This is a genomic window from Mesorhizobium robiniae, assembly GCF_040545535.1.
GTDB classification, from domain to species: Bacteria; Pseudomonadota; Alphaproteobacteria; order Rhizobiales; family Rhizobiaceae; genus Mesorhizobium; species Mesorhizobium robiniae.
The window spans coordinates 569,487-797,884 of the sequence record NZ_JBEPMC010000002.1 but is presented as its reverse complement, the minus strand read 5'-3'; the positions used below and the strand labels follow the sequence as shown (position 1 = coordinate 797,884).

Genomic DNA, 228,398 nt, shown 5'->3' with positions numbered 1-228,398 from the left:
AGCTGGAGGACATCAACTCCGAATTCGCGCAAGCCGACGTCGCCTATGTCATCGGCGCCAACGACGTCACCAACCCGTCCGCCCGCGACGACAAGTCGTCGCCGATCTACGGCATGCCGATCCTCGACGTCGACAAGGCGCGCACCTGCCTGTTCGTCAAGCGCTCGCTCGGCTCCGGCTATGCCGGCATCGACAACACGCTGTTCTACAAGGACGGCACCATGATGCTGCTCGGCGACGCCAAGAAGATGACCGAAGAAATCGTCAAGGCCATGGATCACTGATCCGGGTTCGCGACCCGGCGCACCATTAATCACTTGAAGAAACCTGGCTCCGCGCCGGGTTTTTCTTGGCCCTGAGCATCAGGTCACCGGCCTCCTTTGCTCTCATGCCGGGTTCAGAGTTACCATGGGTAAATTCTGGACGGGATTTGCACCTACGGAGGTACCGGTGTCCGACCCTCATCCTGCTGCGTCGCCCGTCACAGCCAGTCCGCCGTCGGCCTCTGGAAAGGCGCAGCGCAAGCTCGGCCAGGCGGTAGTCATCGTGCATGGCATGGGCGAACAGCGACCCATGGGCACGTTGAGGGAATTTGTTCAGGCCGTTTGGAGCCATGACCCCGCCCGCGCGCCGTTTTATGCCCATGTCGCGGATCCCGCCGACCCTGGCGGCGAGAAGATCAACCAGAGCTGGATTACGCCCGACAGCCGGACCAACTCGCATGAGCTTCGCCGGATCACCACTCCTTACGATGTCGATGGCCGCCGCACCGATTTCTACGAGCTTTACTGGGCCGACATCACGCAAGGCACGACGCGGGGCCGGCTCGCAGCCTGGGTGACGAGCCTGCTCTGGCGCAAGCCTGCCGATATTCCGCGCGACGCCCGCGGGCTCTATGTCGTCACGCTTATGGCCGTGATCGTCATCCTGGCCGCAGCGCTCGTGCTCGTCACGTCGGCCTGGCAAGGGTATATTTCCTGGACTACGGGCACGCTCGTCACGATCCTGGCCTCGGTCATCCTCTGGTTGGTGGACCGCTTTGGCCTGCCCTATTTCGGCGATGTGGCCGCCTATGTGCGTGCTGAAGCCGCAACCGTCGAGAAGCGCGCGCTTGTCCGCGACCGTGGCCTGACGCTGCTGAAGCGTCTCATGATGGACGATGGCTACGACCGGATCGTGCTGGTCTCGCACAGCCTGGGATCGATCATCGCCTATGATCTGCTGCAGATATTGTGGGCCGATTTCAGGCCCCGAAAGCTGGAAGCCGTTCGCGACAAGGCGAGACTGAAAGCGATCCTCGCCGTCGACAAGACCCTGCTCAGCGCTGATATTTCTACTTGGCCCGACAGCTTGGATGATTTTTCCGGATTCCGGCGCGCCCAATGGGAACTCTACCGGCAGCTTCGCGTCAGGGACGCCGATCATCCGCTACCGTGGAAGATCAGCGATTTCGTCACGCTCGGCAGTCCTCTCACCCACAGTGAGTTTCTGGTGACCACCAATCTCGCTGAATTCAGGCGCGGCATTGTCGAGCGGCTGTTCTCGGCATGTCCCCCGATCGCCGAGACTGCGGCCGGTGGAACCGTCCTCTACCAGGAAGGGCGCAGCCGTTCGGGCAAGCCGCAGCGGGCGGTCCATCATGGTGCAGTGTTTGCCGCGACGCGTTGGACCAACATCTTCGACCGGGGCAATGGCTGGCTGACGGGCGATCCGATTTCCGGATCGATGGCAGAAAATTTCGGCCCTGGCGTGGAGAACATTCAGGTCGAGCTGCGCAGTTCGCTTGGCCGCATCTTCACCCACAGGCTCTACTGGTCGCTAAAGGCCATCGGTGTCGAGATCGCCGCAGCCACTGGCAGGCCGCGCTCACATATTGACGTGCTGCGCGACGCAGTCGACCTCGGCCGCAAACTGGAGCCAAGCCAGGCGGCGTCGACGGTTGCTGCCGGGAAATAGGGACCCCGCTCCTCTCGGCGAGATGCCGGGCAAAGTCCCAGCATCTATAGAGCCCATCAAGCACCGATCAACGGTTGGTCAGGAAGACCGCCTCCTCGTCATCTCGTTGCCTGCCGCCAAGTGCCGCCGCAGCGCTCGCGATGAAGGCGCCGACGACCAGCGACAGCGCACCAACCAGCGCAAAACTGGCACCCGCCTTCCTGGCGGTATCGGCGGCCTGCTGGGCTTGGGCCTTCGCTTCCTGTGCCCTGGCAATAACCGCATCGACACGGGCCCTGGCATCTGGTTCCGACAGCCCCGTTCGAGCAGCCACCAGCTGCGACAGATAGGTCTTGTCGTCGGCTGACACTTCGCCTGCTGCTGCGCTCGCGATCAATATGCGTGAAGCCTGGGCCGCCGCCGCCGCATCGCTCTCCGGATTGGCGGCGGCAAGCCTGGCCGCATCGGTCGGACGGAACAACGTATCGACGAAGTACGACGTTGCGTTGTCGGTCGAGCCGTCTCCGACATTTGCGCTAGCGCCCGCCGAAGCGCCCATCGCCGCGCCCGACGCGACAGTCGAAGCGGCCTGGACACCAGTTCCGATAGCTGCTGAGAGTGCCGAACCGAGCACCGCGGCAACGAGTAAGGTCGCAAGCGCCCAAGCTAGGAAGCCGTGGGCGGTGTCGCGGAAAAAGACTTCATCGGTGTGGACGCCGACCCATTTGGTGCGCAGCCGCCCGGCAAGATAGCCGCCGAGAGCCGACGACAGCCACTGCACGATGATCAGCCACGCCGCGGTGGAGGCTGCGAAAGTTGTGACCGACGTGCTCAAGCCGGACCAAGGCGAAACCATGGTCAGTCCGAGCCCGGAGCCGAGCAGCATCAGGATCAATGTCAGCGTCGAGGCAGCAAACGCGCCGGCAATGATCGGCCCCCAGCTGACAGCGGTGGAGGAGGATTCCGTCGGTGCGGAAACGTCGACAGCCGTTAGGGTTGGCATGTCAGCCCCCTACCGTGCGAAGAGCATGATGAGAATAATGATCGGAATCGGGACTCCGAGAAGCCAGAGCAAAATGCCACGTCCCATGAGTGCCTCCTGCGGCTATTGTGATCGTTGATCGATTACAATGCCTTGGAAGCCGTTCCGTTCCGGTAGGCCCTCAGTGATCTTTGTTGCGGGGCGGTAGACATGATTGGTAAGCCTAAGCCTACCAACTATGTCTCAAGCATCCAAAATTGAGCACCCGGATTGGGCCTCAGATATCCAGATTGGCCACCGATAGCGCGTTTTCCTGGATGAACTCGCGCCTGGGTTCGACCTCGTCGCCCATCAGCCGTGAGAATAGCGAGTCGGCGTCGGTGGCATCGTTGACCTTGACCTGCAGCAGCGAGCGCACGTTCGGGTCGAGCGTGGTTTCCCAGAGCTGCTCGGCATTCATCTCGCCGAGGCCCTTGTAACGCTGCATAGTCAGCCCCTTGCGGCCGGTGGCAAACACGGCGTTGAGCAGCGCCAGCGGTCCCGAGATGGTCTCGGACACATCCTTGCGGCGCAGCACCGGCGGCTCGCCATAGACTTCTGCAAGACGCGGCGAATAGCGGTCGAGCTGGCGGGCATCGGCCGAGTTGATCAGTGCGAGATCGAGATGCGCGAACTCCTTGACGCTGCGCACCGTGCGCTCGAACACATAGCCGCCGATACCTTCGTTCGAGGTCGACATGCGGCCGATCCAGCCGCGTTCGGTGTCCTCGGCGATGATGTCGAGACGCCGCGCGACACGCTCGGCCATGTCGTTGGCCCGCCCGAGATCGGCGAAAACCTCCGGGTTGAGCGCGCCGGCAATCGCCGCCTGCTCGACCACGCCTCTGTTATAGCGTGTGTGCAGCCCGTTGATGAGCTGGCGCACCGCCAGCGCATCGTCGATGGCGCTGCGCAGGTCTTGTCCGGCCCGCACCTCGCCGGTGCTGAGCGCGAGCGACGCCTCCTCCAGCCCCGAGCCGATCAGGAATTCCTCGAAGGCGCTTTCGTCCTTGATATATTGGGAGCTCTTGCCGCGCGTCACTTTGTAGAGCGGCGGCTGGGCGATGTAGAGATGGCCGCGTTCGATCAGCTCCGGCATCTGGCGGAAGAAGAACGTCAGCAGCAAGGTGCGGATATGGGCGCCGTCGACATCGGCGTCGGTCATCAGGATGATCTTGTGGTAGCGCAGCTTGTCGGCGTTGAACTCGTCCTTGCCGATCGAGGTGCCGAGCGCGGTGATCAGCGTACCGATCATGTCGGAGCCGAGCATGCGGTCGAAGCGCGCCCGCTCGACATTGAGGATCTTGCCGCGCAGCGGAAGAATTGCCTGGTTCTGGCGCGAACGGCCGCCCTTGGCCGAGCCGCCGGCGCTGTCGCCCTCGACGATGAAGATTTCGGACTTTGCCGGATCGCGTTCCTGGCAGTCGGCCAGCTTGCCGGGCAGCGAGGTGACGCCGAGCGAACTCTTGCGGGTGATGTCGCGCGCCTTGCGCGCGGCTTCGCGCGCCGCTGCTGCCTGGATGACCTTGTCGATGACCACCTTGCCCTCGGACGGATGCTCTTCGAGCCAGGTTCCGAGCGCCTCGTTGACGAGCCCTTCCACCACCGGGCGGACTTCGGATGAGACCAGCTTGTCCTTGGTCTGCGAGGAGAATTTCGGGTCGGGAACCTTGACCGACAACACCGCCGTCAGCCCCTCTCGGCAATCGTCGCCGATCAGCGCCACCTTCTCCTTCTTGGTGAGGCCCGAGGATTCGCCGTAGCCGGTTATCTGGCGGGTCAGCGCGCCGCGGAAACCGGCAAGGTGCGTGCCGCCGTCGCGCTGCGGGATGTTGTTGGTGAAGGCCAGCACGTTCTCGTGGTAGCTGTCGTTCCACCACATGGCGACTTCGACGGTGATGCCGTCACGCTCGGCCTTGATGGCAATCGGCTTGTCGATCAGCGGTTTCTTGACGCGATCGAGATATTTGACGAACTCCTCCAGTCCGCCATCATAGTGCAGCTCATGGCGCACCACGTCGGCATGGCGGGCATCGGTCAGAATGATGCGCACGCCGGAATTCAGGAAGGCGAGTTCGCGCAGCCGGTGCTCCAACGTGCCGAAGTCGAACTCGACCATGGTGAACGTCTCGGCCGACGGAAAGAAAGTGATCTCGCTGCCGCTGCGCCCTTCATAAGTGCCGGCAACCTTGCGCTGTTCGTAAGTGCCGGTGACCTTCAGTGGCGCGTCGGCATTGCCATGCGTGAAGCTCATCTCGTAGATCTGGCCGTTGCGACGGATCTTCAGCTTCAGCCACGCCGACAGCGCGTTGACCACCGAGACTCCGACGCCGTGCAGGCCGCCGGACACCTTGTAGGAGTTCTGGTCGAATTTGCCGCCGGCATGCAGCTGCGTCATGATCACTTCGGCCGCCGAAATGCCCTCGCCAGTGTGGATGTCGGTCGGAATCCCGCGGCCATTGTCGATGACCGTTACCGAACCGTCGGGGTTGAGCGTTACCGTGACGAGGTCGGCATGGCCGGCCAGCGCCTCGTCGATGGCGTTGTCGACCACCTCGTAGACCATGTGGTGCAAGCCCGAGCCGTCGTCGGTATCGCCGATATACATGCCCGGCCGCTTGCGGACGGCATCCAACCCCTTCAAAACCTTGATGGAATCGGCGCCGTACTCGGCCTCAGCGCCGCTGGCGTTGTCGATCTGATCGCTCATGAAAACCTGTCTGATTGATGCCGCATATCCAGCGCTAAAAATCTGCTCCGAATCGCGCGTCCTTGATGTCCTAGATATAGGCGCAAAAGGCGGTTTTTCCAAGGTTTGCAAGCATTTCCAAAAGGAGGAAGAGCACGCTTGGCCGGTTAAAGGCATCGGACCCCAAGCCTGCTCCGGGACTGACCCGGGATGGACGACCGGTTTTCGGAAAATCCGATGCCCAAACAACCGCCTAGATGCACTAGGCACATTCCGGAGAGCGAAGTGCTTCGCCTTTGCCGTTCGGTCACATGGACGCCCGCCTTGCGGCCCCCTACATTGTGGTCACCAGCGGAGCACGCCATGGACAGTCAGCCCGCCCCCTTCGTCCCGCCGGCGCCGAAGCCGCGCACGTCGCCGCCTTCGACGCTGGAGATGATCCGCATCGTCTACCGCAATCCGCTCGAACTATGGGGCGAGCCGACCTACAACCAACCGTGGATATCGGTGACCGGCATCGGTGGGCCGTTGGTCATCGCCAATGACCCCGGCCTGATCCGCCACGTGCTGGTCGACAACGCGAAGAACTACAAGATGGCCACGGTGCGGCAGATGATCCTGCGGCCGATCCTGCGCGATGGCTTGCTGACCGCTGAAGGCGAGGTATGGAGGCGTTCACGCAAGGCGATGGCGCCGGTGTTCACGCCGCGCCATATCTTCGGTTTCGCCGAGCCGATGCTGAGGCGCACGCGGGAGTTCGTCACGCGCTACGAGGGCGGCGGCACGTCGGACATTGCTCACGACATGACGCTGCTTACCTTTGACATCCTGGCCGAGACGCTGTTTTCCGGCGAGATATCAGGCGAACCGGGCAGCTTCGCCAAGGAGATCGACCGGCTGTTCGAGACCATGGGGCGCGTCGATCCGCTCGACCTGTTGCGGGCACCCGAATGGCTGCCGCGCCTGACCCGCATCCGCGGCCGTAAGACCATGGCCTATTTCCGCAAGATCGTCACCGACACCGTCAAGATGCGCGAAGAGCGGGTCAAGCGCGATCCGGACAAGGTGCCGCAGGATTTCCTCACGCTTTTGCTCAAGGCGGAGGGACCGGACGGGCTGACGCGCGCCGAGGTCGAGGACAACATCATCACTTTCATCGGCGCCGGCCATGAGACCACGGCGCGTGCGCTCGGCTGGACGCTCTATTGCCTGGCCGAAGCGCCTTGGGAGCGCGAAAAGATCGAACGCGAGATCGACGCCGTGCTGGCGCGCGAGCCAGACCCGACAAAGTGGCTCGACGCCATGCCGTTGACCCGCGCCGCCTTCGACGAAGCGCTCAGGCTTTATCCGCCGGCGCCGTCGATCAACCGCGAGCCGATCGAGCCCGAAACCTGGAACGGCCTCACTATACCGAAGCGCGCCGCGGTGCTGGTCATGCCCTGGGTCGTCCACCGCCATCGCAAGCTGTGGGACAGGCCCGACGCCTTCATGCCCGAACGCTTCCATCCGGGAAATCGCGAGAAGATCGACCGCTTCCAGTATTTGCCGTTCGGCGCCGGACCTCGCGTCTGCATCGGCGCCAGCTTTGCCATGCAGGAGGCGATCATCGCGCTGGCCATCATGTTGTCGCGCTTCCGCTTCGACACCACCGCGGAGACCAAACCGTGGCCGGTACAGAAACTGACGACGCAACCGCAGGGCGGCCTGCCGATGCAGGTCACGCGACGCTTTTCGTGAGCGCCTGATTGGCTGGAATTATGCCGCCGTCTTGCGCTGGAACTGGCCGGCGGCGCGGTAGCGCCAGAGATAGCTCGGCAGGATGCTGCCGATCGACTGCGGCTGGATGCCGAGGCCGACGAGCGTCCTGTTTTCCCTGGTGGCCGCGTCCGATACGATGTTGTGCTCGCGCAGCTGCAGGACCTGATCCTTGGTCAGCAGCGGATTGGGCAAAAGCCCGAGGATCGATGCCTGCATGTTCGCCACCCACCACGGCACTGACACCAGAAGCCGTTTGCGGTCGATCATGGCAAGCATTTCTTGCATGCATTCCTTGAAGGTCAGCACCTGCGGTCCGCCAAGCTCATAGATCCGGCCGCGCTGGACCTTGCCGTCGACCGAGCGCGCCACCGCTTCGGCGACATCGCCGACATAGACCGGCTGGAATTTGGTCTGCCCGCCGCCGATCAGCGGCAGCACCGGCGAATAGCGCGCCATGTTGGCGAAGCGATTGAAGAAGCTGTCTTCCGGCCCGAAATTGATCGACGGCCGCAAAATGACGGCATCCTCGATCGTCTCCAGGACCGCTTTTTCACCGAGCGCCTTGGTGCGCGCATAGTCCGATTGCGCGTTCAGATCGGCGCCCAGCGCCGAGATATGGGTGAGGCCGGCGCCGACGGCGCGCGCCGCTTCGGCGACCGCGCGTGCGCCGAATTCGTGGACGGTCGTGAACTTCTGCCGGCCGCTCTCATGCAGGATCGCCACCAGATTGACGACATGGTCGGCGCCCTCCACGGCGCGGTCGACTGACCAGCGCACGCGAACATTGGCCTGCACCGGCTGGATCTGGCCGACATTGCCGAGCGGCTGCAGATGGCCGGCAAGATCGGGCCGGCGGCAGGCGACCCTGATGCGATAGCCACGCCTGGCCAGTGCCCGCACCACGTGGCGGCCGACAAAGCCCGAGCCGCCGAACACGACGACGAGCTTTGGGGTCTGCAGGATTTCGGTCATTGCTGGCTCCGGCGCAGTTTCCAGATTTGCAGTTTCCAGATTTACTGGGGCCCAGATCTACTGGGTTAGGCTGAAGCCGTTTCATAATCGGTTTCGCATCAAAGGCAAAGGGCGATCGATTGTCGCCGATGCCTCTGCTTCGGCTGGTTCAGAACGCCTTGCCGATGCGTGCGTCGACCGATTGGCGGTTGCCGCCGCGGATGACGAAGAAGAACAGGATGGCCGCCCACAGCAGCGACTTTTCGGCGCCCGAATAGCCTTCCCCCATGGTGACCCAATGGAACCAGACCGTGACGAGAAGCACGAACATTCCGGCGAAGGCGGCCGGGCGGGTCAACAGGCCGATGGCGATGAGGATGCCGCCGAAGAACTCGGTGCAGGCCAGAAGCAACGACCAAAATGCGCCGGGATAGAAGCCGAGGCCTTCGACCATCTCGGCAGCGCCGAACGGGTCGGTGATCTTTTGCGAGCCGTGGATGGTGAGGAAGACACCGGCCACGACACGCAGGAGCGTCTCGCCGGCATCATGCAAGGCCGAATACAGGCCACCCAGGGCTGGGATGACAAGGCTTTTTCGGGGATTTTCGGTAGTTGCAGACATTGGGGCTCCTCTTTTTTGCCGATGTTTGGAAACGCCCGACAGGTCCGGCTATGTCAAATGAACAAAAGTTGACTACCAACAGCATGTTTTCTGCTTTGGCCCGGAAAATCCCGCCAAAGCGGGGTTTTCCGGCAACATTCACGCGGCGTCAGGGTCCAACGAGGCGGCCTGACCTGGGACGGTGTCAGGAAGAATAGCGCTCGGCGAATTCCGAAATGCGTTGAACCACGGCCTTGGGCGCCGTTATGCCCCGTGCCGCCGCCTTCTCCGCCGCCTCAGCCCGGGCGCGGCCAGGCACATGCACACCGTAGCGGCGGCGCAACCGGTCGAGCTGGTCTTTCATGCGCTTTTCGAAGTCCGGATCGAGCAGTTTGGGCTCGACGGCGAGGACGAAGAGGCCGGTTCCCGGGCTGTCCGGCCCGGCGGTGAACCATGGTGCATCGAGCGACCAGTTGGCGCCCGACAGGCCCGCCGCCAGCACTTCGACCATCAGCGCGATGTTGGCACCGCGCTGGCCGCCAAAGGCAAGCATAGCGCCTTTCATGGCTGCTGCCGGATCGGTGGTCGGGTTGCCGCTCGCGTCCAGCGCCCAGCCTTCTGGAATCCTCTTGCCGTCCTCGGCCGCCTTGCGGATGTTGACGAAGGCAGTCGCGCTCGACGATTGGTCGATGACCAGTGGCGCTCCGTCGGCGGCGGGTGCGGCGAAGGACATCGGGTTGGTGCAATAGACCGGCTTGACCGAGCCGGAGCCGGCAAGCACGGCCGGCCCGTTGGTCGCGGCGAAGGACACCAGACCCTGGGCGGCCAACCGCCCGGTGAAATAGCCGAGCGCGCCGCACGTGTAGGCATTCTTCTGCGAAAAAATGGCAACGCCGAACAGGCGCGCCGCCTTGGCGAGATCGTCGATCGTGCGGTCGAAGCCGGTATGCGCCAGGCCGCCGCGCGCGTCGGAGAGGTAGACCGCCAAAGCCGGCCTGGAAATGACCGGCTCGGCCTTGCCGTCGATGCGGCCGGCCTCCAGCGCCTCGAGATAGTCGATGAAATGCGACAGCCCGACCGTGGACAGCCCTTCCGCCTCGGCTGCGACGATAGAAGCTGCGAGCGACTGCGCCGCTTCTTCATTGGCGCCGGCGCCGAGCGCCGCCATCCGGCACAGTCCTGTTGCCTGGTCGAGACTGAGTTGCATCGCACTGGGTTCCTAAGTGAGTAGCGAATAGTGAGTAGCGAGTAGGGGGAATCAGCGAACTATTCGCTATTTGCTACTCCCTGTTCGCTAGCCGAGCTTGTTCGGGATCCGCGCCTCGATCTTGCCGAGGGCGAAGACCAGGATGCCGGTGATCGCCATATAGATCAACGCCAGGAGCAGCAAGGGCTCATAGGTGAGGAAGGTGCTCTGCCTCACCTTGGACGAGACGGCGAATATGTCGATTACGCTGATGGTCGCCACCAGCGGCGTCGATTTCAGCTGCAGCACGGTTTCGCCGGTCAGCGTCGGCAGCGCTCGGTAGAAGGCTTGCGGCAGCCAGATCCGCCGGAGGATCTTCCAGCGACTCATACCGAACGCGCGGGCGGCCTCGAGCTGCCCTTTCGGTACTCCGGCAAAGGCGCCCCGCATCACCTCGCCCTCGTAACCGGCGAAGGACAAGGTCAGCGCCAGGACGCCGTAGGGCCATGCTTGCCTCAGATATGGCCACATCCAGGATTCGCGTATCCATGGATACTGCGGAAACAGCGAGCCGAGCCCGTAGTAGAGCAGCCAGAGCTGCAGCAGCAGCGGCGTTCCCCTGATGATGGTGCAGAAAGCCTTTGCGGGCGCAGCTAACCAGAAGGGCCCGGCCGCTTGCGCCAGCCCTAGCGGCACAGCGAGCGTGAAGCCCAGTATGCAGGTCACGGCCAGGATCCAGAGCGTGCGCCAGATGCCGACAAGCGCCATTTCATAATATTGCGGCAGCCAGTCCCAGCGCATGAAGAAGGCGGCGGCTAGAACCAGAGCCAGCCCGATCAGGATCAGCACGATACGGTGCGGCTGCAGCCACAGCGACGCTCGGGCAACATTGACGATGATCGCTTCGCCAGCCATCAACGCGCCTCCTTGAGGGAGGGCATGCCGCGCCGAGCCCGGGCCTCGATGCGGCCGATGATCAGATTGGAGACCAGCGTCAACAGCAGATAGATCACGCCCGCGGCGAGGAAGAATGTGAGATAGGCCTTGGTTACGCCCGCCGCTTGCCGCGTGGCCAATGTCAGTTCGTAGAAGCCGACGACCGCCAGCAGGGCGGTGTCCTTGGTGGCGATCAGCCAGAGATTGGCAAGGCCGGGTATGGCGAAAGGCAGCATCGCCGGCAGCGTGATGCGTCGCAGCAGGAGGCCGGGAGACATGCCATAGGCGCGCGCTGCTTCGATCTGGCCTTGCGGAATGGCAAGGATCGCGCCCCGCATCACCTCGGTCGAATAGGCGCCCTGGACGAAGCCGAGCACGGCAATGCCGGCCACCAGCCCGCTGATGTCGATGCGCTGATATCCCATTGCCGTCAGCAGCTGGTTGATCAAATCGGTGCCGGCATAATAGAGCAGCAGGATCAGCACCAGCTCCGGCACGGCGCGGACGATCGTCGTATAGACCGCCAGCAGATCGCGTATCACAGGCCCGCCATAGAGCTTGCCATACGCACCGCAAATGCCGATCACGAGGCCGAGGCCGAACGCACCGGCAGCGATCTCGACCGAGTGGAGCAGTCCGACCAGAAGCGTTCCGCCCCAGCCAGGTGGCGTCGGCGAAAGCAGTTCGATGATACGGGCCGCAGAGGCCGGAAGAAATGCGTCGATCAGCGTCGCCCCCGAATTGCTGGCGCCAAACCGCCGGCGATGCCGTCAGCGGAAGGCTTGCATGGGTGGATTTCGACGAAGCCACACGGCGCGCTGTCGGCGCCGCGTGGTTATTCGCTCAGGGATGCCGTCAGTTCGACTGTGGGTCGGCGCCGTAAATATCGAAATCGAAGTATTTCTTCGAAATCTCGTCATATTTGCCGTTGGCGCGGATCGCCTTGATGCCGACGTTGATCTTCTCCTTCAGCTCGGTGTCCTCCTTGCGAACACCGGCGCCGACGCCAGGCCCGAGGATTGCCAGGTCCGGCGCGACCGTGCCCTTCAGGTCGCAGCATTGCTTGCCCTGATCCGATTTCAGGAAGGCATCGAGCGCGATGGAATCGGCCTGCACCGCATCGACACGACCGGCGGCAAGATCCTGATTGGCCTCGTCCTGAGTCTGATATTCCTTGATTTCCGCGGCTTCGGTGAAGTGCTTCTTGACGTAGTCGGCATGCACGGTCGAAACTTGGACGCCGATGATCTTGCCCTTGAGATCTTCCGGGGTCGCGCCGAACTTCTGGTCCTTCGGCCCGATTATCGCGGTCGGGGTGTTGTAATATTTGTCGGAGAAGTCGATCGTTTTTTTACGCTCGTCGGTGATCGACATGGAACTGGCGATGACGTCGATCTTCTTGGTCGTCAGCGCCGGGATGATGCCGTCCCAGGCAACGGGCGTGATGACGCAGTCGAGTTTCTGCTCGGCGCAGACCGCGTCGATGAATTCGATTTCCCAGCCGACCCATTTGCCCGAGGCGTCCGGCGAGGTGAATGGCGGATAGGGTTCGGCGGCAACGCCGATCTTGACCGGATCGGCCTTGGCCACGCCCATGGCGGCGACACCGAGCAGAAGCGCTGCGGCAAATGTCTTCAGAACGGTCTTCATTTCAATAACTCCCAGTTTGTTGTTGTTCCCGTTTTTCCATCCGCCTCGGCTTAACCGATGTTGCGGATGAATTGCTTCAGCCTTTCGGATTTGGGCGCGCCGAAGATCTGCTCCGGCGGCCCTTCTTCCTCGACCAGCCCGTTGTGGAGGTAGACGACATGTGACGCGACCTCGCGGGCGAACTTCATCTCGTGGGTGACCAGCACCATGGTGCGTCCTTCGCGCGCAAGATCGCCGATTACCTTCAGCACCTCGCCGATCAGTTCCGGGTCGAGCGCCGAGGTTGGCTCGTCGAACAGCATGACACGCGGATTGATGGCCAGCGCACGGGCGATGGCCGCGCGCTGCTGCTGGCCGCCGGACAGATAGGCCGGATAGACGTCGCGCTTTTCGGCCAGGCCGACGCGGGCGAGCAGCTTTTCGGCTTCGGCGATAGCCACGTCGCGCTTGACGCCTAGCACATGCACCGGAACCTCGATGACGTTCTCGATCAGCGTCATGTGGCTCCACAGATTGAAGTTCTGGAAGACCATGCCGAGCTTGGAGCGGATGCGCTCGATCTGCTTGCGGTCGGCGGGAACGGTGTGGCCATAGCTGTCGGCCTTCATCCGGATCTCCTCGCCATTGACGCGAACGATCCCGCTGGTCGGATTCTCCAGGCAATTGATGCAGCGCAGCAGCGTCGACTTGCCCGAGCCGCTGCCGCCGATGATGGCGATGACCTCGCCGTCGCGCGCCGACAGCGAAACACCCTTCAGCACATGCAGTTCGCCGAATCTTTTATGCAGGTTCTCGACATGGATGGCTTCGGCGGCGTCATTCTGCGCCGTGTGCTTCAGGGCGGGAGCCGTGCCTTGCGCTGTCACCTTTTCGGTGCCTCACGATGCGGCTGGACCCGTCGCTGGAATTTTTTACTCATTAGCATCACTGCACAGACTTCTCATTCTCAAGATGGACCGTTCCGCTTGCCGCCGTCAACCATGCTTTTTTGGACCATTGATCACGGCTCGCTGAGTAGCTATTGGCTGGATGGGATAATTCAGGAGCACTTGGTGGGTAAAGCATACGGGTCGCAGTCCATGGCCGGGCCGCTCAGGCGCGTGTTGATGCGGTCCGCCGCAAGCGCCATGCACCGCGCCGAAGCGTCGGAATGGCACTATGGTCCCGGCTTCGATCCGCAAAAAGCCGCTGCCCAGCATGAGGCGCTGACGACGCTGGTTTCGGCATCCGGCGCCGAGATCGAATGGCTGACCGACGCCGACGACGGGCTTGCCGATTCCGTCTTCACCCACGATCCGTCGCTGATGACCGACCATGGTGCCATCATCCTCGCCATGGGTAAGACGCTGCGCCGGGCCGAGCCCAGCCTGCACGAGGCGGCCTACAGGCGCATGGACGTGCCGATCCTCGGCCGCATCGAGCACCCCGGACAGGTCGAGGGCGGCGACTGCGTCTGGGTGGATTCACGGACGCTCGCCGTCGGCCGTGGCATGCGCACCAACCAGGACGGCATCCAGCAACTCGCCAACCTGCTCACACCCCACGGTATCCAGGTCTACGGTTACGATCTGCCGCTCTGGCATGGCGAGGAGGCCTGCCTGCATCTGATGTCGGTGATCAGTCCGCTGGCCGACGATCTGGCGCTGGTCTATGCACCGCTTTTGCCGGCCGCCTTCTACCAGATGCTGCGGGCGCGAGGCATTCGCCTGGTCGAAGGCGACGCGGACGAGTTCTTCGCCTCCAACGGCCTCAGCCTCAATGTGCTGCCGACCGCACCGCGTGACGTGATCGCCGTCGCCGGCTTCCCGAAGACGGCGGCGGCCATGGCAGCCGCCGGCTGCAGGGTTTCGACCTTCGAGGCGGACGCGCTGTGCATCGCCTGCGAGGGCGGCCCGACTTGCCTCACACGTCCGGTGCTAAGACAATGACGACAGTCGGCGAAGCGCTCATCACTTTACTCGAGGCCCATGACGTCGACACCGTCTTCGGCATTCCGGGTGTGCACACTGTCGAACTCTATCGCGGGCTGGCGCGCTCGAAGATCCGCCACGTCACCCCTCGCCATGAGCAGGGCGCCGGCTTCATGGCCGACGGTTATGCGCGCGCCGGCGGCAAGCCGGGCGTTGCCTTCGTCATCACCGGACCAGGGCTGACCAACACCATCACCGCCATGGGCCAGGCCCGCGCCGATTCGGTTCCTATGCTGGTGATCTCAGGCGTCAACGCCACGCCGACGCTGGGCAAAGGCCTTGGCCATCTGCACGAACTGCCCGACCAGCGTGGCATGATGGAGAAGGTCGCGCTGTTCTCGCACCGCATCGCCGACGCCGACGAACTACCCGGTGTTCTTGCCCGCGCTTTCGCCCTGTTTTCATCCTCGCGCCCCGGCCCGGTCCATATCGAGATCCCGACCGACGTCATGGTCAAGCCGGCCGATGGCATCGCGGCTTTGCTGAGGAATGTCGCGCCACCCGAGCCGGAAGCGGCCGCGATAGCAGAGGCGGCAAGGCTTTGCGCTGCTGCCCGCCTCCCGCTGATCCTTGCAGGCGGCGGCGCCAAGAGAGCCGAAGCGCCGTTGCAGCGCCTCGCCGAAAGGCTGGGGGCGCCGGTCGTCCAGACGACCAATGCCCGCGGCTTGCTGCATCGCCATCCACTTGGCGTTCCGGCCAGCCCCAGTCTGAAGGCGGTGCGCGCGCTGATTGCCGACGCCGACCTGGTCATCGCCGCCGGCACCGAATTCGGCCCGACCGATTATGACGGCTATGGCGACGGCGGCTTTGTCCCGCCCATTAATCTGATCCGCATCGACATCGGCGCCGACCAGCTTGCGCGCCATCCAGCCACCGTCTCCATCCAGGCGGATTGTGGCGAGGCGATCGAGGCCTTGCTTGCCGCGATCGGCGGTGTTGCGGCGGCCTCGGATGCTGGCGAGGGTCGTGCCGCCGCCGCACGACAGGCGGCACTCGCCGAACTGAGCCCACACTTCGCGGCCCAGATAAGCGCGGTGGAAGTGATCCGCGATGCATTGCCGGGCTCGATCATCGTCGGCGATTCGACCCAGCCGATCTATGCCGCCAACCTCTATTACGATCACGACCGCCCGGGCGGCTGGTTCAACGCCGCCACCGGCTTCGGTGCGCTGGGCTATGGTCCGCCGGCGGCGATCGGTGCGGCCCTTGCCGTGCCTGATGCGCCGGTCGTTTGTCTCACCGGCGACGGTGGTTTCCAGTTCACGCTGCCCGAACTGGGCGCCGCCCTCGATGCTGCGGCGCCGGTGATCTTCATCGTCTGGAACAATCGCGGCTATCGCGAAATCGAAACCTCGATGCTCGATGTCGGCGTCGAACCGGTCGGCGTCTCGCCGGCGCCGCCCGACTTCTGCAAGCTGGGCGAGGCCTATGGCATTGCCGCCGAGCGGATTGTCGGTATTGACGACCTGGCGGACGCACTCAAGCGCGCGCGGGCGACCAGACTGCCATATGTCATCGAGTTAACTGTCGAGTGAGTGCTGGCAGCGTCTGTTGGGATGCGATCCTCGTCGGATGGTCGACGGCTTGACGCGCACAAGCGACGCTGCGTCATCGAGATTTCGGTTGAGTGATCGCGCGAAAGGCGCGACCTTCGGCGGCGGCGCGGCATATGAGTGACTGGAGCGGTCGAAGATGACGGACACACTGGACGGCAGGCATATTGTGGTGACCGGCGGCACCGGAGCGCTCGGTGGCGCGGTTGTCGGAAAACTGCTGGAGCAGGGCGCGGTCTGCCATGTGCCCAATGCCCATGCTGCCGCGCCGGCGCACTTTCCCTTCCCGGCCCATGAGCGTGTCAGGCTGGCGCACAATGTCGATCTCGCCGACCCCGCCAAGGTCGATGCGTTCTACGCCAGTGTTCCGGATCTGTGGGCATCCATCCATCTGGCCGGCGGCTTCACCGCCGCGCCGGTCGAGAAGATCGAGCCCGCCTCCTTTGCCGAAATGATGGATACCAACGCCCGCACCACCTTCCTGTGCTGCCGCGCGGCGATACGCTCGATGCTGGAATCTTCCGTGTCGGGCCGTATCGTTAATGTCACGGCGCGCGCCGGGCTCGACCTGCGGCGCGGTTCCGGCATGGTCGCCTATGCCGCGAGCAAGGCGGCGGTCGCGGCAATGACGGTGGCGATGGCGGAAGAACTCAAGGGCAAGGGCATCCTGGTCAATGCGGTCGCGCCCTCGACCCTCGATACGCCGGCTACCCGGGCTGACATGCCGGCTGCCGATTTCGGCAAATGGGTCAGCCTCGAAGCGGCCGCGGAGGCCATTGCCTACCTCGCTTCGCCGGCCAATCTGGCGATGAGCGGCACGCTGGTGCCGCTTTACGGCAGGGCCTGATTTGCCGCATCGGATCGGCGGATCGCTCGCTGGAAAGCAGCGTCGTCCGGCGGCTCATTTGCAGACGAGATCGCCGAGCTTGAGCTTGAACTTGCGCGGTCCCGGCATCACGGCCGCGCTCGCATCGTCGATGATCAGCACGTCGAGTGCACAGCCGCCGGCCCGCACCCGGTAATGGTCGTTTCCGACGCGCTCGACTGCATCGATCGGGCCGCGGCTTTCCAGCACGCCGGCCACGGCGCCACTGTCGACTATGGCCTGGATTTCGGCTTTGCGTTGCCAGTAGGGCGGCAGGGCTGCTGATGCCGCGACCGTGCCGATCAACAGGATTGCAAGACTAAAACCGATGCGGATCATAGAGCTCGCGCCTTCGATCGTTTCGCATAGTCCCGGACCGACCTTTCGGGCCGATGCGGCAGACTACAGGCTCCATCGGGCGTTTCAAGCATGACCGGCTGCCGGGCCACCCAGTGACATTGCGCGCCCCTTCGCGGCCATGAAAAAACCCGCGAACCTTTCGGTCCGCGGGTTGTGTGTTCGAGCCGCGCGCTAGGCGTGGCGTTTGCAGACTTAGCTGCCCTGCTTCTTCAGCGCGGCACCCAGGATGTCGCCCAGCGAAGCGCCGGAGTCGGTCGAGCCGTACTGGGCAACCGCTTCCTTCTCCTCGGCGATTTCCAGCGCCTTGATCGAGACCTGCAGCTTGCGGGTCTTCTTGTCGAAGGCGATGACGCGGGCGTCGACCTTCTGGCCGACCGTGAAGCGCTCGGGGCGCTGCTCGTCGCGGTCACGGCTGAGGTCGGAGCGCTTGATGAAGGTCTCGATGCCGCTGTCGACCAGCCGCACTTCCAGACCGCCATCCTTGACGCCGGTGACTTCGCAGGTGACGACCGCGTTCTTGCGCAGTTCGCCTGAAGTCGCCGCCTCGCCGGCCGTGTCCTTGGCCAGCTGCTTGATGCCGAGCGAGATGCGCTCCTTGTCGATGTCGACGTCGAGCACCTGCGCCTTGACCATGTCGCCGCGATTGTACTCCTCGATCACCTGCTCGCCCGGACGGGTCCAGTCGAGGTCGGACAGATGGACCATGCCGTCGACATCGCCTTCGAGGCCGATGAACAGGCCGAACTCGGTCTTGTTCTTGACCTCGCCCTCGACCTGGCTGCCAACCGGATGGCTGCTGGCGAAAGCCTGCCACGGATTCTCGAGCGTCTGCTTGAGGCCGAGCGAGATGCGGCGCTTGGCCGGATCGACCTCGAGCACCACCACGTCGACTTCCTGCGTCGTCGACAGGATCTTGCCGGGATGCACGTTCTTCTTCGTCCACGACATTTCCGAAACGTGGATGAGGCCTTCGATGCCCGGCTCCAGCTCGACGAACGCGCCGTAGTCGGTGATGTTGGTGACGGTACCCTTGATCTTCTTGCCGATCGGGAATTTCGTTCCGATCTCGGACCACGGATCGCTCTCGAGCTGCTTCATGCCGAGCGAGATGCGGTGGGTTTCCTGGTTGATGCGGATGATCTGCACCTTGACCGTCTGGCCGATGTTGAGGATTTCGGTCGGATGGTTGACGCGGCGCCATGCCATGTCGGTGACATGCAGCAGGCCGTCGATGCCGCCGAGGTCGACGAACGCACCATAGTCGGTGATGTTCTTGACGACGCCTTCGACCACCTGGCCTTCTTCGAGGTTCTGCACGATTTCCGAACGCTGTTCGGCACGGCTTTCCTCGAGAACGGTGCGGCGCGACACCACGATGTTGCCGCGGCGGCGATCCATCTTCAGGATCTCGAAGGGCTGCGGATTGTGCATCAGCGGCGAGACGTCGCGGATCGGGCGGATATCGACCTGGCTGCGCGGCAGGAAGGCCACCGCGCCGTCGAGGTCGACGGTGAAGCCGCCCTTGACCTGGTTGAAGATGACGCCTTCGACGCGCTCACCCTTGGTGAACTTCTCTTCGAGGCGGACCCAGCTCTCTTCGCGGCGGGCCTTTTCGCGGGAAAGCATCGCTTCGCCAAGCGCGTTCTCGATGCGCTCGACATAGACTTCGACCGTGTCGCCGACCTTGAGCGTCGTGTCCTTGCCCTTGACGCCGAATTCCTTCAGCGGCACGCGGCCTTCGACCTTGAGGCCGACGTCGATGATGGCCATGTCCTTTTCGATCGCGGTGATCGTGCCCTTGACGACCTGGCCTTCGCCGGAGTGGCCGGCGGTAAAAGATTCTTCGAGCAGGCTCGCGAAATCATCGCGAGTGGGATTTGCAGCTGACATATTTTCTCCTGGAATGCCCCGCATCTCAAGCGGGGCGGGCGCCGTGGGTTAGCGTTGCGTTGGCCTGCCGGCGTTCCGGGCTTTCCAAAAAAAGCCCTTGGCCGCTTAAGCGGCAATTCCGGCGCATGAAGAATGCTGGCAGGCTGGTTCGTGCCCGATATGGGTATCTTTTCGCCGCCGGCAATCGGCAACGGATGGAAAAACCCGGCTCAGGCTTTGTTTCTCTTGGCCAGAACGTCGTCGATGATCGCCTTGGCCGCAAGAAACGCGGCTTCTATAGCCATTTCCGACGTGTCGAGCAAGTGCGCATCGGCGGCCGGCTTCAGCGGCGAGTCGGCGCGACCCATGTCGCGCTCGTCGCGGCGCAGGATATCGGCCAGGATCTCAGCGAAATTGGCGGTGCCGCCGATGCTCTCGATCTCGGCCAGCCGCCGCTCTGCCCGCACTTCGGCGCTGGCCGTCACATAGAGTTTTATGTCGGCGTCGGGACAGACGACGGTGCCGATGTCGCGGCCATCGAGCACGGCGCCTGGCGGCGCCTTGGCGAAATCGCGCTGCTTTTCGACCAGTATGCGCCGCACCGACGGAAACACCGCGACTTTCGAAGCCGCCTCGCCGACCGCATGCGCCGACAGTACCGACCGATCGAGCTTGGCCAGGTCGACCTGCCGCGCCGCAGTTTCGGCAGCCGAGACATTGTCGAGCGGCAGGCCAACCCGAAGCAGCGCATGCGCCACCGCACGATAGGTGAGGCCGGTGTCGAGCAGGTTCAGCCGGTAGTGGTCGGCCAGCCGCCGGGCGAGCGTACCCTTGCCGGCACCGGCGGGTCCGTCGATGGCGATGGTGAAAGTTGGAGTCATTGGCCACCCACCCCCTTTGTCCGCTTGGCAACGAGCCACCGCGCCTTCGTCATCCCAGGGCGCAGCGAACGCGAAGCGGAGCGAAGACCCTGGGATCCATGCCGTAACAATGGCCGAGGAATGCTGCGGGCCAGAATTCTACACCGTCGCGGCGCTTGGACGTCACGGCATGGATCCAGGGGTCTGCGCAGCGTCGCTTCGCTCCTTGCTCCGCCCCAGGATGACGAAGAAAAGGATGTTGGCACCCAATCTCCTAAGGCTGTCATCGCCATCGACTGTCACTCAATCTCCGCTCCCAGCCCCTTCATAAGCCCCATGAACTCCGGAAAGCTGGTCGCGATCATCGCCTGATCGTCGATGGTCACCGGCTTCTCCGTTGCCAGCCCCATCACCAGGAAACTCATGGCAATGCGGTGGTCGAGATGAGTCTGGACGACGGTATTGTGTCCATTGGGGTGCTGGCCCAGTCCCTTGCCGTTCGGTTTCCCCCGCACTGCCAGTGTGGCCTCCCCCTCGGTGCAGTCGACGCCATTCAGCTTCAGCCCGTCGGCGACTGCCGACAGCCGGTCCGACTCCTTCACGCGCAGTTCTTCCAGCCCCTGCATCAGCGTCTCGCCCTCGGCGAAGCTGGCCGCGACGGCAAGCACCGGATATTCGTCGATCATCGTCGGCGCCCGTTCGGGCGGCACGGTGACGCCCTTCAGCTCGGAGTAACGCACGCGCAGATCGGCGACGTCCTCGCCGCCTTCATTGCGCGTGTCGAGAATGTCGATCCGGGCGCCCATCTCCTGCAGCGTCAGCAGAAGCCCGGTGCGGGTTGGGTTCATCAGCACGTTTTCAATTGTAATGTCCGAGCCCGGCACGATCAGCGCCGCCACCAGTGGGAAGCCTGCCGAGGACGGATCGCCGGGCACAGCGATCGTCTGGCCGGTGAGCTTGCCCTGGCCCTCGATGAAGATGTGGCGCACGCCGCGCTCGTCGGTCTCGACCGACAGATTGGCGCCGAATCCCTTCAGCATCTTTTCGGTATGGTCGCGCGTCATCACCGGCTCAATGACGGTGGTGACGCCGGGCGTGTTCAGCCCGGCGAGCAGCACCGCCGATTTCACCTGCGCCGAGGCCATCGGCACGCGGTAGGTAATGGGCGCGGCATGTTTGGGGCCGTGCAGCGTGATCGGCATGCGGTCGCCGGGCGTCGCCTTCAGCACCTGCACGCCCATCTGGCGCAGCGGCTCGAGCACGCGGCCCATCGGGCGGCCGGACAGCGACGCGTCGCCGATGAAAGTCGTCTCCATGTCGTAAGTGCCGACCAGACCCATGGTGAGGCGTGAGCCGGTGCCGGCATTGCCGAAATCGAGCGGACCTTCCGGTTGCAGCAGCGCGCCGTTGCCGGTGCCGCGGATCACCCACTCAGTGCCATGCTTCTCGATATGCGCGCCCATCGCCTTCATCGCGGCGCCCGTGCGCATCACATCCTCGCCTTCCAGCAGGCCGGTGATGCGGGTCTCGCCGGAGGCAAGGCCGCCGAACATGAACGAGCGGTGCGAGATCGACTTGTCGCCGGGTACCCGCGCCACGCCGGAAAGCGCCGACGATTTGCGAGCGGTGGCCGGTTTCGGGGCGGCAGTATGCGACATGGCTTTTCCCTGGATGAAAACGCCGGCAGCCGGCCTTTTTCTTTTGGTTTGGGCGGTCTCGTATCACGGCGGGCGGAAATGGTCATCCCCTTGCAAGAGGTCTCTCAATGCGGCGATTTATGACGCTGGCTTTAGGCTTTGACAGCGCCGTAAACTGTGGTTATGGGGACCAAACTTTTATCGACGAGGCTTGCTGTGGCAAAACCCGAACTTGGCACCAAACGCATCGACCCCGAGACGGGTCAAAAATTCTACGACCTGAACAAGGATCCGATCGTCTCGCCATATACCGGCAAGAGCTATCCACGCTCCTATTTCGAGGAAGGCAAGATTGCTGCCCTCGAGGAGGAAGAGGAAGTTGCCGAGAAGGAAGTGGACGCCGAGGAGGAAGAGGGCGTCGAAGTCGTCTCGCTCGAAGAGGCGGACGAGGATGCGAAGGCCGACGATCTTCCCGATCTCGGCGATGACGAGGACGATGTGGACCTCGGCGACGACGACGACGATACTTTCCTCGCCGACGAAGAGGAAGAGGACGACGATGTCGCCGACATGATCGGCGTCGGCGACGACGACGACGAAGTCTGATCCGGCCCCTGACGCGAGCGTCTGCCGACTTTCGCGACATCTGGAGAAAAAGCCGCTCTTGAAGGCTTGATATTGACAGAAGGCGGGGTTAGAAGCCGCCTGCACTAACGGCGCGGTCTAGAACCCGCGCCGGATCTCTTCGCCGGCAACGGCGCCGGTAGACTGCCGGAAGTGGGGCCATAGCTCAGTTGGGAGAGCGCTTGAATGGCATTCAAGAGGTCGTCGGTTCGATTCCGATTGGCTCCACCAGTTTTCCCCTAGGAAAATCAGTCTCTTTAGGCCTGCCTATCACTGGCAGGCCTCACAAAACCGGTTGGTCCCCCTGTATTTCTGTTAGCCGAAACCTTGCGGTGACATCCACCGGAGGACTACTAGCGGTCGCCTGAAGCGAAAACCCCGGCAACCACCGGGGTTTTCAGCACACTACCGCTAATAATACCAATCCCAGACCCAAACACGCCTGCGACGGCACCGGACGCGCCGATAGCCATTTCGCCAGTAACGACGGCAGGCCCTTCTCCAAGCGCGCCGCCTGCGCCGCCGCCTGCGGTGCCACGACCTATGCCGAGCCGGCTCTGCTTGAATATCTTCGTCCTCGGAGGTCTCTATCTCGGGCGCGTCGAGTTCATCGAGAATGCCGCTTCTGGCGTCCGGTACACCGGCTATTGCGTCGATAGGCCGAACTGCGCTCACAAGGGCTGCTGCCCCAGCAAGGCCAAACATTCCTGTCAAAAATGATCGCCGATCCATGGAAACCTCCAATCTTCTAGCCAGCGAGACAAGGTTCGCAATCGGAAGATAGCGCAGTGGATACAAAAACAAAGTCAGACCGTGTGAACGGTATTTAAAGAAGCTTAACGGGTCGGCTCCGCGAACATGATGGCGGTCCCTCTGAATTCCAAGAGATGACTGCGTCGATTATTGCGGTGCCGCATTGCACAATCACGCAGCGTGCGCAAAAAATGCGGCATGATCCGGAAATCCCTCACCGTCCTGGTGATCGACGAAAACCACATTCGCGCCGCTATCATCGAGGCGGGATTGCGGGAGGCCGGGCATGAACAGGTCACGGTCGTTCACGACGTTGCGGGAATAGCGCGGCGCATCGCCGAGATCGAACCTGATGTAATCGTCATCGATCTCGAAAATCCCAACCGCGACATGCTTGAGAACATGTTCCAGCTTTCGCGCGTGGTGAAGCGGCCGATCGCCATGTTCGTCGACCGGTCGGATCAGGCTTCGATCGAAGCTGCGGTGGAGGCGGGGGTCTCCGCCTATGTCGTCGACGGGCTGCGCCAGGAGCGCGTCAAGCCGATCCTCGACATGGCGATCAGCCGCTTCAACGCGTTCTCGCGAATGGCGCGCGAACTGGAAGAAGCGCGCAGTGAGTTGGAGAACCGCAAGGTCATCGACCGTGCCAAGGGCATCCTGATGAGGTCGCGCGGCCTGTCGGAGGATGCCGCCTATACGCTTCTGCGCAAGACCGCCATGAGCCAGAACCGCAAGATCAGCGAAATCGCGCAGAGCCTGGTGACGACGGCAGGCCTTCTGGATCCCGGAGAGAGTTGAGCATGGCGACCGAATACCAGATCAATGCGGGTTTCATGCCGCTCTTCGACAGCGCGGTTCTGGTCGCAGCCAGGGAGATCGGCTTTGCCGCGCGCGAAGGCATCGAGTTGACGCTCAATCGCGAAACCTCCTGGGCCAACATCCGCGACCGCATCGCGATCGGACATTTCGATCTGGCGCACATGCTGGGGCCGATGCCGATCGCCTGCAATCTGGGGCTCACCCCACTCGCCTCCGACACCATCGTGCCTTTCTCGCTGGGACTGGGCGGCAACTGCGTAACGGTTTCGAACGCGGTCTGGGCGGGCATGGCCGCGCATGGTGCCTTGCCCGACCTCGATCCGGCGCGAGCCGGCAAGGCCTTGGGCGCTCTGATCCATGAACGGGCAAATGCTGGTCGCGACCCGCTGCGTTTTGCGGTCGTGCACCCGCACTCGGGACACAATTACGAACTGCGCTACTGGCTCGCGGCCTGCAGCATCGATCCGTCACGCGACATAGAAATCGTCATCGTGCCGCCGCCCTTCATGGCCGACGCACTCGCCGCCGGCAGAATCGACGGCTACTGCGCCGGCGAACCCTGGAACACGGCCTCGGTCGTCGCCGGCACCGGCCATATAGCGACGGTCAAGGCCGCCATCTGGAAGACCAGCCCCGAGAAAGTCGTCGGGGTGCGCAAGGCCTGGGCCGAAAAGCACCCGGAAGCCCTTTCGGCCCTGCTGCGCGCGCTTCATCGCGCCGCGCGCTGGTGCCAGGATCCGGCAAACCGCGGCGAACTGGCCGCCCTGATGGCGCAGCCTGCTTTCCTCGGTCTGCATGCGGCAGTGCAGATGCCGATCCTGGGCGGACATCTCCAGCTCGGCGGTGGTGCGGAACGAACGGTCGAGGATTTCTTCCTGCCCTTCGACAAGGCCGCCAACTTTCCGTGGAAGAGCCATGCGCTGTGGTTCTACACGCAGATGGTGCGCTGGGGACATGTGGCGCACACGCCGGAAAATCTGGCCATCGTCCGCGACTGCTACCGCCCCGATCTTTACCGGTCGGCGCTGAAGCCGCTCGGTGTCGCACTTCCCGGCGCCAATTCTAAGGTCGAGGGCGCGCTGGCGTCTGCCACACCTGTCGGCTCCGCCGGCGCCAGTCTGGTGCTCGGCCCCGATGGTTTCTTCGATGGCCAGATATTCGATCCCGACGAGGTCGACGCCTACATTGCCGGGCAGAAATTGGCGCGCTCTGACGCCTGATCATTTTCGCGCCATTCTTGTGCATTGCACAAAAATTATGCGTGCACCTGCGCTAATGAACAATCTTTGGCTTGCTCGCCCAGCGGGCCAGCACACCGATGATTATGGCATGCCGTTGATCTCATTGATCTTTGTCATCCATTCCGAAACTGGCACGGTTCCTGCTTTGCAATGAGCAGACCCTTCTCGGGGTCACGGAACAGGCGTCCAATGGCGGGCGCTACAGGCAAAGCTGCCGCTCAGGTCAACACGCGATCCCGGATGGACGGGCGCGCGGCCTGGCCGGCGGCTTTTTTGTTTTGACCGAGCACGGCAATCGACGGCGCTGATCCCAAGCAGTGCCCAACGGGAGACGACGATGACGAAACGCATCAAGACTGAAGCCCCTCTCGAGGGCATGACCCGCCGCAATTTTCTGATGGCAAGTGCTGCCACCGCGGCAACACTGGCGGCGGCGCGCGCGCTGCTGCCGTCCGGCGCCTATGCGGCGACGGCAGCTCCGGAAGTCACCGGCGCCAAGCTCGGCTTTATCGCGCTGACCGATGCAGCGCCGCTGATGATCGCCAAGGAGAAGGGGCTTTTCGAAAAGTTTGGCATGCCCGATGTCGAGGTGCTCAAGCAGGCCTCCTGGGGCGCGACGCGCGACAATCTGATGCTCGGCGGCGAAGCCAACGGCATCGACGGCGCCCATATCCTGACGCCGATGCCTTACCTGATGCACACCGGCAAGGTGACGCAGAACAACCAGCCGATGCCGATGGCGCTCGTGGCGCGGCTGAACTACGACTGCCAGGCGATTTCCGTCGCCCAGGAGTATGCCAGCACCGGCGTCGGCCTCGATGCGTCCAAGCTGAAGGACGCCTTCGCCGCCAAGAAGGCCGAAGGCAAGGAGGTGAAGGCCGCCATGACTTTCCCGGGCGGCACCCATGATTTGTGGCTGCGCTACTGGCTGGCCGCCGGCGGTATCGACCCGGACAAGGATGTCTCCACCATCGTCGTGCCGCCGCCGCAGATGGTCGCCAACATGAAGGTCGGCAACATGGACGTGTTTTGCGTCGGCGAGCCATGGAACGAGCAGCTCGTCCACCAGGGCGTCGGCTTCACCGCGGCCACGACGGGCGAGTTGTGGAAGGGCCATCCGGAAAAGGCGCTCGGCCTGCGCGCCGCCTTCATCGACAAAAATCCGAACGCCACCAAGGCGATCCTGATGGCCGTCATGGAAGCCCAGCAATGGTGCGAAGCCATGGAAAACAAGGACGAGATGGCGGCCATCATCGGCAAGCGGCAGTGGATGAACGTGCCGACCGCCGACATCATCGGCCGCCTCAAGGGCGACATCAATTACGGCAATGACCGCGTCGCCACCGGCACCGATCTCTACATGAAGTTCTGGAAGGGCGGAGTGTCCTATCCGTTCAAGAGCCACGACAGCTGGTTCCTCGCCGAGAACATCCGCTGGGGCAAATTCGCGGCGACCACCGACATCAAGGCGCTGGTCGATCAGGTCAACCGCGAGGATCTGTGGCGCGAGGCGGCGAAGGATCTCGGCGTCGCCGCGGCCGATATCCCGGCATCTTCGTCGCGCGGCGTGGAGACCTTCTTCGACGGCAAGATCTTCGATCCGGCCAACCCGTCCGCCTATCTCGACAGCCTCAAGATCAAGGCATCGGCCTGACGTCGACGGCAAGCGGCGCCGTTGGCGCCGCCTGTCACTCCACGTGCTCAAGGAGCTCTTTGCGAAATGTCTATCCAAGCCATCGAGGACACCAAGGTGAAGGCGTTCCCCGCGCCTGCCAAGCCCGCAGAGGTCATAGCTTTCACCGCCAAGGTGAGGCGCCGCTTCGATCCCGCCGCGATCGTTGGCAAACTGGCGAGCACGCTGGTGCCGCCGGCAGTCGTCATTGCCGTCATGCTCGTCATCTGGCAGATCGCCTGCTCGTCGCCCAATGCCAGCTTGCCGCCACCGAGCCAGGTATGGAACGAGGCCTACGATCTGATCGCCCATCCGTTCTTCGACTATGGTCCGCAGGATATCGGACTGGCCTGGCGGGTGCTGATCTCGCTGCAGCGCGTCGCCATCGGCTTCGGCCTGGCTGCAATCGTCGGCGTCGCGCTCGGCGCTCTGGTCGGCCAGTCGATCTGGGCGATGCGCGGCCTCGACCCGGTGTTCCAGATTCTGCGCACGGTGCCGCCGCTCGCCTGGCTGCCGCTGTCGCTGGCCGCCTTCCGCGATTCCAGCCCGTCGGCGATCTTCGTCATCTTTATCACATCGATCTGGCCGGTGATCATCAACACCGCCGTCGGCGTCCGCAACATCCCCGAGGACTACCGCAACGTCGCCCGCATCCTCCGGCTCAATCAGATCGAATTTTTCGTGAAGATCATGGTGCCGGCCGCAGCGCCTTACATCTTCACCGGCCTACGCATCGGCATCGGCCTGTCCTGGCTTGCCATCGTCGCGGCCGAAATGCTGACAGGCGGCGTCGGTATCGGCTTCTTCATCTGGGATGCCTGGAATTCGTCGCGGCTGCCCGACATCATCGTCGCGCTCGCCTATATCGGCGTCACCGGCTTCTGCCTCGACCGCCTGGTTGCGGCGGTCGGCGTCTTCGTCACCCGCGGCACAACGGCAAAGTGAGGAGAGGACGATGACGGCCTACCTGAAACTCGACCATATCGACAAATCCTTCGCCCGCGGCGGCCAGGTCAGCGAGGTGCTGAAGGACATCCGGCTGACCATAGACAAGGGCGAATTCGTCTCGATCATCGGCCATTCCGGCTGCGGCAAGTCGACCTTGCTCAACCTGATCGCCGGGCTGACCAGAGTCTCCGCCGGCGCCGTGCTGCTCGAGGACAAGGAGGTCGACAGCCCCGGACCCGAGCGCGCCGTGGTGTTCCAGAACCACAGTCTTTTGCCGTGGCTCACCGTCTACGAGAACATCAATCTGGCGGTGTCGAAAGTGTTCGGCAGCACCAGGACCCGGGCCGAGCGGCATGACTGGATCATGCGCAATCTCGACCTCGTGCAGATGACGCATGCCAGGGACAAGCGGCCCGCCGAGATATCGGGCGGCATGAAGCAGCGCGTCGGCATCGCCCGCGCGCTGGCCATGGAGCCGAAGATCCTGCTGCTCGACGAGCCGTTCGGCGCGCTGGACGCACTGACGCGCGCCCATCTGCAGGATGCGGTGATGGATATCCATTCGAGGCTTGGCTCGACGACGATCATGATCACCCACGATGTCGACGAGGCGGTGCTGTTGTCCGATCGCATCGTCATGATGACCAACGGCCCGGCGGCGACCATCGGCGAGGTGCTTGCCGTGCCGCTGGCCCGGCCGCGCCGGCGCATCGAGCTTTCCTCCGACCGGACCTTCCTGCGCTGCCGTGAGGCGGTGCTGAAGTTCCTCTACGAACGCCATCGCTTCGTCGAAGCCGCGGAGTAAGGCCATGGCCGAAAAACGCGTCTTCTCGACAGTTGGCAATCTGCATCGGCAATGGGCAATCTACCGCATTGCACAAATATTATGCTGCCGCGCAAGGCATTCTGACTAAGCTTTGATCCGCTGCCGGGCTTCGTCAAAAATCGCTCGGCTGCGGTTCACATTGATTTTATTCGATAATTTAAAGGGCTGTCGAATTGGCACGCTTCCTGCTTTCTAAAATGTAGGCCCGCAAAGGGCCAAGTGACACGGCGTCCAATGGCGGGCGCCACAGGCAAAGCTGCCGCTCAGGTCAATACGCGATCCCGGATGGACGGACGCGCGAAGACCTGGCCGGCGGCTTTTTTGTTTTTACACGATCGACGGCGCTGGTCCCAAGCGGCGCCCAACCGGAGACGACGATGACGAAACGGATCGGAACTGGCGCGTCCCTCGCGGACTTCACGCGCCGCGATTTTCTGGCCAGCAGCGCGCTGACGGCGGCGCTGTTCACCGCCGCGCTCCTGCTGTTTCCCGTTGGCGCCAAGACGGAGAGCAAAGACTTGACCGTGGCGAGCCCGGTCTCGTTGCACGGGCCGATGCCGCACCGCTGATCACTCACCCCACAAAACATCCGCGGTGCCTCCCACGCCGCAAACCGGAGCCAGACGTTGACCGCAAATCTCCCAGCCGCGCCCAGCCAGGACAATGCTCCCCAGCAGGCGCTTGTGATGTCCACCATCGCCTTCACCGTCTGCTTCGCGGTGTGGACGATCTTTTCAATCATCGGCGTGCGTATAAAGCAGGACCTTGGGTTGAACGAGACGGAGTTCGGCCTGCTGGTCGGCACGCCGATCCTCACCGGTTCGCTCGTGCGCATGGTGCTCGGTGTCTGGACCGACCGGTTTGGCGGACGGCTGGTCTACACCGCGACCATGCTTGCGGCGGCGATCGCTACCTTCCTGCTCGCTTTTGCGCAAACCTACGGACAGATGCTGGTCGCCGCGTTAGGCGTTGGGCTCGCCGGTGGTTCCTTCGCCGTCGGTGTCGCCTATGTCTCGCGCTTCTTCCCGGCCGGCAAGCAGGGCACGGCGCTTGGCATTTTCGGTGTCGGCAATGTCGGCGCCGCGGTCACCAAGTTCCTGGCACCGTTCGTGCTTCTCTCCTGGGGCTGGCAGTCGGTCGCGCTGATCTGGGCGGCAGCACTCGTCGTCATGGCCGCCGTCTTCTGGTTCACGACCGGCGACGATCCGGTCATCCGCGAGCGCCGCACCGGCAAGGCAGCGCCCGCGAGAAGTTTCTTGCAGGAATTCGCGCCGCTCAAGAACCTGCAGGTCTGGCGCTTCGCCTTCTATTATTTCTTCGCCTTCGGTGCATTCGTGGCGCTGTCGCTGTGGCTGCCCCGCTACCTGGTCGGCGTCTATGGCTTCGGGCTTGCGACCGCCGGCATGATCGGCGCGGCCTATTCAATTCCGGCAAGTATTTTCCGCGCCTATGGTGGCGTGCTTTCCGACCGGATCGGCGCCCGCACCGTGCTCTACTGGACCTTCGCTGTCAGTGCCGTCGCGACTCTCGTTCTGTCTCTCCCCTCGGCAGACTACGTCGTGCGCGGCATCAGCGGGCCGATCGCCTTCCATTTCGAGATCGGCCCGCTCGCCTTCATAGCCGTCGCCTGCGTGCTCGGCTTCTTCATGAGCCTTGGCAAGGCCGCCGTCTACAAGCACATCCCGGCTTACTACCCGCAGAGTGTCGGCGCCGTCGGCGGCGTTGTCGGCATGATTGGTGGGCTCGGCGGCTTTATCCTGCCAATCGCCTTCGGCGCACTCAACGACCTCACCGGCGTCTGGTCGAGCTGTTTCATGCTGCTCTTCGTCATCGTCGCCACCTGCTTTGCCTGGATGCACTTCAGCATCCGGCGGATGGAGCGCGCGGCCGCCGCCGAAGCTTCAGGCCTTTCCTACGCGGCTGAGTGAGACCGGAGTGGATCAGGACATGACCGAAAAACTCGTCATCATCGGCAACGGCATGGCCCCCGGGCGCATGCTGGAGCACCTGTTGGAAAAGGCGCCGGGCCTCTACCAGGTCACCATCTTCAACGCCGAGCCGCGCGTGAACTACGACCGCATCATGCTGTCGCCGGTTCTGTCAGGCGAAAAGGATTATGAGGAGATCATCATCCATGGCGATGGCTGGTACATCAAGCACGGGATCACCCTCTACAAGGGCCACAAGATCGTCGCCATCGACAGGGCAGCAAAAACAGTCACCTCCGATCATGGCGTGACCGAGCCCTACGACAAGCTCGTCATCGCCACCGGCTCGGTGCCGTTTATCATCCCGGTGCCCGGCCATGATCTGCCGGGCGTGCTCACCTATCGCGATCTCGACGACGTTCGGGCGATGATGCTGGCCGCGCAGTCACGGGCCAAGGCCGTGGTTATCGGCGGCGGCCTGCTCGGGCTGGAGGCGGCTGCGGGCCTGAACGCGCAGGGCATGGACGTCACCGTGCTGCATGTCATGCCGACGCTGATGGAGCGCCAGCTCGATCCTGCCGCCGGCTACCTCCTGCAGCGCGCTGTCGAGCAGCGCGGCATCAAGGTCATCACCAAGGCCAACACCCAGGCGATCACAGGCAAGGGCAAGGTCGAGCAGGTGGAACTCGCCGACGGAACCATCATTCCGGCGACGCTCGTCGTCATGGCGGTGGGCATCAGGCCGAATGCGGCGCTGGCGAAGGAAGCCGGCATTGCCGTCAATCGCGGCATCGTCGTCGACGCCGGCATGCGCAGCAACGACCCCGACATCTACGCGCTCGGCGAATGCGCGGAGGTCAACGGCCAGGTCTATGGTTTGGTGGCGCCGCTCTACGAGATGGCGCGCGTCGCGGCCAGCCAGCTTGCCGGCGACGAGAAGGCGGCATTCGTCCATTCGGACACGCCGACCAAGCTCAAGGTCACGGGCATCGAGCTGTTCTCGCTCGGCGATTTCGCCGAGGGCGACGACCGCCAGGAAATCGTGCTGCGCGATGCTTCGGCCGGTGTCTACAAGCGGCTGGTGCTCAGGGATGACCGCATCATCGGCACGGTCCTCTACGGCGAGACGGCGGACGGCGCCTGGTTCAACGACCTCAAGAAGAAGCAGACCGACATATCGGAAATGCGTGACACGCTTATCTTCGGCCAGTCATACCAGGGAGGCGCCTCCCTGGACCCTATGGCGGCCGTTGCAGCCTTGCCGGATGATGCGGAAATCTGCGGCTGCAACGGCGTTTGCAAGGGAAAGATAACAGGCGCGATCACGGCCAAGGGCCTGACCTCGCTCGACGACGTGCGTGCCCACACCAAGGCGTCCGCTTCCTGCGGCTCCTGCACCGGTCTGGTCGAAAAGCTGATGGTGCTGACCATCGGCGACAAGTACAATCCGGCGGCTGTGCAACCGATGTGCGGCTGCACCACGCTCGGCCACGACGAGGTCCGCCGGCTGATCAAGGCCAAGGGCCTGAAGACCATTCCCGCCGTCATGCAGGAGCTGGAATGGACGACCTCCTGCGGCTGCGCCAAATGCCGGCCAGCGCTCAACTACTATCTCGTCTGCGACTGGCCGGACGAATATGCCGACGACTACCAGTCGCGCTTCATCAACGAGCGCGTTCACGCCAACATCCAGAAGGACGGCACCTATTCGGTGGTGCCGCGCATGTGGGGCGGGGTCACCAATGCCGCCGAACTGCGTGCCATCGCTGACGTCGTCGACAAGTTCGAGATTCCAATGGTCAAGGTCACCGGCGGACAGCGCATCGACATGCTCGGCATCCGCAAAGAAGACCTGCCGGCGGTGTGGGCCGATCTCGGCCAGGCCGGCTTCGTCTCCGGCCACGCCTACGCCAAAGGACTGCGCACCGTGAAGACCTGCGTCGGCTCGGACTGGTGCCGCTTCGGCACCCAGGATTCGACGGGATTCGGTGTCCGCATCGAGAAATTCATGTGGGGCTCCTGGACCCCGGCCAAGGTCAAGATGGCGGTCTCGGGCTGTCCGAGGAACTGTGCCGAGGCGACCTGCAAGGATGTCGGCGTGATCTGCGTCGACTCAGGCTACGAGATCCATTTCGCCGGGGCCGCCGGCCTCGACATCAAAGGCACCGAGGTGCTCGGCCTGGTCAAGACCGAGGACGAGGCGCTGGAGCATATCGTGGCGCTGACGCAGATGTATCGCGAACAGGGCCGCTATCTCGAGCGCATCTACAAATGGGCCAAGCGCATCGGCATCGCCGAGATCAAGCGCCAGATCATGGACGATGGCGACAAGCGCAAGGCCTATTACGAGCGCTTCGTCTTTTCGCAGAAATTCGCGCAGGTCGATCCGTGGTCGGAACGCGTTTCCGGCAAGGACAAGCACGAGTTCCGGCCGATGGCTTCGGTCGGATTCGCGCAGGCGGCGGAGTGATGGAGATGAACTGGATCGCCATCGGCTCCATCTCCGACATCCCCCGCCGCGGCGCGCGCTGCGTCGCCACGCCCGGGGGAAAAATCGCTGTCTTCCGTACGGCGGAGGACCAGGTCTTCGCCATCGAGGACCATTGCCCGCACAAGGGCGGGCCGCTCAGCCAGGGCATCGTCCATGGCGCGGCGGTGACCTGTCCCTTGCACAATTGGGTGATTTCGCTGGAGACCGGCAAGGCGCTTGGCGCCGACGAAGGCGCGGTGCGCACCATTCCGGTGCGGATCGAGGGCGAGCGTCTGTTCATTGCGCTCGAAGCGCTGGCCAGTCGCGCAGCCTGAGCATGAAGATCGACGAAGCGCGCGAGGTGAGGACCACCTGCCCCTATTGCGGGGTGGGTTGCGGCGTGCTGGCCAAGGTCGCTGCGGACGGCGAAGTGACCGTCCGCGGCGACCTCGACCATCCAGCGAACTTTGGCCGGCTCTGTTCCAAGGGCTCGGCGCTTGCCGAGACGATCGACCTCGACGGACGGCTGCTCTATCCGGAGATCCACGGTCGCCGCACCGGTTGGGACGAGGCGCTCGACCTAGTCGCCTCGACCTTCTCGCAAACCATTGCCGAGCACGGCCCCGATTCGGTTGCCTTCTACGTCTCGGGCCAGTTGCTAACCGAAGACTATTATGTCGCCAACAAGCTGATGAAGGGGTTTATCGGCTCGGCCAATATCGACACCAATTCGCGCCTGTGCATGGCGTCGTCAGTTGCCGGCCACCGTCGCGCCTTCGGCTCCGACACGGTACCGGGCAGCTACGAGGATCTGGAACTTGCCGATCTTATCGTGCTGGTCGGCTCCAATCTCGCCTGGTGCCATCCGGTGCTCTACCAGCGCATCGCCGCCGCCCGGGAAAAACGCCCCGACATGAAGGTGGTGCTGATCGACCCGCGCCGTACGATGACTGCAGATATCGCCGACATGCATCTGGCGATCGCGCCGGATGGCGACGTTGCTTTGTTCACAGGGCTGCTCGCCTATCTCGGCCAGCATAATGCGCTGGACCGCAGCTATATCACGGCGCACACGAACGGCTTCGGGCAAGCCCTTTTCGCCGCCTCGGCGCTCGACCTTGCCGGCATCGCCGCTGCCACGGGTCTCGGCGAGGACGAGCTTGGCCGCTTCTACAGCCTGTTTGCCGCGACGGCGAAGACGGTGACCGTCTACAGCCAAGGGGTGAACCAGTCGTCCTCGGGCACCGACAAGGTCAACGCCATCATCAATTGCCATCTCGCCACCGGCCGCATCGGTAAGCCCGGCGCCGGGCCGTTTTCGGTGACCGGCCAGCCCAACGCCATGGGCGGCCGCGAGGTCGGCGGCCTGGCCAATATGCTGGCCGCCCATATGGAGATCGAAAACCCCGAACATCGCGAACGCGTGCAGCGCTTCTGGAGCGCGCCTGACATCGCCGAAAAGCCCGGCCTAAAGGCGGTAGAAATGTTCCAAGCCGTGGCCGACGGACGCATCAAGGCGCTGTGGATCATCGCGACCAACCCGGTCGATTCGATGCCGGATGCCGATGCCGTCGAGGCGGCAATCAAGGCCTGCCCGTTTGTCGTGGTATCGGACGTGCTGGCCAAGACCGATACGGTCCGCCACGGCCATGTCCGGCTGCCCGCCACCGCATGGGGCGAAAAGGACGGCACCGTCACCAATTCGGAGCGCCGCATCTCGCGCCAGCGCGCCTTTTTGTCCACGCCCGGCGAGGCAAGAGCCGACTGGTGGATCATCGCCGAAGTGGCCAGGCGAATGGGTTTTGGCGAGGCGTTTTCGTATGCGTCGCCGGCGGAGATTTTTGCTGAACACGCCGCGCTGTCGGCATTCGAGAATGACGGCGTGCGGGATTTTGATATCGGCGCCTATGGCGACATTGACGCTGAGGACTATGAGGATTTGGCGCCTTTCCAGTGGCCTGCGCTGGCCTCACCCTCCCCCTTGAGGGGAGGGTCGGCGCGCGCGTTGAGCGAAGCGAAACAAGCGGGACGGGGTGGGGTCGGTGACGCGTCTCCGACCCCACCCCGTCTCCCTCGCTTTGCCGTGCAAAGCTCCCTCGCCGACCCTCCCCTCAAGGGGGAGGGTAAAAGCACCCGCTTCTTCGCCAACGGCAACTTCTACACACCCGATGGCAAAGCGCGTTTCATCCCGATCCGTCCAGTTCCGCAAACCCGCACGAACGAAAAATTCCCACTCGTCCTCAACACCGGCCGCGTTCGCGATCACTGGCACACCATGACGCGGACCGGCAAGAGCCAACGCCTGTCCCAGCACATGGCCGAGCCGTTCGTCGAAATCCACCCGGCGGATGCCACCCGCACCGGCATTGGCGACGCCGACATCGTGCGCGTCTCCACTGTGCATGGCGAAGTGCTGGTCCGGGCGCTGCTAACGGCTCGGCAGCGACCGGGATCGGTCTTCGTGCCGATGCACTGGACCGATCAGTTCTCCGCGCGGGCACGCGTCGATGCGCTGGTGGCGCCCATCACCGATGCTGTGTCCGGGCAGCCGGCCTCGAAAAATGTTGCCGCCCGCGTGGAACGCTTCGCTGCTGCCGCCTTCGGCTTTGCCGTGCTGGCCGAACGGCCGACCTCGATCGACGCCGACTATTGGAGCCTCGCCCGCTGTGCCGCCGGCTGGCGCCTTGAGCTTGCGTTCGAGGCTGGCCGGGATTGGTCGGGTTTCGCGGCTTCGCTTCTCGGCGCGGACGCGGAAGGCGAGACGCTCGCCTATCATGACGTCGCCGGCGGGAACTATCGCTTTGCCCGCTTCGCCGGCAGCAGGCTGGCTGGGGCGCTCTATTTGGCGCCCAAACCGGTCGCGGTGTCGCGCAGCTGGGCGGTGGAGCAATTGAGCGCGGACCATGCCGATCGACGCGGGCGGCTGGCGATCGTAGCCGGGCGGCCCGGCGGCAACCGCGTCGACCGTGGCGCCATCGTATGCTCCTGCTTCGGGGTCGGCGCCAACCAGATCGCGGAAGCGGTGCGCGGCGGCTGCGCAAGCGTCGAGGCGATCGGCGCCACCCTGCATGCCGGCACGAATTGCGGCTCCTGCCGCGCCGAGATCAGGACCATCATCGAGGCGCGACGCCTTCAAGCGGCGGAGTGAGGGCGGTCGTCTCGCCTATGAGGTCATAGTTCGCCGTCGTGCCGCCAGCATGCGATCAGGTGGCCCGCCCCGGCCGGCCGGCGGGGCGGTTCCGCTTGCCTGCAGTCGGCCATAACCAGGGGACACCGGTCGGCGAAAGCACATCCCTGGCTTTGAACTCCGGCCGGAAAAGCATCGACAGATACCGCGACCGTCGGCGCAGGATCATTCGAGGACGCGGCCAGAAGCAGTTTCGTGTAGGGGTGATTGGGGCCGCAAAAAATCTGGTCGGATGAACCGGTCTCGACCAGGCGGCCGCGATACAGCACACCGATTCTGTCGGCCATGTAGCGCACGACCTTGAGGTCGTGGCTGATGAATAGATAGGCCGTGTCCTTGTCCCGTTGCAAGTCGTTGAGAAGATTGAGAACGGTTGCTTGCACGGAAACGTCGAGCGCCGAGGTCGGCTCATCCAGCACAACGACTTTCGGCAGGCCTGCAAACGCGCGGGCGATGGCCGCACGTTGCCGCTGGCCGCCGGACAGTGATCGCGGTTTTTGCTCTGCTGTGGCGCTGGTGAGGCGAACCGATTGGAGCAGGTCGCTGACGCGCTGTTTCACTTCGCCGCGGCCGAGGCCGGCAAGCCGCCGCAACGGGCGGCCCAGGATCCTGCCGATCCGCTGGCGCGGGTTGAGCGTGCGATCCGGCGACTGGAAAACCATCTGCACGTCGCGCCGTTCGCCCGGATTTCTTTTCTCGACGTGCGGCGCGACCGTCTTGCCGAACAACGCGACCGACCCGGCACCGGGGGTCTGCAGACCGGTGACGATCCTTGCTAATGTCGACTTGCCCGAGCCGGATTCGCCGATCAGCCCGAACGTTTCACCCTGGCCTATCTCGAGATCGACATCGTGCAGGACGGCCTGGTCACCAAAGGAATGACTGATACCCCTACAGGCGACCGCGATCTGGCGCTCCGTTTGCGGACCAGCTTGATCGTCGGGAACCGACGGGTGCTGCGACAGAGTGGGGCCGGTCGCCTCCGCCAGCCGACCGTCCCGTTTCGTGTAGTTGAGGGCCGGGATGGAGGCGATGAGCGTCTTCGTATAGGCGTGAGCAGGGTTATCGAAGACGTCGTTTGCCGCGCCGCTTTCGACCACCGTTCCCGACTGCATCACGGCCACCCGGTCGCAGGAACGGCGGATCATGTTGATATCGTGACTGATCAACAGAATGCTGGTTTTATGGTTCCTACGAAGATCCCGCAGGATGGCGATGATCTCGGACTGGACGCTGGCATCCAGCGCGGTCGTAGGCTCATCCATCACCAGCAGTGACGGGTCGAGCGCAATCGCAATGGCGATATTGGCGCGTTGCTGCATGCCGCCTGAAAGTTCGTGTGGGTAAAGGTCGAGGACCCGGCCTGGATGGCTTACCCTGACGCGTCCCAGCAGGTCGGCAGCCCGTTTGCGGGCCTCGTCGTGGCTAACCGGCCGATGCCGAAGAATTGTCTCCGTGATCTGTCGGCCAATCGTCATGCTTGGGTTGAGCGCCGCGCCCGGGTGTTGGTAGACCGCCGCTATGTGATCGCCCCTGATCTGGCGAAGCTGCTTCGCGGAAAGATCGCGGATTTCCCGGCCCTGGAATTGAAGGGCTGATGCCTCGATCCGGGCATTGTCAGGCAAGTGGCGCAGGATGGCCAGCGCCACCGAACTTTTTCCCGATCCCGACTCGCCCACCAGTCCGAGCGCTTCGCCCTCTCCGATGTGCAGTGACACGTCGCTGACGGCCGCCTGCGATCCCTTGCGCCCGTCATAAGCGACGCAAAGCTGCTCTACGTTCAGAACCGAAGGTGACATTGGCGAGCTTGAAACCACTTTCTTCCCGAGCTGCCATCAAAGGCAATCGCTTCCGCTTTTCCAGTACATTATCTCTATAAAATTACTCGAATTAAACCGAAACGCAATCTAGCTTTTACGGATCGGGAGATTGTTGGATCGCGGCCGATCGATGAAGCGCGATGGTCTCCAGAGCAGATTTGGCAGGAGACCGGCATGGCTCGAGACCATATGATTCTCAGCGCATTCTTCTTCAATCCGCAGGGCGATCACCGCATGTCATGGCGCCATCCCTGCGCGCCGGGCCGCGAAGTGCTGGACTTCGACTACTACCGCGATCTCGTGCAGGCAGCCGAGCGCGCCAGGATCGACACGATCTTCGTCGCCGATCACGTCGCGATCTGGGATTCGGTGCAGAGCGGCGTCGCGCACTACGCGAATGCCCGCCTGGAGCCGCTGACGTTGCTGTCGGCGCTGGCCGGGGTGACCAAGCACATCGGCCTGATCACCACCGCGTCGAGTTCCTACAGTGAGCCCTACAATGTAGCGCGCATGTTCGCCTCGCTCGATCACATCAGCCAGGGCAGGGCGTCGTGGAACGTCGTCACCTCCGCCATGGACGAAGAAGCCCGCAACTTCGGCCGCGACGGCAATATCGAGCATGCGTTCCGCTACGAGCGCGCCACCGAATTCCTCGATATTGTCAAGGCGCTCTGGGACAGCTGGGAAGACGAGGCCCTGCTTCTCGACAAGGCGTCGGGCTATTTCGCCGACCCTGAAAAGGTCCATGCGATCAATCACAAGGGCACGCACTTCAAGGTCCGCGGCCCGCTCAACGTCTCCCGGCCGCCGCAGGGTCACCCGCTGATCGTCCAGGCCGGCTCGTCGGAGGATGGCAAGAATTTTGCCACCGCCCATGCAGACGTGCATTTCGCCATCTTCAGCACCAGGGAAGATGGCGTCAGGTATCGGGAAGATATCAATCAGCGCCTCACTCGCTATGGCAGGAAGCCGGAGAGCTTCAAGATCCTGCCGGGGATACTGCCGATCGTCTCGCCCTCCGAGGCGGAAGGCCGGCAACGGCAGGACTATCTTCAGTCCCTGCTTCCCGACCAAGTCGGCATCGATCTCCTATCAAGCTGGAGCGGGGTCGATCTTTCGCAGTACCCACCGGACGGGCCGCTGCCGCCGCTGCCGGACGAGAGCACGTTCAACGGCGGGCGCACGTCGCTCAACCGGGTCAAGGAGTGGTCGAAGCAGAATCTCAGCCTGCGCGACATCGCCCGCAAGCTCGCCAATAGTGGTTCGGTGCCTACCGTCGTGGGAACGCCCAAACAGATCGCCGACCAGTTGCAGGACTGGTTCGTTTCGGGCGCCGCCGAGGGCTTCAACCTGATGTTCCCACTGCTGCCCGAAGACTGGGTGAACTTTGCTGAACAGGTCGTGCCGGAATTGCAGCGCCGCGGCGTGTTCCCGACTGAATACGCGCCGGGGACGCTGCGCGACCGTTTCGGCCTGGCGCGACCCGCCAATCGCTTCGCCGAACAGCGCGACAATGCGCACGCCGTGTCCTGATCGGAGAACAGTCATGACCGCCGCACCGAAACTGCAGCCCCGCGAAGCCGCCGCTCCGCACCTCGTCAACGTCCTGCACAGCCCCAAGCGTGTGCGCGTCAAATTCGGCGGTCACACCGTCGCCGACAGCCGAAACGTGCTGGTGCTGCGCTCCAATCATTTCCTGCCGGTCTATTTCTTCCCGGCGGCCGCGGTCGACCGGTCGCTGCTGAAGCCGTCGAAAGATGGGCAGCAGCACGCGGTCGGCGGCGAAACGAAATACTGGGATCTCGATACAGGTGACAGGCGTTCCCCCGACGCGGCCTGGTCCTTTGCAGCACCTCCGGATGAAAGCCTCTCACCCTTGGCCGGCCGCATCGCCTTCACCTGGAATGCGGTCGACCAGTGGTTCGAGGAGGACGAGGAGGTCTTCGTCCATGCCCGAGACCCCTATGCGCGCATCGATGTGCTGCAGAGTTCGAGCCATGTCGAGATATGGTTCGACGGCGAGCCGATCGCCGACAGCCACCGTCCGGTGCTGCTGTTCGAGACCCATTTGCCGACCCGTTTCTACCTGCACCCGGACGATATCAGGCTGGAGCGGCTGACGGCGTCGACCACCACGACGCGATGTCCCTACAAGGGCATCGCCACCTACTGGTCCGGTCTGCTCAAGGACGGCTCGGTCCGCCCGGACATCGCCTGGAGCTACCGCGATCCGATCGCCGAAATGCCGAAGATCAAGGGCCTCGTCGCCTTCTACCCGCAGGCTGTCGACCGCATCCATCTCGACGGCCAGCCCGTCACATAGACGCATCTTTCAATCTCATTTCAGACAGGGGTTTCAACATGACCAGACGCAACGATATCGACTTGCTTCGCAACCTGTCCGGGGACATCTGGAATGTCGCCGTCGACGAATATCAAGGAGGTTTTCTCAAGCGCCGCGATCTTCTCAAATATGCAGCGCTGATCGGCCTTACCGGTTTTGCCGCCTCGCAAGGGCTCTCCGGCCGCGCGCTCGCCAGTGGACAGACCGGGGGCACGGTCCGTGTCGGGCTTGGCCAGCCGACCAAGGCTATCGATCCCGTATCGGTCACCGATCCGGCCAGCATCGGGGTGATCAGCCAGGTGGGCGAATATTTGATCCTCGACGATCCGAAGGATGGGCTTCAGCCGAAGCTCGCTCTGTCCTGGGAGGCCGACGAGACAGCCAGCCGCTGGACCTTCAAATTGCGCCCAGGGGTGAAATTCCACGATGGTCGTGCGGTCACCGGCCGGGACGTGGTGGCGAGTTTCGAGCGGCTGGTCAATCCGGCCAACGGCTCGTCGGCGCTGTCGGCCTACAAGGGCATCCTGTCCAAGGGCGGCGCCAAGCTGGTCGATGATGAGACGGTCGCCTTCGATCTCGACGGTCCGAACAGCAACTTCCCCTTCTATGTCTCCTCCGACGTCTACAATGCCGTCATCCTGCCGGCCGACTATGCCGGCGATTTCGAGAAGACTTTCAACGGCACCGGCCCGTTCAAGCTCGAATCGTTCCGTCCCAAGCAAGGCGCGAGCTTCGTGCGCAATCCGGATTACTGGGGCGACAAGGCGCTTCCCGACCGGGTCGAGATCAAGTTCTTCGACGATGAGCAGGCCCAGGTGCTAGCTCTGCAGGCCGGCCAACTAGACGTCATCCCGAGCACGACGCGGCTGGAACTGGCGATCGAGGGCAATCCCAATTTCAGAATACTCAGCGTTCAGGCAAGCTCGCATGAGCAGGCGCATCTCAGGACCGACCAGGCGCCGTTCGCCGACAAGCGCGTCCGCCGCGCGCTGGCGCTGACCATCGATCGCGAGGCGGTGGTGAAAGGGCTGCTGAAGGGTCGTGCGATCGTCGGCAACGACAACCCGTTTGCCCCTGTCTTTGCCTCGACCGATCCTTCCGTGCCACAACGCAAGCAGGACATCGCTGAGGCCAAGCGGCTGCTTGGCGAGGCCGGCGTGCCGAACGGATTTGAGGTCACACTGACCACCGAACGCGCCTATGACATTCCCGACTATGCGGTACTCATTCAGAATTTCGCCAAGAAGGCCGGCATCGACATCAAGCTCAACGTTCTGCCGCAGGACGCCTACTATGGATCGGCGACCTTCGGGAGTTCGCCATGGCTGGATTCGGTCCTGGGCATCACTGATTTTGGCCATCGCGGCACGCCCGACATCTTTCTGAACGCCACGCTCAAGAGTTCGGGAGCCTGGAATGCGGCGCATTTCAACAATCCGGCCTATGACGCCTTGCTGCTCGACTACTCCAAGGCGCGCGACCTGAAGACACAGCGCCTTGCCGCGGGCAAGATTCAAAACCTGCTTCTCGACGAAACGCCGCTGATCATCAGCTACTTCTCGCAATACAGCCGGATAACCAGCACCAAGGTCGAGGGGGTGCGCTTCACCGCGATCTCCCATCTGCTGCTCGACCGGGTTTCCTTTGTCCAGGCATGATCCCGAAAAGTTGGACCGGTTTGCGCTGGAAATCATGCCCGAACTAGAGATCATGCTCAGATGCGGGAATAGAGGCTCATCCCGATTCCACCGGGATGGAACAGGGTCCAAGCGGAGCGGCAAGAGCCGATGCTGAACGGCCGCACCCTGTTGGCGCGCCTCGGCACGCTCGTGCTTACGCTGTGGCTTGTCAGTGTCCTGGTTTTCTTCGCCGGGCAGATTCTGCCCGGCGATGTCGGCCGTGTCATGCTCGGCCCGTTCGCCGATGCTGAGGCTGTGGCCGAGCTCAACAAGCGGCTGGGGGTGGATCAACCCGTTCTCGTCCAGTATTGGCGCTGGTTCAGCAAGGCGGTCACCGGCGACTTCGGCGCTTCCCTGTCGATGCGCGCGCCGGTCACGCCGTTCGTGCTGGAAAGTCTCAAGAACTCCGCTGCCCTCGCCGGCGTCATTCTGGTCCTTCTCGTTCCGCTCGGGGTTGGCGCGGGCGTCGTCGCTGGCTTTAATCAGGGCCGCTTCATCGATCGCTTGATCGTGCTGGCGGGTGTTTCCTTCGGCATCGTTCCCGACTTTGTCTCGGGCCTGCTCCTGCTCATTGTCTTCGGTCTGTGGCTGAACTGGTTCCCGATATCGGGCGTCGCTCCGGACGGCGCGGGCTTTTGGACCAACAGCTATTACCTGATATTGCCGGCCCTTCCCCTGGTGCTGAACCTTGCCGGCTATATCGCCAGGATAACGAGGGCTGGGGTGATCGAGGCGCTGGCTGCCGACTACACGCGGACCGCCGTCCTGAAGGGGCTCGAGCGGCCGGAAATTATCGTTCGGCACGTGTTGCGCAACGCCCTAACCCCGACCATCGCGGTTCTCGCCACCCAGACCGGTTACATGCTTGGCGGGCTTGTCGTGATCGAAGCGCTGTTCGGCATCCAGGGCTTGGGCAATCTGGTGCTTAACGCCGCCAAGGCACGGGATTTTCCGATGCTTGAAGCAGGCGTTCTTGTGATGGCAACGATCTTCGTTCTGTCGGCAGCGACGGGCGATCTCGTGCAGGCCTTGCTCGATCCGCGGCAACGCCGCCGGCCTTCGTCATGATGGAGCTTGTGGAGTTTCCTGCACCGCAGCGCGACAGGTTCGGCTTGCCGGTGGCGAGCAGGATCCGTCGCGTTTTTTCGGGAGTGCCGCCATCCGTCGCGATCGGCTCGATAATGCTGCTGTTCTGGGTCGCATGCGCCGTGTTCGGCGATCTGTTCGTTCCTTACGATCCCTATGCCGAGGACTTCCTCGCCATGCTGACATCTCCCGACGCCCTGCACTGGTTCGGAACCGACCAGCTCGGCCGCGACGTGCTGTCCAGGATCGTCGTCGGATCGCGCGACATCCTGCTGGTTGCACCGTTGGCGACGCTGACCGGTGTTGCCGCCGGCACCGTCATCGGGCTCGTGCTCGGTTATTTCGATGGGCTTGTCGATGCCATCGGCGCGCGGCTTCTCGACACGCTTATGGCGTTTCCGTTCATCGTTCTGGTCACCATGACGCTTGTGGCGATCGGCCCATCCAACCTTACGGTCATTCTGGTGATCGGTATTGCCTATGCGCCGCTTGTGGCGAGGACCGTTCGCGCTGCCGTGCGCGAGCAGCGCGAACGCGACTATGTCAGCGCTGCACGGCTCGGTGGCGAAAACGCGTGCGCCATCATGTTCCTGGAAATTCTGCCCAATGTCAGGGAGACCATCTTGATCGAGCTCGTCACCCGGTTGGGATATGCGTTCTTCGCCATCGCGACGCTGAGCTTTCTTGGCCTGGGGATTCAGCCTCCCTCGGCAGATTGGGGGCTGGCCATCGCCGATGGCTACGGCTTCCTGACCGGCGGAAAATGGTGGGTCGTCGTCTTCAACTCCGGTGCGATCATATCCCTGGTCATGGCGACAAACCTCATTGCGCAAGGCATAGGCGCCTTCGAGAACGCCGACAGGTAAGCTGGCTCTCTCCGCTTTCGCGTGTCACCTGAGGCTTACGAGCAATTTACGACCATGGGCTAAAAACGTCCTTGTTGATTCGGTGGGACAAGGAACAGCATGAGCAAAGCCCTCACTTCATTCGCACTGGTCGCCGCGTTGACGGCTTTGCTGATGGCGCTCAGCCTGGCAGTGGCCGAGCATGGCTATCCCTACGGTGCGATCGGCGCAAAACGCCTGGACGACGTCGCCGATGCCGGGACGTTTATCCCGCTCGCGGCCGTGTATTTCTTCAGCGCGCTGCTCATGATGATCCTGCCGATCAGGGCCGCCAGCGTCGTCCTGACGAACGCTGCGGATGCGATCTTCTGGACAGTCATAGCGTTGTTCGCAGCCATCATCGGCTACCTCGCCGCCAGATGGGCTTTCGATCGAAGCAACATCTTGCCGGCGCTGCTGAACTGGCGCTTCCTGTTCGTCGTCGCCATCGTCGGTTGCCATCTTTTCATGAACGAGCTGCGCCGCAATATCCTGCTAAGAAGCCTGTTCTTTGTCGTCTTCGCCGCGGCGACGCTGGCCTGCCTGTTTTGGTCGTTCACCATCTGACAAACCCGCGCAGGCGCTGGGCTTGACGGCTCAGTTCTTGTCGACCGGCTTCGAACGCATGCGCGAAACGGTTTCGCGTTCGGCCCTCTTCGACCGCATCGGCGGCAGCCCGCGGTCGATCAGGTCCATGTCTTCCAGCACCATGTCGCCCATGCGCTTGAAGGCGATGTCGAGCGCGCCGGCCCGGTGGGCGGAGCGCAGGAAGCCGGGCAGTGCGCGCACGGGATGATCCTGTGCCAGCGGCTCTTCCGGAAACACATCGCTGGCGGCGACGATATGACCGCTGCGAACGGCGTCCATCAATGCCGGGAAATCGACCACGCCGGCACGGCTGAGCAGGATGAAGGCGGCTCCCTTGCGCATTCTGGCAAAGGCCTCAGCGCCGAGAGACCCCTGGTTTTCGCTGGTCACCGAAGCGACGACGAAAACGAAATCGCTCTCCGACAGGACCGTGTCGAGCGAAGCCGGCTCGACGCCGTTCTCTATCAGGATCGACGGCGGCAGCCACGGATCGAATACCTTGGTCCGCGTCCGAAAGCCCGACAGCAGCCGGTTGAGCGCACGGCCGAGATCGCCGAAGCCGATGATGCCGACATCCGCGCCGGAAAGAAGTCGCGCCGTCCGGTTGCCGTCTCCGCCCCACAGCTCCTTGCTCTGCCGGAAGGCGAGGTCCGCATCGACAATGTCGCGAGCGAGGTTGAGCGCCATGGCAAGGCCGAGCTCGGCAACAGGCTCAGCGAAGACCAGGCCCGTGGTGACGACATGGATGCCGCGCGTAAACAGCGTCTCATATGGCATGTTGTTGAGGAGGTTGCTCTCGACATTGAAGATGCAGCGCAGCCTTTGCATCTTGTCGAGCGTCTCCGGCGCGATCGGCGGCTGACCGACAATGTAGCGTGCCTCGGCGAGCACGTCGGCCGGCAGGGCCGCGACGCCTTCCGGCGACGTTTCGACGATACGATATTTGGCGCGGAATCTCGCCAGTGCCTCGGGCGTGAAAATCAGGTCGAGCGTGCGTGGCTCGGGCGCGCTGATCACCAATGGCAAGGCGCTGTCGGACATGGCGGTTCCTCCCGGTGCGACCCGCGTCGCACACACACTAAAGTCATGGTTTACCACCTAGACACCTAACACATGCCTGTCGAGGAGGAGAACTTTGCCGCCGGGGGCCTTGCGGTGTGGCGGCCGGTGGTCCAGATAGACGGCCAATCGAAGGACGACAAGGAAGACAGCGATATGACCCCGTTTCGAAAGAACCTCATCGATGGCGAGTGGGTTGGCGATGCCGGCTCCCGTAACATCAACCCGTCCAATCTCGACGACGTGGTCGGCGAATATGCGTCGGGCGACGCCGAGCAGACCCGGCAGGCGATCGCGGCGGCGAAAGCGGCTTTTCCGGCATGGTCGCGATCGGGCCTGCTGGCACGCCATGCGGTGCTGAGGAAGGCGTCGGACGAGATCACCGCGCGCAAAGATGAAATCGGCCGGGCGCTGGCGCGCGAGGAAGGCAAGACGCTGGTCGAGGGCATTGGCGAGACCGTGCGGGCCGCCCAGATCTTCGATTTCTTTGCTGGTGAGGTACTGCGCCTGTCGGGCGAGCTGGTTCCAAGCGTGCGGCCCGGCGTCGGTGTCGAGATCACACGGGAGGCGGTCGGCGTCGTCGGCATTATCACGCCATGGAATTTCCCGATCGCCATCCCGGCGTGGAAAATCGCTCCTGCCCTGGCCTATGGCAATACCATCGTCTTCAAACCGGCCGATCTGGTTCCGGAGAGTGCCTGGACCATTGTCGACATCCTGCATCGGGCCGGCCTGCCGAAGGGCGTGCTCAATCTCGTCATGGGCAAGGGTTCGGTGGTCGGCCAGGCCATGCTCGACAGCCCCGACCTCAATGCCATCACCTTCACCGGTTCGGTCGGCACCGGCAAGCGCGTGGCTGCGGCGAGCGTCGAGCACATGCGCAAGTTCCAGCTCGAAATGGGCGGCAAAAACCCGCTTGTCGTGCTCGACGATGCAGATCTTGCCGTTGCCGTCGACTGCGCGATCAACGGCGCATACTTTTCGACCGGCCAGCGCTGCACGGCATCGTCCCGCCTGGTCGTGACGGACGGCATCCATGACCGCTTCGTCGATGCGATGAAGGATCGCCTGGCTAAGCTGGTCGTCGGCGACGCTCTCGATGCGAAAACCCAGATCGGACCGGTCGTCGACCAGAGTCAGTTGAAACAGGATGAAGACTATATCGCCATCGGCCGCCAGGAAGGCGCCGATCTGGCCTTCGGTGGCGAGCGGCTCGATCGCGAAACCCGCGGCTTCTACCTGCAGCCGGCGCTGTTTACGCAAGCCACCAACGCCATGCGCATTTCACGCGAGGAGATCTTCGGACCGGTCGCCAACGTGATCCGCGTCAAGGACTATGACGAGGCGCTGGCGGTGGCCAACGACACGCCGTTCGGGCTGACGTCGGGCATCTGCACATCGAGCCTCAAGCACGCCACACATTTCAAGCGCAATTCCGAGGCCGGCATGGTGATGGTCAATCTGCCGACGGCGGGCGTCGACTTCCATGTGCCTTTCGGCGGCCGCAAGGGATCGAGCTACGGCCCACGCGAGCAGGGCCGCTATGCGGCGGAATTCTATACCACGGTGAAGACCGCCTACACGTTCGCCGGCTAAGTAAATCAGTGTAACTTGCCGATGACGCCTTTCCCAGAAGCGCGAGTTGCTGGGAAGGGCGAGTATCTTCGTCCCCGACACGGCAAGCGGCAGCTGGGCAGTGGCCGTTATTGAGCCCGCGTCCTCCGGACGGTCGCTGTCTGTGACAGCCAGCCGCCGCTGAACCCTGCCTTGCACAGGCCGCGGCGGATATGCGGGCTCGACCGCATCAGCTCCCAGATCAAGCGCGAACGGTGATTTTCGATCATCAACACGACGATACCTTGGTCCAGTCCGTAATGCGCATCCGATATCCAGCCGCTCGGCCCGAATTTCCGCCGGTTCGCCAGCGTCGGGTTGAAGCCGCTCGGCAGCCTGAAACCGTCGATCACCTCTGGGTGGCGTTCCCCGAGATGGCGTAGCGCCGGCAGGCAGATTTCCGGTGCGAATGGCAGCGATGCAAGGTACGACCACGGCGCTATCGTTCCGTCGTCGGGGCCGAACGGTGCGCCGCGCGCCGCGTAGCCGGAAAATTTACGCGGCCGCCGCTCGATTTGGGCGCGGAAGTTGCCGGGTCCGTCACCTGCTGAGAGGCCCCACAGTCCTTCACCGTAGCCGTCGTAGCCGGAGGGGTTATGCCGCGCATAGTCCCGGTGAAGGTAGGTCGCGCGGCGGCTGTTTTCGAAATAGTCCGAGTTCTTTTCCCGCATGAACGCATCCCGGATGCCATCGAAATCGATCCAGGCATGCGAGAACTGGTGCATGAACAATGGACCGCCATAGAGCACGTCGTAGCCGTAGATGTTTTCCCACTGATATGTCGCCGTCCAGCCGGCATAGCTGTCGTCCGAGGCTGGCCTGTCCGGAGCGGCCATCGCCAGAACGTAGAGCACCGTCGCTTCGTTGTAGCCTTCCCAGCCATAACGCAGAAAGCCGCTCTTCGGCTTCCAGCCCTGCCGCAAAGTCGAATTGCTGCCTTGCGCCCATCGCCAGTCGACGCGCCGATAGAGCATTTCCGCGAGGTCGCGGATTTCGGTTTCTTCGTCATTGTCGCCTTTGAAATAGGCGCCAGCCACGAGCACGCCTGCCATCAAGAGCGCAGTGTCCACCATCGACAATTCGCACCGCCAGGCGCGCAGGCCGGTCCGCATGTCAAGGAAATGATAGTAGAAACCTTTGTGGCCAGTTGCGTCGTCGTCACCGCCTTGCCGGCTGTTCCAGAAGAAGCGCAACGTGGCGAGCGTCAGCTTTACGGCTGCGTCTCGGGTCATCCAGCCGCGTTCGACCCCGACCGGATAGCAGGACAGGGCGAAGCCGACGACCGCGATGCTTGCCGGCCAATTTGGCCGCGAAGTGTCCGCGACCAGCCCGTTCTCCGGGTTCACGGTTTCCAGAAAATAACCGAAGGCCGCGCGCTGGAAGCGGTCGAGCAGATCTTCGTCGGACAGTGCAGGTTCGACGCTAAGCAAACGAAGTGAACTCCAGTCTGGCGGGCGCTGGCGCTAGAGCGGTTCATCGTTTCACGGAAACGCCGAACCGCTCTATCTCTTTGTTTTTGCGCAATTCCGGACGGAAAACCGCCTCACACTTTTCCTGGAATTGCTCTAGATCGCGCCTTGCTTGCTTCAATAGGTCGCCCGGCCGCCGGAGACGTCGAAGACTGCGGCCGTCGTGAAGGAGCATTCCTCGGAAGCGATCCACGAGATCAGCGCCGCCACCTCCTCGACCTCGCCAAACCGCGCCATCGGTATCTTCGACAGCATGAAGTCGATGTGCTGCTGGCTCATCTGCTGGAAGATCGCGGTGCGCACGGCCGCCGGCGTGACGCAGTTCACCGTCACCTTGGACTTGGCCAGTTCCTTGCCCAGCGACTTGGTCAGGCCGATCACCGCCGCCTTCGAAGTGCTGTAGGCCGACGCGTTGGGATTTCCCTCCTTGCCGGCGATCGAGGCGATGTTGACGATCCGGCCATAATTGCGCTCGAGCATATGCGGAACCAGCGCCTTGTTGCAGAAGAAGACGCCGTTGATGTTGATGTCGATGACCCGGCGCCAATCCTCAACCGAATAGTCCCAGGTCGTCATGTTCGGGCCGGTGATTGCCGCGCTGGTGACCAGGATATCGACCGCGCCGAGGGCATCGATTGTCTGCCGGGCGGCCCGTTCGACCGCTACGGGATCGGCGACGTCGACAGTCACGCCGTGCAAGTCGGCAATGACGGCCTTGGCCTGATCGATCTGGGCGGGGTCGCGATCCCAGACGCAAATGCGTCCGCCCTCTTCAGCGATTCTTTGCGCGACGGCCAGACCGATGCCTGAGGCGCCACCGGTGATCACGGCCGATCGTCCGGCAAACCGTCCCGCGAAACTCATCGGCATGTGCTCGTTCTCCCAATCGGCGGCGAATGTGAAGTCAACGACGGAGAAGTTCAAGCCAGAGTCTGGAGCCTCCGAACATGTTCGTGGTGGGCCAGGAGCACGCGGTTGAATGATGTGGCCTGTTCTCTAAGCCTGCTCTGTCCAGTGCTGAAGAACTGAAAAAACAGTTCGCACCCGGTGGGTGCTTTGTTCTTGCCGCACTGCCTGTCTCGGCCTTCTACCTGCTTCTCCTAAGGCCTCCGCATGGGTGTTTTTGCCTCATTTGGGTGACAGGCTGCGGGGGATGGGTTATATTGCACTGCACAACGGAAGCGTCAGCGCTTGGCGCGGCGGCAAATCGGCCTTGAGCTGTATGGACGGGAATCCGCTACCGAGATGAAGATTCCAAAATCTCTGTTGATCGACCCGGAGAAGAACACGGTCTACGGTAGCTTTGCAGTTGCCATCTCCATTTGGGCGTTCTCCTACTCCGCCGTTTTCGGCCAGGTCCTGATCCTGGCCTATTATGCGGTCTGGCTTCCCCTTATCCTGGTCGACTACCGGCGGCTGTTGCGACATCTATCGAGCGCATGGCTCCCGCTGGCGTTTGCCATCTACGTCTGCCTCTCGGTGTTCTGGTCGGATGCTCCCGGCCTCACGTTGAGGACGGCAATCCAGTATTGTTCCCATATCGCCTGCGCCTACATCGCTGCGCGGACCGTCAGCGTCCGCACGTTGGCGATAGGCTCGCTGACCGGGATTTTTGTCGTCCTCATCTATTCGCTCGCGGTCGGGGGTTATTCCTACGATATTCTCGACGGGAGCTACAATTTCGTCGGCGCATTCAGCTCCAAGAACCAGATCGGCTTTGTCGCGTCGCTCGGGATCTATTTTTGCGTTGTCTTCCTGGCCTTTCTCAGACGCGGCCGGGTAAGCCTTTTTCTGACGGCGCCCGTCTTCGTTCTGTCGGCCTACCTACTGGTCATGGCGCATTCCGCCACCTCGACGGCTTCGGTGCCGGCAGTTCTCGCTCTGGTGGCTCTGCTCGCGATGGCCAAGAAGCTTTCGCTCCGCTATCGACGGGTGATTTTCCTGGTCGGTGCATCCGGGCTGGTCGTGGTCACCGCGGTTGCCTTTGCGGGACTTCTGGATTTCGTTCTTGGCGCCTTCGGAAAGGATTCCACCCTGACCGGGCGGACCTATCTCTGGGAGCAAGGCTGGAACGCGGCGCAGCAAGCGCCGATCCTCGGTGTTGGCTACGCGGCCTATTGGGTGCAGGGTTTTGCCGAGGCCGAGCGGCTTTGGAACGAATTCTACATCACAACCCGATCCGGCTTCCATTTCCACAACACTTATATAGAAGCCCTCGTGGAGCTTGGTTATGTCGGGGCGACGCTGATCTCGCTGATCATCCTGCGCACGCTGTGGGGCCACATAGCGGCTTTGATATTCAGGACATGGCAAGCCGAGTCCGTGATCCTTGCCGGTGTGATGATGCTTCTGTTCATCCGGTCCTTCGTCGAGATCGATACCTTCAATCCCTACATCATGGGCTCCTTCCTCTTGTATTACAGCTACTTCAAGCTGGTGAGGGTGCCTGTCGCCCGTCCCCGGTGGACCGCGACCAACCTCTCGGAACCAGAAACCGCAAGAGGATAATCAAAGCCCGGAATGCGGCCATCTCGCAGGCAGCTTCTGAAGCGGTGGCGAAAGGCAGTTGCTCCTTCGCTTTCGCCCGAGTTGGATTTGCTGCCTATCGATCAGGCCCGAAGGGTTAGGAGCGCATACCATGCGAACCGCTTCACGTAGGGAAGCGTCAGAACGACTGAATCGACAGCTTTTCCAACTGTGTAGACGGCCTCCGAAAGGCTTCGCGGCATCAGCGCACTTCCTACGGAGCACAGGCCGAAATACTCCACCCGGACATCGCTGAAATAGCGGCGAGCCAACGCGAAGTCCGAAACCAACAAAGGATGTTCGTCCTCGGTGCGGATGAGGGGCGTCCGCCTTCTGTAGGCATTCAGGAGAGGATTGTGTCCCATCGGCTCGTAGAACGACGCCACACCGTTCGGCTTCAGGACACGGACCACCTCGGAAAAGCACCGATCCAGGTCCAGGTGATGGATGATTCCGCGTCCATACACCAGGTCGAACTTGTTGTCTTCGAAGGACATCGCTTCCGCATTCATCGCCAGGAATGTAGCGTTCGTGCTGCCAAGCGTGCTCGCCCGTTCGTTCGCCTTGTTTACCGCTACGTCCGAAATGTCGATCCCCGTCAGAGATCGGCAAAGGCCGGGCAGATGCAGGGAATGCAGCGACCACCCACCATCGGAACAACCGTACTCGAGCACATCAGCGTTTTTCGAAAGGCGTTTTATTTGCCTATCTTGATGCTCAGCACCGTGGCGAATTGTTCGATACCACTTGTCCAGACTTTCTCTTGGATCCGCCTCCTGACTAAATCTGAGATTGTGAAATTCTCTTTCCCGACTGACTATTTCGTCCCTTTCACTGCGCACGACAAAGTCCTCCTCCCTCAGATTTAAGTTGCAAACTAAATCACAACGTCTGCTTGCGCCGTAATTGCTCACGTCCCGAGTTGGCGGTAGGCTGGCTTGTCGGGCGGCGAGAACAGTATCGGTGAGTTCAAGGTCGAACTCGTCTGGGTCGAACTCTTCGCCGATCAAGTCGATCTGTTCGGCGTGGTTGTCAACGGCAGAGCAATTCCGGATCAGCGCGACGAGAATGCCTTTTTCTGGCTATGCGTTACTCCTCTTGTTTAAATGGATGTAACGGTACTATCCAAGCTATCTTTTTAGGGTAGGCACGATGGATATTCATACGCCCAACGCATAGCCGCTCCTCGCGAACGAGCGTGCACCAATGGACGGCCTTGGCCGACACTCCTTTTGAGTGCCAGCCGACGTTGAATATTCGATCGCTCGAAGGTCTATTGGCTAGCCATTGGCGCTAGCTTGACCTTGATTACGTCACCTGGCAGCACCGGCGTGTCTTCGCTGGCGGCGATCTCGCTGGTTTTGCCGTCGACCACCCGAACCAAGCCAAACGACATCGTCGGCTCTTCGCCGTCGCGATAGCGTTGCAATGCGGGGTTCCCCGTCATGGCTTCGGCCATCAAGCCTGTTTGCATGTTCATCTTGAGCATTGTCGCACTGAGGTCGGCTTCTACCTGTTGCCGGTCGGCGGCGAGGCCCGCATTCTGGGTGTTTTCCAGGTCAATGGCATCCTGGGTAGCCTTGCTGATCGACTGCTTGGCGGTGAGGATGGCCGTGTCGTAGTCCAGGATCTGACCTTCCAGGTCGGCGATCGTTTGTTGCGAATTCAGAACCCGCGTGTTGACGACAAGGCCTTTCTGCGCCAGCGAACCGATGCCGCTGAGCTGTTCCTTTGCCAGGTCGACCTGCCGTTGCTGGTTGACGATCTTTTTCTGCAGCGAATCGATCTCGCTCTGCAGCAGCTTCTTCAAATCGTCGAGCGCCTGAAGGCGCAGTTTCAGCTTCTTTTGATCGGCCGTCAGGATCGCCATCTCGTCGGCAACGATGCTTGCGAGTTTTGGATCGTCGGCCACTTCCTTCGGCACATCGAATGTCGGCTTGTCCGCGATCTCCGCTTCGATGCGCGCACGCCTGACGATCAGCCGGACCCGTTGGTCTTGAAGGACGTCAAAATCGCCCTTGGCATTGATCATGTCGCGGTCGTAGCGCTGTCCTTCGGGGCTCCGCCGGACGCCGCCGGCGATGCTCATCGCCCTCAGGACGGTCAGGTCAGGCACGTAAGGATACTGGCCGGGGCTCTGGACCTCCCCGGAAATGTAGAACGGCCTGTACTGCGCCATTTCGACGGAGGCTTCCGGCCGGTCAGCCAGGGCGAGCTTGCGCTGAAGCGCCTGGCCGATTGCTGCAGCGATCTCGGATGTGGTCTTGCCGGATGCCGGCATTTCGCCGACGAACGGCACCGACAATGTTCCAGAAGGACCGACCGTGTACTCTCCGTTGACGGCCGTCCAGTCGCGGAAGGTGCCTTCAACGGTCTGCCACTCGGCCACTCGGATGGTCAGCTTGTCCTGCGATCCCAGGCGGTACTCGTCGGCGGCGGCGAGTTGGGGAACGGCGAGCGCCAGCGCAAGGCAAGCGGTCACAAGCCGCATCCGTCGCATGCGATTGCTAACAGTGCCGGCGCAGGAGATTTCGACTATGTCTGTTTTCAACTGAACGTTTTCCGATCCGCTTTGGCCCCGCCCGATGAAGCTTGCTGCAGAATGCTTGGCGTCTAGAGCGACGTGCGTCCCTTGGGACACACAAACCACACTCTAGTACTTTAATCTGCGCATCGTGCTTTTCGAAAATCGATCTGCGGCCCGATGCGCGGGACAGTCACTCCTCGACTCAGAACCGGCTGGCGGCCGGTCAATAGCAACCCCGCGACATCCAGACGGCGGGCACGGTCTTGATAATGATGCGAATGTCTTCGAACAGCGACCAGTTCTCGACGTAGTGGCGATCGAATGCGACGCGGCTGTCATAGGAAACGTCGTTGCGGCCGCTGACCTGCCAGAGCCCGGTCAGGCCGGGGCGCGATTTCAGATAATAGACCGCCGAACTGCCGTAGATTTCCAACTCGTCGCGCACGACGGGGCGGGGGCCGACAAGGCTCATGTCGCCCTGAAGGATGTTGATGATCTGCGGCAGTTCATCGAGGCTGAGCTTCCTCAGCACGGCCCCGACGCGCGTAACGCGCGGATCGTTCTTGAGCTTGCGGGTGGCTATCCATTCAGCTTTGGCGTCCGGGTTGGCGGCAAGATATGCAGCCAGCACCTGTTCGCCGTCCTGAACCATCGTGCGAAACTTGAGGCACGGGAAAATCCGCCCTCCCCGACCGATCCGGCTGTGGCCGTAGAAAATCGGCCCGCCATCGGAAAATTTGACAAGCAGCGCGACCATTGCAAACAGCGGACTGAGCGCAACCAGGCCAATCAGTGAACCGGCAATATCGAAGCTGCGTTTGAGCAGGCCGCCGATTGGTGGAAAATCGATGCCGGCCTGCGAAAAATCCGCATCGGCCGACTTGGCTACGTCCCTCATGCATAAACTCCATACGTTGAACGGATGGTTGGCGCCACGATACCAAAAAAATGCTGCATCGCAACACACAATTTCTCGATCGATTGAAATAATCGCGTCATGAATTGACTAAATAATAAACCCATCCTGCACAAAATTTGGCCTTTATGGCACATTCGTGACAGATTATGGGCAATTTTGAAAAATCTAGTGCGTTTTTGAGGCTGATTTGGGGCGAATCGCTCTTGTTGCCACGTATTTGAGCATCATGGTGCTTTAGCTTTGCAAAGCATATAGCGGTTATAAAGTAAAATACGATTTAATATTGTGGCTGTTACTGAAGTGAGTCCATATCCGGAGATTGGCCGCGGTGCAGATGTGTGCATCGCAACATGGCGGAGTCGATCCTGCGAATTCACCCAAAATTATTTGTGGTTGGCCTTGCCCGCTATTGCACAGCTCAATAGAGTTGCAAATTGTTTCTGTCAGAGTATGGACAGGGTGGAATAGGCCGGAAGCAACCGGCCAAAAAGCGGGCAGCCTCAACGAGCTCGCATGGCGAAGGGAGGGCTCGGGGTGGGTCAATCATCGATTTTTGCCCGGGCAGGTTAACGGGCTGTCGGGTATGTCGCTACCAAAGTTCATCATCGGCATGTTGTTCGCTCTGGCGGTTGTGGTCGCCTGGTCTTACCTGGCCGGCGCTTCGCTCGGCACGACGCTTTTTCGCGCTATAGCCTGCGCCATCGTCATCCAACTGGGTTACTTTCTGCTGGTTTTCGCCATGGTTGCCAGAAACGCTCCGACATCGGCTGACAAGCTTCGCGATGCTGAACGAAAGCTGAGTTCGGCTGATGCGGCCGATGGCGAGAAGTTCAGTGCCAGGAGAAGCCTCCATTGACGACCTGACGTCAGGTCGCGTTGGCAAGATTCCTTTCTGACTGCTTGCATGACAGGATCCTGGGCAACCGGCCTCCGGATTTTCTCTCTCCTTCTGATCACCAATTCAGCATGTTGCCGGATCTCGACGATGCGGCCGTTTTCCATCGCGACCGCACGGTCGGCGAACGACGCGATGATCGACGGCTGCTTCCATCCAAAATGAGCAGGCTGCTTGCGAGGGCGGCGCGCCATCCGTGGGCCACCACGACATCGAAAGGGACGACACGGAAAGGAAAGACTGGACGGAGCGAATGATTTTCGCGATGCTTTGCTTCGCAGTTGCAGCATAAGCGCCGGCCGACGCTTTTTGAACAGCCGGACGGTGAGAACGAGCGCTGCATCCAACGTTCAACAGGGGAGCGGCGAGAAAATTCGGAGTTACCGGTGCAGTCGAGAGGCCAATTGATGACAGAACCCCAGGTCTGCGTGATCATCGCTGCCCGCAACGCGGCGCGGACAATCCCGGTTGCCATCGCATCGGCATTGCGCGAGCCGGAGGTGGCGGAAGTCGTCGTCGTCGATGACGCGTCCACCGACGACACCGCGACAGTCGCTCGGGCGGCCGACGATGGCAGCGGCAGGCTTTCCGTCATCCGGCTCGACGTCAACGGCGGTCCTTCCTTCGCCCGCAACGCCGCGATCGCCAGCTCCAAATCGCCGTTCATCAGTATTCTGGACGCCGACGATTTTTTTCTCGAGGGCAGATTTCGCGAGTTGTTCGCCAGCGCCGATTGGGATTTCGCCGCGGACAACATCATGATGATCAGGGACGATGCGGCCACCGATGTCTCGAAAATCCCCGCGCCGCGGTTCTCGGCCGACCCGGAATTCCTCGATTTCGAACGTTTCATCGAGGGCAACATCTCCAGTCGCCGCGTGCGGAGAGGTGAGTTGGGTTTCCTCAAACCGGTGATCAGCCGTGCTTTTCTCGACCGGTATGGGCTTCGCTATGACGAAAACCTGCGGCTGGGCGAAGACTATGAACTCTACGCGCGCGCGGTTGCTCACGGGGCGCGGTTCAAGGTCATCAGGTCCTGCGGCTATGGCGCGATCGTTCGCGCAGATTCGTTGAGTGGCCAGCACAAGACGCAGGATCTCAAGCGCCTGGCCGACGCGGATCTGGCGCTGCTGGCGATCGACAGTTTGCCGGAAGGCTCTAAGGCGGTGCTCAGGAGGCATGAACGGCAGGTACGCGACAAATACCGGTTGCGGAACTTCCTCGACGTCAAGAATGAGCGTGGGCTGACATCGGCTGCGGCCTACGCCCTGGCCAGCCAGTCCAACCTCATCCCTATCGTTCGCGGGGTGGCCGCCGACAAGCTGGATGCGCTGTTTCGACGCGCCGGCTTTGCCTCGAAGCAACCTGTGCCGCCGCTGCGCTTTCTGATGGCCGCAACCAGCCCGGCCGGCGAGACTTGAGCTTGTCCCTGGCCGGCGCCATGCCACTCGTGTCGACAGGTCCTCGCCCCGCTCCAAAGTGATACGAATTTCCGATTGGCCACACCAAAGCGCGTCGCGTTTGATGAGGTTCATGCGACGCGCTTTGAGTTCTTGCTCTTATGCATATCGTTGTCGCAAAACCGCCGCGCACGTTTGCGCATCATGCATTAGGTGGTTGCCTACTCGCTTTGGGGATGGCATGTATGTTGCGGTGCAGCAATTTTGGCCGGCGGTTTGAATCGGCCCGAAAATGTCCTCCTGTCAGAGGAACTGGACGATGCGACGAGATTTTTTGGCTCGAACGGGCACGAGGCTAGGCTTTAGGCCAGCCATGACAGGGAACTGAGCGCATGGCCTCGATATTCGGCTTCAGATCAAGGGATCCGGCTCGAGACAGGCAGACCGACGTCTCGCGCCTTGATCGCCTGGCCAAGCTGCTTGACCAGATCGCGGCCGAGGTCGAGGCGGAGAAGAACGGACTTGAGAACCGCTACCGGACACAGGCCACCAACGCGGCCTTCCTGGTCGAGGCGATGGAGAATGGGGCGGGTTCCACCAGCAGATCCGCGGAAGTCGGTGAGCTGACGAGGTCGATCCTGAATTGCGAGCGGCGCATCGCGGCGCTCGCGCGCCAGAACGAATTGATGAAAGATCTCCGTCATTCGCTGGATGCAATCTTCGATGAAAGCGCTCAGCCTAGCTCGACCACCAAGCCTGGTTTCGCCAAGCCGGCCGCCGGCACAGGATGAATCTCGAAGTTGTGGGTGACACCGCAGGCAAGAGGTTTGGTGCCACAGGGCAAGAAGAGGCAGCACCAGGAAGGTACGGGGAGAAGGTCAAGATCAGCTCGTTTCGTCACGGTTCGAACGTCGACTTTGGGTTGGGGGCGCACAGCACAAAGGTGAGTTTGGTATGAACGCGGATCCGAAAATCACGACCACCCCAGCCATCGGCGGCAGGCCGTTCACGCGCTCGATCGGGCGAGGGAAGCTGAGGCGGCTATGTTCGGGCGGCGCGTTTCTGCTGGCCGCACTCGGCGGCCTGGCTGCAGGCCCAACCCCCTCTCATGCGCAGGATATTCCGACTGCGCCATCGTTCGTCGATGATTTCACCAGCTTCGACCGTGCGCGCTGGTATGTTTCCGACGGCTGGACGAACGGCAGCCATCAGAACTGCACCTGGTCCAAAAGCCAGGTCAAGCTTTCCGATGGCATGCTGACGCTCGGTTTCGAAAAGCAGAAGCTGAAGGATCGCGACTTTGCCTGCGGCGAGATCCAGACCAAGCAGCGCTTCGGCTATGGCACCTATGAGGCGCGGATGAAAACCGATGCGGCCTCCGGCATCAACACCGCCTTCTTCACCTACATCGGCCCCTCCGACAAGCAGCCGTGGGACGAAATCGACTTCGAAGTGCTGACCAAGGACACCTCCAAGGTGCAGGTCAACGCTTACATAGCCGGCAAGGGTAATAACGAGAAATTGGTGGATGTAGCAGGTGGCACCGACAAGGCATTTAACGATTATGCCTTCGTCTGGGAGAAGGACCGGCTGCGCTGGTATGTCAACGGCCAGTTGGTGAACACGATCACCGATCCGGCAAAGCTGCCCTCCCATGCGCAAAAGATATTCTTCAGCCTCTGGGGCAGCGACACCATGAAGGACTGGCTGGGCCCGTTTTCGGACCCGGGCCGCAAGCTCACCATGCAAGTGGACCGTGTCGCATTCACGGCGCTCGGCCAGCCATGCCAGTTTCCGGAATCGCTGGCATGCAGCGTGAAGTGAAGGCTAATCTGAACCGGCCGGACCGAAAGCGATCCGAAGCCTCGAACAGGGATGAAACTAAATGAATTTGACGGTCTTTGGAATTGGCTATGTCGGTCTCGTGCAGGCGGCGGTGCTTGCCGAAGTCGGGCACCAGGTGGTGTGCGTCGACATCGACGTGAAAAAGGTCGAGCGGCTCAATCAGGGATTCATCCCGATTTTCGAGCCCGGGCTCGAAAATCTCGTCAAGGAGAACCATGCCGCCGGCCGCATCAAGTTCACAACCGACGCCGCCGCCGCGGTCCGGCATGGCGTGATCCAGATGATCGCCGTCGGTACACCTCCGGGAGAGGATGGTTCGGCCGACCTCAAATATGTTCTGGCCGTCGCCGAGGCCATCGGCAGGGAGATGGACGCGCCTAAGATCGTCGTCGGCAAATCGACCGTGCCGGTCGGCACCTGCGAAAAAATAAAGGCCAGGATTGCCGCTACGCTGAAGGCTCGAGGGCGCGAGGACATGGCTTTCGACGTGGCTTCCAATCCGGAATTCCTCAAGGAAGGCTCCGCGGTGGCCGATTGCATGAAGCCCGACCGCATCATCGTCGGCACCAGCAGCGAGAGCACCGAGGCGGTGATGCGTGAGCTTTACGCCCCGTTCAACCGCAACCACGAGAAGATGATCGTGATGGATGTTCGCAGCGCCGAGTTCACCAAATACGCGGCCAATTGCATGCTGGCGACCAAGATCAGCTTCATGAACGAAATGGCCAATCTGGCTGAGGAGCTGGGCGCCGACATCGAGGAAGTCCGCAAGGGCATCGGCAGCGATCCGCGCATCGGCTACCACTTTATCTATCCCGGGCTCGGCTATGGCGGCTCGTGCTTCCCCAAAGACGTGCGCGCCCTGATCAAGGCGGCGGAAGGCGTCAAATTCGATGCCAAGCTGCTGCGCGCGGTCGAGGAGCGCAACAACGAGCAGAAGTCGGTTCTGTTCGACAAGGTGAGCCGATATTTCGAGGGCAATCTGAAGGGCCGGACCTTTGCGCTGTGGGGCTTGGCCTTCAAGCCCGACACCGACGACATGCGCGAAGCGCCGGCGCGTGTCTTGATGGAAGCGCTGTGGAAGGCCGGTGCCAAGGTGCAGGCCTACGATCCCGAGGCGATGCAGGAATGCCAGGCAATCTACGGACAGCGCGAAGATCTGCTCTTGTGCGGAACCAAGGAGGCAGCGCTGCGTGGCGCCGATGCGCTGCTGATTGCCACCGAGTGGAAGAGCTTCCGCGCGCCTTCATTCGACGCCATGAAGGATGCGCTGACCACGCCGATCATCTTCGATGGCCGAAACCTCTACGACCCGAAGGTCATCGCCCGTCATGGCATCGAATACCACTCGATCGGCAGGATGGCGGCGTGAGGCCCATGCGGGAAAGGCCTAGGGCTAGACCGGATCGCACACCAGGAACTGTGACGAAGGCTTTGATGCTCGTTTCAACAAAGGGTTTTATCTGATGGTGCTGGGCATCAGGCCGGAACAGATCGCCAACGAACATTTCGACCTTGTCGCCATCGGTTCCGGTTTCGGTTCGGCCTTCTTCCTGCATGCGTTCGCGAAGCGGCGAAAGGCGCGCGTTCTGGTCTTGGAATGGGGCCGGCACAACACGCATGAATGGCAGCTCGACCAGAACGTCAACACCGACATCGACGAAGAGACCACCTACAAGACCAACTCCGATAAGCCGTGGAACTACACCATTGGATTGGGTGGCGGAACGAATTGCTGGTTCGCGCAGACACCGCGCTTTCATCCGAACGACTTCAGGCTGAAAAGCCTCTACGGCGTCGGCAACGACTGGCCGATCAACTATGACGAGCTCGAGCCGTTCTACTGCGATGCAGAGGACCTCATGTCGATTTCAGGCGACCCCGACATGGCGGCGATGATGCCGCGCTCCAGGCCGTTTCCACAACCACCGCATCGCATGTCGACGCCGGACCGGATGATGAAGGCGGCGCAGCCGGACCAGCATTTTGTCGTGCCGACAGCCAGGGCGCGTGTGCCGACGGCGCAGCGGTCTTCGTGTTGCGCCAATTTGCGATGCGGCTTATGCCCGGTCGACGCGAAATTCACCGCCAACAACGGCCTGATGCACGTCTTCGAGCATCCCGACGTTTCGGTCTGCCTTGGCGCCGAAGTGCGCCGGCTCGATCATGTCGGCGGATCGGTCCGTTCGGTTGCATTCGTGCATCACGGCAAGGAATATTCGGTCAGCGGCGATCTTTTCGTTCTGGGTGCCAATGCCATCCAGAGCCCGGCGATCATGTTGCGGTCCGGCCTGTCGGGCGAATTCGTCGGGCGTGGCCTGCATGAATCCTACGGATGGAATTTCGAGGCCTATCTCGACGGTGTCGACAATTTCGACGGCAGCACCATCACCACCGGCCTGAATTTCGGCCTTTATGACGGCGCCCACAGGTCGCAGCATGCGGCAGCGCTGGTCTATTTCGAAAACCGCTGGCAGCACGGGATGCGCCCCGAAAAGGGACGTGTCCGTCAGACGCTTCCCCTTATCATCGTCACCGAAAACCTGCTCGAACCGGAAAATCTCGTCATCCTCGACGAGGATGAAAACGCCTTCGTTAGTTTCAAGGGGGCATCCGACTATGCCGTCAACGGCATGGCATGGGCAAAGGATAAACTGCCGGCGCTCCTGGCCCCGCTGCCGGTCGAAGAGATTTTCGATCGCGGCATCCGGCCGACCGAGTCGCATGTCCAGGGCACGTTGAGGATGGGATCGAGCCCGGCGGATTCGGTCGTCGACCGGGACATGATCCACCATCAGCTCAGGAACCTGGTTGTCGTCGGCTCCAGCACATATCCAAGCTGTTCCTGCGCCAATCCGAGCCTGACCGCGGCAGCCCTTTCCTTGCGGGCGGCGAGCCGGATAGCGGGAAAGGAAGTGGCCGGATGATCAAGGTTTCGCGACGCGCGGCACTGGCCATCATGGCCGGCGGAGTTGCCTCCACCGGCATTGCCTACGCCGCCGTTTCCTCGCTTTCGGACGAGGACCTGGTGCGCGTCACGCTGGAAAGATATTTCGGCAGGCTGAATATGCGCATCGAACATTTGCAGCAGTTCGTCCTGGAATTCCAGAAGCGGAACCCCTGGATATTTCCAAACACCAAGCTGGGCGATGCGGTCACTCTGCTTGAGGAGCTGAAATTGGGCGCCGCACGCAGGTTGCTGCCCGAACAGAAAAAAGAGGATCTGAGGCATTTCGACCGCTGGGTCATTGCCGAGTTCCATATGCTGACCGACTATGCCCGGCGCAGTTCGCCAACAGACCCGATCCGCTTCACTGGATGGCAGCCATGCACCAATCCGTTCGCCAATTTAGAGATGCAACCGAATGCCTGAGGGCGGGTCGCAAGCCCATCACCTGCAAACAAACCCATCACCCGTAACAAGCAATGCGTCATCGCCCGTAAATTTGAGAATGCGACGAGGAGCCGAAACCATGAAAGTGCTTTTTGCAGGCGGCAACGGTTACACGCCCCAGTTCAGTGGCGGTGTCCAGTCCAGCACCCATCATCTTGCCGAGCAGTTGCTCGCGCATGGGCATGAGGCGTCGGTGCTCGCCGCCCTGTTCGGCCAAGGCGTCTTCGGCTACAAGGCGCGCGCCAAGATGAAGCTTCTGAGGCAGCGCGCGGTCATCGACAGCTATCCGGGCTATCCGGTCGTGCGGGCCTGGTTTCCTTGGGAAGCGGCGGGTTTTGCCGTGGAAAAGCTGAGGCCGGATGTCGCCGTGGTCCAGTGCCACAAGTCGGTTCCGATCGGCAAGGCGCTGCAGGCCGAAGGCGTGCCGCTGGTCGTCTATCTCAGGAATGTCGAGTTCCATGAATTGGGCGGCGATCTGCGTGAGCTGCATTCGGCGCTTTACATCGCCAATTCCGAGTTCACCGCGCGCACCTACAAGGCAAAATTCGATATCGATTCGACGGTTATACCGCCAACCATCAATCCCGCGCTCTACAGCACGCCGACGACAGGCGAGTTTGTCACGCTGATCAACCCTTACGAGGAAAAAGGTTTCGAGCTTGCGGTGCGCATTGCCGCCGCCTGCTCGGAAATCCCATTCCTGTTCGTCGAAAGCTGGAAACTCGACGACGATCATCGGGCCAGGATCGAACGGACGATCGCGCCGCTCGGCAACGTCACGCTGGAGAGCCGGACCAGCGACATGAAGACGGTTTATGGTCGCACGAAAATCCTGCTCGCGCCCAGCAAGTGGGAAGAGGCCTGGGGCCGGGTGGCGTCGGAAGCGCATTGCAGCGGCATTCCCGTTGTCGGTTCGCGTCGTGGTGGGCTGCCCGAAGCGATCGGCTCCGGTGGCGTGGTGCTGGACTATGATGCCCCACTCGCCGACTGGGTGGCCGTGGTCAGGCGACTGTGGACCGACGGCCAGGAATATGGGCGGCTTTCAGCTGCAGCCCGTGCATTCTCCGAGCGTCCGGAGCTCGATCCGGCGAGTCAGTTCGCGACCTTCTTCTCGATGCTCGACAGGGCGGCACGGCAGCCTTCGCGACAGGCCGCCTAATTCCAGGAAAACTGTGAAACGGTTTTCCGTCCGGAATTGCTAAAACTAAAGAGATAGAGCGGTTCGGGGTTTCGGTGAAACGACGAACCGCTCTAAATTCTGAATGGGTTCAAGCAGGTCGTTTGACCCGGCTCTTGAGCGTTTCGTAGCCGCGCTCGCCGAGCAGCGTGCGCGCGACGGTCTTGATCGCCGTCTTGCGCCCGTCCGGCGAACTGATCTCCCGCAATCTGCTGGGCAGGTTGCGTGCCGTCTGTCCGAGTGCCGGAAGCGACAGCGTGTCGGGATAGCTTACCAGATGCGTTTCCACGCACAGCACCGGTTTGCCGGAAAGCTTGGCGATCTTGAGCGCCTGCTGGTGCTCGCTCTCGATGAATAGGATGGCGTCGGATTTGCGGTAGAAATCGGCCTTGAAACTGCCATGCACGCCAAGCCGTTGCCGTTCCGCCTTGCTCGGCAGGTCAAGCATGATCAGCTTGTCGTATTCGATGCCGTGCTTTGCGAGCCATGCTTCGGTAAGCGCGCGGTATTTCTCGAGCCGGCTGGTGACGAGCCAGCCGATCTTGCGGGTCGGGCCAAACAAGGGCAGCGCTTCGCTCAGGAACTTCTCATAGGCGGGACCGTCGTCGTTTTCGGCTTCGGTCGGGTCCAGGCAAAGCACGCCGTCAATGTCGACGCAGCATTGCGCGAGGAATTTGTGGTGCATGAAGTTCCACTGGAACATCCTCGGATGCGGCACGACTTCCAGGACGATGTCGGTTTCCTCGTGCTGGGGCAGCAGGCCGAACACTGCGGCAAAAGTGAAGTCCGCCTTGATGCCGGCGGCCTCCACCCGGCTGCGCGCCGCTCGCATGGCGGCGCCGCCGCTGACGCTGTCGTCGATCACCAGAATCTTGCGCATGTCCGACGCCTGCCGGTCGAGCGCGGCGCGGCGCTTGGTGACCCCCGACGTGTAGATCTTTCCGGCAAGGAAGCTGTCCAGGTCGGTCATCGGTATGTTCGCCGTCAGGCTGAGCAGCGTGGCGGCAAGAATGCCGCTTCTGGGAACACCGACCACCAGGTCGATGTCGCGCGGCAACCGGTGAAGGTTTTTGACAATCGCATCGTTCATGTCGGAGATCGATCGGTAGTGCATGGGATCAGGCCTGGTCCTCGTATGGATGTCCGCGCAAGTTACTTCGCCTCGCTTGGTGCTGCCGCGGGCGCCCGTGCCGGCAGGAGCTTCAGGGCCTCCCGCAGCGCCTCGCGGCCGGAAGCAAACGCCAATGCGACCATAATGGTGATCATGTAGGATAGCACCACCGCACCGGCCATAGCGATGATGTGCTGTTGCGGCAGCAGCGGCTTGACGAACCAGATGGCGGCAAGCGCCAGATGCGCGCCAAGCATGAAGGGCGTCACCGCGCGAAGGATATGGCTTGCCCGCAGCGGGCCGGTTTTGCCAATATACAGCCACAGGAAAGGCGTTTTGAGATACTCACTGATTGCATAGGCGATCGCCACCCCCAGCGCGCCATAGGGAAGGCCAATCAGGAAGGCCAGTACCGACGTCATGGCCGCTATGATGCCCCAGCGCATAAAATCGCCCGAGCGCCCCTGGCTGATGAAAAGCCATCCCGCCGGGTTGTTGAGCGGCTGCAGCAGCCCGGCAAAGCCGAGCGCCAGGAAGATGCTGGAACTCTGCCGCCACTGCTCGCCGAGCACGAACGGTATCAGCACGTCGGACATGGCGGTGGCGAAGGCGACGCCGGGAAGTGCGACCAGCAAGATCAGCGGCATGACGCGAAGATAAGCGCTGCGGTAGCGGTCCGGCTCGTCCTTCAGCCTGGAAAGAGCCGGCACCATGACCTTCGACAGCGGATTGGTGATCTGGCTCAACGGAAACAGCAGCAGCTTATAGGCCCGGTCATAAAGTCCGAGCTGCGCCTCGCCCCAATATTTTCCGATCAGCACATTGTCGAGATTGCGGGCAAAGAAATTGGTGAAATTGAACCCGGTGATGCCGGCGCCGAAATTGATCAGTTCGCCGATGCCGTCGACCTTGCGCGGCAGGCTAGGGCGCCATCGCGAGTTTGCCCAGAAGCAAAGCGTCGGCAGTACGGCTGCTGTCAGCGTGCCGGCAAAAAGCGCCCAATAGGAACGGTCGATGAAAGTCCAGGCGATCGATACGACCAGGCCGGCGATGGCACTTGCGACATCGATAATGGCCAGACGGGCGAACTGCATGCGACGTGTCAGCAGCGCCAGATGCTGGGCGCCCAGTCCATAGGCTATGATCTGCAACCCAAGCGCTGCCACCAGACCGGCCACCCGCGGTTCGTCGTAGAAGGCGGCGACCAGGGGTGCCGCAACCGCCAGCACGCAAGCCAGCAATGTGCTGACCGCGACATTGACCCAGAAGAGGTAGTTGACCTCCTCATGCCTGATTCCTGTTTTCTGGATCGTCGCCTGGGTCAGGCCGAAATCCTGGAACAGCGCTATGAAGGCAAGCACCGGCGCGCACATCGCCACGACACCGAAGTCCTGCGGCGACAGCAGGCGCGACAGCACGATAACGGAGACGATCTGCGTCGCGACCCGCACCGATTGCGCCAAAGCCGTGATGACAGCGCCGCGTCCCACCGATCTGCGGAGAGAGCCCTCTGGCGGATCGAATGCATTGGCTTGCAAATTCAGGGTCCCTGATTTTTGTGCCGGTCCCGATGTTCCGACCCGCGCCCCATGCTATCATCAAACTACGGCAATAATTTTGCAGCGCAACAAAAAACGTGGTTCTTTGCTACGCTGCACCAAAAATGTTGCGATGCAGCACGAGCTGTACTAGGATTCTTACGGGCGGGCCAACAGCGGTCGAGTTTTCATGCTGCATGTCTTGTACTTGGTACACGACGTCTCCGACCCGGCCGTGCGCCGGCGGATCATAATGCTCAAGGCAGGCGGCGCCCAGGTAACACTGGCGGGCTTCCGTCGGACAGCAAGCCCGATCCTCGAGGTCGAGGGCGTGCAGCCGATCGATCTTGGTGCGACGCGCGACGGCCGATTCGCCCAACGGGTGGCGGCGGTCACAAAGGCGGCGGTTTCGATCGGCTCGAAGCTCGGTTCGATGCCGCGACCCGACCTCATCATCGCGCGCAATCTGGAAATGCTGGCGCTTGCCCGGCGTGCCAAATCGGCGTTCCAGGCGACGGTGCCGATCGTCTACGAGTGCCTCGACATCCATCGTCTTGTGCTTCGCGACGACTTTGTGGGTAAGGCGATGCGCGGCGCGGAACGCTATCTGGCCAGGGATATAAGCCTGCTGGTGACCAGCTCACCGGCCTTTATCGCCAATTATTTCAAGCCGTTCGGGCAGATTGCCGCGCCTGTCGAGCTGCTCGAAAACAAATATTTCGAGCCTACCGCGGTTTCGCTGGATGATCGGATAGTGGTGGAGCATCCGGTAGCCCCGCCTTGGCGGATCGGCTGGTTCGGCGCGCTCCGGTGCCGCCGCTCCCTGGAACTACTGGCCGAATTTTCCCGACGGCTCGAGGGCCGCTTCGAAATCATCCTTAGAGGCCGTCCGGCACTTTCCGAATTTCCGGATTTTCACGGTTTCGTCGAATCCGAACCCTGGCTCTCGTTTGGCGGGCCCTATCGTAACCCCGAGGATATGGCGACGATCTACCGTGAGGTTCATTTTTCCTGGGCCATAGATTTTTTTGAGCAAGGGCTGAATTCCGAATGGCTGCTGCCCAACCGCCTCTATGAGGGCTGTCGCTTCGGCGCCGTGCCGATCTCCATGGGCAACACCGAAACCGGCCGGTTCCTGGACCGGCAGGGCATCGGCGTTCTTTTGACTCAAGCCACGCCCGAGGCGCTCGAAGCCGCCCTGGGCGATATGGAGGAGCATCGTTTCAGGAGATTGCGGGCGCGCGTTCTCGCTCGCAATCCGCGAACCTGGAGCCACGATCGCAGCGATTGCCGGGCGCTCGTCGACAAGCTTCGCGCGTTGACGGCTGTGCCCGATCGATATGCTGCCGAGGCACTGGCTTAATATGGCTAGGGATGGGCATGGGCCGATGACGCAGACCGAAAAGCTTGCGCCCAGCTTGATCGTGATTCCGTGCCTGAACGAAGCGGCTCACATCGGCGCGCTCGTTGATCAGCTTCGACCGGCAGCCGAGAGGCTCGGTGCCCGGATCGTCGTTGCCGATGGCGGCAGCACCGACGGCACACGGGCGATCGTCGAGGAGATCGCTGGGACGGATCCGCGGATTGTCCTTCTTCATAATGAAAAGCGCCTGCAGAGCGCGGCGATCAATCTCGCCGTCGCCAGTTACGGCGAAGAGGCCGAATATCTCATTCGCATCGACGCGCATGGCGGCTATCCCCCGGACTATTGCGATCGGCTGGTCGAGGAGGCGCTGGCCACTGGCGCGGATTCGGTCGTCGTCTCCATGCTGACCAGCGGCAGCGGCACCGTGCAGAAAGCGGTGGCGGCTGCACAGAATTCCAAGCTTGGCACGGGCGGCTCCAAGCACCGGCATCTCTCAGTGGGAGAATGGGTCGATCACGGCCACCATGCACTGATGCGGATATCGGCCTTCAAGGCTGTCGGCGGCTATGACGAGACGTTCAGCCATAACGAGGATGCGGAGCTCGACTACCGGCTGCGCAAGGCCGGCTACCGGATCTGGATGAGCGGCAAGACGCAAATGGTCTATTACCCGCGCGCGTCGCTCGCCGGCCTCTATTTCCAGTATCTCGGCTATGGCCGCGGCCGGGCAAAGAACGTCCTCAAGCACCGCATGATACCGAAGGTTAGGCAGATGGTGCCGCTTCTGGTGTTACCCGTCGTCCTTCTCTCTGCCTTTTTCTTCGTGCATTGGCTGGCGGTCGTGCCGCTTCTGGTGTGGGCGTCGGTTTGCCTCGGCTATGGCGTGTGGACCGCCATCAGCCAGCGCAGTCCGGACAGCGCCCTTGCCGGGATTTCGGCGATGGTCATGCATTTTGGCTGGTCCGTCGGCTTCTGGCTGCAACTGCTCGGACAGCGATCACAGCGTAGGAGGGTGGCGTGACGGATGTGGCCGAGAAAAACCGCAGCATAGATGTCTGCGTATGCACTTTTCGGCGGCCGGAGCTTGCTGACACCCTTCGCTCCATAGCCGCCCTGGACGTGCCTTCGGGATTCGACATCCGCGTCATCGTCGCCGACAATGATGACGGTCCGACGGCCGAGTTGCTGGTGGCGACACTGGCGGAGACGTTGAAGCTGCCGATCAGCTATCGTCATTGCCCGGCGCGCAACATCTCAATCGCCCGCAACGCCTGCCTCGACGCCAGCACGTCGGATTTCGTCGCCTTCCTCGACGACGACGAAACGGCATCGTCCAGATGGCTCGCCGAACTGGTTGCGACGGCAGAAGCGAGTGGCGCCGCCGCCGTACTTGGACCGGTGCGGGCGCGCTATCGCGCGGACGCGCCAGATTGGATGCGCCGCGGCGATTTCCACTCCACCCTGCCCGTCTGGGTGCGCGGCGAGATCCGCACCGGCTACACCTGCAACGTTCTGCTCAGGATGGGCGCCGACAGCCTCCGCGGCCGACGGTTCAGCCTGGCGCGTGGCCAGACCGGCGGCGAAGACACCGAATTCTTCGACCATATGGTCAAGGCTGGCGGTCGCATCGCCTTTTCGCCGCAGGCCTGGGTCGACGAAGTGGTGCCGCGCGCCAGGGCCGCATTCGACTGGCTCCGCCGCCGCAGGTTTCGTGTCGGGCAGACGCATGGCCACCTTCTGGGCCGCGACGCCCGTGGCCTCGCTTTGGTCAGGCAAGTCGGCCTTGCCTCTGCAAAGGCGGTCTTTTGTTTCGCATCGGCAATCCCGGTCGCAATCAGTCCCGTGCGCAGGAACCGCAGCGTGCTTCGCGGCATCATGCATGTCGGCGTCGTGAGCGGTCTCGTCGGCGTGCGTGAAATCCGCCAATACGGCCTGCCCTCGCCGCAGGAAGGGGGCAAGCGTGCAGCCTGACGTCACCTTTGTCATTGCCGCCTATAATGCGGAACTGACCATCGAGCGGGCGATCGCCAGCGCCATCGCCCAGCGCGATGTCAGTGTCGAGGTCATCGTCGTCGACGACCAGTCGCGCGACCGGACGCTCGATCTGGCGCGATCCTATCCCGAAGACATCGTTCGCGTCGTCGCCCTTGAGCAAAACCGTGGTCCTGGCGGCGCCAGAAATGCCGGCCTCGAGCTTGCCCGCGGCAGATGGGTCGCAATCCTCGATTCCGACGACGCGGTCTACCCGGGCCGGATCTGCACCATGATTGACCGCGCCGAGAAAGCGGGTGCCGAGATTGCGATAGACAATCTCCAGGTCGTTCGCGAGGACGGCGTCGCCGAAGAGACGATGTTCCCGGCCGACTACCTCGAGGGCTTGAGTGAAATCTCGCTGGCGGACTATATCGCCGGCAATGTGATCTTCGAATCCAGGTTCAATCTCGGCTATCTCAAGCCGATCTTCCAGCGCCAGTTCCTGAACGAAAACGGGCTTCGTTATGACCAAGACCTGATCATCGGCGAAGATTACATCCTGTTGGCCAGTGCGCTGGCCAAGGGCGGCAAATGCGTGGTCGAACCGACGACCGGCTATGTCTACCATATCCGGACCGGCTCGATTTCCCGCGTGCTCGAACTCCATCACGTTGAGGCGATGCGCAAGGCCGACCTCGCTTTCGCCAGAACGCATTCGATGGACGCAGCCGCCGAGGCCGCTTTCGCCAGGCGCACGCGCAGCCTGCGCAAGGCGGCGTCGTTCCTGTCGCTGGTCCAGCATATTAAGGCGCGGTCCCCGCTTAAGGCGATATGGACGGCGCTCAGCGATCCGGCGGCGGTTCGGCATATGGGCATGCCGATCGCCGTCCGGCTGCGAAGGGTGGCGGCGCAATTTGCCGTGGGTGCGGGGGAGGTGAAGAGTGCAGGCAGGTGAAAGACAGTTTTCGCGGCCTGCGACAGGTTGAAAATCTCCAGAAGGATTATGCGATGAAGAAAGTCAGGAAGGCAGTCATACCGGTGGCGGGGCTTGGGACGCGATTCCTGCCGGCGACCAAATCCATGCCGAAGGAAATGCTGCCGGTCGTCGACAGGCCTGTCGTGCAATATGCGGTGGACGAGGCATTCGAAGCCGGTATTGAGCACATTGTCTTCGTTACGGGTCGCAACAAGGCGGTCATCGAGGATTATTTCGACCTGCATCCCGAATTGATCGGAACGTTGGAGCAGAGCGGCAAGACGGCGCAGCTTCAGGCGCTCGAAAGCCTGCTTCCCGTGGCCGGTGCCACAAGCTTCATCCGGCAGCAGTCGCCGCAAGGTCTCGGCCATGCGGTATGGTGCGCCCGGGAAGTCATCGGCGATGAGCCCTTCGCATTGTTGCTGCCGGACATGGTGTCCTTCGGCGGGCGCGGATGTCTCGCGGAAATTACCGACCTCTATGCGCAGACCGGCGGAAACGTCATCGCCGTCGAGCGCTGCGACCCGACCGAAACCAGCAAATACGGTATCGTCGGCTGCGGCGCGGATGTCGGCTCGGGTTTCGAGGTGACCGCCATGGTCGAAAAGCCGGCTCCCGCCAATGCGCCGTCGAACTACTACATCAACGGCCGCTATATCCTGCAGCCCGAGATATTCGCGCTGCTCGGCAATCAGCAACGCGGCGCCGGCAACGAAATCCAGCTGACCGACGCCATGGTCCGCCTTGCGCAGAGCCAGGCTTTCTTCGCCCAGCCGTTCAACGGCCGGATGTTCGACTGCGGTTCGAAAGAGGGATTCATCCAGGCAAATGTCGCCTTCGCGCTGGCGCGTGACGACATGAAGGGGCCGATCTTCGAGATGCTTCAGGAGTTCGTCCAGTCGCATGAGCGCCGGGTAGAAGCCGCATAATGCCCATTTTTTGGGAGCATTGGCATATGGATGGTCGCGCAAGACATGCCGTTTTGGCCGCCAAGATGTGTCTGGCATGAAGCCTGCGCCGGACATGTGCTGATGCTCCGATCATACTCTAGCGCCTGCAAGCTGGAGCACCGGACCAAAGTCGGGACCCGGTTCGGGGAAGTCCGATGCTCGGACAAAGAAATAGAGCGGCGGCACAATTCGACTTGAGAGACCGCCGCTCTAGATGCAAACTAGAATTGGACCGAAGATGAATTATGCCAATTTTCCTCTCGACAAGAGGAAGTCATTGCCGAGTTCTGACGCAGTAAGCGCCGAAGACTTCATCGATGTCGAGCGCCTGCTGAGCATGGCAGCAAGGCAGGCAAAGGTGGTTGCGGCATGCGCCGCCATCGGTCTTTTTCTGGGCGTGCTCTATTTGCAAACCACGCCTCCCACCTACTTGGCAACGAGCCGCGTGCTGATCGATGAAGGCTTGAACAAAGTCGTCGACGAGGTCTCGGCGGCCTCGGTCAGCATGCAGACCGACTCCGCCATTCTGAGCCAGATCGAAATTCTCCATTCGGCGAGACTGGCGGCGGTGGTCGTCGACAAGCAGAAGCTCGATCAGAACGACGCTTTCTTGTACCCTCCGACTTCGCTTGCGTCGAAGGCCTCCGGTTTGGTGCGCGGCGTGATCCGGTATTTCCGTCCCAGACCCGCCGTGGGCACCACCGACGTCGCGCAGCTTGATGCGGCCACGCGCGAGGCGATGATCGCCTCCTCACGCCGCGATTACGCAATCCTCAAACTGCAGAACGAGGTGCAAGCCGAGCGCGTCGGTCGAAGCTATGTGATCTCCATTGCCTATCAAGCGACGGACCCGGTGCTTGCGACCGCGATCACCAAAGCCTATGCCGACGCCTATCTCGCGGATCAGCTCGACGCGAGCTTCGATGCGACCGAGCGGGCGGCGGTCTGGCTACAAGGCCGGCTGACGGAGCTTCGCGAAAGTTCCCAGGCAGCGGCGCTTGCCGTCGAGAAGTTCAGGGCCGAGCATGGACTGGCCGTCAATGACGGCCAGTTGATCAGCGACAAGCAATTGGGCGATCTTAACAGCCAGCTTATCGAGGCGCAGGCCGATACCGCCCGCGCCAGCGCCCGCTACCAGCAATACAAGTCGATCGTCGAAAGCGGTTCGGATAACGCATTCAGGGATGCCGCCATATCCGCCGACCAGCCGAGCAACTCGGTCATTTCAACGCTCAAGACCCGTTATCTCGCTGTCGCCAAGCGACAGCAGGATGTCGAAGCCAACTTCGGGGCCGATCATCCCCAGGCGGTCGCACTGGCCAAGGAAAAGGCCGACATATCGGCGCAGATTTTCGGCGAGCTGAAGCAACTGACCGAAAGCTATCGCAACGAGTACGAAGTTGCCCTCGCGCGCGAGACGGCGCTCCGCGCAAATGTCGCATTAGCGGCCGGCAAGAGTTCCATCGACAACCAGTCGCAGGTCAAGCTGCGTGAACTGGAGCAGAAGGCAACGGCGCTCTCGACGCTCTATCAGACGTTCCTTGGCCGCTATGAGGAGGCCTCCCAGCAGCAATCCTTCCCGGTCGGCAAGATCCGCGTCATCTCGGACGCGACGCTGCCGCAATCCGCGGCAACCCCGCGCACGTCCATTGTGCTGGGACTTTCGCTTGTGCTTGGCCTGATGATGGGGGCCGGGCTTGGCGGCCTGAACGAATTCAGGGAACGGTTCTTCAGGACCGGCGAGGACGTTCGCGATCGCGTTGGTCTCAAATTCCTCGGCTACCTGCCGATCATTGGCAGCAAGGTGGTCAAGGACGACAGGCGCGATGACGGTCAGGCGGACGTCAAAACCGCCCAGTCATCGTCGGCCGCTGAAAGACGCGCGCGCATGCGGGTGAGCGTCGACGCCCCGGCATCGATGTTTTCCGAAACGCTCCGCAGCACCAAGATTGCCTTCGACGTCGTGCTGGAAGGGCAAGGCAGCCGGGTCATTGGCGTGGTTTCGGTTCTTCCCGGCGAGGGCAAGTCGACCGTGGCGGCGAACCTGGCCGGCCTGCTTGCCGCCAACGGTTCCAAAACGCTGCTGGTGGACGGCGATCTGCGCAACCCCGGCCTCAGCCGCGCCCTTGGCATGGAGGCAGAGCAAGGCCTGATGGAAGCGGTGGTGAGCGGGCAGACCTGGCAGTCCGTCGGCAAGATCGACCGGCAGACCAAGCTGGCGATCGTCCCGGCCGTTCCGCGCGGTCACTTCTCGCACACCAGCGAGCTTCTGTCGTCGGCCGGAATGCGTCGTTTCATCGACAATGCCAAGGAAACCTTCGAATACATCATTGTCGATCTGCCGCCGCTTGGCCCCGTGGTCGATGCCAAGGCCTTTGCTCCGCTTGCCGACGGCTTCGTGCTCGTGACCGAGTGGGGGCGCACGCCGCGTGCGATGGTGCAATCCATACTGAGTTCGGAATCCTATATCGCCAACAAGATCGTCGGCGTGGTCTTGAACAAGGTCGATTTGAAGAAGCTCGCCAAGTATGGCTCAATCGGCGGTTCGGAAAAATTCTTCGACAGATATTCGAGCTACTATCTGGAAAAGTCGGAAGCGCGCCGGAAGGTAAACACCTGACCTCTGTATACTGGTATACAAAGCGCGGTGCGTGTATTATCGCTACCCCTGCGCGGCGAGGCGTATGCCGGGCCTGGCGCCGGCGGGATCACGAATAGACCTGACCGGCGGGCAAGCCGACACGGTCGGTGATGCTTCGCGCCGCACGGGCCCGGCGTGAAACGCCTGCGCGGTTACGCGGCCTTGAGGCGATAGCGGAAGATGGTGTGGTCGAGCAGAAGCCGGATTCTCGGTTCGGCCTCGATCGCAATCAGCCAGCTCGCGGCGATCATGGTCGCCCCGACGATGACCACCGAAAGCAGGTATGGCGCTCCCGCACGCATCAGGGCCCCGAGAATGGCCGCGCCGACGACATCGTGGATCAGATAGAGTGGGTAGGTCATCAGGCCGATCCGGCGCCAGCCGCGCCAGGACAGGTCAAGCCGCAACGACCATGCCATTAAAGCGATGGCAACGAGGAAGAAGACGATCGGCGGCGCGTATGGCATCTGTTCTTCGACCTTGACGGTGTGAACATCGACCGAACTGGCGATCTGCAGGACACAGCCAACGAGAAACAGCGCGCAGAGGCCAAGCCGGAACGGCGTCACCGCCTTGGATCGCATCAGCCAGATCATGACGCCCGTCGCAAAGAAGCATCCGTGATGCACCAGCAGCAGGGCGAGCCAACGCGTTTCGGCAAGGTTCGACCAATCGAGCGGATAATACAGGCACCAAAAGAGCGTGCTGACCATGCCGATCACAATGGCCACGACCTCCATCAGATGGAAGCGGCCCAGCCACAGCAAGGTCCAGACGACGGCATAAAAGGCGATCTCGATGCCGAGCGTCCAGTAGACGCTGTCGACCCAAGGGGAGTAGGGAACGAACAATGCCGTGCGAACGAGCCGGTTCACGGCATCCGTCGGCCAGCTGAGGCCGACGAGGAGCAGCACCGCCGCGGTGATAGGCGCGCAAATCCAGACCGCCGGCGCCAGCCGCTTCACTCTTGCCTCGAAAAACCGCAAGGGACTGGAGTTTTCGGCGCTGAAGGCGACGACGAAGCCGCTGATGACGAAAAACACCTGCACCCCGACCCATCCGGAGCCGAGAATCATCAGTTCCGGATGCGGCGGGATGCCGCCGGTGGCCCGTGCCGAAACGCCTGCTGGAAAGGCCCACACCCAGTAACCGTAGTGGTAGAACATAACGAGGACTGCGGCGAGAAATCGAAGAATGTCGACGCCGCCAAAAGTGGTTTTTTGCTGAGCCATGCCGTATCGTCGGTGGGCGCCCCGATAAAACTGTATGGCGATTTGCTGCATTGCACAATAGCCAATTGGCTACCGGCGCGCTGTCGATGTTCGATGTCTTTACAGGCCGATTCCGCGTCCCTTCAGCGCTGCGGTGATTTCGTCGAGAATGACCGGATCGTCGATAGTCGCCGGCATCGTCCATTCTTCCTTGTCGGCAATCTTCTGCATGGTGCCGCGCAGGATCTTGCCGGAGCGCGTCTTTGGCAGGCGCTTGATCGTCACCACCGTCTTGAAGGCGGCGACCGGGCCGATCCGCTCACGCACCAGCGTGACCACCTCGGTCTCGATAGTGGCGGTGTCGCGCGCAACACCCGCATTCAGCACGACGAAGCCGAGCGGAACCTGGCCTTTCATCGCGTCGGCGACGCCGATGACAGCGCATTCGGCAACGTCCGGATGCGCGGCTAGCACCTCCTCCATGGCTCCGGTCGACAGCCTGTGGCCGGCGACGTTGATGATGTCATCGGTTCGAGCCATGACAAAGAGATAGCCGTCCTCGTCCATCATGCCGGCATCCGCCGTCTTGTAGAAGCCGGGGAATTCGTCGAGATAGGCTTGGCGAAACCGGTCGTCGGCCTTCCACAGCGTCGGCAGGCAGCCGGCCGGCAGCGGCAAGCTGACCACGAGGTTGCCCAGCGTGCCGCGCTCGACCTCATGACCTCCATCGTCGAGCACGCGGATGTCGTAGCCAGGCATGGGCACGCCGGGTGAGCCGTATTTCACCGGCAACAGGCCCAGTCCGGCCGGGTTGATCGTCATCGGCGAGCCGGTCTCGGTCTGCCACCAATGGTCGATCACCGGCACGTGCAACTTCTGCTCCGCCCATTTGATGGTTTCCGGATCGGCGCGCTCGCCGGCGAGGAACAGCGTGCGGAATTTCGACAGGTCGTATTTCGGGACGAATTCGCCCTTGGGATCCTGTCCCTTGATGGCGCGGAACGCGGTCGGCGCGGTGAACAGCGCGACCACGCCGTGCTCCGCTATCACCCGCCAATATGTGCCGGCGTCGGGCGTGCCGACCGGCTTGCCCTCGAACAGGATGGTCGTGCAACCGTGCAGCAGCGGGCCATAGACGATGTAGGAATGGCCGACCACCCAGCCGACATCGGAAGCCGCCCAGAACACCTCGCCCGGCTTGACGCCGAACTCGTTCTCCATCGACCATTTCAGCGCAACCATGTGGCCGCCATTGTCGCGCACGATGCCCTTGGGCTGGCCGGTCGTTCCTGATGTGTAGATGATGTAGAGCGGGTCGGTGGCAAGCACCGGAACGCAGTCGACATTGGCGCCCGCGGCGCGCTCGCGGGCGACGGCGTCGGCATAGTCGATATCGTGATTTTCCCTGAGCTCGCAGCGCAGCTGGTCGCGCTGCAGGATGAGGCAGGCTGCGGGCTTGTGCCGCGACATCTCGATCGCCTTGTCGAGCAGCGGCTTGTAGGCGACGACGCGCCCGGGCTCCAGGCCGCACGAGGCGGAAATGATCAGCTTCGGCTTCGCGTCGTCGATGCGCGTGGCGAGTTCGTGCGAGGCAAAGCCGCCGAACACCACCGAATGCACGGCGCCGATCCGGGCGCAGGCCAGCATGGCAATGGCCGCTTCGGCCACCATCGGCATGTAGATGATGACGCGGTCGCCTTTCTGGATGCCGCGGTTCTTCAGCACCGAGGCCAGCGCCACCACCTCGCGCTTCAGTTCGGCATAGGTGAATTTCCTGATCGTGCCTGAAATCGCGCTGTCGTGGATCAGCGCGATCTGGTCGGCGCGGCCACCCGCCACGTGGCGGTCTACGGCGTTGAAGCAGGTGTTGCAGGAGGCGCCGCTGAACCAGCGGCCATAGACGCCGGAATTCGCATCGAACACGCTGTCGTAGGGCGAGAACCAGTCGATGGCTTTGGCCGCATCCGCCCAGAATTTCTCCGGATCGCGTTTCCAGCCGTCATAGACCTCGTGGTAGCGTGACGCCATCCAGCTTCCTCCCCAGGAATGTTTGCTGTCTTTGAAATAGCGTATGCTGTTTTTGCAAGCATGTGCAATTTCGTCTTTGGGCGACCTCGCCCTTGGCCGCAAAACGCGGGTGATGGTCGAGGGTCATAATGGGCAAGGCGCAATGAAGTTGCGATGCGAGGTTGCCGTATTGGCGGCGGTGCTGTTGATGATCGCTTCCGCCGCTCAGGCCGGCGATGCGGCGGCGAGGCGCATTATCGGCTTTTCGCCGGACGGCAACTATTTCGCCTTCGAGCAATACGGCACGCTCGATGCCGGTGCTTCGGATTCGGGCTGGTCGGAGATCGACATCATCGACACGCGCACCGACGAGTTCGTCGGCGGCAAGCCGATCCGCATCATCGATGAGACCGAGGATTCAACCCTGACAGTGGAGCAGGCGAGGGCACAGGCCGCCGCGCAGGCGGCACCCTTGCTCGCCCGGTATGCCATCGCACCGCGCGGTGAACGGACGGCTGTGGACAAGTTCACCTTTCCCGACGACATGGTCGCTTACAACGACATTGCGCGCCTCGAACAGGTCTCGCAAAAGTGGCTTTCGCCGAGCTATGACGAGCTTGGTATCTCGACCATCCAGCTCGACCAGATCCTGGCCGAGAGCGCGACGGATTGCTCGTCGAGTTTCGATGGGACGCAGCAAAGCTCCACGGCCGGCAAGGCGTTCGGTTTCCGTCTGACGCTGCAGGGGCAGGATGGCAAGCCGTTCAAGCTGCTGCATGAGGACAAAGCCGTGCCCGGCTCGAGGAATTGCCCGTCTTCCTACAGCCTGTCGGAATCCTATGCGTTCGCCCCGGATGGCAAATCGGCAGTGCTAGCCGTGCTCGTGCAACGCTTCAGTCAGGGATTTGAAGGACGGGATCGCCGCTTTATCGCCGTGACCGGCCAGGTGCCTTGAAAGCCCCGTTCGCACCCGGCGTCTCGGCGGGATATCGACTGCCCCATTCGGACTGGTTCTAGAGCGGCAGCGCCGCAAGCACGAGTCCCACACCGCCGGCGATCAGCAAAGCGGCGGCGAGCGCCTTTCGGTGACGTTCGAAACCCGTCGGAGCTCGATCCCAATTGTAACGCATGTTCTGCCCCCAAAACCCGCCGAATTCCTTACCTTACCAAAGGTAAACAAAGCAACATTGTGCCTAAACTGACAATGCTCGGCGTGGCGCATGACAATGTTGTCACCGACTATTTTTGGGGCATCTTTGCAAAGTCCCGCTTCGGCGGCAGCGCCGTGTTTGGCCGCACTACATCCCCCAGCGCAGCGAAGCCGTATGCACCGGTGCGTCCCACAACGCGGTCGTCTCTTCGTCGAGCATGGTCAGCGTGATCGAGCAGCCGGCCATGTCGAGCGATGTCACATAGGAGCCGACCAGTGAGCGGGTGACCCTCACGCCGTTGTTCTCGAAGATATTCCGGGCGCTGTTGTACATCAGGTAAAGCTCCATCAGCGGCGTGCCGCCGAAACCGTTGATGAAGAGCAGCGCCGGGCCTTTCGCCCTTTCGCCCAGATCGCCCAGGATTGCCGCGCAGATCTCCTCGGCGATGGCATCGGCGCTCTTCAACGTGTCCCGGCGGCGGCCGGGCTCGCCATGAATGCCGACGCCGAACTCCATCTCGCCGTCACTGATATCGAAGGTCGGCTTGCCCGCCGCCGGTACGGTGCAGCTGGTCAGCGCCACGCCCATCGAGCGCGTTGCGCCGTTGACGCGCTCGCCCAGCGCCTTCAGCTCTTTCAGTGCCATGCCTTGCTCGGCAGCCGCGCCGACGATCTTCTCGACCACCAGCGTGCCGGCGACGCCGCGCCGGCCGGTCGTATAGGACGAGTTCTCGACAGCGACATCGTCATTGGTGACAATTTGCATAACGCCTTCCGACATTTCGGCGGCCATGTCGAAATTCATCACATCGCCCTCGTAGTTCTTCACGATGAACAGGCAGCCGGCGCCGGTGTTGACGGCTTCCGCCGCCGCCATCATCTGGTCCGGCGTCGGCGATGTGAACACCTGGCCGGGGCAGGCGGCATCCAGCATGCCATGCCCGACCAGTCCGCCATGCAGCGGTTCGTGGCCAGAGCCGCCACCGGAGATCAGCGCCACTTTGCCTGGCTTGAGCACCTTGCGGCGGACGAATTTATGCTCGTCGCCAAGCACAAGGATGTCGGCATGGGCGGCGACGAAGCCGTCGAGGCTTTCGGTCAGCACCGTGTCCACAGAATTCAGAAATTTCTTCATGGCCGTCCTCCCGAAATGGCCAGGCGCGGCGCGACTATGTCCCGCCCTTGCCGGCTATGCTGGTGATCTTCTGGATGAAATCGTTGACCGCCCGGTCGAGCGCCGCGTTCTGCTTGTCGTCGCCGAAATCGGGAACGATGAGCGAGACATGCCGCGTCTTGCGCATGCCGGCCGCCATCGACATTTTTCCCGGATGCGCCTGGTGGTAGGCGGCAAGAAAATGGTCGCGTTCGGCCGGGCTGAAATGGCAGACGGAGAAAATAGCCGGCAAATGTTTTGACGGGATTGGGATCGAATAGGCCGGGCTGGAAATCTGCGTGACGAAGCTGCGGTGCTTGCCGAGCGCATCGGCGAGACGCTGGCGCATGCCGGAGGGGCGCTGGTCAATCACCTGCGACAGGATGGTCTTGTAGGCGCGGATCGCCTCTTCGGGTCCCGATTCAGGTGTCTTGTCGGCCATGCCGGAACCTAGATCGACACGTCCGCGATGGCCGCCTTGGCCATTGCGAGCTGGGCGGGAACCACGGAGAGGTCGCGCAGGCCGGCCTCAAGCAGCGCCGGGATCGCCCCCGGATCGCCGCCGGCGTCGCCGCACAGGCTGACCGGTATCTCTTGCGCGCGGCCGAAGGCGGCAACCGAGGCGATCAGCCGGAGCACGGCCGGGTGCCGAACGGAATTCAGATGGGCGACGGAAGCATTGTCACGCGCCGCCGCCATCACATACTGGGTCAGGTCGTTCGACCCGATCGAGAAGAAGGCGACCTCGGCAAACGCTTCCGGCGCGATCGCAACCGACGGCACTTCCACCATGATGCCCAGCGGCGGCATCTTTTGCGCGACGCCACGCGCCACAAGCCCGGCCTGCTCCTCCACGAACAGGGTGGTGGCTTGCTGATACTCGTCGATGACGGCAATCATCGGGAACATCACCTTGAGATTGCCGTGGATGGCGGCGCGCAGCAACGCCCGGATCTGCACGCGAAAGACCTCCGGCCTTGCCAGCGATAGCCTGATGCCGCGCAGGCCGAGAAACGGATTGGTTTCCTCTGCTGTGAAGCCGGGCACCGGCTTGTCGCCGCCGGCATCGATGGTACGGATCGTCACCGGTTTTTCACCGGCCCATTCGAGCACCTTGCGGTAGGCGCGATACTGCGTTTCCTCGTCCGGCAGGGTCTTGCCGAACAGGAATTCGGTCCGCATCAGCCCGACGCCGTCGCAGGTCGAAACATCGATGCCATCGACATCGGACGGATCGGCGATGTTGACCTGCACCCGCACCGCGGTGCCGGCTTTCGTTACCGCTGGTTTTGTCAGATAGGTCTCCGCCTTGTCGCGACGCGCCGCAAAGGACGATGACAACAGGCGGAACGCCTCGATCTCGGCTTTCGACGGCGCCAGCACGATGCCGCCATGCTCGGCATCAAGCAGGGCGACGCCAGCGGGATTGGTTGGGCAAGCGCCAAGCCCGACGATCATCGGCACCCCGCGCGAGCGCGCCAGCATGGCGACATGGCTGGCGGCGCTGCCGGCTTTCAGCGCGATGCCGCCGCCGGAACTCCAGTCGGTTTCGAGGAAGCGCGTCGGCGCGATGTCGTCGCCGTAGAAAATGGCTCCAGCCGGCGCAGCAGCCTCACTGTCTTCGGTCAGTGCGCGCAGCACCTGGTCTCTGATATCGCGCATGTCGGCCGCGCGTGCGCGGAAGTAATCCTGGTCCGACGTTTCGTAGCCTGATATCTCGGCATCCAGCGCCTGTCGCCATGCCGCATCGGCCGGCTGGCCGGAAGCAATTGCCGTAAAAGCCGGGCCGGTCAGCGCATCGTCCTCCAGCATGGCGATCTGAAATTCGAGAATATCGGCCGCATCGCCGTCGGCCGCTTCGATCAGCGTGGCAAGCCGGCCTGTCGCAATGCTGATTGCCGCTTCGAGCGCGAGCCTCTCGTCTGCGGCGGTTGCCTTGCCGGCATAGCGCGCGACAACCGCGTCGAGGTTAAACAGCGGCCCCTCGGCATAGCCGGCCGAGGCCGAAATCCCCTTCAGCCTAAGCGGTTCGGGCATGGTCCACGCCCTCGTCGAAATCGCGCCGCACCAGTTCGACCAGCGCGCCGACCGCTTCGTCGGCGCCGTCGCCCTTGGCCCTTATATGCAGAACCGTGCCTTTCGGCGCCTTGGCCGCCATCACCTTGACGATGCTCTTGGCGTCGAACCAAGGCCCGTTGGCAGCGAGCGCAACTTCGATGTCGGCCGGAAATGTCTTGGCGAACTTGGTGAACTTCACCGAAGGGCGCGCATGCAGGCCCACCTCGTGGGTGATCAGGACGGTGGCTTCTGCGGATGCGGACATCGAGTCAAAATTCCTGTTCATTCACGACGGCGCCAGTTCGTGTGCTGTCGCCACCACTTCCCTGAGCGAAGCGCCGCCGGAAGCCTCCGTCGCCGCCATCACCGCGCCCTCGACGATCGGCGCGTTGCAGACGATGATCTTCTGCGCGCGCGGCTCGCCGATCATCTCGACCGCCATCTCGCTATTGGTCTCGGCGCCGCCGAGATCGACAAGTATGGCAACGCCCGCCTCCGACCAGGCTTTGTCGATGGCGCCCATGATTGCCTCGACGTTTGTGCCCAATCCGCCATGGCCGTTTCCGCCGCACCATGCAAGCGGCACTTCGTCGCCGACCATCTGGCGCACCATGTCGGCAGTGCCTTCGGCGACCAGCGGCGAATGCGATACGATGACGATGCCGACATTGCTCATGCGTGCCTCTCGATTGTATCGGCGACAGCCCGTACCAGCAGCGCTGTCGATCGTGCTCCGGCATCCATATGGCCGATCGACCGGTCGCCGAGGAACGAGGCGCGCCCGCGCAAGGCCTTCATCGGCACCGTGGCCCCGGCCGCTCTGTCGGCGGCATCAGCGATTTCCGCCCCGGTCTTTCCCTGCAGTAGGGCGTCATGCACCGGCTGCAGCACGTCGAGCATTGTCTTTTGCCCGACATGCGACTTGCCACGTGCCGCCACCGCCTCGATTGCCTTGCCGAAAGCCGTCGCCAGGTCGGCTTGATCGGGCTCCGTGGAAATCTCCTTGCCGAGCGCCATGAACAGTGTGCCGAACAAAGGTCCCGAAGCCCCACCGACGGTCATCACCAGCTTGGTGCCGATTGCTTTGAGCGCTTCAGGCAAGGGCTTTGCCGCGAACGCCTCGGCTTCTCCTCGCACCGCCTCGAAGCCGCGCTTCATATTCAGCCCATGGTCGCCGTCGCCGATCGCCTGGTCGAGCGTGGTCAGCTCTTCCGCGTGGGCGGCAATCGTGTCGGCGGTGGCCGATATCAGCGTCTTCAGGTCAACCTTGCCCATTGTCCCAGTCTTGTCCATCGTCCCAGCGCTCATCGGTTTGCAATCCTGTTGCCGGCCTGGTCGAAGAATAGCGGCGTCCGGTAGCGGATGATCACCTTGTCGCCCTTTTCCAATTGCGTGTCGGGGTCTGTCAGCGTCACCAGTTTTTTGGTCCCCACGCTTACATGAAGGTGGTTCTGGTCACCCAGATGCTCGACCCAGTCAACGACGCCGTCGGCATGGCCGTTCGATGCTTTGCCGATCGACAGATGTTCTGTACGCGCGCCGATCGTTTTGGTTCCCGCCGGCATATCGCCATCGGGCAGCAGCCCGGTCGGCAGCAGATTGATCGCGGGCTGGCCGAGCCTTGCGGCGACATGAAGGTTTGCCGGCTCGGAATAGATCGTCCGCGGTGTGCCGATCTGCACCAGAACGCCGTCGGCGAGAATGCCGATGCGATCGGCCATGGTCATCGCCTCGATCTGGTCATGCGTGACGTAGAGCATGGTTGCGCCGACCTCGGCCTGGATGCGCTTCAACTCGAGCCGGAGGTCGGCGCGCAGCTTGGCGTCGAGCGACGACAGCGGCTCGTCCATCAGATAGATCGAAGGCTTCCGCACCAGCGCGCGACCGATGGCGACGCGCTGCATCTCGCCGCCCGAGAGTTTCGTCGAGCGGTTGGAAAGCTTGTGGTCGATGCGCACCATCTTCGCCACCTCTTCGACGCGGCGGCGCACCGCATCCTCGCTCAGCCGCCGCGCGGGCGAGCGCAGCGGGAAGGCGAGGTTGTCGAACACCGACAGGTGTGGATAGAGCGAATATTGCTGGAAGACGAAGGCGGTGTCGCGCTCGGCCGGCGACAACATTGTCGCATCCCGGCCGCCGATATGGATTGAGCCCGTGTCGGGCCGCTCCAGCCCGGCGATAAGCCGCAGCGTCGTCGTCTTGCCGGCCCCGGTCGGCCCGAGCAGCACGACGAATTCACCATCGGCGACGTGCAGATCGAGAGTGTTCACCGCGACATGCTCGCCGAAGGCTTTGGTCACGCCTTTGATGTGCACCTCAGCCATGATGCGCTCTTCCCTGGGAGACTTCGTCATGGATTGCGGTTCTCACCGCACGGCCGGATCGCTTGTCGAACAGTGACAGCCGCGCGCTGCTCAGCGCCAGGCCGACATGATCCCCCGCGTTGAGCCGGATTTCAGCCGGCACCCGCGCCTTGATGATGCCGTCTGCCGTCTCCACCGCGACGATCTGCGTGGTGCCGAGATATTCGGTGCCGTAGATGGCACCGCGCAATTTCGAGGCGTCGTCGAAGCGGATGTGTTCCGGTCGGATGCCGAGCGCCATGTCGCTAGGTGCTATGTCCTCGCGTACCTCCGGCACCGCCATCTTGGCGCCTTGCACGATGATTTCCCTGGACCCCTTCGCCAGCCCCCCGCCGAAGCCCAGAAAATTCATCGGTGGCGAGCCGATGAAGTCGGCGACGAACATGGTAGCCGGCCGGTCGTAGATTTCGCGCGGGGTGCCGAACTGCTCGATGACGCCGTGGTTCATCACCGCGATCTTGTCGGCCATCGACATCGCTTCCATCTGGTCGTGCGTGACGTAGACCGTGGTGGCGTGGATGCGGTTGTGCAGTTCGCGCAGCTCGTGGACCATGAGATCGCGGAATTCGGTGTCGAGCGTGCCGAGCGGCTCGTCCATCAGGAAGCATTTTGGCCGCCGCACGATGGCGCGGCCGAGCGCCACACGCTGGCGATCGCCGCCGGCGAGGCTGGAAACCGATTTGTTAAGCAGATGGTCGATGCGTAGAAGCTTCGCCGTTTCTTCGACTCTGCTGCGGATCTCGGCGCCCGGCATGCCTTGCGCCAAGAGCGGAAAGCCGATGTTCTTGCGCACATTCATATGCGGGTAGAGCGCGAAGAGCTGGAAGACGAAGGCAATGTCGCGCTCGCGGGCACGCCGCATGGTGACGTCCTCGCCGCCAAGCAGTATCTTGCCGCCGGTCGGCAGTTCGAGCCCGGCGATCATGCGCAGCGTCGTCGTCTTGCCGCAGCCCGACGGCCCCAGCATGACGAAGAACTCGCCATCCTCGACCACGAAGTTAGAGTCCTGCACGGCGACGAAATCGCCGAATGCCTTCCTTAGATGCTCGACCCTGATCTCTGCCATCATCTACTCCGGAAACTTCGAGACGATGATGAACATCGCCGTGCCGGCCAGCATGGTTATGAAGGAATAGGTGTAGAGCGACAGCGCGAGCGGCTGGAACAGCATCAGGAAGCCGATGGCGATGATCGCGGTGGCGATGTTCTCCATCAGCCCGCGCCTGGCCCAGACCGGCCAGCGCGATTTGCGTTTTGCAGGTTGGGTCATGCTCATTTGCGCACCGCGCCGAAGGTGATGCCGCGCAAGAGCTGCTTGCGAAGCAGGATGGTGAAGACCAGGATCGGCACCAGGAAGATCGTCGTGCCGGCAGCGACCGCCGGCCAGTCCTGGCCGCCTTCGCCGATGATGGTCGGGATGAAAGGCGGTGCGGTCTGCGCCGTGCCCGAAGTCAGCAGGGCGGCGAACGCATATTCGTTCCAGGCAAAGATCAGGCAGAAGATGGCGGTCGCGGCAATGCCGGTGGTCGCCTGCGGCAGCACCGTGCGCCAGAAGGCCTGCACCCGCGTATAGCCGTCGATCATCGCCGCTTCTTCGTATTCGCGCGGGATCTCGTCGATGAAGCCCTTCAGCAGCCATACGGCAAGCGACACATTGACCGCCGTATAGAGCAGGATCATGCCGAGCGCGGTGTCCGACAGGCCAAGCTCGCGATACATCAGGTATATGGGAATGGCGACCGCGATCGGCGGCATCATCCGCGTCGACAGGATGAAAAACAAAAGGTCGTCGGCCAGTGGCACCTTGAAGCGGGAGAAGCCATAGGCCGACAACGTGCCGAGGAACACCGCGCAAAAGGTCGAGCCGAAGGCGATGATCAGCGAATTGACGAAGCGCGGCATGAAATTGGACGGGCCGGCGATCACCATGTTGCGCTTGCGCGTGGTCTCGTCGCAGAAGCCGGTCGCCGGTCCAAGCGAGTTGATGTATTCCGGCGTCTGCCTTGTGCGCGTCGTGAACAGATTACAGTAGCCTTCGAGGCTCGGCTGGAACAGGATCTTCGGCGGATAGGCGATCGAATCCGGCGGCGTCTTGAAGCTGGTGGCGAAGATCCACAGCAGCGGCACGATCGAGATCAGCGCGTAAAGCACGATGATCGTGCCGGCGACGCGCTTCGACGTGGCCGAGGGTGCGACGACCGAATGGGCTGACGTCAGGCTCATCTCTGCTTCACCTTGTTGAGCGCCTTGACGTAGATGTTGGCCAGCCCGAACACCGCGACGAACAGGATGATGGCGAAGGCCGAGGAATAGCCGGTCCGCCAGCTTTCGAAGGCCTGCCGCTTCAGCGTGATCGAGGCGACTTCGGTGGTCGAGCCCGGCCCGCCGCCGGTCAGCAGGTTGACCATGTCGAACATCTTGAAGTTCTCGATGCCGCGGAACAGCACCGCCAGCATGATGAAGGGCAGCGCCATCGGCAGCGTGATCGACCAGAACTGCCGCCAGTTCGAGGCGCGGTCGACCTCGGCTGCCTCATAGATGTATTCGGGGATCGAGCGCAGTCCGGCGAGACAGATCAGCATCACGTAGGGCGTCCACATCCAGGTGTCGACGATGACGATCGACCACGGCGCCAGCGAGACGTTGGAGAGCATGCCGATCTCCGTCGCCGGAATACCTGACACGAACGAGACGGCATAGGCGAACAGGCCGATCTGCGGCTCGTAGAGGAAGCGCCAGAAATTGCCCACGACTGCCGGCGACAGCATCATCGGCACCAGAATGATGGTCGTCCAGAAGGCGTGGCCGCGAAACTTCCGGTCGATCAGCCAGGCCAGCGTGAACCCGATCAGCGTCTGCAAGAGAATCGTCCAGAACACGAAATGCGCTGTCGTCTGCATGGCGATCCATATGTCTTGGTCGCCGAGTATGCGCCTGTAATTGGCAAGGCCCACGTTCTTGACGATCTCGTTGGGGCGGTTGGCGCGGTAGTTGGTGAAGGACAGATAGATTGCCCAGAACAGCGGAAAGATGTTGATGGCGAGCAGCAACAGGATCGTCGGCGAGATGAACAGCCAGGCGAGGCCCTTGTCGCTGATGCCGCGGACTTTGCGGGCCAACGGCTCAGGCGTGGCCCGGGCAACGCTGTCCGCAGTCCGATTGAGCATGGTCAGTCCCGCTTCGGTCACTTAAGTCGTCTCGATACTGGAATTTATCTGAACTGTGTCCCGTGCCAAGGGCGGCACGGGACACGCGGGTCGGCTCGGGAGGAGCGTTACATCTTGCCATCGTCCTGGAAGACCTCGGTCCAGTCCTTGACCAGGCCGTCCAGCGCGTCCTTCGCCGAGCCCTGGCCGGCCACGACATAGTCGTGGAAGCGCTTCTGCGACGCCTGCAGCAGCGGCGCATAGCTGGGCTCAGCCCAGAAGTCCTTCACGATGGCCATGGAGTCGAGGAAGGTCGGCGCGTAAGGCTGGCTGGCTGCAAAGCCCGGGTCTTTGACGACGGCGTTGAGGCAGGAAAAGCCGCCGAGCGACCACCATTTGGCCTGCACGTCCTTGTTGGCGAACCACTTGATGTATTTGAGCGCGGCTTCCTGCTTATCGGAATAGGAAACCACGGAGATGCCCTGGCCGCCAAGCTGGGCGAATTGATCGCCGTCGGGACCCTTGGGATTGGCGAAATAGCCGATCTTGTCACCGCCGACATTCTCGTCCTTCTGCAGGCCCGGCCAGGTAAAGGCGAAGTTCATGTGCATCGCCACCTGGCCGGATTTGAAGGCATCGACGCCTTCGCCCATGTAGCTGTTCGACGCCCCGGGAGGCGTGCAGCAGTCATAGAGCGCCTTGTAGAACTCCAGGCCCTTCACCGATTTCTCGGAGTTGACGAAGCCGTCCATCTCGTAGGGCTTGTCGGGATTCTCGTATTTGAAGCCGAAGCTGTAGAGCACGTCCATGGCGCCCATGGTGATGCCTTCGGAGCCACGCTCGGTATAGATCGACGCGCCATAGACGGTCTTGCCGTCGATCTCGCGCTTCTGGAAGAACTCGGCGATCTGCTTCAACTGGTCGAATGTCGTCGGCGCGGCGAGATCCCAGCCGTATTTCTCCTTGAATTCCTTCTGCAGTTCCGGCTTGGAGAACCAGTCCTTGCGATAGGTCCAGCCGACGACATCGCCCATGGCCGGCAATGCCCAGTAGTTCGGTGTGTTCTTCGGCCATTCGGAGTAGCCGACGACCGTGGCCGGCACGAAGTCGTCCATGCTGATCTTCTCCTTGTCGAAGAAGTCGTTCAGCTTGACGTAGTGGCCGTTCTCGGCCGAGCCGCCGATCCACTGGCTATCGCCGATGATCAGGTCGCACAGCTTGCCCTTGGAATTCAGTTCGTTGAGGAAGCGGTCGGCATAGTTGGTCCACGGCACGAACTCGAATTTCATGCCGATGCCGGATTCCTTGGTGAAATCCTTGGACAGTTCCACAAGAGCGTTCGCCGGGTCCCAGGCTGCCCAGCAAAGCGTCAGATCTTCCGCCTGCGCGACGTTCGAAACGGCGGTCGACGCAAACATCGCCGAGGTCAGTCCCAACGTCAGTTTCAAGGTCGATTTCATGCCTTCCTCCCATTTGCGAAACGCGCCCGGATGACGGTTTCAAAAAACCTCAACCCCCCTCCTCAGGGGCCTAAACACTATGACGGGTTGAGCGCCGGATGTTTAGTAATTTGTTTAGTGATGCAATTTTTACTAAACAAGGCAAGCGAATTCGTCGCTGCACCGCAGCATGGCGCGGCGGCTCCGGGCGCTGGTTCAGGAAAGGCGGCTTCTGTCAGGTTGTTCGGTGCGCCGGGTGCCGGCTTATTTGACCGTTCTGGTGCTGACCGTCACCGGCCGGAGCGCCGGCGCCGGAGGCAGCAGGGCGCGGATGTCGGCGAAGGGAAAGACCGGCTCGAAGCGGAAGGCCTCGGCGAAGGAGCCGGCCGCGCCATTGCACTGGCCGGCGCGAAACGCGTTCTGCGTGCGCGCCGCATCGACGAAACGTTCAGGATCCTGCGACTGATGCGCCCGGATCGCCATCGCCTTGAGATCGAAATAGCCTGATATGTCGACATAATGCGTCGGCGAAAAACCGGTGCCGCCGAGCGTGTCGGCATGCAGCACCGGGACAGCGAAAGACGCCGCGATGCGCACGCCGTCCGACAGCGCGCGGTGATCGCCATGGTAGTCGTTCGGCGCGTGGGTGATCGCCAGGTCCGGCTTCACCTCGCCGATCAGCGCCTTCAACGCCGCGATCAGCGCGGCATCGGCAGTGAGCGCGCCGTCCGGAAAATCGAGGAAGTGCGATGTTGCGCCAAGCAGGTCCGCCGCCACGGCCGCTTCCTCGCGGCGGGCGCGGGCGAGCGGTCCTGGATCGCCCCTGCCACCCTTGGCGCCATCCGTGGCTATCGCAAAAACCAGTTCTGCGCCTTGCGCGGCATAAGCGGCCATCGTACCGAACATGAAGATCTCGATGTCGTCGGGATGCGCACCGAGCGCCAGTATCTTCACTTCTGCTCTCTCCCTGGAAACGGAAAAACGTGACGAACGGAATTCTGCTCGCCCTTATCGCCTATGCAAGCTATTCGGGCAGCGACGCCGTTGTCAAAAGCCTGGGAGGACAATTCACGGTCTTCGAGATCGGCTTCTTCGCAACCTTGTTTGCCGGCCTTTTCCTATTCTTCACCCGGCCAGTGGGCGAACGCTGGCGCGATTTCTGGCGTACGAAGCGGCCATGGGCCGTACAGGCGCGGGCCTGGGCAGGCATCGCGTCGGGCGTGCTCAGCGTCTATGCCTTCACTACTATCCCCCTGGCGGAAGTCTACGCCCTGATCTTTTTGGCGCCTTTGCTGGTCACCATCCTGTCCACCGTCATCCTGAAGGAAAAGGTCGGCCCCTGGCGATGGCTGGCCGTGATCGCCGGTTTTGCCGGGGTGATGCTGGTGGTACGGCCGGGCTTTCGCGAACTGCATCTCGGCCATTTGGCCGCCTTCGTGAACGCCTTCCTCGCCGCGACCAGCGTCATTCTGATGCGATCGCTGGCCCAGCAGGAAAAGCGCACCACGATGCTTGGTGTGCTTGTCGGCTATGGTCTGCTGTTCAACGGGATCGGCGCTGCCGCCACCTCTTTCACCTTGCCGAATGCCATACAACTTGTCTGGCTGGCGATGGCGGGCGCCTTCACCGCGGGCGGACAACTGCTGCAACTGCTGGCCGCCAAATACGCACCCGCGAACCGCATTGCGCCGACGCATTATTCGCAGATACTCTGGGCGGTGATCCTCGGCGCGCTGTTCTTCCAGGAATATCCCGATTTCCTGTCGCTTGTCGGCCTCGCCGTCGTCGGCGGCTCCGGCCTTTTGACGATGGTGCGCGAGGAGGTGAGGCTCGGCACGGTGCGCTGGAACCCATTCTCGCGGACCCGGCTTTGAGTGGCCAGTTCCCGGTTGCGCGGCTCCTGCCACCGCTGATATGCGGGCGCTGCGGACCTGCCGCGATTGGATGGATGCATCCTTGAAACAATGACCAGAAAACCCTTGCCGGAACTTCCGGTCTCCGCCGTGCTACCGGCGCTCAGCGAAGCGCTCGGTCATGGCAACAGCGCCGTGCTGGTGGCGCCGCCCGGCGCCGGCAAGACGACGCTGGTGCCGCTGGCGTTGCTCGACGCGCCATGGCTCGGCACGGGAAAGATCATTCTGCTCGAGCCGCGCCGGCTCGCTGCCCGCGCCGCTGCTCGCCGCATGGCCGAACTGCTCGGCGAGGAGCCCGGCGAGACGGTCGGCTATGCCATGCGCATGGAGAACCGCACCTCTGCGCGGACGAAAATCCTCGTCGTCACCGAAGGCGTGCTGTCTCGGATGATCCTCGACGATCCGGAACTGCCCGGCGTCTCGGCGGTATTCTTCGACGAGTTCCACGAGCGTTCGCTCGACGGCGATTTTGGCCTGGCGCTGGCGCTCGACGTGCAAGGTGCACTGAGGCCCGATCTGCGATTGCTGGTGATGTCGGCGACGCTCGACGGTGCGCGTGTCGCGCGGCTGCTTTCCGGCGCCCCGGTGATCGAGAGCGAAGGCCGCGCCTTTCCCGTCGACATAAGCTACGACGAGCGGCCGGCCGGTCTCCCCATCGAGGATGCCATGGCCAGGGCGATCCGCGCCGCCCTTGCCGATGAGAGCGGCAGCGTGCTCGCCTTCCTCCCCGGCCAGCGCGAGATCGAGCGCACAGCCGAGCGGCTGCAGGGACGCACCGGCGCCGACACCGACATCGTGCCGCTCTACGGCCTGCTCGACAACAAGGCGCAGGATGCGGCGATCAAGCCGGCGCCAGCCGGCCGCCGCAAGGTGGTGCTGGCGACGTCCATCGCTGAAACCTCCATCACCATCGACGGCGTGCGCGTCGTCATCGATTCCGGCCTGTCGCGGCTGCCGCGCTACGAGCCGGCCAGCGGTCTGACGCGACTGGAGACGGTGCGTGTCAGCCGAGCCTCCGCCGACCAGCGCGCCGGCCGCGCCGGGCGCACGCAGCCGGGCGTCGCCATTCGGCTGTGGCGGGCCGAGCAGACGGCGGCACTTCCCGTCTTCACTCCGCCCGAAATCCTCGAGGCCGACCTTTCCGGGCTGCTGCTCGATTGCGCCGCATTCGGTGTCGCCGACCCGGTGAGCCTCTCCTTCCTCGATCCGCCGCCGGCCCCGGCGCTCAACGAGGCAAAGGCGCTGCTGCGTGCTCTCGACGCCATTGACGAGGCAGGGCGCCTGACGGAATCGGGTGCTGCAATGCGCAGGCTGGCACTGCCGGTACGGCTGGCTCACATGGTCGCCGAGGCGGCAAAGATCGGTCAGGCGTTCGAAGCTGCCATGTTGGCCGTGCTGCTCACCGAGCGTGGCCTTGGCGGTGATGGCGCCGACCTCGAACGGCGGCTGATGCGGTTCCGCTCCGAAAGATCGCCGCGCGCCACATCGGCGCGGCAACTTGCAGAACGACTGGCAAGGCAGGCCTCACCCTTCCCCTCGAGGGGAGGGTCGGCGACCGAGCTGAGCGTAGCGAAGCGAGGGAGACGGGGTGGGGTCGCCGATGGCGTGCCCGATCCGACCCCACCCCGCTCCGCTTCGCGGATCGACCCTCCCCTCAAGGGGGAGGGTGAGGCCGGCGCGCTCCTCATCCATGCCTGGCCGGACCGCGTCGCCAAGGCACGCGGCGAGCGCGGCCGTTTCGTGCTGGCCAACGGCTCGGGCGCCATGCTCGACGCCGCCGATCCCCTGGCAGGCGAAACCTGGCTCGTCGTCGCCGATCTGCAGGGCAAGGCGCAGAATGCCCGCATCACGGCAGCAGCGGCGATAGACGAGGCCGACATTCGCGCTTCGCTTGCCGACAAGATCGAGACAAGCCGCGAAACGAGCTTTGACCGTGACAGGCGGGCGGTGCGCGTGCGCGAAACCGTTCGCCTCGGCGCCATCACCTTGTCCGAACGCATGCTGCCGGCTCCGTCAGGTGCTGACGCGGATCGCGCCATCCTCGGCGCCGTGCGCGAGCACGGGCTGTCGCTTTTGCCGTGGGGCAAGGAAGCGGAGATGCTGCGCCAGCGCCTGTCCTGGCTGCATCGCGGCCTCGGCGCGCCTTGGCCCGATGTTTCCGACGCGGCGCTCATCGAAAACCTCGACGACTGGCTGCTGCCGTTTCTTTCCGGCGCGGCGTCCTTTGCCGCGATCGACCCGGGCCTGCTTTCGGCCGGTCTCATGGCATTGGTGCCGCACGATCTGCAGCGCAGGATCGAGGCGCTGGCGCCGACCCATTTCGACGCGCCGTCGGGCAGCCGCGTGCCGATCCGCTATGACGGTGAATGGCCCGTGCTGGCGATCCGCGTGCAGGAGCTGTTCGGTCTCGACCGGCACCCTTCGATTGCGAATGGCACGGTACCGCTGACGCTCGAGCTTTTGTCGCCGGCGCACCGGCCGATCCAGACGACCCGCGACCTGCCCGGCTTCTGGCGCGGCTCCTGGGCCGATGTGCGGGCCGACATGCGCGGCCGCTATCCCAAGCATGTCTGGCCGGAAAACCCGCTTCTCGCCACCGCCACCAGCCGCGCCAAACCGCGTGGCAGCTGATGAAGCGACGGAAGCTGATCGGCAGCGAATGTCATGGTTCTTCCAGTGGCAAAATCGCAAACCTTAGAGAATAGCCGAATCCTCCCCTCCCTTCGTCATCCTAGGGCGGAGCAGGAGCGAAGCGACGTCGCGGAGACCCTAGGATCCATGCCGTGACATCTGTGGCACACAAAAGGCGGACCAGAACCGAGTGCTTTCGCACCGATGGGCAGAGCAGATGGTGATGCCAAGCTGAAGGGTGGCGCTGTTGTGAAACGGGCACCATTCTCAGCCGCTGCATTCTTCGGCTGATGTCACGGAATGGATCCTAGGGTCTGCGCTCCGCTTCGCGTTCGCTCCGCCCTAGGATGACGAAGGCATGGTGGCTGACGGCTAATCGCCAACGTCGGAGATGGCCGCTGGATCAGCAGCGACCGTCCGCAGTCCCTTCAGGCTCAATCAGAGGCTAATCCTCTATGCGGAAGAACTGGACCATGTCCTTTCCCGGCTATAATCCTTGACCATGATAAACATCCTGCAGGCGCCCGACTTCCAGCAGAGCCAACGGCTGCGCCTCAACACGCTGATCAGGCTGCGCTGGCTTGCCATTGTCGGCCAGAGCCTGGCGGTTCTCGTCGTTGCTTATGGGCTGAAATTTCCGCTGCCGGTCAGCCTCTGCTTCGCGCTGATCGCCTGTTCGGCCTGGATGAACCTGTTGCTGACATTCCGGTATCCGGCGGCGCATCGGCTCACGCCGCTGCCGGCTTTTGCCATCCTGACCATCGACAGCCTGCAGCTTGCCGGCCTGCTCTACGTGACCGGCGGCCTCACCAATCCGTTTTCGGTGCTGGTCACCGTGCCCGTGGTCATCTCGGCGACGTCGCTGCCGCTGCGCCTGACCGCCATCCTTGGCGCGCTGGTGATGGTGGCGGCAACCTTGCTGGTCTTCTTCCATATGCCGCTGCCCTGGTATGAGGGCGCGCCCCTGGAGATGCCGTTCATTTATGTCGCCGGCATATGGATGGCGGTCTTTTCCTCGATCGCCTTCACTGCGATCTACGCCTTCCGCGTGGCCGAGGAAGCTCGCCTGCTCGCCAACGCGCTTGCCGCCACCGAGCTGGTGCTGCAGCGCGAGCAGCATCTATCTGCCCTGGACGGTCTCGCCGCCGCCGCCGCGCATGAGCTGGGCACGCCGCTTGCCACCATCGCCCTTGTCGCCAAAGAGATGGAGAAGGCGCTCCGCAACGATCCGAAATATGGCGAGGACGTGACGCTGCTGCGCTCGCAGAGCGAGCGTTGCCGCGAAATCCTCAAGCGGCTGACCAGCCTGTCGTCCGAGGGCGAGGCGCATCTCTCGCGTTTGCCGCTGACCTCGCTGGTCGAGGAGGTGACGGCCCCGCACCGCGATTTCGGCATCTCGATCAAGCTTCGCCCCGGCGAGCGCATCGGCGCCGAACCGGTAGGACGGCGCAATCCCGGCGTCATCTACGGCCTCGGCAATCTGGTCGAGAATGCCGTCGATTTCGCCCGCAAAACCGTCACCGTGCGCTGGAGCTGGAACGAGGCCACTGTCACGTTCTCGATCATCGACGACGGGCCGGGTTTTCCTCCCGAAATCATCGACCGCATCGGCGAACCGTATATGTCGACGCGCCAGGGCACCGAGGCCGGCGGCGGCCTGGGCCTGGGGCTTTTCATCGCCAAGACCTTGCTGGAACGCTCGGGCGCCACGCTCGATTTCCGCAATTCAAACGAGCCGGGTGAGGGCGCCGTCGTGCAGATATCGTGGCCGCGCAGCGTCTTCCTCAATCCTGATTCGGCTGCGGCCACCATGTTTGACACGGCGTGAATTGGACAATGGCGCTCCGAAACTATATCTGCGTAAAAATCAGGCAGCAGGAATTTTACGACGATGAGCAGCGACGAAACGATTGGCGCAATGGTTGAGGGCGAGGACACCTCGCTGTTGATCGTCGACGACGACAAGCCGTTTCTCACGCGCCTTGCCCGTGCCATGGAAACCAGGGGTTTCGTGGTCGAGACGGCCGAGAGCGTCGAGGAGGCCGTGGCCAAGGCGCGCGCCAACCCGCCGGCCTACGCGGTCGTCGACATGCGGCTCGCCGACGGCAACGGCCTCGATGTCGTGGCCGCCATCCGCGAAAAGCGCGACGACGCCCGCACCATTATACTCACCGGCTATGGCAATATCGCCACCGCGGTAACGGCGGTGAAGCTGGGGGCCGTCGACTATTTGTCGAAGCCGGCCGACGCCGACGACGTTTTCGCGGCCCTTACCCGCACCGCGGGCGAACGCGCCGCACCGCCCGAAAATCCGATGTCGGCCGACCGCGTGCGCTGGGAGCACATCCAGCGCGTCTACGAAATGTGCGACCGCAACGTCTCCGAGACCGCGCGCCGGCTCAACATGCACCGCCGTACGCTGCAGCGGATACTCGCCAAGCGCGCGCCGCGCTAAACCTGGCTTCGTCATCCTTGGGCGTAGCGACGCGAAGCGGAGCGAAGATGGGCGTTTCGGCCAATCTCCGAGGCATGCGGTCTGCCAAGGTGAACTCTATACGAATCGAGGAAACTAAGCGCCTTGCGTCGCCAGCAACGCCTGCGCATCATCCCGCAAGTGATTCCGTCCGACCGGGGAGATGGCGGAGGCGACATGCAGGACGACAAACAACGGCCGGTCTCAATTTTCCGCGAATTCCTCGATAGCGAGGCGGCCGGCGGCATCATCCTGATGGTGGCGGCAGCACTTGCCCTGATCGTCGCCAATTCGCCGCTGGCCGAAACCTATTTCGCCGCCCTTCACGCCTATCTGGGACCGCTCAGCGTATCGCACTGGATCAATGATGGTCTGATGGCCGTCTTTTTCCTGTTGGTCGGCCTGGAGATCAAGCGCGAGATGCTGGACGGACAGCTCTCGACGTGGCCGCGGCGGGTGCTGCCCGGCGTCGCCGCCGCCGGCGGCATGCTGGTGCCGGCGCTTGTCTATGTCGCCATCAACCGCAACAACCCAGCCGCTCTGTCCGGCTGGGCGATCCCAACCGCCACCGACATCGCCTTTGCGCTTGGCGTGCTGTCGCTGCTTGGCAGCCGCGTGCCGGGGTCGCTGAAAGTATTCCTCACCGCGCTTGCCATCATCGACGACCTTGGCGCCGTCATCATCATCGCGGTGTTCTACACAAGCGGCCTGTCGCTCGCCTATCTCGGCGCCGCTTTCGCCGTCATCGCCGTGCTCATCGTGCTAAACCGCATGAACGTGCTGGCGCTGCTGCCCTATCTCGTGCTTGGTGCCGTTCTGTGGGTGCTGGTGCTGAAATCGGGCGTCCACGCCACGCTCGCCGGCGTGGCGCTGGCCCTGACCATACCCCTGAAGGTCACTCCGGGCATCAGCCATGATCTCGACCATTCGCCGCTGCACCGGCTCGAGCACGGCCTGCACAGAATAGTGCCGTTCGTCATCATCCCGATCTTCGGCTTTGCCAACGCCGGCGTTTCGCTGGCTGGCCTCAGTGTTGCCGCTCTGTTCGAACCGCTGACGCTGGGCGTCGCCGCTGGCCTCGTCGCCGGCAAGCTGGTCGGCGTGTTCGGCTCTTCGGCGCTTGCCATCCGGCTCGGCTTCGCCGACCTGCCGGTCAATGCCGGCTGGCTGCACATGGTCGGCATTTCGCTGCTCTGCGGCATCGGCTTCACCATGAGCCTGTTCATCGGCCTGCTCGCCTTCGCCAGTAACGTCGAGCTGCAGGACGCGGTGAAAGTCGGCATCCTTGCCGGATCCTTCATTGCCGCAATCCTCGGCGCCGCCGTGCTGCTGGTAGCGCCGGCCGCGAATGGGGCGGACGAGGACGAAGAGTAGAGCGGCTTGCAGCTCTTGGGTTCCTCGCCCCCGCGAAGCGGGGGAGAGGTGGCCCGGCGCAGCCGGGACGGAGAGGGGGACGGCGCTCGCGAAACCAGAACCCGTCAAAGGGTACAAGATTGGCTCATCAGGAGCCCCTCGAGACAACGAACTCCGGACGCCGCGAAGACCCCTCTCCGTCCCGGCTTCGCCGGGCCACCTCTCCCCACTTCGTGGGGCGAGGAACCAAACTCTGCGAAAGCAGCCAAATTTTTGAGTGGAAGAGGAGTGGCGGCAGCCCGATGACGGGCGGCAGCGCAAACGTCGAGAACTACTCGCTCTCGCCCTCCAGTGCCGGCACCGAAACGCCGGCGAGTTCCGCCGCGAGCAGCCGTGACGCACCGGCCCGCGCGATCCTCAGCATCAGCGCCTTGCGCGTCGCCGCCGCCATGCGGTGCTCGGGCGCATCGCGCAGGATTTCGGCGCCATAGCCGTCGGAAAGGATGAAACCGCATTCCTGCGGAAAGATCTCCGAGGGCACGCCGGGATGGGTGGCGAAGAAGAAGCGGTCGGAGTGCAGCCGGTAGTCAGGCCATTTGCGGTCGACCCTGAAATCCTCGATCGAGGATTTGATCTCGATGATCCAGATGTCGCCCTGTCGGGTCAGCGCGACGAGGTCGGCGCGGCGGCCCGTCGCCAGCGACAGTTCGGGCAGCACATGCGCGCCCATTTCCTTGAGCAGCCGCTGCACGCCGCGCCGCACCAGCATGGCACGTTCCGACTGGCGGCCATCGATCAGGGGGTTGAGGGGGACGGGCGAGATGATTGGCATGGCGGCACCATGCCAGATTCTGTTCACGGTTTGAACCCGTTTCTTTGGGGCGATTATATGGTTGACAAACCCAATGACAGCGACCCAATTGGATGCTAGTCTCCCTTCGATTTTGGAGGGGTTGCGTAATGTCGATCATCATATACCGCAGCGCATCGAGCACAGGGGATGCTAGGCGCACAGCCAAGGGTAGGATCGTAGTTGGCCAACGGAAACCAGATTTGGCAATCACATTTGGTTCTGGAACCTATCGCCGTTCCACAGATTGGGAGGTCTTGGTAGGCTACAGAGATTTCAAGTCGCTGGCCAAAGCAATGATGGAGGCCAGCCCCAAGAGCGCTCGCGCGGCTTTCTCTGCCGCCCTAGCAAGCACTACCCAGCCGTAGGGAACATCCGCTACAGGAGTTGGCGCAACCTAGCTCTTTCCGGCTTCGCGCTCCCGCCGCACAAACTCTTTTATCTGTTCGGGCGTAAGTTTCTTGGCCTTGGCGATCTTCTGCACAATGGCCTCGAAAGCGGCGTCGGATTGATCGGTTTTCAGTTCGCGAGCGGCTTCGCGGAACTTGTCGATCTGCGGCTTATCCGCTGATTTAGGCATAGGAATATAGACTCCGATTCGCGCGTATGCTAAACGAATGGGCGGGGAGTGATCCCCGCCCAAACTCTATCTTATGAGGCGCGGTTGGGAATAGCCCGCCGCGCGCGGTAAGTGGAGCATGGGTAGCTCCAGTCTCCCGGTAACTGTCCAGTACCGGGTCTGGCCGCCGACCAGCGGAAGTTCAGCCATTCAGAAGGTCTGACTGGCTCTCGATAGACGAACCTGGCAGTTCGTCGGTGACTTCGGAGGCCTCTGCATCCAGTGCGGAGGCCTTATCTTTTGGAAGGGTATAAAGGCCGTCTGGCGTCTTTTCCAATTCATCGCGTTTCATCATTCGCCACGCGATTGGCCCTACCGCTTCCGCCGTAACTTCCGGCCAGTAACGTTTGGCAATTTCGTCCCTTATCTCACTTGGGGTCAGGCCTCGCCGACCTTGGCGATAATGCACAACCAGCGCCTCGGTAATCATCGTGGGCATAGGCGGCAGATCGTTGGGTTTTGTGGTGCGGCCAGTTTCCGGCAAAACATGGCTAACCGTGGCGGGCGCCGTTAGGCCCATAAGCTTTGCGACCGTCCGTTCAGTTACATTCAGTTCGGCGATTTCAGTTTCCAGCCGCGCGATTTTGGCCACCAGCTTCTCACGCTGGTCCACGAGGTCGGCGCGCTTTCGCCGAATCGTCTCGATGTCGATCATATCGCTCATGCCATGCCATCTATCAGTTGGAGGATACGATTGCAACGGCTATGGGAAGATATGCATGGCTGTGACGCCATGTTCTTATTTTCTTCTCTTGGCAGCTTGACTCCCGTCAACGAGTCATGACTATGGTCGGCAGGTAGGTTGGCTGAGCGGTTTAAGGCAGTCGCCTGAAAAGCGACCGGACATTTGCGTGTCCCGGGGGTTCGAATCCCTCACCTACCGCCACTGATTGCAACGAACGCGCGTTGCGAGGAGGGTTACCGATGGGCGGGGCACGCAAACTTGGCCCCGCCTATTTCAATTGAAACGCAACCTTTTATCCATTATGTTGTTGTGAATGACGACAGGGTACGCAAACCTCTTAGGAGGACTCTGTTCGTCTAGGTGCGATTCAATTCGCATCTCTCAGCCGTAAGGCTGGGTGGCGGTAGGTGAATACCAAACGAAAAGGGCTGGCCTCGCGGTCAGCCTTTTTTGTTTCGGCGCCTAGCATGTCGCCACAGCGGGAACTCTAACTGCACTGCCTTTCGGAAGTGCGTCCGCTTCTCGTCAAGCAGGTCTATGATAGGTGAGGCGCTTCCCAGCGGCACCCTTGAGCGCGATGAAAGCGCGCGTGCCGTCATCAACGCCCATGGCAATCCGGTTCGAATAGCGGAAGTCGAATTCAGCCAAATAACGGTGCAGATGGTGTTCGGCGCAATGCTGGTAAACGCCCTTCATGCCGCGCTTGAAGATCGAATAGAAGCCTTCGACCGTGTTGGTGTGGACGTTGCCGCGAACGTATTCGTCCTTGGAATGCGTGACGAAATCGTGCGAGGCGAATCCCTGGCCGACGCGGCGATACAGGCCAGCCTCGTCAGTCATAAGAGCGCTTTCCTTGGCGATGTTGGCGCGAACGATTGGCATGATCGTGCCAATGCGGGCGGTATCGACGTGGAAGGAACGTGCGCGACCGCCGCGTTCGACAAGCGTAACGACAGTGTTCTTGTGAGCGCCACCGCCACGCTTAACCGTCGTGCCAGCCAGACGGCCGATGTAGGTTTCGTCAGCCTCGACTGTCTTGCCGTTGCCGCCAAGCGGGGAGAGATCGCCAGACGCCATTGCAAGGCGAATGCGGTGGCATAGGAACCAAGCGGCCTCATAGGTGCATTCGAGTATGCGGTGCATCTGGTGAGCGCTGATACCCTTCTTAGAAACGCTCATGAGATGGATAGCCTGTAGCCACTTGGTGAGCGGCAAATGGCTTTCCTCGAAGATCGAACCCATGCGGACGGTGAACTGCGAGCGGCAAGCGCCACACTTATAAAGACCGTGACGCTCAACGCCGTTTGGGTTCTTCTTGGAAGGCTTGGTGCGGACGCCCTTCAATTTGTAGTGCTTGTCCACGGAACCGCACTTTGGGCAAACCGGACCATTCGGCCACAAGACCGCCTCGACATGCTCGAAAGCCTTGGCTTCGTCGTGGAATTCGGGGCGGGACAGAACGGACATGGGAATCTCCTATGCCGTTACCCTACGTAATCAGGCTGGGTTTGTCAACCAGATAATCGCCTTCTTTGGGGCGATTATCCGGTTGACAAACCCGGCCTTCAACCGGCGGGGATCACGCCCTCCAGCGCAATGATTCTCGTCCTTGCGCAGCGCTCGCGGATAGCTTTGAGCCGGCTATATTCTGGAGAGCCGTACCAGGCCATGAGGGAGGCTATTTCCGGGAACTCGACAATGACCAGGCGATGAGGTTCCCAATTGCCTTCCAGCACTTTGGTGGCTCCGCCGCGAGCAATGTACCTTCCTCCATAGCGCGCTTCGGTTGCTGGTATATCCCGGCGGTATTCCTCGAAAACGGCGGCATCGGTTATGTCTACATCAGTGATGAGATACGCTGCCATTGGCCTTACTCCCTGACGAAAGCCAGTGAAGCACCTCCATTAGCGGCCCCGCAACTAAGCCAGCGGGACTACGCCTCGGAAACGACTCGCCTTCTCCCTGTATCGGGCGCTTTACTACAGCGTTGGGGGCAGCTCTGGGAGGAGATGAACCATGCCGATGTATCTCACGCAATTCAGCTACAAGCCCGAAACCTGGGCGCGCCTAATCGAAAACCCCGAGGATCGACGCGAGGCGGCCCGTTCCTACATCGAATCAGTGGGCGGAAAGCTGCACGGGTTCTGGTACGCCTTCGGAGAGCACGATGGCTGGAATCTGTGGGAGGCCCCAGACAATGTTTCGATGGCATCTGTCATGCTGGCCATCGGTGCCGGAGGGGCGCTCAACTCGTATCAGACCACCGTCCTCCTGAGCGTCGAAGAGACGATGCAAGCGCTTGGCAAGGCAAAGTCGATCCGGTATCGCCCGCCGGGGTCGTAAGCGCCGCCCGTTCGCGGCTTCTGCAAGGTCGAGCGCATCGACTGCGGCTCGCGCACCTTCTCCTCGATTGCCGTCACATGCGCGGCGGCGATCTCGCGCACGTCATTGGCTGGCGCGCCTGCGGTCCTGGTAGAGCGCCATCAGCTGGCGGCAGTCGTCGATGGAAGATTGCGCGCACGGCACAGGGAAGTCAGCCGGCCCATTGAATTTCCTACATAATCTTATGATAGACGTTGCCGAAAAGCCACAGGTGCGGACTTACCGTCATGTAAGCCCCTGCATATAGGCATCGCGCGCTTGGCAAGCAAAGCAAATGCCAGCATGAATGATGGTGACAAAGCGGCCGTCTCGAGCCGCTCTATTTCGGGCGGGGCATCGGACCTTTTCATGCGCATGAAGCCATTTGCAATCGTCGCCGCACTTGCGCTGTCGGCCGCTATCGCTGGTTGCAGCACCATCGGCTCGCAGATCTTCACCAACAACTATGGCGCGATGACCGATGCCGGCTATCGACTGCCGCGCATTCCGATCGAGAAGGTGCCATCCAAGTACCGCCGGCAGGTGGTCAGCTACGACACGGATGAAAAACCGGGCACCATCGTCGTCGATACGCAGAACAAGTTTCTCTATTACGTCATGGGCGGCGGCGAGGCGATGCGTTACGGCATCGGCGTCGGCCGCGAGGGTTTTGAATGGCGCGGCACCGCCCGCATCGCCGTGAAGCGCGAATGGCCGACCTGGACGCCGCCTTCGGCGATGATCAAGCGCCAGCCGGAGCTCGCCAAGTTCGCTGGCGGCATGGAGCCCGGATTGACGAATCCGCTCGGCGCGCGCGCCCTTTATCTGTTCAACAGGGGCGGCGATTCCGGCTATCGCCTGCATGGCAGCCCGGAGTGGAACTCGATCGGCAAGGCGATGTCGTCGGGCTGCATCCGGCTGATGAACCAGGATATTATCGACCTTTACGACCGCACCTCGGTCGGTGCCAAGGTTATCGTTCTCTAGAGCTCATACGCGGACCGTCTAGGCAACAACTGACGTCCAAAAACAGAAAACCGGGCAATTCGGCCCGGTTTTTTGTTGTCGCGAGAAGGCGAATGGAGCCCTTAAGAGACCTGTTCGACCTGCTGAACCTCGGGCACAAAATGCCGAAGCAGGTTCTGGATGCCGTGCTTCAGCGTCGCCGTCGAGGACGGGCAGCCGGCGCAGGCGCCTTTCATGTGCAGGAATACGGTGCCGTTTTCGAAACCCCGGAAGGTGATGTCGCCGCCGTCCTGAGCGACAGCCGGGCGCACCCGCGTGTCGAGCAGTTCCTTGATGGTGATGACCAGCTCCTCGTCGGCCTTGTCGTAGAATTCGCCGGTCTGGCTGGTCTCGGCGGCGGGACCGGCCTTGGCCATGACAGGCGCGCCGGACATAAAGTGTTCCATGATGGCGCCGAGGATCGCCGGCTTCAGATGCTGCCAGTCGGGACCGTCCTTGGTCACGGTTACGAAGTCATAGCCGAAGAAGACGCCAGTGACGCCCGGGATCTCGAACAGCCGGCCGGCCAGCGGCGACGCTGTGGCGGCGCTGTCGGCATCGCGGAAATCAGCCGTGCCTTCGACAAGCACTTCCTTGCCGGGCAGGAACTTCAATGTCGCCGGATTTGGCGTCGATTCGGTCTGGATGAACATGAACGTCTCCGTGCCCATTCGGGCAGATAGTTTGGAATAATTCTAAATAGGCCTTATCGGCAGGACATTCAAGCGAAAGCCATCGCTGGAACGGTATGGCTGGCGGAATGTTGTGCTAGCGCCCTAAAAGCTTTGAGATGTCGAGATTCAGGTCAGGCCGACCTCACCTGAATATCAGCACACCTCAGGCGAGGCTGTCGATTTCTTCGTCTGACAGGTTCTGCGGCACCACAGTCACCGGGATGGGGAAGGCGGCGCCCTTGCCGGCGACCGCGCCGACCAGCGGCCCCGGCCCCTCCTTGCCGGCGCCGGCGGCCAGCACGAGAATGGCAATGTCCTGGTCTTCCTCGATCAATTTGTGGATCTCCTCCGTCGGCTTGCCTTCGCGCACCACCAGTTCCGGCTCGATGCCGAGTTTCTGGCGCACCTTGTTGGCATAGCTGTCGAGGGCCGCGCGAGCCGTCGCCATAGCCTCCTCGCGCATGATCTTCTCGACACCCAGCCAATGCTGAAAATCGTCCGGCTCGATCACATAGAGCAGCACCAGCACGCCGCTGGTGCTCTGCGCGCGCTTCGAGGCGTAGACGACGGCCCGCTCGCATTCGGGCGTGTCGTCGATGATCGCCAGGAACTTGCGGCGATGGCCGGCTTCGCGACTGAGGCGTTTGGAGACCATATTCTACCTTCGATGGTTTCGGTCGCAATCTGCCACCGCCACAGCCCGGCCGCAAGCGACCGGCGGATGTAGCGCTATCGGGTGCAGATTAGCTTTGCAGCAGGCCGATAATGTCGCGCACCGTCTTCATCGTCGCCTCGGCCAAGGCGCCGGCGCGCTCGCCGCCATCCCTCAGCACCGCGTCGACATAGGCGCGGTCGTCCGAAATGCGGCGCATTTCACCGGCGACCGGCGCCAGTTTTTCCACGGCAAGGTCGGCCAGCGCCGGCTTGAACACCGAAAACTGCTGACCACCGAACTCTTTCAGCACCGCCTCCTTCGATATTTCGGCGAGACCCGCATAGATGCCGACGAGATTTTCCGCTTCGGGCCGGTTGGCCAAGCCGTCCAACTCCCCGGGCAATGCCTCGGGGTCGGTCTTGGCCTTGCGGATCTTCTTCGAGATGGTGTCGGCATCGTCGGTCAGATTGATGCGCGACAGGTCCGACGGATCCGACTTCGACATTTTCTTCGAACCGTCGCGCAGCGACATGATGCGCGCCGCCGGTCCGCCGATGATCGGCTCGGTCAGCGGGAAATAGCCGTTCACCGTCTCTTCGCCGACCCTCATCTCGACGCCGACGCCAAGGACGGCGATGCGGTCCGAAAAGTCGTTGTTGAATTTCTGCGCGATGTCGCGTGTCAGCTCCAGATGCTGCTTCTGGTCCTCGCCTACAGGCACGTGGGTGGCGCGATAGAGCAGAATATCGGCTGCCATCAGGCTCGGATAGGCAAGCAGCCCAAGCGAGGCGTTCTCGCGATCCTTGCCGGCCTTGTCCTTGAACTGCGTCATCCGGTTCATCCAGCCGATGCGCGCCACGCAGTTGAAGATCCAGGCAAGCTCGGCGTGCTGCATGACCCGCGACTGGTTGAAGACGATGTGCTTCGTCGGGTCGATGCCGGAGGCGAGAAACGCCGCGGTGATCGCGCGCGTCTGGTCCGCGAGATCCTCATGCACGAGCTGCGCAGTCAGCGAATGCAGGTCGACGACGCAATAGATGCAATCGGAGGTATCCTGCAGGGCGACGAATTTCTTGATAGCGCCGAGATAGTTGCCGAGATGCAGATTGCCGGTCGGCTGGACGCCGGAAAAGACGAGCGGCTTGAAGGCGAGTGGCTCAAAGGCGGGCATGATGTCCTCATGGCTTGTGGAGGGCCGTTTCGCGCGCGGCGAAAGTCTTTCGACGGCGCGCTTATGGACGAGAGCGAGGAGCGGATCAAGAGGCTGCTGGATAGACGCAGGGCTTCGGACTCAGCTTGGCAAAACGCCGCGGAAGGCACCGTTCGCTGAAGCATGAAATGAAAAACCCGCCTCGCCGGCGGGCCGTTGGCGCAACTCCGCACCATGAATAAATTCCTAGCATAGCTGCCGTCACCTGTCAAGTTGAAACTACCTACAGTTGGGTCCATCAAGGACAAGGCAGGGGCGCCTTGCGGCCAGCCCTCTCCTCCTCGGGTTGAGGGCGGTCGAAATCGACAATCGGCCGCCTCAGGTACGTTGACACAATAATGTAGATAGCTACATAATCTTATCTACATTATTCGACAAGGCAAAAGTGCCAATGACAATCAACATCAACAACAAGGAGGCAGACAGCCTGACGCGCGCCTTCGCGAAGGTCGAGGGCGTCGGCATCACCGAGGCGATTGTGATCGCCATGCGTGAAGCTCTGGAGCGCCGGCGTAATCGCGAGACGCCGCTTGAGACGGCGGCACGGCTCCGGGCCGAGTTCGGGATTGAGTTGAGCGAGCAGGCGCGCAACCCGCTGCCGCGCTCGGTCTATGACGAATTGTCCGGCGAAGACTGATGTTTGTCGACGCAGCCGCTATCGTCGCAGTGCTGAGCGACGAAGCCGAAGGCCAGCGCTGCGCGCAGGCGGTCATGGAAGCGTCGGCTCCATTCACGTCGGCGATTGCGGTTTGGGAAGCCGCGATGGCGCTTTCGCGACCGGAAAAGCTGGCCATACCGGTCGCCCTAAGCCTGAAGATTGTCAGCCGTTTTCTCGAAGAGCGGGCAATTGCCTTGCGGGAGCTTCCGCCTGCCCCTGACGCAACGTCTCTGTCCGTTGAGGCCGCGTCGCGGTTTCGTAACAACGCTATCCGCCTGAACATGGCGGACTGTTTCCACTATGCTTGCGCGCGTTATTACGCCGTTCCGATGCTTTCGACGGCGGACGAATTCCGGCTTACGGATCTGGAGACCGTCCCCTGACAGGCGGTGATCCCTTCCGCGCCATATTGCGCCGGATCATGCCGAAATCGGCGCCGCCGGTAGCGAAGGCGGTGACGAAATAAAGCAATGCCCCGCCGGCGACCAGCGCAAGAAGCGTCGTAGCCTTGACGATCAGTGGCGATCCCGAGGCAAGCCTGGCGGCGAACCAGTGCTCGGCAAAATAGAGCGCCGCGCCCATCACCGCCGCCGACAGCACCAGCCGGGGGATGCGTCTCATGAGTGGCACGTCGCGGCCCCAATGGCCGCGCCGGATCAGCACGCCGAGCAGCATCAGCGCATTGACCCAGCCAGCGACGGCCGAGGCGACGGCGATGCCCGGCGCACCCATCGACGGAAACAGCGTCAGCGCGGTGGTGATGTTCACCGCCACCGAGATGGCGGCGAAGATCATCGGCGTGCGCGTGTCCTCGCGGGCGAAATAGCCCGGGGTGAACGCCTTGATCAGCACGAAGGCCGGCAAGCCCAGGCCGAAGATCGCCAGGATCGCCGCCACGATTGGCGTCGAGCCGTTGGCGGCAAACGCCCCGCGTTCGTAGACCAGCCTCACGATCGGCTCCGACATGACCAGCAGTGCCGCCGCCGCCGGCAAGGTCAGGAACAGCGTGAACTCCACCGATCGGTTCTGCAGATTGGCCGCTTCGATCAGGTTGCCCGACTTCAGCGCCCGCGACAGTTCGGGAAGAAGCACAATGGCGACGGCCACGCCGACGACGCCGAGCGGCAGCTGATAGATGCGATCGGCGTAAGCGAGCGACGACACTGCGCTGTCCTGCGCCGAGGCGATTGCCGTGCCGATCACCTGGTTGATCTGGGTGATGCCGCCGGTGATCGCAGCCGGCAGCGCCAGGATCAAGAGCCGCCTGACATTGGGCGTCATCCTTGGCCGGCGGAAACCGATCGAGATGCCGGCATGGCGCACCGCAACCCAGACGATCGCCAGTTGCACCAGCCCCGCCGCCAGCACGCCCCAGGCCAGCGCGAAGCCGACAGTGCGCGCATCCGACCCCTGGTGCCAGGCATAGGCGAGCACGCCGATCAGGATGACATTGAGGAACACCGGTGCCACCGCGGCGGCGAAATAGCGGCGCAGAGAATTCAGCATGCCGGCCATCATGGCGCCGAGCGACATGCAGATCAGGTAGGGAAACATGATGGTCGCGAGCCCGACCGTCATCTCGAACTTTCCCGGCGTGTCGGCAAAGCCCGGCGCCACCAGGTAGCGCACGATCAGCGGCATCGCCAGTTCCATGGCGATGGTCAGCGCCAGCAGCGCAGTGAACAGCACACCGAACACCTCTTCGGAAAAGCGCTTGGCGCCATCGGTGCCGTGCGTCTCGATTTCCTTGGCGAAGAGTGGCACGAAGGCGGCATTGAAGGCGCCTTCGGCAAACAGCCGGCGAAAGGTGTTGGGGAACTGGAAGGCAGCGTTGAAGGCGTCGGCGATCGGTCCGGTGCCGAGTGCCGCCGCCATCAGCATTTCACGGACAAAACCGAGAGCGCGGCTCATCAGCGTGCCGGAGGCCACCGTCGCGAATTTTTTGATAAGGCTCATTTGTGCAGAGGGTGCCTGCGTGGTTGGGAAATAACGAGAGCGGCGTTCACTCGGCGGCGGCCTTGGCCTTGCCGCCGCGCTCGGGCACGGCGCCTTCGAGAGCCGCGATCAGCCTGTTGTGGATAGCGGTCATGCGCGTCGGACTGTCGATCTTCTGGCCAGTCAGGTCAGTGACATAGAAGGTGTCGATGACCTTTTCGCCGAAAGTGGTGATGTGCGCCGAGGCGATATCGAGCGACAGGTCGGACAAGGCTCCGGTGATCTCGGACAGCAGGCCCGGCCGGTCCAGCCCCTCGACCTCGATAACCGAGAACCGGTTCGACAGCGTGTTGCGGATTTCAGCGCGCGGCGGGATGCGGAAGACCTTGGCGCCGCGTCGCGGCTTGGTGCGCTTTTCGATCATCTCCGGCAGCCAGCTCTTGCCCGACAGCACGTCCTCGATCAGGCGGCCGACGCGCTCGGCGCGGCGGCGCTCGTCCTCGTCGCGGTCGAACTCCCTCGAGATCAGGATAGTGTCCAGCGCACGGCCATCGGAGGTGGTGAAGATCTGCGCATCGACGATATTGCCGCCTGCCGCCACACAGGCGCCGGCAATGACCGAAAGCAGGCGGGGATGGTCTTGCGCCAGCACGGTGATTTCGGTCACCGCCTCGAACTGGTGGGTCTTGATCATGGTGGCGAGCTTCTTGCCCGCCGCATCCGCCTCTCGAATGAATTCGGCGTGGCGAAGCTGGTCGGCGAGATCGACCGTCAGCAGATAGTTCTCGTAGTGCTGACCGACATAACGCTTGCGGGCCTTTTCGGGCCAATCGGCGAGCGCCTCGGCCAGCTTTTCGCGGGCAGCCGCGGTGCGCATCGCACGCGACACTTCTGAAAACCCGCCGGTCAACAGCAATTCGGTCTCGTAGTAGAGCGTGCGCAGCAACTGCCCCTTCCAGCCGTTCCAGACGCCCGGCCCGACGCCCCTGATATCGCAGATGGTGAGGACGAGCAGCAGCTTCAGCCGTTCGACCGACTGCACGATCGCGGCGAAGTCCTCGATCGTCTTGCGGTCGTTGAGATCGCGGGTCTGCGCCGTCATCGACATGACGAGATGGTTCTCGACCAGCCAGGCGACCGTTTCGGTGTCGGCCGCCGACAGTCCCATATGCGGGCAGATCCGTCGCGCGATCCGGGCGCCCGCTTCGGAATGGTCTTCCGGCCGCCCTTTGGCGATGTCGTGCAGCAGCACCGCGACATAAAGCGCCTCGCGGCTTTTCTTCAGCCCCGGCATCAGCGTGTGGGAGAGCGGATGTATCTTTTCACCATCGCCGCGCTCGATCTCGGCCAGCACGCCGATGCAGCGGATCAAATGCTCGTCCACCGTATAGTGGTGGTACATCGAGAACTGCATCATGGCGACGATCTTGCCGAAATCCGGGATCAGTTTTCCCAAAAGCCCCGCTTCGTTCATGCGCCGAAGGTTGAGTTCGGCGTTGCGGTCCGAGGTCAATATGTCGAGGAACAGCCGGTTGGCCTCCTCGTCGCGTCGGAGCGCCTTGCCGACGAGACCGAGCGAACGGGTCAACAGCTTCAGCGCATCGGGGTGGAATTCCAACCCGTGCTTATCGGCGAACCAGAACAGCCTCAAGAGATTGACCGGATCGCGCTCGAACACCTGGTCGTCGGCGATGTTGATGCGATGGTTGTCGATGATGAAATCGGACGTGCCGGCAAGTTTGCGCTTGCGGCGCGAGAAGGTGAGAAAGATGCGGTTGAAGCCAGGCACATGCTTGGCCTGCTCTTCCTCGAGCGCAGCGCAGAAAATGCGGGTGAGGTCGCCGACATCCTTGGCGACGAGGAAGTAATGCTTCATGAAGCGCTCGACCGCCGACAGGCCCGGATGCGTGGTGTAGCCCAGCCGTTCGGCGATCTCGCGCTGGATGTCGAAATGCAGCCGTTCCTCGGCCTTGCCGGTGAGGAAATGCATGTGGCAGCGCACCGCCCACAGGAAGTCCTCGGCCTTCTGGAATTCCCGATATTCGGTGCCGGTGAAGACGCCCTTGTCGACCAGTTCCTCGCCGGTGCGCACCCGGTAGAAGTATTTGCCGATCCAGAACAGCGTCTGCAGGTCGCGCAGGCCGCCCTTGCCGTCCTTGACGTTGGGTTCGACCAAATAGCGGCTTTCACCGGCCTTGGCGTGGCGTTCGTCGCGTTCGGCAAGCTTGGCCTGCACATATTCAGGCCCGGTCGTGCGCACCACCTCACGGTCGAAACGCTGCATGAGCTCGTCATAGAGCTTCTGCTCGCCCCACAGGAAACGCGCTTCAAGGATCGAGGTACGGATGGTGATGTCGGTGCGCGACTGCCGCAGGCATTCGTCGATGTTGCGGGTGGCGTGACCGACCTTCAGCCCCAGATCCCACAGCATGTAGAGCATGTATTCGACGATCTGCTCGCCCCATGGCGTCTGCTTGTAAGGCAGCAGGAAGAGGAGATCGATATCGGACCCCGGCGCCAGCGTGCCGCGGCCATAGCCGCCGACCGCGACGACGGCCATGCGTTCGGCCGATGACGGGTTTTTGACGCGATAGACATGGCTGGCGGCGAAATCGTAGAGCGCGCGGATGATTTCGTCCATGAGATGCGACAGCCGGGCGGCGCAAGCGGTGCCGCTGCCGTCGTCCATCAGCATGCGTTCGGCGGTGGTGCGGCCGGCGGCTAGCCTGCCCTTGAGAAGCTGGAGAACGCCGGCGCGCGCAACCTTGCCGGAGCCGTCGCCTGCCGTGGCCGCGGTCAGCGCGGTCATCTCGCGGCGCAAGGCTTCGCCGTCGATCAGTTCATCAAGCTTCAGAGAGATCTTTGCCATAAGTGCCGTTCGGCCTCGCCGTTTTGGCGGCGTCTATAGCGCGTTTTCGCGGCGCTGGGTATGGGGCGGACGGACACGCTCTCCGCGGTAGTCGTCGACAGCATGCAGCGGCGGCTGGATGCGGGATTTTCTGCCGGCGGTTGGCGCGCGGCTCGGCAAGAAAAACAGAATTGGCCCTTGACCTTCCAGTGACTGGAAGCACTACCTCCGTTTCAAGATCGAGACAGAGAGGCCTTTCCGCATGACCCATTCCGACCACGACCGTCACGCGCATAGCGGCTGCTGCTCGGCGAAAGCTGCTCCGCCCGTCGCGGACGCCGTCGTTCGCGATCCGGTCTGCGGCATGACCGTCGATTCGGCGGCCGGCAAGCCGACAGCCGAGCATGGCGGCCATCTCTATCATTTCTGCAGCGAGCGCTGCCGTTCGAAATTCACGGCCGAGCCGGAAAAGTACCTTACTGCAACCGACCCGGTCTGCGGCATGAATGTCGAACGTGCCACCGCCAAGCACTTTTCCCGGCATGAAGGCCAAGGCTTCTATTTTTGCTCCGCCGGCTGCAAGGTGAAATTCGAGGCGGAGCCGGCAAAGTATCTTGGCGATCGGCCGCAGCCGCAGGCGATGCCGAAAGGCACGCAATACACCTGCCCGATGCATCCGGAAATCGTCCGTGACAAACCAGGCTCCTGCCCGATCTGCGGCATGGCGCTGGAACCGATGGGTGTACCATCAGGTGATGAGGGCCCGAACCCGGAGCTGGTCGATTTCACCAGGCGCTTCTGGGTGAGTGCCGTGTTGTCCGTGCCATTGCTGATCTTCGCCATGGCGCCGATGCTCGGCCTGACGTTTAGCGCCTTCATCGAGGATTCGGCGAAGGTCTGGGTGGAACTGGCGCTGGCGAGCCCGGTTGTGCTGTGGGCCGCTTTTCCCTTCTTCCATCGCGGTTGGGATTCGGTTCTCAACCGCAGCCCCAACATGTGGACGCTGATTTCGCTCGGCGTTGGTGCCGCCTATCTCTACAGCGTCGTCGCCACGCTGTTCCCGGACATATTCCCGCACCAGTTCCGCAGTCATGAGGGCACTGTGCCGGTCTATTTCGAGGCGGCCGCCGTCATCGTCGCGCTGGTGTTCCTCGGCCAGGTGCTGGAATTGCGAGCCCGTGAAAAAACCGGCTCGGCGATTCGCGCGCTGCTCGATCTCGCACCGAAGACCGCTCGGCTGATTGCCGAGGACGGTTCCGAAAACGACGTGCCGCTCGACACGGTCAAGGCCGGCGATCGCCTGCGCATCCGCCCCGGCGACGCCGTGCCGGTCGACGGCATCGTGCTGGACGGTCGCTCTTCCATCGACGAATCGATGCTGTCAGGCGAGCCGCTGCCGGTCGAAAAGACTGAAGGCGACCCCCTCACCGGCGGCACGCTCAACAAGAACGGTTCGCTGATCATGCGCGCCGACAAAGTCGGCGCCGAGACCACGCTGGCGCGGATCGTCGAGCTCGTCGCCAAGGCACAGCGTTCGCGCGCGCCGATTCAAGGCCTGGCCGACCGCGTCTCCTTCTATTTCGTCCCGGCCGTCGTGGTGGTTGCGATCGTTGCGTTCATCGCCTGGGCGATCTTCGGGCCGCAACCCAGCCTGATCTTTGCCATCGTCTCGGCGGTCTCGGTGCTGATCATCGCCTGTCCCTGCGCGCTGGGGCTTGCCACGCCGATGTCGATCATGACCGCCACGGGGCGTGGCGCGCATGCCGGCGTGCTGATCAAGGACGCCGAGGCGCTCGAACGCTTTGCCTCGGTCGACACGCTGATCGTCGACAAAACAGGCACATTGACCGAAGGCCGGCCGAGCTTGACCGACGTCGTCGCTGCCGAGGGCACGACGGAAGATGACCTGCTGGCACTTGCCGCCGGCCTGGAAAAAGGCTCGGAGCATCCGCTGGCCGAGGCGATCGTCGAAGGTGCCCGTGAGCGCGGGGTAAAGATCCCCGAGGCCGACGGTTTCGAGGCGGTCACCGGCAAGGGCGTTGCCGGCACGGTGTCGGGAAAGAAGGTCGCGCTCGGCAACGCCGCGATGATGGCCGACCTCGGCATCGATATCGCATCCGTCTCGACCACCGCCGAGACGCTGCAGGCCGCAGGCAAGACCGCGATGTTCGTCGCCGTCGGCAACAGGCTGGCCGGCATTGTCGCCGTCGCCGACCCGATCAAGGCGACGACATCAGAGGCGATCAAGGCGCTGCACGAGCGCGGGCTGAAGATCATCATGGCGACCGGCGACAACGAACGCACGGCGAAAGCCATCGCTAGCAAACTCGGCATCGACGAGGTGCGTGCCGGCCTGCTGCCGGAACAGAAGAGTGCGCTGGTCGAGGAGCTGCGCGCCAGGGGCGCCGGCGTCGCCATGGCCGGCGACGGCGTTAACGACGCACCGGCGCTGGCCGCCGCCGATGTCGGCATCGCCATGGGAACCGGCGCCGATGTCGCGGTCGAAAGCGCTGGGATCACGCTGGTCAAGGGCGATCTCAACGGCATCGTCCGGGCCCGCACGCTCGCCCAGGCGACGATCCGCAATATCCGCCAGAACCTGTTCTTCGCCTTTCTCTACAACGTGCTTGGCGTGCCGGTCGCCGCCGGCGTGTTCTATCCGCTCACCGGCTCGCTGTTGTCGCCGATGCTGGCGGCTGCGGCGATGAGCTTGTCCTCGGTTTCGGTCATCACCAACGCGTTGCGGCTCCGGACGTTGAAACTCTGAGCGAAATCCCCAGATAGGAATTCGTTCAAAAGGAGATCATGAATGACCTTGGCCAAGAAGATCGTGCTGCTGCTGATGGCGGCGGGAATGCTGCTTGCGGTTTTCCTCGAAAGCATTCCATCGCAAGCCCAGGAGATGAAGCACGACATGGGGGCGATGAGCGCGCAAAGCCCCTCAACCGACGGCTACAAGGCGGTGATGGACAAGATGCACACGGCGATGATGGCAATCGAGCATTCCGGTAATGCTGATGTCGATTTCGCCCGCGGCATGATCCCGCATCACCAGGCGGCCATCGACATGGCCAAAGTCGAGCTCGCCAATGGCAAGGATCCGGAAATGCGCAAGCTGGCTGAAGCGGTGATCGCGGCGCAGGAAGCCGAGATCAAGCAGATGCAGGATTGGCTTGCCGCCCATCCTGTGAAGTAGCCATCAACCAGCCCGGGGGAAATTCAGGGCCGGGGGAAATTCAGGGAAGGACTTTCATCTGGATTTCTCCCGAAGGGTGTGCTGCCATCGGGCCTCGACTGGAGCGCGCCATGCCATCTATGATGAGAACCACGACATTGCCCTCGGGCGAAGCCGTTCCCGTGCTGGGCCAAGGCACTTGGAAAATGGGCGAGGATTTCAGCCGCCATGCCGATGAGGTCAACGCCCTGAAGCTCGGGCTCGATCTCGGCATGACGCTGATCGACACCGCCGAAATGTATGCCAGCGGCGGGGCCGAGGAGGTGGTGGCGGATGCCATTGCCGGGCGCCGCGACGAGGTGTTCCTGGTCTCCAAGGTGCTGCCGTCCAACGCCTCGCGCACCGGCGTACCGGCGGCCTGCGACCGAAGCCTCAGGCATCTGCGCACCGACCGCATCGATCTCTATCTGCTGCATTGGCCCGGCAGCGTGCCGCTGACGGAAACGGTCGAGGCCTTCGAGGCGTTGAAAAAGGCCGGTAAGATTCGCCACTGGGGCGTCAGCAATTTCGACACCCATGAGATGGAGGAACTGGTCAGCCTGCCGGGCGGCGACAACGTCCAGAGCAACCAGATCCTCTACAATCTGACCCAGCGCGGCCCCGAATTCGACCTTGCGCCCTGGAGCCGGCAGCGTGGCATTCCGCTGATGGCCTATTCGCCGGTCGATCAGGGCGTATTGGCGCGCAACGCCAGGCTCGAAGCCATCGCCGCTCGCCACAATGCCACGCCGGCGCAAATCGCGCTTGCCTGGGTGATGCGCCAAGACGACGTCATCGCCATTCCCAAGGCCAGCCGGCAGGAGCATGTCCGCCAGAACGTCGCCGCGCTCGACATCATGCTCACCTCACAAGATTTCGCCGACCTCGACCGCGCCTTCCCGCCGCCGACCCGCAAGCGCGGGCTGGAGATGATCTAGATTCCGAAAGTGGGAACTGGTTTTCAGAAGAACAGAGAGTGAGCATTGGAACGAATTTCAGCTGGGCATCATCACACGGCATACAAAATCGGGGATATGACGGTCACGTCGCTGCGCGACGGTTATGTTGACATGCCAACAAGGCGGCTGCGCCAGCCTGGAAACATTGTATTCGGCGATAACCTGCCGTCGCAAGTTCCACTCATTGCCGGCGCGCTCCGGTTATCCGTCAACGCCTTTGCCATCGATGACGGCGACGAAATCACGCTGATCGACACAGGGGCTTCGAACGCCTGGCACCCGACAATGGGGCATCTGCCCAAGGCGCTGCGCGAGGCGAAGATCGCCGTCGACCGGGTGCGCACTGTTGCCTTCACCCACACCCATCTCGACCATATCCACGGGCTGATCCTTGCCGACGGTGGCGACGGCTTCCCGCAACTCTCACGCCTGCTTGTCCCGCGAGCCGAGCTCGGCATGTTCCGGGCGGAGGCGAGGCTGGAACGCTTCCACGGCCGGGCGCAGCCCTTCGATCCTGGGCAGCGCCTTAGCGCGCCTATCGATACGATCGCCGCCCCTGGCCATGAAGTCGGCCACACCTGCTTTCGCCTTGTGAGCGACGGCGAAACACTATTGATCTGGGGCGACATTGTGCATGTGCCATCGCTTCAATTCGACCACCCGGAGATCGCGTGGGAGTTCGACGCCGACCAGGAGCAGGCGAGGACAACCCGGCGGCAAATACTGGCGATGGCAACTGGCAACGCCTGCTACGTCGCGGGAGCGCATCTCGATTCACCGGGCGTCGGTAGGGTTTCCCGCACCGAAACAGCCTTTCGCTTCGAGCCCTTGTAAAAGACTCTGGCCGAGCGCCGCCAGCGTCGTTGCAGCGCGCGGGAAAAGACCGCCGCATCGTCGAAAGCGCGTCCCAGCGTGAGCGCGCCCTGGATGGCGCAGACTGTCTCGAGTTCGTCCGCCCTGGTCGGGCTGTGGTGCTACGGCTTCCCCACCATGCCCTTCAGCCGGTACAGCGCCTCCAGCGCCTCGCGTGGCGTCATCTCGTCGGGATTGATCGCGCCCAGCGCCACACCCAGCGCATCGTCCTTCGCCGGCTTCGGCGCCTCCCGTTTCGCTGCCACCGAAAACAGCGGCAGGTCGTCGACCAGCCGGTTCGCCTTGCCCGAGACCTCGCCGGCTTCCAGCTGGTGCAGCACCTCCTTCGCGCGGCCGACCACGGCTTCCGGCAGGCCGGCCAACCGTGCCACCTGCACGCCATAGGAGCGGTCGGCGGCACCCTTGCCGACCTCGTGCAGGAAGACCACGTCGCCCTCCCATTCCTTGACCCGCATGGTGACGTTGTGCAGTCGAGCGAGTTTGCTGGCCAGCGCCGTCATCTCGTGGAAATGGGTGGCGAAGATCGCCCGGCAGCGGTTCTTTTCGTGCAGATATTCGACCGCCGCCCAGGCGATCGACAGGCCGTCGAAGGTAGCGGTGCCGCGGCCGATCTCGTCGAGGATCACCAGCGCGCGTTCGCCGGCCTGGTTGAGGATCGCCGCCGTTTCGACCATCTCGACCATGAAGGTCGAGCGGCCGCGCGCCAGATCGTCCGAGGCGCCGACACGCGAAAACAGCCGGTCGACGACGCCGATATGGGCTGACGTCGCCGGCACGAAGGAGCCGGTCTGGGCGAGGATGGCGATCAGCGCGTTCTGCCTGAGGAAGGTTGATTTGCCGCCCATATTGGGACCGGTCAGCAGCCATATCGCGCCGTTTTTGGTGTCCCCTTCCGGCGACAGATCGCAATCGTTGGCAACGAACGGTCCTTCGCCCGAACGCCGCAGCGACTGTTCCACCACTGGATGCCGCCCGCCCGAAATTGCGAAGGCGAGGCTCGCGTCCACCAGCGGCCGGCACCAGGCCTCGCTTTCTGACAGTAGGGCGAGTGCTGCCGAGACGTCGAGCACAGCGAGCGCTTCGGCCCCGGCGCGGATCGCGTCCGCTTGGCCGACCGCTTCCGCCGTCAGCCTGTCGAAGGCGGCGAGCTCTATCGCCAGCGCCCGGTCGGCTGCATTGGCGATCTTCGTTTCCAGCTCGGCCAGTTCCGTCGTGGTGAAGCGCATGGCGTTGGCCATGGTCTGGCGATGGATGAAGCGGGCTTTCGCCCCATCGCTGCCGGTCATGATCGCATGGTGGTTGGCGGTGACCTCGATATAGTAGCCGAGCACATTGTTGTGCCGGATTTTCAGTGAGCGGATGCCGGTCTCGTCGATCAGCGAGCGCTCCAGCCCGGCGATCACTTTTCGCGATTCGTCGCGCAGTGCCCGCATCTCGTCGAGTTCGGCGTGGTAGCCGCTGCGGACGAAGCCGCCATCGCGCTTGAGCAGCGGCAGCTCGTCGCCGAGAGCCTGCGTCAGATGCTCGGCCAGCGGGCGCGGCAGCGCCTCGATCGCCGCCAGTGCCGCCGCCAGTTCTTGTGGAACGGCGGTCGCTCCAAACAGTTCGGCAATAGTGCCGGCGGCCTCGAATCCGGCACGCAGCGCGCCGAGATCGCGCGGACCGCCGCGATTGAGGGCCAGCCGGGACAGGGCGCGGGGCATGTCGGCGACACTCTTCAGGCTCGCCCGCACCGCCTGGCATAGGCGTGTCTCGGACCGGAAGAACGACACCGAATCCAGCCTTGCGCCAATTGCCGCCGGATCGGTCAGCGGCGCCATCAGCCGGTCGGCGAGCAGCCGCGCACCGCCGCCGGTCACCGTGCGGTCGATCGCCTTGAACAGCGAGCCCTCGCGGCTGCCGGACAAGGTACGCAGTAGTTCCAGATTGGCGCGTGTCGCCGGATCGATGAACAGCGTCGAGCCCTGCTCCTCCCGCTCGGGCCGCGACAGCGGCGGCCGCTCGGCTTTCTGCGTCTTTTCGACATAGGCGATGACACCCGAGATCGCCGACAGTTCGGCGCGCGAAAACGTGCCGAAACTGTCCGGCGTCGCCACCTCGAAGAAACGGGCAATGCGGCCCGCGGCAGACGCCGAGTCGAACAGGTTCGGCGGCTGCGGACTGGCGACGCGGCCAAGTACGTCGAACACCGGTTTCAGCTCGGGGTCATAAAACACCGGCTCGGCGACGATCAACTCGCGCGGGTCGACGCGGAAGACATCGGCGAGCAGCCGATCGGCGGTGGTCTCGGCAACGCGGAAGGCACCGGTCGAGATCTCGATCCAGGCCAGCGCGAAGGAGTGTTGTTCCGCTCCGCCCTTGACCCGGCCAAGCGCCATCAGGAAACTCGATTCCGACGGCGCCAGCAATTTGTCCTCGGTGATGGTGCCGGGCGTCACCAGCCGCACCACATCGCGGCGCACCACCGACTTGCCGCCGCGCTTCTTCGCCTCGGCCGGATCCTCGATCTGCTCACAGACAGCGACGCGGAACCCTTGTCCGATCAGCTTCTGCAGATAGTCGTCGGCCGCATGCACCGGCACGCCGCACATCGGGATGTCGAGGCCCTGGTGCTTGCCACGCTTGGTCAAGACGATGCCGAGCGCCCGGCTCGCCTTCTCGGCGTCGTCGAAGAACAGCTCGTAGAAATCGCCCATACGGTAGAACAGCAGCGAATCCGGGTTCGCCGCCTTGATCTCGATATACTGCTCCATCATCGGCGTCGCCGGCGCAAAGGCCGGCGTAGCGCTCTCGCTGCGAATGGGCGTTTCGTCGTTCAAGAAACCGCTTCCAAAATTTGCCAAGCCACTTGCTTGGCTGTTTACAGCGGCGAAGTGTAGCCTTAATCCCGAACGTTCCACAAAAGAAAGCATTGCACCCGTTTTAACGAGGTGCTGCACGGGTGAGGAAATCGAAAGCATCATGGCCAGGAAGACCGAGAACAACGGACCCTCCGTCAGTGCGCAGGAGGCGCTCGAATTCCACGCCATGGGCCGGCCCGGCAAGCTGGAGATCGTCGCCACCAAGCCGATGGCGACGCAGCGCGACTTGAGCCTTGCCTATTCACCCGGCGTCGCGGTTCCCGTCCTAGCCATCGCCGAGGATCCGAGCCGCGCCTTCGACTATACGGCGCGCGGCAACATGGTCGCCGTCATTTCCAACGGCACCGCCATCCTCGGCCTCGGCAATCTCGGCGCGCTGGCCTCGAAGCCGGTGATGGAAGGCAAGGCGGTGCTGTTCAAGCGCTTTGCCGATGTCGATTCCATCGACCTCGAAGTCGACACCGAGGATGCAGACGAATTCATCAACTGCGTGCGCTATCTCGGCCCCTCCTTCGGCGGCATCAACCTCGAAGACATCAAGGCGCCGGAATGTTTCATCATCGAGCAGCGCCTGCGCGAATTGATGGACATTCCCGTCTTCCATGACGACCAGCACGGCACCGCCATCATCTCGGCCGCCGGCCTGATCAACGCGCTGGAGATCACCGGCCGCGATATGAAGACCACGAAAATGGTCTGCAATGGCGCCGGCGCGGCCGGTATCGCCTGCATCGAGCTGATGAAGGCGATGGGCTTCGCGCCTGAAAACATCATCCTGTGCGACACCAAGGGCGTCGTCTTCCAGGGCCGCACCGAAGGCATGAACCAGTGGAAATCGGCGCACGCCGTCAAGACCGACGCGCGCTCGCTGGCCGAGGCGCTCGAGGGCGCCGACGTCTTCCTCGGCCTCTCCGCCAAGGGCGCGCTGACCACCAGGATGGTGCAATCGATGGCCAAGAACCCGATCATCTTCGCCATGGCCAATCCCGACCCGGAGATCACGCCCGAGGAAGTCGCCGAAATCCGCACCGATGCCATCATGGCGACCGGCCGCTCCGATTACCCGAACCAGGTCAACAATGTGCTTGGCTTTCCCTACATCTTCCGCGGTGCACTGGATGTGCGGGCTACCACCATCAATGACGACATGAAGATCGCCGCGGCGCGTGCGCTCGCCGAACTGGCGCGCCAGGACGTGCCTGACGACGTCGCCGCCGCCTACCAGGGCATGCGGCCGAAATTCGGCCCAAACTACATCATCCCGGTGCCGTTCGACCCGCGCCTGATCTCAGCCATTCCGATCGCGGTCGCCAAGGCGGCGATGGACTCAGGCGTCGCCCGCAAGCCAATCCTCGATCTCGACCGCTACGCCCAGGAGCTTTCCGCCCGCCGTGACCCGATCGCTTCGACGCTGCAGCGCATCTACGACCGCGTGCGCCGCCAGCCCAAGCGTATTGTCTTCGCCGAGGGTGAGGAGGAGCAGGTGATGCGCGCCGCCGTCTCCTATGTGAATCAGCGGCTCGGCACGGCCATCCTGCTCGGCCGCGACGACGTCATCAAGGAGAACGCCAGGAACGCCGGCATCGAGATCGACAGGCAAGGAATCGAGATCATCAACGCCAGGCTGTCGCGCCGCAACGGCGTCTACACCGACTATCTGTACGAGCGCATGCAGCGCAAGGGCTTCCTGTTCCGCGATTGCCAGCGCCTGATCAACAATGATCGCAATCATTTCGCCGCCTGCATGGTGGCGCTGGGCGACGCCGACGGCATCGTCACCGGGGTCACTCGCAACTATTCGACGGCGCTCGACGACATCCGCCGCGTCATCGACGCCAAACCCGGCCACCGCGTCATCGGCGCCTCGATCGTGCTGGCGCGGGGCCGAACCGTGATCGTCGCCGACACCGCCGTCCACGACATGCCGAATGCCGAACAGATCGCCGACATCGCCGAGGAAGCCGCCGGCTTTGCCCGCCGCATGGGTTACGAGCCAAGGCTCGCCATGCTTGCCTATTCCACCTTCGGCCATCCGCAGGGCGAGCGCTCCGAGCGCGTTCAGGAAGCGGTGCGCATCCTCGACAAGCGGCGCGTCGATTTCGAGTATGATGGCGAGATGGCCGCCGACGTGGCACTGAACGCCCGTGCCATGGCGCAATACCCATTCATCCGGCTGACCGGCCCGGCCAATGTGCTGATCATGCCGGCCTTCCACTCGGCTTCGATCTCGACCAAGATGCTGCAGGAACTCGGCGGCTCCACCGTCATCGGCCCGCTGCTGGTCGGCTTGAACAAGCCGGTGCAGATCGTCTCGCTCAACGCCAAGGATTCCGACATCGTCAACATGGCGGCGATTGCGGCATATTCGGCGGGAGCGTGAGAGACCGCTCGATCCAGATCGCCAGATCCCGGCACCAGAAGATGCCGTTAAGCACGCGGCGGTCGTCGACGCGTGGCACGCCTCTCGCGGCTTGTCGGGCAGGAACGGCTTGATCGCGCGCCATTCAAAGTCTGTCGGATCATATCGGCTCATTGTGAGCCTGAATCGGAGTCCGGCGCGATGGCACCAGCAAACGCTCCAATAGCTTTCGCTTCGATCTGCATCGGGAAAACTGAAACCGGACATCCAGTTTTGCGTTGTCTCCCCGACTGACGCGGGTCGGACAGAGAATCATGACGAACAATTGGCAGGTGCCGGAGCGCTTCGACTTCCGTGGCTACGCGATCGCATGGGGGACGATTGGAGCAGGGCCGCCCGCAATCGTGCTTCACGGAACGCCATTTTCGTCCGTCGAATGGCGGCGCATAGCGCCGCTTCTGGGACGGGAGCGACAAATCTTCTACTTCGACATGCTTGGCTACGGTCAGTCCGACAAACCCGACGCCAACGTGTCGCGCGGCGTGCAGAGCGAGCTTTTCGCTGCCCTCTATGCACATTGGGGCGTCAAGAACCCGGACGTGGTTGCCCACGATTTCGGTGGATCGAATGCGCTTCGCGGACACATATTGAACGAGCTTGACTATCGAAGCCTTGTCCTCATCGACCCGGTCGCAATCAGCCCCCAAGGCTCACCGCTTGTTCAGGCCGCAAAGGAGAATGAGCAGGTGTTTGCGAACCTGCCAGCCTATATCCACGAAGCTATGCTTAGGGCCTATATCGGCACCGCAGTGGCCAACGAATTACGCGAAGACGAGATGAAGCTTTACCTCGACCCGTGGCTGGGAGATGTTGGCCAGAAGGCGTTCTGGCGGCAGATTGCCCAGATGGATGACAAGTACAGCCAGCAGGTTGAGTGGCGATATGGCGAGATACGCTGCCCCGTGACAATCCTATGGGGCGAAGATGACGAGTGGATACCGATCGCCGATGGCAGGGAACTGGCAAGGCGGATAGCCAACGCGCCGTTCCTGTCCGTTCCGGAGGCGAAACACCTGTTGCAAGAGGATGCGCCGGAAGCGATTGTCGCGACGACACTGCGTTTCTGGGATAGGCTGTGAACATAACCGGAGAGCAACGGTGGCTTCAAGCGTTTCTGATCTTGATGCTGCCGATCCCGCAGACCACGTCATCTCGGGAATCCCCGATTAATGGGATCACGGCCTAATCCGTGGCAATTGCGGCATCGAGATCCCAAGATCTGAGCTTCCCATCACGCAAAAACTGACGACCGGGAATACCGTTCCGACGCTTGGGAGTAAAACCCGGTCACCGATTGTTCTCTGCTCTACAGTCGTGTAACGCCGTGCCGCTGGCGCAAACGGGTGACCACATTTTGCAGAAGATAGAAGAACTGATTGATTGGCTTGCCGACGACAAGATCGGCCGGCTTTACGCCGCGGTGCTCTTCGTCGCTCTTTATTTCGCCTTCCAAACTGCGACGCTGCCGCTCCTTAGCCTTTGGGCAGGCAACGGCGTGAACATCGACGATGCCGAGCAACTGATTTATCTGCCGCATCTTGCTGCCGGCTATGGTGGTTCGCAGCCACCGCTCTACAACTGGATTGCCTGGACAGTGAGCCAAGGGTTCGGGACGAGCATCTTCAGCCTTAAACTCGTTAGATATGTCCTGCTTTTCGTCGGCTTTGCCGCCACCCACGCTGCAATGCGCCGCCTTGGCTATAAGCAGGTCACTGCAGCCGCCGCCATGTTCGGACTGATGACGGTGCCGCTGCTGTTTTGGGAAGCGCAACACAGCTTGACGCATTCGGTGGCCGCCTTCGCCTTTTGCGCGGTCACGCTGCTCGCTTTTGCTTATCTCGTCGATATCAGGACGCCGCTGGCCTATGCGTGCTTCGGCCTGACGGCCGCACTGGCCGCGCTCGCCAAGTTCAACGATGTCCTCATGCTGGTAGCACTGCTCTCGGCGGCAATGACTGTGCGGGCCTACCGACCAGCGCTGGTTTCGCCATGGACACTGCTCAGCATGGCGGTCTTCGTGCTTGTTCTGACCCCGACGACAGTTTGGAGCTACTACCATTCGGACGCAATTTTCGCCCGTATATCCAAGTTTGGCATAGCCGATGATGACGACGGGATGATCGGCGTCCGCGGCGAGGGGTTGTTCAAAATCATATTCGCTACCGCCTCATTCAGCATCATGACTCTATGCGTCTACGTCCTCGGCTTCGCCTGGAAACGGAGTTTCCCCCGACGCCAGGACGCTTTCAATGCACCGCAGGACAAGTTGCTTGAGCGTGCATTGCTGATAGGCCTTCTTGCTGTGCTGCTGCTGATGCTGGCAAGCGGCAGCACGTCGTTGCGCAACCGGTGGCTGCTGCCGGTTCTTTTCCTGCTGCCGCTTTATCTTGCCGCACGCATGGAAAGGCTGGGCGAGTTCGGGCGGCAGGTTCAGCGCTTCGTAATCGCCTTGGCTGTCGTTATAGCTCTGCTTGTGACACCGTTCACTTGGTATGCGCAACTGATGGGCGGGGGAGGCAAATCTCGCACCGCAAGACTGGACTTCAAAGAGCTCTATTCCGATCTGCTGGCCACCGGGCCGGTGCGCACGATACTCGGCAGTTCCTCGTGGGTTGGGAACTTCCGCCTCGCCGAGGGCGACCTCGTGCTGCTCAATCCCGAGGTTCCGGAGCTGAAAGAGCTGCTCCAGGATCCTGCGGTGTTGATGTGGCTGGACGAAGACCGGCCCGATCCGACAGTGGTAGAGCTCTTGCGGCAAACAGACTACGAGCTCAGCAACCAAACCGGTACGCTGATCGGCAAAGAACTGTTCGGGTCTACATCGGGCAGGCGCATCTATTTCGCCCGCCTTCACAAGCGCGGTTCGGCGGGCACAAGCGCACAAGATTGAATGTAGTCAAGGATTGCCGCTTGTACCCACCGCAGGTGTCGACCCTTGGCATCGGGTAGGGCAGTTCAATTCCAGCCGCGGCAGCTCTGATAGGCACGCCGCCAGTAGCGCCAGCCAGTCGTCTTCCATTTCCAGAATTCATAGCCGCAGCCGCCATGGTCGGAAGCGACGATCGTCACGCCGCCCCAAAACCAGGAGCCGTGGTGACCATGGTGATTGCCGTGGTGGCCGTCGTGGTCCTTGCCGGGTTTGCATCCGAAAATCTTGCAAGGCAGCTTGGGCCTATGCTTGAGGATCGGTGGCTTGGCTTTGCAGCTAATTACCGCGCAGTCGATTTTCGCATTTATCCTGGGGCGGATCTTATCGCCAAAGGACGGCAGTTTGCCTGTTGGCCTGAAGGTTTGGGTGCGACGGGCGAGGCGCGTTTGCGGCATCGCCGAATTCTGCTTCACCGCCTGTGAAACGCCGTGTTTCATCTTGAACTTGTTTTCTCCGGCCTGGGCGCCGTTGGTGACGGCCATGGCCCCGATGATCGTGGCCAGCAGCAAAACGATGCCGGCGAAATGATGTTCGATCCTGAACATCGATGTCAGGCGCGCCATGCCTTTGGCCGGCGCGGCCGATCTTTCCTGACGCGCGCGAGCCATAGCGCCGGTGTAGAGTTTCTCGTACTGCGTCAGCGTCAACGCGCCAGGATCGACGCCACTGAAAGCGACGACTGTTACGGGAGTAGACATCTTCCTGATCCTTCAGTTGGTTGGCGGCCTCGACCGCGGAGCCGTCCCGACGGGTTCGCTCCATAGCGCGGCTTTTCGCCCCCGGATGTTTCGGACGAATGCCGAAATCCGACTGAAGTGTTTCAATTGTTGACCCGTGCAGTGCGCCCGTTGGCAGTGCACTCGGCGTCGCGCCCATTCCCTCCTCCTACGAGAGGAGAAGGAAAGAAGGGGTTCTACAGCAACCCTGCCTGCTCAGCCTCTTTGCGCAAATTCTGCCTCGGCCTTGGGCCGAGCTGCTGGATCACCAGCCCGGCCGCCAGTGAGCCGAGATTGCCGCACTCCTTCAGGCTGCGCCCTTGCGTGTAGCCATAGAGGAAGCCCGCGGCATAGAGGTCGCCGGCGCCTGTGGTGTCGACCAACTCCCGGATTTTAGTCGCCTCGACGGTGACGGTCTCGTCGCCGCGCACGATGACCGAGCCCATTTCCGAGCGGGTGACCGCGGCTATCTTGCAGTCCTTGCGGATCTGCGCCAGCGCCTCGTCGAAGGAGGCGGTCTGGTAGAGCGACTTGATCTCGTGGCTGTTGGCAAAGACGATGTCGACGGTGCCCGAGCGCATCAGGTCCAGAAACTCGTCGCGGTAGCGGTCGACGCAGAACGAATCCGACAGCGTCATCGACACTTCGCGGCCGGCGGCATGCGCGAGCTTCGCCGTCTGCCGGATCGCTTCCTTGGCCCGCGGCGGATCCCACAGATAACCCTCGAAATAGGTGACCGCCGCGCCGGAAGCCTTGTCTGCCTCGACGTCCTCAGGCCCGAGCTCAATGCAGGCGCCGAGATAGGTGTTCATCGAGCGCTCGCCGTCGGGCGTGACGAAGATCATCGACCGCGCCGTTGGCGGCTCGCCGTTGAGCGGCTTGGTATCGAAGGCGACGCCCTGCGCATGGATGTCATGGGCGTAGATCTCGCCGAGCGGGTCGTTCGAGACTTTGCCGAAGAAGGCGGCGCGTCCGCCGAAGGAGGCGACGCCCGCCGCCGTGTTGCCGGCGCTGCCGCCGGAGGCTTCGATGGCCGGGCCCATGCGACTGTAGAGCAGTTCGGCGCGCCTGGTGTCGATCAGGTTCATCGCGCCCTTGATGATGCCGTTGGTCTCCAGGAACGCCTCGTCGCACTGGGCGATGATGTCGACGATCGCATTACCGATACAAAGCACGTCATAGTTCGGCATCAATGATGTCTCCGCGAAAAATCCACTGGCCTTCTGCCACGCCGGCCGCGGGCGGGTCTAGCGATTTGATGCTTCTTTGCCTAGCCAACAATCACTGTTGGATAATGATCGAAGCATTTCTTCCGTGCCTCGCCTATAGGGATGGCGTAGTCGATCAACGTCCCCCCGAAGGTTGCAAACCCGCCATGCCTGTAAAAACCGACATGAAGACCGAGCTGGCGCTCCTCGTTGCACTCGCGGTGCTGTGGGGCGCTTCCTATACCTTCATCAAGATCGGTGTTGAGACGATCCCGCCGGTAACGCTGATCGCCGCTCGAACGTTGATTGCGGGTGGAATTCTTCTCGCCCTCCTCCGCTGGCGTGGCCTGACCCTGCCGCGCGATGCCGTCAGCTGGCGTCGGTTCGCGTTCCAGGCATGCCTCAACAGCGTTGTGCCATTCACGTTGATAGCCTCGGCCGAGCGCTCGCTGGACGCCGGCCTGGCCACGATCCTGAATGCGACCTCGCCAATATTCACCTTCCTGCTGACAGCGCTCATCACGCGCCACGAGCCGGTGACCATGCGCAAACTGTTCGGCGTCGGTGCGGGAATAGCTGGCATATGCCTCATCGTCGGCACCCAGGCGCTTGGCGGTCTTGGTTACCAATTGTGGGCGCAGCTTGCCGTCGTCGCGGCGACGGTCTGCTACGCAGGTGCTGCCATTTTCGGTCGCGGCTTCAAGGGCCTCGATCCGATGATCCCGGCCGCCGGTTCGATGCTTTGCGGTGCCGCAATACTCGTCCCCCCCAGCCTTGTGTTCGACCGGCCCTGGGCGTTGGCGCCGTCAACGGCCTCGATCCTTGCTCTGCTCGGACTTTCGGTTTTTTCAACCGCGCTGGCCTTCTGCATTTATTTCCGCCTCATCCATACGCTGGGCTCCGTCGGCACCACCTCGCAGGCCTATCTGCGCGTGCCGATTGGCGTCGGGATCGGGGCCGTGTTCCTCGGCGAAAGCCTTGGGCCGACGGCGTGGTGGGGAATGGCCTTTGTTGTCGCCGGCGTGGCGGCGATGACCATTCCTGTCCGCAAGCCGGTGCTTGCGCGGTAGGTTGCGTTATCGGCGGCAGTTGCGCTGGTGATTTGCCTTTCCTATCTCGGGCGTCCTGCCCAAAACGGGCGCGTTGCATATGGGTCTGAAACGCGATGATATTCGACGCCGCCCGCGCCGCCCTGAGCCGGCTGTTCTCGCCCGAGTTCCGCTCGGTTTTCATCAAGACGCTGGGGCTCACCTTCCTGGCGCTGGTGGCCTTGTGGTTCGGGTTGACGAGCCTTGTCGAGTGGCTGGCCTTGCCATGGTTGGAGTCCCTGATACCCGGCCTGCCGTCCTGGGCCGGCTGGTTGGGCGGCATCATCGCCGCCATCGCTCTTGCCTTCGGGATGGCGCTGCTTATCGCGCCGGTGACTGCGATCGTTGCCGGCCTGTTTCTCGACGACGTTACCGAAGTGGTCGAGCGCACCGACTATCCCGGCGATCTGCCCGGCCGCGCCGTGCCGGCACTGCGCTCGCTGGTGCTGGCGATAAAATTCTTCGGCGTCGTCGTCCTCGGCAACATCGTGGCTTTGCTGCTTTTGCTGGTGCCGGGCATCAACATAGCCGCCTTCTTCATCGTCAACGGCTATCTGCTCGGACGCGAATTCTTCGAATTCGCCGCCATGCGCTTTCGCCCGGAGGCCGAGGCACGGGCATTGCGCAGGAAATATGCCGGCACGGTGTTTCTCGCAGGGCTGCTCATTGCTGCCTTTCTTGCCGTGCCGCTGCTCAACCTTCTGACGCCGCTCTTCGCCGCCGCCATGATGGTGCATTTGCACAAGGCGATCAGTGCGCGAGAAGCGGCCCGGTCCTCAAAATCCTAGCGCAGCAGAAAACCCTTGCCCAACTCGTCGTCGGGCTCGACGACGAATTCGGCGCGCCCTGAGTAATAGGCGCGGCCGCCGACACGGGCGATGATGGCGTCATGCGGTCCGGCTTTCGCGGTCCTCGTCACGCTCCCGGAAAAAAGCGAGCCGGCGATGCTCTCGAAGGTCCGCGCCTGCCCGATCGCGATTTGGCCCCTGGCATGCATGGCCGCCAGCCGCGCGGTGACGCCCGAACCGGTCGGCGAGCGGTCGACCTGGGCCTCGGCGAAGACGCAGATGTTTTTTGTCGCCTCGCTGGAAAACGCATCCCTACCGTCGGTCAGGATCGTGCCGTAGAGAAAGGCGAGGTCCGCATGGTCGGGATGCGACAGCGGGAATTCTGTCTTCAGCGTCTCCGTCAGCACTGTGGCCGCATCGACAAAATCGCGCACGCGGCTCCTGCCGAATTCCAGGTCGAACTTGCGGCAATCGGCGAGCGCGTAGAAGGCGCCGCCATAGGCGATGTCGAAGCCGATCGCACCGAATCCCGGCAATTCCACCTCCTGGTCGCGGGCAAACAGAAAGGCCGGCACGCTTTCGAACGACACAGCACCTGCCTTGCCGCCTTGCACCTCAACCGAGGCGACGACCAGCCCGCACGGTGCTTCGATGTTAACCGTCGTCAGCGGCTCCTGTCGCGCCACCAGCCCCTCGTCGACGGCATAGCGGCCGAGCGCGACGATGGCGTGGCCGCACATCGTCGAATAGCCCTCATTGTGCATGAACAGCACGGCGAGGTCGGCGCCGGGCAGATCAGGCTCGACCAGCAGCGCGCCATACATGTCGTAATGGCCGCGCGGCTCGAACATCAGGATCTTCCTGAGGTGATCGAAGTGGTCGCGCACATAGGCGCGTTTTTCCAGGATCGTGCCTTTTGGAATTTGCGGATAACCGCCGGTGATGATCCTGAGCGGCTCGCCGCCGGTGTGCATGTCGACGACGGTGAGCGTCATGCTTCGGTGCCTGTCTAAGCCGAAGATTTGGCAAACAACGCCTGCAGCTTGCCGAACGGCATGGCGGCGCGGCTGAAGCCGAAGGTTCCATCCTGCTGGATCTCGCGCGCCGCCGTTTCCAGCATGCCGAAAGCGAAATTGGTCAGTCCCGACCCGAGCGAGATGCGTTTGACTCCCGCCATCGCAAGGTCGGCGACGGTGAAGCCCGGGCTCGCCAGGACATTGACCGGCTTGGTCAGCGCCGAGCAGATGGTTCGCACCGTCTCGATGTCGCTGATACCAGGCGCATAGAGCACATCGGCGCCGGCCTTCTCGAAGGCTTGCAGCCGCTTGATCGTGTCATCGATGTCAGGCTTATCCCACAGAAAATTCTCGGCGCGCGCGGTGAAGACGAAATCATGCTTCAGCGCCCGTGCCGCCTCCGCTGCAGCGGCGACGCGCTCGACTGCATGCGAAAAATCGTAGATCGGCTTGTCGGGTTCGCCGGTGTGATCCTCGATCGAGCAGCCGGCGAGGCCGGCCGCTTCGGCCGCGAAGACAGTTTCGGCGGCACTTGTCGCGCTGTCGCCCTTGCCCTTCTCGAGATCGGCCGAGACCGGCAGGTCGGTCGCCGCCGTCATCTCGCGGCAATGGTGGATCATCGCCTCGAAGGTCACCGCGCCGTCAGGCAGGCCGCGCGAAAAGGCAAAGCCGGCGCTGGTCGTTGCCAGCGCCTTGAAACCGAAGGAGGCCAGCAATTTCGTCGTGCCGATGTCCCACGGGTTGGGCATGACGAAAATCGAGCTATGCAGGTCGCGAAAGGTTTTGCCCTTGTCCATGGATGCATTCCTTCATCTGCGGGGTGTGAGGCCGGATTCTATCGCGCCGATTTGCGGCGGGCAAACGAATGCGATTGGTTCAGAAGCGATTGGCGTTCTCTGCTGCCAATTTGTCCAGTGCGTCGGAATCCTTGACGTATGCGGCCCTGTCCCAATGGTAGGTGAGGGAAATGTCGCGCGAGGAAGCCTTGGGCGCCTGATCGTCGCAGCTTTCACCATTCGGCACCGTGGCATCGGTCACCGTGGCCTTGATGGCCGCGTAGGGCTGGCCGTCCGCAACGGTCTGAAAGGCCAACTCCTGCGTGCGCGTATAGGCGCAGAGGTTCTCGTTGAACGTGTAGATCATGTCGATCAGTTCGAACCTGTCGTCGCGGACCAGGATCAGCGGCGTGCTCGTATAGCCCTGGCTCGAATTGAAATGCGTGCTCAGGGTGATGATGGCGTCATCGCTGGGCCCAATCGGCAGCTTGCCCGGCTCGCTGAAAGAGGTGCTCCGGTCGACGGCGACATTGACGACGTCTAGCAGTCTCGGCTTGCCGGCAAGATCGTAAAGCGCCAGCACCGCGAACCCCTCGGCGCTGTCGGAGGAGCTGCCGAGGTCGAACAGCATGGCCAGCCGATCCTTGCCGCCTGCCTTGATGTCGAGCGCGGCGGCGTTGGAGAGACCCGACGTTTCGGGCGGCAGGCCACCGCTATCCGAACCCTCGATATGGCGCATCTCGACCGGCCTGGAACCCCGGTAGAAGCCGTTCTTGTCCGCCGCCAGATCGGGAATGATCATCCTGGCGAGGTCGAGATAGGTCTTGTCCTCGTGGCCGGGGACGGCGCTGCCGAGGTCTGGGAAGCTGACGCCTTGCGCACCGGCCGCAGTCCACAGATACGGCAGCAGCAAACAGGCGAAGATGAAGCGAAGCAGGATGGAACTCATGCGCTGGGCGCCTCCCACTGTCGAGCGTTCGCAAGCTAGCACGGACAACTGAGGCGTACAGCCGGGTAAGAAGCCTGAATTATCAGGTTAGTGGATCGGCACCAGTCCGGCCAGCGCGCGCATATCGTCGAACAATATGCCGCCGGCCTCGGTCAGGCCGTCGCGATCGGTATGCGGGTCGCCGTGATAGGAAAATACCCGCATGCCGGCGGCAATGCCGGCCATCGTTCCGGCGACGCTGTCCTCGATGACGATGCAGTCTGCCGGCGCAAAGCCCATCGTATGTGCGGCATGCAGGAACAAGTCGGGAAACGGCTTTCCGCGCGAGACCATGGTCGAGCTGAACAGCGCATGCTCGAACAGCGGCAACAGACCTGTTTGGCCGAGCGTGATGTGCATTTTCGAAACCCGCGCCGATGAAGCGACGCAAGTTGCGATGCCGGCCGCATGCACGACTTCGATGAACTCCCTGACATAGGGGACGGCTTCGACGCCGTGCGCGAACAGGTCCGGCAGGCCGGCGTTCCAGCGCTCGACGAAATCGGCGCCGAGGCTGACGTCGGTCGCCTCGACTTCTTTTTGCACCGAGACCATGGAGCGGCCGGAGAAATTCTTGCGGCAAGATTCGAAGGTGGCCGGGTAGCCGGCGGCGCTTAGCCATTCCGCGAGGCGCCGATTGGCCAGGTTCTCGGTGTCGACCAGAACCCCGTCGCAATCGAAGATGACGAGCTTGGGCATTCTCATTTCGCGGTGCTCATCAGGCCGTGCCGGTCGATCCGAAGCCGCCGGAGCCCCGCGCCGTACCTCCGGCCAATGTCCGCTCCTCGACTGTCGCCTGCGTCACCGGGGCGAAGACGATCTGGGCGATCCGCATGCCGCGCGTTACCGCGAAATCCTCGTCGCCAAGGTTGATCAGCAGCACCTTCACCTCGCCGCGATAGTCGCTGTCGATAGTGCCCGGCGTGTTGAGGCAGGTGAGCCCATGCTTGTAGGCAAGGCCCGAGCGCGGCCGGACCTGGCCTTCCATGCCTTCCGGAATCTCCAGGATCAGCCCGGTCGGCACCAGCGCGCGTTTTCCCGGCAGGATCAGCAGTGGCCGGTCGTCCGGCACCGCGGCGCGCAGATCCATGCCGGCGGCGCCGGGGCTTTCATAGGCGGGAAGCGGCAGGCCTTCGCCATGCGGCAGCCTGACGAAGCCGACGGCCGGACCGATGACGGAGGAAGTGTAGATTGCTGCGCGCATAAGGCTGATCCTATCGCTGCCAACGCCGATTCGGTCAACTCGGCAGCAATGCTATCAACGGCTTTCTTTCAGCGCAGTTCCACGTCAGCGCAGTTCTACCGGGACGACCGTCGTCTCCTTGATCTCCTCCATGACGAAGGAGGCCGAAACGTCCGACAGCGCCACCTTGGCGATTAGCCGCTGATACAGCCGATCGTAAGCCTTTACATCCGCGACGCGGGCACGCAGCACATAGTCGAGATCGCCGGACATGCGGTAGACGCCGGTGATCTCGGGAAAACCGGTCACTGCCGACCGGAATTTTTGCAGCCAGTCCGGATCGTGATTGGAGGTCCGGACCAGGATGAACACCGAGAGGCCGAGACCGAGCTTGTCCGCATCGACCAGCGCCACCCGGCCGGTGATGACGCCGTCTTCTTCCAGGCGCTTGACCCGACGCCAGCAGGCGTTGCGCGACAGCGACACCCTTTCCGACAGTTGGTCGACCGACAGTGTGCCGTCGCGCTGCAGTTCGCCCAGCAGTCTTCGATCGATTTCATCGATTTCCAGCGCCATGTGGGACGTTTGTCCCAATAATCGGCCAAAGACAAGGATATTTTGGGACCAATGAAGCGGTGAGGCGTGTCAAGATGTTCAAATTCGGGACTTCACGCGCTGAAAGGGGACCAGCATGACCGCACGGCTCGCAAGACTTTTCACCTCTCATCCGGCTTCGGTGGGCGAAACCTATTTCGGCCATATGGCTTTCGCCGCGTGGTTCTCGTCGCGACTGTTCATGGCGGCATTCGCCGCGCTCATTCACGCTTTCCTGCCGTTTCTGTGCGATTCCACGGCAAGCCGTATAGTTCGCGAACTTTACGAGCGGACGCACAACAGGGGGTCGCGGTGAAGCTGGCGCTGGTCGGCTAAGCTCTGCGCAATCCCGATCAAGCGATGCCGGCCACCGAATGCTGAACTTGGCTTGAAGCCGCGCCGCAATCTGCCATTTGGTGAGACGAGCGCTGCCAGCTAGCCGGGAGCATTGGTCATGGACCTCGTCTTTTCCTCTACCACAGAACTGGCTGCCGCCATTCGCGACCGCAAGATTTCCGCTGTGGAAGCGCTGGACGCGTATCTGGCCCAGATCGACAGACACAACGAGGCGGTCAATGCGGTCGTCACGCTCGACAGGGAAACGGCTCGCGCTCGCGCTGAGAAGGCCGACGAGGCGCAGGCGCGGGGTGATGTTCTCGGGCCGTTGCACGGCGTACCGTTCACGCTGAAGGACACGCATGAAACATCGGGGATGAAGACCACGGTCGGCTTTCCGCCCTTTGCCGACTATGTGGCGAGAGAAGACAGTCCGGTCGTTCTCAGGTTGAAGGCGGCCGGCGGCGTGCTGACGGCCAAGACAAATGTCGCAACGATGCTGGGAGACTGGCAGTCGGACAATCCGCTCTTCGGCCGCACCAATAATCCCTGGGACCTCTCGCGTACATCAGGCGGTTCCAGCGGTGGCGCTGCCGCAGCGCTCTGCGCCGGAATGACGCCGTTCGAGGTCGGCACCGACATGCAGGATTCGATCCGGCTGCCGGCCGCCTTCTGCGGCGTCTACGGCCTCAAGCCGACAGAGCATCGCGTCTCCTTGGCCGGCGCCTTTCCCGATCCCGGTGGCGTACCGCGCGGCGTGCGGCTGATGTCCTGCCTCGGACCGCTGGCGCGCAACGTCGAAGATCTGGCGCTGATCCTGGGGGTCATTGCAGGACCGGATGGCAGCGACACCGATCTTGCGCCGGTGCCGGTCGAGGGCATGCCGGAGCTTGACCTCAAGACCCTGCGCATCGTTTTCGCGCCGGCCTTTTCGGGTTTTCCGGTTGCCGGCGAAATCAGGGCCGCTGTCGAGAACCTGGCAAGGGAGCTTCAGTCTGCAGGCGCGACCGTCGAGGAAGCACGACTGCCGACGCTCGACTTGCATGACGATCTGACGCAAGGCGGCGCGCTGATCGGTATGATGCTGGAGGCAGCGCAGCCGGAGCCGCCAGAAGAACCGACACCGGTCTCGCGTTGGTTCGAGGCACTCGGCCGCCGGGATCGGTCAATCCTTGCCTGGGAGCGTTTCTTCGAAGGCTGTGATGCCTTGCTGTGCCCGGTCGCCATGACCACGGCCTTTCCGCATTGCGAGCCGGGAACACCGATCAAGGTCGATGACGAGGAGCAGAGCTACTGGATGCTGCCGGCCTATGGCGCGGTGTTCAACTACAGCGGCCACCCCGCACTGTCGCTGCCGTGCAGGCAGGACCGCGACGGCCTGCCCATTGGCCTGCAGCTGGTCGGCAAACGCTGGTCCGAATCGCGGCTGCTCGGCATCGCCAAGGCAATAGCGCCGCTGAGCGGCGGCTTTCACCGTCCGCCCGGCTATTGAGCAAACCGCGCCAGCCCATAAGGCTCAAGCAGCGGATCGCGCGCGCCGTCGAGGATTTCCCGTGAGGCGAACAGGCCGACGGCAGGCGCCAGCGTGATACCCGAATGCATGACTGCGACGTAGAGTCCGCTCACGCCTCGAGCACGTCCGATGATAGGAAAGCCGTCGATCGGCGTCGGCCGATAGCCGACTGTGTGGAAATCCAGTTTCAGCCCGTCGGCGCCGCGCAGCATGCTCTTCATCGCCGCAAACAAGTCGCGGGCGGTGGCTGCGGCATCCATGCCCGGATCGGCACCGCCGAAATCCGAGCCGGCGATGATACGGCCCTCGGCAGTCTGGCGCATGTGCAGCCGGTCCCCGATCACCAGCCCGTTGAGCAGCTTTTCGTAGGGGCGTGAGTGGACGATCAGGCCGGGCGGCGTCTCGATCGGCAGTTTTATCCCAGCCGTTGCGGCGATTGCCGGAGAGCCGCCGCCAGCCGCAATCACCACCTCGTCGGCGGCAACCGGTCCGGTGGATGTATCGACGCCGGTAATCCTGCCATTGGTCTGTATCAGCGCGCTGACGGTCGTGCCGGTCATCACCCGCGCGCCGCGCAGCTCGGCGTCGGCCAGCAATGCCTGCGTGGCGGCGACCGGTTCGGCGACGCCTTCCCCGGGCACATGCAGGGCGAAATCGGGAAGCTCGGCAAGATCGGGCTCGATGCGTGCGGCTTCCGCACGGTCGACGCGCTCGATGCCGTAACCCCAGCCGGAGTGCTCGGCGGCGTAGGCTTCCAACTCGGCCGCCGGCAGGTCCCAGCACAGGCCGCCGCACCAGGCGAGCGGAATGCTGGACAGGTCCTGCGCCAGCCGCGTCCATTCGGCCATCGAACGGGTGCGCAGCCGGAAATACGGCTCTGGATTGCCCCAACTGGCATTGATCCAGGCAAAGGAATTCGGCGTGGCGACGCCGCCGGCGCCGCTGTCGGCAACGACCGACACCTTCGCGCCGGCCTTCGCCAGATGCCAGGCGATGGACGCGCCGATGATGCCGGCCCCGACGACGATGACTTGCTTGGCTGCGCTCATGGATTGTCCTTTATCGAATCGGGTCTTCTGATGTCGTTGCGGCGATCCTATCTCAAGACCGGATGAGGGCGTCCGTCCAAAACTGTTCGACAGGCTACAAAAGCGCTGCTAAAAGCCCGCGCACCACACGGGATTCCATAAATTGGCTGAAGACATCACGAACGCGGTGGCGCGCCGCCGCACTTTCGCGATCATCGCGCATCCGGACGCCGGCAAGACGACGCTAACCGAAAAGCTGCTGTTGTTCGGCGGCGCCATCCAGCTTGCCGGCGAGGTCAAGGCCAAGAAGGATCGCATCCAGACCCGGTCGGACTGGATGAAGATCGAGCGCGAGCGCGGCATCTCCGTCGTCACCTCGGTGATGACCTTCGAATATGAGGACAATGTCTTCAACCTGCTCGACACGCCCGGCCACGAGGATTTCGCCGACGACACCTATCGCACGCTGTCGGCGGTCGACGCGGCGGTCATGGTCATCGACGCCGCCAAGGGCATCGAGCCGCGCACGCTGAAACTGTTCGAGGTGTGCCGGCTGCGCGACATCCCGATCATCACCTTCGTCAACAAGATGGACCGCGAAAGCCGCGACCCGTTCGAGATACTCGACGAGATCGAGCAGAAGCTGGCGCTGGACACTGCACCGATCACCTGGCCGATAGGCCGCGGCAAAACCTTTTCCGGCACCTATCATCTGGCGCTGAACGCGGTGCGCAAGGGTGACGCGGAAAAGGAGCGCACGCCGGTCCATGGTCCCGATTCCAACCGCGTCGCCGGCCTGTTGCCGGAGAACGAGCGCGAGGCCTTCATCGAGGAGCTGGAACTGGCGCGCGAAGCCTGCCGTCCGCTCGACATCGATTCCTTCCGCGAGGGTCATCTGACGCCGGTCTATTTCGGCTCGGCGCTGCGCAATTACGGCGTGCGCGACCTGATCGAAGCGCTTGGCGCCTACGGGCCGCCGCCGCGCGCGCAGGAGGCCGACACCCGCAAGGTCGAGGCGACCGAGGACAAGATGACCTCCTTTGTCTTCAAGATCCAGGCCAACATGGATCCCAACCACCGCGATCGCATCGCTTTCGTCCGTGTCTGCTCTGGTAAGCTCGAGCGCGGCATGAAGGCCAAGCTGGTGCGCACGGGAAAACCGATGAGCTTGTCGGCGCCCCAGTTCTTCTTCGCCCGCACCCGCGTCACCGCCGACGAGGCGTTTGCTGGCGACGTCGTCGGCATCCCCAACCACGGCACGCTGCGCATCGGGGATACGCTGACCGAGGGCGAGGAGATACTGTTCCGTGGCGTGCCGAATTTCGCGCCGGAAATCCTGCGCCGCGTCCGCCTCGGCGACGCGATGAAGGCTAAGAAGCTGAAGGAAGCGCTGCACCAGATGGCCGAGGAAGGCGTCGTGCAACTGTTCTCGCCTGAGGATGGTTCGCCGGCTATCGTCGGCGTCGTCGGCGCGCTGCAGCTCGATGTGCTGAAGGAGCGGCTGAACTTCGAATACACGCTGCCCGTCGATTTCGAGATGTCGCGCTTTTCCGTCTGTCGCTGGATATCGGCCGACGACAAGGTCGAGGTACATCGCTTCATCGAGGCGCATCGCGGCGACATTGCCCGCGATCTCGACAACGACCCGGTGTTCCTGGCCCAGCACGCCTTCTCCCTCAACTACGAGGCCGAACGCTGGAAGGCGATCCGCTTCGCCGCGGTCAAGGATTACCAGGTCCGCGACAAGGCGGCTTGAGAGCGCACGGCCGCTCCCTTCTCCCGCAACAAGCAAGGGGACAAGGGAAGATCGCTCAGCCCCTGGCTGCCTCTTCGATCTTGGCGATGTCGATCTTGGTCATCTGCATCATCGCCTGCATGACCCGGCCTGCCTTTTCCGTGTCGGGGTCCTGTAGCAGCCTCGGCAATTGCTCCGGCACGACCTGCCAGGAGACGCCGAATTTGTCCTTCAGCCAGCTGCACTGGCTGGGCTCGCCACCGCCCTCGATGAGTCTGTCCCAGAAATAGTCGACCTCCTCCTGCGTCTTGCAGTCGATGGAGAGCGAGACTGCCTCGCTGAACTTGAATTGCGGCCCGCCGTTGAGCGCCTGAAACTGAACGCCGTCGAGCTCGAAATTGGTCACCAGAACCTTGCCCTCATTATCGCCGCTGCCCTTTGGCCAGCGCATCACGCTCAGCACCTTCGAGTTCTTGAAGATGGACATGTAGTGGTTCATGGCCTCCTCGGCCTGGTCGTCGAACCACAGGCAGGGGGTGATCTTTTGCATTTGTTTGCTCCTTGGCTGTTGCAGTCGGCTATCACAGTGAAACGGCCTGGCTTGGCCCCGCCGTTTGCCCAAGGACGCCCGCACGGCGCGCAATCCGACAGTGCCATCGATTTTTTTGAGGATCTGGGAATTTTCTTGGGAAAATCTGGCGCACTGCAAAATTGTGGCCAGACCGTGCTTCGGCGTCTATAACGCCTGCGGTCCGAATTCAGCGCCGCTGCGCTTCCATCGAGCGCAGCTAGCCAGCCAAGGAAAATTCATGCCTGCCTATCGCTCCCGCACCACCACCCATGGCCGCAACATGGCCGGCGCCCGTGGCCTTTGGCGTGCGACCGGCATGAAGGATTCCGATTTCGGCAAGCCGATCATCGCCGTCGTCAATTCCTTCACCCAGTTCGTGCCCGGCCATGTCCACCTGAAGGATCTCGGCCAGCTGGTCGCCCGCGAGATCGAGAAGGCCGGCGGCGTTGCGAAAGAATTCAACACAATCGCCGTCGATGACGGCATCGCCATGGGTCACGACGGCATGCTCTATTCGCTGCCGTCGCGCGAGCTGATCGCCGACTCGGTCGAATACATGGTCAACGCGCACTGCGCCGACGCCATGGTCTGCATTTCCAATTGCGACAAGATCACGCCGGGCATGCTGATGGCGTCGCTGCGCCTCAACATCCCGGCCGTCTTCGTCTCCGGCGGACCGATGGAAGCCGGCAAGGTGGTGCTCGCCGGCAAGACGCAGGCGCTCGATCTGGTCGATGCCATGGTCGCGGCCGCCGACGACAAGATCTCTGACGAGGACGTCAAGACCATCGAGCGCTCGGCCTGCCCAACCTGCGGCTCCTGCTCTGGCATGTTCACCGCCAATTCGATGAATTGCCTGACCGAGGCGCTGGGCCTTTCCTTGCCCGGCAACGGCTCGACGCTGGCGACCCATGCCGACCGCAAGCGCCTGTTCGTCGAGGCCGGCCATCTGATCGTCGATCTCGCCCAGCGCTACTACGAGCAGGATGACGACACCGCGCTGCCGCGCAGCATCGCCTCGAAAGGCGCCTTCGAAAACGCCATGACACTCGACATCGCCATGGGCGGCTCGACCAACACCGTGCTGCACATCCTGGCTGCCGCGCATGAGGGCGAGGTCGACTTCACCATGGAGGACATTGACCGGCTGTCGCGGCGGGTCCCGGTGCTGTGCAAGGTGGCGCCGGCCAAGTCCGACGTCCATATGGAGGATGTCCATCGTGCCGGCGGCATCATGGCGATCCTCGGCCAGCTCGATAGCGCCGGGCTGCTCAACCGCGACCTGCCAACGGTCCATACGGCAAGTCTCGGCGAAGCGCTCGACCATTGGGATATTTCCCGCACCTCCAGCCAGAATGTCCGCGATTTCTTCCTCGCGGCACCGGGCGGCGTGCCGACCCAGGTCGCATTCAGCCAGGATCGTCGCTGGGACGAGCTCGATCTTGATCGCGAGACAGGCGTCATACGCTCGGCCGAACACCCCTTTTCGAGGGATGGCGGTCTTGCCGTGCTGAAAGGCAACCTTGCGCTGGACGGCTGCATCGTGAAGACCGCCGGCGTCGATGAATCGATCCTGAAATTCACCGGCCCGGCCAGGGTGTTCGAAAGCCAGGACGCCAGCGTCAAGGCGATCCTGTCCAACGAGATCAAGGCCGGCGATGTCGTCGTCATCCGCTACGAAGGGCCGCGCGGCGGCCCCGGCATGCAGGAAATGCTCTACCCGACCAGCTACCTCAAGTCGAAGGGTCTCGGCAAAGCCTGCGCGCTGGTCACCGACGGTCGTTTTTCCGGCGGCACCTCCGGTCTGTCGATCGGCCATGCGTCTCCGGAGGCGGCGGAAGGCGGGCTGATCGGGCTGGTGCAGGAGGGCGACACGATCGAGATCGACATCCCGAACCGCACGATCCATCTTGCTGTCAGCGAGGCTGAATTGGCCGCCCGCCGCGCCGCGATGGAGGCGAAGGGAGCTGCCGCCTGGAAGCCCGAGGAAAAGCGCAAGCGCAAGGTGACGACGGCCTTGCGCGCCTATGCCGCGATGGCGACCAGCGCTGCAAAGGGTGCTGTGAGGTATGTGCCGGAGTAGGTTCGCTTTTCCTTCTCCCAGAAGAAGGGGGAGAGGGCGCGCCTGAAGGTTCCGCCCTACGGCAGCACGCCGCGCTGAAAGAAATGGCTGTTGCCTTGCGCCACGGTGGCTTTGTGATTCTGCAAGGGGATGACGACAGATGGATTTCGACCTTATCGTGCGCGGCGGCACGCTGCCCGACGGCACGATCGCCGATATCGGCATCATTGGCGAGACGATCGCCGCCATCGAGCCCGAGCTGAACGTCACCGCGGGCACGGCGATCGATGCCCATGGCAACCTGATCTCGCCGCCTTTCGTCGATCCGCATTTCCACATGGACGCCACGCTCTCCCTGGGCATCCCGCGCATCAACGCGTCGGGCACGCTGCTGGAAGGTATTTCGCTATGGGGCGAGCTAAAGCCGCTGTTGACCCACGAAGCGGTGCGCGAGCGCGCGCTCGCCTATTGCGACTGGGCTGTGTCGATGGGCCTGCTCGCCATCCGTACCCATGTCGATGTTTGCGATATCAGGCTGCTGGCGGTCGAAGCCCTGCTCGATGTCAAGAAGACGGTCGCGCCCTATATCGACCTGCAACTGGTCGCCTTCCCGCAGGATGGGTTTTATCGCTCGCCGACGGCGCGCGACAACACCATCCGCGCCCTCGACATGGGTGTCGACGTCGTCGGCGGCATTCCGCATTTCGAGCGCACCATGGCCGACGGCACGCGCTCGGTGACGGAATTGTGCGAAATCGCAGCAGAACGCGGCCTCATGGTCGATCTGCATTGCGACGAGACCGATGATCCGCTGTCGCGTCATATCGAACAACTAGCCTATGAGGCGCAACGCCTCGGCCTGCAGGGCAGGGTCGCCGGCTCGCATCTCACTTCGATGCACTCGATGGACAATTACTACGTCTCGAAGCTGTTGCCGCTGATATCAGAGGCAGGCGTCTCGGCGATCCCCAATCCGCTGATCAACATCATGCTGCAGGGCCGCCACGACACCTTTCCCAAACGCCGCGGCCTGACCCGGGTCAAGGAGATGCTTGCCCACGGCATCCGCGTTGGCTGGGGCCAGGATTGCGTGCTCGACCCGTGGTATTCGCTGGGCACCGCCGACATGCTCGACGTCGCCTTCATGGGCCTTCACGTCGCCCAGATGTCGAGCCCGGCCGATATGGCGCGCTGCTTCGACATGGTCACCAATGTCAACGCCGCCATCATGGGCCTCGACCATCTCGGCTTGGCGGTCGGCAAGCGCGCCAGCCTCGTCATCCTCGATGCCGGCGATCCGGTCGAGGCCTTGCGCCTGCGCCCCGAGCGCCTCTGTGTCATCGCCAGGGGCAAGGTGGTGGCCGAGCGGGCGAGGCAGGAAACCCGGCTTTCGATCGCAGGACGGCCGAGGACGGTGAACCGCAGGCATCGGCCGCCCATTTCGTGACCATTGATGGCAGGCCCAATAGGACGTTGGACCTGCATCAACCCTGGCGCTTCGATCAGATTGATCGGCCCTGATCGTAAGTCTACAATCAAACTCCACTTTTATGATGAGGAGGACACCATGTGGCACAAAACGGCGATGGTGGTCGCCTTGGCGGCGATCTGTGCAGGCTGCATGACGGCAGAAGACCGTCGTGCCGCGGACGAGGCAAAATGCCGGTCCTACGGCTTCGCCAGAAAGAACGATGCTTTCGCCGAATGCCTGCAGCGCATCGATCTCGCGCGCCGCGCGGAACTGAGAAGTGCGTCGGCTTTCGATCCTTGGGATCGGCCGGTGATCTATCGTCCGGTCATCATTAGGCCACGGCCGAAGTAAGCCGTTCAAGCGGCGATCTAGAGCATCGGACCCAAAAGTGCGTACCGATTTTGGGTCCGATGCTCAAACAATAAAGACTGAGCGGCGGTACGATTCGATTTGAAAGACCGCCGCTCCAGTATAGGCCCAGCCGATTTCCAGCTCTGGTCTGGCCGGGTTCCCGATTTCCGCTCGTAAAAGCGGCTGCTTGCGTCTACGACGCTGCTCACCGAGCTTTCATGCGGGAGGAAGCGACATCGGCATGGCACAGCCACCAGCCCAGAATTCAACGATCAGGAATGTGCTTTTGGCTGGCATCCTGCTGATGCTGGCCGGCGATTTCCTGTTTGCGTTGAACGATGCAATGGGTAAATGGCTAGTCGCCAGCTTTTCCGTCGGCCAGGTCGTGCTGGTCCGTTCGATCGGCGCCTTTTTCGTGCTCGGCCCGATGATCGCGCGTCAAGGTACGGCCAAGCTGTTCCGCATCGAACGACCTGAGCTGCAGCTCTTGCGCGTCGTCATGACGACGCTCGACACGGCGCTGTTTTACGCCGCTGTCGTCTATCTGCCGCTCGCCGACGTCATGAGTTTCTACATGGCGGGGCCGATCTACGTGGCGGCGCTGTCCCACCTGTTGCTCGGCGAAAAGGTCGGCTGGCGCCGCTGGATGGCGATCCTGGTCGGCTTCTGCGGCGTGCTGATCATGCTCAAACCGTCCTCGGCCGCATTTTCGCTGTCGTCGACCTTCGCGCTGGTCGGCAGCGTTACCTTTGCCTTCGCCATCATCCTCAACCGGCGGCTGCGTGGCACCAGCGATACTTCGCTCGTTACCTGGCAAACCATCGGCACGCTCGTGGTCGGCGCGGTGCTGACCATCGGCAACTGGCGAACGCCTTCTGCGCTCGATTTCGGCGCCATGCTGCTTCTTGGCGTCGTCTCCTGCGGCGCGCATCTGATGATCACCAGGGCGCTGAAGCTGGCGCCGGCTTCGACGCTGGCGCCGCTGCATTACAGCCTGCTGCTGTGGGCCGTCATCTTCGGACTGGTGTTCTTCGGCGACATGCCCGGCCCGCGCATCCTGATCGGTTCGGGCATCATCGTGCTGGCCGGCCTGTTCATCTTCCATCGCCAGAAGGTGGTCGACACAGTGCCGCCCGAAAACGTGCCGAAAGGCGTCAACTAGGCTCCAGGTTCTGGTGCGCCCGATCTAGAAAGTTCTAAGTCTTCACTTTTTCTCCCGCCGGGTCGTAAAGCGGCTCGAGATGGATCTTTGCCGGCGTCCGCTCCATCGCCACCACTAGCTCGTAATCGCCGGAGGCGAGGAAATCGTCGCTGACCCCGTCGGCGTTGCGGACGTAACCATAGCCGATGTTCTTGCCGACCGTGTAGCCGTAGCCGCCGCTGGTCAGGTAGCCGACCGGCTCGTTGTTGCGCAGGATCGTCTCGCGCCCGAGCAGCACGACCTCCCGATCGTCGACCGTGAAGCCGGCGAAGCGCTTTTTCAGTACTGCGCCATCGAACTTTTCCAGCGCCCGCCTGCCGACAAAATCCGTATTTTTTCGGAGCTTCACCGCCCAGCCGAGGCCGGCCTCCTGCGGGGTGTCGTTGGGTGTGATGTCGGAACCCCAGGCGCGGTAGCCTTTTTCCAGCCGCAATGATTCCAGCGCGCGGTAGCCGACCGGGCGGATGCCGTATTCCCTGCCCGCCGCCATCAGCGTGTCGAAAATCTCGCCCGTGGCCGCGATCGGCACATGCAACTCCCAGCCGAGCTCGCCGACATAGGTGACGCGCAGCGCCCGGATTGTCTGACCGGCGATGGAGATCTCCCGCACATGGCCGAACGGGAAAGCGGTGTTCGACACATCCGCATCGGTCAGCGCAGCCAGCACGTCGCGGGCGCGCGGCCCCATCAGCGACAGCGTGCCGAAGCGCTCGGTGACGTCGGTGAGCGTCACATCGAGTTCCCTGCCGACATGGTCGCCGATCCACGAGAAATCATGTGTCCTGAAACCGGTGCCGGTGACGACGTAGAATCGTTCTTCGCCGAGCCGCGCCACGGTGAGGTCCGCCTCGATGCCGCCGCGGGTGTTGAGAAGCTGCGTGTAGGTCAGCCGGCCGACCGGCTTGTTGATATCGTTGGCGCAGATCCAGTCGAGCGCCTTCAACGCATCCGCACCGGTGATTTCATATTTGGCAAAGGACGACTGGTCGAAGATGCCGACGTTTTCGCGCACATGCCGGTGTTCGTCGCCGACTGGCGAAAACCAGTTCTGCCGGCCCATCGAATAGATGTCCTTCGGCTCGATACCTTCGGGTGCGAACCAGTTCGGCCGCTCCCAGCCGAGTTTCGAGCCGAACACAGCGCGGTGCTTTTGCAGCCGCTCATAGAGCGGCGAGACGATGCGCGGCCGGCCGGAAAGATATTCCTCGTGCGGGAAGCCGACCGTGTAGTGCTTGCCATAGGCTTCCAGCGTGCGGTCGCGGACCCATTGCCGGTCGCGGTGCAGGTCGGAAAAACGCCTGATGTCGACCATCCACAGGTCAAGCGGCGCCTCGCCGTCGACCACCCATTGTGCCAGCACCCAGCCGGCGCCGCCGCCCGATGCGATGCCGAAGGCGTTGAAGCCGGCGCCGACGAACATGTTGGAGCATTCGGGCGCTAGGCCGAGAATGAAATTGCCGTCCGGCGTGAAACTCTCCGGCCCGTTGATCATCTGCTTGACGCCGACGGATTCGAGTGCCGGAACACGCGCAATCGCCTGGTTCATATGCTGCTCGAAATGATCGTAATCGTCGTCGAACAGCCGGAATTCCCAGTCGTCAGGCACGTCGCCGCCCGGCAGGCCTGTCGTCCAGGGTTGCGGGTTCGGCTCATAGCCGCCCATCACCAGCCCGCCGACCTCTTCCTTGAAATAGGTGCGGCGGTCGGGGTCGCGGATCGTAGGCGCATCGGTCGCTAATCCGTCGATCTTTTCGGTGATGATGTACTGGTGCTTCACCGGCTGCAGCGGCACGTTGATGCCTGCAAGGGAGCCCACCTGCCGCGCCCATTGCCCGGCGCAGTTCACCACCTTGTCGCAGGCGATATCGCCTCTGTTGGTCTTTACCGCGGTTATGCGGCCATCCCTCATGTCGAAGCCGGTGACGCGGACATCCTCGAACAGCCTGGCACCGTGCATGCGCGCGCCTTTGGCAAGCGACTGGGTGATGTCGGAGGGGCTTGCCTGGCCGTCGGTAGGCAGCCAGCTGGCGCCGACGAGATCGCCGGTTTCCAGCAGCGGCCACATTGTCTTGACCTCGGCCGGCGACAGCAACTGCATATCCATGCCGAAGCTTTTCGCCGTCGTCGCCAGCCTTTTATACTCGATCCAGCGGTCGGCATTGGCGGCGAGCCTGAGGCACCCGGTCATCTTCCAGCCAGTGGCCAGCCCGGTTTCGGCTTCCAGTCCCTTGTACAGATCGACCGAATATTTGAGCACGCGGGTGATGGAAGCCGACGACCGCAACTGTCCGACCAGCCCCGCCGCATGCCAAGTGGAGCCTGAAGTCAGCTTGCCCTGTTCCAAAAGAACGACATCGGCCTTGTGGTCACGCGCCAGATGATAGGCCGTCGAACAGCCGATGATGCCGCCGCCGATGACGACGATCTCGGCATGGGCGGGCACTGTCATGACTTTTGTCCGTATTTTGTTCTGTAGTTTTCCAGCGCGGCTTCCAGCCGCGTCAGGTTCTCGTCGGTGTAGGCGACGTAGTCGATGCCCGGCGCGTCGAGATAAAGTTCGGAGACCATGCTCCACATCGCCTCGCGCAGCAGCGATGCGCATTGCATGGCGGCATGCGAGCGGCGGATCGCCTCGTCCGGCTCCTTCATGAAATAGGCGGTCAGGAAGGCAAAGGACTCCTCGTCGCTCATGCCGGCATTCGAGGCGACGCCGGCAAGGTCGAACATCGCCGTATTGAAGCCGGCATATTCGAAGTCGATGAGCCATAGCCTATGGCCGTCATCGAGAATATTAGCCGGCAAAAGATCATTATGGCCAAAGACGATCGGCAACAGCTTCTGCGCTCGTTCGAGCTCGTCGGCAAGCGTCAAGAGCCGCGGTAACTCGCTTCGCATGCGGCTGCCGCCTTCCTCCAGCGTGCGCGCATAGTCGCGGATGACATGGAACACCCAGAACATGAAGCCGGCACCGGAGACATGATTGGGCATCTCCCGATGGAAGCCGCGCATCAGGGCGGCGACGCGGCCGATATTGGCGCGTACGTCCTCCGCGACATAGGTCTTGGCGCCGATAAATTCCGTCACCAGGATGCCGGGCTCGGAATAAAGAACCGTCGGCGCGAAGCCGGCGGCGTGCGCCGCACGGGTGGTCATCACCTCGCGCTCGCGAAAGACGTGGTGGAACGGAAAGTCCTGGCCGAAGCGCACGACATGCCGTCCGGCCGCGTCTTTGACCAGATAGTTGGCGTTGCTCAGGCCGCCGGGTAACGGCGCGATCTCGATGTTGCCGGTCCAGCAGGGCAGGGCGCGGATACGGTCCTCGACGGTCACAGGCTCGTCGCTCCTTGGCAGGGTTCAAGGCGCCACAGGTGTCATAAAGATGGCGGCCGGCAGGAGGGAGCGATGCGAAGATCTCGTCGGTGCGGGATGCCAGGATCGGTATCCCGCACCGCACCGACGAGCCCCTTTGCCGGGTTCTTCGACGCCGGCATCCGCCCCCGCGGATTCCAAAAAGTCCTTTCCCCTGCCCCAGACGATCTTCGCAGACGTTCGGGCAGACGAAATTTGGTGCGGCTCAGCCATCGTTCTCCTGTGGTAGCTCCGAGCCTGTCACCAAGCCAATGTCACGCCTTGTGATCCGGCTTGTCAACGAAAACTTGTGGCTTTTTCTGCGCTTTTGACCGGAATCGTAAGGAATTCTTGTAAACTGTGGCCGATTTGCCTTAGAACCGGTCAGCGGCGCAACAATCCGATGGCGAAACTCGATGGTCCATTCGAAGCGGCACGGCGAAATACTCCGTCTCTTGAAAGAGGAAGGCACGGTCACCATCGCCAGCCTGGCCGATCGGCTGGGCGTCTCTCTGGAGACCGTGCGCCGCGACGTCAAGCCGCTGACCCGTGGCGGTTCGATCCTGAAGATGCACGGCGCCGTCGGCCTGCCGGCGATGGCCGGCGAGGCACCGTTCGAACGGCGCATGCGCGAGAATGCCGATGCCAAGCGCGCCATCGCCCGCATGGTTGCCGCGACCATTCGCGACGGCGAATCGATCATGCTTGACACCGGCACGACAACGTCTTTCCTGGCCCGCGAACTGCTCGGCCACCGCAGGCTGACGGTCGTTACCAATTCCTCCGACATCGCCCGCACGCTGGCCACCGTCAACGGCAACAAGGTCTATATGGCCGGCGGCGAATTGCGCAGCGATTCGGGCGCTGCTTTAGGCGTCTCGGCCATCGAATTCGTCAGCCGGTTTTCCGTCAGCCATGCGGTGATCTCCATCGGCGCGGTCGATGCCGTCACTGGCGTCATGGACTATGATCTGGAAGAGGCTGAATTCGCCCGCATGGTGCTGTCGCGCGGCCAGCGCTCGCTCGTCATCACCGACCACACCAAATTCGGACGTCAGGGCCTGGTCCAGGTCTGCGGATTCGAGGGTTTTTCCGAACTCGCCACCGACCGATCGCCGCCGCGCGACATCGCCGCCGCCCTTGCCCAGGCGGGCGCACGGCTCAGCATTGCGGATGACGAGGCCGGGATCTAAAGCGCGTCGCATTTGAGCGGATTCGTGCGACGCGCCTTAGATTCTTGTTTTATGCATGTCGTTATCTCAAAACCGCTGTGCACTTTTGCGCGACATGCATTAGTCGAAAACCAGCGATTGGTGGGCGCATACGCCCGCGAAGGCGCCGCTTGATACGGCGAAGGCGATGTTGTGCATAGATCGTGCCGCGTCTCCGGCGGCATAGACGCCGGGCACGGTCGTCTGCTGCCGGTCGTCGACGACGATCACTGGGCCGAGCAAGCCTTCCGTGAAGCTACAGCCAAGCTGCTCGGCCAGAGGACTGGCCATCGTGTTGCGCGGTGCCGTGAACAGCGCCTTGATGCCGGCTTTGCGGCCGTCTTTGAGATTGGCGATCAGCCCGCCCGAGCCATCCTTTTCCAGGTTCGCCACCCCGGTCGGCTCGAACCGCACGTTTCGCCTTTCCAACGCAAGCATTTGTTCCGCGTCAGGCTCGAACACGCCATTTGCGAACAGCGTCACGTCGCCCCAATCGGCGATCAATTGCGCCTGGTGCACCGCCATCGGGCCGGTTGCCAGCACACCAAGCGGGCCGCCAGCCACCTCGTAGCCGTGGCAATAAGGACAATGCAGCACGCTCTTTCCCCAATGCTCGGCAAGCCCGGGGACATCCGGCAGGATATCGCGCACGCCGGTGGCAAGCACCAGCCGCGCCGCGCCGACTGTCTCGCCGCGATCCGTCGTGATCTCGAAGCCGGAACCGGCGGCAGTGCCCTTGTCCGCCAATCCGGCAACGAACTTGGCTGTCGGATAGGCCAGAAGCTGCCGTCTTGCATCGTCCAGGATCGCGCCGGGCGTGCGCCCGTCCTGTCCCAGGAAACCGTGCGAATGCTCGGCAAAGCGATTGCGTGGCTGGCCTGCGTCGATCACCAGGACGTTGCGCCGGGCTCGTGCCGCCTGGATGGCTGCGGACAGGCCGGCAAAGCTGCCGCCCACGACAATCAGATCATACTGCGTAGCTGGCAGATTATACTGCATGGCTGGTCACTCCAATCAACTCGTAACGGCGATGGAAATCGGCGGCGAGGTCGGCAAGCGTGATGCGGCTGAGTTTCTCCGTCAGCAGCCTCTCGGCCTCGACGCGAAAATCGTCGAGCGCCGCTAGCACCGCTTGTTCGACAAGGCAGCCTGGGCTTTCCGGCTCGGTACTGAACGGCAGCAGCGTTTCTCCGAGCGCGGCGCTGATCTCGGCCAGCGAAATTTTCTCGGGCGCGCGGGCAAGCTGCCAGCCGCCGCCATGTCCGCGCGACGAGGTGACGATGCCGGCGTCGCGCAAGCCGGCAATGGTTCGGCGGACGACGACCGGATTGGTGTGGATGAACGTGGCGAGCTGCTCGGAGGTCAATGCGTGCTCCTGCGTCTCGGCCATGTGAACGAGAATGTGCAGGGTCGAGGAAAGTCTGCTGTTTCGTTTCATGTAACTTACTTAGTTACGAATCTCGCGATCGTCAAGCGCCCACTTCCCAGCGCAACCTCCGCCGTGTTTAGTCCGGCCATGGCCTTTACCATCCGCCAGTTGCAGTTCTTCATCGCCGTCGCCGAACAAGGCACGGTTTCGGGCGCCGCGCAGAACCTATCGATCTCGCAATCGTCGGTCACCGAAGCAATCAAGGAACTGGAACACGATCTCGGCGTCGAACTGTTCGAGCGTCACCCGCGCGGCCTCAACATCACCCACAAGGGGCATCAGTTCCTGCGCCACGCGACAAAGATTCTTGCCGACGTTTCCGACGCACGCCGTGCCTTCTTCGGCGATCAGGTGTTGGCGGGCGGTCGGCTGCAGCTCGGTGTCACCTCGCTGGTCGCCGGCTATGTGCTTTCGGATCTCCTTGCCCGCTACCGCCGCGCCTATCCGGGCGTCGAGATCTCGGCCATTGAGGACAATGGCGACTACCTCGAACATCTGCTGATCGGCGGCAAGCTCGACATCGCCGTCATGGTCACCTCGAACCTGCGCGACCGCACCGCGCTGCAGTCCGAAATCCTCGAAGTCTCGGCCTACCGGCTATGGCTGCCGCTCGGCCACCCGCTGGCCGGCGCCGACATCATCGGCATTGGCGACATCGCCTCGGAGCCGCTGATCATGCTGACCGTCGACGAGATCGAGGAGAATACCGGAAAACTGCTGGCGGCGATCGGCGCCAAGCCGCATGTCGCCTTCCGCACTCGCTCGGTCGAAGCGGTCCGCAGCCTCGTCGCCACCGGTGCGGGTGTGGCGTTGTTGCCCGACCTCGTCTACCGGCCATGGTCGCTCGAAGGCGACCGTATCGAATCGCGCGATATTTCGGGCTCCTTGCCGGTGGTACAGGTCGGCATGGTATGGCGGCGCGGCTCCGGCCTACCGCAGGCCTCACGCGACTTCATCGGGCTTGCCCAATCGCAGCGCATGGTCCGTCAGCGGCCGGAGAAGATTGGCCGCTGATCTATCGGAAAAACCGATATCGCCCTTCTGATAAATGAATTTGCGAAACCGAGAATTTCGCAGCACCTTCACGATCGGGACCAAGCCGCAGCGACAGTGCGGCCCCTTAGAGCGCCGTGCGTCGGGGATGCGCAACGACGCTCTAACGTTTGAGTTGCGCATGATCTTTTCCGAAACCGAAACGGTTTTCGGGGTCATGCGCCAAATGGGAGATCGACGATGAATTCATTCTTGAAGTCATGCACTGCATTGACGGTCGCGCTGACCTTCTCCGGCCAGGCGATCGCTCAGGTCAAGGAACTCGGCAAAGGCGAAGGCCAAGTCAATATTGTCGCCTGGCCCGGCTACATCGAGCGCGGCGAAACCGACAAGGGCTACGACTGGGTCACGTCCTTCGAGAAGGACACAGGCTGCAAGGTCAACGTCAAGACGGCCAACACGTCCGACGAAATGGTCGCGTTGATGAATGAGGGCGGCTTCGATCTCGTCACCGCCTCGGGTGACGCTTCGCTGCGCCTCGTCGCGGGCAAGCGCGTCCAGCCGATCAACACCGATCTCGTCCCGAGCTGGAAGACCGTCGACGACCGCCTCAAGGATGCGCCGTGGTTCACGGTCGGCGGCGTCCACTATGGCGTCCCGTACCAGTGGGGACCGAATGTGCTGATGTACAACACCGAGGTCTTCAAGGAAGCGCCGAAGAGCTGGAACGTCGTCTTCGAGGAGATGACCTTGCCCGACGGCAAGTCGAACAAGGGCCGCGTTCAGGCCTATGACGGGCCGATCCATGTCGCCGATGCGGCCAACTATCTGATGTTTCACAAGCCGGAGCTCGGCATCAAGGATCCCTACGAGCTGACCGAGGATCAGTACAAGGCCGCGCTCGATCTGCTGCGCGTGCAGCGCACGTTGGTCGGCCGCTACTGGCATGACGCCGCCATTCAGGTCGACGACTTCCAGAACGAAGGTGTCGTTGCCTCCGGTTCATGGCCTTATCAGGTCAACACGCTGGTTGCCGCCAAGAAGCCGGTTGCTTCGACCGTTCCCGAGGAAGGCGTCACCGGCTGGGCCGACACCACCATGATGGAGGCCGACGCGGCCCACCCGAACTGCGCCTATATGTGGCTGGAGCATTCGCTGTCGCCGAAAGTGCAGGGCGACATTTCCGCCTGGTTCGGCTCGCTGCCGGTGGTGCCGGCTGCCTGCAAGGGCAACGAACTGCTCGGCGAGGAAGGCTGCAAGACCAACGGCTACGACAATTTCGAAAAGATCAAGTTCTGGAAGACGCCGGTGTCGAAATGCGCCACCCAGAACGACCAGTGCGTGCCTTACTATCGCTGGGTGTCGGACTATATCGGCGTTATCGGCGGACGGTGAGTTCGCCTCACTCGTTCTGAGAGCGTATCACCCTCACCCTCTCCCCGAAGGGAGAGGGACGCCGCCGGCGTTTCGGTGAACCCCTTCTCCCCGTCACTTTACGGGGGAGGGCCGGCAGGCGGATGAGGGCAGCGCCGTCGCCTGAATTGATCAGCTTGGGACAGCCCATGACCTCCGCCGTTTCGTTCGCCAAAGTCTCTCGCCATTTCGGCAGCGTGCGCGCTGTCGATATGGTCGATCTCGATATCGTGCCGGGCGAGTTCTTTGCCATGCTTGGGCCTTCCGGTTCCGGCAAGACGACCTGCTTGCGCCTGATCGCCGGCTTCGAGCAGCCGACATCGGGCTCGATCTCTATCTTCGGCGAACGCGCCGAAGGCGTCCCGCCCTATCGCCGCAACGTCAACACCGTGTTTCAGGACTACGCGCTGTTCCCGCATCTCAACGTGCTCGACAACGTCGCCTATGGGCTGATGGTCAAGGGCGTCGGCAAGCCGGAGCGACAGAAGGCGGCGGAAGAGGCGCTGTCGCTGGTGCGGCTTCCTGGCTACGGCGCCCGTCGTCCCGGCCAGCTCTCCGGCGGCCAGCGCCAGCGCGTTGCGCTTGCCCGCGCCCTGGTCAACCAGCCCAAGGTGCTTCTGCTCGACGAGCCGCTTGGCGCGCTCGACCTCAAGCTGCGCGAGAACATGCAGGAGGAGCTGAAGTCGCTGCAGAAGGCGCTCGGCATCACCTTCGTCTTCGTCACCCACGACCAGGGCGAGGCCCTTTCGATGGCGGACCGCGTCGCCGTCTTCAACGACGGCAAGGTCATGCAGATCGGCACGCCGGAGGACATCTACCAGCGCCCGAAGACGCGCTTCGTCGCCGATTTCGTCGGCTCGTCCAATGTGCTGCCGCCTGATTTCGTCCAGCGTTACTCCGGCCAGCATCGCTGGGGCAGCCTGCGTCCTGAATCCATTCGCATCGGTCGAGCCGCCAAGGGCGACGGCGTTGCCGCTCGCCTTGTCTCGACCAACTATCTCGGCGCCACGACCAGACTGGCGCTCGACGCCGACGGGCTGAGGCTGCACGCTATCGTGCCGGCGGGTGCGAAATTGCCCGGGGAAGGCGAGGCAGTCATGCTCACCTTCAACCGCGAGCATTTGCACCTGATGGACGAGCCGGCATGACCCTCGAAGCCGCCATGCCGCGTGCTACGCCCCCCGCCATCCTGCCGGGAAGTGGCGGTTTGCGCGGCGCGCTATCGGACCTGTTCTGGCGCAAGCCGAAGGTCCTGCTGCTCTTGCTGCTGCTGCCGCCGGTGCTGTGGCTCGGCATCGTCTATATCGGCTCGCTGTTCGCGCTGCTGTTGCAAAGCTTTTTCTCGATCGACGAGTTCTCTGGCCTCATCAACCGCGAATTCACGCTGAAGACCTATGGCGACCTGCTGCAGGCCGCCAATCTCGACATCATCCTGCGCACGGTGACGATGGCAGCCCTGGTTACGCTCGCCTCCGCGGTGATCGCCTTCCCCATCGCTTATTACGCGGCGCGCTATGCGCGCGGCCGCTGGAAGGCGCTGTTCTATCTCGGCGTCATGCTGCCGCTGTGGTCGAGCTATCTGGTCAAGATCTATGCCTGGAAGCTCATCCTCGCCAAGGAAGGCATCCTGACCTGGCTGCTCGCCAAGCTGCATCTTCTATGGCTTGTTGATGGCTGGCTGTCGCTGCCGATCGTCGGTGGCAATTCTCTGTCGGTATCATCCACCGGCACCTTCATCGTCTTCGTTTATGTCTGGCTGCCCTTCATGATCCTGCCGGTGCAGGCGGCACTCGAGCGCGTGCCGGGCAATCTGGTCGAAGCCTCGTCCGATCTTGGCGCTTCGCCCGGCCAGACCTTCCGCAACGTGCTGTTCCCGCTGGCGCTGCCGGGCATCGTCGCCGGCTCGATATTCACCTTCTCGCTGACATTAGGCGATTACATCATCCCGCAGATCATCGGCACCTCGCGGCTGTTCATCGGCCAGGCCGTCTATTCGCAGCAGGGCACCGCCGGCAACATTCCGCTTGCCGCCGCCTTCACCGTGGTGCCCATCGTCATCATGGGCTTCTACCTCTGGGGCGCCAAGCGCATGGGAGCTTTCGATGCGCTCTGATGGCTCACCATCCGCTCCTCTCGGCCTGAAGGTCGCCGCCGCCTGCGGCCTGCTGTTCCTGCATCTGCCGATCTTCCTGATCTTTACCTATGCCTTCACGACCGAGGAAAAGAGCTTCGTCTGGCCGCCGCCGGGGCTGACGACGCAGTGGTTCGCCGTCACCTGGAACCGCCCCGACGTTTGGCAAGCGCTGTCGCTGTCGGTCCGGGTCGCTGCCATCTCGACCGCCGTCGCGCTGGTCCTCGGCACGCTCTGCGCGGCCGCCGTGTCGCGAACACGGTTCTTTGGTCGCGAAACCATCTCGCTGCTGGTCATCCTGCCGATCGCGCTGCCCGGCATCATCACCGGCATCGCGCTGCGTTCGGCTTTTTCGCTGGCCGAGATTCCGTTCTCGTTCTGGACGATCGTGCTCGGCCACGCCACGTTCTGCGTCGTCGTCGTTTACAACAACGCCGTCGCCCGCTTCCGCCGCACCTCCGGCTCGATGATCGAGGCATCGATGGACCTTGGCGCCGATGGCTTCCAGACGTTTCGCCATGTCGTGCTGCCCAACATCGCCACCGCCTTGCTCGCCGGCGGCATGCTGGCTTTCGCGCTGTCGTTCGACGAGGTCATCGTAACCACCTTCACCGCCGGCCAACAGCAGACGCTGCCGATCTGGATGCTGGAGGAACTGATCCGCCCGCGCCAGCGCCCGGTCACCAATGTCGTGGCCATGGTCGTCGTGCTGGTGACGCTGCTGCCTATCCTCGCAGCTTATTACCTGACCCGCGACGGCGACCAGATCGCCGGTTCGGGAAAATGACGTCAAGAATCCATAAGGGAGAGACTTCCATGGACACAAAGATGCTGATCGGCTCGAAATTCGAGAAGGGCACCGAAACCGAAGAACCGATCCTCAACCCGAAGACCGGCGCGACCATTCTCAACCTGCCTGAAGCCAGCCACGCGCAGATCGAGGCGGCGGTGCTTGCGGCCGAAAAGGCCTTCATCACCTGGTCGCGCACCACGCCGGCGCAGCGCTCGGGCTATCTCCTTAAGATCGCCGACCGTATCGAGGCCGACGCGAAGGATTTTGCCGCCCTCGAAGCGCTCAATTGCGGCAAGCCGATCAACGCCGTGCTCAACGACGAAATCCCGGCGATCGTCGATTGCTACCGCTTCTTCGCCGGTGCTGTTCGCTCAATGCCCGGCCAGGTCGCCGGCGAATATATTCCTGGTCACACTTCGATGGTCCGGCGCGATGCCATCGGCGTCGTCGCCTCGATCGCGCCGTGGAACTATCCGCTGATGATGATGGCCTGGAAGCTGGCCCCGGCGATTGCTGGCGGCAACACGGTGGTCTTCAAACCGTCGGAGCAGACTCCGCTGACCGCGCTGAAACTGGCGAAGATCCTTGCCGAGATCCTGCCGGAAGGCGTCGTCAACGTCGTGCTCGGCAGAGGCGACAGCGTTGGCAACACGCTGATCAACCACCCGAAAATCAACATGATCTCGATCACCGGCGACGTCGCCACCGGCAAGAAGGTGCTGCAGGCGGCCGCCAAGTCGGTCAAGCGCACGCATCTCGAACTCGGCGGCAAGGCGCCGGTCATTGTCTTCGATGACGCCGACCTCGGCGCGGTGATCAACGGCCTGCGCGCCTTCGGCTATTACAATGCCGGCCAGGATTGCACAGCCGCCTGTCGCATCTATGCCGGCAAGAAGATCTACGACAAGCTTGTCGTAGACCTTTCCTCGGCCGTCTCGACCATCAAATACGACCGCCCCGACGACACGGAAAACGAGATCGGGCCGCTCATCTCACGCCGCCAGCGCGACCGCGTTTCGAGTTTCGTCGAACGCGCCTCGGAGCTGAAGCACATCGAGATCACCACCGGTGGCAAGCCGGGCGAGGGCTCTGGCTTCTTCTATCAGCCGACGGTCGTCGCCGGCGCCTTGCAGGAAGACGAGATCGTGCGCCGCGAAGTGTTCGGGCCGGTCGTCTCGGTCACTCGCTTTTCCGAGGTGGACGAGGCGGTGAACTGGGCCAATGACAGCGACTATGGTCTCGCGTCCTCTGTGTGGACCAAGGATGTCTCGCGCGCCATGGCGACAGCCGCTCGGTTGCAATATGGCTGCACCTGGATCAACACCCATTTCATGCTGACCAACGAGATGCCGCATGGCGGGCTGAAACAGTCCGGCTACGGCAAGGACATGTCGCTCTATGCCTTGGAGGACTATACCGCCGTGCGGCATGTGATGGTGGCACACGGCTAGCGCTTCTTACCTCTGGGGAGGCGGTTGTCGGGCTATTTCTGCGGAGCGGCGCTCTCGGCCTGCGCAGTTCCACGCCCGGTGTAGCCGATGCTCATATCGGACTGTTCTGGCGTCTTGGGCCGCTTGATTTTGGCGGAAGCAGCCACCACGAGTTCGTTGAAGCCTTCACTGCCGCCGTCCAGCATCTCGAACAGCTGCCGCCGCATCCTCGGCTCCCAGAACTTGTTGATGTGCTCGGCAACGCCGGCGATACCTTCGTCGCGCGGCTTGGAATGGAAAAAATCGGCGATCTGGTTGGCCATACGCACCAGCTTTTCCCCGGTGCTCATGATGTGTTCTTCGTCATGCGACATGCTTGGCAACTCCAGCAGCCACCCGGTCAGGGTGGGTGAAAATATCAAAATCGTCGCCGCGCACCAACGCCACCAGCGTCATCCCGGCGGCTTCCGCTGTGCGGATGGCTAGCGCGGTCGGCGCCGAGACGGCGATGATGAACGCCGCGCCGATCGCAGCCGTCTTCTGCACCATCTCGACCGAAACGCGCGACGTCACCACGACAGCGCCGGCGGCGCCGTTTATGCCGGCCTTGGCCAGCGCGCCGGCCAGCTTGTCCAGCGCATTGTGGCGGCCGACATCCTCGCGCGCCATGACGATGCCCTTGCCCGGCACATAAAAACCCGCGGCATGAACCGCCCCGGTCTCGGCGTGCAGCGGTTGCACCTTCGACAAGAGCTTGACCGAGCGGACGATGTCGTCGGCATCAAGTGTGAGCTTCGACGAACCAACCGCATCCACCGACCGCATCGCTTCCTCGATCGACTCGATGCCACACAGCCCGCAGCCGACCGGACCGGCAAGTCTGCGCCGCCGCGCCTGGAAGCGGGTATTGGCCTGGTCCCTCAGCCGGATCTGTATGTCGATACCCGCGCCGAGATCTTCGACTTCGATGGTCTCGATCTCCTCGGGCGTGGCAATGATGCCTTCGGTCAGCGAGAAGCCGAGTGCGAAATCCTCGAAATCGGCGGGGCTCGCCATCATCACCGCATGAGTGGTTCCGGCGAAGGAGAACGCCACCGGGGTCTCCTCCGGCACCATGCGGTTCGCGGCCGTGGTGCCGCTGGCGCGATGCGCCAGCCGCGATATCTGCGTCGTCGCTTTGCGGCGCGCGGCCAAGGACTACTCCGCCGCTTCCAGCGGGGCGATGCGCCGGCTCTGGCGAGCCTGCTCGTTATAATCCCTCTGCCACTCGGTCGGACCGTTGGACGGCGCCACCTGCACCGCGGTGACCTTGTATTCCGGACAGTTGGTCGCCCAGTCCGAGAAGTCGGTGGTGATCACGTTGGCCTGCGTGTCCGGGTGGTGGAAGGTCGTGTAGACGACGCCCGGCGACACCCGGTCGGTGATCAGCGCGCGCAGCGTCGTCTCACCGGAGCGGCTCGCCATCCGCACCCAGTCGCCGTCGCGGATGCCGCGGTTCTCCGCATCGTGCGGATGGATTTCCAACCGGTCTTCGGAATGCCACATCACATTTTCGGTACGCCTGGTCTGCGCCCCGACATTGTACTGCGACAGAATCCGGCCGGTGGTGAGCAGCAGCGGGAAGCGCGGCCCAGTCCTTTCGTCCGTCGCCACATATTCGGTGCGGATGAACTTGCCCTTGCCGCGCACGAAACCATCGATATGCATGATCGGGGTGCCGAGCGGCGCCTTCTCATTGCAGGGCCATTGCACGGATCCGACACGGTCGAGCAGTTCGAAGGACACGCCGGCGAAGCTCGGCGTCGTCTTGGCGATCTCGTCCATGATCTCGGAGGGATGCTGATAGTTCCAGTCCAGCCCGACCGCACGGGCAAGCTCCTGCGTCGCCTCCCAATCGGCGTAGCGCGCCTTCGGCTCCAGAACCTTGCGCACCATGTTGATGCGGCGCTCGGCATTGGTGAAAGTGCCGTCCTTCTCGAGGAAGGTCGAGCCCGGCAGGAAAACATGCGCGTAGTTCGCGGTCTCGTTGAGGAAAAGGTCGTGCACGACGACGCATTCCATCGCGGCGAGGCCGGCGGCGACATGCTTGGTATCGGGATCGGACTGCAGGATGTCCTCGCCCTGGATGTAGATGCCCTTGAAGCTGCCGTCGACGGCGGCATCCAGCATGTTGGGAATGCGCAGGCCCGGTTCGTCGTCGAGCTTCACGCCCCACAGGCTCTCATAGATGTCGCGCACGGCTTCGCCGGAGATATGGCGATAGCCGGGCAGTTCGTGCGGGAAGGAGCCCATGTCGCACGAGCCCTGCACATTGTTCTGGCCGCGCAGCGGGTTCACGCCAACGCCCGGCCGGCCGATATTGCCGGTGGCCATGGCGAGGTTGGCGATCGCCATGACAGTGGTCGAACCCTGGCTGTGTTCCGTCACGCCGAGGCCGTAATAGATCGCGCCGTTGCCGCCGGTGGCGTAGAGACGCGCAGCACCCCGGATCAGTTCGGGATCGACGCCGGACAGTCTGCCGACGGTTTCAGGGCTGTTTTCCGGCAAGGCGACGAAAGAAGCCCAGTCCTGGAACTCCGCCCAGTCGCAACGTTCGCGGATGAAGGCTTCGTCGAAAAGACCCTCGGTGACGACGACATGCGCCAGCGCCGTCAGCACCGCCACATTGGTGCCGGGCTTCAGCGGCAGGTGATAGGCCGCTTCGACATGCGCCGACTTGACCATCTCGGTGCGACGCGGATCGAGCACGATCAGCTTGGCGCCCTGGCGCAGCCGCTTCTTCAGCCGCGAGGCGAACACCGGATGGGCCGAAACCGGATTGGCGCCGATGACCACGGCGACGTCGGTGAATTCGACGGAGTCGAAATCCTGCGTGCCGGCCGAGGTGCCATAGGTCTGACCGAGCCCGTAGCCGGTCGGCGAATGGCAGACGCGCGCACAAGTGTCGACATTGTTGTTGCGGAAGCCTTGCCGCACCAGCTTCTGGACGAGATAGGTCTCCTCGTTCGTGCAGCGCGAGGAAGTGATGCCGCCGATCGCGGTGCGTCCATACTGATACTGGATCCGGCGGAACTCCTTGGCCGTATGGGCAATCGCCTCTTCCCAGCTTACCTCGCGCCAGGGATCGGTGATCTTTTCCCGGATCATCGGCGACAGGATGCGGTCCTTGTGGGTGGCGTAGCCATAGGCGAAACGGCCTTTGACGCAGGAGTGGCCGTGGTTCGCCTTGCCCTCCTTGTAGGGCAGCATGCGAATGACCTCGTCGCCCTTGACCTCGGCCTTGAACGAGCAACCGACGCCGCAGTAAGCGCAGGTGGTGACGGCCGAGCGCTCCGGCAGGCCCTTGGCAAGGACCGATTTCTCGCGCAGCGCATCGGTCGGACAGGCCTGCACGCAGGCGCCGCAGGATACGCATTCGGAGGCGATGAATTCCTCGTGCATGCCGGCGACCATGCGCGATTCGAAACCGCGGCCCTCGATGGTCAACGCGAAGGTGCCTTGCACCTCCTCGCAAGCCCGCACGCAACGCGAGCAGACGATGCATTGCGCGGGATCATAGGTGAAATAGGGATTGGATTCATCGCGGGCGATGTAGTCGACAGCCAGCGAACCATGGCCGGGTGCTACACCGTTCTCCTGCTTGACGTGGTTGCGGCCGTCCACGCCATAGCGGTTCTCGGTCAGGCCGACCGTGTTGGCGACCTTGTCGAACTCGCTGGCGCCTGTGCCGGCCTTCTCGTTCCAGCCGATCGGGTGGTCGGAGACATAGAGTTCCATCACGCCGCGGCGGATGGCGTTGAGGCGCTCGGTCTGCGTGTGCACGACCATGCCTTCACCGACAGGTGTCGTGCAGGAGGCTGGCGTCCCGCCGCGTCCATCGATCTCGACTAGGCAGATCCGGCAGGAGCCGAACGAGTCCAGCATGTCGGTTGCGCAGAGTTTCGGGATTTCGACCCCTGCTTCCATCGAAGCGCGCATGATAGAGGTACCTGCCGGAACGGTCACGGACTTGCCGTCGACCGTCAGCGTCACTTGCTGTTCCGCTTCCGAAGCGGGCGTTCCGTAGTCGATTTCCTGGACCAGCGATTTGATGTCGAATGCCGCGTTCATGGCTGTCCGCTCCTATTCCGCTGCTTCGGCGACCGGCGTCGGCCGAAAGTCGTCGGGGAAATGGTTGAGTGCACTCATTACTGGATATGGGGTGAAGCCGCCCAGAGCGCAAAGGGAGCCGAACTTCATCGTGTTGCAAAGGTCGGTGACCAGAGCGATCTGCTTCTCGGGTTCGATGTTCTGGGCGAGCCGGTCCAGCACCTCGACGCCGCGCGTCGAGCCGATGCGGCAGGGCGTACACTTGCCGCAGCTTTCGATGCTGCAGAATTCCATGGCGAAGCGCGCCTGCTTCAGCATGTCGGCGCTGTCGTCGAAAACGACGATACCGGCATGGCCGATCAACCCGTCCTTGGCGGCAAACGCCTCGTAGTCGAACGGCGTATCGAACAGCGTGCGCGGGAAATAGGCGCCGAGCGGGCCGCCGACCTGTACGGCCTTGACCGGACGTCCTGTGGCGGTGCCGCCGCCTATCTCATCGACGATCTCGCCCAGCGTCATGCCGAACGCAGCCTCATAGAGACCGGGATATTTGACGTTGCCGGCGATCTGGATCGGGATGGTGCCGCGCGAACGACCCATGCCGAAATCCTTGTAGAAGGCTGCGCCCTTATCCATGATGACAGGCACCGAAGCCAGCGAGATGACGTTGTTGATCACCGTTGGTTTGCCGAACAGGCCCTTGTGCGCCGGCAGCGGCGGCTTGGCCCGCACTTGCCCGCGCTTGCCTTCGAGGCTGTCGAGCAGCGAGGTCTCCTCGCCGCAGACATAAGCGCCGGCGCCGACGCGAACTTCCATGTCGAAGGCGTTGGGCGAGCCCAGCACGTTGACGCCGAGCACGCCGGCCTTGCGGGCGGCCTCAACGGCCTTCTGCATCGTTGCCACTGCGTGTGGATATTCCGAGCGTATATAGATGAAGCCCTTGGTGGCACCCGTTGCGATGCCGGCGATGGTCATGCCTTCGATCAGCACGAACGGGTCGCCTTCCATGATCATACGGTCGGCGAACGTGCCCGAATCGCCCTCGTCGGCATTGCAGACGATGTATTTGCGGTCGGCCGTGGTATCGAGCACCGTCTTCCATTTGATGCCGGTCGGAAAACCGGCGCCGCCGCGTCCGCGCAGGCCCGATTCTGTAACCTGCTTGACGATGTCGGCAGGCGTTAGTGCCACGGCGTTCTGCAGTCCCTTCAGTCCGCCATGCGCCTTGTAGTGATCGAGCGACAGCGGATTGATGACACCGCAACGCGCGAAGGTCAGCCGCGTCTGCTTGGCCAGGAACGGTATCTTGTCGGGCGCGCCCAGCCAGCGCTTGTGGTGGCCGCCGGTGAGAAAGCCGCTGTCGAACAGGCCTTTGACGTCGGACGGCTTCACCGGCCCATAGGCGACGCGGCCTTTGTCTGCTGTTGCCACTTCGACCATCGGCTCGAGAAAATAGGCGCCGCGCGAACCGTTGCGCACGATCTTGGCCTCGATGCCGCGATCGGCCAATTCCTTCTCAATCGCCTTGGCGACCTTTTCCGCACCGAGCGCCAGTGCGCCGGAATCGCCGGGAATGTAGATGCGCGGGATCATGAGCGCACCTCGGCAACGATCTCGTCGAGCTTTTCGTCGTTGAGCCGGCCGATCACCTCGCCGTCCAGCATCGCTGACGGCGCGCAGGCGCAAAGGCCGAGGCAATAGACCGGTTCCAGCGTCACCGAACCGTCGCGGGTCGTCTCATGAAAGCCGATGCCAAGCAATTGCTTGAGCTTGCTGGCGATCAAATCCGAGCCCATCGACTGACAGGCTTCCGCCTGGCAGACTTTGAGTACGTGTCGGCCAGCCGGGTGGCTGCGGTAGTCATGATAGAAGCTGACGACGCCGTGCACCTCCGCCTTGGTGATGTTCAGCGCCTCGGCGATTACCGGCAGCGCGTCGCGCGGCACGTGGCCGAACTCTTCCTGGATGCCATGGAGGATAGGCAGCAGCGGGCCTTCGAGGCCTTTCAACTCCTGGACGATCGCCGCCGTGCGCGACGCGATCTCGGTACTTGCAGGCTGCATCGTCATGCAGCGCCCTCCCTGATGTCGTAGCGATCTTCCGCTAAGTATTTAGGAAATCAGATGAAACCCGCCAGATCAATAAAGCTGATCCGTTGCTCGATAGAAATCTTCTATCAACGAAATCCAGCCTGCAATCTCTAGCTCAGCTGCGGGAACGGAAATCGTCTGCTAGCGCCATCGCCTCGTCCAGCAGCGCCGAGACCAGCGGCGTGTGCGGCTCGCGCGGCGTCGCCACCAGCCCGACGGTGTGGCTGGCATCCGGCTCGACGATGGGAATGGCCCGGATCGGCTCGGAAAAACCGAACGTTTCCGAGAGGTTGAGCGGCATGATCGACGACCATTTTCCGGTGCGGATGTGGGAGAACAAAACGATCATCGAATTGGATTCGAGCGTCGGCCGCACCTGCGTGCCGGCCTCGGCCAGATGCTGGTCGATGATGCGGCGGTTCTGCATGTCCGGCGTTAGCAGGCAGAGCGGCAGCTGGCTGAGCTCCGCCCACGTCACTTTGTCGCGGTCGGAATAGGGGTTTCCGACCGCGGTGATCAGTTGGTAGCGCTCGTCATAAAGCGGCACGCTGGTCACCCGCCCCAGCGGCTCGTTGTCGAGATAGGTGATGCCGGCGTCGATGTCGAAATTGCCGAGCAGCGACAGCACCTCGATCGAGGTGCGCGACAGTACCGAGAAGGTGACGCCGGGATGTTTTGCGCGAAACGGCGTCGTCAGCCGTGCTACCATGGCCAGCGCTGTTGGGATGGCGGCGATGCGGATGCGCCCCGAAAGGCCGTGACGCGCCGCCCGCATCTCCTCGCGCATGGTCCTGCTATCGCCGACGATGCGGCGCGCCCACACCAGCACCTGTTCGCCCTCCGGCGTCAGCCCCTGGAAGCGCGATCCACGCAGAACCAGCATCACGCCGAGCTGGCCCTCCAACTGCTTGATCCCTGCCGAAAGCGTCGGCTGGGTGACGCCGCACACCTCCGCCGCCCGGCCGAAATGCTCTTCCCTGGCCAGCGCGATGAAGAATTCCAGCTTGTCGATCATGCCGTCTGTCCGGTGGGTCCAGCGCCAAGGTCGGGGAAATTGCGTTCCGCCGCAAGCTGCATGTGCAATCGCAGCGTCCACATCTTTCAGCCGGCTTACTATTTCCCGCATCGGTGTGCGGCGCTATGTGGATGGGGCGAGGTCGTGGGGCACGGGAGATCGAACATGCTGAGCTGGTTCCGCAAGCTGCTGCCGCGTGAAGATCGTTTCTTCGATCTCTTCGAGCAACACTCCCGTACCGTGGTCGATGGTGCCGAGGCGCTTGAGCAGCTTCTCCAAGGCAAGGACATCGATCGCTGGTGCCAGAGGATCGTCGATCTTGAAGACCAGGCCGATCACATCACCGCGGAAGTCCTGCTTTCCGTGCGGCGCTCGTTCATCACGCCTTTCGATCGCGGGGACATCAAGGATCTGATCCAGTCGATGGATGACGCCATCGACATGATGCACAAGACCGTCAAGACGGTGAAGCTGTTCGAGAAGAAGGAATTCGACCCGCTGATGCAGGAAATGGGCGGCATCATCGTCATTGCAGCCAAGCTGGTCGCCGAGGCCATCCCATTGCTCAGCAAAGTCGGCGCCCACAGCGTGCGCCTCAATGCGATCGCCGAGGAGGTCATGCGCGCGGAAGGCCGGGCCGACGATCTGCACGAGCAGGGCCTGAAGGACCTGTTCAAGAGGCACGGCCGCAGCGACCCGATGGCCTACCTCATCGGCAGTGAGATCTATGGCGAGCTGGAAAAAGTGGTCGACCGTTTCGAGGACGTCGCCAACGAGATCAGCGGCATCGTCATCGAGAACGTTTAGCCGATGGAAGCCGCCATCGCCTTTCCCGTGTTGATCGGGCTCATTGCCGTTGCGCTGTTCTTCGATTTTCTCAACGGCCTGCACGATGCCGCCAACTCCATTGCCACCATCGTCTCCACGCGTGTGCTGAGGCCGCACTATGCGGTTCTATGGGCGGCCTTCTTCAATTTCATCGCCTTCCTGTTCTTCGGTCTTCATGTTGCCGAGACCCTGGGAACGGGGATTATCGACGCCAGCATCGTCACCCCTGGGGTGATCTTCGCCGCCCTTGTCGGTGCCATCGTCTGGAATATCGTCACCTGGCTCGTTGGCATTCCCTCCAGCAGCTCGCATGCGCTGATCGGCGGACTGGTCGGCGCCGGCGTTGCAAAGGCGGGCGGTGGCGCCATCGTCTGGGCCGGGCTTGGCAAGACCATTGCGGCCATCGTCCTGTCGCCGGCGACCGGATTCCTGCTGGCGCTTGTCTTGATCCTTACGGTTTCCTGGGCGTTCGTGCGCCAGACCCCGTTCGCAGTGGATAGCACGTTCCGCGTCATGCAGTTCGTTTCCGCCTCGCTCTATTCGCTCGGCCATGGCGGCAACGACGCGCAGAAAACCATGGGCATCATCGCCGTGCTGCTCTATTCGCAAGGCATGCTCGGAGAGAATTTCTACGTGCCGCTATGGGTCGTCATCACTTGCCAGGCGGCGCTGGCGCTGGGCACGCTGTTCGGCGGCTGGCGCATCGTCCACACGATGGGCTCGAAGATCACCCGGCTGAACCCGATGCAAGGCTTCTGTGCCGAGACCGGCGGCGCGATCACCCTGTTCGCCGCCACCTGGCTCGGCATTCCGGTATCGACGACGCATACGATCACCGGCGCTATCATCGGTGTCGGCGCCGCCCGCCGCGTCTCGGCCGTGCGCTGGGGCATCGCCGGCAACATCGTCATCGCCTGGATTGTCACCCTGCCGGCCACGGCCGCGATCTCGGCCCTCACCTACCTCGCCGTCAGCCTGGCGACATGACGTGAACGATGCTCGCGCCCGCATTGTGCGGCGGCGCGAAATCTACCTGTCCACAAGGTTCAGGATGTTGCCGTCTGGATCCTTGAACCAGGCGACCTTCATGCCGTGACCGACGTGGATGTCACCTTCGATCGTTGTGTGAGGCATGTCGTAATGTTCGAAAACGACACCCTTCGACCTTAGTCCGCCGACAATCTTTTCGATTTCGTCGCCGACCATCCAGGTCACCGCCGTTGCCTTGTTGGTTCCGGCGAATTTCGAGTGGTAGACATTGATGCTGGTGTCGCCGCATTTGTAGACGATCAGTTCGCCACCCTCGTTGTGGACCTCCCTCAAGCCCAGAACGTCCTCATAGAAGGACTTGGCCTTGGCCAGGTCCTTTACCGCGAGATTGGCTGTTGCGTTGCTGTTTGCGAGCATGATGGTCTCCTTTCCTTACCGGTGATCACGTCCGAGAGCTGTGCAGCAAAATAGGGCCGCTTCGTTTTCTGGCGACCGCAGCCTGCCGATCGGCGTGTCTCCTTGAAGAACGTTTGGCATCCGCAAAACCCTACAAGCCACCGCAGTTTATGGGCGTATGCCGCAGCGCGTGTCGTTCCGCCGCTTGGTTCTGTTCGGGAACTGCCTTATCTGAAGCGAAAAGCAGAGGAAAAGCTGATGCCCGCCGTCCAGGAAAACGTCACCAAGGAAACCGTCACCGAGCGCCTGAAGACGGTCAACGGACCGGACTTTACCGGCAACATCGTCGACCTCGGCATGGTTTCCGAGATTTTCATTGCCGATGCCAAGGTCTTCTTCTCGATCACCGTGCCGGCTGCCCGGGCTCAGGAGATGGAGCCGTTGCGCGCCGCCGCCGAGCGGGTCGTCAAGGCTATCCCCGGTGTCGCCGGCGCCGTGGTTGCGCTAACGGCGGAAAAGAAGGGTGGCGGCATGGAAGCTCCGGTTCCACAAAGACCAGCCCCGAGGCCCGCGCCGCCGCCAGCACCCGCTGCCGCGCCACGCCCGGCTCCGCATGCTCCAGCCTCGCACAGCCAGGGCAAGCGCGGTGTGCCCGGCATCGAGGCGATCATCGCGGTCGCTTCCGGCAAGGGCGGCGTCGGCAAGTCGACCACCGCCGTCAACATTGCGCTTGGCCTTGCCGCCAACGGCCTGAGGGTCGGTGTGCTCGACGCCGACATCTACGGCCCGTCCATGCCGCGGCTGCTCAACATCCATGGCCGGCCGCAGACCGTCGACGGCAAGGTCCTGAAGCCGATGGAGAATTACGGTCTGAAGGTCATGTCGATGGGCTTCCTCGTCGACGAGGAGACGCCGATGATCTGGCGCGGGCCGATGGTGATGTCGGCATTGACGCAGATGCTGCGCGAGGTCGAGTGGGGTCCGCTCGACGTGCTCGTCGTCGACATGCCGCCCGGCACCGGCGACGCGCAGCTGACCATGGCCCAGCAGGTGCCGCTGGCCGGCGCCGTCATCGTCTCGACACCGCAGGATCTGGCCCTGATCGATGCGCGAAAGGGCCTCAACATGTTCAAGAAGGTCGACGTGCCGCTGTTGGGCATCGTCGAGAATATGAGCTACTTCCTCGCCCCCGACACCGGCAAGCGCTACGATATCTTCGGCCACGGCGGCGCGCGGCGCGAGGCCGAGCGTCTCGGCGTCACCTTCCTCGGCGAAGTGCCGCTCGAAATGGGCATCCGCGAAAGCTCGGATGCCGGCACGCCAGTGGTGGTCTCGAAACCCGATGGCGCCGAGGCGAAGATCTACCGCGACATCGCCTCGAAGGTCTGGGGCAGGGTCAACGAAGAACGCGGCGCGGCCGAAGCCGCCGTGCCGAGCATCGTGTTTGAATGAACCCTCCCCCTTGAGAGGGGAGGGTGGCCCGAAGGCTGGGTAGGGTCGGTGGCGACGCACTCTACCCTTCTTGGTCAAATCCAATTATAGGTTGAGGCAGTTGAGGCGACCCCACCCGCCGCGCTTCGCGCGGCACCCTCCCCTCGAGGGGGAGGGGCTCAGCCGCCGACCTTCTCGCCAAAACTCGAAAAAAACTGCCCCGCCAGTTTCTTCGACGTCGATTCGATCAGCCGGCTGCCGAGCTGGGCGATCTTGCCGCCGACATCGGCCTTGGCCGCATATTTCAGGATCGTCGTCTCCGGCCCGTCTGATGTCAGCGTTACGTCGGCGCCGCCCTTGGCGAATCCGGCGATGCCCCCCTTGCCCTCGCCCTGGATGGTGTAGGAATGCGGCGGGTTGAGGTTTTTCAACGTCACCTCGCCGTTGAACGTTGCCTTGATCGGCCCGATCTTGAGCACCACGGTCGCCGCCATCTCGGTGTCCGACGTCTTTTCAAGGCTTTGGCAGCCCGGAATGGTCTGCCTCAGAACGTCCGGGTCGTTCAGCGCTTCCCACACCTTTTGCAGGGGTGCGGCGATGCGTTCCTCGCCTTCGATCACCAAAGCCATCAAAATCTCCCGGATAACAGATCGACAAACTCCGATCCCGTCTAGCGTGGGGCCAGATGTATGTCTATCGCACCAAAGTCCGGATTCGGATGGCGCATGCCTCTTGCCTGCTCTCGCGCGTTGTCATATCGATTTGTCATACAAATACGGAGACCATGATGGCCGGCGCCCCAAAACAGAAAAAGAAATTTCGCTCGCAGGAGTGGTTCGACAATCCCGACAATCCGGGGATGACGGCGCTTTACCTCGAACGCTACCTGAACTACGGGCTGACGCGCGCCGAACTGATGTCGGGCAAGCCGCTGATCGGCATCGCCCAGACCGGCTCGGATCTGTCGCCCTGCAATCGCCATCATATCGAGCTGGCCAAGCGCGTACGCGAAGGCATCGTCTCGATGGGCGGCATTCCTTTCGAGTTCCCGTGCCATCCGATCCAGGAGACGGGCAAGCGCCCGACCGCAGCACTCGACCGCAACCTTGCCTATCTCGGCTTGGTCGAGGTGCTTTACGGTTATCCGCTCGACGGCGTCGTGCTCACCATCGGCTGCGACAAGACCACGCCGGCCCTGCTGATGGCTGCGGCCACCGTCAACATCCCGGCCATCGCGCTGTCGGTCGGCCCGATGCTCAATGGCTGGCACAAGGGCAAGCGCACCGGCTCCGGCACGATCGTCTGGGAATCGCGCCAGCGCCTGTCGGCCGGCGAGATCGACTATGACGAGTTCATGGACATCGTCGCCTCCTCGGCGCCGTCCACCGGCTATTGCAACACCATGGGCACCGCCACCACCATGAATTCGTTGGCCGAGGCGCTTGGCATGCAGTTGCCGGGTTCAGCCGCGATTCCGGCGCCCTATCGCGAGCGCGGCCAAATCGCCTATGAGACCGGAAAACGCATCGTCGACATGGTGCATGAGGACCTGAAGCCGTCCGACATCATGACCCGGCAGGCCTTCGAGAATGCCATCGTCGTCAATTCGGCGATCGGCGGCTCGACCAATGCACCGATCCATCTCAATGCGATTGCCCGCCATCTCGGCGTGCCGCTCGACAATGACGACTGGCAGAAGGTCGGCCTCAACATACCGCTCATCGTCAACCTGCAGCCGTCGGGCGAATATCTCGGCGAAGATTATCACCATGCCGGCGGCGTGCCGGCCGTCGTCGCCGAACTGATGAAGGCAGGGCTATTGCCCCATCCCAATGCCATGACCGTCAACGGCAAGACGATCGGCGATAATTGCAGTGGGGCCGCCAACGGGAATCTCGACGTCATCCGCACCGTCGCCGAGCCGCTGAAGGTTAATGCCGGTTTCATCAATCTCAAAGGCAATCTGTTCGATTCGGCGATCATGAAGACCAGCGGCATCTCGCCCGAATTCCGCGAACGCTATCTGTCGAACCCCAGGGATCCCGAGGCTTTCGAAGGCAACGCCATGGTCTTCGACGGGCCCGAAGACTATCACGCCCGCATCGACGATCCGGCGCAAGGCATCGACGAGCATACGATCCTGTTCATGCGCGGCGCCGGCCCGATCGGCTATCCCGGCGGTGCCGAAGTCGTCAACATGCAGCCGCCGGCCCATCTCATCAAGAAAGGCATCCATGCGCTGGCCTGCATCGGCGACGGCCGCCAGTCGGGAACGTCGGGCTCGCCGTCGATCCTCAACGCCTCGCCCGAAGCCGCCATAGGCGGCGGGCTGGCGCTGTTGAAGTCCGGAGACCGCGTCCGCATCGATTTGCGCAAGGGCACCGCCGACATCCTCGTCACCGACGAAGAGATCACGCGTCGTCGCGCCGAACTGCAGAACAATGGCGGCTATCACTACCCCAAGCACCAGACGCCATGGCAGGAGATCCAGCGCGGCATGGTCGACCAGTTTTCCGAAGGAATGGTGCTGAAGCCGGCGGTGAAATACCAGGACGTGGCACATACCCGCGGCGTGCCGCGGGACAATCACTGAACGCCTCCTCTTTCCTTCTCCCAAAAGGGCGCCTTGTGGGAGAGGGAGAGCCGCCCAAGCAGCGCCTATAGATAGCTGGTGACCTCGGGCGCTTCCATCTGCCTGTCGCGCTTGCCATCCTCGTAGACGATTGGTGCTGCGGCGAGTTCCTCTTCGGTGGCGTCGTCGAGACAGGCGACGTTCACCGCCCAGAAATTCCCGCCCATGAAGTCGAGATAGCCGCGGGAGAGAAAATTGGCGCCGCAGTTCGGGCACATATAGTGGTTGATGTCGCCTTCCGGCCAGTTGGACGGCATCGCCTTGTACTCCCGCATCCGGTCGCGGCCATCCGTTACCCGCACGGCCTCATAGGCTGCGAAGGATTTTCGGTAGCCGAGCTTCCAGCAGAAGCTGCAATTGCATTTGCGGATGCCTTCGGCGAGGTCGATATCGGCTTCGAAACGCACCGCGCCGCAATGGCAACTGCCATGAAAGGTCTTGTTCATGGTTTCCTCCCAGAAATGTTCTGGCCCTGTCAAACCGGCCATCGGAGCCGGAGCATACTTTGCTCAAGGCATGACGCTTGACAAGCGGGCACGACAAATCCACGATCATGCCAAGGGGTGCATCGCGACGACCCCGTGAGGCGTCAGCCCAACGTTCGCGTCCAAGCTTCTCTTTCAAGGAGGTGGACGCCATGCCGTCAACAACCGCTATCACCGTATCACAACTGTCCCGTCTGGTTGGTCTGCCCGGCGCGCCAACCATCATCGATGTTCGCATCGAAGATGATTACAATGCCGATCCGCGCCTGCTGCCGGCCTCAACCCGGCGTGATTTCAAAACCGTCTCGACCTGGGCATTCGAATTCGCCGGCAGCCGAGTGGCGGTCGTCTGCCAAAGGGGACAAAAGCTCTCGCAAGGCGTGGCTGCATGGCTGCGTCATGAGGGAGTTGGTGCCGAATCCCTCGAAGGCGGGTTCGAGGCCTGGCGCGATGCCAAGGGGCTTCTGATTGACGCCGACAAGATACCGCCCCGTGATGAAAAAGGCCGCACCGTGTGGGTGACGCGGGCCCGCCCGAAGGTCGATCGCATCGCCTGCCCCTGGTTGATCCGGCGCTTCATCGATCCGAGCGCGGTCTTCCTCTTTGTCGAGGCGGCCGAAGTGCCGGCCGTTGCGGACCGTTTTCAGGCCGTGCCTTTCGACATCGACAATGTGTTCTGGTCGCACCGCGGCGATCGCTGCACCTTCGACACGATGATCGAAGAGTTCGAGCTTGAATCCGAAGCGCTCGACCGCCTGGCCATGATCGTGCGCGCAGCCGATACTGCAAGCCTCGACCTAATTCCCCAGGCGGCCGGATTTCTGGCCGCCTCGCTTGGCCTGTCACGGATGTTTCGCGATGATCTGGAACAGATGGAGGCAGGCATGCTGCTCTACGACGCGTTTTACCGATGGTGCCGCGACGCCACCGAGGAGACGCACAATTGGCCAGGCAAGCCATCATGAGCGTCCCGGCTTCTGACAAAACGGGGGCCTCTGACAAAACGGGGGCTTCGGAGAAAACGGGCGAGATCGTCGAATCGCCGGCAGCGCCAACCTTCCGCGAAGGCGTAATGCTCTGGGCGAAAATCGGCCTGCTCAGCTTCGGCGGGCCGGCCGGGCAGATCGCGCTCATGCATAGGGAGCTGGTCGAGGAGCGGCGTTGGATCGGCGAGCAACGTTTCCTGCATGCGTTGAACTACTGCATGCTGCTGCCCGGCCCTGAAGCCCAGCAACTCGCGATCTATATCGGCTGGCTGCTGCACCGGACGATCGGCGGCCTGGTCGCCGGCATCCTCTTCGTCGCGCCAGGCGCGCTTGTGATGCTCGCCTTGAGCATCCTCTATGCGCTGTATGGCGACGCTCCTCTCGTCGAGGCGCTGTTTTTCGGGGTGAAAGCGGCCGTGCTTGCCATCGTGATCGAAGCGATGATCCGGATCGGACGACGTGCCCTCAAAAATCGGGTCATGGTGTCGATCGCGCTTGCCGCCTTCGTCGCCATCTATGCACTGAACGTGCCGTTTCCGCTCATCATCCTGCTAGCCGGACTGACAGGCTGGATCGGCAACCGTATTGCGCCGGTCCTTTTTTCCGGGTCAGCGCACGGCAAAGACGAAGTTCCAGACATCAAGGGCGCGGTCGACCTGATGTTCGAGCGCGGCGAACTAGCCCACACCAGGCCGACGCGGTGGCATGCGCCGCGCACCATTGCGATCTGGCTACCGATCTGGCTCGGGCCTGTGCTTCTGATCTGGGCTTTCACCGGATCCGCCAGCGTGTGGACTGAGATCGGTGGCTTCTTCAGCGTTATGGCGGTCGTCACCTTCGGCGGCGCCTACGCGGTCCTTGCCTATGTCGCGCAGGCTGCGGTCGAGTCCTTCGGCTGGCTCGCACCCGGTGAAATGGTCGACGGCCTTGGGCTTGCCGAAACCACGCCGGGCCCGCTCATTCTGGTCCTGCAGTTCGTCGGCTTTCTTGCCGCATTCCGCCAATCCGGATCGCTGAGCCCGCTGCTTGCCGGATCGCTAGGGGCGATGCTCACCCTGTGGGCGACGTTCACGCCTTGCTTCTTCTGGATATTCCTCGGTGCGCCCTACATCGAAGCCCTGCGCGGCAATAAGGCGCTGTCGGCGGCGCTGACCGCGATCACCGCCGCCGTCGTCGGCGTCATCATGAATCTCGCTCTGTGGTTCGGCTTGCACGTCATTTTCGGCGAGGTGCGCAACATTGGGCTTGGCATGGACGTGCCGGTGTTTGCATCGATCGACTGGGGTGCGGCGCTGCTGTCCGTCGCGGCGATGGTCGCCATTCTGAAGCTGAAGATCGGCATGCTGCCGACGCTTGCGGGGTCGGCCCTTGCCGGTGTTTTGTTGCTGGCAGTCAGCGGATAGGCGCGCGGAATCATCATGGCGAGACGACGCTCTTCCCTAGGTTTCCTCGGCATGTTCGGCCGTTCAGGCGACCTCAGGCAACTCGACGCCGCGTTGCGCGGCGTCGACCTTCATCCCGCCCTTGTGCCGGAAGGAGCAAAGCTCACCATCGTCAACCTGATGAAGGATCACTGGCCCGACGAGCCGCCGCCGCAAGCCTACCCGTCGGCGGCGCAGCTATTTGGCTACTGTATTGCCGGACCGGAAGCGTTCGAGCGATCCAACGGCCTTCAACATCGGCTGGATGCGGAGCGCCGGCTCGAGGCAGCCCTTGAGGCTGACGACAGCTTCGATGCGCAAATCATTCTGATGGCGCTGCATGCCAAGCTGATCAGTGGCGAAGTCGTCGAGCGCTACGGTTTGAGCGTCGACTGACAGTTCTTGACGGGAAACGTCTTCAGCCACCCATGCCGCTGCGCGGCAGATGGATCAGATTGCCGAAGCGGGCGCGCAGCTTGTCGTCGACCGGCTTCGGCACATGGCGCGGGAAGCGCTCGGCGAGGATGCGTTTCTTTTCGATGATCGCCCGCTGCAAGATGTCGGGCCTGCCTTTCTCGTTCCACTCCTTCGGCGAAAAGCGATCGCCGACCGCCGGGTAGAAATATTCGGTCTGCATCAGGCGCAGCGTCTGCTCGTTGCCGAGATAGTGACCTGGCCCCTTCAGGCAGACGTCGGCGATGGTGTCTATCGACAGCGACTCGTCGGTCACCTCGATGCCGCGCACGCAGCGCAGGCAATGACCGAGCATGTCGTTGTCGATGATCAGGCTTTCCAGGCAGAAGCCGAGCAGCGAGGCATGCATGCCGGCCGATTCGTAGACGAGGTTGAGGCCGGCAAGGCCGGCCATCACATCGGTGATGCCCTTTTCGTAACCGGACTGAATGTCGGGCAATTTCGAATCCGTCATGCCGGCCGCCGAACCGCCCGGCAGGTCGTAGAATTGCGCCATCTGGGCGCAGGCAGCCGTCAGCACCGCTTGCTCGGCCGAGCCGCCGGACATGGCGCCGGTCCTGAGATCCGAGACGAACGGCCAGGTGCCGAAGATCGCCGGATGCCCCGGTTTGATGGTGTTGACATAGACGAGACCGGCGAGCACCTCGGCCACCGCTTGCACCACCGCCCCGGCAATCGCCGCCGGCGCCGTAGCGCCTGCCTGGCCGGCGGACAGCAGCAGGATCGGAATGCCGCCTTCGACGCAGGCCTCGAGCACGCCGCAGGCGTCCTCGGCAAACTTCATCGGCGGTACGACAAAACAGTTCGAATTGGAGACGAAAGGCCGCGCGCGAAAATTCTCTTCGCCGCCGGCAATCGCATAGAGCATGTCGAGCGCCGGCTTGACGTTCTCGCGCACGGTGAAGGACGTGCCGACATGCTTCGACGTGCCCATCACGCAGGCGTAGAGCGTGTTGAAATCCATGTCGAGCGGATCGGGAATGTCGCGCGGCACCATCGGCCGCTGGAAGAAGTGGATGTTGTCGAGCCCCTCGACGATGCGGGCGGCGTCATAGATGTCCTGCAGCAGCGACTCGCGATATTCGCGCTTCTCGACGTCGACCAGGTGCACGGCGGCACCCGCTGTGCCGTAATGCACGCGCTTGCCTTGGATCAGCATGTCGTGCTTGGGATCCTGGCCATGCAGGGTGAAGTGGCGCGCGGCCTTCTTGATGGTGTCGAGGACAAGCGCGCGGGGAAAGCGAATTCGCCCGTCCTCGCCGAGAGTGGCGCCGGCCTTGGTCAACGCCTCGATGCAGGATGGGATGGCGTTGGCGAAGCCGACCGTTTCGAGCAGCGTCAGCACCGCTTCGTGGATGCGCTCGCGGTCGTTCTCGCTGAGCGGCCCGTAGCTTCCGCCTTCGAGGCCGGCGCGCACCGGCTTGATATCGTCGGCAAGGGGTGCTGCCCGCATGGCGCGGCGCGCTTCGCGCCCGCCGGAACGCCGCGAACGTTGGTCCGAGGGCATATCCGGCTTCTCAACAGCCACTGACATGGAGGCACTCCACCTTTAGCTGCGAAGCCGGCGGCGGCGGTTGGTCCACCATCGGCCTGCTTCGTCCCCTTATGCCTCGAACTATGCCGTCGGCATTGGCACAGCCTATGAGCCAGACGGTCCCGTCGCATATGCCAGAGCGCTAAAGAACGGCGGCTGGTCCCGGTCCCAGCTCGGACGAGGCTTCAAGCCGCGGCCGGCCTGCGCCCGGCCGCCGTTGCCAGTTCGCGGATGCCGGGCTCGATGTGCTGCAGCGCGATCGAGGAGATGCCCAACCGCATGAAGCGCGACGGCTTTTCAGTGCGGTCGAAGAAGCGGTCGCCAGGCTCGATGATGACGCTGCGCGAGGCGGCGGCCTCCGCCAGCCCGCGCGAATCGGTGCCGCGCGGTCCTTCGAGCCAGAGCGATGCGCCGCCGGCCGAATCGGTAGAGCGCCACTCCGGCAGGAAGGCGGTAATCGCATGGATCAGACGCTTGCGCCGTTCGTCAAAAGCGCTCGACAGCCGCCGCACCAGCGCCTCGTGGTGGCCAAGCGACAGGAACAGCGCGACCGCGCGCTGGTTGTTGGCCGGCGGATGGCGCAGCATGAACCGGCGCAGCGCGCGAAGCTCGGAGATCAACCCGGCCGAGGCAACGATGTAGCCGAGCCGCAGACCCGGAGCCAGCGTCTTCGACATCGAGCCGACATAGATGACGCGGCCGGAACGATCGAGGCTCTTCAGCGCCTGCTGCGGCGCTTCGTCCAAAAGCTGGCTGTCATAGCCGTCCTCGATGATGATCTGATTGTGGCGATTGGCCCGCGCCAAAAGGTCCTGCCGGCGCTCCGCAGACAGCGGCACCATGGTCGGGCAATGGTGGCTGGGCGTCACGAAGACGAAGCCGGAATCGCTGGGAATGGAAGCGGTTACGATGCCGGAATGGTCGACCGGGACCGGTGTGACGTCGGCGCCCGCCAGCCGGAAGATCGAGCGTGCGTCGGGATAGCCGGGGTCTTCCATGGCCACCTTGGAGCCCTTGGTCATCAGCAGCGTCGCCAGCATATAGAGCGCGTTCTGCGCGCCGAGCGTGACGATGATCTCGTCGGGATTGGCGAAGATGCCGCGCCGCGGCAACAGCCGCGCCTGAATCTGCTCGATCAAGAGCGGATCGTCGCGGTCGACCATGTCGGACGCCCAGTTGCGGATCTCGAGCACGGCGAGCGCCATGCGGTTGCACTCGCGCCACTCGGCGGTTGGGAACAGTGCCGGATCGAACTGGCCATAGACGAAGGGGTAGGACGACTTGATCCAGTTGTCGTGCTTGGCCGGCGGCGGCATGTCGCTGGCCGCGATCTGCCGGCGCGCCTTCCAGTCGATCTCATTGGCCTGGTCGGGCGCCTTCTGATGCGGCCTCGCCGGGGTCGCCAGCACGTCGGGATTGACGAAGTGGCCGCGCCGTTCGCGCGCCACCAGGAAGCCCTGGTCGACGAGCTGCTGGAAGGCCAGCACCACGGTGCCGCGCGCCACGCCGAGTTTCTCGGCCAGGATGCGGCAGGACGGAAGCGGCATCGAGGCGGCGATCTGTCGGTCGAGGATGGCGGCGACGATGGCCTGACGGATCTGCGCCTGCAGTGTCTGGCCGGAGTCCGCCGAAATCCGGAACAAGCCGGACCATATGGCCGTGTCGTTTCGCTGTGGCATGGAAAATCTTCCTCGATGGCCAGCCTTTTTCACTTGGCTGGACCAGTCGAATGTATCGGTGGCACAAGGTGTTGCGCCAATCAATTTTTCTGATCGTTGGGATTTATGCCAGTGATCCTTCGCTGCACTGCAGCATCCCCGGGTGATGCAGCGCGTCATCCCCGGCGTGACGCCGTGCGTCATCCCCGCGCATTGAAACCAGTGGATTTCGGCTAGATAGTTTGCCGCGACGACACGCGCCGGAAACATCCGGTCTGATATGGTGGCAACAGAGACTTCGGAGTGAGGCAGTGGATCAATCGTCCTTTCAAAAACAGCTCGACGCGCTGCGCGATCACCAAGCGGCCAAATCGGGCAGCATGCGCGAGGCTTTCGCCGCTGATCCGCAGCGCTTCGAAAAATTCTCCGCCACCGATGGCGACCTGCTGCTCGACTGGTCGAAATGCGCGGTCGATGCGCAGACTATGCGTCTGCTGGAGAAGCTGGCAGAAGCCGCCGACCTCGAAGGCCGGCGCGCCGCGATGTTCTCGGGCAAGAAGATCAACGTCACCGAAGGCCGCGCTGTGCTGCACACCGCGCTGCGCAACCTGAGCGGCAAGGGCATCGTGCTCGACGGCCAGGATGTGAAGGCGGAGGTTGTCGCGGTGCTCGATGCGATGGGCGCCTTCGCCGATGCGGTGCGCTCCGGCAAGGCGGCCGGCGCCACCGGCAAGAAGATCACCGACATCGTCAATATCGGCATCGGCGGGTCCGACCTGGGCCCGGCCATGGCGACGCTGGCGCTGGCGCCCTATCATGACGGGCCGCGCACGCATTACGTGTCCAACATCGACGGCGCCCACATCCACGACACGCTGAAGGGCCTTTCCCCCGAAACCACGCTGTTCATCATCGCTTCGAAGACCTTCACCACGGTCGAGACGATGACCAATGCCGAAACGGCGCGCGAATGGGTGCAGAAGGCGCTCGGCAAGGAAGCGGTCGGCAAGCATTTCGCCGCCGTCTCGACGGCGCTGGACCTGGTGGCCAAATTCGGCATCGCGTCCGACCGCGTATTCGGCTTCTGGGACTGGGTCGGCGGACGCTATTCGGTATGGGGCGCGATCGGTCTGCCGGTGATGATCGCCGTCGGCCCGAAGAATTTTCGTGCCTTTCTCGATGGCGCGCATGCGATGGACGAACATTTCCAGACGGCGCCGCTGGCCAGGAACCTGCCGGCGCTGATGGGGCTGATCGGCTGGTGGCATCGGGTGATCTGCAAGTACCCCGCCCGCGCCGTCATTCCCTACGACCAGCGCCTGTCGAGGCTGCCGGCCTATCTGCAGCAGCTCGACATGGAATCGAACGGCAAGAGCGTCACCCTCGACGGCGGCGCTGTCACCACGCCGACCGGCCCGCTGGTCTGGGGTGAGCCCGGCACCAATGGCCAGCACGCCTTCTTTCAACTGCTGCACCAGGGCACCGATTTCATCCCGGTCGAATTCCTAGCCGCGGCAATCGGTCATGAGCCGGATCTCAAGCATCACCACGATCTGTTGCTCGCCAACTGCCTGGCGCAGTCGGAGGCCTTCATGAAGGGCCGCACGCTGGAGGAAGCACGCGCGCAGATGCTGGCAAAAGGCATGAAATCAGCCGATGTCGACAGGATCGCGCCGCACCGCGTCTTCTCCGGCAACCGGCCATCGGTGACGATCCTCTACAGACAACTCGACCCGCATACGTTCGGGCGGCTGATCGCGCTCTATGAGCACCGCGTCTTCGTCGAGGGCACGCTCTTCAACATCAATTCCTTCGATCAGTGGGGCGTCGAGTTGGGCAAGGAACTGGCGACCGGGCTGCTGCCTGTCGTGGAAGGCAAGGAGAATGCCGCAAACCGGGACGCGTCGACCGCTGGACTGGTGGGACACATCCACCGACTGCGCGGATCGGAGTAACCGGCTTGGCCGAGATCAAGGGAATATTGTTCGACAAGGACGGCACGCTTGTCGACTTCAATGCAACATGGCTTGGCGTCGCCGATTTCATGGCGATGGACGCGTCGGAGGGTGATCGCTGGAAGGCCGACAGGCTGCTTGCCGCGGCGGGTTTCGATTTCACCACCAAGCGCTTCAAGCCTGATTCCATCTTTGCCTCCGGCTCCAACATGGATGTCGTCGAGCTTTGGTTTCCGCGTCTGTCGGACGAAGACCAGATGCTCGCCGTCGCCCGGTTCAACGAGATCACGTCGGCTCAGGGGTCGGCGATGGCGGTTGCGCTGCCTGGCATCGTCGAGACGCTTGGCGTTCTTCACAGGAAATCCTACCGCCTTGGCGTGGCCACCAACGATTCGACCAGCGGCGCGGAAAAGACATTGTTGACGCTGGGCGTCGCGCAGCTGTTCGATGCCGCCTATGGCTACGATGCGGTAGCCAATCCGAAACCGGCGCCAGATACGGTCCTCGCCTTTTGCGACCTGACCGGCCTGAAGCCGGCTGCGATCGCGATGATCGGCGATAGCCGTCATGATCTGGAGATGGCGCGGGTCGGCGGCTGCGGGCTGGCTATCGGCGTGCTCTCCGGCACCGGCACGCGCCAATCGCTTTCGCCGGTCGCCGACGTCATTCTGGATTCCGTTGCCGATCTGCCCGCCTTTCTTTCGGCGAGGGTCAGAGAGGCGATCTGATGCATGTCACCCAAAAGTGCGCAGCGGTTTGGGGCAACGACATGCATAAAACAAAGACTTAAAGCTCGTCTCCGAGCAGCGCCGGGCCGAACGAGAAGACGCCGCTCGGCTTCATCCCGGCGTCGCCGACTTCGCCGACATCCCGCACGCGGTATTCGGCCAACAGGCCAAGTCGCGCACGGGGCAGGTAGGCGCGGCCCGGGTCGCCGATCAGCACATCGATGCCGGCGGCCAGGCAGCGGTCGAGGAAGGGGATGACCCGGTCGGCGAGGTCTTGCCCGTAAAACAAGTCGCCGACCGCCACGACATCCACCGGCGGCGGCGGATCATCGGTGATGTCCTCGCCGACGATCGTGATAGTAACGCCATTTGCCGTCGCATTGAGGCTGAGCGCGGCGATACCGTTACGGTCGATTTCGGCCGCGATCACTTCGCTGGCTCCGGCCTTTGCCGCGGCGATGCCGACGATGCCCGAACCGGCGCCGAGGTCGAGCACGCGACGCCCGGACACGGACTCCGGCCGATCGAGGATGTAGCGGGCAAGCACCGCACCGCCGGCCCAGGCGTAGGCCCAGTAAGGTGGCTGGGGCTCGGGCCCGTCCTCCTCAGATTCAGTTCCGTCTTCGTCCGGCTCGGCTCCTCGTCTATGTGGATGCGTTAGCCGCCACAGACCACTCGTTGGGTGGGCTGCGTAAAGCCGGATTTCTGGTAGTGCGGGAACAGGGACGATCCGCATGTTCGCCTTGATGAATGTCAGCGGATCGGGAACGGAAAACGTACCCGCCGCGTCGTCTACAGGAAGGCAATCGCCCAAGTCTATACCTATCCTCGTAGCGCCCGCCGCAGGATCTTGCCCACCGGCGTCTTCGGCAGTTCGGTCCGGAACTCGATGTATTTTGGCCGCTTGTAGCCGGTCAGGTTCTCGCGGCAATACACCGTCAGCATCTCGGCGGTCAGCGACGGATCCTTCTTGACGACGAACAGTTTTGGCACTTCGCCCGAATGCTCGTCCGGCACGCCGATCGCCGCCACTTCAAGCACGCCCGGATGGAGAGCCACGACTTCTTCAAGCTCGTTCGGATAGACGTTGAAGCCGGACACCAGGATCATGTCCTTCTTGCGGTCGACGACCTTGGTGTAGCCGCGCTCATCCATGAAGCCCATGTCGCCGGACTTGAAGAAACCATCCTTGGTCATCACCTTGGCGGTCTCGTCCGGCCGGTTCCAATAACCGGCCATCACTTGCGGTCCGCGGATGCAGATCTCGCCGACTTCGCCGATCGGCAAATCGTTACCGTCGTCGTCGCGGATGGCGATCTCGGTGGACGGCAGCGGCAGGCCGATCGTCCCCGTGAAGTTGCCATCGCTGAATGTGTTGGCGGTAGCCACCGGTGAGGTTTCCGAAAGCCCGTAGCCCTCGGTGACCGGGCAGCCGGTCAGCGTCTTCCAGCGTTCGGCGACACCCTTCTGCACCGCCATGCCGCCACCCAGCGTCAGGATCAGCGGTTTGAAATCGAGTTTGCGGAAATCCTCATTGTTGAGCAGCGCGTTGAACAGCGTGTTGAGGCCCGGAAAAATGTGGATCGGGTATTTGCCGAGTTCCTTGACGAAGCCTGGAATGTCGCGCGGATTGGGAATGAGTATGTTCCGGCCGCCCATCTGCATGCCCATCAACGCGTTCACCGTCAGCGCGAAGATATGATAGAGCGGCAGCGCGCAGACGAGGTTGAGATGGGCCGGCTTCGGCTTGATCGTGTAGGCATCTTCGATCCAGAGCGCGTTCTGCGCGACATTGGCCAGCACGTTGCTGTGCAGCAGCACTGCGCCCTTCGAGATGCCGGTGGTGCCGCCGGTATATTGCAGGAAGGCGATATCGTCGGCTGCGACCTTCACTGGCTTGAAATTCATGCCGGCGCCTGCCTTCAACGCCGCGTTGAACTTGACATGGCCCGGCAGCGACCAGGCCGGCACCATCTTCTTGACGCGGCGCACGACGAAATTGACGATCGTCCCTTTCAGGCCGCCAAGCATGTCGCCCATCGCCGCGACCACGACATGTTTGACCGCCGTCTTGGCGATCACCGCCTGCAAGGTGTTGGCGAAATTCTCGAGAATGACGATGGCTTGGGCGCCGGAATCCTTGAGCTGATGTTCCAACTCGCGCGGCGTGTAGAGCGGGTTGATATTGACCACGATATAGCCGGCGCGCAGCACTGCCATCATCGCCACCGGATATTGCAGCACGTTCGGCATCATTATCGCCACGCGCGCGCCTTTCTGCAGTCCCTTCGATTGCAAATAGGCGCCGAAGGCGGCCGATTGCCGCTCGACTTCCGCATAGGTGATGGTCTTGCCCATGCAAGTGAAGGCCGGCCGGCCGGCGAACTGCTTGCAGACGTCGGCGAGCAGATCGCCGATGGAGCCGAAGGGCAGGGCGCTTATCTCGGCCGGAACGACTTTCGGATAACTTTTGAGCCAGGGCTTTCCCGGCAATCCGGCGGCAGGCACTTTCGGCGGTCTCCTGGCCGGCCCCTGCTTCGACGCCGATGAAGCCGGCGTCGGTGACGCTTTCGGCTTGGCCGCGGCAACGGCTTTGGCGGACGGCGATTGTGGCTTGTCGGGGCCATTCGCTTTTGCGGTGGTTTTGGCGTTCGCTTTCGCTGGTGCCGTTGTCCTTAGTGCTTTTGCCACCTGTCCCTCCCTCGGGTTGTTCTTATTGTCTCTGCTTGCCTGCCGCGTCGTCTCCGAGTGACCGAGACGCCCCTCCGCTGCTGCCGGCGTCAAGGAAATCCAGCATACCATCTATGTATTGCGACTATCGGCAGCCGTGCAAGTCTGCCCCTGCGGCAAGACGGGAAAGAAAATCTTCCGCGCCTATAATAGGCCGAAGGTCACTGTCTTCGGCCATCGGGCGCGTTGAAGATAATAAAAAAATGCAGTCGTTAACAATCCCGTGATCGGCAAGAATCGACATTTCTTTCTCCTTTTTCGGGTGCACGCAGAATTAAATTCTGCTTCCCATGGGGTAGGCAAGCTGGGTGTTCCAAAGCCGGAAAAACGGTGCTTATATGCGCGCTTCGCGAGCCTGATAGAGGGGCTTGGAAGAACATCAGGGAGTCCTCCATGAAAAAGAAACTGACTTTTGCGGCCGCGTTGCTGGCCGCAAGCGTCCTCGGCGGCGTGGCCAATGCTAAGCAATTGGTCTACTGCTCGGAGGCGTCGCCGGCCGGCTTCGATCCGTCGCCGTGGAGCGGTGGCAACGACTTCGACGCGTCGTCGCGCACCATCTATTCGCGCCTTGTCGAGTTCGAACACGGCAAGACCACCATCATGCCCGGCCTCGCCGAGAGCTGGACGGTTTCCGACGACGGTCTCGAATACACGTTCAAGCTTCGGCCGGGCGTGAAGTTCCAGACCACCGACTATTTCACGCCGACGCGCGATCTCAACGCCGACGACGTGATCTTCTCCTTCGAGCGCCAGTGGAAGAAGGAAAACCCGTGGTATAGCTATCTCGAAGGCACCGGCTGGGAATATTTCACCGGCATGGGCTTCCCGGATCTTCTCAAGGAAATCGTCAAGGTCGACGACCTGACGGTGAAATTCGTGCTGAACAAGCCTGAAGTCGCCTTCCTGCCGGACCTCGGCATGGACTTCGCTTCTATTGTCTCCAAGGAATATGCCGACCAGCTCGACAAGGCCGGCACCAGGCAGCAATTCACCCAAAAGCCCGTCGGCACCGGCCCGTTCCAGTTCGTCGACTACCAGGTCGATGCGGTCGTGCGCTATGCGGCATGGGACGGCTACTATGGCGGCCGTCAGAAGATCGACGATCTGATCTTCGCCATCACGACCGATCCGGCCGTGCGCGCGCAGAAGCTGAAGGCAGGCGAGTGCGATATCATGTCGTACCCGGCGCCGGCTGACATCGCCGGCCTGCAGGCCGACCCAAACCTCAAGGTGGACGAGCAGGAAGGCCTGAATATCGGCTACATGGCCTACAACACCACGCAGCCGCCCTTCGACAAGGTCGAGGTCCGCAAGGCCCTCAACATGGCCGTCAACAAGCAGGCCATTCTCGATGCGGTCTATCAGGGCGCTGGCCAGGCGGCCATCAACCCGATCCCGCCGACGATGTGGTCCTACAACAAGGACATCAAGGACGATCCGTACGATCCGGACGCGGCCAAGAAGATGCTGGCCGACGCCGGCGTCACGGATCTTTCGATGAAGATCTGGGCCATGCCCGTCAGCCGCCCGTACAATCCGAACGCCCAAAGAGTCGCGGAACTTATCCAGGCCGACTACGCCAAGATCGGCGTGAAGGCTGAGATCGTCAGCTATGAATGGACCGAGTATCGCGAACGCGGCAAGGCCAAGGAACGCGACGGCGCCTTCCAGCTCGGCTGGACCGGTGACAATGGCGATCCGGACAACTTCCTGTTCCTGCTCGGTTGCGATGCCATTGGCCAGTCCAACTATGCGATCTGGTGCAACCAGGAGTTCGAAGGCCTGTTGCAGAAGGGCAAGGCGACAACTGATGTCGCCGAGCGCACCAAGATCTACGAGGAAGCTCAGGTCGTGTTCAAGCGTGAGGCCCCGTGGCTGACCATCGCCCATTCCAAGGTCTTCATGCCGATGAACAAGAAAGTTTCGGGCTTCGTCATGGATCCGCTCGGCATTCATCGGTTTGACGGCGTCGACGTCACCGAATAAGTCAACGAGAAAATTGGACGGCGGCGCTGGACTTCCGGCGCCGCCGTTCTATGAAGTAAGATGCTCCGCTATCTCCTCCACAAGCTCGCCCTAATCATCCCGACCGTATTCGGCATATCGCTGGCGGCGTTCGCTTTCGTCCGGCTTCTGCCGGGCGACCCGATCCTGGCCCTGGCCGGCGAGCGCGGCGTCAGCCCCGAACGCTACGCAGAGCTTATCGAGCGGTTTGGCTATAACAGGCCTTATGTCATCCAATATCTGGAGTATATCGGCAGGGTCTTGACCGGCGACTTCGGCATATCGATCGCCACCAAGCGCCCTGTGCTCGGTGAATTCCAGGCGCTGTTCCCGGCCACGCTGGAACTGGCGACGATCGCGCTGATCATCGCCGTACTCGTCGGTATTCCCGCCGGCATCTTCGCAGCGGTCAAGCGCGGATCATGGTTCGACCAGGCGACGATGGGCGTGGCGTTGACCGGCTATTCGATGCCGATCTTCTGGTGGGGGCTGCTGCTCATCATCTTTTTCTCCGGCTATCTCGGCTGGACGCCGGTCTCCGGTCGCATCGGCCTCCAATACTTCTTCAAGCCGACTACGGGCTTCATGCTGATCGACAGCCTGATCTCCGGCAAAAGCGGCGCCTTCAGGTCCGCCGCCAGTCATCTGGTCCTGCCGGCGATCGTGCTGGCGACGATTCCGCTCGCTGTCATAGCGCGCCAGACGCGTTCGGCGATGCTGGAGGTTCTAGGCGAGGATTATGTCCGCACTGCCCGTGCCAAAGGCCTGGCGCCGCGTCGCGTCATCGGGCTCCACGCCTTCCGCAACGCGCTGATCCCCGTTGTCACCACCATCGGCTTGCAGGTCGGCACTCTGATGGCCGGCGCCATTCTGACCGAAACGATCTTTTCCTGGCCGGGTATCGGCAAGTGGATGATCGACGCGATCGCCAAGCGCGACTATGTTGTCGTCCAGAGCGGCTTGCTGATCATCGCCCTGATTGTCATGGCGGTGAACCTGATCGTCGACGTGCTCTATGCCGTCATCAACCCACGTATTCGGGTGCAGTGAGATGACCGACCAAACAACGGCAGAAGCCACCGCCGCATCGATCCCGACCGGCGGCAGGCAACGCGCCTTCACCGAGTTCTGGCATTACTACTCGATGAACACCGGCGCCGTCATCGGCCTGGTCGTGTTCTTGGCTCTGGTGCTGATCGCGATTTTCGCGCCGCTGGTCGCGCCGCATTCGCCTGACGAACAGTTTCGCGATGCGCTGCTGACGCCGCCGGTCTGGCAGGAGGGCGGCAAATCGATGTTCCTGCTCGGCACCGACGCCGTTGGCCGCGACATGCTTTCGCGGCTGATTTTCGGGGCGCGGTTCTCGCTGTTCATCGGTTTGGTCGTCGTGGTTTTCTCGCTGACCAGCGGCATCATCCTCGGCGTCCTCGCCGGCTATTTCCGCGGCTGGGTCGATACGCTGATCATGCGCATCATGGATGTCATCCTGGCCTTCCCCTCGCTGCTCCTTGCCCTCGTTCTGGTGGCGATCCTCGGACCCGGTCTGTTCAACGCCATGCTGGCGATCGCGCTGGTGCTGCAGCCACATTTCGCGCGGCTTACGCGCGCGGCCGTGATGGCGGAAAAGAACCGCGAATATGTGATCTCCGCCAAAGTGGCCGGTGCGAGTCATCTCAGGTTGATGGTGAGGACGATCTTGCCGAACTGCGTGGCGCCGCTGATCGTGCAGGCGACGCTGTCCTTCTCCAACGCCATTCTCGAGGCTGCGGCTCTCGGCTTCCTTGGCGTCGGCGCACAGCCGCCGACGCCGGAATGGGGCACGATGCTGGCCACGGCACGCGAATTCATCCTCCGCGCGCCTTGGGTGGTGACTTTCCCCGGCCTTGCCATCCTCATCACCGTGCTTGCCATCAACCTGATCGGCGATGGCCTGCGCGATGCCTTCGACCCCAAGCTGAAGAGGTCGTGACCATGCCTCTTCTCGAAATCAAGAACCTTACGGTCTCTTTCGATACCGCCGCCGGACCGTTCATGGCGGTGCAAGGCATCGACCTGTCGATCGAGCCGCGCGAGGTGTTGGCGATCGTCGGTGAATCCGGCTCCGGCAAATCGGTGGCGATGTTGGCGGTGATGGGGCTTTTGCCGAATACGGCGACGGTGAAGGCCGACCGCATGGCGTTCGACGGTATCGACCTGCTTGAGCTCAGTCCGTCCGAGCGCCGCAAGATCGTCGGCAAGGATATCTCGATGATCTTCCAGGAGCCGATCGCCAGTCTCAATCCATGCTTCACCGCCGGCTTCCAGATCGAGGAGGTGCTGCGATTCCATATGGGCATGGACCGCGCCCAGCGCCGGGCCCGCGCCATCGAACTGATGAAGCTGGTCGGCATTGCCGATCCGGAAGAGCGGCTGAATTCGTTCCCGCACCAGATGTCAGGCGGCCAGTGCCAGCGGGTCATGATCGCCATCGCCATCGCCTGCAATCCGAAGCTGTTGATCGCCGACGAGCCGACCACCGCGCTCGACGTCACCATCCAGAAGCAGATCCTTGACCTCTTGGTTGGCCTGCAGGCCAAATACGGCATGGGCCTGATCATGATCACCCATAATATGGGCGTGGTGGCCGAGACCGCCGACCGCGTCATCGTCCAGTACAAGGGCCGCAAGATGGAAGAGGCCGACGTTCTGTCGCTGTTCGAGCAGCCGAAGAGCAACTACACGCGCGCGCTGCTGTCGGCGCTGCCGGAAAACGCCGTCGGCGACCGGCTGCCGACCATTTCCGACATGTTGTTCGAACCGGCCCCCTCTGCTGCGGGAACTGGGTCTGCAACGGGAGCCGCCTCATGAGCGTGACGGTTCTCGAAGGCAAGAACATCGTGCGCGACTATCACGTCGGCGGCGGTCTGTTTCGTCCCTCGCGCACGGTCCACGCTGTCAAAGGTGTCTCGTTCAGCGTCGACAAGGGCAAGACGCTTGCCATAGTCGGCGAAAGCGGCTGCGGCAAGTCGACTCTCGCCCGCATCATTACGCTGATTGATCCGGCGACAGCAGGTGAGCTCTTCATCGACGGCAACAAGGTCGACATCGCCAAGGACGGGCTATCGAAGGAGATGCGCCGCAAGGTGCAGATCGTCTTTCAGAACCCTTACGGGTCGCTCAATCCGCGCCAGAAGATCGGCGACGTGCTCGGCGAGCCGCTGCTCATCAACACCGACACGCCGGCCAACGAACGGCGCGATCTGGCCATGAGGATGCTGAAAAAGGTCGGTCTCGGACCGGAGCATTACAACCGCTACCCGCATATGTTCTCGGGCGGCCAGCGCCAGCGCATCGCCATTGCCCGCGCGCTGATGCTCAATCCGAGCCTTTTAGTGCTCGACGAGCCGGTCTCGGCGCTCGATCTGTCGGTGCAGGCGCAGGTGCTCAACCTGCTCGCCGACCTGCAGGACGAGTTCAAGCTGACCTATGTCTTCATCAGCCACGACCTGTCGGTGGTGCGCTACATCGCCGACGACGTGATGGTCATGTATTACGGCGAGGCGGTCGAATACGGCTCGCGCGACGAGGTCTTTGCCGACCCCAAACACAGCTACACCAAGACGCTGTTCGCGGCGACGCCGCGCGCCGACGTCGCCAGCATCAAGGCGAGGCTGGCGAAGAAGAAGGCCGCCTGACGCGGCGTCTTTCTACGCTTCGACCAGCGCTCGTGGCTGATCATTTGCGCTGCCCGATTGGCCCGCGTTCTTGAGATAATGTTCAGCGATCTCATCGCTCGTCGTGAGCCAGACGCCTTCATGCGAGGCGATATAGTCGAGCGCCTTATCGAGATATTTCGAGCGGAACGCCTGGCCGGTCACGAACGGATGCAGGGCGAGTGCCATGACGCGCCCGGACCGTGCGCCGTCGGCAAAGAGTTGATCGAACTGGTCGACGATCGTGCGATAGAACTCCTCGCCGGTAAAGCTCTTGGCGCCAAACAGACCGAGATCGTTGAGCTCGACCGAGTACGGGACAGAAATCATTCCGGGCAAGTTAAGTGCGAACGGCTGATCATCGGCAGTCCAGTCGAGGACGTAGGCGAAGCCTAGCTCCTTCAAAATCCTTGGGGTCTCGAAGGTTTCGGTAAGACCTGGCCCCATCCAGCCCTTCGGGCGCTGGCCCGTTGCCTTGGCAATCGTCTCCACCACATCGATCAGGAAGCGGCGCTCTTCTGCCGGTGCCATGTCGGTGTGGAGCATCGAGTTGGTTTTGCCATGGGCAAGCCAGGTCCAGTTGCGCTCCTTGCCGGCCCGGATGATCTGGGGGTAGCGCTCCGCAGCGTCCGAATTGAGCAGTACCGAAGGGCGAATGCCGTATTTGTCGAACGATTCGATCATCCGCCAGATACCGACCCGCACACCGTAGTCGCGCCATCCGTAGTTCAGCGGATCGGGCACGAGATTGGCGGTGCCCTCCCATATGCTGGTGGACGGTTTGCCGATCTCGAAATGCTCCACGTTGAGGCCGACGTAGAACGCCACTCGCGCGCCGTTCGGCCAGACAATCTTCGGCCGGTCGATGATTGGGGAATAGCTGTAGAGGGTGTTTTCCATTTTTAGCTCCTGTCTTTCGTCGGCACTTCGCCTGACCGAAGGCGCGCTGTTCGCCCTGGGCTAAGATGAATCGTTGCAGTGGTTCTGACAATTGCGCTTGAATTCCAATCACTTCGGACAGATATGTCCGATATGAGGAGCGACGTTATGGATCAGGTCGGCCCACTCAACACCTTCGTTCAGGCGGCCGATGCCAGAAGCTTCACCGCCGCCGGACACCAGCTCGGCATCTCTTCATCGGCAGTGGGCAAGGCAATCACGCGTCTTGAAGAAAGGCTCGGCGCCCGGCTTTTCCACCGCTCGACAAGAACCATCACGCTGACGCCGGAAGGTGCAATGTTCCTTGAGAGGTGCCGGCGAATTCTCGGGGAGATCGAGGCGGCAGAAATGGAGCTCGCCCAGACCTATGGCGCACCGCGCGGCAAGCTTCGCGTCAGCTTGCCGATCATCAATGCGCTGATGGTGCCGGGCCTCAATGCTTTCATGCAGGCCTATCCCGAGGTCCAGCTCGACCTTGATTTCGGTGATCAATTGGTCGACGTGATCGACGGCGGGTTCGACGCTGTCATTGGCGCCGGCGGTGTCACGGACTCGCGCCTTATGAGCCGCATCGTGGGTGAGTTTCGTCTGAAACTCGTTGCCTCACCAGACTATCTGGCGCGAAGAGGGGTTCCGCAGATTCCGGAGGACCTGATGGCGCACGCTTGCCTCCTCCACAAATTTGCGACCAGCCGCAAGCTCGAGCGCTGGCCACTGCGTCGCGATGGCGAAGATCTCGACATCACGCCTCCTCCGGCAGTGGTCGCCAACACCATCGAGCCGCTGCTGCTCATGGCGCTGCAGGGGCTCGGCATCGCCTGCTTGCCCGACGTGCTGATAAGGGAACAGCTCAAGGACGGAACACTAGAGACCGTGCTCGAGGACTACGTTGCGCATGTCGGCGTGATGAGGGTCCTGTGGCCCTCCAGCCGGTATCTTTCGCCCAAGCTGCGGGTCTTCGTCGACTTTATGGCCGAGAACCTCTTCCCTGAAGCATAAGGTCGGATGTTGTCACGGAACAAGGCCGATCAGGTTTCCTGACCGGCCTCGACTAGCATATCAGGACAGCTGGGCGATGATGGTGCGCAGCGCCTCGCCGAAGCGCCGGACCTCCTCGATCGTGTTGTAATGCACCAGCGAGGCGCGGATGGCGCCGCTGTCCATCGAGAGGTTGAGGCGCTTCATTAGTCGCGGCGCATACATGTGACCGTCGCGGATGCCGATCTGCATTTCGGCCATCTCTTCGACGATTCGCTGGGGTGACAGCGTGCCGATGTTGAAGCAGAAGGTCGGCACGCGCTCGTCGATCCGCGCCTCGTCGGCGACGCCATAGATCGTCGCGCCGCAATCCTTAAGCACGGCGAGCATTTCGCGCGCCAGCACCAGCTCATAGTCGCGGATCGCGTTCATGCCGGCGACGAGGTTGTCGCGCCGCGACCGGTTGTTCTCGGCCAGGAAGTTGCGGCCGATCGATTCGAGATACCGCACGGCTGCATCCATGCCGGAGACGTTCTCGTAGATGAATGTGCCGGCCTCGACCTTGTAGGGTGGCTCGTCGGGGATGAAATCCTCGCGGAAGGTCGGCAGCCGCTTCAACGTCTCGAAGCGGCCCCACAGGAAGCCCATATGCGGCGAGAAATTTTTGTAGCCGGAGCAGACCAGATAGTCGCAATCCCAGGCCTGCACGTCGATCAGCCCGTGCGGCCCGTAATGCACGCAGTCGAGGAACACTTCGGCGCCGGCCGCATGCGCGATGTCGGCCACTGCAGCAACATCAACGATCGAGCCGATCGAATGCGCGGTGACCGTGCAGGCGACAAGCCGGGTGCGGTCGGAGATCAGCGGGCGCAAATCATCGACATGGAGATTGCCGTCCTCACGCATCCGCCACCATTTGAACTTGGCGCCGGCGGGCGCCAGCGCCAGCCAAGTCGCGATGTTGGCGTCATGGTCCATGTCGGTGATGACGATTTCGTCCCGTTCCTGAAGCATCTGGCCGATGCCGAGACTGACCAGGCGGATGAACGAGGTTGCGTTCATGCCGAAACAGATTTCCGCAGGACTATAGGCATTGATCAGCAACGCCACGCTTTCACGCGCGTCGGCGATCGCTTGATCGACGGCGACGCTGCGACCGTAGCGGCCGCCGCGCTGCACATTATGCGCGACCAGATGGTTGGTGACCGCATCGAGCACGCTTTGCGGGATCTGCGCGCCGGCGGCATTGTCCATGAAGATGAAGTCGCCGGCCTGCTGCAGGGCCGGAAACATGGCGCGGATCTTGTCGACCGGGAAGGCTGCGGAGACGTCGCTCGCGCTGGGGGTTTGATGCTTGTTCAAGATGGTCTCCTGCGAAGTGCCTGACGGATTGGGAAGCGAAAATTAACAGATGAGAAACTGGCGACGTCACCGGGTCTTTTCGGTTTTGAAACGGCGTTCCAGCAGGCTGACGAGGCGGACCATCGGCCAGAGAAAGAGCAGATAGACCAGCGCCGCGCCGATCAGCGGCGACGGGTTGGCGTAGAGCGACTGCGCGTTGGTCGCTTCCTTCAGCAATTCGGGCAGCGCCACTGTTGAGGCGAGCGATGTGTCCTTGAACATCGAAACGCAGTTGCTGGTCATCGGCGGAATGACCACGCGGATCGCCTGCGGCAGCACCACCTTGCGCAAGGTTAGCAAAAACGGCAGGCCGAGTGCCTGCGCTGCCTCGAACTGGCCGCGTGGGATGCTTTCTATGCCGGAGCGGAACACCTCGGCCGAATAGGCCGCCATGATGATGGCGAATGCGGTCACCGCGGAGGTCCAGGACGACAGGCGAATGCCGAGGAACGGCAGGGCGTAGTAGATCAGGATCAGCACGACCAGCACCGGCATCGCCCGGAAAATATCGATATAGCCGACCGCCAGCAGCCGCAGCGGCTTTGGCGCGTAGAGTCGCATCAGGCTGATCGCCAGGCCGACGGGGATACCTATGCCGATGCTCAGCAGCCCGAGCAGCAGCGTGTTCAGGAAGCCGCGCAGCAGCGCCGGCAGGCTGGAGATCATGACATCGGCGTTGAAGAAGGTCTCGAGCAGCGACATGGGGAGCATTCCCGGAAAAATTTTGGCGTCCCGCGACGCTAAAGCATGACTCCGAAACCCCGAAATAGGCCCTCGGAGTGGATCATGCGTGAAAGAAGGGCTGCGACGTCTGTTGCGCGTCCAGGAGGACGCGCGGCGCTGCCCCGTGAAATTGTGCCGGCGTGGAAAGCCGGCACAATCTCGGCATCAGTTGCCGCTCAGGCCTTCGGCATCGGCATTTCCTTGACGGTCGAAGAATCGGCGGGCGCGTCGCTGCCGAACCACTTCTTGTGGATCGCGGCCAGCGTGCCGTCCTTCTTCATTGCGGTCAGTGCGTCGTTCAGCTTGCCGAGCAACGGGTGGTCCTTGGCCATCATCAGGCCATACTGCTCGCCGGTCTTGATACGCGCTTTTACGGCGAGATCCTTCATCCTGGTGAAGGAGTATTCGAGGCCCGGGACGTCGCTGACCGCCGCGTCGACGCGCCCGGCGCTGAGGTCGAGCAGCAAATTCTGCTGCGTGTCGTAACCCTTTACCTCGCTGAACCCGCCGGTCTCCTGGTGTTGCTTGGTCCAGGCTTCACCCGTCGAGCCGGACAGCACGCCGATGATCTTGCCCTTGAGGTCGGCCTCGGCCTTGATCGGGCTGTCAGCCTTTGCGGCGATGCCCATGTCGGAATCATAATAGGGCTGCGTGAATGCCTGCGACTTCAGCCGCTCCGGGTTGATCGTGATCGACGAGATGGCGACGTCGATGCGCTTCGACGTGGTAGCGGCGAACAGCGCCTGAAATCCAAGATCGGCAATTTCTGTGGTCATGCCGATGCGCTTGGCCGCCTCGTTGACGATGTCGACTTCGAAACCTTCGAAAGTGCCGCTTTCGTTCTTGTACTCAAAAGGCGGATTGGTCGGATAGGCGCCGACATTCAGCACGTCCGCGGCATAGGCGGTGGCTGGGCCGGCAGCGATGCCGATGGCGGTAGCGAGAAGAAGCAGGTTACGGCGAGTGAAGCTCATTTTCGTTCCCTCTGGTTCGGCCACTCCCTGTGGCGCTTTTCCACTTCCGCCCCTTTCAGCGCCCTGGTTCCGGACACTGCAGGCGAGGCGGCACCTGAATTAGGACACGCGGCGTTGCTGCGCGCCGATCAAATGTTGCAGGCGCTCCAGCAGAGCGTCCACCGCGTCGCCTGATGTGACCATGCCGGGCGACAGCCTCAGCGTCGCGCCGCGCGCGTCGCAGTAAAGTCGCTCGCTGCGCAGCGTCGACACTGTTTTCACCGGGTCGACGCCTTGCGGCAAGGTCAGCATGACGCTGCCGCCGCGCTCGTCTGGATCGAGCGGCGAGCGAACCGCCCAGCCATTGTCCAGCGCGCAGCCTATGATGCGCCCGGTCATGCTGGCGTTCTGTGCGCGGATAGCGTCGACGCCTGTCTCGGCCACCCATTCAAGGCCGGGCAGCGATGCGACGCTGGCCAGGATGGCCGGCGTGCCATGGTCGAACCGGCGCGCATCGTCGGCATAGGTGAAACTGTCGAGATCCCACGAAAACGGGTTTGGCTGGCTGAACCAGCCGCGAAGTTCCGGTCGGCAGGCGGACAGCAGATCGGGCGTCACCTGGAGGATGCCGGCGCCCGAAGTGCCGCACAGCCATTTCAGCGAGGTCGAGACGACGAAATCGACCGGCGTCTTCGCAATCGAGAAGGGCGTCACGCCGACGCCTTGGGTGATGTCGACACCGACAATGCTGCCCATCTCCCGGCCATGCGCGGCAAGCCGCGCCACGTCGCAGCGGTGTGAGGCCGTCGAGGTGACGAAGGTCAGCAGGGCCAGACCGACATCGTCCTGCCAGCGGGCGATGAAATCCTCTTCGCGCACCCAGCTCTCGCCGGGCCGCAACGGCACGGTGTCGAGGGTGAAGTCGAAGCGCTCGGCCAGACCGGCGAGCAGGAAGTGCAGGCTCGGAAAACAGTCGGCCGCGACCAGCAGGCGCTTTCCCGCCAGGCGCTCGGACGGCAGCGCGCCAATCAGGCTGTAGAGCGCTGACGTGACGTTCTCGGCGGTGGTCAGCGTGCCCTGTGGGGCATCGATCAGCGAGCCCCAGGCATCGATGAAGCGCTGCCGGGAGGCAAGGGCCGCCGGCCACTGGCCGTCATCTTCCGCCGACCAGACGCCCGAGAATTCCGACAGGGCAGCAGCCATGCGCTCCGCCTTGCCGGGAAACGTCCCGATGGAATGGTAGAGAAAATAACCAGACACTATGCTTTTGCTCCCTGTGATCATGTGATCACAAAACGGAATACGGATCAATCGCTGCACTCGAAGAAATGCAATTCAATAGCGAAGATCGGGGTGATTTTTCCGGGCCACGAGCGGTCGCGGATCGGCACATTCCGGCGGCGGTCTTGCGGTCAGCCCGCAGCCAAGCTTCAGGAGGCCTTGCCGAACCCGGCGAACTCGACCGGCCTGGGTTCCGGCACGTCGGGGCAGATCGCGCGGAGCGTCTCCTGCGTCCTCTGGATGTCGGCAACGACCTCCTCGCGGGCGCGAGGAAAATCGCGATCCCTAAGTGCCGCGATGATCGCAGTATGCCGCCCCGACGGCTCCATCGTGCCGGCGTGCATCAAAGGCGCGACATGGTTGGACAGCAGCCGCATATAGGGGCCGAAGCGCAGCCACAGCGTCTCGATCAGTTGAAACAGCACGTCGGAGCCGGAAGCGCGGTAGATGGTGAAGTGGAACTGCTGGTTCTTGGCGATTAGCTCGTAGATGCTGCCATTGCGCCCGATCGCCTGCTGGTCGTCGGTGATCTGCTGCAACGTGGCTACCTCGGAAGCAGTCAGGCGCGGCGCCCCGAGTTCGGCTGCCAGGCCTTCCACGGCGACACGTGCCCGGCAGAGGTCGTCGAGCCGCGCGCGGGTGACGACGGGTACGCAGGCCGAGCCGTTCTGCGATATCTCCAGCGCATTCTCGGCGGCGAGCCGCCGCAAGGCCTCGCGCACCGGCATGTTCGAAGTGCCGAAGGCTTCGGCCAGCGAGGCAATGGTCAGCACCTGGGCTGGATCGAAGCTGCCGACCATCAAGGCATGCCGAAGCTGCTGGTAGACGCCGTCCTGGACGGTCACGCGTCCCGATACAGGTTCAAATCCCAGAGCCACAGTTTTTGGTTTCCTCCGACGGAAGCTATGTGCAAATTGCACGCTTGCGATCGCCCGACCGAAGCGCGTGATCATCTGATCACAAAAGCTGCGTGGAGCCAAGTCACTCGGCCGACAAGGGCTTGATGCCTGATTGGAAGGGAGCCGGCGTCAGTCCGGGATCACCGCCGTTGCCTGGATCTCGACCTTGGCGCGATCCTCGACCAGCGCGATCACCTGCATAGCGGCCATGGCCGGAAAATGCCGCCCGATAACCTCGCGATAGGCCTCGCCGATCCCTTTGAGGTTGGCCAGATACTCGGCCTTGTCAGTAAAGTACCAGGTCATCGAGGTGATGTGCTCAGGCTTGGCGCCGGCCTCGGCGAGCACGGCGACGATGTTGGCAAGCGTTTGGCGCACCTGGCCGACAAAATCATCGGTTTCGAATTTGCCTTGCCCGGTCCAGCCGACCTGACCGCCGATGAAGATCAACTGCCCGCGCGCGGCGACGCCATTGGCGTAGCCGACAGGTTTCGCCCAGCCTTCCGGCTGCAGGATGGTGTGCATATCAAGCCTCCCGATATTCAAATCCGGTCGTAATATTCAAATCGAACCAATCCGCAATTTTTTGTCGCAAGCTCGGCCTCAGGCCGCTCCCATCACTTGCCTGGCGATGACCACCTTCTGCACGTCGGATGCGCCCTCGTAGATGCGCAGCGCACGGATCTCGCGATACAGGCTCTCGATAATGTGACCCTTGCGGACGCCGTCGCCGCCATGCAGCTGCACGGCCTTGTCGATCACCTCTTGCGCCTTGTCGGTGGCGAACAGCTTGGCCATCGCCGCTTCGCGGGTGACACGGGCCGCGCCCATGTCCTTGGTCCAGGCGGCGCGATAGACCAGCAGGGCGGCGGCATCGACATCCAGCGCCATGTCGGCGATGTGGCCCTGCACCATCTGCAACTCGGCCATCGCAGCGCCGAACAGTTTGCGCTCGGCCACTCTTTTGATGCTCTCGTCCAGCGCGCGCCGGGCAAAGCCGAGTGCCGCCGCACCGACGGTCGAGCGGAACACGTCGAGCACCGACATGGCAATGCGGAAACCATCGCCTGGCCGGCCGATCAATGCCGAGGCCGGAACGCGAATATTGTCGAAGGACAGGCGTGCCAGAGGATGCGGCGCGATCACTTCCAGCCGCTCGGCGATGGCGATCCCGTTGGTGTCTGCCGGCACGATGAAGGCGGAAAGCCCCTTGGCGCCGGGCGCCTCGCCGGTGCGGGCGAAAACGATGTAAAGATCGGCGATCCCGCCATTGGAGATCCAGGTCTTTTCACCTGACAGCACATAGTCGTCGCCGTCACGCGTCGCCGCCATCTCCATATTGGCGACATCAGATCCGGAGCGCGGCTCCGACAGCGCGAAAGCGGAAATCGCCTTGCCGGCGCGGGTCTTCGCCAGCCAGCGCTGCTGCTCCGGCGTGCCGAACAGGCTGAGCGCGCCGGTGCCGAGCCCTTGCATGGCGAAGGCGAAGTCGGCCAGCCCGTCATGCCGGGCCAGCGTCTCGCGCGTGATGCACAGTGCGCGCACGTCGAGCGGTCCGGGGTTGTCCGTGTCGAGCGCCGTCGGCTTCAGCCACCCGTCCTTGCCGAGCTTCACCACTAGCTCGCGGCAGGCGGCATCGACATCGTCATGCGCGACCGGCAGGTTTTTCGCACACCAGGCGTCCAGCTGTTCGGCCAGTTCACGATGGCGGTTCTCGAAAAACGGCCAGTTGAGGAAGGACCGGTCAGGCATTTCTGCCTCCACTGTGCTTCGGGCCTTGCACTCCACGGCGCCCCCCTCTGTCCTGCCGGACATCTCCCCCACGAGGGGGGAGATTGGCTGTCGCGGGCGCTTTCGCCAATTTCCAGCGTTGCAAAAAGAGGCGAGGCAATGGAACTGCCAATCTCCCCCCAAGTGGGGGAGATGCCAAGTGGCGGAAAAGGGGGCAGGACAGAGGGGGGCGCTGTCCCGCCAGCGTATCCATTGAAACAACCATCCTAGTTCCCCTCGAACACCGGCTTTTCCTTGGCCACAAAAGCCTCATACGCCCGCTTGAAATCGCCGGTCTGCATGCAGATCGCCTGCGCCTGCGCTTCGGCCTCGATCGCCTGGTCGAGGCCCATCGACCATTCCTGGTTCAGCTGCGTCTTGGTGATACCGTGGGCGAAGGTCGGGCCGGAAACGATGCGCGCGGCAAGCTCAAGCGCATCGGCTTCGAGTGCCGCCGCATCGACCAGCCGGTTGTAGAAACCCCAGCGCTCGCCTTCCTCAGCACTCATCGTTCGGCCGGTGTAAAGCAGCTCGGCGGCGCGGCCCTGGCCGATGATGCGCGGCAGGATCGCGCAGGCGCCCATGTCGCAGCCGGCAAGGCCGACGCGGGTGAACAGAAAGGCCGTCTTGGCCTCGGGCGTGGCGATGCGGATGTCGGAGGCCATGGCGATGATGGCGCCGGCGCCCACCGCCACGCCGTCGATCGCCGCGATGATCGGCTTGCCGCAATTCAGCATCGCCTTGACAAAATCGCCGGTCATTCGGGTGAAGGCGAGCAACGCCTTCATGTCCATCTTCACCAGCGGGCCGATGATGTCATGAACATCGCCGCCGGAGCAGAAATTGCCGCCATTGGGCAGGAACACCACCGCATCGACATCTTCGGCATAGACGAGGTCACGAAAAATATCGCGCAGCTCGGCATAGCTTTCAAAGGTCAGCGGGTTCTTGCGCTCCGGCCGGTCGAGCCGGATTGTCGCGACCTTGCCTTCGACTTGCCAGAGGAAATGCTTCGGCTTGCGGCCGGCCATTTTTGTCATTCCCGTCCCTCCCAGTTGCTGCGGAAGGAATTCAGCATGCCGGTCAGCCGGCGCGCCTCGTCCTCGCTCACATTGCCGAGCAACTCGCCGATCCAGCGCTCATGTGCGGCGGCGATCACGGCGAAAGCCTTCGAACCTTCCTCCGTCAGCCGCACCATCGAGGTGCGGCGGTCGCCATTGCGCCGGGCGCGGGCAACCAACCCTTCCGAAACCAGCCGGTCGACAATCCCTGTCACATTGCCGTTAGACACCAAAAGGAACCGCGACAGGTCGCTCATCAGCATGCCTTCCGGCGCGCGGTAGAGCGCCGCCATCACGTCGAAGCGCGGCAGCGTCGTGTTGAATTCCTGCCGCAGGCGCTCGCGCAACTCGGCCTCGATGCTGCGCGAGGCGCGCAGCAGCCGAACCCATAGCCGCAGGCGGTCCTTGCCGAGTCCGGACGGCGCGGGCAGGGGACCGGCTACCATGTCTCGCCTCCCGAGATCGAGATCGTCTGCCCGGTGATCGATTGGGCCGCATCGCCGCACAGCCACACCACTGCGGCTGCAACTTCTTCGGGCTGGATGAAGCGACCTTGCGGGTTGGTCGAGGCAAGGCTCGTCCTTGCTTCCTCGGCCGAGCGGCCGGTCTTTTCGACGATGCGCTGGATGGATTCCTCGAGCATCTCGGTTTCGGCGAAGCCGGGGCATACGGCGTTGACCGTCACCCCGGATTTGGCCGTCTCGACCGCCAGCGACCGCATCAGGCCGACGACGCCATGCTTGGCGGCAACATAGGCCGCGACATAAGGATAGCCTTTCAGGCCGGCGGTCGACGCGACGAAGATGATCCTGCCTGTCTTCCGGGCAACCATGCCGGTCAGCGCCGGTTTCACCGTCAGGAACGCGCCGGTCAGGTTGACATCGAGCGTGCGCTGCCAGTCCGTAAGCGAGGTCCGCTGTGCCGGGGCGCTGCCGGACATGCCGGCATTGGCGACGACGATATCGATCGGCCCGCGCTCAGCCTCCGCCTGGCTGTAGAGCGACGCCATCGCTGCCTCATTGGTGACGTCGGCAGCGATGCCGAAAATTCGGTCGCCTTCCCTGGCGACCTCGGCAAGTGCAGCCTCGCGACGGCCGCAGATGGTGACGTCGATCCCCGCGCCGGCCAGCGCCAGCGCGATGGCGCGGCCGACACCGGAGCCGCCGCCGGTGACCAGCGCGTGCCGCGTTGTCATCGTCGCGGCGCTCATACTTTCAGCCCCGCCGCTGCGTCGCGTTCGGCCAGCCGGTAGATCTGGTCGCGGCCAGGCAGATAGGGATCCGGCCATTTGACGCCGCGGTCGCCGAGTGTGACGGCCGCATGCAGCGTCCAGTAGGGGTCGGCGAGATGCGGCCTTGCCATCGCGACGAGGTCGGCGCGGCCAGCCATCAGGATCGAATTGACATGGTCCGGCTCATAGATGTTGCCGACCGCCATGGTCGCCATGCCGACCTCGTTGCGGATACGGTCGGAAAACGGCGTCTGGAACATGCGGCCGTACACCGGCCTTGCATAGGCCGAAGTCTGGCCGGCCGACACGTCGCAAATGTCGACGCCGGCCTCATGCAGTAGCCGTGCGATCTCGACCGCATCGGCTGGCGTCACGCCGTCGATGCCGACCCAGTCATTGGCCGAGATGCGCATTGAAACAGGCTTTTCATCAGGCCAGGCGGCGCGCACAGCATGGAAGACCTCCAGCGGATAGCGCATGCGGTTTTCCAGCGAGCCGCCATAGGCGTCCGTGCGTCGGTTGGTCAGCGGCGTGATGAAGGAGGACAGGAGATAGCCGTGCGCGGCGTGGATCTCCAGCATGTCGAAGCCGCAACGCGCCGCCATCTCGGCCGAAGCGACGAACTGATCGCGCACCAGATCCATGTCGGCGCGGTCCATCGCCTTCGGCAGCTGGTTCTCAGGCGACCACGCCACCGCCGACGCCGCCATCACCGGCCAGTTGCCTGATGTCAGCGGCACGTCGGTTCCTTGCCAGCCGAGCCGGGTCGAGCCCTTGGCGCCGGAATGGCCGATCTGCGCGCAGATCTTGGCCTCGGTCTCGGTATGGACGAAATCGACCAGCCGCTTCCAGGCGACCTCATGTTCGGGTGCGTAGAAACCCGGGCAGCCAGGCGTGATGCGGCCTTCCGGGCTGACGCAGGTCATCTCGATGTAGACGAGGCCGGCGCCGCCCTTGGCCCGTTCGGCATAGTGGGCGAAGTGCCAGTCGGTCGGACAGCCGTCGACGGCCTTGTACTGCGCCATCGGCGAGACGACGATGCGGTTCTGCAGCGCCATGTCGCGCAGCCGGAACGGCGCGAACATCGGCGCGCGACGAAGACTGTTACCGCCGTTACCGCCGGCGCCCGCCTGGCGCTGAAACCACTCTTCAGCGCCGGCCAGCCACTCGGCATCGCGCAGCCGCAGATTCTCGTGGCTGATGCGCTGCGAGCGGGTCAGCAGCGAATAATTGAACTGCACCGGGTCGAGGCCAAGATAGCGCTCGACCTCCTCGAACCATTCAAGCGAATTGCGCGCCGCCGACTGCAGCTTCAGCACTTCGGTGCGGCGGGCGTCCTCATATTTGCGAAACGCTGCCTCGAGGTCGGGCTCGGAATCGACATAGTCAGCCAGCGCCACCGCACTTTCCAACGCCAGCTTGGTGCCGGAGCCGATCGAGAAATGAGCGCTCGCCGCCGCGTCGCCCATCAGCGCCAGATTCTCGTAGGACCAGCGCTCGCACAGCACGCGCGGGAAATTGATCCAGGCCGACCCTCTGATGTGGTTGGCATTGGTCATCAGCGCGTGGCCGTCGAGATGCCTGGCGAAGATCCGTTCGCATACCGCGATCGATTCCTGCTGCGACATCGCGCCGAAGCCAAAACGCTGCCAGGTCTGCTCACTGCATTCGACGATGAAGGTCGCGGTGTCCTTGTCGAACTGGTAGGCATGCGCCCACACCCAGCCATGCCTAGTCTTCTCGAAGATGAAGGTGAAGGCGTCGTCGAATTTCTGCTGCGTGCCGAGCCAGACGAACTTGCACTTGCGTGTGTCTATATCGGGCTTGAACACGTCGACGAAAGCGCCCCGTGCCTTCGAATTCAGCCCGTCGGCGGCGACCACCAGATCGTGGCTCTCCATATAGGGCTTGGGATCGGCGATATCGGTCTCGAAGACCAGCTTGACGCCGAGCTCTCGCGCCCGACGCTGCAGCAGGGTAAGCAGCCGCTTGCGGCCGATGCCGCAAAAGCCGTGGCCGGTCGAAACCGTGCGCACCCCGTCATGGATGACGGCGATGTCGTCCCAATAGGCGAAATGTTTTTTGATCCAGACGGCGCTGACCGGATCATTCCTGGTCAGGTTGTCGAGCGTTTCGGCCGACAGCACGACGCCCCAGCCGAATGTATCGTCTGCGCGGTTGCGCTCGAACACCATCACCTCGTGCGCGGCGTCCCTGAGCTTCATCGAAATGGCAAAGTAGAGGCCGGCTGGTCCGCCGCCGAGAACCGCAACCTTCATGCGTGCGATCTCCTCTTCGCTTTCTGCGCCTATTATCGCGCCAGGGACAATTATTTCAAGCTTAAAGTTTCATAATTGAAGCGGTTGGTCTCAGATGCCTGTGGCGTGCCTGCGGTCAAACTCGCAAGCACGCGCTTGCCGGATCATTTTTCCGGCGTCTTCGGGCTCCACAGCACCGTCTCCGCGCCTTTTTCATACGCCATGCCGTTGGGATAGCTGATCGCTTCCAACTGCAGGCCCCACGGCGCCTGGAAATAGAGAATGGTCTGGCCGGCCGCCGGCCCTTCGGTAACCGGCAGCGGCCCCATCCGCGTCTTGACGCCCTTTTCATCGAGATAGGCTTTCGCCGCAGCGATATCGTCGACATAGAAGGCGATGTGGAAGCCGCCAATGTCGCTGTTGCGGGCCTGCAGATCTCTCTGATCAGGCGCGGTGTATTTGAACAGCTCGATATTCGATCCGTGGCCGCAGCGGACCAGGGTGATCTCCTCGATCACCGCCTTGGGGTCGACGCCCAGTAGATCCTGCATGAACGTGCCCTTGTCGTCGGCGAACGGGCCGAAGGACATCGCTTTCTTGCAGCCGACGACCTCGGTGAAGAAGTCGACGGCCTGCTTCATGTCGGGAACCGTAACCCCGGTGTGATCGTGCCCGCGCATGCCGGGAATGGAGCCGGCGGAAGCGGTGCCGATGCCGGCCAGGACGGCGGTCGCAAGCGTTGCGTTTCGGATTGCGTTCTTCATCTCAGTCATCCTTCTCGCGGGGCGTGGGTGACTTGCCGGGCGCACGCCCGAGGCCCGCTCTTCGGCGTGCGAACGAGATTTGCTGTGAATGGTGCTTCATGCCGATACCTTGGCGGCGGGCAGCAGCCAGCCTTCATCGATTTCGGGCAGCGGAATGGCGGATATCAGGTCGCGCGTGTAGGCTTGCTGCGGCTTCTCGAACAAGGCGTCCGTCGCGCTTGCCTCGACAATCACGCCTTCGCGCATGACGATCACCTGCCGGCACAACCGCCGAATGACAGACAGATCGTGGCTGATGAAGGCGACGGTCAGGCCCATCTCGGCGGCCAGCTTTTCGAGCAGCGTCAGGATCTGTGCCTGGGTCGAGACGTCGAGGCCGGAGACGATCTCGTCGGCCAGCACGAATTTCGGCGACAGCGCCAGCGCACGCGCAATGCCGACGCGCTGACGCTGGCCGCCCGACAGTTCGTGGCGATAGCGGCTGGCGAAGCTCTGCGGCAGGCCGACGCGCTGCAGCGCTTCCGCAACTCGGCCTTTCAGATTGTCGCCGAGGCCGTTCTGCCTGAGGGGTGCTGCGATGATGCTGAAAATGGTGCGGCGCGGATTGAGCGACGACATCGGATCCTGGAAGATCATCTGCAAATTGCGGCGCAGCGGCCTGAGCTCGGCCTCAGGCAGACGCGTGATATCGCGGCCGTCGAAAATGATGCTGCCGGCGCTCGGCTCCAGCAGGCGCACCAAAGCGCGGCCGAGCGTCGATTTGCCCGATCCGGATTCGCCGACGATGCCGGTTACCGATCCCTTGGGTAGGTCGAAATCCAGCCCTTTCAGGATCTCGGCCAAAGGCGCGCGGCCGATCAGCGGCTTTCGGGTCATATCAGGCAGCGCGACCTTCAGCCCGCGCACGGAAAACAGCGGCTCAGCCATGTGGCCGTCTCCAGGCCAGGTCGGCGGCGGCGATCTCCGCGGCCAGTCCGGCCAATACCGCGTCGTCCACCGGTTTCAGCGAGGCGAAGGGATCGGTGTAGCGCGGTGTCGCCGCCATCAGCGCTCGCGTGTAGGGGTGCTGCGGAGCCGCAAACAGCGCCGCCGTTTCGGCCTCCTCCACCACCTTGCCGGCATAGAGCACCGACACTTTCTGGCTGATCTTGGCGACGACGCCGAGATCGTGGGTGACGAACAGGATCGCCGTGCCGTGCTCGCGCTGCAATTGCGCAATCAAGCGCAGGATCTGCTTCTGCACCGTCACATCGAGCGCCGTGGTCGGCTCGTCGGCGACGATCAGCCGAGGTTCGGCGGCGAAGGCGGCGGCGATCAGCACACGCTGGCGCATGCCGCCGGAAAGCTCGTGCGGATAGCATTTGAGGACGCGGTCCGGATCGCGGATCTGCACTTCGTCCAGCAACTGCCGGGTGCGCCGATCGGCTTTATCACCACTCCAGCCGAGGATGCGCACCAGCCGATCGGTCATCTGCGGACCGATGCGGCGCGACGGGTTTAGCGCGGTCAGCGGATCCTGCGGGATCAGTGCGGTGCGGGCGCCGATCAGCGTGCGCCTGGCCTTGGGCTGAAGCCGGCCGAGATCTTCGCCTTCGAGCAGCATATCGCCTTCGACGATGCGCACGCTCAGTGGCAGAACGCCGAGCACCGCCTTGCCGATCATCGTCTTGCCGGCGCCGCTCTCGCCGACCAGCGCGCGCACCTCGCCGGGTTGAACCGAGAGCGAGACCGAGCGTAGCACGCGTTGGCCGTTGGCCAGCACGGCGCTCAAGCCGCTTATGTCGAGGCAGGGTTTCGCGGCGTTCATCGCAGCACCGGATCGAAACGGGCTTTCAACGCCTCGCCGAACTGGCTGAACGACAGCACGGTCAGGATCAGCGTGACCAGCGGGAACACCAGCACCCACCAGGCCTGATGGATCGACAGCCGGCCCTCGGCGATGATGCCGCCCCAGGTTGGATCGTCGGTCGAGATCGACAGATTGACGAAGGACAGGATCGCCTCGACGATGACCGCGATGCCCATCTCCAGCGACAGCAGCGCCACGATCGACGGCACCACATTGGGCAGCACTTCGCGCAGCATGATGCCGATGCGGCCATAGCCGGCGATGCGGGCGTTCTCGACATAGTCCATGCGCGCCTGGCCCATGGTCTCGGCGCGGATCACCCGGCAGAAGCGCGTCCAGTCGATGACGGCGATGGCGATGATGACCGAGCTCAGGCCGGTGCCGAGCACCGCGACCAGCAGGATGGCAAACAGTACCGGCGGGAATGCCATCCAGACGTCGACGATGCGCGAGATGATGCGGTCGGCCCAACCGCCGAAATAGCCGGCGACAAGCCCGAGCGTCGAGCCGACCAGGCAGGCGACCAAGGCCGCCGCGAAGGCGACGATGAAGGCGATGCGAGCGCCGAAGATGAGCCGCGACAGGAGATCGCGGCCGAGGCTGTCGGTGCCGAGCCAGAAGCCGGGTTCCGCGCCGCTCATCCAGAACGGCGGCAGGCGCTCGAACATCAGATCCTGCGCCAGCGGATCCTGCGGTGCCACCAGCGGCGCGAAGATCGCCGCCAGCAGCGCCAGCAGCAGCCAGCCGCCGGCCAGCCACAGCCTTGCGCCCGAGCCATGTCTTGCAATGCGGCTCTCATCCATGGCGCAGCCTCGGATTGAGCAGCGCATACATCATGTCGACAGTCAGGTTGATCAGCACGAACAGCAGCGCGAAGACCAGCACGATGCCCTGGATCAGTGGCAGGTCGCGGTTGATGACGGCGTCGATCGCCATATTGCCGAGACCTTCATAGGAAAACAGCCGTTCGACGATGACGGTGCCGCCGATCAGGAAGGTGAACTGCACGCCGACCAGGGTGAGCGTCGGCAGCGCGGCGTTCTTCAGCGCCTCGCGCAAAATGACCTGCGTTTCCGAAAAGCCCTTGACCCGCGCCAGCACGACGTAGTCGAGATCGAGCACTTCCTTCAGCGACTGTTTCAACAGCTGCGAGATGATCGCGGCCAGCGGCAGTGCCAGCGCCACGGCCGGCATCAACATGTGCCCGAGCAGGTCCTCGGTCAGGTCGAAGCGCAGCCGAGCAATGCTCTCGAACAGATAGAACTGGGTGACGAAGGGCAGGTCGAGCTGCGGCGACACGCGGCCGGAAATATCGAACACGGGGATCAGCACGCCGAATAGCAGGATCAGTACCAGGCCCCACAGGAAGTCGGGAATGGAAAGGGCGGCACCACTGGCGATATCGATGCCGGCTTCGACTGCGGTGCCGCGTTCGCGCGCGCCGAGGATCGCCGCCGTGCCGCCGATCGCCAGCGCCATCAAAAGAGCGACGATAGCGAGCTCCAGCGTCGCCGGCAGCCGGTTGAAGACCAGCCCCAACACATCTTGCCTGAGCGAGATCGAGGTGCCGAAATCGCCCCTGACGACGCCGGACAACCAGATGAAGAACTGCTCGACGATGGTCTTGTCGAGCCCATAGAGCGCACGCAACCGGGCGATGTCGGCATCGGTGGCGCCGGGCGGCAGCATCATCGCGATCGGGTCGCCGGGCGCGACGCGAATGACGACGAAGACGACGACGGCGACGCCGAACAGCGTGATCGCCATCGTCAAAAGACGGATCAGGAATCTTTGCAGCAGCATGGTCGCCTGTATGCCTGGCGGAAAATGCGCGCCGTCGTTGCGGACGGCGCGCGGCAAACCCGGACCGATCTCAGGCCGGGGTCATCAGCGCCGGCAGCAGCGCGCCGGAGACATGCTGCACCACATTGACGCCCTTGGCATGCACGATCGGCTGCGCATACTGGATCAGCGGCAGCACATAGGCCTGCTCGGCGATGTATTTGTCGACAGCCTTCCAGCCGGCGATGCGCTTGGCCTCGTCCTTCTCGCCCCATAGCGGGTTGATCATGTCGATCAGATCCTGGCTGTCCAACACCGAATGCGGGCTCGGGCCATAGGTTGCAAAGCCGGTCGAGGTCGTCGGATCGCCGATGGCGTTGCCCCAGTTATAGAAGGCGGCCGGCGCCAGCTTGTCGGCGGCGCGCAGTTCGTAATGCTTGGCGATCTCGTAGACCTCGATCGTCGCCTCGATGCCAACCTTGCGCCACATGCCGACGATCGCCTGGACCATCTCGTAGTCCTTGGGCTTGAAGCCCTTGGTCGTCTGAATCGTGAACTTGACCGGCTTTTCCGGCGAATAGCCGGACGCGGCCAGCAATTCCCTGGCTTTTTCCGGATTGTGCTCGACCTTGATCGACGCATCGTAGGCGGCATATTCCGGCGTTTCCAGCGTGTCGATGGGTAGGCCGTAGCCGCGCAGCAGCCGGTCGACCAGCAGCTTCTTGTCGATCGCCATCACCGCAGCCTGGCGCACGTTCTTGTCCAGCATCACGTCGATGTCGTTGAAGAAGATCATGCCGATGTCGGAAACATTCTTACACGAGCCGGCAAGCCCGTCCTTGGCGATCAGGCGGTCATATTCCTCATAGGGAATTTCGAGCGTCACCTGCGAGGAACCGGACTCGATTTCGGCAACGCGGCTCGCCGCATCGGTGACGAACTTGATCGTCACATTCTCGAAGGCCGGCTTGCCACCCCAGTAATTCGGGTTGGCCTTCAGCCGCAGGAAGGCGTTGCGCTCGAATTTGTCGACCATATAGGCGCCGGTGCCGATCGGGGCTTTTTCGAAGCCCTCGGCGCCGACCTTCTCATAATAGGCCTTCGGCATGATGTAGCCGGTCAGGAACGACATCCACTTGAAATAAACCGGGTCGAACTGCACCACGTCTCCGGTGATCTTGTTGCCGTCGATCTTGAAGTTGTTGACGTTCTTCCAGACGAACTGGATCGGATTCCCTGTCTTTTCGTCGCCCGCCCGCTGCAGCGACCAGACGACGTCCTCGGCCGTGAACGGCGAGCCGTCATGCCAGGTGACGCCCTCGCGCACCGTCATCATGATCTTGGTGCGATCCTCGTTCCAGCCCCATTCGGTGAGCAGGCCCGGCGCAAAGGACAGGTCCGGCTTCTGCGGAATGAACTGGTCGAACACCGACTGGTAAAGGCCCTGGATCGTCGGGTTGACTGCCGAAGGCCCGGTGGTCGGGTCCCATGACGGCAGGTTGACGTTGTAGGCGATGGTCAGTTCGCCGGCTGCCTTGGCCATTTGCGGCAGGCCGATGACGGTGGCGCCAAGTGCTGCTGCGCCATATCCGAGCAATTCTCGTCTGTTGATTGTCATGGTCGTTCCCCTGTTGGTTTTCTATGCGCGTCGTTGTCGTTCAGTGGGGTCAGGCTCCTTGGGCAACCGCGCCTTGCCCTCCTTCACCCACGGGTGTTTTGAATTCTACCTCCCGCCAAGCTGTTGGGCGAGCATATAGCCCGAGGCCGCACCGGTGCCGGCGCCTGGCCATGTTGCAGCCCCTGTGAGATGCAAATTCCCGACCGGCGTGTTCCACCCGGCATAACCGCGCGCTGGGCGGAACAGAAAATTCTGCGCCAAATGGTGGCTGCCGCAGATCTGGTCGCCGCCGACGAGGTTGGGGTTCTCGCGTTCCAGATCGAGAGGCGAGAACACGGCGCGGCCGAGGATCTTCTGGCGAAGGCCGGGCGCATAGGTCTCGATGATGTCGAGAACGCGCTCGGCATAGCTTTCCTTGATGTTGTCCCAGTGAGCCGGCGCGATCTTGCCCGCCGCATCGCCAAGGATTTCGGCGGGCAGCATGCGCACCTGCACCCACAGAACATGCTTGCCTTCCGGCGCCCGCGACGGATCGACCGCAGTCGGCTGGCCGACGACCAGCACCGGCTCGTCCGGCAGCATGCCGGACATTGCCTGCTGGTAGGTCCGCGACATCGCGTCGAGCGAAGGCGACAGATGGATATAGGCAAACTGCCGAAGCTCGGCGCCGGCGCGCCAATCCGGCAGATCGTCAAGCGCCAGATGGATCATCATCGTGCCCGGCGCATGACGGAATTTTTTCATCGCCGCGTCGAAGCCGGCGTCACTGGTGCCGTTTGGCAAAAGCTTTTCGGCCAGCGCCTTGGGCGCAACGCCGGCGATGACCGCCTTGGTGGCGGTATGCGTCTCGCCGGAAGCAAGCCGCACGCCGGTCGCCTTGCCGGCGGCAACGGTGATCTCCGCCACTTCAGCCCCGGTGGTGATCTTGCCGCCGGCAGCAGTGACCATTCCGGAGAGGGCACGGATGATGGTGTCGGCGCCGCCCCTGCCGAGCACCATGCCGAAGCACTGGTTTGCCATCGATTCCAGGTAGGGGAATACGGCGCCGCCAGCGATGTCGGGGGCGAAATCGAGATGCATGCCCCAGGTGGCCAGCGTCGCCTTGACATGCGGCGACTCGAAATTCTCATCGAGCCACGCGCGGGGTGAGGAAAGCAGCAACCGGCCGGTATCGAGCGCGCCGGCGAAACCCTTCTTGCGCCACAGGTTCCAGGCGGTGCCGGCCAGCGCCCGGCCGCTCATCGGCGCCCCCAGCAGCCGGAACAGATGCTCGGCTTCTCCAGGGAAGGCGTCAACCAGCCGCCGCCATGTGGCGGCGTCGGCTGAGGAAAAAGCTGCCATGCGCGATGCGGTCTTTTCCAGGTCGTTGCTGACGCCGAACCAGCGACCGTCGGGGAACGCACTGGCAAAGCAATCGGCGACCGGCGCAAATTCCAGCCCGTGGCTTTTCAATTCATTTGCATATTTCTTGTGAAAGGCCGAGCCGGCGAACAGGCTCAGATTCATCGCCCCGAAATCGTGCCGGAAGCCGGGCAGCGTGTATTCACGGGTCTGGACGGCGCCACCAATTGTTGCGCCGCGCTCAAAAATCCCGGTTTTCCAACCCTTGAGCGCCAGATGCGCGGCGCATGCCAGACTGTTGTGGCCTGCCCCAACGAATATGGCGTCAAACTCGCTCACACCCCACCCAACCCCATTTCCTTTATGCTTAAAGATAATTGCAGATGCATATGTTTTCGTCTAGTAGGATATTAAGGGCCGCAACGAGCCTTCAGAGCTATCCAAGAAAGAGGGAACAGAGATCATGGACACGCAAAAACTTCTCGGCGAGGTCGCCGGCCAGCTTCTTTCAGGCGCCATTCAGGTGGTCGACCTGACGGCGCCGCTTGGGCCGAATACGCCGCTGATCAAGCTGCCGCCGGAACTCGCTGTCGACACGCCGAAGGTCGAGATCCACGCCATCTCCGCCTATGACAAGAACGGACCGTGGTGGGCCTGGAACTGGCTGAAACTCGGCGAGCACTCGGGCACGCATTTCGACGCGCCGCAGCACTGGATCACCGGCAAGGATTATCCGGACGGCGCCACCGACACCATTCCGGCGCAGAACTTCGTCGGGCCGGTCAATGTCATCGACTGCTCCAGCCAAGCCGCTGCCGACCATGACTTCCTGCTCACCGTCGACCACATCAAGGCGTGGGAAGCCGAGCACGGCGCGATCAACGCCGGCGAATGGGTGGTGATGCGCACCGACTGGTACAAGCGCAACGGCTCGGAAGCCGAATTCCTCAATGCCGACGAGACCGGGCCGCACACGCCCGGCCCGACGGCCGAGGCCATACAGTTTCTGATCAGCAAGGACATCAAGGGCTGGGGCAGCGAGACGATCGGCACCGATGCCGGCAAGGCAGGGGGAATGGAGCCGCCTTTCCCGGCGCACAGCCTGATGCACAAGGCCAACCGCTACGGCCTCGCCAGCCTCTGCAACCTCGACCGGCTGCCGCCGAAAGGCGCGATCCTGATCGCCGCGCCGCTCAAGATCGAGCACGGCACCGGCAGCCCGATCCGCGCACTGGCGCTGGTGCCAAGGCATTAGGACGAGGTGGCGGTCTTCGGGAGAAGATCATGGTCGCAGGTGGTACTGCAGTGATGGGGTGGGAGCGGCAGCCTTGCAAAGCTGCCGCTCTACGGCGCCCCCCTCTGTCCTGCCGGACATCTCCCCCTCAAGGGGGGAGATTGGCAGTTTCGACGCCGCGTTTATTCCTGCAACGTTGGAGATTGGCGAAAGCCGCGATGACATCCGATCTCCCCCCAAGAGGGGGAGATGTCCGGCAGGACAGAGGGGGGCGCCGTAGAGCGCCAATCACCCCAATTGAACTCCTGCCGGCGGAGAGCAACCCTCAATGAACGCGCCCGATCACATCATCGTCGGCAGCGGCATCAACGCGCTGGTCTGCGCGGCGATGCTCGGCGGCAAGGGGGCGAAGGTGCTGGTGCTCGAGCGCAACGACCGCATCGGCGGCTGCATGCGCACCGAGGAGATCACCGCGCCCGGCTTCATCCATGACGTGATGGCGACGACCTTCGTGCTGTTCATCACCTCGCCGGCCTATGCAGCGCTGGGCAAGGATCTGGCGCGGCACGGCCTGGAATTCTGCAACACCGGCACGCCGACCGGCGTGTTGCGCCCGGACGGCAGCTATGCCGTCCTGCGTACCGACCGCGCCGCCAATGTCGCGGCTGCCAATGCGCTTGCCGCAGGCGACGGCGACCGGCACGGCAGCGATGTCGGCGAGATCGAGCGCAATGCCGGCCTGCTGTTCGGACTGCTCGGCGGCAGCCTGTGGTCCTATCCCACGACCAAGCTGCTCGCCGGCGAAGCATGGCGGCGAAGCCCGCGCAATCTTGCCGCCTTCCTCGGCGAAGCGCTGGTGCCGGCGCGCAGCTGGCTCGAAAGCACCTACCAATCCGAAACCACCCGCGCGCTGTGGGCGCCCTGGGTGCTGCATGCCGGCCTTGGCCCGGAAGACGCGTTCTCCGGCCAGATCGCCAAAGTTATCGCCTTCGCGCTGGAAGCTGCCGGCGCGCCGATCGTCAAGGGCGGTGCCAGGAATCTGCTTTCTGCGTTCGAAGCGCTGATCAAGGAGCGCGGCGGCGTGATCCGGACTGAAGGGGACGTTGCTTCCATCATCCAGAGCGGAGGCCGAGCAACCGGCGTGCGGCTGGCTTCGGGCGAAACCGTCACTGCAAAAAAGAGCGTCATCTGCTCGGTCACGCCGACCCAGCTCTACGGGCGGCTGCTCGGTGACGCGGCTCCGAAAGCCGACGTCGAAGCGACACAAAAATACCGCTACGGCAAGGGCAATTTCCAGATCCACTATGCCTTGGACAAACCGCCCGCATGGCGCGGCGAAGGCTTGGACAAGGTCGCGCTGCTGCACCTGACGCCGGGGCTCGACGGCGTGTCGAAAGCCTGCAACGAGGCCATGCGCGGCATGCTGCCGGAGGCTCCGACCATCTGCGTCGGCCAGCCGCACGCACTGGATCCGTCGCGCTGTCCGGACGGCAAGGCGATCCTGTGGCTGCAACTGCCCGAGGCGCCCCGCCATATCAAGGGCGATGCGGCCGGCAAATTGCAGACGCCGGCCGACGGCCGCTGGACCGACGCACTCCGCGAGGCCTACGCGGATCGCGCCGAAGCGATCCTCGCCAGCCATATCGACGGGTTCAAGGACAGCGTGATTGCACGCCGCGCCTATTCGCCGGCCGATCTGGAGGCGATGAACATCAATTTGGTCGGCGGCGATCCCTATGGCGGCTCCTCGACCATCGACCAGTCGTTCCTGTGGCGGCCGTTCAAGACGAGCCGTAATCACGCCACCGGGATCAAGGGCCTCTACCATATCGGCGCCTCCACTCACCCCGGCGCCGGGCTCGGCGGAGGTTCCGGCTCTCTCCTGGCGGGGAGGCTGTGATGGAACAGAAGGTTGAAAAGCGCCAGCGCATCTCGACTTTGGGCCAGATCGGCCTGCAGCAATTCGCGCCCTATCTGATGAACCGCATCATGGGCCGCTACAACGCCACCTTGCGCGACGATTTCCGCAAGCAGGGCCTGACCATTCCGCAGGTCCGGACGCTGGCCGTCCTGTCGGTCACCGACGGCGTCACCGTCAACGACCTCTCGGTCTATACTGTCATCGAGCAGTCGACCTTGAGCCGCACCCTCGACACGCTGGAGGGGCAAGGGTTTGTGCGGCGCGAGCAGGGGGTCACCGACAGCCGTATCCGCCACGTGTTCCTGACCGACGATGGCCGCGCCGAGTTCGCGCGCGCCTGGCCAGCTATGCATGACGCGTTCGAGGCGATGTTCGACGACATCGACGATGCCGAATATGCGGCGTTGATCGCCACGCTGCAGAAGATGCTGAAGAACATTCGCAAGCACGACATTTGATCTTACGCGCTGCCGGATGCCGGCGGTAACGGAAGGAGCCCAAAATGGCCGAACGGTCTTTTGCCAAGGAAGTCGAAAAGCTCAGGCTCGGCGCCGGCGAGGAGTTTTCCGGCGAAGGCATTCTCGCCATCACCAAAGCGCTGCTGCAATGCGGCGTCGGCTATGTCGGCGGCTATCAGGGCGCGCCGATCAGCCATCTGATGGACGTGCTCGCCGACGCACAGGACATTCTGGGCGAGCTCGGCGTGCATTTCGAGGCCAGCGCCTCGGAAGCGACCGCCACCGCCATGCTGGCGGCATCGGTGCATTATCCGATCCGCGGTGCGGCGACCTTCAAGTCGACCGTCGGCACCAATGTCGCGTCGGACGCGCTGGCCAACCTCGCCTCGGGCGGCGTTACTGGCGGCGCGCTGATCATCGTCGGCGAGGATTACGGCGAAGGCTCCTCGATCATGCAGGAGCGCAGCCACGCCTTCGCCATGAAGAGCCAGGTCTGGCTGCTCGACCCGCGCCCGAATCTGCCGTCGATCGTCAAGGCGGTGGAGGAGGGCTTCGAGCTGTCGGAGATTTCCAACACGCCTGTCATGCTGCAGGTCCGCATCCGCTGCTGCCACGTCCATGGCCATTTCATTGCCAAGGACAACAAGCGGCCGGCGATGACGGTGGCCGATGCGCTCGACGCGCCGCGCCGCGATACCGGCCGCATCGTGCTGCCGCCCGCTTCGTTCCTGCACGAGAAGGAGAAGGTGCAGAAACGCTGGCCGGCTGCCGTGGATTTCATCCGTAACAACAAGATCAACGAATTCTTCGGCCCGGAGCACGGGTCGGTCGGCATCGTCATGCAGGGCGGCATGTACAATTCGGTTATCCGCGCCCTACAGCGGCTCGGCCTCGCCGACACTTATGGCGCGACAGACGTGCCGCTTTATGTACTGAATGCCGTCTATCCCTTGATCGATGATGAGTTCCTGTCCTTCTGCGAGGGCAAGGACGCCGTGCTCGTCGTCGAGGAAGGCCAGCCCAACTATATCGAGCAGGCTTTTGCCGCGATGCTGCACAAGGCCGGGCGCGGCACCAAACTGGTCGGCAAGGAACACCTGCCGATGGCCGGCGAATACACCGGTCAGGTCATGCTCGACGGCATCGGATCGTTCCTGCGCGCCACCATCCCGCATCTGCTGCCAAGCGAGGTCCGCGCGCCGAACAAGATCGGCGACGGGCTCGATACCGCCGACCTGATCAACGTCGTCCCCGGCCGCCCGCCCGGCTTCTGCGTCGGCTGTCCGGAACGGCCGATCTTTGCCGCCACCAAGCTGGTCGAACAGGAGTTGGGCAAGCACCACATCGCCTCCGACATCGGCTGCCATCTGTTCTCGATCATGCCGCCTTTCGAGCTAGGCGCTACCACGATGGGCTACGGCTTGGGGCCGGCCTCGGCTTCGGCGTTCAATTCGCCCGATGCCAAGCGCCGCTCGATCTCCTTCGTCGGCGACGGCGGCTTCTGGCACAACGGCCTGACCTCGTCGGTCGGCAATGCGGTGTTCAACAAGAACGACGGCGTCATCGTCATCGTCGACAATTTCTATTCAGCCGCGACCGGAGGGCAGGACATTCTTTCATCCCGCGCCGGCAACAAGACGAAATCGACCAAGCATCCGATCACCGAGGCGGTGAAAGGCATGGGCGTCAAATGGCTGCGCCACATCGACCGCACCTATGATGTCACCAAGATGCAGGACACGCTGCGCGAGGCGCTGACGACGGACGAGAAGGGCCCGAAAGTCATCGTCGCCTCGTCCGAATGCATGCTCAACCGGCAGCGCCGCGAGAAGCCGCTGGTCGATAAGGCGATCAAGGGCGGCGAGCGCGTCCTGAAGCCGAAATTCGGCGTCGACGAGGATATCTGCACCGGCGACCACGCCTGCATGCGGCTTTCCGGCTGCCCGTCGCTGTCGGTGAAGTCGCTGGACGATCCGCTGCGCGACGATCCGGTGGCGCATATCGACCAGAGCTGCGTCGGCTGCGGCAATTGCGGCGAGGTCGCCGATGCGGCGGTGCTGTGCCCATCCTTCTACCGCGCCGACGTGGTGCACAATCCGAGCCGCTGGGACCGTTTCCTGGAAGCTGCGCGTCGCGCCACGATCGGCTTCTTGCAGCGGCGCCGTGAAAGCCGGCGCCTGACATTCGCCGATGCTTGACGCCGTCCCCTCATCGCGCTCGAAAGCCGGCGCTCTCGAAGACGAGCGCGTCATCAAGCTTGCCGTGCTGGCGGTCGGCGGCCAGGGCGGCGGCGTGCTGGCCGACTGGATCACCGACGTCGCCGAACGCAATGGCTATGTCGCGCAATCGACCTCGGTCGCCGGCGTCGCCCAGCGTACCGGCGCCACCATCTATTATGTCGAAATGTGCCGCGACACCGGCCGGCTGCCGGTCTTCGCGCTGTCGCCTTCGCAGGGCGACGTCGACATCTTGATCGCCGCCGAACTGATGGAAGCCGGCCGCGCCATCATCCGTGGCTTCGTCACGCCCGAGCGCACCACGCTGATCGCGTCGTCGCACCGCATCGCCGCGGTGTCGGAAAAGATCGAGCCCGGCGACGGCCGCGCATCGTCGCCAAAGGTGCATGCGACAGCGGAAGCCGCGGCCAAGCGCTTCATCGCCTTCGACATGGAGAAGATCGCCGCCGACAATGGCTCGATGATCTCGGCCAGCCTGCTCGGCGCACTGGCGGGGTCCGATGCCTTGCCGTTCACGCGCGAGAGCTATGAGCAGGCGGTCAGTGCCGGCGGCCGCGGCGTGAAGGCCAGCCTCGCCGCCTTCGGCGCCGCCTTCGATCGCGCCCGTGGTATCACGAACACGCCACCTCTGGGCGAAAAAGCTGCGGAGCCGAAAGCCATCGAAACCGGCGCGACGGCCAAGGTGAGTGGTCCGGAAAACCTGCTGAAGGGCTGGCAGGATCTTGCGGCCCGCGTCGCTGCGCTGCCGCTTCCCCTGCGCGACATGTCGCTTCGCGGTCTGAAAAAGGTCGTCGACTATCAGGACATCGCCTATGGCGGCGAGTATCTCGACCGGCTAGACCGGGCGGTCATCCTGGACAAAGCCGACCACGACTACGCGCTGTCGATATCAGCGGCAAAGCATCTGGCCAACGCCATGTGCTACGACGACATGATCCGCGTCGCCGACCTGAAGACGCGCTCGACCCGCGACAAGCGAGTACGCCGTGAGGTCGGCGTCAAGGACGGCTCGATCCTGCAGGTGACCGAATATTTCCATCCGCGTATCGAGGAATTCTGCGGCACGCTGCCGTCTGGCCTCGGCAGCTACATCGAGGCGCGGCCCAAGCTCGCCGCCTTCCTCGACCGCCGCATCAACCATGGCCGGCGCATCCGCACCGACAGCTTTGCCGGCTTCACCGCGCTGTGGTTCATCGGCGGCCTGCGCCGCTGGCGCCGCCGCCTGCTGCGCCACAAGGTCGAGACCGCGCATCTCGAGCGCTGGTACGCACTGGCGCTCGGGTATGTGCCGAAAGACTACGCGCTCGCCACGGAAATCCTCAACTGTCGCCGGCTGATCAAGGGCTACAGCGACACCCATGTCCGCGCCAGGTCGAAATTCGACCGCGTACTGTCGGCGCTGGATCTGCTCAAGGGCCGCACTGATACCGCCGACTGGATCAGGCGCCTGCGCGAGATGGCGTTGAAGGACGAGAAGGGCGACATGCTCGACGGCGCGCTGAAGACCGTGGCGACGCTGGGCGATGGCGCCGGTTCACCGAACTGATCGTGAACTAACTGGTGCTGCTTGCGCAGGTCTAACACGCGACGCCGGCGACCCTATCGGTCGCGGACTTTCCGTGAATACCCTACGGAATGCAATACTTCTCGACGTCACGCGCCGTGAACTCTGCTGCGCGTCGCCACGCTTCGTCGGTATCGCCCCGGTAGGTCAGGTATCGATCGCAGACAGGTTTGTTGTCGTTCAGATCTAGCACTGCAAACTTCACCCAGCCGACGAGCGTGCTCATCTTGTGCATCTGGCCGATCAGGAGATATCTCGCGCTGGCTGTTCTTGCCTGCTTCGAGAGATCGACAAGGCCAGGGTCCCTGATGGTGCAGTGTCCCGTCTGGCAGGGCAGCGCGACGAGGTCGATCTTCCGATTGTCCGAAAGACCATCCTGCAACGCAACGCCAAAGGCCTTCAGCCGCGCTTCGTGTTCGGCGGTCTGGTCCCTGACCTCGCCGGATGTATCCCTGAACTCGAAATCCGCGACAGCGAGGGCCGTTGGCTCGACGGCATCGGCAAAAGCGGCCGATGCAAGCACACCGGCGCCGATCAGGGTCAGGAGAAATTGTCCGCACTCAAAAAGTCGAAATCGAACTTCTGCACATAGCACCTTGAGCATCATCTCGTTCTCCGAGGTCGGGACGATAGCGATCCCAATGGCGGTGCCCATTGTCTCTTCGCGTTGTTGGGCGCGGAGAGAAGTGCAAGACTAGCCGGTTGCGTCGCAACGTCAACTTTTCCACCCGTTACTGGGTGGACTCGACCTTCGCGACGACGAGCTTGCCTTTGGCGCGCGAGATTTCGAGTGTCTGGCCGGGTTTTGCCAACTCGCCCGGGACCGAGATCACCATCGCCTGGCCCTCGGTGAGCGTCGCGACAAAGCGCACGGGCAGGTTTTCTTCGCCCGCCGCCATCGTGGTGACCACCCGGTAGCCGTCATCGGCCTCGGTGTAGTAGACGACACCATGAAAATTGCCGAGATCGACGGTCCCGCCCTGGCGGGCCGTCAATTCGCCGGCGGAAGCGGAACTTGCCGCAATGCAAAGCGCTGCAAGAGCTGTGTATCTGAACATCGTATTTCTCTCCATTTAGAATTGTCGTTCGGGTGGATGGTCGCCTTCGGCTGCATCCAATAAAAATCACGCTGCGAGCTGATCCTCGCGGGCAGCCGCGATCATCACACTCGCGAGCAACCCGTAGGCCGTCTCCCAAGCGTCGCGGACAGCCGGCGTAAAAGCCTCGCCGAGACCGGCCGCCAACGCCTCGATGAGCGCTTGCCCGACGATCGGGTAATGGTGCTCCTTGGCACCGTAGGCCACGTGACGCCTGGCGAGCACGCGCACCGTCGGGAGAATGGTGTCGGCACGATCTAGTCCGTGCACGACGAAGCCCAGGCTCGCCATCAGCTTGGCGCCTTGCTTGGTCATGTCTGTCACCGGAAACAGCGCGCGAAGATCCGGGTTGATCGCGAACAGGCGTTCATAGAACAGAGCGGCGGCGGCCACGCGTATTGCGACGACCTGGCGAAAACTGTCCTGGACGAGTCTGATCTGGTCGGGTGTCATCGGCGACGCTCCTGCCGTTACTGGCCTGGTGAGGCTCGGAACATCCCGGCAAAGCGTTTCGCGCGCATGTCGCCCGCGCGTAGATGTGTTTCAGTTGTGTCTCAGTTGGTTTTCATTTGCGCGCATTTGTCTTCATATTCGCGTGGTGTTGGGGCGCCGCTGGGCTCCAACACTTCAATTGAGATGCGCGCCAGTCTGAAACGGCGTTCGCAAAAACGTCGCGGCTATCGTTCGAGGAACACCGAAACGCGGATGCTCGGCTCCCTGGCTGAGTGCCAGGTCAGGCGCCCGGCACCCCCGGCAGATCCGCATCCTTGGCGACAGGAGGACGGCGCGACAACCGCTCGGAAAGCCTCGCCACCCACGAAGGTTCCACAACACCAGGCTTTTGGCGGTGGTCCAGGCCGGCCGACGACGGAGGACACGTGCGCAGGCCCGTCGGCAATGATATGCCCATAACTGACAATCCATGCAGGCGCATCAGCTTGGAACCGCATCGGTAGTCGGTCATTATCTCAGGGAGCCGGCGGCTCCTCCCTTATACCCGTCCGGATGGAGAAATCATGCTGCGGATACTCATTGCTTCGTCTTTTCTTCTTGCCTTCGGCGCGCCCATGCTCGCGCAGGACCGTTCCAGAAGCATAGAAAGCGAAACAGGCCGCATTGCGGTCGAGAGCTTTGCCGAAGGGCTCGAACATCCCTGGGGCGCGGCCTACCTGCCCGACGGCGCGTTGCTGGTCACCGAGCGTCCGGGCCGCCTGCGGCTCGTCTCGACCGACGGGGCCGTTTCCGATCCGATCGACGGTGTGCCGAACGTCCTCGCCAGCGGACAAGGCGGCCTGCTGGACGTGGCGCTCGATCTCGATTTCGCCAACAACCGGACGGTTTATCTCTCCTATTCGGAGGAACGCCGCGGCGGCGCGGCCACGTCCGTCGGCCGTGGACGTTTGGACGAGAACGGGCGCGCGCTATCGAACTTCGAAGTGATCTTCCGGCAGGAACCAGCCGTCTCCAGCCGGCACCACTTCGGTTCCCGCCTGGTATTCGCGCCGGACGGCAAGCTCTTCGTCACGCTCGGCGAGCGCGGCAAGGCGGGACAGGCGCAGGACGCGAACAATCATCTCGGGACGGTCGTCCGCATCAATCCCGATGGTTCGGTGCCTGACGACAATCCCTTCGTCGGCAAGGACGGCGCCGACGAGATATGGTCCTACGGCCATCGCAATGTGCAAAGCGCAGCGATCCATCCCGAAACCGGCGTGCTCTGGACGGCGGAAATGGGACCGCGCGGCGGCGACGAGCTGAATATTCCGCAAGCAGGCAAGAATTACGGCTGGCCCGTGGTCAGTTGGGGCCGGCACTATTCGGGCGAACGCATCCCCGATCCGTCCACTCGGCCGGAGTTTGCCGCCTCCGTCCATAGCTGGACGCCGGTCATCTCGCCTTCCGGCATGACCTTCTACACCGGCGACATGTTTGCCGATTGGCGAGGCGACCTGTTGATCGGCGGACTGTCGGCGAAAGGCATCGTTCGCGTCAGGATCGACGGCGAGCAGGTCGCAGGCGAGGAAGTCCTCGCCCTCGGCAGGCGTATCCGAGACGTGGTGCAGGCTCCCGACGGCGCGGTCATGGCGTTGACCGATGAACGAGCGGGAAGGATATTGCGACTGTCGCCGGCAGCATCGCAGTGATCCCAAGCGGCGCGTCAGACAATTTCTTGAAAATCGGGGGTAGGAGATTGGTGCCGCTTAGGTGACTCGAACACCTGACCCCATCATTACGAATGATGTGCTCTACCAACTGAGCTAAAGCGGCCCGGGAAGCCGGGGCCTCCAAGATGGGCTGGGTGATAGACGCAACCGGCCGCAAATTCAAGATGGGACTTGGCAATTCGTGTCGGGAGCTCCGCCGGGCGCATTAAGGGGGCCGCCGCGCGAATCCCGCATGCGCTCGCGTGATGCCACCGGCAGGTGCGCAGTGCCGCGTTGGTGCCGTGACGGGAAAATCGGTGAAAAATGTTGATTTCTTTACCGAAAACCGCCGAAATGGGCCTTGAACGCATCGCCAAGGCAGATTGGGGCCGCTGGCCCGTTGATTGATTGGTCGCCTACGGCTAACGATCATGACAATGTGACCGTACGTGCAGAGGGGTCCCGTTTGGACGCGATCGAAAAAGCGATCCGGAATGCCTTCGAGAAAGGCAATGCCGAAGACCGGACGTTTCGCGAAAGGGTCTATCGATCGGCCTTCGCTGCACTGGACCGCGCCCTGCAGGCCAACCCGGGGGTGACGGTGGAAGTTGCCATCAAGCGCCGCAAGGCGGTGCAGGCCAAGATCACCGAAATCGAATCCGAGTTCCTGCCGGCGGTTCCCGACGTCGGCCCAGCGACGGATGATGACGCCGCGGCACCGGCGGTGGAGCGGCCGGCTGAAGGCGCAGCCGAATCGACTGTCGATGCCGATACTGAACCTTCACCGTCGCCTGAGATCGTTGTCGACGGTCCAGTAAAGCCGCCTGTATCCGACGCGCCGCGGTCGCGCGTCCTGCCGGTCGTTCCCGATATCATGCCCGAAGCGGTTTCTGCCCATGTGCCGGAGATCGACATGTCGTCCCCTGCATCGACCGGAGACGGCGACGCGGAGGTGATGCCCGACCGCGACGACAGGCGTGTGAGGGGCCGCCGCCTGCCCCTTACAGCGATCTTCCTCGGCGTGACGCTGCTCGCCGCTGCCGGCATCGGCGTCTATTTCGCTGCGCAGACCGGCGTGTTCAAGTCGGCGGCAGAACTCGACACGGCCCCCCCGCAAACGCCGCCGACGGTGGAGGACGATGATTTCACGCCGCCAAGCGATACGGCCTCGCCGCTGACCCCCGGCGCCCCGGATGAGAATCGCGATTGGATCAATGTGTTTTCGCCGAGCGACCCGGCGCTTGTCAGTGCGCCTTCGGATGCCAGGGCCGAAGTCATGGAGGACGATAGCGGTTCCTTCCTGCGCATACGGTCGGGCGCCTCCGGTTCGGCCATCAGCTTCGACGTCGGGCAGGGTGTGCTGGAAAAACTCGCCGGCAAGCACGCCGTGTTCGACATCATCGCCCGTTCCGAGGAAGGCAAGGAGACGCAGATCTCCGTCGACTGCAATTTCGGCGAACTCGGCGACTGCGGCCGCAAGCGCTACGCGGTCGGCCACGAGCACAACGAATATCTGTTCGACGTGCGGTTCCCCGACAAGCGTCCGGGCGCTGCCGGCACCATCGCCATCAATTCCGACTTCGACAAGCAGGGCAAGTCGGTCGACATCTACGAGATCCGCGTCTCGATCGTTCCTTGAGCCTCAACGCATCGTGCGTCCGATTGGACGCACGTCGCTCTAGCTAACGGTCGAGCAGCGCCTGCAGCGTCTCGATGCGGTCGGCTTCGGCCGCCGGCTTGTCCCAGCGCAGCCGGGAAATGCGCGGAAAGCGCATGGCGACGCCCGATTTGTGCCGCGTCGAGCGGTTGAGCCCTTCGAACGCCACCTCCAGCACGAGGCCTTGCTTGCGGTCGGCCCGCACCGAGCGGACCGGGCCGAAACGCTCGATCGTGTTGTCGCGAACATATTTGTCGATCTGCCGCAGCTCCTCGTCTGTGAAGCCGAAATAGGCTTTGCCCACCGGCACCAGTTCCTCCGATCCTTCCGGCCCGGACCAGACGCCGAACGTGTAGTCCGAATAAAAGCTCGAACGCTTGCCGTGGCCGCGCTGGGCATACATCAGCACGGCGTCGACCGTGTGCGGATCGCGCTTCCACTTGAACCATGGGCCTTTCGGCCGGCCGGTGAGATAAGGCGAATCCCAGCGCTTCAACATCACGCCTTCGATGACCGGATGCAGCGGCTTGCGGCGCAATTCTTCCAGCGCCTGCCAGTCGGTGAATTCCACCAGCGGCGAAAGATCGAAGCGGCTCGGATCGAGGCCAGTCAGAAAGCCTTCGAGGCGGCCGCGCCGCTCACGGAAGGAGAGCGTGCGCAAATCCTCGTCGCCGATCTGAAGCACGTCGTAGCAACGCATGAACGCCGGATATTGCTGCTGGATCTTCGGCGTCACGCTCTTGCGGTTCAGCCGCTGCTGCAGGTCCGAGAACGTGCCTGTCGCCTGCCGGGGATCGCCAACCAGAAGCTCGCCGTCGAGAGTGGCGGAAAAGTCCATTGCCTCGGCGAGATCCGGAAAAGCCCCGGAGACGTCGTCGCCGGTCCGCGAATAAAGCCGGCGAATGCCACCTTCCGATACGGCCTGGACGCGGATGCCGTCCCATTTCCACTCGGCTGCGTAGTCCGCGGGGTCGAGCTTTTCGAGGTCGCCGTCACCAATCGGGTTCGACAGCATCACCGGCCGGAACAGCGCCAGCGCCGTTTTCTCAGGCTTCTCGGCCTTGCCCTCCAGCCAGGCGAACAGCTCGGCATAGGGCGGCGCCAGTCCGTGCCAGAGCTCCTCGATTTCGGCGATGTCGACCTTGCCGAGGTCGGCCAGCGCCTGCTTGGCCAACCGCGCCGAGACGCCGATGCGCAGGCCGCCGGTGACCAGCTTGATGATGGCGAAGCGCGCCGAGATGCTGGCGCTGTCGAGCAGCCTCGCCAGCACCTGCGGTCCATCGGAACGGCTCGCCGCCTGCAGCTTTGCCACGACCTCGGCGAGCGTCGGCGAATGGTTCGGGACGGTCCCGGGCGATTGCGGCCAGACCAGCGACACGGTCTCCGCGAGATCGCCGACATAATCGTAGGAATAGCCGAACAGCACCGGGTCCATGCGCTCGATGACCAGTGTGCGCAGCATCGCCGGCTTGACCGCCGCGATGGTGAGGTCACCGGTGATCGCAGCCAGCGCCAGCCCGCGATCCGGATCCTCGACGCTGCGGAAATAATCGGTCAGCAGCGTCAGCTTGCCATTGCGCGACGGCGTCAGGACGAGGCGGTCGAGGAGTTCGGCGAAGCGGTTCATGGCGGTAGGAACCATGGGCGAGCGTCGCGTTCTGTCGCGCCCCCCTCTGGCCTGCCGGCCATCTCCCCCACTTGGGGGGAGATTGGATGGCGTCGCCGGTTTCGCCAACCATCAACGTTGCAGAACGAGCGCCGGCGAAGAAGCTGCCAATCTCCCCCCAAGTGGGGGAGATGTCCGGCAGGACAGAGGGGGGCGCCGTAGGGCGCTGCGTCGAAGATCGCCATCAGCTCAATCGCCCTCATCCTCATAACCGACCAGATGCAGCGGCCGCGCGGCGATGCCTTCGAGTTCGCACCAGCGCACCAGGGCTTCCTCGCGGCCATGCGTCACCCAGATTTCCCCGGCGCCGGTCTCTTTGATCGTGGCGGTCAGCTCGTCCCAGTCGGCATGGTCGGAAATGATCAACGGCAGCTCGACGCCACCCTGCTTGGCGCGCTGGCGGATGCGCATCCAGCCTGATGCAAAGCACGAGATCGGATCGGGAAAGCGTCGCGCCCAGCGGTCGGCGAAGGCCGATGGCGGGCCGACGACGATGGCGCCGGCAAAATCGTCCTTGCCGCCGCTCTCGACGGTCGCCGGCTCCAGCGTCCCGAGGTCGATGCCTTGGCTCTGGTAGTAGCCGCTGAGCTTGGCCAGTGCGCCATGGATGTAGATCGGCCTGTCGTAGCCGGCATCGCGCAGCAACCGCATGACGCGCTGCGCCTTGCCGAGCGCGTAGGCGCCGACCAGATGCGCGCGTTCGGGAAACTGCGCCGTCGACTTCAGCAGGCGGGCGGTCTCTTCGGTATCGGGCGGATGGCGGAACACCGGCAGGCCGAAGGTCGCCTCAGTGATGAACACGTCGCATCTGATCGGCTCGAATGGTGCGCAGGTCGCATCCTTCTGGCGCTTGTAGTCGCCCGACGCGACGATGCATGTGCCCTGGTGCACGACCTCGATCTGTGCCGAGCCGAGCACATGGCCGGCCGGATGGAAGGTGACCGTGACGCCGTCGTTCAGGGCAATCGGCTCGCCAAGTGCGGCGGCTTGCGTCGTGCCGGCAAAACCCTCGCCGTAGCGCAGCCCCATGATGTCAATCGTCTGTTGGGTGGCCAGCACGGAGCGGTGGCCGGAACGGGCATGATCGGAATGGCCGTGCGTGATCAGCGCCCGGTTGACCGGCCGCACCGGGTCGATAAAGAAATCGCCGGGCGGGCAATAGAGGCCCTCGGGCCGGGGATGGAGCAGGTCGCTGGCGCGCATGGCCTAGAGATAGTTGCAAATTCCGGCGCGGGAAGCCTGTTGCAAGTGACTGCTGACTCGGCCTACAGGCAACTGTCGGCGGGTCTCCGTTTTCAGACCTCGTCCGGCACCCTTTTTCGTCTCGCCTGCGCCACGCGTGGCGGCGGCTGCGAAAAAGCCCGATTCGCATGCCCGAAAGGGCGGGACATCGAAACGGAGGACGTTCCATGCGTTGGAACTTGGTGGTCTTGGCATCTTGCCTGGCAATGGCCGGCTGCGCCGGCGCTTCGATTGCCGAGCGACAGGATGAGAATGTCCAATCCTCGCTGCAATATGACAGCGTGCCCTGCGACCAGTTGCTGGCGCAACGAAACCGGCTGGCGCAGCAATACCGCCTTCCGCAGGATGCCAAGCCGTCCTTCTCCGATCCGGGGGTGGGTCTCGGCCCGTTCACGCCGGACGTCCGTTCCAAGACCCAGCGTGAAGTCGAACAGGCAAGCGGGCGGATCGATGCGATGAACCGGTCGATCACCCGCCGCGAATGTGGCAAGCCAGCCAAGCGGACCACGTTTGGGCTGCCGGGTTAGTTCCCCTGTGCAGTGGATTTTGCCGGCTGCCGGCCGATCGGCGGCGCTCTAATACCCTGCGTCGCGGTTCACCAGGTTCTCAAGCTTCTCGCCGCGCTCGAAGGCGGCCATCTGGCGCAGCATGATCGGCACCAGATGAACGGGGTCGGAGGTCGCGGCTGCATGCGGCGTCACGAACACTTTCGGGTGGCTCCACAGCGGACTGGTCTTTGGCAGCGGCTCGACCTCGAACACGTCGAGGCTCGCCTCCTTCAGCGTGCCGTCGTCCAGCGCGCGCACGATGTCGGCATCCTTCTGCAGGCGGCCGCGCCCAGCATTGATCAGCACCGAACCGCCAAGGCCGTTGCGTTTCCTCAGCTCCTTCAGCACGCCGTAATTGATGATGCCTTGCGTCTGCGGGGTGAGCGGCAAAAGCACCACCAGAATGTCGGTGGCGTTGAGGAACGGGATCAACCCCGCCTCGCCCGCATAGGTCGAAACACCTTCCATCGTCCGCTCGCTGCGCGACCAGCCATTGACCGCGAAGCCGAGCGACAAAAGCACCGACGCCGCCGCGCGGCCAAGCGTGCCGAGCCCCATGATGCCGACGGAGATGTCGCCGGCTGGCCGCTGCGGCGGCTCGTGCCAGATCTTCCTTTTCTGCTGCGACCGGTAGAGCATGCCCTGGCGGTGATGATCGAGCACCCGCCAGACGACATATTCGGTCATGTATTGGGTCAGGTTGTCGGCGACGACCTTCACGATCGGCACGTCGGGCACAGTGGGATCGGCCAAGATGTGGTCGACGCCGGCGCCGATCGAAAAGACAGCGCGCAGATTGGGCAGCGACGACAGAAGGTTTGGCCGCTGCTTCCAAACCACCGCATAGGTGATCGAGGGATCGCTGGCGCCGTCTGGCTCGAGCACCACCTCGCGTTCCGCCGACAGCAATTCGCGCCAGCGCTGCGGATGAAAGCCGGTGACGGCAAGCAGGATACGGCCTTTTTCCATTTCCCGAGTTTTCTTCCCCTTTTGTAAAGGTTACTCGCTGACGATGCCGACCGGCGCCGTCTCGATCCTGAACGCGGCCGAGATCAGCGCCTTGGTATAGTCGGTCTGCGGCCGTTCGAAAATCTGTTCGGATGGGCCGGCCTCGACGATTCTGCCATTGCGCATGACGATGACGTCGTTGGCAAGCGCGCGGATGACCTTCAGATCGTGGCTGATGAACAGATAGGCGAGGTCGTGTTTCGCCTGCAGGCTGCGCAGAAGGTCGACCACCTGCGCCTGCACGCTCATGTCGAGCGCCGAGGTCGGCTCATCCAGCATGACGAAGCGCGGATTGAGCACCATGGCGCGGGCGATGGCGATACGCTGGCGCTGGCCGCCGGAAAACTCATGCGGATAGCGATTGCGCGTGGCGGGATCGAGCCCGACTTCCCCGAGCACATCGACGATGCGCTTGTCACGCTCATCGGGCGACAGTTTCGGCTCGTGGATCTTCAGCCCTTCCTCGATGATTTCTGAGACCGACATGCGCGGGCTCAAGGATCCGAACGGATCCTGGAAGACGATCTGCAGCTCGCGCCGCAGCGGCCGCATGGCATTGAAGGTCAGTTCGTTGATGTCGCGCCCGTTGAACCGAATGGTCCCCGTCGACGGGATCATCCTGGCCAGCGCCAGGCCGAGCGTCGTCTTGCCCGAGCCGGATTCGCCGACGACGCCGAGCGTCTGGCCGGCGCGCACAGTGACGTCGATGCCGTCGACCGCCTTCACATTGTCGACGGTGCGCCGGAAAAAGCCTTTCTTGATCGGAAACCAGACTTTTATGTCCTGGCCCGTCATGACAGGCTTGGCGGCAGCGTTGGCCGCCGGCGGCTTGCCCTTCGGTTCGGCGGCAAGCAGATGCCGCGTATAGGTATGCTGCGGGTTGGCGAAGATATCTTTCGTCGGTCCGGTCTCGACGATCTTGCCTTTTGTCATCACGCAGACCCGGTCGGCGATCTTTCTGACGATGCCGAGATCGTGGGTGATGAACAGCATCGACATGCCCTTGCGGCTCTTCAGCTCCGCAAGCAGTTCGAGGATCTGCGCCTGCACGGTGACGTCGAGTGCCGTCGTCGGCTCGTCGGCGATCAGCAATTCGGGCTCGTTGGCCAGCGCCATGGCGATCATGACGCGCTGGCGCTGACCGCCGGAAAGCTGGTGCGGATAGGCGTCGAGCCGCTTCTCCGGCTCGCGGATGCCGACCTCGTTGAGCAGTTCCAGCGTGCGCGCCTTGGCTTGGCGATCGCCCAGTCCCTGGTGCAGCGTCAGCACCTCGACGATCTGTTGCTCGATCGTATGCAGCGGATTGAGCGAGGTCATCGGCTCCTGGAAGATCATGGTGATCTTGTTGCCGCGCACGCGGCGCAATTCCTTCTCGTCGGTGGAGAGCAGGTCGGCGCCCTGGAACAGGATCTTTCCCGACGGATGGCTGGCGGCCGGATAGGGCAGAAGCTTCAGCACCGACAGCGCCGTGACGGATTTGCCGGAGCCGGATTCGCCGACCAGCGCCACCGTCTCGCCTTTGGCAATGTCGAAGGAAATGTGGTCGACCGCCATCGATTGGCGGCCCTCTTGCACGAAGGCGACGCTGAGATCGCGCACGGAGAGGATAGGGGCTTGGCTCATCTGAACGTCTTGCGCGGATCGAAGGCGTCGCGGGTCGCCTCGCCAACGAAGACCAGCAGCGACAGCATCAGCGAGATGACGACGAAGCCGGAAATGCCCAGCCACGGCGCGTTGAGGTTGCGCTGCGCCTGCTTCAAGAGCTCGCCCAGCGAGGCCGAGCCGGGTGGTAGGCCAAAGCCAAGATAGTCGAGCGAGGTCAGCGTCGAGATCGAGCCGCTGAGCAGGAAGGGCAGGAACGTCAGCGTCGCCACCATGGCGTTTGGCAACAGATGCCGGAACATGATGGTGCCGTTGGACACCCCGAGCGCGCGCGCCGCGTTGACATATTCGAAGTTGCGGGCACGCAGGAACTCGGCTCGCACCACGCCGACCAGCGCCACCCAGGAGAACAGCAGCATCAGCCCGAGCAGGATGAAGAAGCCGGGCGGCAGAATGGCGGCGACGATCAGCAGGAGATAGAGCACCGGGATCGCCGACCAGATTTCTATGAAGCGCTGGAACAGAAGGTCGGTCCAGCCGCCGAAATAACCTTGCAATGCGCCGGCCGTCACGCCGATCAACGCCGAACCGGCGGTGAGGATCAGGCCGAACAGCACCGAGACCCTGAAGCCGTAGATGACGCGGGCCAGCACATCGCGGGCCTGGTCGTCGGTTCCCAGCCAGTTCCAGTTGCCGACAACGCAATTGGGGTCAGCCGCACCTTGCGGATACTGATTGCAGCGTGTCTTGACGTCATAGAGCCAGGACGGCTTGGTGGGCGCCGCTTCGGGGATGGCATTGTTGACCGTCCGGTAGGAGTAGCGGACCGGCGGCCAGATCATCCAGCCATGGGCATTGATCTCGTCCTGGATGACCGGGTCGCGATAGTCGGTGACCGCATAGAAGCCGCCGAACTTCTCCTCGGGATAGGCGACCAGCACCGGAAACAGGATCTCGCCCTTGTAGGAAACCAGGACCGGCTTGTCGTTGGCGATCCATTCGGAAAACAGCGACAGCACGAAAAGCACGAGGAATATCCACAGCGACCAATACCCGCGCCGGTTGGCCCTGAAATTCTGCAGGCGCCGCTGGTTGAGCGGCGACAGCCAGGGTCGAGCAATCCGGTCCGGTGCGGTTTCGACCGCGGTCCCGGCCATCAGACGTCTCTCCGCTCGAAGTCGATGCGCGGATCGACCCAGGTATAGATCAGGTCGGACAGGAGCCCGACAATTAGCCCAAGCAGCGAGAAGATGTAGAGATTGGCGAAGACCACCGGGTAGTCGCGCTCGACCACCGACCTGAAACCGAGCAGGCCGAGGCCATCGAGCGAAAAGATGTTCTCGATCAGCAGCGAGCCGGTGAAGAAGGCCGAGATGAAGGCGCCCGGAAAGCCGGCGACGACGATCAGCATGGCGTTGCGGAAGACGTGTCCGTAGAGAACCTGCCGTTCCGACAGGCCTTTGGCGCGTGCGGTCACCACATATTGCTTGCGGATTTCCTCGAGGAACGAATTCTTGGTCAGCAGCGTCGTGGTGGCGAAGGCCGACAGCACCAGCGCCGTCAGCGGCAAGGTCATGTGCCAGAAATAGTCGACGATCCGTGCCGGCCAGGACAGCTGGTCCCAATTGTCGGAGGTGATGCCGCGTAGCGGGAACCAGTCGTAGAACGATCCGCCGGCAAACAGCACCATCAGCAAGATGCCGAACAGGAAGCCCGGAATGGCATAGCCGACAATGACGACGCCGCTGGTCCATACGTCGAATGCCGAGCCGTCCTTGACTGCCTTGCGGATGCCGAGCGGGATCGAGATCAGGTAGGACAGGAGCGTGATCCACAGCCCGATCGAGATCGAGACCGGCATCTTCTCCAGGATCAGGTCGATCACCGAAATGTCACGGAAATAGCTGTCGCCGAAATCGAACCTGATATAGTTCCACAGCATCATGCCGAAGCGCTCGAGCGGAGGCTTGTCGAAGCCGAACTGCTTTTCGAGCTTGGCGATGAATTCGGGATCGAGCCCCTGCGCGCCGCGGTATTTCGAGCCGACGTCGCCGGCCGCATCGAAATTGGCGCCGCCCGCGTCGCCACCGCCGCTGCCGAGCCGATCGCTGCCGCCCTGGTTGGTCAACCTGGCGATGACCTGCTCGACCGGCCCGCCCGGCGCGAACTGGATGACGGCGAAGGAGATAGCCATGATGCCGAACAGGGTCGGGATCATCAGCAGGATACGGCGCAGTATGTAGGCGCCCATCAGGTTCTCAGCCCTGCGTGCGCCAAAATTTCACCCTTTGCCAATCTTTGCCGCCTTGTCCTTGTCGAACCACCACAGCACCTCGACTGGAAAGCCGAAATCGGGCTTCTGCTCGGGAAAGCCGAACATGTCCCAATAGGCCACTCGGTGATTCGCCTGATAATATGTTGGAATCCAGTCTAGGCGCGCGCGCAAGACCCGATCGAGTGCTTTGAGCGCCGTGACGAGTTCGACCCGGCTCTGCGCCTTGCCGGCTGCCTCGATCAGCGCGTCGATGGCTTTGCTTTCCGTGCCGGGATAGTTGCGCTGTCCCGGCGTTTTCGCCATCCGCGAATCGTAGAGGATCTCCAGGCCGTCGGCGGTCGGCGTCGCCCCGATCGACCATGCGAGCAGGTTGAAATCGAAGTCGAAATTGCTCTGCCGCGCTTCGTATTGCGTCGAATCGACCTGCCGAATCGAAGCGTCTATGCCGATCGCCTTCATATTCTCGGACCATGGGATGAAAATGCGAACCAGGCCATCGTCCTCGGCCAACATTTCCACCCGCAGCCGCTCGCCTTTTTCATTGACGACGAAGTTGCCCGCACGCTTCCAGCCGGCTTCGGCAAGCAGTCTCGAAGCCTCGCGCAGCAGCTTGCGGTCGTGTCCAGAACCGTCGGAAACCGGC

The 228,398-nt window shown here is 62.8% G+C and carries 200 protein-coding genes, 3 tRNA genes and 2 pseudogenes (1 of these 205 only partly in view); 97 read left to right on the top strand and 108 right to left on the bottom strand.

Translation table 11 applies throughout. The annotated features are described in order from the left end of the window. Positions 1-284, top strand: a 284-nt coding sequence (locus ABID19_RS08125) for an NAD(P)(+) transhydrogenase (Re/Si-specific) subunit beta (RefSeq protein ID WP_140497278.1), incomplete at its 5' end; no start/stop codon positions are given. A 166-nt stretch (positions 285-450) separates the two neighbouring features. Next, positions 451-1,956 carry a hypothetical protein gene (locus ABID19_RS08120; protein ID WP_354489453.1) on the top strand — a complete coding sequence of 502 codons (1,506 nt, stop codon included), beginning with the start codon at positions 451-453 and terminating at the stop codon, positions 1,954-1,956. Positions 1,957-2,023: 67 nt separating this feature from the next. On the opposite strand, the gene ABID19_RS08115 is transcribed toward ABID19_RS08120, so the two are convergent. Both ABID19_RS08115 and gyrB read right to left on the bottom strand, forming a co-directional pair. Beyond that, positions 2,024-2,938 (bottom strand): hypothetical protein, encoded by a 915-nt coding sequence (locus ABID19_RS08115; RefSeq protein ID WP_354489451.1) that lies wholly within the window; start codon positions 2,936-2,938, stop codon positions 2,024-2,026. Positions 2,939-3,194: 256 nt separating this feature from the next. After that, a complete protein-coding gene (gene gyrB / locus ABID19_RS08110) occupies positions 3,195-5,666 on the bottom strand; it encodes a DNA topoisomerase (ATP-hydrolyzing) subunit B (protein WP_352926485.1) in 2,472 nt (823 codons plus the stop codon). Between the two features lie 342 nt (positions 5,667-6,008). Between gyrB and ABID19_RS08105 the strand changes: the two genes are divergently transcribed. Continuing rightward, the gene (locus tag ABID19_RS08105) at positions 6,009-7,382 is read left to right on the top strand and encodes a cytochrome P450 (protein WP_354489449.1); all 1,374 of its coding nucleotides are present in this window, start codon (positions 6,009-6,011) and stop codon (positions 7,380-7,382) included. An 18-nt stretch (positions 7,383-7,400) separates the two neighbouring features. Here ABID19_RS08105 and ABID19_RS08100 read toward each other — a convergent pair whose 3' ends face one another. The 7 genes from ABID19_RS08100 to ABID19_RS08070 all read right to left on the bottom strand — a co-directional run bounded on the left by ABID19_RS08100 (position 7,401) and on the right by ABID19_RS08070 (position 13,593). Then, positions 7,401-8,375: a complex I NDUFA9 subunit family protein gene (locus ABID19_RS08100; RefSeq protein ID WP_354489447.1), complete on the bottom strand. Its 975-nt coding sequence runs from the start codon at positions 8,373-8,375 to the stop codon at positions 7,401-7,403. A gap of 148 nt (positions 8,376-8,523) precedes the next feature. Further along, positions 8,524-8,976, bottom strand: coding sequence for a DoxX family protein (locus ABID19_RS08095; RefSeq protein ID WP_354489445.1), 453 nt, complete (start codon positions 8,974-8,976; stop codon positions 8,524-8,526). Positions 8,977-9,160: 184 nt separating this feature from the next. After that, positions 9,161-10,162, bottom strand: a complete 1,002-nt coding sequence (locus ABID19_RS08090; RefSeq protein ID WP_354489443.1) for an Ldh family oxidoreductase — start codon at positions 10,160-10,162, stop codon at positions 9,161-9,163. Positions 10,163-10,249: 87 nt separating this feature from the next. Next, a complete protein-coding gene (locus tag ABID19_RS08085; protein WP_354489442.1) occupies positions 10,250-11,056 on the bottom strand; it encodes an ABC transporter permease in 807 nt (268 codons plus the stop codon). Continuing rightward, on the bottom strand, positions 11,056-11,721 hold the full coding sequence (locus ABID19_RS08080; protein WP_354489514.1) for an ABC transporter permease: 666 nt from the start codon (positions 11,719-11,721) through the stop codon (positions 11,056-11,058). The genes ABID19_RS08085 and ABID19_RS08080 overlap by 1 nt, the downstream gene beginning before the upstream one ends. A 211-nt stretch (positions 11,722-11,932) precedes the next feature. Continuing rightward, complete coding sequence (locus tag ABID19_RS08075) at positions 11,933-12,727, bottom strand: transporter substrate-binding domain-containing protein (protein ID WP_354489440.1); 795 nt, start codon at positions 12,725-12,727, stop codon at positions 11,933-11,935. A 50-nt stretch (positions 12,728-12,777) separates the two neighbouring features. Continuing rightward, positions 12,778-13,593, bottom strand: a complete 816-nt coding sequence (locus tag ABID19_RS08070) for an ABC transporter ATP-binding protein (protein WP_354489438.1) — start codon at positions 13,591-13,593, stop codon at positions 12,778-12,780. A gap of 213 nt (positions 13,594-13,806) precedes the next feature. Here ABID19_RS08070 and ABID19_RS08065 point away from each other — a divergent pair, with 213 nt between their 5' ends. The 3 genes from ABID19_RS08065 to ABID19_RS08055 all read left to right on the top strand — a co-directional run bounded on the left by ABID19_RS08065 (position 13,807) and on the right by ABID19_RS08055 (position 17,097). Then, positions 13,807-14,655: a dimethylarginine dimethylaminohydrolase family protein gene (locus ABID19_RS08065; RefSeq protein ID WP_354489512.1), complete on the top strand. Its 849-nt coding sequence runs from the start codon at positions 13,807-13,809 to the stop codon at positions 14,653-14,655. Continuing rightward, complete coding sequence (locus tag ABID19_RS08060) at positions 14,652-16,232, top strand: 5-guanidino-2-oxopentanoate decarboxylase (protein ID WP_354489436.1); 1,581 nt, start codon at positions 14,652-14,654, stop codon at positions 16,230-16,232. Before ABID19_RS08065 ends, ABID19_RS08060 begins: the two co-directional genes overlap by 4 nt. A 157-nt stretch (positions 16,233-16,389) precedes the next feature. Beyond that, complete coding sequence (locus ABID19_RS08055; RefSeq protein WP_354489435.1) at positions 16,390-17,097, top strand: SDR family NAD(P)-dependent oxidoreductase; 708 nt, start codon at positions 16,390-16,392, stop codon at positions 17,095-17,097. 54 nt (positions 17,098-17,151) lie between these two features. Here ABID19_RS08055 and ABID19_RS08050 read toward each other — a convergent pair whose 3' ends face one another. From ABID19_RS08050 to aroA, 4 genes are all read right to left on the bottom strand, one after another. Next, positions 17,152-17,454: a hypothetical protein gene (locus ABID19_RS08050; RefSeq protein WP_354489433.1), complete on the bottom strand. Its 303-nt coding sequence runs from the start codon at positions 17,452-17,454 to the stop codon at positions 17,152-17,154. A gap of 213 nt (positions 17,455-17,667) precedes the next feature. Next, on the bottom strand, positions 17,668-19,365 hold the full coding sequence (gene rpsA / locus ABID19_RS08045; RefSeq protein ID WP_352926453.1) for a 30S ribosomal protein S1: 1,698 nt from the start codon (positions 19,363-19,365) through the stop codon (positions 17,668-17,670). Between the two features lie 209 nt (positions 19,366-19,574). Next, positions 19,575-20,225 (bottom strand): (d)CMP kinase, encoded by a 651-nt coding sequence (gene cmk, locus ABID19_RS08040; protein ID WP_354489432.1) that lies wholly within the window; start codon positions 20,223-20,225, stop codon positions 19,575-19,577. Positions 20,226-20,503: 278 nt separating this feature from the next. After that, positions 20,504-21,862 (bottom strand): 3-phosphoshikimate 1-carboxyvinyltransferase, encoded by a 1,359-nt coding sequence (gene aroA, locus ABID19_RS08035; protein ID WP_354489430.1) that lies wholly within the window; start codon positions 21,860-21,862, stop codon positions 20,504-20,506. Between the two features lie 195 nt (positions 21,863-22,057). Between aroA and ABID19_RS08030 the strand changes: the two genes are divergently transcribed. The 12 genes from ABID19_RS08030 to ABID19_RS07975 all read left to right on the top strand — a co-directional run bounded on the left by ABID19_RS08030 (position 22,058) and on the right by ABID19_RS07975 (position 36,270). Next, positions 22,058-22,447, top strand: coding sequence for a TIGR02300 family protein (locus ABID19_RS08030; protein WP_354489428.1), 390 nt, complete (start codon positions 22,058-22,060; stop codon positions 22,445-22,447). 173 nt (positions 22,448-22,620) lie between these two features. Then, a tRNA-Ala gene (locus ABID19_RS08025) sits at positions 22,621-22,696 on the top strand. Between the two features lie 720 nt (positions 22,697-23,416). Next, positions 23,417-24,016: an ANTAR domain-containing response regulator gene (locus ABID19_RS08020; protein ID WP_352926440.1), complete on the top strand. Its 600-nt coding sequence runs from the start codon at positions 23,417-23,419 to the stop codon at positions 24,014-24,016. 2 nt (positions 24,017-24,018) lie between these two features. Continuing rightward, positions 24,019-25,257: a CmpA/NrtA family ABC transporter substrate-binding protein gene (locus ABID19_RS08015; protein WP_354489425.1), complete on the top strand. Its 1,239-nt coding sequence runs from the start codon at positions 24,019-24,021 to the stop codon at positions 25,255-25,257. Positions 25,258-25,615: 358 nt separating this feature from the next. Further along, positions 25,616-26,932 (top strand): CmpA/NrtA family ABC transporter substrate-binding protein, encoded by a 1,317-nt coding sequence (locus tag ABID19_RS08010; RefSeq protein ID WP_354489423.1) that lies wholly within the window; start codon positions 25,616-25,618, stop codon positions 26,930-26,932. A 66-nt stretch (positions 26,933-26,998) separates the two neighbouring features. Next, positions 26,999-27,895 (top strand): nitrate ABC transporter permease, encoded by an 897-nt coding sequence (gene ntrB / locus ABID19_RS08005; RefSeq protein WP_354489422.1) that lies wholly within the window; start codon positions 26,999-27,001, stop codon positions 27,893-27,895. Positions 27,896-27,905: 10 nt separating this feature from the next. Beyond that, the gene (locus ABID19_RS08000; RefSeq protein WP_354489420.1) at positions 27,906-28,703 is read left to right on the top strand and encodes an ABC transporter ATP-binding protein; all 798 of its coding nucleotides are present in this window, start codon (positions 27,906-27,908) and stop codon (positions 28,701-28,703) included. A 398-nt stretch (positions 28,704-29,101) separates the two neighbouring features. Further along, entirely contained in the window at positions 29,102-29,293 is a 192-nt protein-coding gene (locus tag ABID19_RS07995; RefSeq protein ID WP_354489418.1) for a hypothetical protein, read from the top strand. A 117-nt stretch (positions 29,294-29,410) separates the two neighbouring features. Continuing rightward, the gene (locus tag ABID19_RS07990; protein WP_354489510.1) at positions 29,411-30,652 is read left to right on the top strand and encodes an MFS transporter; all 1,242 of its coding nucleotides are present in this window, start codon (positions 29,411-29,413) and stop codon (positions 30,650-30,652) included. A gap of 19 nt (positions 30,653-30,671) precedes the next feature. After that, the gene (nirB, locus tag ABID19_RS07985) at positions 30,672-33,122 is read left to right on the top strand and encodes a nitrite reductase large subunit NirB (RefSeq protein ID WP_354489417.1); all 2,451 of its coding nucleotides are present in this window, start codon (positions 30,672-30,674) and stop codon (positions 33,120-33,122) included. Then, on the top strand, positions 33,122-33,457 hold the full coding sequence (nirD, locus tag ABID19_RS07980; RefSeq protein ID WP_354489415.1) for a nitrite reductase small subunit NirD: 336 nt from the start codon (positions 33,122-33,124) through the stop codon (positions 33,455-33,457). Before nirB ends, nirD begins: the two co-directional genes overlap by 1 nt. A 2-nt stretch (positions 33,458-33,459) precedes the next feature. After that, positions 33,460-36,270 (top strand): nitrate reductase, encoded by a 2,811-nt coding sequence (locus ABID19_RS07975; RefSeq protein ID WP_354489413.1) that lies wholly within the window; start codon positions 33,460-33,462, stop codon positions 36,268-36,270. 23 nt (positions 36,271-36,293) lie between these two features. Here ABID19_RS07975 and ABID19_RS07970 read toward each other — a convergent pair whose 3' ends face one another. Further along, entirely contained in the window at positions 36,294-38,108 is a 1,815-nt protein-coding gene (locus ABID19_RS07970; protein WP_354489412.1) for an ABC transporter ATP-binding protein, read from the bottom strand. Between the two features lie 195 nt (positions 38,109-38,303). On the opposite strand from ABID19_RS07970, the gene ABID19_RS07965 reads away from it, so the two are divergent. The 6 genes from ABID19_RS07965 to ABID19_RS07940 all read left to right on the top strand — a co-directional run bounded on the left by ABID19_RS07965 (position 38,304) and on the right by ABID19_RS07940 (position 44,689). Beyond that, complete coding sequence (locus ABID19_RS07965; RefSeq protein ID WP_354489410.1) at positions 38,304-39,662, top strand: LLM class flavin-dependent oxidoreductase; 1,359 nt, start codon at positions 38,304-38,306, stop codon at positions 39,660-39,662. 13 nt (positions 39,663-39,675) lie between these two features. After that, a complete protein-coding gene (locus ABID19_RS07960; protein WP_354489408.1) occupies positions 39,676-40,452 on the top strand; it encodes a DUF427 domain-containing protein in 777 nt (258 codons plus the stop codon). Between the two features lie 38 nt (positions 40,453-40,490). After that, positions 40,491-42,131 carry an ABC transporter substrate-binding protein gene (locus ABID19_RS07955; RefSeq protein WP_354489406.1) on the top strand — a complete coding sequence of 547 codons (1,641 nt, stop codon included), beginning with the start codon at positions 40,491-40,493 and terminating at the stop codon, positions 42,129-42,131. Positions 42,132-42,260: 129 nt separating this feature from the next. Then, a complete protein-coding gene (locus ABID19_RS07950; RefSeq protein ID WP_354489404.1) occupies positions 42,261-43,220 on the top strand; it encodes an ABC transporter permease in 960 nt (319 codons plus the stop codon). Then, positions 43,220-44,104 (top strand): ABC transporter permease, encoded by an 885-nt coding sequence (locus tag ABID19_RS07945; protein ID WP_435528701.1) that lies wholly within the window; start codon positions 43,220-43,222, stop codon positions 44,102-44,104. The genes ABID19_RS07950 and ABID19_RS07945 overlap by 1 nt, the downstream gene beginning before the upstream one ends. A gap of 99 nt (positions 44,105-44,203) precedes the next feature. Next, on the top strand, positions 44,204-44,689 hold the full coding sequence (locus ABID19_RS07940; protein ID WP_354489401.1) for a hypothetical protein: 486 nt from the start codon (positions 44,204-44,206) through the stop codon (positions 44,687-44,689). A gap of 30 nt (positions 44,690-44,719) precedes the next feature. On the opposite strand, the gene ABID19_RS07935 is transcribed toward ABID19_RS07940, so the two are convergent. Continuing rightward, on the bottom strand, positions 44,720-45,751 hold the full coding sequence (locus ABID19_RS07935; protein WP_354489400.1) for a hydroxyacid dehydrogenase: 1,032 nt from the start codon (positions 45,749-45,751) through the stop codon (positions 44,720-44,722). Between the two features lie 174 nt (positions 45,752-45,925). On the opposite strand from ABID19_RS07935, the gene ABID19_RS07930 reads away from it, so the two are divergent. Continuing rightward, entirely contained in the window at positions 45,926-47,365 is a 1,440-nt protein-coding gene (locus ABID19_RS07930; RefSeq protein ID WP_354489508.1) for an aldehyde dehydrogenase family protein, read from the top strand. Between the two features lie 107 nt (positions 47,366-47,472). Here the strand turns inward: ABID19_RS07930 and ABID19_RS07925 are convergent, their stop codons facing one another. After that, positions 47,473-48,813: a glucoamylase family protein gene (locus ABID19_RS07925; protein WP_354489398.1), complete on the bottom strand. Its 1,341-nt coding sequence runs from the start codon at positions 48,811-48,813 to the stop codon at positions 47,473-47,475. 156 nt (positions 48,814-48,969) lie between these two features. Then, entirely contained in the window at positions 48,970-49,722 is a 753-nt protein-coding gene (locus ABID19_RS07920) for an SDR family NAD(P)-dependent oxidoreductase (RefSeq protein WP_354489396.1), read from the bottom strand. A gap of 375 nt (positions 49,723-50,097) precedes the next feature. Between ABID19_RS07920 and ABID19_RS07915 the strand changes: the two genes are divergently transcribed. Beyond that, entirely contained in the window at positions 50,098-51,360 is a 1,263-nt protein-coding gene (locus ABID19_RS07915) for an O-antigen ligase family protein (protein ID WP_354489394.1), read from the top strand. A gap of 101 nt (positions 51,361-51,461) precedes the next feature. Here ABID19_RS07915 and ABID19_RS07910 read toward each other — a convergent pair whose 3' ends face one another. The 3 genes from ABID19_RS07910 to ABID19_RS07900 all read right to left on the bottom strand — a co-directional run bounded on the left by ABID19_RS07910 (position 51,462) and on the right by ABID19_RS07900 (position 54,803). After that, on the bottom strand, positions 51,462-52,388 hold the full coding sequence (locus ABID19_RS07910) for a class I SAM-dependent methyltransferase (protein ID WP_354489392.1): 927 nt from the start codon (positions 52,386-52,388) through the stop codon (positions 51,462-51,464). A 263-nt stretch (positions 52,389-52,651) separates the two neighbouring features. Next, positions 52,652-53,878 carry a polysaccharide biosynthesis/export family protein gene (locus tag ABID19_RS07905; RefSeq protein WP_354489506.1) on the bottom strand — a complete coding sequence of 409 codons (1,227 nt, stop codon included), beginning with the start codon at positions 53,876-53,878 and terminating at the stop codon, positions 52,652-52,654. Positions 53,879-54,128: 250 nt separating this feature from the next. Next, on the bottom strand, positions 54,129-54,803 hold the full coding sequence (locus ABID19_RS07900) for a sugar transferase (RefSeq protein WP_354489391.1): 675 nt from the start codon (positions 54,801-54,803) through the stop codon (positions 54,129-54,131). Positions 54,804-55,143: 340 nt separating this feature from the next. Between ABID19_RS07900 and ABID19_RS07895 the strand changes: the two genes are divergently transcribed. From ABID19_RS07895 to ABID19_RS07860, 8 genes are all read left to right on the top strand, one after another. Then, positions 55,144-55,680, top strand: coding sequence for a hypothetical protein (locus ABID19_RS07895; RefSeq protein WP_354489389.1), 537 nt, complete (start codon positions 55,144-55,146; stop codon positions 55,678-55,680). Positions 55,681-56,126: 446 nt separating this feature from the next. Next, positions 56,127-57,140, top strand: a complete 1,014-nt coding sequence (locus tag ABID19_RS07890) for a glycosyltransferase family 2 protein (RefSeq protein WP_354489387.1) — start codon at positions 56,127-56,129, stop codon at positions 57,138-57,140. A 371-nt stretch (positions 57,141-57,511) separates the two neighbouring features. Continuing rightward, positions 57,512-57,910 (top strand): single stranded DNA-binding domain-containing protein, encoded by a 399-nt coding sequence (locus tag ABID19_RS07885; protein WP_354489385.1) that lies wholly within the window; start codon positions 57,512-57,514, stop codon positions 57,908-57,910. Between the two features lie 163 nt (positions 57,911-58,073). Beyond that, a complete protein-coding gene (gene exoK / locus ABID19_RS07880) occupies positions 58,074-58,943 on the top strand; it encodes an endo-1,3-1,4-beta-glycanase ExoK (RefSeq protein WP_354489383.1) in 870 nt (289 codons plus the stop codon). A gap of 61 nt (positions 58,944-59,004) precedes the next feature. Beyond that, positions 59,005-60,336, top strand: coding sequence for a UDP-glucose dehydrogenase family protein (locus ABID19_RS07875; RefSeq protein ID WP_354489381.1), 1,332 nt, complete (start codon positions 59,005-59,007; stop codon positions 60,334-60,336). A gap of 94 nt (positions 60,337-60,430) precedes the next feature. Further along, the gene (locus tag ABID19_RS07870) at positions 60,431-61,891 is read left to right on the top strand and encodes a GMC family oxidoreductase (RefSeq protein WP_354489379.1); all 1,461 of its coding nucleotides are present in this window, start codon (positions 60,431-60,433) and stop codon (positions 61,889-61,891) included. After that, on the top strand, positions 61,888-62,337 hold the full coding sequence (locus ABID19_RS07865; RefSeq protein WP_354489377.1) for a hypothetical protein: 450 nt from the start codon (positions 61,888-61,890) through the stop codon (positions 62,335-62,337). The genes ABID19_RS07870 and ABID19_RS07865 overlap by 4 nt, the downstream gene beginning before the upstream one ends. A gap of 100 nt (positions 62,338-62,437) precedes the next feature. After that, the gene (locus ABID19_RS07860) at positions 62,438-63,517 is read left to right on the top strand and encodes a glycosyltransferase (protein ID WP_354489376.1); all 1,080 of its coding nucleotides are present in this window, start codon (positions 62,438-62,440) and stop codon (positions 63,515-63,517) included. 109 nt (positions 63,518-63,626) lie between these two features. Here the strand turns inward: ABID19_RS07860 and ABID19_RS07855 are convergent, their stop codons facing one another. Together ABID19_RS07855 and ABID19_RS07850 are read right to left on the bottom strand one after the other, a co-directional pair. After that, positions 63,627-64,649: a phosphoribosyltransferase gene (locus ABID19_RS07855; protein ID WP_354489374.1), complete on the bottom strand. Its 1,023-nt coding sequence runs from the start codon at positions 64,647-64,649 to the stop codon at positions 63,627-63,629. Between the two features lie 38 nt (positions 64,650-64,687). Beyond that, positions 64,688-66,184 carry a lipopolysaccharide biosynthesis protein gene (locus ABID19_RS07850; protein ID WP_354489372.1) on the bottom strand — a complete coding sequence of 499 codons (1,497 nt, stop codon included), beginning with the start codon at positions 66,182-66,184 and terminating at the stop codon, positions 64,688-64,690. Between the two features lie 190 nt (positions 66,185-66,374). Between ABID19_RS07850 and ABID19_RS07845 the strand changes: the two genes are divergently transcribed. From ABID19_RS07845 to ABID19_RS07820, 6 genes are all read left to right on the top strand, one after another. Further along, complete coding sequence (locus ABID19_RS07845) at positions 66,375-67,547, top strand: glycosyltransferase family protein (RefSeq protein ID WP_354489370.1); 1,173 nt, start codon at positions 66,375-66,377, stop codon at positions 67,545-67,547. A 25-nt stretch (positions 67,548-67,572) separates the two neighbouring features. Next, complete coding sequence (locus tag ABID19_RS07840) at positions 67,573-68,571, top strand: glycosyltransferase family 2 protein (protein ID WP_354489368.1); 999 nt, start codon at positions 67,573-67,575, stop codon at positions 68,569-68,571. After that, on the top strand, positions 68,568-69,521 hold the full coding sequence (locus ABID19_RS07835; RefSeq protein WP_354489366.1) for a glycosyltransferase family 2 protein: 954 nt from the start codon (positions 68,568-68,570) through the stop codon (positions 69,519-69,521). Before ABID19_RS07840 ends, ABID19_RS07835 begins: the two co-directional genes overlap by 4 nt. Beyond that, positions 69,511-70,479, top strand: a complete 969-nt coding sequence (locus ABID19_RS07830) for a glycosyltransferase family 2 protein (RefSeq protein ID WP_354489364.1) — start codon at positions 69,511-69,513, stop codon at positions 70,477-70,479. Before ABID19_RS07835 ends, ABID19_RS07830 begins: the two co-directional genes overlap by 11 nt. A gap of 53 nt (positions 70,480-70,532) precedes the next feature. After that, entirely contained in the window at positions 70,533-71,429 is an 897-nt protein-coding gene (locus tag ABID19_RS07825) for a UTP--glucose-1-phosphate uridylyltransferase (protein ID WP_354489362.1), read from the top strand. 259 nt (positions 71,430-71,688) lie between these two features. Then, on the top strand, positions 71,689-74,070 hold the full coding sequence (locus tag ABID19_RS07820; RefSeq protein ID WP_354489360.1) for a polysaccharide biosynthesis tyrosine autokinase: 2,382 nt from the start codon (positions 71,689-71,691) through the stop codon (positions 74,068-74,070). Positions 74,071-74,243: 173 nt separating this feature from the next. Here the strand turns inward: ABID19_RS07820 and ABID19_RS07815 are convergent, their stop codons facing one another. Continuing rightward, entirely contained in the window at positions 74,244-75,323 is a 1,080-nt protein-coding gene (locus ABID19_RS07815) for an acyltransferase family protein (RefSeq protein WP_354489358.1), read from the bottom strand. Positions 75,324-75,422: 99 nt separating this feature from the next. After that, positions 75,423-77,330, bottom strand: a complete 1,908-nt coding sequence (locus ABID19_RS07810; protein ID WP_354489357.1) for a propionyl-CoA synthetase — start codon at positions 77,328-77,330, stop codon at positions 75,423-75,425. Positions 77,331-77,472: 142 nt separating this feature from the next. Here ABID19_RS07810 and ABID19_RS07805 point away from each other — a divergent pair, with 142 nt between their 5' ends. Further along, entirely contained in the window at positions 77,473-78,264 is a 792-nt protein-coding gene (locus tag ABID19_RS07805) for a DUF2259 domain-containing protein (protein ID WP_354489355.1), read from the top strand. Between the two features lie 343 nt (positions 78,265-78,607). Here ABID19_RS07805 and dhaK read toward each other — a convergent pair whose 3' ends face one another. From dhaK to ABID19_RS07740, 13 genes are all read right to left on the bottom strand, one after another. Further along, entirely contained in the window at positions 78,608-79,594 is a 987-nt protein-coding gene (gene dhaK / locus ABID19_RS07800) for a dihydroxyacetone kinase subunit DhaK (RefSeq protein ID WP_354489353.1), read from the bottom strand. 34 nt (positions 79,595-79,628) lie between these two features. Beyond that, positions 79,629-80,054 (bottom strand): hypothetical protein, encoded by a 426-nt coding sequence (locus tag ABID19_RS07795; protein WP_354489351.1) that lies wholly within the window; start codon positions 80,052-80,054, stop codon positions 79,629-79,631. Between the two features lie 8 nt (positions 80,055-80,062). Next, complete coding sequence (ptsP, locus tag ABID19_RS07790) at positions 80,063-81,649, bottom strand: phosphoenolpyruvate--protein phosphotransferase (RefSeq protein ID WP_354489349.1); 1,587 nt, start codon at positions 81,647-81,649, stop codon at positions 80,063-80,065. Further along, complete coding sequence (locus ABID19_RS07785) at positions 81,633-81,935, bottom strand: HPr family phosphocarrier protein (RefSeq protein ID WP_354489347.1); 303 nt, start codon at positions 81,933-81,935, stop codon at positions 81,633-81,635. The genes ptsP and ABID19_RS07785 overlap by 17 nt, the downstream gene beginning before the upstream one ends. A 21-nt stretch (positions 81,936-81,956) precedes the next feature. Then, positions 81,957-82,346, bottom strand: a complete 390-nt coding sequence (gene dhaM, locus ABID19_RS07780; RefSeq protein ID WP_354489345.1) for a dihydroxyacetone kinase phosphoryl donor subunit DhaM — start codon at positions 82,344-82,346, stop codon at positions 81,957-81,959. Continuing rightward, the gene (dhaL, locus tag ABID19_RS07775; RefSeq protein ID WP_435528699.1) at positions 82,343-82,978 is read right to left on the bottom strand and encodes a dihydroxyacetone kinase subunit DhaL; all 636 of its coding nucleotides are present in this window, start codon (positions 82,976-82,978) and stop codon (positions 82,343-82,345) included. Before dhaL ends, dhaM begins: the two co-directional genes overlap by 4 nt. After that, entirely contained in the window at positions 82,975-83,994 is a 1,020-nt protein-coding gene (locus tag ABID19_RS07770) for an ABC transporter ATP-binding protein (protein WP_354489343.1), read from the bottom strand. The genes dhaL and ABID19_RS07770 overlap by 4 nt, the downstream gene beginning before the upstream one ends. Then, a complete protein-coding gene (locus tag ABID19_RS07765; protein ID WP_354489341.1) occupies positions 83,987-85,099 on the bottom strand; it encodes an ABC transporter ATP-binding protein in 1,113 nt (370 codons plus the stop codon). Before ABID19_RS07765 ends, ABID19_RS07770 begins: the two co-directional genes overlap by 8 nt. Positions 85,100-85,102: 3 nt before the next feature. Then, on the bottom strand, positions 85,103-85,309 hold the full coding sequence (locus ABID19_RS07760) for a hypothetical protein (protein ID WP_354489339.1): 207 nt from the start codon (positions 85,307-85,309) through the stop codon (positions 85,103-85,105). Further along, positions 85,306-86,256, bottom strand: coding sequence for a carbohydrate ABC transporter permease (locus ABID19_RS07755; RefSeq protein ID WP_354489337.1), 951 nt, complete (start codon positions 86,254-86,256; stop codon positions 85,306-85,308). Before ABID19_RS07755 ends, ABID19_RS07760 begins: the two co-directional genes overlap by 4 nt. Continuing rightward, positions 86,253-87,200, bottom strand: coding sequence for a carbohydrate ABC transporter permease (locus tag ABID19_RS07750; protein ID WP_354489503.1), 948 nt, complete (start codon positions 87,198-87,200; stop codon positions 86,253-86,255). The genes ABID19_RS07755 and ABID19_RS07750 overlap by 4 nt, the downstream gene beginning before the upstream one ends. 107 nt (positions 87,201-87,307) lie before the next feature. Next, positions 87,308-88,639, bottom strand: a complete 1,332-nt coding sequence (locus ABID19_RS07745; protein ID WP_354489336.1) for an ABC transporter substrate-binding protein — start codon at positions 88,637-88,639, stop codon at positions 87,308-87,310. A gap of 243 nt (positions 88,640-88,882) precedes the next feature. Then, on the bottom strand, positions 88,883-89,572 hold the full coding sequence (locus ABID19_RS07740; protein WP_354489334.1) for a PIG-L deacetylase family protein: 690 nt from the start codon (positions 89,570-89,572) through the stop codon (positions 88,883-88,885). A gap of 29 nt (positions 89,573-89,601) precedes the next feature. Between ABID19_RS07740 and ABID19_RS07735 the strand changes: the two genes are divergently transcribed. The 5 genes from ABID19_RS07735 (at position 89,602) to nhaA (ending at position 97,009) form a co-directional block, all read left to right on the top strand. Beyond that, the gene (locus ABID19_RS07735) at positions 89,602-90,492 is read left to right on the top strand and encodes a DMT family transporter (protein ID WP_354489332.1); all 891 of its coding nucleotides are present in this window, start codon (positions 89,602-89,604) and stop codon (positions 90,490-90,492) included. 90 nt (positions 90,493-90,582) lie between these two features. After that, positions 90,583-93,162, top strand: a complete 2,580-nt coding sequence (hrpB, locus tag ABID19_RS07730) for an ATP-dependent helicase HrpB (RefSeq protein ID WP_354489330.1) — start codon at positions 90,583-90,585, stop codon at positions 93,160-93,162. 502 nt (positions 93,163-93,664) lie between these two features. Then, positions 93,665-94,990, top strand: coding sequence for an ActS/PrrB/RegB family redox-sensitive histidine kinase (locus tag ABID19_RS07725; protein WP_354489501.1), 1,326 nt, complete (start codon positions 93,665-93,667; stop codon positions 94,988-94,990). 63 nt (positions 94,991-95,053) lie between these two features. Then, a complete protein-coding gene (locus tag ABID19_RS07720; RefSeq protein WP_354489329.1) occupies positions 95,054-95,617 on the top strand; it encodes an ActR/PrrA/RegA family redox response regulator transcription factor in 564 nt (187 codons plus the stop codon). Positions 95,618-95,812: 195 nt separating this feature from the next. After that, the gene (nhaA, locus tag ABID19_RS07715; protein WP_354489326.1) at positions 95,813-97,009 is read left to right on the top strand and encodes a Na+/H+ antiporter NhaA; all 1,197 of its coding nucleotides are present in this window, start codon (positions 95,813-95,815) and stop codon (positions 97,007-97,009) included. A 310-nt stretch (positions 97,010-97,319) separates the two neighbouring features. On the opposite strand, the gene ABID19_RS07710 is transcribed toward nhaA, so the two are convergent. The 3 genes from ABID19_RS07710 to ABID19_RS07700 form a co-directional block, all read right to left on the bottom strand. Then, on the bottom strand, positions 97,320-97,820 hold the full coding sequence (locus tag ABID19_RS07710) for an MmcB family DNA repair protein (RefSeq protein ID WP_095484288.1): 501 nt from the start codon (positions 97,818-97,820) through the stop codon (positions 97,320-97,322). A gap of 415 nt (positions 97,821-98,235) precedes the next feature. Further along, positions 98,236-98,418 carry a hypothetical protein gene (locus ABID19_RS07705; protein ID WP_354489325.1) on the bottom strand — a complete coding sequence of 61 codons (183 nt, stop codon included), beginning with the start codon at positions 98,416-98,418 and terminating at the stop codon, positions 98,236-98,238. Between the two features lie 181 nt (positions 98,419-98,599). Then, a complete protein-coding gene (locus tag ABID19_RS07700) occupies positions 98,600-99,121 on the bottom strand; it encodes a hypothetical protein (protein WP_354489324.1) in 522 nt (173 codons plus the stop codon). Positions 99,122-99,253: 132 nt separating this feature from the next. Here ABID19_RS07700 and ABID19_RS07695 point away from each other — a divergent pair. After that, positions 99,254-99,343: transfer RNA gene (locus ABID19_RS07695), tRNA-Phe, on the top strand. Positions 99,344-99,667: 324 nt separating this feature from the next. Here ABID19_RS07695 and ABID19_RS07690 read toward each other — a convergent pair. Together ABID19_RS07690 and ABID19_RS07685 are read right to left on the bottom strand one after the other, a co-directional pair. Further along, positions 99,668-100,609 carry an IS1595 family transposase gene (locus ABID19_RS07690; protein ID WP_354489322.1) on the bottom strand — a complete coding sequence of 314 codons (942 nt, stop codon included), beginning with the start codon at positions 100,607-100,609 and terminating at the stop codon, positions 99,668-99,670. Positions 100,610-100,707: 98 nt separating this feature from the next. Continuing rightward, positions 100,708-101,007, bottom strand: a complete 300-nt coding sequence (locus ABID19_RS07685; RefSeq protein ID WP_354489320.1) for a DUF1330 domain-containing protein — start codon at positions 101,005-101,007, stop codon at positions 100,708-100,710. A 151-nt stretch (positions 101,008-101,158) separates the two neighbouring features. On the opposite strand from ABID19_RS07685, the gene ABID19_RS07680 reads away from it, so the two are divergent. Beyond that, positions 101,159-101,485, top strand: a complete 327-nt coding sequence (locus ABID19_RS07680) for a GYD domain-containing protein (protein ID WP_354489318.1) — start codon at positions 101,159-101,161, stop codon at positions 101,483-101,485. A gap of 17 nt (positions 101,486-101,502) precedes the next feature. Here ABID19_RS07680 and ABID19_RS07675 read toward each other — a convergent pair. Beyond that, a pseudogene (locus tag ABID19_RS07675) lies at positions 101,503-101,682 on the bottom strand (MerR family DNA-binding protein); the annotation flags it as partial. A gap of 190 nt (positions 101,683-101,872) precedes the next feature. On the opposite strand from ABID19_RS07675, the gene ABID19_RS07670 reads away from it, so the two are divergent. Further along, positions 101,873-102,490: a L,D-transpeptidase gene (locus ABID19_RS07670; protein ID WP_352934434.1), complete on the top strand. Its 618-nt coding sequence runs from the start codon at positions 101,873-101,875 to the stop codon at positions 102,488-102,490. A 101-nt stretch (positions 102,491-102,591) separates the two neighbouring features. Here ABID19_RS07670 and ABID19_RS07665 read toward each other — a convergent pair whose 3' ends face one another. The 3 genes from ABID19_RS07665 to trpS all read right to left on the bottom strand — a co-directional run bounded on the left by ABID19_RS07665 (position 102,592) and on the right by trpS (position 105,008). Continuing rightward, the gene (locus tag ABID19_RS07665; RefSeq protein ID WP_095493837.1) at positions 102,592-103,161 is read right to left on the bottom strand and encodes a NifU family protein; all 570 of its coding nucleotides are present in this window, start codon (positions 103,159-103,161) and stop codon (positions 102,592-102,594) included. Between the two features lie 184 nt (positions 103,162-103,345). Next, positions 103,346-103,837 (bottom strand): universal stress protein, encoded by a 492-nt coding sequence (locus ABID19_RS07660; protein ID WP_354489316.1) that lies wholly within the window; start codon positions 103,835-103,837, stop codon positions 103,346-103,348. Positions 103,838-103,925: 88 nt separating this feature from the next. Next, positions 103,926-105,008 (bottom strand): tryptophan--tRNA ligase, encoded by a 1,083-nt coding sequence (gene trpS / locus ABID19_RS07655; protein ID WP_354489314.1) that lies wholly within the window; start codon positions 105,006-105,008, stop codon positions 103,926-103,928. A gap of 430 nt (positions 105,009-105,438) precedes the next feature. Between trpS and ABID19_RS07650 the strand changes: the two genes are divergently transcribed. Both ABID19_RS07650 and ABID19_RS07645 read left to right on the top strand, forming a co-directional pair. After that, a complete protein-coding gene (locus ABID19_RS07650; RefSeq protein WP_027142906.1) occupies positions 105,439-105,684 on the top strand; it encodes a type II toxin-antitoxin system VapB family antitoxin in 246 nt (81 codons plus the stop codon). Then, positions 105,684-106,088, top strand: coding sequence for a type II toxin-antitoxin system VapC family toxin (locus tag ABID19_RS07645; RefSeq protein WP_354489311.1), 405 nt, complete (start codon positions 105,684-105,686; stop codon positions 106,086-106,088). Before ABID19_RS07650 ends, ABID19_RS07645 begins: the two co-directional genes overlap by 1 nt. On the opposite strand, the gene murJ is transcribed toward ABID19_RS07645, so the two are convergent. After that, the gene (murJ, locus tag ABID19_RS07640; protein WP_354489310.1) at positions 106,063-107,661 is read right to left on the bottom strand and encodes a murein biosynthesis integral membrane protein MurJ; all 1,599 of its coding nucleotides are present in this window, start codon (positions 107,659-107,661) and stop codon (positions 106,063-106,065) included. The genes ABID19_RS07645 and murJ overlap by 26 nt on opposite strands. A 46-nt stretch (positions 107,662-107,707) precedes the next feature. Then, positions 107,708-110,509: a [protein-PII] uridylyltransferase gene (locus tag ABID19_RS07635; protein ID WP_354489308.1), complete on the bottom strand. Its 2,802-nt coding sequence runs from the start codon at positions 110,507-110,509 to the stop codon at positions 107,708-107,710. Positions 110,510-110,750: 241 nt separating this feature from the next. Here ABID19_RS07635 and ABID19_RS07630 point away from each other — a divergent pair, with 241 nt between their 5' ends. From ABID19_RS07630 to ABID19_RS07615, 4 genes are all read left to right on the top strand, one after another. Further along, a complete protein-coding gene (locus tag ABID19_RS07630; protein WP_354489306.1) occupies positions 110,751-113,255 on the top strand; it encodes a heavy metal translocating P-type ATPase in 2,505 nt (834 codons plus the stop codon). 42 nt (positions 113,256-113,297) lie between these two features. Then, positions 113,298-113,684, top strand: coding sequence for a CopM family metallochaperone (gene copM / locus ABID19_RS07625; protein ID WP_354489304.1), 387 nt, complete (start codon positions 113,298-113,300; stop codon positions 113,682-113,684). A 110-nt stretch (positions 113,685-113,794) separates the two neighbouring features. Further along, positions 113,795-114,640, top strand: a complete 846-nt coding sequence (locus ABID19_RS07620; RefSeq protein ID WP_354489302.1) for an aldo/keto reductase — start codon at positions 113,795-113,797, stop codon at positions 114,638-114,640. Positions 114,641-114,736: 96 nt separating this feature from the next. After that, a complete protein-coding gene (locus ABID19_RS07615; RefSeq protein ID WP_354489301.1) occupies positions 114,737-115,495 on the top strand; it encodes an MBL fold metallo-hydrolase in 759 nt (252 codons plus the stop codon). 140 nt (positions 115,496-115,635) lie between these two features. Here the strand turns inward: ABID19_RS07615 and mutS are convergent, their stop codons facing one another. Next, the gene (mutS, locus tag ABID19_RS07610) at positions 115,636-118,290 is read right to left on the bottom strand and encodes a DNA mismatch repair protein MutS (RefSeq protein WP_354489500.1); all 2,655 of its coding nucleotides are present in this window, start codon (positions 118,288-118,290) and stop codon (positions 115,636-115,638) included. Between the two features lie 205 nt (positions 118,291-118,495). Here mutS and ABID19_RS07605 point away from each other — a divergent pair, with 205 nt between their 5' ends. Beyond that, positions 118,496-120,775, top strand: a complete 2,280-nt coding sequence (locus tag ABID19_RS07605; protein ID WP_354489299.1) for an NADP-dependent malic enzyme — start codon at positions 118,496-118,498, stop codon at positions 120,773-120,775. A gap of 34 nt (positions 120,776-120,809) precedes the next feature. Here the strand turns inward: ABID19_RS07605 and ABID19_RS07600 are convergent. Next, a pseudogene (locus ABID19_RS07600) lies at positions 120,810-120,928 on the bottom strand (IS5/IS1182 family transposase); the annotation flags it as partial. 140 nt (positions 120,929-121,068) lie between these two features. Between ABID19_RS07600 and ABID19_RS07595 the strand changes: the two are divergent. Then, positions 121,069-121,893 carry an alpha/beta fold hydrolase gene (locus tag ABID19_RS07595; protein ID WP_354489297.1) on the top strand — a complete coding sequence of 275 codons (825 nt, stop codon included), beginning with the start codon at positions 121,069-121,071 and terminating at the stop codon, positions 121,891-121,893. A 245-nt stretch (positions 121,894-122,138) separates the two neighbouring features. After that, positions 122,139-123,704 (top strand): ArnT family glycosyltransferase, encoded by a 1,566-nt coding sequence (locus ABID19_RS07590; RefSeq protein ID WP_354489295.1) that lies wholly within the window; start codon positions 122,139-122,141, stop codon positions 123,702-123,704. Positions 123,705-123,769: 65 nt separating this feature from the next. Here ABID19_RS07590 and ABID19_RS07585 read toward each other — a convergent pair whose 3' ends face one another. Both ABID19_RS07585 and ABID19_RS07580 read right to left on the bottom strand, forming a co-directional pair. Further along, positions 123,770-124,441 carry a hypothetical protein gene (locus tag ABID19_RS07585; protein ID WP_354489293.1) on the bottom strand — a complete coding sequence of 224 codons (672 nt, stop codon included), beginning with the start codon at positions 124,439-124,441 and terminating at the stop codon, positions 123,770-123,772. Between the two features lie 215 nt (positions 124,442-124,656). Continuing rightward, on the bottom strand, positions 124,657-125,649 hold the full coding sequence (locus tag ABID19_RS07580; RefSeq protein ID WP_354489292.1) for an adenosine kinase: 993 nt from the start codon (positions 125,647-125,649) through the stop codon (positions 124,657-124,659). Positions 125,650-125,834: 185 nt separating this feature from the next. On the opposite strand from ABID19_RS07580, the gene ABID19_RS07575 reads away from it, so the two are divergent. Together ABID19_RS07575 and ABID19_RS07570 are read left to right on the top strand one after the other, a co-directional pair. After that, positions 125,835-126,737 (top strand): DMT family transporter, encoded by a 903-nt coding sequence (locus tag ABID19_RS07575; RefSeq protein ID WP_354489290.1) that lies wholly within the window; start codon positions 125,835-125,837, stop codon positions 126,735-126,737. A gap of 95 nt (positions 126,738-126,832) precedes the next feature. Continuing rightward, entirely contained in the window at positions 126,833-127,543 is a 711-nt protein-coding gene (locus tag ABID19_RS07570; protein ID WP_354489288.1) for a sulfate transporter family protein, read from the top strand. Here the strand turns inward: ABID19_RS07570 and ABID19_RS07565 are convergent. The 6 genes from ABID19_RS07565 to ABID19_RS07540 all read right to left on the bottom strand — a co-directional run bounded on the left by ABID19_RS07565 (position 127,540) and on the right by ABID19_RS07540 (position 132,082). Further along, entirely contained in the window at positions 127,540-128,538 is a 999-nt protein-coding gene (locus ABID19_RS07565) for a proline racemase family protein (RefSeq protein ID WP_354489286.1), read from the bottom strand. The two genes, ABID19_RS07570 and ABID19_RS07565, sit on opposite strands and share 4 nt — an antisense overlap. Positions 128,539-128,552: 14 nt before the next feature. Continuing rightward, positions 128,553-129,356, bottom strand: coding sequence for an isocitrate lyase/PEP mutase family protein (locus ABID19_RS07560; RefSeq protein WP_354489284.1), 804 nt, complete (start codon positions 129,354-129,356; stop codon positions 128,553-128,555). Positions 129,357-129,435: 79 nt separating this feature from the next. Further along, positions 129,436-130,284, bottom strand: a complete 849-nt coding sequence (locus ABID19_RS07555; RefSeq protein WP_354489282.1) for a hypothetical protein — start codon at positions 130,282-130,284, stop codon at positions 129,436-129,438. A gap of 87 nt (positions 130,285-130,371) precedes the next feature. Further along, positions 130,372-131,028, bottom strand: coding sequence for an HAD family hydrolase (locus ABID19_RS07550; RefSeq protein ID WP_354489280.1), 657 nt, complete (start codon positions 131,026-131,028; stop codon positions 130,372-130,374). A 13-nt stretch (positions 131,029-131,041) separates the two neighbouring features. After that, positions 131,042-131,527 (bottom strand): dUTP diphosphatase, encoded by a 486-nt coding sequence (gene dut, locus ABID19_RS07545; RefSeq protein WP_352934371.1) that lies wholly within the window; start codon positions 131,525-131,527, stop codon positions 131,042-131,044. An 84-nt stretch (positions 131,528-131,611) separates the two neighbouring features. Next, the gene (locus tag ABID19_RS07540) at positions 131,612-132,082 is read right to left on the bottom strand and encodes an Lrp/AsnC family transcriptional regulator (protein ID WP_352934368.1); all 471 of its coding nucleotides are present in this window, start codon (positions 132,080-132,082) and stop codon (positions 131,612-131,614) included. A 115-nt stretch (positions 132,083-132,197) separates the two neighbouring features. Between ABID19_RS07540 and ABID19_RS07535 the strand changes: the two genes are divergently transcribed. Both ABID19_RS07535 and ABID19_RS07530 read left to right on the top strand, forming a co-directional pair. Next, positions 132,198-132,416 (top strand): DUF6356 family protein, encoded by a 219-nt coding sequence (locus ABID19_RS07535; RefSeq protein ID WP_352934365.1) that lies wholly within the window; start codon positions 132,198-132,200, stop codon positions 132,414-132,416. A 138-nt stretch (positions 132,417-132,554) separates the two neighbouring features. Continuing rightward, positions 132,555-133,928, top strand: coding sequence for an amidase (locus ABID19_RS07530; protein WP_354489277.1), 1,374 nt, complete (start codon positions 132,555-132,557; stop codon positions 133,926-133,928). Here ABID19_RS07530 and ABID19_RS07525 read toward each other — a convergent pair. Next, complete coding sequence (locus ABID19_RS07525; protein ID WP_354489275.1) at positions 133,922-134,998, bottom strand: NAD(P)/FAD-dependent oxidoreductase; 1,077 nt, start codon at positions 134,996-134,998, stop codon at positions 133,922-133,924. The two genes, ABID19_RS07530 and ABID19_RS07525, sit on opposite strands and share 7 nt — an antisense overlap. Before the next feature lie 142 nt (positions 134,999-135,140). On the opposite strand from ABID19_RS07525, the gene ABID19_RS07520 reads away from it, so the two are divergent. Further along, a complete protein-coding gene (locus tag ABID19_RS07520) occupies positions 135,141-136,733 on the top strand; it encodes a peptide chain release factor 3 (RefSeq protein ID WP_354489273.1) in 1,593 nt (530 codons plus the stop codon). Positions 136,734-136,788: 55 nt separating this feature from the next. On the opposite strand, the gene ABID19_RS07515 is transcribed toward ABID19_RS07520, so the two are convergent. Beyond that, on the bottom strand, positions 136,789-137,262 hold the full coding sequence (locus ABID19_RS07515) for a VOC family protein (RefSeq protein ID WP_352934353.1): 474 nt from the start codon (positions 137,260-137,262) through the stop codon (positions 136,789-136,791). A 259-nt stretch (positions 137,263-137,521) separates the two neighbouring features. Between ABID19_RS07515 and ilvD the strand changes: the two genes are divergently transcribed. The 4 genes from ilvD (at position 137,522) to ABID19_RS07495 (ending at position 142,329) form a co-directional block, all read left to right on the top strand. After that, entirely contained in the window at positions 137,522-139,366 is a 1,845-nt protein-coding gene (ilvD, locus tag ABID19_RS07510) for a dihydroxy-acid dehydratase (protein ID WP_354489271.1), read from the top strand. Positions 139,367-139,505: 139 nt separating this feature from the next. Beyond that, the gene (locus ABID19_RS07505; RefSeq protein WP_354489269.1) at positions 139,506-140,792 is read left to right on the top strand and encodes an amidohydrolase family protein; all 1,287 of its coding nucleotides are present in this window, start codon (positions 139,506-139,508) and stop codon (positions 140,790-140,792) included. Positions 140,793-140,912: 120 nt separating this feature from the next. Next, positions 140,913-141,167 (top strand): hypothetical protein, encoded by a 255-nt coding sequence (locus ABID19_RS07500; protein WP_352934487.1) that lies wholly within the window; start codon positions 140,913-140,915, stop codon positions 141,165-141,167. Positions 141,168-141,408: 241 nt separating this feature from the next. Beyond that, positions 141,409-142,329 (top strand): DMT family transporter, encoded by a 921-nt coding sequence (locus tag ABID19_RS07495; protein WP_354489267.1) that lies wholly within the window; start codon positions 141,409-141,411, stop codon positions 142,327-142,329. A 34-nt stretch (positions 142,330-142,363) separates the two neighbouring features. On the opposite strand, the gene ABID19_RS07490 is transcribed toward ABID19_RS07495, so the two are convergent. Both ABID19_RS07490 and ABID19_RS07485 read right to left on the bottom strand, forming a co-directional pair. Beyond that, on the bottom strand, positions 142,364-144,817 hold the full coding sequence (locus ABID19_RS07490) for a GcvT family protein (RefSeq protein ID WP_354489265.1): 2,454 nt from the start codon (positions 144,815-144,817) through the stop codon (positions 142,364-142,366). Further along, positions 144,814-145,698, bottom strand: coding sequence for a phosphotransferase family protein (locus ABID19_RS07485; RefSeq protein ID WP_352934339.1), 885 nt, complete (start codon positions 145,696-145,698; stop codon positions 144,814-144,816). The genes ABID19_RS07490 and ABID19_RS07485 overlap by 4 nt, the downstream gene beginning before the upstream one ends. 434 nt (positions 145,699-146,132) lie before the next feature. On the opposite strand from ABID19_RS07485, the gene ABID19_RS07480 reads away from it, so the two are divergent. After that, positions 146,133-146,909 (top strand): DeoR/GlpR family DNA-binding transcription regulator, encoded by a 777-nt coding sequence (locus tag ABID19_RS07480; protein ID WP_354489263.1) that lies wholly within the window; start codon positions 146,133-146,135, stop codon positions 146,907-146,909. A 99-nt stretch (positions 146,910-147,008) separates the two neighbouring features. Here ABID19_RS07480 and ABID19_RS07475 read toward each other — a convergent pair whose 3' ends face one another. After that, positions 147,009-147,926 carry an NAD(P)/FAD-dependent oxidoreductase gene (locus tag ABID19_RS07475; RefSeq protein WP_354489261.1) on the bottom strand — a complete coding sequence of 306 codons (918 nt, stop codon included), beginning with the start codon at positions 147,924-147,926 and terminating at the stop codon, positions 147,009-147,011. Next, positions 147,916-148,365 (bottom strand): RrF2 family transcriptional regulator, encoded by a 450-nt coding sequence (locus ABID19_RS07470; RefSeq protein ID WP_354489259.1) that lies wholly within the window; start codon positions 148,363-148,365, stop codon positions 147,916-147,918. The genes ABID19_RS07475 and ABID19_RS07470 overlap by 11 nt, the downstream gene beginning before the upstream one ends. A 78-nt stretch (positions 148,366-148,443) precedes the next feature. Between ABID19_RS07470 and ABID19_RS07465 the strand changes: the two genes are divergently transcribed. From ABID19_RS07465 to ABID19_RS07440, 6 genes are all read left to right on the top strand, one after another. Next, the gene (locus ABID19_RS07465) at positions 148,444-149,370 is read left to right on the top strand and encodes a LysR family transcriptional regulator (protein WP_354489257.1); all 927 of its coding nucleotides are present in this window, start codon (positions 148,444-148,446) and stop codon (positions 149,368-149,370) included. Positions 149,371-149,589: 219 nt separating this feature from the next. Further along, complete coding sequence (locus ABID19_RS07460) at positions 149,590-150,744, top strand: ABC transporter substrate-binding protein (RefSeq protein ID WP_354489255.1); 1,155 nt, start codon at positions 149,590-149,592, stop codon at positions 150,742-150,744. A 167-nt stretch (positions 150,745-150,911) separates the two neighbouring features. Further along, complete coding sequence (locus ABID19_RS07455; protein WP_352934322.1) at positions 150,912-151,910, top strand: ABC transporter ATP-binding protein; 999 nt, start codon at positions 150,912-150,914, stop codon at positions 151,908-151,910. Between the two features lie 14 nt (positions 151,911-151,924). Then, positions 151,925-152,875 (top strand): ABC transporter permease, encoded by a 951-nt coding sequence (locus ABID19_RS07450; protein WP_354489499.1) that lies wholly within the window; start codon positions 151,925-151,927, stop codon positions 152,873-152,875. After that, positions 152,865-153,680: an ABC transporter permease gene (locus tag ABID19_RS07445; RefSeq protein WP_354489253.1), complete on the top strand. Its 816-nt coding sequence runs from the start codon at positions 152,865-152,867 to the stop codon at positions 153,678-153,680. The genes ABID19_RS07450 and ABID19_RS07445 overlap by 11 nt, the downstream gene beginning before the upstream one ends. A 29-nt stretch (positions 153,681-153,709) precedes the next feature. Then, a complete protein-coding gene (locus ABID19_RS07440; protein WP_354489251.1) occupies positions 153,710-155,137 on the top strand; it encodes a gamma-aminobutyraldehyde dehydrogenase in 1,428 nt (475 codons plus the stop codon). 32 nt (positions 155,138-155,169) lie between these two features. On the opposite strand, the gene ABID19_RS07435 is transcribed toward ABID19_RS07440, so the two are convergent. The 6 genes from ABID19_RS07435 to ABID19_RS07410 all read right to left on the bottom strand — a co-directional run bounded on the left by ABID19_RS07435 (position 155,170) and on the right by ABID19_RS07410 (position 162,310). Further along, a complete protein-coding gene (locus tag ABID19_RS07435) occupies positions 155,170-155,490 on the bottom strand; it encodes a formate dehydrogenase subunit delta (RefSeq protein ID WP_354489249.1) in 321 nt (106 codons plus the stop codon). Then, the gene (gene fdhD / locus ABID19_RS07430; protein WP_354489247.1) at positions 155,480-156,310 is read right to left on the bottom strand and encodes a formate dehydrogenase accessory sulfurtransferase FdhD; all 831 of its coding nucleotides are present in this window, start codon (positions 156,308-156,310) and stop codon (positions 155,480-155,482) included. The genes ABID19_RS07435 and fdhD overlap by 11 nt, the downstream gene beginning before the upstream one ends. Before the next feature lie 3 nt (positions 156,311-156,313). Beyond that, positions 156,314-159,226 carry a formate dehydrogenase subunit alpha gene (gene fdhF / locus ABID19_RS07425; RefSeq protein ID WP_354489245.1) on the bottom strand — a complete coding sequence of 971 codons (2,913 nt, stop codon included), beginning with the start codon at positions 159,224-159,226 and terminating at the stop codon, positions 156,314-156,316. A gap of 12 nt (positions 159,227-159,238) precedes the next feature. After that, positions 159,239-160,798: a formate dehydrogenase beta subunit gene (locus ABID19_RS07420; RefSeq protein ID WP_354489243.1), complete on the bottom strand. Its 1,560-nt coding sequence runs from the start codon at positions 160,796-160,798 to the stop codon at positions 159,239-159,241. Next, a complete protein-coding gene (locus ABID19_RS07415) occupies positions 160,795-161,274 on the bottom strand; it encodes a formate dehydrogenase subunit gamma (RefSeq protein WP_354489241.1) in 480 nt (159 codons plus the stop codon). The genes ABID19_RS07420 and ABID19_RS07415 overlap by 4 nt, the downstream gene beginning before the upstream one ends. Before the next feature lie 136 nt (positions 161,275-161,410). Beyond that, a complete protein-coding gene (locus ABID19_RS07410; protein ID WP_354489239.1) occupies positions 161,411-162,310 on the bottom strand; it encodes a LysR family transcriptional regulator in 900 nt (299 codons plus the stop codon). Between the two features lie 165 nt (positions 162,311-162,475). Here ABID19_RS07410 and ABID19_RS07405 point away from each other — a divergent pair, with 165 nt between their 5' ends. Together ABID19_RS07405 and ABID19_RS07400 are read left to right on the top strand one after the other, a co-directional pair. Beyond that, a complete protein-coding gene (locus ABID19_RS07405) occupies positions 162,476-163,117 on the top strand; it encodes a DUF47 domain-containing protein (RefSeq protein WP_352934295.1) in 642 nt (213 codons plus the stop codon). 3 nt (positions 163,118-163,120) lie between these two features. After that, the gene (locus tag ABID19_RS07400) at positions 163,121-164,125 is read left to right on the top strand and encodes an inorganic phosphate transporter (protein ID WP_354489237.1); all 1,005 of its coding nucleotides are present in this window, start codon (positions 163,121-163,123) and stop codon (positions 164,123-164,125) included. Positions 164,126-164,167: 42 nt separating this feature from the next. On the opposite strand, the gene ABID19_RS07395 is transcribed toward ABID19_RS07400, so the two are convergent. Next, a complete protein-coding gene (locus ABID19_RS07395) occupies positions 164,168-164,545 on the bottom strand; it encodes a VOC family protein (RefSeq protein WP_354489235.1) in 378 nt (125 codons plus the stop codon). A 237-nt stretch (positions 164,546-164,782) separates the two neighbouring features. Here ABID19_RS07395 and ABID19_RS07390 point away from each other — a divergent pair, with 237 nt between their 5' ends. Beyond that, positions 164,783-165,976, top strand: coding sequence for an Mrp/NBP35 family ATP-binding protein (locus ABID19_RS07390; RefSeq protein ID WP_354489233.1), 1,194 nt, complete (start codon positions 164,783-164,785; stop codon positions 165,974-165,976). 158 nt (positions 165,977-166,134) lie between these two features. On the opposite strand, the gene ABID19_RS07385 is transcribed toward ABID19_RS07390, so the two are convergent. After that, positions 166,135-166,584, bottom strand: a complete 450-nt coding sequence (locus ABID19_RS07385) for an SRPBCC family protein (RefSeq protein WP_354489231.1) — start codon at positions 166,582-166,584, stop codon at positions 166,135-166,137. A gap of 158 nt (positions 166,585-166,742) precedes the next feature. Here ABID19_RS07385 and ABID19_RS07380 point away from each other — a divergent pair, with 158 nt between their 5' ends. After that, complete coding sequence (locus tag ABID19_RS07380; RefSeq protein ID WP_354489229.1) at positions 166,743-168,548, top strand: IlvD/Edd family dehydratase; 1,806 nt, start codon at positions 166,743-166,745, stop codon at positions 168,546-168,548. 65 nt (positions 168,549-168,613) lie between these two features. On the opposite strand, the gene ABID19_RS07375 is transcribed toward ABID19_RS07380, so the two are convergent. After that, the gene (locus ABID19_RS07375) at positions 168,614-169,033 is read right to left on the bottom strand and encodes a GFA family protein (protein ID WP_354489227.1); all 420 of its coding nucleotides are present in this window, start codon (positions 169,031-169,033) and stop codon (positions 168,614-168,616) included. Positions 169,034-169,224: 191 nt separating this feature from the next. Here ABID19_RS07375 and ABID19_RS07370 point away from each other — a divergent pair, with 191 nt between their 5' ends. The 3 genes from ABID19_RS07370 (at position 169,225) to ABID19_RS07360 (ending at position 171,875) form a co-directional block, all read left to right on the top strand. Continuing rightward, a complete protein-coding gene (locus ABID19_RS07370) occupies positions 169,225-170,037 on the top strand; it encodes a sulfurtransferase/chromate resistance protein (RefSeq protein WP_354489225.1) in 813 nt (270 codons plus the stop codon). A 107-nt stretch (positions 170,038-170,144) separates the two neighbouring features. Beyond that, on the top strand, positions 170,145-171,461 hold the full coding sequence (chrA, locus tag ABID19_RS07365) for a chromate efflux transporter (RefSeq protein WP_354489223.1): 1,317 nt from the start codon (positions 170,145-170,147) through the stop codon (positions 171,459-171,461). A gap of 15 nt (positions 171,462-171,476) precedes the next feature. Continuing rightward, positions 171,477-171,875: a hypothetical protein gene (locus tag ABID19_RS07360; RefSeq protein WP_354489221.1), complete on the top strand. Its 399-nt coding sequence runs from the start codon at positions 171,477-171,479 to the stop codon at positions 171,873-171,875. 22 nt (positions 171,876-171,897) lie between these two features. Here ABID19_RS07360 and ABID19_RS07355 read toward each other — a convergent pair whose 3' ends face one another. Continuing rightward, a complete protein-coding gene (locus tag ABID19_RS07355; RefSeq protein WP_354489219.1) occupies positions 171,898-173,487 on the bottom strand; it encodes a trimethylamine methyltransferase family protein in 1,590 nt (529 codons plus the stop codon). A gap of 185 nt (positions 173,488-173,672) precedes the next feature. Continuing rightward, positions 173,673-175,166, bottom strand: a complete 1,494-nt coding sequence (pdxR, locus tag ABID19_RS07350) for a MocR-like pyridoxine biosynthesis transcription factor PdxR (RefSeq protein WP_354489217.1) — start codon at positions 175,164-175,166, stop codon at positions 173,673-173,675. 290 nt (positions 175,167-175,456) lie between these two features. Here pdxR and pgi point away from each other — a divergent pair, with 290 nt between their 5' ends. Continuing rightward, positions 175,457-177,100 (top strand): glucose-6-phosphate isomerase, encoded by a 1,644-nt coding sequence (pgi, locus tag ABID19_RS07345; RefSeq protein ID WP_354489216.1) that lies wholly within the window; start codon positions 175,457-175,459, stop codon positions 177,098-177,100. Positions 177,101-177,105: 5 nt separating this feature from the next. Beyond that, on the top strand, positions 177,106-177,828 hold the full coding sequence (locus ABID19_RS07340; protein WP_354489214.1) for an HAD family hydrolase: 723 nt from the start codon (positions 177,106-177,108) through the stop codon (positions 177,826-177,828). A 58-nt stretch (positions 177,829-177,886) separates the two neighbouring features. On the opposite strand, the gene ABID19_RS07335 is transcribed toward ABID19_RS07340, so the two are convergent. The 3 genes from ABID19_RS07335 to ABID19_RS07325 all read right to left on the bottom strand — a co-directional run bounded on the left by ABID19_RS07335 (position 177,887) and on the right by ABID19_RS07325 (position 180,802). Further along, on the bottom strand, positions 177,887-178,642 hold the full coding sequence (locus ABID19_RS07335) for a class I SAM-dependent methyltransferase (protein WP_435528698.1): 756 nt from the start codon (positions 178,640-178,642) through the stop codon (positions 177,887-177,889). Positions 178,643-178,650: 8 nt separating this feature from the next. Then, positions 178,651-180,519 carry a long-chain fatty acid--CoA ligase gene (locus ABID19_RS07330; protein ID WP_354489212.1) on the bottom strand — a complete coding sequence of 623 codons (1,869 nt, stop codon included), beginning with the start codon at positions 180,517-180,519 and terminating at the stop codon, positions 178,651-178,653. A 124-nt stretch (positions 180,520-180,643) separates the two neighbouring features. Then, positions 180,644-180,802, bottom strand: coding sequence for a hypothetical protein (locus ABID19_RS07325; RefSeq protein ID WP_354489210.1), 159 nt, complete (start codon positions 180,800-180,802; stop codon positions 180,644-180,646). Positions 180,803-180,951: 149 nt separating this feature from the next. Between ABID19_RS07325 and ABID19_RS07320 the strand changes: the two genes are divergently transcribed. Genes ABID19_RS07320 through ABID19_RS07300 form a run of 5 tightly spaced genes read left to right on the top strand, consistent with a single transcriptional unit; the run spans position 180,952 to position 186,236 of the window. After that, complete coding sequence (locus ABID19_RS07320) at positions 180,952-182,544, top strand: ABC transporter substrate-binding protein (protein ID WP_354489208.1); 1,593 nt, start codon at positions 180,952-180,954, stop codon at positions 182,542-182,544. A 60-nt stretch (positions 182,545-182,604) separates the two neighbouring features. Next, complete coding sequence (locus ABID19_RS07315) at positions 182,605-183,612, top strand: ABC transporter permease subunit (protein ID WP_354489206.1); 1,008 nt, start codon at positions 182,605-182,607, stop codon at positions 183,610-183,612. Position 183,613: 1 nt separating this feature from the next. Further along, positions 183,614-184,531: an ABC transporter permease subunit gene (locus ABID19_RS07310; RefSeq protein WP_354489204.1), complete on the top strand. Its 918-nt coding sequence runs from the start codon at positions 183,614-183,616 to the stop codon at positions 184,529-184,531. Positions 184,532-184,533: 2 nt separating this feature from the next. Beyond that, positions 184,534-185,409 carry an ABC transporter ATP-binding protein gene (locus ABID19_RS07305; RefSeq protein ID WP_095482975.1) on the top strand — a complete coding sequence of 292 codons (876 nt, stop codon included), beginning with the start codon at positions 184,534-184,536 and terminating at the stop codon, positions 185,407-185,409. Next, positions 185,406-186,236 (top strand): dipeptide ABC transporter ATP-binding protein, encoded by an 831-nt coding sequence (locus tag ABID19_RS07300; protein ID WP_354489202.1) that lies wholly within the window; start codon positions 185,406-185,408, stop codon positions 186,234-186,236. The genes ABID19_RS07305 and ABID19_RS07300 overlap by 4 nt, the downstream gene beginning before the upstream one ends. A gap of 12 nt (positions 186,237-186,248) precedes the next feature. Here ABID19_RS07300 and ABID19_RS07295 read toward each other — a convergent pair whose 3' ends face one another. After that, complete coding sequence (locus tag ABID19_RS07295) at positions 186,249-187,154, bottom strand: polysaccharide deacetylase family protein (RefSeq protein ID WP_354489200.1); 906 nt, start codon at positions 187,152-187,154, stop codon at positions 186,249-186,251. Positions 187,155-187,301: 147 nt separating this feature from the next. Between ABID19_RS07295 and ABID19_RS07290 the strand changes: the two genes are divergently transcribed. Further along, positions 187,302-188,192, top strand: coding sequence for a LysR family transcriptional regulator (locus tag ABID19_RS07290; RefSeq protein WP_354489198.1), 891 nt, complete (start codon positions 187,302-187,304; stop codon positions 188,190-188,192). A 60-nt stretch (positions 188,193-188,252) separates the two neighbouring features. Here ABID19_RS07290 and ABID19_RS07285 read toward each other — a convergent pair whose 3' ends face one another. From ABID19_RS07285 to ABID19_RS07200, 18 genes are all read right to left on the bottom strand, one after another. Beyond that, positions 188,253-189,533 carry a cysteine desulfurase-like protein gene (locus ABID19_RS07285; RefSeq protein ID WP_354489196.1) on the bottom strand — a complete coding sequence of 427 codons (1,281 nt, stop codon included), beginning with the start codon at positions 189,531-189,533 and terminating at the stop codon, positions 188,253-188,255. Between the two features lie 66 nt (positions 189,534-189,599). Then, a complete protein-coding gene (locus ABID19_RS07280) occupies positions 189,600-190,274 on the bottom strand; it encodes an amino acid ABC transporter permease (RefSeq protein WP_354489194.1) in 675 nt (224 codons plus the stop codon). A gap of 197 nt (positions 190,275-190,471) precedes the next feature. After that, positions 190,472-191,269 carry an ABC transporter substrate-binding protein gene (locus ABID19_RS07275; protein WP_354489192.1) on the bottom strand — a complete coding sequence of 266 codons (798 nt, stop codon included), beginning with the start codon at positions 191,267-191,269 and terminating at the stop codon, positions 190,472-190,474. Between the two features lie 99 nt (positions 191,270-191,368). Continuing rightward, positions 191,369-192,508, bottom strand: a complete 1,140-nt coding sequence (locus tag ABID19_RS07270) for an aminotransferase class V-fold PLP-dependent enzyme (protein WP_354489190.1) — start codon at positions 192,506-192,508, stop codon at positions 191,369-191,371. A 170-nt stretch (positions 192,509-192,678) separates the two neighbouring features. Continuing rightward, entirely contained in the window at positions 192,679-193,407 is a 729-nt protein-coding gene (locus tag ABID19_RS07265) for a GntR family transcriptional regulator (RefSeq protein WP_354489188.1), read from the bottom strand. Positions 193,408-193,557: 150 nt separating this feature from the next. Then, positions 193,558-193,953, bottom strand: coding sequence for a RidA family protein (locus ABID19_RS07260; RefSeq protein ID WP_354489187.1), 396 nt, complete (start codon positions 193,951-193,953; stop codon positions 193,558-193,560). 78 nt (positions 193,954-194,031) lie between these two features. Next, complete coding sequence (locus ABID19_RS07255; RefSeq protein WP_354489185.1) at positions 194,032-195,180, bottom strand: acyl-CoA dehydrogenase family protein; 1,149 nt, start codon at positions 195,178-195,180, stop codon at positions 194,032-194,034. Positions 195,181-195,425: 245 nt separating this feature from the next. Continuing rightward, positions 195,426-196,238: an enoyl-CoA hydratase family protein gene (locus ABID19_RS07250; RefSeq protein WP_354489183.1), complete on the bottom strand. Its 813-nt coding sequence runs from the start codon at positions 196,236-196,238 to the stop codon at positions 195,426-195,428. Then, positions 196,235-196,705: a MarR family winged helix-turn-helix transcriptional regulator gene (locus ABID19_RS07245; RefSeq protein WP_354489181.1), complete on the bottom strand. Its 471-nt coding sequence runs from the start codon at positions 196,703-196,705 to the stop codon at positions 196,235-196,237. The genes ABID19_RS07250 and ABID19_RS07245 overlap by 4 nt, the downstream gene beginning before the upstream one ends. After that, positions 196,699-197,469 (bottom strand): SDR family NAD(P)-dependent oxidoreductase, encoded by a 771-nt coding sequence (locus ABID19_RS07240; protein ID WP_354489179.1) that lies wholly within the window; start codon positions 197,467-197,469, stop codon positions 196,699-196,701. The genes ABID19_RS07245 and ABID19_RS07240 overlap by 7 nt, the downstream gene beginning before the upstream one ends. Continuing rightward, positions 197,466-199,769, bottom strand: a complete 2,304-nt coding sequence (locus ABID19_RS07235) for a bifunctional salicylyl-CoA 5-hydroxylase/oxidoreductase (RefSeq protein ID WP_354489178.1) — start codon at positions 199,767-199,769, stop codon at positions 197,466-197,468. The genes ABID19_RS07240 and ABID19_RS07235 overlap by 4 nt, the downstream gene beginning before the upstream one ends. Positions 199,770-199,912: 143 nt before the next feature. Continuing rightward, entirely contained in the window at positions 199,913-200,512 is a 600-nt protein-coding gene (locus ABID19_RS07230; RefSeq protein ID WP_354489176.1) for a VOC family protein, read from the bottom strand. A 96-nt stretch (positions 200,513-200,608) separates the two neighbouring features. Continuing rightward, positions 200,609-201,439, bottom strand: coding sequence for an ATP-binding cassette domain-containing protein (locus tag ABID19_RS07225; RefSeq protein WP_354489175.1), 831 nt, complete (start codon positions 201,437-201,439; stop codon positions 200,609-200,611). Then, positions 201,432-202,319 (bottom strand): ABC transporter ATP-binding protein, encoded by an 888-nt coding sequence (locus tag ABID19_RS07220; protein WP_354489174.1) that lies wholly within the window; start codon positions 202,317-202,319, stop codon positions 201,432-201,434. Before ABID19_RS07220 ends, ABID19_RS07225 begins: the two co-directional genes overlap by 8 nt. After that, entirely contained in the window at positions 202,316-203,164 is an 849-nt protein-coding gene (locus ABID19_RS07215; RefSeq protein ID WP_354489172.1) for an ABC transporter permease, read from the bottom strand. The genes ABID19_RS07220 and ABID19_RS07215 overlap by 4 nt, the downstream gene beginning before the upstream one ends. Beyond that, entirely contained in the window at positions 203,157-204,164 is a 1,008-nt protein-coding gene (locus tag ABID19_RS07210) for an ABC transporter permease (RefSeq protein WP_354489170.1), read from the bottom strand. Before ABID19_RS07210 ends, ABID19_RS07215 begins: the two co-directional genes overlap by 8 nt. 70 nt (positions 204,165-204,234) lie before the next feature. Beyond that, positions 204,235-205,761, bottom strand: a complete 1,527-nt coding sequence (locus ABID19_RS07205) for an ABC transporter substrate-binding protein (protein WP_354489168.1) — start codon at positions 205,759-205,761, stop codon at positions 204,235-204,237. 105 nt (positions 205,762-205,866) lie between these two features. Then, on the bottom strand, positions 205,867-207,441 hold the full coding sequence (locus tag ABID19_RS07200) for a phytoene desaturase family protein (RefSeq protein ID WP_354489166.1): 1,575 nt from the start codon (positions 207,439-207,441) through the stop codon (positions 205,867-205,869). Between the two features lie 124 nt (positions 207,442-207,565). On the opposite strand from ABID19_RS07200, the gene ABID19_RS07195 reads away from it, so the two are divergent. From ABID19_RS07195 to ABID19_RS07175, 5 genes are all read left to right on the top strand, one after another. Continuing rightward, positions 207,566-208,357: a cyclase family protein gene (locus tag ABID19_RS07195; protein ID WP_354489164.1), complete on the top strand. Its 792-nt coding sequence runs from the start codon at positions 207,566-207,568 to the stop codon at positions 208,355-208,357. Positions 208,358-208,664: 307 nt separating this feature from the next. Beyond that, positions 208,665-210,236: a phytoene desaturase family protein gene (locus ABID19_RS07190; RefSeq protein WP_354489162.1), complete on the top strand. Its 1,572-nt coding sequence runs from the start codon at positions 208,665-208,667 to the stop codon at positions 210,234-210,236. Then, the gene (locus tag ABID19_RS07185; RefSeq protein WP_354489160.1) at positions 210,236-210,715 is read left to right on the top strand and encodes a MarR family winged helix-turn-helix transcriptional regulator; all 480 of its coding nucleotides are present in this window, start codon (positions 210,236-210,238) and stop codon (positions 210,713-210,715) included. Before ABID19_RS07190 ends, ABID19_RS07185 begins: the two co-directional genes overlap by 1 nt. Positions 210,716-210,759: 44 nt before the next feature. After that, positions 210,760-212,913: an indolepyruvate ferredoxin oxidoreductase subunit alpha gene (locus ABID19_RS07180; protein ID WP_354489158.1), complete on the top strand. Its 2,154-nt coding sequence runs from the start codon at positions 210,760-210,762 to the stop codon at positions 212,911-212,913. Further along, complete coding sequence (locus tag ABID19_RS07175; RefSeq protein WP_354489156.1) at positions 212,906-214,498, top strand: indolepyruvate oxidoreductase subunit beta family protein; 1,593 nt, start codon at positions 212,906-212,908, stop codon at positions 214,496-214,498. The genes ABID19_RS07180 and ABID19_RS07175 overlap by 8 nt, the downstream gene beginning before the upstream one ends. An 82-nt stretch (positions 214,499-214,580) precedes the next feature. Here ABID19_RS07175 and ABID19_RS07170 read toward each other — a convergent pair whose 3' ends face one another. The 3 genes from ABID19_RS07170 to ABID19_RS07160 form a co-directional block, all read right to left on the bottom strand. Beyond that, entirely contained in the window at positions 214,581-215,171 is a 591-nt protein-coding gene (locus tag ABID19_RS07170) for a DUF2380 domain-containing protein (RefSeq protein ID WP_354489154.1), read from the bottom strand. A gap of 76 nt (positions 215,172-215,247) precedes the next feature. Beyond that, positions 215,248-215,574 (bottom strand): hypothetical protein, encoded by a 327-nt coding sequence (locus ABID19_RS07165; RefSeq protein ID WP_354489152.1) that lies wholly within the window; start codon positions 215,572-215,574, stop codon positions 215,248-215,250. 66 nt (positions 215,575-215,640) lie between these two features. Next, complete coding sequence (locus tag ABID19_RS07160; RefSeq protein WP_354489150.1) at positions 215,641-216,066, bottom strand: globin family protein; 426 nt, start codon at positions 216,064-216,066, stop codon at positions 215,641-215,643. Positions 216,067-216,629: 563 nt separating this feature from the next. Here ABID19_RS07160 and ABID19_RS07155 point away from each other — a divergent pair. Continuing rightward, on the top strand, positions 216,630-217,757 hold the full coding sequence (locus ABID19_RS07155; RefSeq protein ID WP_354489148.1) for a PQQ-dependent sugar dehydrogenase: 1,128 nt from the start codon (positions 216,630-216,632) through the stop codon (positions 217,755-217,757). Positions 217,758-217,805: 48 nt separating this feature from the next. Here the strand turns inward: ABID19_RS07155 and ABID19_RS07150 are convergent. Continuing rightward, positions 217,806-217,881, bottom strand: a tRNA-Thr gene (locus ABID19_RS07150). Between the two features lie 342 nt (positions 217,882-218,223). Here ABID19_RS07150 and ABID19_RS07145 point away from each other — a divergent pair. Then, positions 218,224-219,396, top strand: coding sequence for a hypothetical protein (locus ABID19_RS07145; protein ID WP_354489147.1), 1,173 nt, complete (start codon positions 218,224-218,226; stop codon positions 219,394-219,396). Positions 219,397-219,439: 43 nt separating this feature from the next. On the opposite strand, the gene ABID19_RS07140 is transcribed toward ABID19_RS07145, so the two are convergent. Continuing rightward, complete coding sequence (locus ABID19_RS07140; protein WP_354489496.1) at positions 219,440-221,041, bottom strand: cisplatin damage response ATP-dependent DNA ligase; 1,602 nt, start codon at positions 221,039-221,041, stop codon at positions 219,440-219,442. Between the two features lie 228 nt (positions 221,042-221,269). After that, positions 221,270-222,283 (bottom strand): ligase-associated DNA damage response exonuclease, encoded by a 1,014-nt coding sequence (locus ABID19_RS07135; protein ID WP_354489145.1) that lies wholly within the window; start codon positions 222,281-222,283, stop codon positions 221,270-221,272. A gap of 206 nt (positions 222,284-222,489) precedes the next feature. Here ABID19_RS07135 and ABID19_RS07130 point away from each other — a divergent pair, with 206 nt between their 5' ends. Continuing rightward, the gene (locus ABID19_RS07130; protein WP_354489143.1) at positions 222,490-222,849 is read left to right on the top strand and encodes a hypothetical protein; all 360 of its coding nucleotides are present in this window, start codon (positions 222,490-222,492) and stop codon (positions 222,847-222,849) included. Positions 222,850-222,897: 48 nt separating this feature from the next. On the opposite strand, the gene ABID19_RS07125 is transcribed toward ABID19_RS07130, so the two are convergent. The 5 genes in view from ABID19_RS07125 to ABID19_RS07105 are tightly spaced (at most 30 nt apart) and all read right to left on the bottom strand, a layout consistent with a single transcriptional unit that may run on beyond the window. Continuing rightward, the gene (locus tag ABID19_RS07125) at positions 222,898-223,839 is read right to left on the bottom strand and encodes a 2-hydroxyacid dehydrogenase (protein WP_354489141.1); all 942 of its coding nucleotides are present in this window, start codon (positions 223,837-223,839) and stop codon (positions 222,898-222,900) included. Positions 223,840-223,869: 30 nt separating this feature from the next. Next, positions 223,870-225,501, bottom strand: coding sequence for an ABC transporter ATP-binding protein (locus tag ABID19_RS07120; protein WP_354489139.1), 1,632 nt, complete (start codon positions 225,499-225,501; stop codon positions 223,870-223,872). Beyond that, positions 225,498-226,637: an ABC transporter permease gene (locus ABID19_RS07115; RefSeq protein WP_354489136.1), complete on the bottom strand. Its 1,140-nt coding sequence runs from the start codon at positions 226,635-226,637 to the stop codon at positions 225,498-225,500. The genes ABID19_RS07120 and ABID19_RS07115 overlap by 4 nt, the downstream gene beginning before the upstream one ends. Further along, positions 226,637-227,731, bottom strand: coding sequence for a microcin C ABC transporter permease YejB (locus tag ABID19_RS07110; protein WP_354489134.1), 1,095 nt, complete (start codon positions 227,729-227,731; stop codon positions 226,637-226,639). Before ABID19_RS07110 ends, ABID19_RS07115 begins: the two co-directional genes overlap by 1 nt. A gap of 30 nt (positions 227,732-227,761) precedes the next feature. Next, positions 227,762-228,398 carry the end of an extracellular solute-binding protein gene (locus tag ABID19_RS07105; protein WP_354489132.1) on the bottom strand. The gene runs 1,250 nt beyond the window's last position, so 637 of the gene's 1,887 nt are visible here — the last part of the coding sequence; the start codon falls outside the window, past its right edge; it ends in the stop codon at positions 227,762-227,764.

Coding starts and splice junctions, on each gene's coding strand:
- ABID19_RS08115 (WP_354489451.1), bottom strand. CDS start 2,938: ATGCCAACCCTAACGGCTGTCGACGTTTCCGCACCGACGGAATCCTCC.
- gyrB (WP_352926485.1), bottom strand. CDS start 5,666: ATGAGCGATCAGATCGACAACGCCAGCGGCGCTGAGGCCGAGTACGGC.
- ABID19_RS08105 (WP_354489449.1), top strand. CDS start 6,009: ATGGACAGTCAGCCCGCCCCCTTCGTCCCGCCGGCGCCGAAGCCGCGC.
- ABID19_RS08100 (WP_354489447.1), bottom strand. CDS start 8,375: ATGACCGAAATCCTGCAGACCCCAAAGCTCGTCGTCGTGTTCGGCGGC.
- ABID19_RS08095 (WP_354489445.1), bottom strand. CDS start 8,976: ATGTCTGCAACTACCGAAAATCCCCGAAAAAGCCTTGTCATCCCAGCC.
- ABID19_RS08090 (WP_354489443.1), bottom strand. CDS start 10,162: ATGCAACTCAGTCTCGACCAGGCAACAGGACTGTGCCGGATGGCGGCG.
- ABID19_RS08085 (WP_354489442.1), bottom strand. CDS start 11,056: ATGGCTGGCGAAGCGATCATCGTCAATGTTGCCCGAGCGTCGCTGTGG.
- ABID19_RS08075 (WP_354489440.1), bottom strand. CDS start 12,727: ATGAAGACCGTTCTGAAGACATTTGCCGCAGCGCTTCTGCTCGGTGTC.
- ABID19_RS08065 (WP_354489512.1), top strand. CDS start 13,807: ATGGCCGGGCCGCTCAGGCGCGTGTTGATGCGGTCCGCCGCAAGCGCC.
- ABID19_RS08060 (WP_354489436.1), top strand. CDS start 14,652: ATGACGACAGTCGGCGAAGCGCTCATCACTTTACTCGAGGCCCATGAC.
- ABID19_RS08055 (WP_354489435.1), top strand. CDS start 16,390: ATGACGGACACACTGGACGGCAGGCATATTGTGGTGACCGGCGGCACC.
- ABID19_RS08050 (WP_354489433.1), bottom strand. CDS start 17,454: ATGATCCGCATCGGTTTTAGTCTTGCAATCCTGTTGATCGGCACGGTC.
- rpsA (WP_352926453.1), bottom strand. CDS start 19,365: ATGTCAGCTGCAAATCCCACTCGCGATGATTTCGCGAGCCTGCTCGAA.
- cmk (WP_354489432.1), bottom strand. CDS start 20,225: ATGACTCCAACTTTCACCATCGCCATCGACGGACCCGCCGGTGCCGGC.
- aroA (WP_354489430.1), bottom strand. CDS start 21,862: ATGTCGCATACTGCCGCCCCGAAACCGGCCACCGCTCGCAAATCGTCG.
- ABID19_RS08020 (WP_352926440.1), top strand. CDS start 23,417: ATGATCCGGAAATCCCTCACCGTCCTGGTGATCGACGAAAACCACATT.
- ABID19_RS08015 (WP_354489425.1), top strand. CDS start 24,019: ATGGCGACCGAATACCAGATCAATGCGGGTTTCATGCCGCTCTTCGAC.
- ABID19_RS08010 (WP_354489423.1), top strand. CDS start 25,616: ATGACGAAACGCATCAAGACTGAAGCCCCTCTCGAGGGCATGACCCGC.
- ntrB (WP_354489422.1), top strand. CDS start 26,999: ATGTCTATCCAAGCCATCGAGGACACCAAGGTGAAGGCGTTCCCCGCG.
- ABID19_RS08000 (WP_354489420.1), top strand. CDS start 27,906: ATGACGGCCTACCTGAAACTCGACCATATCGACAAATCCTTCGCCCGC.
- ABID19_RS07995 (WP_354489418.1), top strand. CDS start 29,102: ATGACGAAACGGATCGGAACTGGCGCGTCCCTCGCGGACTTCACGCGC.
- ABID19_RS07990 (WP_354489510.1), top strand. CDS start 29,411: ATGTCCACCATCGCCTTCACCGTCTGCTTCGCGGTGTGGACGATCTTT.
- nirB (WP_354489417.1), top strand. CDS start 30,672: ATGACCGAAAAACTCGTCATCATCGGCAACGGCATGGCCCCCGGGCGC.
- nirD (WP_354489415.1), top strand. CDS start 33,122: ATGGAGATGAACTGGATCGCCATCGGCTCCATCTCCGACATCCCCCGC.
- ABID19_RS07975 (WP_354489413.1), top strand. CDS start 33,460: ATGAAGATCGACGAAGCGCGCGAGGTGAGGACCACCTGCCCCTATTGC.
- ABID19_RS07970 (WP_354489412.1), bottom strand. CDS start 38,108: ATGTCACCTTCGGTTCTGAACGTAGAGCAGCTTTGCGTCGCTTATGAC.
- ABID19_RS07965 (WP_354489410.1), top strand. CDS start 38,304: ATGGCTCGAGACCATATGATTCTCAGCGCATTCTTCTTCAATCCGCAG.
- ABID19_RS07960 (WP_354489408.1), top strand. CDS start 39,676: ATGACCGCCGCACCGAAACTGCAGCCCCGCGAAGCCGCCGCTCCGCAC.
- ABID19_RS07955 (WP_354489406.1), top strand. CDS start 40,491: ATGACCAGACGCAACGATATCGACTTGCTTCGCAACCTGTCCGGGGAC.
- ABID19_RS07950 (WP_354489404.1), top strand. CDS start 42,261: ATGCTGAACGGCCGCACCCTGTTGGCGCGCCTCGGCACGCTCGTGCTT.
- ABID19_RS07945 (WP_435528701.1), top strand. CDS start 43,220: ATGGAGCTTGTGGAGTTTCCTGCACCGCAGCGCGACAGGTTCGGCTTG.
- ABID19_RS07940 (WP_354489401.1), top strand. CDS start 44,204: ATGAGCAAAGCCCTCACTTCATTCGCACTGGTCGCCGCGTTGACGGCT.
- ABID19_RS07935 (WP_354489400.1), bottom strand. CDS start 45,751: ATGTCCGACAGCGCCTTGCCATTGGTGATCAGCGCGCCCGAGCCACGC.
- ABID19_RS07930 (WP_354489508.1), top strand. CDS start 45,926: ATGACCCCGTTTCGAAAGAACCTCATCGATGGCGAGTGGGTTGGCGAT.
- ABID19_RS07920 (WP_354489396.1), bottom strand. CDS start 49,722: ATGCCGATGAGTTTCGCGGGACGGTTTGCCGGACGATCGGCCGTGATC.
- ABID19_RS07915 (WP_354489394.1), top strand. CDS start 50,098: ATGAAGATTCCAAAATCTCTGTTGATCGACCCGGAGAAGAACACGGTC.
- ABID19_RS07905 (WP_354489506.1), bottom strand. CDS start 53,878: ATGCGACGGATGCGGCTTGTGACCGCTTGCCTTGCGCTGGCGCTCGCC.
- ABID19_RS07900 (WP_354489391.1), bottom strand. CDS start 54,803: ATGAGGGACGTAGCCAAGTCGGCCGATGCGGATTTTTCGCAGGCCGGC.
- ABID19_RS07890 (WP_354489387.1), top strand. CDS start 56,127: ATGACAGAACCCCAGGTCTGCGTGATCATCGCTGCCCGCAACGCGGCG.
- ABID19_RS07885 (WP_354489385.1), top strand. CDS start 57,512: ATGGCCTCGATATTCGGCTTCAGATCAAGGGATCCGGCTCGAGACAGG.
- exoK (WP_354489383.1), top strand. CDS start 58,074: ATGAACGCGGATCCGAAAATCACGACCACCCCAGCCATCGGCGGCAGG.
- ABID19_RS07875 (WP_354489381.1), top strand. CDS start 59,005: ATGAATTTGACGGTCTTTGGAATTGGCTATGTCGGTCTCGTGCAGGCG.
- ABID19_RS07870 (WP_354489379.1), top strand. CDS start 60,431: ATGGTGCTGGGCATCAGGCCGGAACAGATCGCCAACGAACATTTCGAC.
- ABID19_RS07865 (WP_354489377.1), top strand. CDS start 61,888: ATGATCAAGGTTTCGCGACGCGCGGCACTGGCCATCATGGCCGGCGGA.
- ABID19_RS07860 (WP_354489376.1), top strand. CDS start 62,438: ATGAAAGTGCTTTTTGCAGGCGGCAACGGTTACACGCCCCAGTTCAGT.
- ABID19_RS07855 (WP_354489374.1), bottom strand. CDS start 64,649: ATGCACTACCGATCGATCTCCGACATGAACGATGCGATTGTCAAAAAC.
- ABID19_RS07845 (WP_354489370.1), top strand. CDS start 66,375: ATGCTGCATGTCTTGTACTTGGTACACGACGTCTCCGACCCGGCCGTG.
- ABID19_RS07840 (WP_354489368.1), top strand. CDS start 67,573: ATGACGCAGACCGAAAAGCTTGCGCCCAGCTTGATCGTGATTCCGTGC.
- ABID19_RS07825 (WP_354489362.1), top strand. CDS start 70,533: ATGAAGAAAGTCAGGAAGGCAGTCATACCGGTGGCGGGGCTTGGGACG.
- ABID19_RS07820 (WP_354489360.1), top strand. CDS start 71,689: ATGAATTATGCCAATTTTCCTCTCGACAAGAGGAAGTCATTGCCGAGT.
- ABID19_RS07815 (WP_354489358.1), bottom strand. CDS start 75,323: ATGGCTCAGCAAAAAACCACTTTTGGCGGCGTCGACATTCTTCGATTT.
- ABID19_RS07810 (WP_354489357.1), bottom strand. CDS start 77,330: ATGGCGTCACGCTACCACGAGGTCTATGACGGCTGGAAACGCGATCCG.
- ABID19_RS07805 (WP_354489355.1), top strand. CDS start 77,473: ATGAAGTTGCGATGCGAGGTTGCCGTATTGGCGGCGGTGCTGTTGATG.
- dhaK (WP_354489353.1), bottom strand. CDS start 79,594: ATGAAGAAATTTCTGAATTCTGTGGACACGGTGCTGACCGAAAGCCTC.
- ABID19_RS07795 (WP_354489351.1), bottom strand. CDS start 80,054: ATGGCCGACAAGACACCTGAATCGGGACCCGAAGAGGCGATCCGCGCC.
- ptsP (WP_354489349.1), bottom strand. CDS start 81,649: ATGCCCGAACCGCTTAGGCTGAAGGGGATTTCGGCCTCGGCCGGCTAT.
- ABID19_RS07785 (WP_354489347.1), bottom strand. CDS start 81,935: ATGTCCGCATCCGCAGAAGCCACCGTCCTGATCACCCACGAGGTGGGC.
- dhaM (WP_354489345.1), bottom strand. CDS start 82,346: ATGAGCAATGTCGGCATCGTCATCGTATCGCATTCGCCGCTGGTCGCC.
- dhaL (WP_435528699.1), bottom strand. CDS start 82,978: ATGAGCGCTGGGACGATGGACAAGACTGGGACAATGGGCAAGGTTGAC.
- ABID19_RS07770 (WP_354489343.1), bottom strand. CDS start 83,994: ATGGCTGAGGTGCACATCAAAGGCGTGACCAAAGCCTTCGGCGAGCAT.
- ABID19_RS07765 (WP_354489341.1), bottom strand. CDS start 85,099: ATGGCAGAGATCAGGGTCGAGCATCTAAGGAAGGCATTCGGCGATTTC.
- ABID19_RS07760 (WP_354489339.1), bottom strand. CDS start 85,309: ATGAGCATGACCCAACCTGCAAAACGCAAATCGCGCTGGCCGGTCTGG.
- ABID19_RS07755 (WP_354489337.1), bottom strand. CDS start 86,256: ATGAGCCTGACGTCAGCCCATTCGGTCGTCGCACCCTCGGCCACGTCG.
- ABID19_RS07750 (WP_354489503.1), bottom strand. CDS start 87,200: ATGCTCAATCGGACTGCGGACAGCGTTGCCCGGGCCACGCCTGAGCCG.
- ABID19_RS07745 (WP_354489336.1), bottom strand. CDS start 88,639: ATGAAATCGACCTTGAAACTGACGTTGGGACTGACCTCGGCGATGTTT.
- hrpB (WP_354489330.1), top strand. CDS start 90,583: ATGACCAGAAAACCCTTGCCGGAACTTCCGGTCTCCGCCGTGCTACCG.
- ABID19_RS07725 (WP_354489501.1), top strand. CDS start 93,665: ATGATAAACATCCTGCAGGCGCCCGACTTCCAGCAGAGCCAACGGCTG.
- ABID19_RS07720 (WP_354489329.1), top strand. CDS start 95,054: ATGAGCAGCGACGAAACGATTGGCGCAATGGTTGAGGGCGAGGACACC.
- nhaA (WP_354489326.1), top strand. CDS start 95,813: ATGCAGGACGACAAACAACGGCCGGTCTCAATTTTCCGCGAATTCCTC.
- ABID19_RS07710 (WP_095484288.1), bottom strand. CDS start 97,820: ATGCCAATCATCTCGCCCGTCCCCCTCAACCCCCTGATCGATGGCCGC.
- ABID19_RS07705 (WP_354489325.1), bottom strand. CDS start 98,418: ATGCCTAAATCAGCGGATAAGCCGCAGATCGACAAGTTCCGCGAAGCC.
- ABID19_RS07700 (WP_354489324.1), bottom strand. CDS start 99,121: ATGAGCGATATGATCGACATCGAGACGATTCGGCGAAAGCGCGCCGAC.
- ABID19_RS07690 (WP_354489322.1), bottom strand. CDS start 100,609: ATGTCCGTTCTGTCCCGCCCCGAATTCCACGACGAAGCCAAGGCTTTC.
- ABID19_RS07685 (WP_354489320.1), bottom strand. CDS start 101,007: ATGGCAGCGTATCTCATCACTGATGTAGACATAACCGATGCCGCCGTT.
- ABID19_RS07680 (WP_354489318.1), top strand. CDS start 101,159: ATGCCGATGTATCTCACGCAATTCAGCTACAAGCCCGAAACCTGGGCG.
- ABID19_RS07670 (WP_352934434.1), top strand. CDS start 101,873: ATGCGCATGAAGCCATTTGCAATCGTCGCCGCACTTGCGCTGTCGGCC.
- ABID19_RS07665 (WP_095493837.1), bottom strand. CDS start 103,161: ATGTTCATCCAGACCGAATCGACGCCAAATCCGGCGACATTGAAGTTC.
- ABID19_RS07660 (WP_354489316.1), bottom strand. CDS start 103,837: ATGGTCTCCAAACGCCTCAGTCGCGAAGCCGGCCATCGCCGCAAGTTC.
- trpS (WP_354489314.1), bottom strand. CDS start 105,008: ATGCCCGCCTTTGAGCCACTCGCCTTCAAGCCGCTCGTCTTTTCCGGC.
- ABID19_RS07650 (WP_027142906.1), top strand. CDS start 105,439: ATGACAATCAACATCAACAACAAGGAGGCAGACAGCCTGACGCGCGCC.
- ABID19_RS07645 (WP_354489311.1), top strand. CDS start 105,684: ATGTTTGTCGACGCAGCCGCTATCGTCGCAGTGCTGAGCGACGAAGCC.
- murJ (WP_354489310.1), bottom strand. CDS start 107,661: ATGAGCCTTATCAAAAAATTCGCGACGGTGGCCTCCGGCACGCTGATG.
- ABID19_RS07635 (WP_354489308.1), bottom strand. CDS start 110,509: ATGGCAAAGATCTCTCTGAAGCTTGATGAACTGATCGACGGCGAAGCC.
- ABID19_RS07630 (WP_354489306.1), top strand. CDS start 110,751: ATGACCCATTCCGACCACGACCGTCACGCGCATAGCGGCTGCTGCTCG.
- copM (WP_354489304.1), top strand. CDS start 113,298: ATGACCTTGGCCAAGAAGATCGTGCTGCTGCTGATGGCGGCGGGAATG.
- ABID19_RS07620 (WP_354489302.1), top strand. CDS start 113,795: ATGCCATCTATGATGAGAACCACGACATTGCCCTCGGGCGAAGCCGTT.
- ABID19_RS07615 (WP_354489301.1), top strand. CDS start 114,737: ATGACGGTCACGTCGCTGCGCGACGGTTATGTTGACATGCCAACAAGG.
- mutS (WP_354489500.1), bottom strand. CDS start 118,290: ATGATGGAGCAGTATATCGAGATCAAGGCGGCGAACCCGGATTCGCTG.
- ABID19_RS07605 (WP_354489299.1), top strand. CDS start 118,496: ATGGCCAGGAAGACCGAGAACAACGGACCCTCCGTCAGTGCGCAGGAG.
- ABID19_RS07595 (WP_354489297.1), top strand. CDS start 121,069: ATGACGAACAATTGGCAGGTGCCGGAGCGCTTCGACTTCCGTGGCTAC.
- ABID19_RS07585 (WP_354489293.1), bottom strand. CDS start 124,441: ATGTCTACTCCCGTAACAGTCGTCGCTTTCAGTGGCGTCGATCCTGGC.
- ABID19_RS07580 (WP_354489292.1), bottom strand. CDS start 125,649: ATGCCGAACTATGACGTGCTTTGTATCGGTAATGCGATCGTCGACATC.
- ABID19_RS07575 (WP_354489290.1), top strand. CDS start 125,835: ATGCCTGTAAAAACCGACATGAAGACCGAGCTGGCGCTCCTCGTTGCA.
- ABID19_RS07570 (WP_354489288.1), top strand. CDS start 126,833: ATGATATTCGACGCCGCCCGCGCCGCCCTGAGCCGGCTGTTCTCGCCC.
- ABID19_RS07565 (WP_354489286.1), bottom strand. CDS start 128,538: ATGACGCTCACCGTCGTCGACATGCACACCGGCGGCGAGCCGCTCAGG.
- ABID19_RS07560 (WP_354489284.1), bottom strand. CDS start 129,356: ATGGACAAGGGCAAAACCTTTCGCGACCTGCATAGCTCGATTTTCGTC.
- ABID19_RS07555 (WP_354489282.1), bottom strand. CDS start 130,284: ATGAGTTCCATCCTGCTTCGCTTCATCTTCGCCTGTTTGCTGCTGCCG.
- ABID19_RS07550 (WP_354489280.1), bottom strand. CDS start 131,028: ATGAGAATGCCCAAGCTCGTCATCTTCGATTGCGACGGGGTTCTGGTC.
- dut (WP_352934371.1), bottom strand. CDS start 131,527: ATGCGCGCAGCAATCTACACTTCCTCCGTCATCGGTCCGGCCGTCGGC.
- ABID19_RS07540 (WP_352934368.1), bottom strand. CDS start 132,082: ATGGCGCTGGAAATCGATGAAATCGATCGAAGACTGCTGGGCGAACTG.
- ABID19_RS07535 (WP_352934365.1), top strand. CDS start 132,198: ATGACCGCACGGCTCGCAAGACTTTTCACCTCTCATCCGGCTTCGGTG.
- ABID19_RS07530 (WP_354489277.1), top strand. CDS start 132,555: ATGGACCTCGTCTTTTCCTCTACCACAGAACTGGCTGCCGCCATTCGC.
- ABID19_RS07525 (WP_354489275.1), bottom strand. CDS start 134,998: ATGAGCGCAGCCAAGCAAGTCATCGTCGTCGGGGCCGGCATCATCGGC.
- ABID19_RS07515 (WP_352934353.1), bottom strand. CDS start 137,262: ATGCAAAAGATCACCCCCTGCCTGTGGTTCGACGACCAGGCCGAGGAG.
- ilvD (WP_354489271.1), top strand. CDS start 137,522: ATGCCTGCCTATCGCTCCCGCACCACCACCCATGGCCGCAACATGGCC.
- ABID19_RS07505 (WP_354489269.1), top strand. CDS start 139,506: ATGGATTTCGACCTTATCGTGCGCGGCGGCACGCTGCCCGACGGCACG.
- ABID19_RS07500 (WP_352934487.1), top strand. CDS start 140,913: ATGTGGCACAAAACGGCGATGGTGGTCGCCTTGGCGGCGATCTGTGCA.
- ABID19_RS07495 (WP_354489267.1), top strand. CDS start 141,409: ATGGCACAGCCACCAGCCCAGAATTCAACGATCAGGAATGTGCTTTTG.
- ABID19_RS07490 (WP_354489265.1), bottom strand. CDS start 144,817: ATGACAGTGCCCGCCCATGCCGAGATCGTCGTCATCGGCGGCGGCATC.
- ABID19_RS07480 (WP_354489263.1), top strand. CDS start 146,133: ATGGTCCATTCGAAGCGGCACGGCGAAATACTCCGTCTCTTGAAAGAG.
- ABID19_RS07475 (WP_354489261.1), bottom strand. CDS start 147,926: ATGCAGTATAATCTGCCAGCTACGCAGTATGATCTGATTGTCGTGGGC.
- ABID19_RS07470 (WP_354489259.1), bottom strand. CDS start 148,365: ATGAAACGAAACAGCAGACTTTCCTCGACCCTGCACATTCTCGTTCAC.
- ABID19_RS07465 (WP_354489257.1), top strand. CDS start 148,444: ATGGCCTTTACCATCCGCCAGTTGCAGTTCTTCATCGCCGTCGCCGAA.
- ABID19_RS07460 (WP_354489255.1), top strand. CDS start 149,590: ATGAATTCATTCTTGAAGTCATGCACTGCATTGACGGTCGCGCTGACC.
- ABID19_RS07455 (WP_352934322.1), top strand. CDS start 150,912: ATGACCTCCGCCGTTTCGTTCGCCAAAGTCTCTCGCCATTTCGGCAGC.
- ABID19_RS07450 (WP_354489499.1), top strand. CDS start 151,925: ATGCCGCGTGCTACGCCCCCCGCCATCCTGCCGGGAAGTGGCGGTTTG.
- ABID19_RS07445 (WP_354489253.1), top strand. CDS start 152,865: ATGCGCTCTGATGGCTCACCATCCGCTCCTCTCGGCCTGAAGGTCGCC.
- ABID19_RS07440 (WP_354489251.1), top strand. CDS start 153,710: ATGGACACAAAGATGCTGATCGGCTCGAAATTCGAGAAGGGCACCGAA.
- ABID19_RS07435 (WP_354489249.1), bottom strand. CDS start 155,490: ATGTCGCATGACGAAGAACACATCATGAGCACCGGGGAAAAGCTGGTG.
- fdhF (WP_354489245.1), bottom strand. CDS start 159,226: ATGAACGCGGCATTCGACATCAAATCGCTGGTCCAGGAAATCGACTAC.
- ABID19_RS07420 (WP_354489243.1), bottom strand. CDS start 160,798: ATGATCCCGCGCATCTACATTCCCGGCGATTCCGGCGCACTGGCGCTC.
- ABID19_RS07415 (WP_354489241.1), bottom strand. CDS start 161,274: ATGACGATGCAGCCTGCAAGTACCGAGATCGCGTCGCGCACGGCGGCG.
- ABID19_RS07410 (WP_354489239.1), bottom strand. CDS start 162,310: ATGATCGACAAGCTGGAATTCTTCATCGCGCTGGCCAGGGAAGAGCAT.
- ABID19_RS07405 (WP_352934295.1), top strand. CDS start 162,476: ATGCTGAGCTGGTTCCGCAAGCTGCTGCCGCGTGAAGATCGTTTCTTC.
- ABID19_RS07400 (WP_354489237.1), top strand. CDS start 163,121: ATGGAAGCCGCCATCGCCTTTCCCGTGTTGATCGGGCTCATTGCCGTT.
- ABID19_RS07395 (WP_354489235.1), bottom strand. CDS start 164,545: ATGCTCGCAAACAGCAACGCAACAGCCAATCTCGCGGTAAAGGACCTG.
- ABID19_RS07390 (WP_354489233.1), top strand. CDS start 164,783: ATGCCCGCCGTCCAGGAAAACGTCACCAAGGAAACCGTCACCGAGCGC.
- ABID19_RS07385 (WP_354489231.1), bottom strand. CDS start 166,584: ATGGCTTTGGTGATCGAAGGCGAGGAACGCATCGCCGCACCCCTGCAA.
- ABID19_RS07380 (WP_354489229.1), top strand. CDS start 166,743: ATGGCCGGCGCCCCAAAACAGAAAAAGAAATTTCGCTCGCAGGAGTGG.
- ABID19_RS07375 (WP_354489227.1), bottom strand. CDS start 169,033: ATGAACAAGACCTTTCATGGCAGTTGCCATTGCGGCGCGGTGCGTTTC.
- ABID19_RS07370 (WP_354489225.1), top strand. CDS start 169,225: ATGCCGTCAACAACCGCTATCACCGTATCACAACTGTCCCGTCTGGTT.
- chrA (WP_354489223.1), top strand. CDS start 170,145: ATGCTCTGGGCGAAAATCGGCCTGCTCAGCTTCGGCGGGCCGGCCGGG.
- ABID19_RS07360 (WP_354489221.1), top strand. CDS start 171,477: ATGGCGAGACGACGCTCTTCCCTAGGTTTCCTCGGCATGTTCGGCCGT.
- ABID19_RS07355 (WP_354489219.1), bottom strand. CDS start 173,487: ATGTCAGTGGCTGTTGAGAAGCCGGATATGCCCTCGGACCAACGTTCG.
- pdxR (WP_354489217.1), bottom strand. CDS start 175,166: ATGCCACAGCGAAACGACACGGCCATATGGTCCGGCTTGTTCCGGATT.
- ABID19_RS07325 (WP_354489210.1), bottom strand. CDS start 180,802: ATGTCGATTCTTGCCGATCACGGGATTGTTAACGACTGCATTTTTTTA.
- ABID19_RS07320 (WP_354489208.1), top strand. CDS start 180,952: ATGAAAAAGAAACTGACTTTTGCGGCCGCGTTGCTGGCCGCAAGCGTC.
- ABID19_RS07315 (WP_354489206.1), top strand. CDS start 182,605: ATGCTCCGCTATCTCCTCCACAAGCTCGCCCTAATCATCCCGACCGTA.
- ABID19_RS07310 (WP_354489204.1), top strand. CDS start 183,614: ATGACCGACCAAACAACGGCAGAAGCCACCGCCGCATCGATCCCGACC.
- ABID19_RS07305 (WP_095482975.1), top strand. CDS start 184,534: ATGCCTCTTCTCGAAATCAAGAACCTTACGGTCTCTTTCGATACCGCC.
- ABID19_RS07300 (WP_354489202.1), top strand. CDS start 185,406: ATGAGCGTGACGGTTCTCGAAGGCAAGAACATCGTGCGCGACTATCAC.
- ABID19_RS07295 (WP_354489200.1), bottom strand. CDS start 187,154: ATGGAAAACACCCTCTACAGCTATTCCCCAATCATCGACCGGCCGAAG.
- ABID19_RS07290 (WP_354489198.1), top strand. CDS start 187,302: ATGGATCAGGTCGGCCCACTCAACACCTTCGTTCAGGCGGCCGATGCC.
- ABID19_RS07280 (WP_354489194.1), bottom strand. CDS start 190,274: ATGTCGCTGCTCGAGACCTTCTTCAACGCCGATGTCATGATCTCCAGC.
- ABID19_RS07275 (WP_354489192.1), bottom strand. CDS start 191,269: ATGAGCTTCACTCGCCGTAACCTGCTTCTTCTCGCTACCGCCATCGGC.
- ABID19_RS07260 (WP_354489187.1), bottom strand. CDS start 193,953: ATGCACACCATCCTGCAGCCGGAAGGCTGGGCGAAACCTGTCGGCTAC.
- ABID19_RS07255 (WP_354489185.1), bottom strand. CDS start 195,180: ATGCCTGACCGGTCCTTCCTCAACTGGCCGTTTTTCGAGAACCGCCAT.
- ABID19_RS07250 (WP_354489183.1), bottom strand. CDS start 196,238: ATGACAAAAATGGCCGGCCGCAAGCCGAAGCATTTCCTCTGGCAAGTC.
- ABID19_RS07245 (WP_354489181.1), bottom strand. CDS start 196,705: ATGGTAGCCGGTCCCCTGCCCGCGCCGTCCGGACTCGGCAAGGACCGC.
- ABID19_RS07240 (WP_354489179.1), bottom strand. CDS start 197,469: ATGAGCGCCGCGACGATGACAACGCGGCACGCGCTGGTCACCGGCGGC.
- ABID19_RS07235 (WP_354489178.1), bottom strand. CDS start 199,769: ATGAAGGTTGCGGTTCTCGGCGGCGGACCAGCCGGCCTCTACTTTGCC.
- ABID19_RS07230 (WP_354489176.1), bottom strand. CDS start 200,512: ATGAAGAACGCAATCCGAAACGCAACGCTTGCGACCGCCGTCCTGGCC.
- ABID19_RS07225 (WP_354489175.1), bottom strand. CDS start 201,439: ATGGCTGAGCCGCTGTTTTCCGTGCGCGGGCTGAAGGTCGCGCTGCCT.
- ABID19_RS07220 (WP_354489174.1), bottom strand. CDS start 202,319: ATGAACGCCGCGAAACCCTGCCTCGACATAAGCGGCTTGAGCGCCGTG.
- ABID19_RS07215 (WP_354489172.1), bottom strand. CDS start 203,164: ATGGATGAGAGCCGCATTGCAAGACATGGCTCGGGCGCAAGGCTGTGG.
- ABID19_RS07210 (WP_354489170.1), bottom strand. CDS start 204,164: ATGCTGCTGCAAAGATTCCTGATCCGTCTTTTGACGATGGCGATCACG.
- ABID19_RS07205 (WP_354489168.1), bottom strand. CDS start 205,761: ATGACAATCAACAGACGAGAATTGCTCGGATATGGCGCAGCAGCACTT.
- ABID19_RS07195 (WP_354489164.1), top strand. CDS start 207,566: ATGGACACGCAAAAACTTCTCGGCGAGGTCGCCGGCCAGCTTCTTTCA.
- ABID19_RS07190 (WP_354489162.1), top strand. CDS start 208,665: ATGAACGCGCCCGATCACATCATCGTCGGCAGCGGCATCAACGCGCTG.
- ABID19_RS07185 (WP_354489160.1), top strand. CDS start 210,236: ATGGAACAGAAGGTTGAAAAGCGCCAGCGCATCTCGACTTTGGGCCAG.
- ABID19_RS07180 (WP_354489158.1), top strand. CDS start 210,760: ATGGCCGAACGGTCTTTTGCCAAGGAAGTCGAAAAGCTCAGGCTCGGC.
- ABID19_RS07175 (WP_354489156.1), top strand. CDS start 212,906: ATGCTTGACGCCGTCCCCTCATCGCGCTCGAAAGCCGGCGCTCTCGAA.
- ABID19_RS07170 (WP_354489154.1), bottom strand. CDS start 215,171: ATGGGCACCGCCATTGGGATCGCTATCGTCCCGACCTCGGAGAACGAG.
- ABID19_RS07165 (WP_354489152.1), bottom strand. CDS start 215,574: ATGTTCAGATACACAGCTCTTGCAGCGCTTTGCATTGCGGCAAGTTCC.
- ABID19_RS07160 (WP_354489150.1), bottom strand. CDS start 216,066: ATGACACCCGACCAGATCAGACTCGTCCAGGACAGTTTTCGCCAGGTC.
- ABID19_RS07155 (WP_354489148.1), top strand. CDS start 216,630: ATGCTGCGGATACTCATTGCTTCGTCTTTTCTTCTTGCCTTCGGCGCG.
- ABID19_RS07140 (WP_354489496.1), bottom strand. CDS start 221,041: ATGAACCGCTTCGCCGAACTCCTCGACCGCCTCGTCCTGACGCCGTCG.
- ABID19_RS07135 (WP_354489145.1), bottom strand. CDS start 222,283: ATGCGCGCCAGCGACCTGCTCCATCCCCGGCCCGAGGGCCTCTATTGC.
- ABID19_RS07130 (WP_354489143.1), top strand. CDS start 222,490: ATGCGTTGGAACTTGGTGGTCTTGGCATCTTGCCTGGCAATGGCCGGC.
- ABID19_RS07125 (WP_354489141.1), bottom strand. CDS start 223,839: ATGGAAAAAGGCCGTATCCTGCTTGCCGTCACCGGCTTTCATCCGCAG.
- ABID19_RS07120 (WP_354489139.1), bottom strand. CDS start 225,501: ATGAGCCAAGCCCCTATCCTCTCCGTGCGCGATCTCAGCGTCGCCTTC.
- ABID19_RS07115 (WP_354489136.1), bottom strand. CDS start 226,637: ATGGCCGGGACCGCGGTCGAAACCGCACCGGACCGGATTGCTCGACCC.
- ABID19_RS07110 (WP_354489134.1), bottom strand. CDS start 227,731: ATGGGCGCCTACATACTGCGCCGTATCCTGCTGATGATCCCGACCCTG.